We start from the raw sequence: 230,686 nt of genomic DNA, 5'->3' as shown, positions 1-230,686 counted from the left end.
TGCGTATAGGTGCGGCCCCCGTACGTGGCAGCGATCACACATGATGACCCTCCGGCCTCCCCGCCACCGCCCTGCGCTGAACAGGCGGTCGTCAGCGCGACCCCGACCATGATCATGCCCGAGTGCAACGGCAGCCACCGCGATCGTGTCGACACGTCGGCGTCGCGGCGGCGTGAAATCCTGATTCGCATCAGTGGGCTCCTTCTGGAGCGTGCGCGCTCCGTCTCACCGGGTGCCGCGTAACCCGTGGGGAGTTCGGACCCCCGGCGCGTCTCCCGATCAATTCATGAACATGACGGAGCTCAGGGTGGACGGGTTCATTCCGCACCAAGACGGAGGCGAAGAACAAGCTCAAAGAGGTGCTGCGGGACCATGAGGACGGCCTCGCCATCGCGCCCACCAACTACACCGTCAAGGACGCGGTGAGGGACTGGCTCGCCTACGGCCTGGCCGGCCTCGACCCCAGCACCGTCGATACCGTCACGCTCCTGAGCGAAAAGCACGTCATCCCCTCGCTCGGCGCTCGCAAGCTCCGCGATCTCAGCGCGGAGGACGTGGACCGCTGGCTCGCCACCAAGGCAAAGATGCTCAGCACACGCACCCTCCAGTCCCTCCACTCCTGCCTGAACCGCGCGGTCAAGCGGGCCATGGCGCGGGACAAGGTGAAGCGCAACGTCGTCGAGCTGTGCTCCGTGCCCCAGGGCCAGGCGGGGCGCCCGTCCAAGGCGCTGACGTTCGCCCAGGCCGACGCGGTGCTCAAGGGGGCCGAAGGGACCTCGATGCACGCGTACATCGTCGTCGCGCTGCTGACCGGGGCCCGCACGGAAGAACTGCGCGCCCTCACCTGGGACCACGTCTTCCTGAAGGGCCGACCCGAGATGGACCCGCCGCAGCCCGCGCACATCGCCGTGTGGCGGTCCGTCCGGCGGAGCGCAGACACCAAGACCAGAAAGTCCCGGCGCACGCTAGCCCTGCCGACGCGCTGTGTGGATGCCCTCTGGCAGCAGTTCGAAGATCAGGGCTGGGACCGGCTCGCCGCTGACGACGAGTGGGAGGAACACGGGCTCGTCTTCTCCTCGGCCGTCGGCAGGCCGCTCGACGCAGCCAACGTCCGCCGTGCCTTCCGCCAAGCGCTCAAGGACGTCGACGGGATCGATGCCGGCGAGTGGACACCGCGGGAGCTCCGGCACAGCTTCGTCTCACTGCTGTCGGACCGGGGCGTCCCACTGGAGGAGATCTCCCGGCTCGTCGGGCACTCAGGGACGGCTGTGACGGAGGAGGTCTACCGGAAGCAGATCCGGCCCGTGATCCAGACCGGCGCCGTGGTCATGGACGGGATCTTTGGAGCCCAGGAACGGCGGCCGTAGACACGCGGAAAGCGATAGTCACGCAGATAGACACGCAGCCAAAAACAGGTGAGGCACCTAGGAACATTCCTAGGTGCCTCACCTGGTGTTTCGGCTGTCGGGGTGGCGGGATTTGAACCCACGACCTCTTCGTCCCGAACGAAGCGCGCTGCCAAGCTGCGCTACACCCCGATGTCGCTGCTTGTCGCGGCGACGTCGTTTACTTTAGCCCACTGGTGGCCGGAGACGAAATCCGGTTTTGCCGCGGTGGCGCATCGCGTCGGGGCGGACGTGGTCGAGGGCTATGAGGAGGATGGCCAGGGCGTAGAAGGAGAGGCCCAGGAGGAGGGCGTTGGCGAGGGCGCCCTTGTAGCCGTGGTGGTCCACGTCGAGGAACGGGTAGAGGTAGCGGCCCGGGGTGCCGGGGAGGATCAGTTCGCCGCGGGCCAGGGAGAAGGCCAGGTAGGCCAGGGGGTAGAGGAGCCAGGCGCTGGCCTGACGCAGGCGCAGACGGCCGGGAGCGGTCAGGAGCAGCCAGTCCAGGAGGGCCGCGGCGGGAGTGACCGTGTACAGGATGTGGCCGGCCAGCGCCTGCCAGAGCCTGTGGGCGTCGGGCGTGCTCGTCAGGGAGAACGGGGTCGCCGTGCCGGTCAGGAGCAGGTGGTGGACCAGGGCCGTGATGGTGACGTAGAGGAGGGTGGCGCCGGTCAGGCCGGAGGGGAGGGGGCGCCGGGCGGTCGCGGCCCTGCGGGCCGAGAGGATCAGGACCAGGGCCAGCAGGATGTTGCTCTGGATCGCGAAGTGGCTCAGGACCCGGACCGGGCTGCCGATGAGCAGGTCGATCGTCACGCCCGCGGCCGCCGTCGCGGCGATCAGCAGGCGGTAGGCGGCGGCCAGGGGGCGGCGCACGGGGTTCACCACCGCCGTGGCGGGGACGTAGGAGGTCAGCGGCGGGGCCATGCCCGGGACCGCGGGGAGGTCCGGGATGTCCCTGGGTATCGGGGCGGTCATGCCCTCACGCTAGGTAAGACCGGCATATGGGGCGATGTGGGTGTGGCATGTGGGTTACGGCCCCCGACTGATGGATGCCCCGACCCATGGATGCCCCGACCCATGGATGTCTCTGGCCAGTCAGCCGGCCACCCGCGGATTCCCCAGCCGCCCCCCACCCACGGCTGCTGCCGTGCCTGCCGACGCGCGCGCCTACTCCCGGCCCACCAGCGTCAGCAGCGTCGCCTCCGGCGGGCACGCGAACCGTACCGGCGTGTAGCGGTTGGTGCCGCAGCCCGCCGAGACGTGCAGGTAGGCCGTACGGCCCTCCGCCGTGTGCGTGGACAGGCCCTTCACCCGGTCCGTGTCCAGGTCGCAGTTGGTGACGAGTGCGCCGTAGAAGGGGATGCACAGCTGGCCGCCGTGGGTGTGACCGGCCAGGATCAGGGGGTAGCTGTCCGCCGTGTAGGAGTCGAGCACCCGCAGGTACGGGGCGTGCACCACGCCCATCGAGAAGTCGGCGGAGGCCGACGGGCCGCCGGCCACCTGCGGGTAGCGGTCCCGCTTGATGTGCGGGTCGTCCAGTCCCGTCAGCTCGATCGTGACGCCCTCGACCTTCAGGGTGCCGCGCGTGTTCGTCAGGTTGAGCCAGCCCGCCCCGTCGAATCCGTCGCGCAGGTCCTCCCACGGGTTGTGGATCGCCCCTACGGCGGGCGCGTTGCCGTTCAGGCCGTGGCGGCCGCTGGTCTTCTCCAGCAGGTAGCGGGCGGGGTTGCGCAGCTTGGGGCCGTAGTAGTCGTTGGAGCCGAAGACATACGCGCCCGGGAACTCCATCAGCGGACCCAGTGCGTCCAGGACCTCCGGGACGCCCTCCGGGTCGGAGAGGTTGTCGCCCGTGTTGATCACGAAGTCCGGGCGCAGACCCGCCAGCGAGCGCAGCCAGCGCTGCTTCTTGCGCTGCCCGCCCACCATGTGGATGTCGGAGACCTGGAGCACGCGCAGCGGGCGCATACCGGTGGGGAGGACGGGGACGGTCACCCGTCGGAGGCGGAAGGAGCGGGCCTCGAAGCCCGCAGAGTAGACGAGTCCGGCGGTCGCGACCGCCGTGATGCCCAGGGGTACTCCGTATCGCGCGCGCATACGACTATCGTGTCAGACCGCGTCGCCACGCCGTACCCGGCCGCCGTTCACGGACGCCCCTTTAAATCAGCGGGCGTTCCGGCTTGCACACCTGCGACAATCGGACCCATGACCACGCTCAAGTCGAAGTTGCAGGAAGACCTCAACGCCGCGATCAGGGAGCGCGATGAGCTCCGCTCCTCGACTCTCCGGCTGACGCTCACCGCGATCACCAAGGAGGAGGTCGCGGGCAAGGAGAAGCGCGAGCTCTCCGACGACGAGGTGCTGAAGGTGATCACCAAGGAGGCGAAGAAGCGCCGCGAGGCCGCGGACGCCTTCGAGCAGGGTGGTCGCGCCGAGTCCGCCGAGCGGGAGAAGGCGGAGGGCGAGCTGCTCGCCACGTACCTGCCCAAGCAGCTGTCCGACGAGGAGCTGAACCAGATCGTCGCCCAGGCCGTCCAGGAGGCCAAGGCCGCGGGCGCCGAGGGGCCGCGGGCCATGGGCGCCGTCATGAAGATCGTGAACCCGAAGGTGGCCGGCCTGGCCGAGGGCGGCCGAGTCGCCGCCGTGGTCAAGAAGCTCCTGGCCGGCTGAGCAAACCGACTCCGGCTGAGCGAACCGACTCCGGCCGTCGCAGAGACGAACGGCCCCTTCCTTCCCGTACGACGGAAAGGAAGGGGCCGCTGCTGTTGTTCTGGGGTCTCAGCCCCGCCCCCCGGTCCCGTTCCCGTTGCTCCCGCCGTTGCTCTGTCCCTGGATGAACCCGTCCGGGAGCGAGATCGTGGGTGTGGGGACGGTGCCGCCGTCCGTGCCGCCGTTCGTCAGGCCGGCGATGAGACCGCCGATGGTGTTGCCGTTGTCGTTCCCGTCGCCCTTGTCCTTGTCGGCGTCCGGGATGTCGACGAGGTTGAAGGTCTCGGCGGTCTTGCCCGCGAGGGCGCCGGTCATGGCGTCCTTCCAGATCGGGCCCGGGACCTCGCCGCCGTAGACGAGCGGGCGGTAGACGCCGCCGATCGTGATGTTCTTCATCTTGACCTTCTGGGAGGCGCTGCCGACCCAGACGGCGCCCGACAGGTTCGGCGTGTAGCCGACGAACCAGGCGTTCTTGCGCTCGTCCGTCGTACCCGTCTTACCGGCGCTCTCGCGGTCGGTGAGGCCGGCCTGCTGGCCCGTACCGGAGTCGACCACGCCACGCAGCAGCGTGTTCACCGTGTCGGCCGTCTTCTCGCTCATCGCGCGCGAGCACGTCGACTTCGGCACCTCGAGCGACTTCTGCTCGTTGCCGACCTTCTGGGTGATCGACTCGATGGCGACCGGCGTGCAGTACATGCCCCGGGAGGCGAAGGCGGCGTACGCGCTCGCCATCGTCAGCGGGGACAGGCCCACCGCGCCGAGGGCGATGGAGGGGCTCTCGGGGAGCTTGGTGCCGTTGCCCTGCGTCACGTGCAGCGCGTCGGTCATCTTCACCACGGGGCAGAGGCCGATGTCGGAGATCATCTGGACGAAGTAGGTGTTGACCGACTTCTCCATCGCCTCCTTCAGCTGGTACGGGCCGGACTCCGACTCGCTCTCGTTCTCGACCTTCTCGCCGGTCCGGTTGGTCCACGGATTGCTGCTGCACGTCTGGACCGGGCTCGGGTAGGCCATGTCGTACGGCGACGAGTACTCCTGCGTCACGGGCTTGCCGCCCTCCAGCGCGGCCGCGGCCACGAACGGCTTGAACGTCGAACCGGTCGGGAAGCCGTAGTTCGAGCCGCCCATCGAGGCGTTGACCGAGAAGTTGTACTCGGTCTCGTTCTTGCCGTAGCCGTACGGCTTCGACTGGCCCATCGCGACGATCTTGCCGGTGCCGGGCTCCACCAGGGTGGACGCCGCGGCGACCTTGTCCGACTTGTTGACGTGCTCCTTGAGCGAGGCCTGGACCGAGTCCTGGGCCTGCGGCTGGAGCGTGGTGCGGATGGTCAGACCGCCCTGGTTCCAGAGCTTCGCCCGTGCTTCCTGGGTCTTGCCGAAGACCGGGTCGTTGAGGAAGACGTTCTCGACGTACTTGCAGAAGAAGCTGGCGCCACGCACGGCTGTGATGCAGCCGTTCTTGGGCTGACTGACCTTCAGATCCAGCGGCGCTTCCTTGGCCTTGTCGGCCTCGGCCTGGGAGATGTCACCGACCTCGGCCATGCGCTGGAGCACGACGTTGCGACGCTTGGTGGACTCCGCCTCGTCGTTCACCGGGTCGTAGCGGCTCGGGGACTGCACGATGCCCGCGAGCATCGCCGACTCCGGGAGGGTCAGGTCCTTGGCGTGCTTGGAGAAGTAGCGCTGGGCGGCGGCCTCGATGCCGTAGGCCTGCTCACCGAAGAACGTGATGTTCAGGTAGTTCTCGAGGATCTTCTTCTTGCCGAGCTCCTCCTCCACCTGGATCGCGTACTTCAGCTCCTTGATCTTGCGGCCGAGGGTCTGCTGGGTGGCCTGCGCGACCTTCGTCGGGTCGTCGCCGGCCTCCTCGACGAAGACGTTCTTCACGTACTGCTGCGTGAGCGTGGAGGCGCCCTGGGAGACGCCGCTGCTCTGCACGTTCTTGTTCAGGGCGCGCAGGACGCCCTTCAGGTCGACGGCGCCGTGCTGGTAGAAGCGCGAGTCCTCGATCGCGACGATCGCCTTCTGCATGTACGGCGAGATGCTCTTGAGCTCGACCACCGTGCGGTCGCGGGAGTAGACCGTGGCGATCTGGCCGCCGTCGGCGTCGAGGATCGTGGTGCGCTGGCTCAGCGGCGGCGTCTTCAGATTGGCGGGGAGCTCGTCGAAGCTCTCCACCGATCCCTTGGCGGCCAGGCCCAGCACACCGAAGGCGGGCACTGCGATACCGGCCAGGACGGCTCCCGCGAGCACACTGACACCGAGGAACTTGGCGGCCTGCTGCGTTGCCGACAGGCCACCGCCCGAGCGCTTCTTTGGCATGAGGGCAGCCTACGTTCTCATTCGCCGGACACGCGTATATGCCTTGGCCTAAGCTGCTCTCAACTGTCACAGCAGTAGGGCTACGTATCAATACGTCCGGCGACCCCGAATCGTTCCGGAGGTTCCCCAACTTTTTGGTGGGGGCGTGTCCGAATCCGCCTTCTGTGTCACCTGGCGCCCGTTGTGACTCGACGGAACTGTCCTGGTTTGCCGGGAAAATCACGGATGTCGCCAGCTCACTCCCCCGGGTGATCTGCCGCTTACCCATAGTCCGTTCGGGCCATTCAAGATTGGGCCCGAAGGGGGTGTTGCGCTGTCCCCACCTTCCGTAACGTCCTCAACTGGCGGCGGTGAATATGCCGCTGCCGCCGTGGGGGAGCCTCGATTCGGGAGAGGACGGCGCCGGTATGGGCTGGGTAACCGACTGGAGTGCGCAGGCCGCCTGCCGCACTACCGATCCGGATGAACTGTTCGTTCAGGGAGCAGCACAGAACAGGGCCAAGGCAGTGTGCACCGGATGCCCGGTACGCACCGAGTGCCTGGCCGACGCGCTCGACAACCGCGTCGAGTTCGGCGTGTGGGGAGGCATGACGGAGCGGGAGCGCCGCGCACTGCTGCGCAGGCGACCCACCGTCACCTCTTGGCGCCGGCTTCTTGAGACGGCTCGTACGGAGTACGAGCGCGGTACGGGCATCGTGCCGCTCGACGACGACGCGGTGTACGAGAACTACGCGGCGGTGAGCTGAGGGGACCCCTCAGCTCAGCTGTCGGCAGCCTCGGGCAGCTCCGGCCGGTTGGCCGCGAGCCGGTTCCCGATGTCCCGCAGCCCCGCGAGGTCGTGCACGTCGCCGGGCAACGCGCCCACTTCGGCCACCGCCACCTCGGGGTGGAGCGCGGTGAAGCGGTCACGCGTGCGCTGCTCGCGGGACAGCAGTTGCATACGTTCGGCGTGCAGGCGCAGCAGGCCTGCGGTGAGCTGCTCGATGCTTTGACCGGCGCCGGTGGACTGGTCGGTGCCCGGGGAGCCGGGCTGGGATGCGGAAGGCTCTGAACTGCCGTACGTGTCGGGAGAGTTACGAAGACCAGCTTTCCCGCCGTCCTGATCCACAATGCGGGGCTCTTCAAGATTTTCCGCGGCGGGTTCGTCGGGACCGGCGGGATTGGCGGGTTCGTCGGGATCGGCGGGTTCGGCGGCGAGGTCGAGGTTCTCCGCAGCGGCGAGTGCCCGCTCGGCCGACAGCCGGGCGGCTCCGCTGCCGTGGACCCGGTTGAGCACCAGACCGGCGAGCGGCATGTCCTCGGCGGCCAGCCGTTCCACGAAGTACGCGGCCTCGCGCAGCGCGTCCCGCTCCGGGGCCGCGACCACCAGGAACGCCGTCCCCGGCGCCTGCAGCAGCTTGTACGTCGCGTCCGCGCGCGTGCGGAAACCGCCGAAGGTCGTGTCCATCGCGGCCACGAACGTCTGGACGTCCTTGAGGAGCTGACCGCCCAGCAGCTTGCCGAGCGTGCCGGTCATCATCGACATCCCGACGTTCAGGAACGCCATCCCCGCGCGTCCGCCCAGCTTCGCCGGCGCCGTCAGCAGCCGGATCAGCCGCCCGTCCAGGAAGGACCCGAGCCGCTTGGGCGCGTCGAGGAAGTCGAGCGCCGAGCGGGACGGCGGCGTGTCGACGACGATCAGGTCCCACTCGTCCCGGGCCCGCAGCTGCCCGAGCTTCTCCATCGCCATGTATTCCTGCGTGCCCGCGAAGCCCGCCGAGAGCGACTGGTAGAAGGGGTTGTTCAGGATCGTGGCGGCCCGCTCCCGGTCCGCGTGCGCCTCGACGATCTCGTCGAAGGTGCGTTTCATGTCGAGCATCATGGCGTGCAGCTCGCCGTCCCCGTCGACTCCCTTGACCCGCCGCGGGGTGTTGTCCAGCGAGTCGATGCCCATTGACTGGGCGAGTCGGCGGGCCGGGTCGATGGTGAGGACGACGACCTTGCGGCCCCGCTCGGCCGCACGCAGGCCCAGCGCCGCCGCGGTGGTGGTCTTCCCGACCCCGCCCGAGCCGCAGCAGACGACGATCCGGGTCCCGGGATCGTCGAGCAGCGGATCGACGTCGAGCACGCGCGCGGGGGAGAGACGACGCGCGGTGTCCTGCGCAGGCGCCGGGTCCGGACTCATGACATCCCCTGCTTCCGCAACTCGGTGGCCAGTTCGTACAGTCCCGCCAGGTCCATGCCCTCGACGAGCAGCGGCAGTTCGTGCAGCGGCAGGCCGAGCTCGCCCAGGACGGCGCGCTGCTCGTGCTCCAGCGCGTACCGCTCGGCGTACTCCTCGGCCTGCGCCAGCAGCGGATCCACCAACCGCTCGGCGTTCCCGCCGCGCCGCGCCCCGCCGAGCCCGGCGCCGGACAGCGACCGCGCCAGGGCGGTGCGCGGCACGGTCCGTACGAGTTCCAGGTCGGCCGCGTCCAACGCCTCGGGCCGCACCATGTTGACCATGATCCGCCCCACCGGCAGCCCGGCGGCGCGGAGTTCCGCGATGCCGTCGGCGGTCTCCTGGACGGGCATCTCCTCCAGCAGCGTCACCAGGTGCACGGCCGTCTCCGCCGACTTCAGCACCCGCATCACGGCCTGCGCCTGATTGTGTATCGGCCCGATCTTCGCCAGACCCGCGACCTCGTCGTTGACGTTGAGGAACCGCGTGATGCGTCCCGTCGGGGGCGCGTCCATGACGACGTAGTCGTACATGAACCGCCCGCTCTTGTCCTTCCGGCGGACCGCCTCGCACGCCTTCCCGGTCAGGAGTACGTCCCTGAGGCCGGGCGCGACGGTGGTGGCGAAGTCGATCGCGCCGAGCTTCTTCAAGGCGCGCCCCGCGCTCCCCAGCTTGTAGAACATCTGGAGGTAGTCCAGAAGGGCCAGTTCGGGGTCGATGGCCAGGGCGAACACCTCCCCGCCCCCCGGAGCGACGGCGATCTTCCGCTCCTCATAAGGCAGCGCTTCCGTTTCGAAGAGCTGCGCGATGCCCTGCCGGCCCTCGACCTCGACGAGAAGCGTCCGCTTCCCCTCGGTCGCGAGGGCCAGCGCGAGGGCTGCGGCGACCGTCGTCTTTCCGGTCCCGCCCTTGCCGCTGACGACCTGGAGCCTGCTCACGTCTTCGAGCGTAACCAGTCCGCGCCCGAGCCAACCGGCAGGCTGTGGACAAGAGGGGCGAGACTCGGCCACATGGCTTGTGGAAAACGGAGCGAGAGTCGGGCATTCGGCTTGTGCGCGACGGGCACGACAGCCGGGCATTCGGCCTGCGCGTGACGGGGTGGCCATTCGGGCACTCGACCTGTGCGCGACGGGCGTGACAGTCGGCACTCGACCTGTGTGTGACGACGGTCGTGGTCGCCACCTGTCCCGCGGACCACAGCGGATACAGTCGGCCACATGACCAAGTGGGAATACGCAACCGTGCCGCTGCTCGTCCATGCCACGAAGCAGATTCTGGACACCTGGGGCGAGGACGGCTGGGAGCTCGTCCAGGTCGTGCCCGGGCCGAACAACCCCGAGCAGCTCGTGGCCTACCTGAAGCGGGAGCGGCAGGCGTGAGCGCGGTCGAGGCGAGGCTCGTCGAGCTGGGCCTGACCCTGCCGGAGGTCGTGCCGCCGCTCGCCGCGTACCAGCCGGCCGTACGGTCGGGCGTGTACGTGTACACCGCCGGCCAGCTCCCGATGGTGGAGGGCAAGCTTCCGGTCACCGGCAAGGTGGGCGCGGAGGTCACCCCGGAGGAGGCCAAGGGCTTGGCCCGCACCTGCGCGCTGAACGCGTTGGCCGCCGTGAAGTCCGTCACCGGCGACCTGGACCGCATCGCGCGCGTGGTGAAGGTCGTGGGCTTCGTGGCCTCGGCGTCCGACTTCACCGGCCAGCCGGGTGTCGTCAACGGCGCCAGCGAGCTGCTGGCCGAGGTGCTCGGCGACAAGGGCGTGCACGCGCGCAGCGCGGTCGGCGTGGCGGTGCTGCCGCTGGACGCGCCGGTGGAGGTCGAGATCCAGGTGGAGCTGACACAGGCGTAACCGCGCCCAAGGGCTCCTCAGGGCTCTCCGTGGCGGCCCGTGATCGTGCCTCTCGAACATCCGCGCGCTACGGGATAGCCTCCGCCCATGGCGAATGGGCAGTGGTTTCCCGCGGACTGGCCGGAACGCATCCGTGCGCTCACGGAGGGCACGCTCACACCGGTGACCCCCAGGCGCGCGGCCACCGTCATGCTCCTGAAGGACACCGACGGCGGCTCCGCCGTGCACATGCTGCGCAGACGCGCCTCCATGGCCTTCGCCGGAGGCGCGTACGCGTACCCGGGCGGCGGCGTCGACGCCCGCGACGACGACCACCTCGTCCGCTGGGCGGGCCCCACGCGCGCGTGGTGGGCCGACCGGCTCGGCGTCGACGAGAAGGCCGCCCAGGCGATCGTCTGCGCGGCCGTACGGGAGACGTACGAGGAAGCCGGCGTCCTGCTCGCCGGGCCGACCCCCGACACGGTGGTCGGCGACACCACGGACGCGGACTGGGAGAGCGACCGCGCGGCCCTCGTCGCCCGCGACCTGTCCTTCGCGGAGTTCCTCGACCGCCGCGGCCTGGTCCTGCGCTCCGACCTCCTCGGCGCCTGGACCCGCTGGATCACCCCGGAGTTCGAGTCCCGGCGCTACGACACCTGGTTCTTCGTGGCCGCCCTCCCCGAAGGCCAGCGCACGCGCAACGCCTCCACGGAGGCCGACCGCACGGTGTGGATCCGGCCGCAGGACGCGGCGGCCTCGTACGACAAGGGTGAGCTGCTGATGATGCCGCCCACCGTGGCGACCCTGCGCCAGCTGCTCCCGTACCCCACCGCAGCCGCGGCCCTGGCCGCCGCACCCGGCCGCGACCTGACCCCCGTACTGGCCCGCGCGCGCCTGGAGAACGGCGACATCGTGCTCTCCTGGCCCGGCCACGACGAGTTCACCAAGCACATCCCGACCGGTGGAGCCCCCGAATGACGGACGCAGCAGCCCTTCCCGGACAGCCGCGGGGCGGGGTCCTCTCCGGTCCCGCCACGGCGCGGGCCGTCAACGTCCTGGCGCCCAACGCCTCCGCGATGACCCTGGACGGCACGAACACCTGGATCCTCGGCGAACCCGACTCCGAGCTGGCCGTCGTGGTCGATCCGGGCCCGCTGGACGACGGCCACCTGCGCACCGTCGTCGACATGGCCGAGAAGGCCGGCAAGCGCGTCGCGCTGACCCTGCTGACGCACGGCCACCCCGACCACGCCGAGGGCGCCGCCCGCTTCGCCGAGCTGACGGGGACGAAGGTGCGGGCCCTGGACCCGGCGCTGCGGCTGGGCGACGAGGGGCTGGCGGCCGGAGACGTGGTCGAGGTCGGCGGGCTGGAGCTGAGGATCGTACCGACCCCCGGCCACACCGCGGACTCCCTCTGCTTCCACCTCCCGGCCGACCAGGCCGTCCTGACCGGCGACACGATCCTGGGCCGCGGTACGACGGTCGTGGCGCACCCGGACGGCCGCCTGGGCGACTACCTGGACTCCCTGCGGCGGCTCAGGTCGCTCACGGTCGACGACGGCGTCCACACGGTGCTGCCGGGCCATGGGCCCGTCCTGGAGGACGCCCAGGGCGCCGTCGAGTTCTACCTCGCCCACCGCGCCCACCGGCTCGCCCAGGTCGAGACAGCCGTCGAGAACGGCTACCTGGCCCCGGCCGAGGTCGTAGCCCATGTGTACGCGGACGTCGACCGTTCCCTGTGGCCGGCGGCGGAGCTGTCGGTGCGGGCGCAGCTGGAGTACCTGGAGGAGCACGGGCTCATCTAGCCGATCCGGTCGCCGGTCGCCGGGCGCCAGTCACGTCAGTCGGGCCTGGGGGCCTTGATGCCGTGCACGCGCGCGTACTCCTCGGCGAGCCACGGGCCGAGGTCGTCGACGTACGACCGCAGCACGTCCGCGTCCCCGGTCGGCTCGTACCCGAGCACGGCCGCGGCCCGCAGCTGCTCGGCGCGCTCGGGGTAGTGGCCGCCGAACGCTTCGGCCATCTCGTGCAGGTCGCTCGTCCAGCCGTTCCAGCGGGGCATGACGAGGGTGAAACCGGTGCGGACCAGGTGGCGGGACATGAAGCGGACGAGGGGCCGCCGGGCCGCCTCGGTGTCCTCGGCGTCGGCGATCCGCTCCCGCCAGCGGGGCAGGAGGAGGGCCAGGTCTCCGTTCGTCTCACGGGCGAGCAGTGAGTCGGGACGGTAGCGCGGCAGGTGCTCGGCGAGGTCCTCACCGATGAGTGGCGTGCACAGACACGCGACGAACCAGCCGAGGTCGTACCGCTCCAGCTCGCTCAGCGCCCGCTCCCGGCCGACCAGGAGCGTGCCGCCCCCGTCGATCTGCCAGAACTCCTTGTCGAGCGCCTCGTCGAGCGCCCGCGCGTCCGTCCGGTCCACCTCGGTCGGTTCCTCGCGCAGGATGAGGAGCAGATCCAGATCACTGCGCCCCACGCGCGCGGTGCCGCGTGGAATCGACCCGTAGAGGTACGCGCTGTGCAGCCGCGCCCCGAACACGTCCAGCAGCCGGTCCCGTGCCGCGGCGACGACGGGTCTGTAGTCGGGCGGCACGCGCGCGAGGGAGCCTTCGCGGGCGATGTATCCCTGGGCGTCCAGCCCTGGGCGGCGAACGGTTTCGGTCATGCGCTCACTGTGCCCCGGCGGGACGGGGCGGCGCGGCTCATTTTCAGCGCTGCCCGCGGTCCGCTGCCCGCGGTCCACGGGCAGCCACGGCCGGCCGTCGAGGTCGGTGGCAGACCGCCGTCGAGGTCAGCGCGATCGCTTCGCCAGCCGCTCCACGTCGAGCAGGATCACGGCGCGTGCCTCCAGGCGGAGCCACCCGCGCTGGGCGAAGTCGGCCAGTGCCTTGTTGACCGTCTCGCGCGAGGCGCCGACGAGCTGCGCCAGCTCCTCCTGCGTCAGGTCGTGGACGACGTGGATGCCCTCCTCGGACTGCACGCCGAAGCGGCGGGAGAGGTCCAGCAGGGCTCGGGCCACGCGGCCAGGGACGTCCGAGAAGACCAGGTCGGACATGGCGTCGTTGGTCTTGCGCAGTCGGCGGGCGACGGCGCGCAGGAGCGCGGTGGCCACCTCGGGGCGTGCGTTCAGCCAGGGCTGGAGGTCGCCGTGGCCGAGGCCGAGCATCTTGACCTCGGTCAGCGCGGTGGCCGTCGCCGTGCGCGGGCCCGGGTCGAAGAGCGACAGTTCGCCGATGAGCTCGCTGGGACCCACCACCGCCAGCATGTTCTCGCGGCCGTCGGGGGATGTGCGATGCAGCTTGACCTTGCCCTCGGTGACCACGTAGAGCCGGTCACCCGGGTCGCCCTCGTGGAAGAGGGAGTCGCCGCGTGCCAGGGTCACCTCACTCATGGAGGCGCGAAGCTCGGCGGCCTGCTCGTCGTCGAGTGCCGCGAAGAGCGGGTTGCGCCGCAGAACGTCGTCCACGAGTTCTCTCCTTGTCGACCTGCTCAGGGGATCTTGCTCCCCGGTGTACCAGGGGACCGTGCTCCCCATTTTGCCGGACGGTCCAAACAGTGTGATCTGTCACAAGGATGCCGTACACGTGTCCCGAGGTAAGCGGCAGGGGGCCAATTGGGGGCCGATCTTCAAGGTCCGGGGCGGATGTCGGTGGTGGGCTTTAGGCTGGCCGGGTCTCCAAATCGCCGTGAGAGCACAGGCCAAGGGGGCTGGACGGGTGGCTGTACGTCGGGATTCGGCTGTGGGCGAACAGGAGTCCGGCGGCAGCAAGAAAGCGATAAAGACGGCAAAGGTGGCGAAGGTGGTAAAGCCAGTAAAGGCGTCAAAGGGGACAGTGGCGTCAAGGGTGACAGAGGGGGCTTCGGCGAAGAAAGCCGCCGTCAAGCCTCCGAAGGCAGAGAGCCGCACCGCCCTCGTCCGCCGCGCCCGCCGTATCAACCGCGAGCTCGCCGAGGCCTACCCCTATGCCCACCCCGAGCTGGACTTCGAGAACCCGTTCGAGCTTCTGGTCGCCACGGTCCTGTCCGCCCAGACCACGGACCTCAGGGTCAACCAGACCACGCCCGCTCTCTTCGCCAAGTACCCGACCCCCGAGGATCTGGCCGCCGCCAATCCCGAGGAGGTCGAGGAGATCCTGCGTCCCACGGGCTTCTTCCGGGCCAAGACCAAGTCGGTGATAGGTCTCTCCAAGGCCCTGGCCGAGCAGTTCGGAGGCGAGGTCCCGGGCCGGCTGGAGGACCTCGTCAAGCTGCCCGGCGTCGGCCGCAAGACCGCCTTCGTCGTACTCGGCAACGCCTTCGGGCGGCCCGGCATCACCGTGGACACACACTTCCAGCGGCTGGTGAAGCGCTGGCAGTGGACCGACGAGACCGACCCGGACAAGATCGAGGCGGCCGTCGGAGCGCTCTTCCCCAAGAGCGAGTGGACGATGCTCTCGCACCACGTGATCTTCCACGGCCGCCGCATCTGCCACGCCCGCAAGCCCGCCTGCGGCGCCTGCCCCATCGCCCCGCTCTGCCCGGCGTACGGCGAGGGCGAGACAGACCCGGAGAAGGCGAAGAAGCTGCTCAAGTACGAGAAGGGCGGCTTCCCGGGCCAGCGCCTGAAGCCCCCGCAGGCCTACCTGGACGCGGGAGGCAAGCCGGCACCGCCGCTGGGGGCCGGATGACGGGAAGCCGGCGGATCAACGGAGCCGATCGAACCGACCGGGCCGACCGGGCCGACCGGGCCGATCGAACCGACCAGACGACGAGGAGCCGACCGCTCGCCCGGACCGTCGGGTCCGCGGGGATCGTCGGGTCCTTCCGGAGCGCCGGGATCGTCGGGTCCTTCCGGAGCGCCGCGACCGTCGGGTCCGCCCGGACCGTCGGGTCCTCCCGAAGCGCCGGGTCCTTCCGGAGCGCCGGACCCGTCCGCCCCGTCCGGAACGATCTCGGTCCCGTAAGGCGTTGGAGTAGCAGGCAGGACGACGGGGGTGGCGATGACGTGGGCGCGTGAGACTCAGGGTGGGCCGGTGGTGCTCAGCAAGAGCGGTCTGCCCGCGTGGCTCGACCCGGTGGTGCACGCCGTCGAGACGGTCGAGCCGCTCCAGCTGAGCCGCTTCCTGCCACCGGAGAACGGCGCGGGGCGGCAGTCCGCCGTCCTTGTCCTCTTCGGCGAGGGGGAGCGCGGTCCCGAGCTGCTGCTCATGGAGCGCGCCAGCTCGCTGCGTTCCCACGCCGGCCAGCCCTCCTTCCCGGGTGGTGCCCTGGATCCGGAGGACGGTGACCCGAAGGCCGACGGGCCGCTGCGCGCCGCCCTGCGCGAGGCCGAGGAGGAGACCGGCCTCGATCCGGGCGGCGTCCAGCTCTTCGGTGTGCTGCCCAAGCTGTACATCCCGGTCAGCGGATTCGTCGTCACACCGGTGCTGGGCTGGTGGAGAGAGCCGAGCCCGGTCGGCGTCGTCGACCCGAACGAGACCGCCCGGGTCTTCACCGTCCCCGTGGCGGATCTCACGGACCCCGGCAACCGCGCCACCACCGTTCACCCCAGTGGTCACCGGGGTCCCGCATTCCTGGTCGAATCGGCCCTGGTGTGGGGTTTCACGGCCGGAGTGATCGACCGCCTGCTGCACTACGCGGGCTGGGAGCGCCCCTGGGACCGCGAGAAGACGGTGCCACTCGACTGGCGGTCATGACAGGGTGTCGTCCGTGCTGTGTCCATCGGGGGGACAACCCCCGGACCCCCAGCCGTCTGGAGTGACCGGAAAGTGTTGAGGCGAGGCCTGAAGCGGTGAACGTGCTGGACATCCTGCTGCTGGTCGCAGCCGTGTGGTTCGCGATCGTCGGCTATCGCCAGGGGTTCGTCGTCGGCATCCTGTCGGTGATCGGCTTCCTGGGCGGCGGTCTCGTCGCCGTCTACGTGTTGCCCGTCATCTGGGACTGGCTGACCGACAACTCGGAGGTCAGCACCACGGCCGCCGTCGTCGCGGTGGTCGTCGTCATCGTCTGCGCCTCCGTGGGGCAGGCCCTGACCACCCACCTCGGCAACAAGCTGCGCCGGTACATCACCTGGTCCCCGGCCCGCGCGCTGGACGCGACCGGCGGCGCCCTCGTCAACGTCGTCGCCATGCTGCTGGTCGCCTGGCTGATCGGCTCGGCGCTGGCCGGCACCACCCTGCCCACGCTCGGCAAGGAGGTCCGCAGCTCCAAGGTGCTCCTCGGCGTGTCCCAAGCGCTGCCCACCCAGGCCGACACCTGGTTCGCCGACTTCTCCTCGGTCCTCGCGCAGAACGGCTTCCCGCAGGTCTTCAGCCCGTTCTCGAACGAGCCGATCACCGACGTCCAGCCCCCGGACCCGGCCCTCGCGAACAGTGCGGTCGCCACCCGCGCCCAGCGCTCCATCGTCAAGGTCACCGGCACCGCCGAGGGCTGCGGCAAGGTCCTGGAGGGCACCGGTTTCGTCTTCGGGGACCGTCGCGTGATGACCAACGCGCACGTCGTGGGGGGCGTCGACGAGCCCACCATCCAGATCGGCGGCGAGGGCAGGCGGTACGACGCCACGGTCGTCCTCTACGACTGGCAGCGCGACATCGCCGTACTCGACGTACCGGACCTCGACGCACCCGTCCTGCGGTTCTCGTCCGAGGACGCGGCGAGCGGCGACAGCGCGATCGTCGCGGGCTTCCCGGAGAACGGGTCGTACGACGTGCGCGCCGCGCGCGTGCGCGGGCGCATCTCGGCCAACGGCCCGGACATCTACCACCGCGGCACCGTGCGCCGCGACGTCTACTCGCTCTACGCCACCGTCCGCCAGGGCAACTCCGGCGGCCCGCTGCTCACGCCCGACGGCAAGGTGTACGGCGTGGTGTTCGCGAAGTCGCTCGACGACGCCGACACCGGGTACGCGCTCACCGCCGACGAGATCCAGCAGGACATCGCCGAGGGGCGGAGTGCGAACCAGCAGGTGAGCAGCGACAGCTGCGCGCTCTAGGCCGGGCGAGGCCCGCGCGGACTCAGCCGCGCGGGTGACGCAGACGTACCGAGACCCAGCGGGCCCGGCGGCGCAGGATGCGCGGGATTCCCACCCTGGGGTCCGCCTCCGCGAGCTGCGGGGCGCCCCTCTGGTGGGAGCTCAGACCACCGGCCGAGCGGCGGTTGCGTGCTGCGTCACTGTAGTCGTGCGTCCAGCCCATACCCCGACGTCTGCCCCTGCCCCAAGGTCGATAACCGCCTCCGAGGCCTCCAATTGGCCTATGCGCCGGGCAATTGGCTGTTCGTAGGACAGTTGTTCAAGTTCGGATACCGGGCGCATTGGAGCGGTCACCGATCGGGTTCGGGATCCTTCAGCCAGTTGACCAGTTCGGTCGAGAAAGCGACCGGATCCTCCTCGTGCGGGAAGTGCCCGAGCCCGTCGAACAGCCGCCAGCGGTACGGCGCTTCGACATACTCCCCGGAGCCGGCCGCGCTGCGCGTGCGCATCACCGGGTCGAGCGAGCCGTGCAGGTGGAGGGTCGGTACGCGTACCGGCCGCTTCATGCGGCGGTTGAACTGGATGCCGTCCGGCCGGGCCAGGGAGCGCACCATCCAGCGGTACGGCTCGATGGAGCAGTGCGCCGTAGAGGGGATGCAGATGGCGCGGCGGTACGTCGCCACCGCCTCGTCGTCCGGCAGGCGCGGCCCGGACCAGTCGCGGATCAGCCGGCCGACCAGCGCGCCGTCGTCGGCGGTGAGCTGCCGCTCCGGGATCCAGGGCCGCTGGAACCCCCAGATGTAGGAACTCGCCGCCGTCTGCTTGACGTCGGAGATCATCGCCGAGCGCCAGCGCCGGGGGTGCGGCATCGAGGAGACCGCGAGGCGCCGTACGAGCTTCGGGCGCATCACCGCCGCCGTCCACGCCAGATAGCCGCCCAGGCCGTGGCCGACCAGCGCGGCGTCCGGCTCGCCGAGCGAGCGGATCACGCCGGTGATGTCGAGAGCGAGGTTGGCGGGGTCGTAGCCGCGCGGGGTGCGGTCGCTGCCACCCACGCCGCGCAGGTCCATGGCGACGGCCCGGAAGCCCGCGTCGGCCAGCGCGACCAGCTGGTGCCGCCAGGCCCACCAGAACTGCGGGAAGCCGTGCACCAGCATCACCAGGGGGCCGTCGCCCAGCTCCGCGATGTGGAAGCGGGCGCCGTTGGCGGCGACATCCCGGTGCGTCACCTCGTGCCCGCCGGGGATGTCCGACCGTACGACCGAGGTGGGCTGCGCCGAAGGTGTGGCAGGGTCCGTCATGAGGACGAGCGTGCCACAGCCTCGATGGCCGCGGGCGCCCGGTCCTCCAGGGCGGGGGTCGCCGGGCGCGGATGCGGCTTGGCCTTCTGCAGGACGCCCGCCGTCTCCTTCATCGAGGCCGCGACCTTCTGCGGGCCCTTGCTCTTCTTCGCCTTCTTCGCGAAGACGACGCCGATCAGCGCGAGGACGCCGGCGACCAGCACGTTCGCCGCGAAGGACAGCAGGAAGCAGACCGCGAGGTTCCAGCCGCTCCAGGTGCGGATGCCGTACGCGAGGGCGAAGTTCAGCATCGGCAGGGAGAACAGCAGGACCATGGCGGCCACCGAGAACGCGCCGCCGCTCGTCGCGCCCCTCTTGACGTCCTGCTTGAGCTGCGCCTTCGCCAGCGCGATCTCGTCGTGCACCAGCGCCGACATTTCGGTCGTCGCTGAGGCGAACAGCTGGCCGATGCTGCGTTCGGCGCCGACCGGGCTGCCGTCGGGTGCGCTCATCGCGGTCTCCCTGTTGTTGCGTGCGGTTCCGTCGCCCGTACGACGTCGGTGGCGTCGGTGCGACGTCTGTGCGTCGCCCTGCAACGTCTGTCCGGCGTCTGTCCGGCTGCGTACGGTCCCGCTCTTTTGTACCGTCCCGTCAGATCATGCCGGACCGTCGTCCTCCTCGCCTGCCCCGCCCGGTACTTCGGCAAGCCCGTGCCGCGCCACGGCCTTCTCCTGGGCGATCCGGCGGTGCTCGGCGGCCTTGCGCTCGTGGATCTCGGCCATCCGCAGGTGGTACTCCGGCTCGTCCTCCTCGTAGATGTCCGGGATGCCGTCGAGGTCGTCGTCGCGCTCCTCGTTCTCGCACAGCCTGCGGTACCTGGCGTTGCGCAGCTTCAGCAGCACGGTCGCCAGCGTCGCCGCGATGAGCGAGCCGGTGAGGACGGCGGCCTTGACCTCGTCCGTCAGGACGGCGTCGCCATCGAAGGCGAGCTCACCGATGAGCAGCGAGACGGTGAAGCCGATGCCGGCGAGCGTGGCGACGGCGAACACGTCGGGCCAGGCCAGGTCGTCGCTGAGGGACGCCCGGGTGAAGCGGGCCGTGAGCCAGGTGCCGCCGAAGATGCCGAGCGCCTTGCCGACGACGAGGCCCAGCACGACCCCCAGGGTCTCCGGCTTGGTGAAGACGTCCCCGAGCGCGCTCCCGGAGACCACGACACCAGCGCTGAACAGCGCGAACAGCGGAACAGCCAGCCCCGCCGACAGGGGCCGTACGAGGTGTTCGACGTGCTCGCCGGGGGAGTGCGCCTCGCCCTCCCCGGTGGTGCAGCGCAGCATCAGGCCCATGGCGACGCCGGCGATGGTGGCGTGCACGCCGCTGTTGTACATCAGCGCCCAGATCACGAGGGCGAGCGGGACGTACACGTACCAGCCGCGTACGCCCTTGCGCAGCAGCAGCCAGAAGACGGCGAGGCCGACGACGGCACCGCCGAGTGCGGCGAAATCGATCCGCTCGGTGAAGAAGACCGCGATGATCAGGATCGCGAACAGGTCGTCGACGACGGCGAGGGTGAGCAGGAAGGCGCGCAGGGCGCTGGGCAGCGACGTACCGATGACCGCGAGTACCGCCAGCGCGAACGCGATGTCGGTCGCGGTGGGGACCGCCCAGCCGTCCAGGGAGCCCCCGCCGGTGAGGTTCGTGAGGGTGTAGACGAGGGCGGGTACCGCCATGCCGCACAGCGCGGCGGCCACGGGCAGGGCGGCGGCCTTGGGGTCGCGCAGGTCACCGGCGACAAGCTCGCGCTTGAGCTCGATGCCGGCGACGAAGAAGAAGACCGCGAGGAGTCCGTCGGCGGCCCAGTGCGCCACGGACAGGTGCAGGCCGAGGGCCTCGGGGCCGAAGTGGAAGTGGCTGACGCTCTCGTAACTGTCGTGCAGCGCCGGTATGTTCGCCCAGACCAGCGCGGTGATCGCGGCGACGAGCAGCAGCACGCCGCCGACCGTCTCGGTGCGCAGCGCGTCCGCGACGAAGGTCCGCTCGGGCAACGACAGACGTCCGAGGACCCTGCGGTTGCTGGTGCTGGGCGCGGCCACGGTGAGGACCTCCGGGTCGGTACGGCTTGCTGACGGCCGTCACGCGGGGTCGCCGACGGCGTTGCCGACCAGACTTCCCGGCACACCCTGAGGTCGCCAGTTTACCTGACCATTACACAGGTAAATGCCGCTGTTCGCGCAAAAGGGGCGAAAGAGAATGAAAAGGGGCGCCCGGTGTGCTCCCGGGCGCCCCCGGGGCCGTACTCAGTCCTCGCTCGGCGCCGCCGGAAGCTTCGTCTGGATCAGGTCCATGACCGTGGAGTCCGTGAGCGTGGTGACATCGCCGAGCTGGCGGTTCTCCGCGACGTCCCGCAGCAGCCGTCGCATGATCTTGCCGGAGCGCGTCTTCGGCAGCTCCGCCACCGGCAGGATGCGCTTCGGCTTGGCGATCGGGCCGAGGGTGGCGCCGACGTGGTTGCGCAGATCGGCGACCAGGCTCTCGTCCTCGGCGTTCGCCGTGCCGCGCAGGATGACGAAGGCGACGATCGCCTGCCCGGTCGTCTCGTCCGCCGCGCCGACGACGGCCGCCTCGGCGACCGCCGGGTGCGAGACGAGCGCCGACTCGACCTCGGTCGTCGAGATGTTGTGCCCGGACACCAGCATCACGTCGTCGACGCGCCCGAGGAGCCAGATGTCGCCGTCGTCGTCCTTCTTCGCGCCGTCGCCGGCGAAGTACTTGCCCTCGAAACGCGACCAGTACGTGTCGAGGAACCGCTGGTCGTCACCCCAGATCGTGCGCAGCATCGACGGCCACGGCTCGGTGAGGACGAGGTATCCACCGCCGCCGTTCGGTACTTCCTTGGCCTCGTCGTCGACGACGGTCGCCGAGATGCCCGGCAGCGGGCGCTGCGCGGACCCCGGCTTGGCCTCGGTCACGCCCGGCAGCGGCGAGATCATCATCGCGCCGGTCTCGGTCTGCCACCAGGTGTCGACGATGGGCGTCTTGTCGGCACCGATGTGCTTGCGGTACCAGATCCAGGCCTCGGGGTTGATGGGCTCACCCACCGACCCCAGCACCCGCAGGCTGCTGAGATCGAACTTCGCGGGGATGTCGTCGCCCCACTTCATGAACGTACGGATCGCGGTCGGCGCCGTGTACAGGATCGTCACCCCGTACTTCTGCACGATCTCCCAGAAGCGGCCCTGGTGCGGCGTGTCGGGCGTGCCCTCGTACATGACCTGGGTCGCGCCGTTCGCGAGCGGCCCGTAGACGATGTACGAGTGCCCGGTGACCCAGCCGACGTCGGCCGTGCACCAGTACACGTCGGTCTCCGGCTTGAGGTCGAAGACGGCGTGGTGCGTGTACGCGGTCTGCGTGAGGTAGCCGCCGGAGGTGTGCAGGATGCCCTTCGGCTTACCGGTCGTACCGGACGTGTAGAGGATGAACAGCGGCTGCTCGGCCTCGAACGCCTCCGGGGTGTGCTCGGCGGACTGACGCTCGACGATCTCGTGCCACCACACGTCCCGCTCGTCGTTCCAGGCGACGTCCTGGCCGGTACGGCGGACCACGAGCACGTGCTCGACGTTGTCCACGCGCGCGATGGCGTCGTCCACGGCCGGCTTCAGCGCGGACGGCTTGCCACGCCGCCAGCCGCCGTCGGAGGTGATGACGACCTTGGCGTCGGCGTCCTGGATGCGGGTGGCGAGGGCGTCCGCCGAGAAGCCGCCGAAGACGACCGAGTGCGCGGCGCCGATGCGGGCGCAGGCCAGCATCGCGATCGCCGTCTCGGGGATCATCGGCATGTAGACGGCGACCCGGTCGCCCGTTTGAACGCCGAGCTCCAGCAGCGCGTTGGCGGCTTTCGACACCTCGTCCTTGAGCTCGGCATAGGTGATGGCACGGCTGTCGCCGGGCTCCCCTTCGAAGTGGATGGCGACGCGGTCGCCGTTCCCCGCCTCGACATGCCGGTCCACGCAGTTGTACGCGACGTTGAGCTCGCCGTCCTTGAACCACTTGGCGAACGGCGGGTTCGACCAGTCCAGCGTCTCGGTCGGCTCCTTGGCCCAGGTAAGTCGACGGGCCTGCTCGGCCCAGAAGCCGAGCCTGTCAGCCTTGGCCTGTTCATACGCCTCCGCGGTGACATTGGCGTTCGCCGCCAGGTCGGCGGGTGGCGCGAACCTGCGCTCTTCTTTGAGCAGGTTGGCCAGGCTTTCGTTGCTCACGACATCTCCCTTTCGAAGGGTGTCCGTTGTGTCCCAGGCCACAGCTCATCAGACGGGGGGTCCGATGACAAGGGCCGTCCCCAAAATTGGTTTAGACCTGTGCGAGGCCGAGTGGCAGGGGTCACCCGGCGTGTCGCCGACCTCACAGCCGGAGTCCCCGGAGTCCCAGGCGTGAGAGGGGTGCGGCCCCATGCTGGCCGGGGCCGCGCAGCTGTAGGGGATCCGGGCCTGGAGTTCGGGATTTTTGGTCTTGGTCTTGGGGGCAGGGGTCCGGGGTCCGGACCCCTGCCCCCTGACCCCTGCCCCTGGGGTCCGGGTTTCGGGGTTCGGGATCCGGCTTTGGGATCAGCGGGCCGGGTTCACGCGGACGCGTCCGCCGTCCCCCACGTGGTCGAACACCGCGCCGGCCTCCGTGAGCAGATATGCCTGCGCCTCGCCCACATGGAAGTACATCCCGTGCAGCTCCAGCGGCGCCCCCTCCCGCAGGGCCCGGGCCACCGACTCGTGTGCGCGTAGGTGCTCGAGCTGCTGGACGACGTTGGTCAGGCAGAGCTGCTCGACCGCGTCGGCGGGCCGGCGCCCGGACAGCCGGGCCCAGGGCAGGGTGTCGTCGGCCATGCGCTCCAGGCTCGGCAAACCGTGTCGCAGCCAGCGCTTCAGCGACGTCCGGGCGCCGTCAGGCTCGGAGTTGAGCAGCGCCTGCATGGCCCCGCACCCGGAGTGCCCGCACACCGTGATGGAGCGCACCTTCAGCACGTCCACCGCGTACTCGATCGCGGCCCCCACCGAGTCGTCCCCGCTCTCCTCGCCGGGCAGCGGCACGAGGTTGCCCACGTTGCGCACCACGAAGAGGTCGCCCGGACCACTGGAGGTGATCATCGAGGTGACGAGGCGGGAGTCGGCACAGGTGAGGAAGAGCTGGGCCGGGCGCTGACCTTCGCGGGCCAGTCGAGCCAACTCACCCCGCACCAGGGGCGCGGTGTTGCGTTGGAACGCACTGATGCCACGCACCAGTTGGTGCTCACTGGGCTCGGACACGGCGGGGTCTGCCAGGTCTCCGTCGGGAACTCCGCTGGGACCTCCGTCCGGGCTTCCGTCGGGACCTCCGTCGGGACCTCCGTCGGGAACTCCGCTGGGAACTCCGTCCGGGCGTCCGCCGAGCGCTCCGCTCGGACCTCCACCGGGTGCTCCGTCGGGAACTCTGTCCGGGCGTCCGCCGAGTGCTCCGTCCGGGCCTCCGCCGAGTGCTCCGCCCGGGTGTCCGTCGGGTGGCGGGGCGGGCTGCGGGCGCTCGCACTGGTGGTTGCGCCAGTGCGTCCAGGGCCGGCAGCGGCAGCCGGCGGAGCCCTCAGGCCCGTCGGTCCCAGGTTCGGCGTGGCGGCCTGCCGAACCGGAGGGCTCGGCGATCCGGACCCCGGCGCGGCGGCCGGTCAGCTCGGCGGAGCCGCCCCGCGCGGTGTGCGTCTTCTGCCAGTCCTGCAGGGACTCGTATGCCGCGTGGTCCATGAACGAACCGTCCAACTCCACGACGGCATGGGCGCCTTGGGGTACGAGATGCAGGGCCCGGCTGAGCCGCGGCACCGCGAGGAACGTCAGCTGTCCTCGTACGTGTACGTGATGGACTCCTTCCCTTTCGGCGCGGGTGATGCGGGTGCGGGTGAGGCGGTGCAGGGCGACGGCGACGGCCACGGCGATGCCCAGCGCCACGCCCTCCAGGACGCCGAAGATCACCACGCCGAGTGTGGTGACGGCGTACACCAGCACTTCTCGGTGGCGGGTCACCGTGCGGATGTGGTGCAGGGACACCATCTGGATGCCGACGGCCATCACCAGGGCGGCGAGCGAGGCGAGCGGGATGAACTCCAGGGTCGGAACCATGAACAGCGCGGCGACTACTACGAGAACGCCGTGCAGCATCGTGGAGTTCCGGCTCACCGCACCGGCTTGCACATTCGCCGAACTGCGCACGGCCACGCCCGCGACGGGCAGTCCGCCGAGCGCGCCGGAGACGACGTTGGCGGCGCCCTGGCCGAGCAGTTCGCGGTCCAGGTCGGAGCGGCCGACGCGGGCGCTCAGCCCGGGAGTCCCGGCCACCAGCTTGTCCACGGCGACCGCGCCGAGCAGCGACTGCACGCTGCACACCAGCGTGGTGGTGAGCACGGCGGTGACCAGACCGAGCACCGGTCCCTCGGGCAGACCGGCCAGAGCATGGCTGTGCCAGGACGGCAGGTCGACCCGGGGCAGGGCCAAACCGGCGAGCGCCGCGGTCGCGGTGGCCCCGGCGACGGCGACGAGCGCCGCCGGGATCCTGCGCAGCAGTCGGCCGGCCCGGCCCGGGACCCGCGGCCAGAGCAGCAGCAGGGTGAGGGTCAGCGCGCTCATGGACACGGCGGCGGGATGCAGGCCGGCCAACTGGGCGGGCAGCGCGCGGAGGTTGGCGAGGACGGAGCTCTGCGGACTGCCACCGAGGACGATGTGCAGCTGCGCGACGGCGATGGTGATGCCGATGCCGGCGAGCATCCCGTGCACGACGGCGGGGCTGACGGCGAGCGCGGTGCGTGCCACGCGCAGGCAGCCCAGGCCCAGTTGGGCGAGTCCGGCGAGGACGGTGATGGCGCAGGTCGTACGCCATCCGTAGCGGTGGATGAGGTCGGCGGTGACGACCGTGAGTCCGGCGGCCGGGCCGCTGACCTGGAGCGGGCAGCCGCCTAGCCGGCCGACGACGAGGCCGCCCACGGCGGCGGCGACGAGGCCGGCCTGGAGCGGTGCGCCAGTGGCGAGGGCGATGCCGAGCGACAGGGGCAGAGCGATCAGGAAGACCGCGATCGAGGCGGACAGGTCGGCACCCGAGCCAGGGAAGCGGTGGGGTGGGACCGGTCGGGGGCTGTGGGGTTGGCGGTGGCGCTCCGTCCGGGTCGCGTCGGCGGCGGGGGGCGCCATCGCCAGGGCGAGGCCGATGGCTTGGGGGTGGATGGGGACGCTGGCTGACATGTTTCCCGTCTCCTCCGGGGCAGCGCGGTCGCGGAACGGATGGTCCCCGTCGATGGCGGGGATCTGGTCGCGGCCGTGGGTCACGGCGTGCAGCGGCGGGATGAATCAACGTTCGGTAAATAGACAGTAATGCAGAGTAAAGGGTTTGCGTGGACTTTACGGGCAAACGGGGTAATAAGTCACCCCGATGAGTGATGTGAGCATTTCATCGGCTTGTCGTACTAATTCCTTCTCGGCCCCGTGCGACCTTGGCGGCGCTGTCGGCTCGCCCCGGCACATCCCGGAAGACGCCCTCATCAGCGTTGGCCTGAGAGAAGGAAGTAGGTGGGCGGAACATGGTCGCCACCCAGAGGATCGCCGCGGGCGCTGTGGTCGCCGCGGTCGTAGCCGCATCGCTCGCCGGTTGTACGACGGGAACCGGTGGTTCCAATGGCACGAAGGAAGGGGCGCCCGGCCCGCAGAAGGCCAAGGGAGCCCCGGCGCCGGGGAGCGTGGTCCGCCTGATCGGCGACGGCTCCACCGCGTACACCGGGGCGCAGCCGCATCTGCCGAGGCCGGAGCGGCTCAAGCCCGGTCAGAAGCCACCGCAGTTCGTGGTGTTCTCCTGGGACGGGGCGGGCGAGGACAGTCAGAAGCTGTTCTCCCACTTCCGTAAGCTCGCCAAGGAGAACAACGCGACGATGACGTACTTCCTGAGCGGCGTGTACATGCTGCCGGAGGAGAAGCGCGACCTCTACAAGCCTCCGGAGCACTCACCGGGCCGCTCCGACATCGGCTTCAACGACGAGCAGGGCATCGCCGACACAGTGAAGCAGCTGCGCCTGGCGTGGCTGGAGGGCAACGAGATCGGCACCCACTTCAACGGCCACTTCTGCGGGCCCAACGGTGGTGTCGGCGAGTGGTCCGTCGAGGAGTGGAAGGACGAGATCGCCCAGGCCAAGCAGTTCGTCAAGAGTTGGAAGACCAACTCCGGCATGAAGACGGCGTCCCCGCTGCCCTTCGACTACGACAAAGAGCTCGTCGGCGCCCGCACCCCCTGCCTGGAGGGCCAGCAGAACTTCATGAAGGCCGCCCGCGAGCTGGGCTTCCGCTATGACACCAGCGGCGTCAACAACCAGGTCTGGCCGAAGAAGAAGCAAGGTCTGTGGGACCTGTCCATGCAGCTCGTGCCCTTCCCCGGGCACACCTACGAGCAGCTCACCATGGACTACAACTTCATGGTCAACCAGTCGGGCACCCAGACCCAGGGCGACCCGGACAAGTACGAGTACTGGGGTGAGCAGATGCGGGACGGCCTGCTCAAGGGCTTCGACCGCGCCTACGGCGGCAACCGCGCGCCCCTGATCATCGGCAACCACTTCGAGTCCTGGAACGGCGGCACCTATATGCGGGCCCTCGACGATGTCATCGAGAACGTCTGCAACAAGCCCGAGGTGCGCTGCGTCTCCTTCCGGCAGCTCGCCGACTGGCTGGATGCCCAGGACCCCCAGACCCTGGCCAGGCTGCGCACCCTCGAGGTCGGCGAGGCCCCGAAGCAGGGCTGGGCGTCCTTCCTGTCGGCCCGCCCGGCACCCGCCCCCAAGGGTGTGCCCGGGGCACCGGCGGTCCAGCAGTAGTCCTCGCCGTGCAGTAGTCCTGCAACGTTGCAGCAGTCTTCACCGTGCAGCAGCCCTTTGTGTGCAGTGGTTCTCGCCGTGCAGTAGTTCCCGCTGTACGGGGGCGGTGACCCCTTCGCCGAGCACGAACCCGGGGTCGACCTGCGCCGCCAGGTCGGCCCCAGTGCGCTCATTGCCCCACGACTGGGCGTTCTTCAGGTGGAAGTGCACCATCTGCCGCATGTAGCGCTCCCAGTCGCGCAGCTCGTACGTCGCGTCGACAGCCGTGTGCAGCAGACGCAGGGCGCGGCGGTTGGTGTCCTCCAGGAGCTCGAACCGGGGCGGCCGGCCCTTCTCCATGGCGCGCACCCAGTCCGAGTGCCCCACCGTCACGAGCAGGTCCTCGCCGACTTCGTCGCGGAGGAAGTCGACGTCGTCCTGGCCCTGCACCTTGTTGCCGACGACCTTCAGGACGACACCGAAGTCGCGGGCGTACTCCTTGTACTGGCGATAGACGGAGACCCCCTTCCGGGTCGGCTCTGCGACGAGGAACGTGATGTCGAAGCGGGTGAACATGCCGGAGGCGAAAGAGTCCGAGCCCGCCGTCATGTCGACCACGACGTACTCATCACGGCCGTCCACCAGGTGGTTCAGGCACAGCTCCACCGCTCCCGTCTTGGAGTGGTAGCAGGCGACCCCCAGGTCGGCGTCCGTGAACGGGCCGGTGACCATCAAACGGACGGCGCCCCCGTCGAGTTCCACCGGCCGCGCACAGGCGTCGTAGACCGGATTGGGCTCGCGCACCCGCAGCAGTCGAGAGCCCTCGCCGGGCGGGGTCGTCTTGATCATCGTCTCGGTGGAGGTGATGCGCGGGTTGGAACCGCGCAGGTAGTTCTTGATCAGTGGCAGCCGTTCGCCCATCGCGGGCAGCCTCGCTGCCTCCGCCTCGTCGAGGCCGAGCGCGGCGCCCAGGTGCTGGTTGATGTCGGCGTCGACGGCGACGACCGGCGCGCCGGCGGCCGTGAGGTGGCGGATGAACAGGGAGGACAGGGTGGTCTTGCCACTGCCGCCCTTCCCGACGAAAGCAATTTTCATGTTCACCAAGGGTAGTCGCAGGGTAGCTGTACGTGGCGTGAGGGAGTGAAGAAGACCACTCCTTCGTGGGGTGTGCGCTCGGGGTGCGTAGTGTCGTACTCATGAGTACGACAGGCGCGACCGCCGATCCGCTTGCGGCCCTGGGCTCACTGCCCGGTGTGGCCGAGTCCGTGGAGTCCGTGCGCAAGGCCGTGGACCGGGTCTACGGGCACCGGGTCATGCGGCGGCGCAGCAACGAGATCACCTCCGAAGCGGCGCTGCGCGGCGCCCGCGGCTCCGCGGCGCTGTCCGGCGCGGACTGGGGCCTCGAAGAGGTACGCCGGCGCACCGACTTCAGCGGCGACGACGAGGCGCGCGCGATGGGGGCGGCGCTCCGGCTGACCGCTGAGGCGGGCCAGCTGCTGTCCATCTGGCGGCAGTCGCCTCTCAGGGTGCTGGCCCGGCTGCACCTGGTCGCCGCCGCGAGCCAGGGCGACGAGGTCGGGCGGCCGCGCCAGGCGGGCGAGAGCGTCGGCGAGCCGCTGATCGAGCTGCCGCTGCCGAGCGCGGCGGATGTCTCGGGCCGTCTGGAAGGCCTGTCCGAATTGATCATCGCGGGCGGTTCCGCCCCTGCCCTGGTGACGGCCGCCGTGGTCCACGGCGAGCTCCTCGCGCTGCGTCCCTTCGCCTCCCATAACGGCCTGGTCGCGCGCACGGCCGAGCGCATCGTCCTGGTCGGCAGTGGCCTCGACCCCAAGTCCGTCTGCCCGGCCGAGGTCGGCCACGCCGAGCTGGGCCGGGCGGCCTACCTCGCGGCGCTTGACGGCTATGTCTCGGGCACTGCGGAGGGTATGGCGGCCTGGATCGCCCACTGTGGCAAGGCCGTCGAACTCGGGGCCCGCGAGTCGACGGCGGTGTGTGAGGCGCTGCAGCGCGGGGCGGCGTAACGCACGCGTGCGTGGGGGCACGTGCGCGTGGGGTACGAAAAAAGCCCCTGAAGGGGCTTAACAGGGTTGCGGCGGTACGATTTCTCGTACCGCCGCTGGCATGTTCACCGGGTTACCAAGCGTCCTCGAATATGTGCCCATCAGGCCGGGAACCTCGCCCGTCACCTGGTGCGGCTGGCCCGTAATCGACGGGTCGACGTCGCGTGGGTGCCTGGTGTTCATGCTGGGTCCGTGGGGCCAAATGCGTTTAAAAGGTGATCCTCTCGGATGTCCTTGGTCTCGCGGGCCTGATTCCTTTGTACTGCACACCCGGAGAAAGCGGAAGCCCTGGCCGCACTTCTTTACTTTTAGTACAAAAACATGCGAAACGGTCACCAAAGTGTCAGGGAAGGCCGGGTGGCGGCGAACGTGCAGGTCAGGCGACCGGCCCCCGGCGCCGACTCGTGTACCAGACAAGTCCTGCCGTGGCTGCCGCGGCCCCTATTGCCGCGGCCGCGACGAGAACGGGGCGGGGCGGTACGGAGAGCCCCGGAATTCGCTGCTTGAGCCGCACCGGTCGGTGGAAGTCGAGAATCGGCCATCCGTGCGTGAGCGCCTCACGGCGCAGCGCGCGGTCCGGATTGACGGCGTGCGGATGGCCGACGGCGCGGAGCATCGGCAGGTCGGTCACCGAGTCGCTGTAGGCGTAGCAGCGGGCGAGGTCGTACCCCTCGGAGGTGGCCAGCTCCTTGATCGCCTCGGCCTTCGTCGGGCCGTAGGCGTAGTACTCCACCTCTCCGGTGAAACAACCGTCGTCGCCCACGACCATCCGGGTGGCCACCACGCGGTCCGCGCCGAGCAGCTCGCCGATCGGCTCGACCACTTCGGCACCGGACGTGGACACGATCACCACGTCACGTCCGGCGGTGTGGTGCTCCTCGATGAGGGAGGCGGCCTCGTCGTAGATGATCGGATCGATCAGGTCGTGAAGGGTCTCGGCCACGATTTCCTTCACTTGTTGGACGTTCCAGCCGCGGCACAGTGCGGACAGATACTCGCGCGTGCGCTCCATCTGGTCGTGGTCCATGCCGCCCAGCAGGAAGACGAACTGGGCGTATGCGGTCCGCAAGGCGGCCCTGCGGTTGATCAGCCCGCCTTGGTAGAAGGACTTGCTGAAGGTGAGCGTGCTCGACTTCGCAATGACCGTCTTGTCCAGGTCAAAGAAGGCTGCTGTGCGGGGCAAGGAGTGGTTTTCCACGAGCCCGAGCATAGGTGCAGCCCATTCGGCGTAAGGTTGGCGCGTGGGTTTGCTTGAGAGGGCTCTCGGGTACACCATGGAAGTCACGGATCGTTCGCGACCGTGCTAACCCGGTCCGACTCCTCCCCCCCCGAGTCGGCCGTGGAGACGACCCCCGCTCTCCCCCCCGGCGGGGGTCGTCGCATGTCCGGACGGGTTTTCCCCCTTTCTGAGCGGCCACGGTGCCGTGTTGAGGCGGCTGCGGCCGCCCTCTTCGCATGCCCATGAGCGGTCACTGTGTGTAGTTGAAAGACTGCTCTGCGGAAGTCGCACAGGGAGCAGTACGGAGGTCACCGGTTTGGGTGACGGCGATATTCACAACAGCTGAGTTGTCCACAGTTTTCGACCAAGATCCACACGATTTCCGGGATCGCTGCACCGTGATTCCAACGCGTCCGGCCGGCGGCGAGTTCCTGGCCGGTTCCGATTGTCGGACGCGTAGGGCCGGTTTCTGGCGGCCGCTCATATGGCGGCCGGATGCCGGATCTTCACACGTTTGGGAATCGCGGGGCCGCAGAGGCTGCGCGACATGCAGCGAAGGGGGATGGAAACCGTGGCCGGAACCGTCACGCACGACCCGCCGCCGGCCGCCGGAGGGCGGCAGGGCAAACCGTTGATCGTCACGGAGGACGCAGAACTCCTCGACGACCTGCTGCGCCTGTGTGCGGCGGCCGGCGCCACGCCCGAGGTCCACCACGGGGTGCCGGAGCCGAGAGGCAGTTGGGAGGCTGCGCCGCTCGTCCTGGTCGGCGACGACGCCGCTCGGCGGGTGAGCGGGGCCGCCCGCAGGCGCGGAGTGGTGCTCGTCGGCCGTGACCAGGACGACTCCGGGGTGTGGCGGCGGGCCGTCGAGATCGGCGCCGACCACGTCCTGATGCTGCCCGACGGGGAGCAGTGGCTGGTCGACCGCATCGCCGACGTCGCCGAGGGCGTCGGTCGGCCCGCGCTCACCGTCGGCGTGATCGGCGGCCGCGGGGGCGCCGGAGCGTCCACCCTCGCGTGCGCGCTCGCCGTCACCTCCGCCCGCGAGGGGCTGCGCACCCTGCTCGTGGACGCCGATCCGCTGGGTGGCGGACTCGACGTACTCCTCGGCAGCGAGACGGCCGAGGGGCTGCGCTGGCCCGCCTTCGCCGCCTCCCGCGGGCGGGTCGGCGGCGGCGCTCTGGAGGAGTCCCTGCCGCGCCTGCACTCGCTGCGAGTGCTGAGCTGGGACCGCGGCGACTGCGTCGCCATCCCGCCCCAGGCCGTACGGGCGGTGCTCGCGGCGGCCCGACGCCGGGGCGGCACGGTCGTCGTGGACCTGCCGCGCCGCATCGACGACGGGGTGGCCGAGGCCCTCGCCCAGCTCGACCTCGGGCTTCTTGTGGTCCCCGCCGAACTGCGCGCCGTCGCCGCGGCGGGCCGAGTGGCCTCCGCCGTCAGCATGGTCCTGCGCGACCTGCGGGTGGCGGTACGAGGGCCGTACACGCCCGGACTCGATGACCGCGAGGTGGCACGGCTGCTCGGACTGCCCCTGGCCGGCGAGGTACCCGTGGAATCCGGGCTGCTGCGCCCGAACGGTGGCAAGGCGCCGCCGGGCGCGGCCGCGCGGGGACCGCTCGCCCGGTTCTGCAAGGAGTTCTGGGAGCGGGCCCTGGTCGAGGCAGGTGCCGCATGAGCACGCTTCCCGGACTGGAGCGGGCGACCGGCCCGGGGCTCCTCGACGGCGTACGGCAGTGGCTGGCCGAGAGCGGCGCCGAACCGACACCCGCGCGTGTGGCGCAGGCCCTGCGCGAACAGGGACGGGTACTCGGGGACGCCGAGGTGCTCGGCGCGGCCGAGCAGTTGCGCTCCGAGCTGGTCGGCAGCGGGCCCCTGGAACCGCTGCTCGCCGATCCCACGGTGACCGACGTACTGGTGTCGGCTCCGGACCGGGTGTGGGTGGACCGGGGCGGCGGGCTTGAGCTGACGGCCGTCGCCTTCCCGGACGCGGCGGCCGTACGACGCCTCGCACAGCGGCTCGCGGCGGTGGCCGGACGCCGGCTGGACGACGCGCGGCCCTGGGCCGACGCCCGGCTGCCGGATGGCACCCGGCTGCACGCGGTACTGTCCCCGGTCGCCGTCGGCTGCACCTGTCTGTCGCTGCGGGTGGTACGCCCGCGTGCGTTCACGCTCGACGAGTTGGTGGCGGCGGGCACAGTGCCGCCGGGCGGGGACCGCGTGCTGCGGGCGCTGCTGCGGGCCCGGCTGTCCTTCGTGATCAGCGGCGGGACCGGCAGCGGCAAGACAACCCTCCTGAGCGCGCTGCTCGGGCTCGTCGGGCCCGGCGAGCGGATCGTGCTCGCGGAGGACTCGGCGGAACTGCGGCCGGACCATCCGCACGTCGTACGCCTGGAGACGAGACCCGCAAACCAGGAGGGCGCCGGCCTCGTCACTCTCGAGGACCTGGTGCGGCAGGCGCTGCGCATGCGCCCGGACCGGCTGGTCGTCGGCGAGGTGCGAGGCCCCGAAGTGGTCCATCTGCTGGCCGCGCTGAACACCGGTCACGAAGGCGGCTGTGGGACCGTCCACGCCAACGCGGCCGCCGACGTACCGGCCCGGCTGGAAGCGCTCGGCACGGCGGCAGGGCTCGACCGGGCCGCGCTGCACAGCCAGGTCGCGGCCGCGCTGTCGGTGGTCCTGCACCTGGTGCGCGACCGGGCGGGACGGCGCCGGATCGCCGAGGTGCACGTGCTGGAGCGGGACACATCGGGGCTGGTGAGGACGGTGCCGGCGCTGCGGTGGGGCCCGGAGGCGTTCGCCCGCGAGCGGGGATGGGAGCGGCTGCGTGGGCTGCTGCACGGCCGGGAGGACGAGAACAGCCAGGGCGAGGAGAACGGTCCGGACGGCAAGGCGGTGCTGGGCGGTGAGGGCGGTCCGGCGCGTGAAGAAGCGCCGGATGACGAGAACGGGAGGAAGTGGTGAGCGGAATGGGTGAGGTTTCGTCGGGCGAGCTGGCGATGGGCGCGGCCGTGGTGTGCGTCGGGGCGGCTGCGTGGTCGATGGGCGGATGGCACTCCGGGGTGCGGCGGGCGCAGTCGCTGCTCGCGGGCGGCGGGGTGGTGGGCACCGGGCCACCGGAGTGGCGGCAACTGGCCGGAGAACTGCGGCGGGTCCGCGGGCGGTGGCGGGCCGAGTGGTGGGCGTTGGCCGCCGGGCTGGTGCTGGCGGTACTGGGTGCTTCGGTGCTGCCGGTCGTCGCGGGGGCGGCGGGGGTGCCGGTGCTGCGCCGGGTGCGGCTGGCCGGTCGGGCGCGGCGGGAGCGGGAGCGCCGGGGAGACGCGGTCATCGCCCTGTGTGGGGCGCTCGCCGGCGAGGTGCGCGCGGGGCGGCAGCCGGGGGAGGCACTGCTGCGTGCTGCACGTGACTCCGGAGGGTTCGGGGACGCGCAGGCGGCGGTGCTGGCGGCGGCGAGGTTCGGCGGGGACGTCCCCGGGGTGCTCGCGGCGGCGGCACGGCAACCGGGGGCTGAGGGCCTGCTGGGCCTCGCGGCGTGCTGGCGGGTTGCCGTGGACCGGGGCGCGGGTCTCGCGGCCGGACTCGACCGGCTCGAAGGGGCACTGCGCGCCGACCGGGACCAACGTGCCGATCTCCGCGCGCAGTTGGCGGGCACCCGCTCCACCGCCGTGATGCTCGCCGGGCTGCCCGCCCTGGGTCTGCTCCTCGGCGCCGCTCTGGGCGCCGACCCGCTGCACGTACTGCTGCACACCGGAGCGGGCCTGGGCTGTCTCCTGATCGGCGGCCTGCTGGAGGGCGCGGGGATGTGGTGGGCGCTGCGGATCGTACGGGGAGCGGAGGCGACGTGAGTGCGGAGGTTGTCCACAGGCTGGGGGCGGCCTTGGGGATGGTGATCGCCCTGGGGTGGCTGGTGCGCTGGGCGGCGGCGGTGCGGTGGGAGCGCAGGGTGCGGCGCCGGCTGGCCGAACTGTTGGCCCTGGAAGGGGCGTCGGCGCGTTGCCGCCTGGTGGTGAGTGGGGCGGTGCGGCGGTGGCCGGCCCTGGTGGGAGTGGTGATGGCCGGGTGGATGGTGGTCGGCGGTGTCACGGGTGTCGTGGTCGGGCTGATCACGGCGCTCGCGTTGCGGCGATGGCGCCTTCGGCAGGCGTCCACCGACTCCGCGGCCGAGGTCGACGCACAGGATGCTGCCCGGCAACTCCCACTCGCGGCAGAACTGCTGGGTGCCTGTATCGAGGCGGGAGCCGGTCCGGTGATCGCGGCGCAGGCCGCGGGCGAGGCGCTCGGTGGCCCCGTAGGGGAAGCGTTGGCGCGCGGCGCGGCCGAAGTGCGGCTCGGCGGTGAACCGGGCGAGGCCTGGCGGCGGCTGGCTTCGATCCCGGGCGCGGAGCCCCTGGCGCGGTTGCTGGCACGGGCCGGCGTCTCCGGACTCCCCGCGGCCGGCCCCGTCGCGCGGCTCGCCGCGGATGCCCGCGCCGACCGGGCGCGCAACGCGACAACACGGGCCAGACGGGCGGCGGTGATGGTCACCGCGCCGGTCGGGCTGTGCTTCCTGCCCGCGTTCATCGCGGTCGGCGTCATGCCCGTGGTGATCGGGCTGGCGGGCGAGGTGGTGGGAGGGGGTGGTGGATGACGTGGCGGTGGATGACGTGGCGGTGGCCGTGGACGGCGTACGACCAGCTGTGAGAGATCCGACGCGCGACGGGCAGCGGCGGATCAGAGCGATCCGACGCGCGACAGACAACGGCAGATCAGAGATCAACAGAACCGAACCTTACGGGGGTTGAGATGGACAAGGCGGTACGGGCGCGGCTGCGTGCCCTGGTGTGCAGGGCGCGTGCGGCGCGCAGGGACGCGGGGATGGTCACCTCCGAGTACGCGATGGGGATCGTCGCGGCAGTGGCCTTCGCCGTGCTCCTCTACAAGGTGGTGACGAGCGGTCAGGTCAGCGCGGAGCTGCAGGCCATCGTGAAGCGAGCGCTCAGTGCGCGGATGTGAGCGAGGTGCGGACCGGGGGTTCGTGACGGCCGAGTCGGCGGTGGTGCTGCCCGTGCTGGTGGTGTTCGCGATGGCGCTGGTGTGGGGGCTGCTCATGGTGGCCGCACAGATCCAGTGCGTGGACGCGGCGCGGACGGGGGCCCGGGCTGCGGCCCGCCAGGACCCGCCCGGCGCGGTCCTCGAGGTCACCCGCGCGGCGGCACCGGACGGTGCGAAGGTCACGGTCGGCCGGGAGGGCGACCAGGTGCGTGTGGTGGTCGTGGCCAGGTTCCCGGCGCTGCATGGGCTGCCTTTCGAGGTACGGGAAGAAGCCGTGGCGTCGGTGGAGGAGCTGGTGGGGGTGGGGTCGTGACAAGGGGTTTGCCCGTGACGAGGCGTTTGCCCGTCCGGGCGCGGGGCGGTGGGCTGAGATCGGACCGCGGTTCCGCCACCGTCTGGAGCGTCGGTGCCGTCGCCGTGCTGTGCGTGGTGTTCGGGGTCGTGCTGGCGTTGGGGCAGGCCGTCGTCGTCCGGCACCGCGCGGCCGGCGGCGCTGACCTCGCGGCGCTCGCGGCGGCCGACCACTGGGCGGAGGGCGGCGCGGCGGCCTGCGCCCGCGCGGACCGGGTGGCGCGGGCCCAGGGGGCGCGGCTGGTGCGGTGCGCGATCCTCGGCGAGACCTCGGACGTGTCGGCGGCGTCGGGGCGGGGGCCGTTCGCGGCGGAGGTCAGGGCGCGGGCGGGCCCGGCGGGACCGGACCCGCAGGCTCCCCCGCCGACTCCCTCCGGGCCTGCTGCTCCGCCTGCGGGTTCTCCTCCGGAGCCCCCCGCAGCAGGACCGTGAGCAGCCGTACAGCGCCTCTCTTGTGCAGGGGGTCGTTCCCGTTGCCGCACTTGGGGGACTGGATGCAGGACGGGCAGCCGGCGTCGCACTCGCAGGAGGCGATGGCCTGGCGGGTGGCGGTGAGCCAGGCGCGGGCGGTGTGGAAGGCGCGCTCGGCGAAGCCCGCACCGCCGGGGTGGCCGTCGTAGACGAAGACCGTCGGCAGGAGGGTGTCGGGGTGCAGTGGCACGGATACGCCGCCGATGTCCCAGCGGTCGCAGGTCGCGAAGAGGGGCAGCATGCCGATCGACGCGTGCTCGGCGGCGTGCAGGGCGCCGCCGAGGATCTCCGGATTGATCCGGGCCTCGTCCAGTTGGTCCTCGCTGACCGTCCACCACACGGCGCGCGTACGGAGCGTACGAGGAGGGAGGTCGAGTTTCGTCTCGCCCAGCACTTCACCGGTGATGACACGTCTGCGCAGGAAGGAGACCACTTGGTTGGTGACCTCGACGGAGCCGTAGCAGAGGCGGCCGTCGCCCCAGGGGATCTCGACGTCCGTCTCCAGGACGGAGATCGACGTCGTGTCGCGGGCGACCGTCGAATACGGCGGACTCGCCTCCTCGACGAGGGCGACCGAATCCTCCAGGTCGAGGGAGCGGACGAGATACGTACGGCCCTGGTGGAGGTGGACCGCGCCCTCGTGGACGGTCGTGTGGGAGGCGGCCTCGTCGACCGTGCCCAGCAGCCGGCCCGTCCCGGCCTCGACGATCTGCACCGGCCGGCCGCCCTCGCCGCGGATGTCGGCCAGGTCGGCGGCCCGCTCCCGGCGCGTCCAGTGCCAGGCCTTCGTCCGGCGACGCAGCAGCTTCGCGGCCTCCAGCTGCGGCAGCAGCTCAGCGGCGGCCGGGCCGAAGAGGGCCAGGTCCTCCTCGACCAACGGCAGTTCCGCCGCGGCCGCACACAGGTGCGGGGCGAGGACGTACGGGTTGTCGGGGTCGAGGACCGTCGATTCCACCGGTTGGTCGAACAGGGCCTCCGGATGATGGACGAGGAACGTGTCCAGCGGGTCGTCACGGGCCACCAGGACGGCGAGAGCCCCCTGGCCGGAGCGTCCGGCCCGGCCCGCCTGCTGCCACAGGGACGCGCGCGTGCCCGGGTACCCGGCGATCAGTACGGCATCCAGGCCCGACACGTCCACGCCGAGCTCGAGCGCGGTCGTGGCGGCGAGACCGAGGAGTTCACCGGAGTGCAGGGCGCGTTCCAGGGCGCGGCGCTCCTCGGGGAGATAGCCGCCGCGGTACGCCGCGACACGCCGGGCCAGTGACCGGTCGACCTCGGCGAGGCGCTCCTGGGCGATGACGGCGATGAGCTCGGCGCCGCGCCGTGAGCGTACGAAGGCGACCGTGCGCACGCCCTGGACGGCGAGGTCGGTGAGCAGGTCGGCGGTCTCGGCGGTGGCGGTACGGCGGACCGGCGCGCCCTTCTCGCCCTGCATCTCCGTGAGCGGGGGCTCCCAGAGAGCGAACACCAGTTCCCCGCGGGGTGAGGCGTCGTCGGCTACCTCGACCACCGGGAGGCCGGTCAGACGGCGGGCGGCCACGGACGGCTCGGCGGCGGTGGCGGAGGCCAGCAGGAAGACCGGGGAGGCCCCGTAGCGCGCGCACAGCCGGCGCAGACGGCGCAGGACCTGGGCGACGTGGGAGCCGAAGACGCCACGGTAGGTGTGGCACTCGTCGATGACGACGTACTTGAGCGACTTCAGGAAGGAGGACCAGCGGGGGTGCGACGGCAATATGCCGCGGTGGAGCATGTCCGGGTTGGTGAGGACGTAGTTGGCGTGCTGGCGGACCCACTCGCGTTCCTCGAACGGAGTGTCGCCGTCGTACACGGCCGGGCGTACGGCGTTGCCCAGGGGTTGTGAAAGTTCCTTCACCGAGCGGCACTGGTCGGCCGCCAGGGCCTTCGTGGGGGCCAGGTAGAGGGCGGTGGAGCCGCGGCCGTTCGGGGCCTCTGAGCCGTCCAGGAGGGTGGACAGGACCGGGACCAGGTAGGCCAGGGACTTGCCGGACGCCGTGCCGGTGGCGACGACCACGGAGTCGCCGTCCAGGGCGTGCTCGGCGGCCCGTGTCTGGTGGGCCCAGGGGTGCTCGATGCCGCACGCCTGCACTGCCGCGATGACCTCCGAGCGAATCCGGTCAGGCCAGACGGCATGGCGACCCGCGCGCGGGGGCAAATGCTCCGTATGAGTGATGCGCGAAGCCCGGCTCGGCCCCGAGGCGAGCCGGTCCAGGACCGTGCCCGGTGCGGGACGGGATTCGGGGTCCGTCGGGGATCGATCGGATCGGTGATTCTTGGCCATCGGCACCGAGTGTGTCACTGGAGTGACGGACAATGGAGCCAAGGCGTCGTGCACGCCTGCCGGTAAGTGATTGAATGCCATCGCGGCTGGCGAACCGTCCTGGGGGCTCTGCCGAGGTGTCCCATGGGGCGACCGCTCGATAGCAAGGTGCTGGAGGATCCGTGGACCTGTCCCTGTCGACCCGTACCGTCGGCGATCGTACGGTCGTCGAGGTCGGTGGCGAAATCGACGTATATACCGCGCCCAAGCTGCGCGAGCAGCTGGTCGAGCTGGTGAACGACGGGAATTTCCACCTCGTCGTCGACATGGAGGGCGTGGACTTCCTCGACTCCACCGGGCTCGGCGTGCTGGTCGGCGGCCTGAAGCGGGTGCGTGCCCATGAGGGCTCGCTGCGCCTGGTCTGTAACCAGGAGCGCATTCTGAAGATCTTCCGCATCACCGGTCTCACCAAGGTGTTCCCGATCCACACCTCGGTCGACGAAGCGGTGGCGGCCACCGACTGATCGCCGGCCCGGGCGTGTGCCCGGACGGCAGAGTTGAACACAGGGGGACCGGGCTTTCGGCAGCCCGGCCCCCCGACCGCACGCCCGTAGTTCCGAGGGGGATGCATGGCCACCGTTGAACTCCGCTTCAGCGCGTTGCCCGAGCACGTCAGGACCGCCCGACTGGTGGCGGCAGCGGTGGCGCGCAGGGCCGGAGTGGACGAGGCCGTTCTCGACGAGGTCAGACTCGCCGTCGGCGAGGCCTGTTCCCGTGCCGTCGGACTGCACCAGAGCAGCGGCATCACGGCACCGGTGCAGGTGGTGCTGATCGAGGAGGAGAAGCAGTTCTCCATCGAGGTCGGGGACGAGGCGCCGCACGCGCCCCGGGACGGCTCGGCCGGTGCCGCGGCCGAGGATCCGGACATCGAGGCCGAGGAGGACGAGATGGGCCTCGCGGTCATCAGCGGGCTCGTCGACGACGTGGAGGTCACCGCCGGGGAGGACGGCGGACGCATCCGCATGACCTGGCCGACCACCCCGCCGGCCGCCGTGCCGGCCTGACGCCTTCCCGTCGTATCACCGCATCTCCCACTCCAGGGCCCTGCTCAGCAGGGCCCTTCGTGTTTGCGTCACCCGCATCCGGGAATTCGTGAAGAAATTCACGATCAATCGCGCGATAATTTGATCAAGTGTCAATGTGGGCGTCAATGGTTTTGGGGCGTTACCTCTTTCGGGTTCGATGGCATGACCTCGATCATTTGCTGAAGAGCAAGTGAAGGCCAATTCCATTTACCGCGCACTGTTTTGATCAGGTTCCGGTACCTACAATCCGTCCACATCTTGAGCTCAGCCCAAGCGTCAAGGAGGACGAATGGCGGGGCTTTCTACCCCTCAGCAGTTCGATCACCCCACAACCTTCGCAGCCGCAGTACTGACCGACGACAACCGCATCCTCGTGACGGTCATCGGTGCCGTGGCGCTGGCGGCGCTCGTGGTCGCGGGCATCCTGTTGCGCCAGGTGCTCGCCGCGGGCGAGGGCACCGACAGCATGAAAAAGATCGCGACGGCGATCCAGGAAGGTGCCAACGCCTATCTGGCCCGGCAGCTGCGCACGCTCGGCGTATTCGCCGTGGTCGTGTTCTTCCTGCTCATGCTGCTGCCCGCGGACGACTGGAATCAGCGCGCCGGCCGATCGATCTTCTTCCTGATCGGCGCCGGTTTCTCGGCGGCCACCGGCTATATCGGCATGTGGCTCGCGGTACGCAGCAATGTGCGTGTCGCCGCCGCGGCCCGGGAGGCGACCCCGGCGGAGGGCGAGCCGGAAAAGGATCTCACCACCGTCTCGCACAAAGCCATGAAGATCGCTTTCCGTACGGGCGGCGTCGTCGGCATGTTCACGGTGGGGCTCGGTCTGCTGGGCGCCTCCTGCGTGGTGCTGGTGTACGCGGCCGACGCGCCGAAGGTGCTCGAGGGTTTCGGCCTCGGGGCCGCCCTGATCGCCATGTTCATGCGTGTCGGCGGCGGCATCTTCACCAAAGCCGCCGACGTCGGCGCCGACCTGGTCGGCAAGGTCGAGAAGGGCATTCCGGAGGACGACCCGCGCAATGCCGCGACCATCGCCGACAACGTGGGCGACAACGTCGGCGACTGCGCGGGCATGGCGGCCGACCTCTTCGAGTCGTACGCCGTGACCCTGGTCGCCGCGCTGATCCTCGGCAAGGCGGCCTTCGGTGACTCCGGCCTCGCCTTCCCGCTGCTCGTGCCCGCTATCGGCGTCGTCACCGCGATGATCGGCATCTTCGCCGTGGCCCCGCGCCGCACCGACCGCAGTGGCATGTCCGCGATCAACCGGGGCTTCTTCGTCTCCGCGGTGATCTCGCTCGTGCTGGTCGCGCTGGCGGTCTTCGTCTATCTGCCGTCCTCGTACGCCGACCTCGACGGCGTCACCGACGCGGCGATCAAGGGCAAGGGCGGCGACCCGCGGATCCTCGCCCTGGTCGCGGTGGCGATCGGCATCCTGCTCGCCGCCGTCATCCAGCAGCTGACCGGCTACTTCACCGAGACCACCCGGCGCCCGGTCAGGGACATCGGCAAGACCTCGCTGACCGGCCCGGCCACCGTCGTCCTGGCCGGTATCTCCGTCGGCCTGGAGTCGGCCGTCTACACCGCCCTGCTGATCGGCCTCGGCGTGTACGGGGCCTTCCTGCTCGGCGGTACGTCGATCATGCTGGCGCTGTTCGCGGTGGCGCTGGCCGGCACCGGACTGCTCACCACGGTCGGTGTGATCGTCGCGATGGACACCTTCGGGCCCGTCTCCGACAACGCTCAGGGCATCGCCGAGATGTCCGGTGACGTCCAGGGCGCGGGCGCGCAGGTGCTCACCAACCTGGACGCGGTGGGCAACACCACCAAGGCCATCACCAAGGGCATCGCCATCGCCACCGCCGTCCTGGCGGCGTCGGCACTCTTCGGGTCGTACCGCGACGCGATCACCACCGGCGCGCAGGACGTGGGCGAGAAGCTCACCGGGCAGGGCGCGCCGTTGAGTCTGATGATGGACATCTCGCAGCCCAACAACCTCGTCGGCCTCATCGCGGGCGCGGCGGTCGTCTTCCTTTTCTCGGGGCTGGCGATCAACGCGGTGTCGCGATCGGCGGGGGCCGTGGTGTTCGAGGTCCGGCGGCAGTTCCGCGAGAAGCCGGGGATCATGGACTACACCGAGACCCCGGAGTACGGCAAGGTCGTCGACATCTGCACCAAGGACGCCTTGCGCGAGCTCGCCACGCCCGGGCTGCTGGCAGTCATGGCGCCGATTTTCATCGGCTTCACACTCGGCATCGGCCCGCTCGGGGCGTATCTCGCGGGTGCCATCGGGGCGGGCACGCTGATGGCGGTGTTCCTCGCCAACTCCGGTGGTGCCTGGGACAACGCCAAGAAGCTGGTCGAGGACGGCCACCACGGCGGCAAGGGCAGCGAGGCTCACGCGGCCACAGTGATCGGCGACACGGTCGGCGACCCCTTCAAGGACACCGCCGGTCCGGCGATCAACCCGCTGCTGAAGGTCATGAACCTGGTGGCACTGCTGATCGCGCCCGCCGTCATCAAGTTCTCCTACGGCGACGACAAGAACCTCGGCGTGCGGATCCTGATCGCGGTCGTCTCGCTCCTGGTGATCGTGGTCGCGGTGTACGTCTCCAAGCGGCGCGGCATCGCCGTGGGTGACGAAGACAACGCCGAACGGGTATCCAAGTCGGCCGATGCTGCGGTGGTTTCGTAGGCGGTCCCGACGAGGTCCAGCTCACAGGGGCGGGCGGTAGCGCGTATCGACGCGTCGCCGCCCGCCCCTGTGCGCGTTCGCGCCCCTCCTCGTGAGCCTTCTCTCACTTGGTGCAAATGGCTGCAATAGCTCTCTTAAGGAACATTCGTCGCGTGTTTGTCGGCCACGTGGCGTGTATGTTCCGGGGCCGAGAGCCATGGAAGGGACCAATCCGGTGAACAAGAAGCTCGCGGCCGCGCTGTCCGGCGGTGCGGTACTGGCAATGGCGTTGTCGGGATGCAGCAGTGACGACGGCAGCAGCGAGAAGCTGAACGCCTGGGCCAAGGCGGTCTGCGACTCCGTACAGCCGCAGGCCAAGAAGATCGAGGCCGCCAACACCGCCATCCAGAAGCAGACCTCGGACAGCAGTGCGCCGGAGGACGTCCAGAAGACCGACTCCCAGGCCTTCCAGGACATGTCGGACGCCTACAAGGCGATCGGTGCCGCCGTCGACAAGGCGGGCGCGCCGGACACCGGGGACGCCAAGAACGCCGAGAAGAAGCAGCAGGACGCGGTCAAGGAGCTCAACGACATCGCGTCGTCGTACGCCTCGCTGAAGAAGCAGGTCGACGCGCTCGACACGAAGGACCAGGCCAAGTTCGCGGACGGCCTGAAGGACGTCGCCACCGAGCTCGACAAGCTGAGCAAGAGCGGGAACGGCGCGCTCAAGACCCTCGAGGAGGGCGACGTCGGCAAGGCCATGGGTGAGCAGGCGAGCTGCAAGTCCACGGCCTCCTCGGCGTCGGCCACGGCGAGCTGACCCGGCCCGCACGCCCCTGGAAGCCCCCGCACGCGCGCGTAGCGGGGGCTTTCGGCTGTGCGTGCGGGGTTCTTCGCTCGCGACCACGGAGGCTTCGGCCGTGTACGCGCGGTGCGGGTGCGAGTGGGCGCGATCGCGATGTCGGTCCGAGCGGACACAATGGGGGGCGTGAGCAACTCCACCCTCAGCCCCCTGCCGTCCGCCGACCGCCCCGACGTCACCGCCCGGCTGCGCGACGCCCTGCTCGGCGCCTCCTTCACCGCCGACGGGCTGCTCGAACTGCTCGGCGCCCCCGCGTACGCGGCGCTGGCGCGCAGCGAGACCGTCCCCGCGCTCCGAGCGACCCGCGGGGACACGCCGCTGGAGACGCTCGTCCGGCTGTTCCTGCTGCAGCAGCCCGTGCCGCACACGCGCGTGGAGGAGGTTCTGCCCGTCGACGCCTGCCTGGAGAGCGGCTGGCTGGTGCGCACCGGCGGAGACGCCGGGGACGACGTCGCCGCGACCGTGGACGTACGGCCGTACGGCGGACCCGGCGGCGAGGACTGGTTCATCGTGTCCGACCTGGGGTGCGCCGTCGGTGGCGCCGGCGGTATCGGCAGCCGGGACGAGTGTGTCGTCCTCGGCGTCGGCGGTGCCTCCACGACCCTCGCCGGCATCACCGTCCGTACGCCCGTCTCCTCCGCCCTCGACCTCGGCACCGGCTCCGGGATCCAGGCGCTGCACGCCGCCCAGCACGCCACGCGCGTGACGGCGACCGACCTCAACCCGCGCGCACTGCACATCACCACCCTCACCCTCGCGCTGTCCGGCGCGCCGGCCGCCGACCTTCGCGAGGGCTCACTCTTCGAGCCGGTCCGGGACGACGAGACGTACGACCTGATCGTGTCGAACCCGCCGTTCGTGATCTCGCCGGGCGCCCGGCTGACGTACCGCGACGGCGGGATGGGTGGGGACGATCTGTGCCGCACGCTCGTTCAGCAGGCGGGGGAGCGGCTGAACGAGGGCGGGTTCGCGCAGTTCCTCGCCAACTGGCAGCACATGGAAGGGGAGGACTGGCAGGACAGGCTCAGGTCATGGGTGCCGCGCGGGTGCGATGCCTGGATCGTGCAGCGCGAGGTGCAGGACGTCACGCAGTACGCCGAGCTGTGGCTCAGGGACGCGGGCGACCATCGGGGCGACCCGGTCGAGTACCAGGCGCGGTACGACGCGTGGCTGGACGAGTTCGAGGCGCGCAAGGTGAAGGCCGTCGGCTTCGGCTGGATCACGCTGCGCAGGACGGCGGCCACCGAGCCCTCCGTCACCGTGGAGGAGTGGCCGCACCCGGTCGAGCAGCCGCTCGGTGACACGGTCCGGGAGCACTTCGCCCGCCTCGACTACCTGCGGGAGCACGATGACGCGGCTCTGCTCGCGGGCCACTTCAGGCTCGCCGCCGAGATCGTCCAGGAGCAGGTCGGACTGCCCGGCGCCGAGGACCCGGAGCACGTCGTGCTGCGCCAGCACCGCGGCATGCGCCGGGCCACCAAGGTGGACACGGTCGGCGCAGGCTTCGCGGGCGTGTGCGACGGTTCGCTGAGCGCGGGCCGCATCCTCGACGCCATCGCCCAACTGGTCGGCGAGGACCCGGTGTTGTTGCGCGACCGCACGCCCGCGCAGATCCGGCTGCTGGTGGAGCAGGGGTTCCTCGAACCGGCGCAGTGACACGGCGCGCGGCCCGTCCGGGCGTCACGCCTGGGGTGGGCATGCACTCCCGAGGTCACTGTGTCCGGTCTGGCAGGATTGATCCGGAAAAGGTCTCCTGTCAGCGGCAGGTGCGAAGCTACCTTCGAGAGACAGGTCCACGCGTTCTCGGGGGAGGCGCGCTGTCCCGGGGGAGGCGTGATGGCGGGGGAGACGCCGGATCAGGGCGAAGGCAGGATCATCAACGGCCGGTACCGGCTGCTGCGGACGCTGGGCGCGGGTGGCATGGGCCGCGTCTGGCGGGCGTACGACGAGGAGTTGGCCTGCGACGTCGCGATGAAGGAGATCGCGTTTCCGGACGTGCCGATGGACGCGACCGAGCCCGCGCAGCGCATCGCCCGGGCCCGCAGCGAGGCCCGGCACGCGGCGCGGCTGCGCGGCCATCCGCACGTGGCGACGGTGCACGACGTGGTGGTGCACGACGGCCTGCCCTGGATCGTCATGGAGTACGTGCCGGACGCGGTCGACCTCCAGGCGGTGGTCCGGAGGTCGGGACCGCTGCCGCCCGCACAGGTGGCCCGCATCGGGCTCGCCGTCCTCGACGCGCTCACCGCCGGGCACCGCATCGGCATCCTCCACCGGGATGTGAAACCGGCCAACATCCTTCTGGCGCCGGACGCTTCGGGCGACGCCTACGCGCGCGTGCTGCTCACCGACTACGGCATCGCACTCCAGCCGGAGTCCCGTGAGCCCCGGCTGACCTCCACCGCCGGCATCCTCGGCACGCCCGGCTACCTGGCCCCCGAGCGGGCCCGCGGCGAGCCGCCCACCCCGGCCGCCGACCTGTTCTCGCTGGGTGCCACCCTGTACGCCGCCGTGGAGGGCCGCGGCCCCTTCGACCGCCAGGGCGAGTACGCGACCCTGACGGCCCTGCTCGGTGAAGAGCCGACACCACCGGTGCGGGCCGGTGAACTAGCCCCGGTGCTCCACGGGTTGCTGGTCAAGGACCCGGTGCGCCGGTCGGCGCCGGAGGCGGTGGCACGAGGGCTGGAGCGGGTGGTGCAGAGCGCTGGAGCCGGCGCGGGCCCGGGAGCCGGGGCGGCGTCCGGGTGGGGAGCGGGGCCCGCGCAGGCGGGCTTCGGCCCGCCGCCGCCGGGATTCGGCCCGGCGCCGGGTACTCCGCAGACTCCGGGCGCCCCGCAGAGTCCGGGCACCCCTCCGACGCCGGCCACGCCTCCCACACCGCACACCCCGCCGGGCGGCCCCGGGATTCCCGTGGCGGGTGGTCCGGGAAGCGGTGGTCCGGGCGGTGGCGGTCCGGCCACGCCCGGCGGGACGCCCGGTCCGGCGCCGTACGACGCCTGGCTGCCACCGGCCCCGCAGCACGCCGCCGACTCCGGCAACCCGTACGCGCAGGGCAGCGGCTCCGCGGGCGGCTCCCCGTACGGGGGCGGGCCGTACGCGGGAGGCGGCACCCCGACGCCTTACGGAGGCGGTGGCGGTAGCATCCCACCGGCCTACTCGGGCAACAGCACACCCACGTACGCGGGAAGCACCGGTCCTTCGCCCTACGCGGCCGGCGACTACGGAACCCCCGGCGGGCCGCCCGTCGCCGGTGCCGTGAGCGGGGGCGCGCCGTCCCCCGGGGGAAAGAGGCGCGCGGCGATCGTCGCGCTCGTGGTGGCCGTCGTCCTCGTCGTGGCCGGCGGCGCCTGGGCGGCCGTATCCCTGACCGGTGACCACGGAGGCGGCGGCAAGGACAGCGTCGCCACGAAGAAGTCGCCCTCGGCGAGCGCGTCGCAGGGGTCGCCGTCGCCGACCGGACCCGTGTACCCCTACGGGGACGTGGTGGGGCTCACCGAGCCGTTGCAGACCGGGGACTGCGTCAAGGCGGTCTGGTCGGGGGCGCCGTTCGCGTCGGTGCCGAACCTCGGCGTGGTGGACTGCGCCGACGACTGGCCCGACGGGCAGGTCGTGGCGGTGGACACGGCCACCGACTACGCCGACGCCCGCGCGCAGGGCGCCAAGCGCTGCGAGAGCCAGAGCCGGACGGTCGTCGCGGCGCTGCCGGACGCGGGCGGCTACGCCGTAGTACCGACGAAGGAGGGCTTCACCGCGGCCGAGAGCGGTACGGCATGTCTCGTACTCGGCCGCCATGCGGCGATAGGCGGCGAGGTGGGCAGTTTCCGCGACGCGGGTACGGATTTGTGGATCGGTCAGATGAGCGTGGGCGACTGCTGGATCTACGAGGAACTGGACGACGGTTTCAAGGCGTCGCTCACCGACTGTGTCAAGCCGCACACGGATCAGGTGATCGGAAACATTCAGGCTCCCACCGAAATGAGCTACAAGAAGGGTGTCGACAACGCGACCAAGCTCTGCGGCAACAAGTTCGAGTCGACCTGGGCGCCGGGGACGACGCGCAAGGTGTTCGGCTGGGTGGCGGACGAGGACGACTGGAAGGCCGGATTCAACAAGGTCGTGTGCACGGTGGGCCGGACCGACAACGCGAAGACGACCGGAAAAATACCCATGCCCGGCTCGGTCTGAGGCCGGCCGGGAGATCCACAGGTCCGTCGGCCCCACGTTCACCTCGGGTTCGCCTGAGCGCCGCCCACGCGTGCCAGTCTCCTGGCGCCGGCCACTCACGGGGCGGCAGAAAAGGGGCACGGCAAGCCATGGAGAGCGGACCGGCGATCTTCACCGGAGCGGTGTTCGCCCTGTTCGGAGCCGGGTTGCTGGTGTGGACCGCGACCCGCCTCAAGCGTCGCGAACCCGTTGCCCACGGTGTGAACCCGGTCGCATCGGCGACCCTCGCCGGCGCTGCGGGAGTGGTCGCGCTGATCCTCGCCGCGTGGTGCCTCACCCGGGTCTGACACCTGCCCGGCACCCCCGCACCAGTAATTGAGAAGTCACGCTCCGCTTTGACCCGAAAAGGCTGGTGGACACTCCGGGCGGCAGGAAGGGCGGGAGTCGGGTTACCGTTCGAGTGGCCGTTGCGGGCTTTTCCCGTTTGACACGGGGGCGGGATGTACCGTCACACTCCGCAGCGTCACCATGACCCGACCCCGGGACGAAGGCCTGGGGAGGCCCCAGCGTCGACCGGAGAGAAGAGCGAAGTTGTCCCCGACCAGCGAGACCGCACAGGGCGGCCGCCGACTCGTCATCGTCGAGTCGCCTGCCAAGGCGAAGACGATCAAGGGCTATCTCGGCCCCGGCTACGTCGTCGAAGCGAGCGTCGGGCACATCCGCGACCTCCCCAACGGTGCCGCGGAGGTGCCGGAGAAGTACACCGGCGAGGTCCGCCGCCTCGGCGTGGACGTCGAACACGACTTCGAGCCGATCTATGTCGTCAACGCCGACAAGAAGGCCCAGGTCAAGAAGCTCAAGGACCTGCTGAAGGACTCCGACGAGCTCTTCCTCGCCACCGATGAGGACCGCGAGGGCGAGGCCATCGCATGGCACCTCCTTGAGGTTCTGAAGCCCAAGGTCCCGGTCAAGCGGATGGTCTTCCACGAGATCACCAAGGACGCGATCCGTGAGGCCGTCGCCAACCCGCGCGACCTCAACCAGCGCATGGTCGACGCCCAGGAGACCCGCCGTATCCTAGACCGCCTCTACGGCTATGAGGTCTCGCCGGTCCTGTGGAAGAAGGTCATGCCGCGCCTGTCGGCAGGCCGCGTCCAGTCCGTCGCCACCCGACTCGTGGTGGAGCGGGAACGCGAGCGCATCGCGTTTCGTTCCGCTGAGTACTGGGACCTGACGGGCACCTTCGCGACCGGCCGCGCGGGGGATGCGTCGGACCCGTCGTCGCTGGTCGCTCGCCTCCAGACCGTCGACGGCAGGCGGGTCGCGCAGGGGCGCGACTTCGACTCCGTGGGACAACTCAAGAGCGCGAACATCCTCCACCTCGACGAGGCGAACGCCCGCGCCCTGGCCGCCGCCCTGGAGAACACGCGGTTCTCCGTCCGCTCCGTCGAGTCCAAGCCGTACCGCCGCTCGCCGTACGCCCCGTTCCGTACGACGACGTTGCAGCAGGAGGCCAGCCGCAAGCTCGGCTTCGGCGCGAAGGCCACGATGCAGGTCGCGCAGAAGCTGTACGAGAACGGCTACATCACGTACATGCGTACGGACTCCACGACGCTGAGCGACACGGCGGTCACCGCTGCCCGCGCCCAGGTCACGCAGCTGTACGGCGCCGACTACCTGCCGGCCCAGCCGCGCACGTACGCCGGGAAGGTCAAGAACGCGCAGGAGGCCCACGAGGCGATCCGCCCCTCGGGCGATCGTTTCCGCACTCCCGCCGAGACCGGTCTCACCGGCGACCAGTTCAAGCTCTACGAGCTGATCTGGAAGCGGACCGTCGCCTCCCAGATGAAGGACGCGGTCGGTAACTCCGTCACCGTGAAGATCGGTGGCGCGGCCGCCGACGGCCGGGACGTCGAGTTCAGCGCGTCCGGCAAGACGATCACCTTCCACGGCTTCCTGAAGGCGTATGTCGAGGGCGCCGACGACCCGAACGCCGAGCTCGACGACCGCGAGCGCCGCCTGCCGCAGGTCGGCGAGGGCGACGCGCTCACGGCCGAGGAGATCACGGTCGACGGGCACGCCACCAAGCCCCCGGCCCGCTACACCGAGGCCAGCCTGGTCAAGGAGCTCGAAGAGCGCGAGATCGGCCGCCCGTCGACGTACGCGTCGATCATCGGGACCATCCTCGACCGCGGCTACGTCTTCAAGAAGGGCACGGCACTCGTGCCGTCCTTCCTGTCCTTCGCCGTGGTCAACCTCCTGGAGAAGCACTTCGGGCGGCTCGTCGACTACGACTTCACCGCCAAGATGGAGGACGACCTCGACCGCATCGCCCGTGGCGAGGCCAAGGCCGTGCCGTGGCTGAAGCGCTTCTACTTCGGTGAAGACACAGGTGCGGGCGGTGCCGCCGACGCCGGCAACGGCGACGGGGACCACCTCGGCGGGCTCAAGGAGCTGGTGACCGACCTGGGCGCGATCGACGCGCGCGAGGTGTCGTCGTTCCCCGTGGGCAACGACATCGTGCTGCGGGTCGGACGCTACGGTCCGTACGTCGAGCGCGGCGAGAAGGACTCCGAGAACCACCAGCGCGCGGACGTGCCGGAGGACCTCGCCCCGGACGAGCTGTCCGTCGAACTCGCGGAGGAACTGCTCGCCAAGCCGAGCGGCGACTTCGAGCTGGGCACCGACCCGGAGACCGGCCACCAGATCATCGCCAGGGACGGCCGCTACGGCCCGTACGTCACCGAGGTGCTCCCCGAGGGCACCCCGAAGACCGGCAAGAACGCGGTCAAGCCGCGCACGGCCTCCCTCTTCAAGTCGATGTCGCTGGACACGGTGACCCTGCAGGACGCGCTCAAGCTGATGTCGCTCCCGCGCGTCGTCGGCACGGACGCGGACGGCGTGGAGATCACCGCGCAGAACGGCCGCTACGGCCCGTACCTGAAGAAGGGCACGGACTCGCGCTCGCTGCAGACCGAGGACCAGCTCTTCACGATCACGCTGGAGGAGGCGCAGGCGATCTACGCCCAGCCCAAGCAGCGTGGCCGCGCGGCCGCCAAGCCGCCGCTGAAGGAGCTGGGCGTGGACCCGGTCAGCGAGAAGCCGGTCGTCGTCAAGGACGGTCGCTTCGGGCCGTACGTCACCGACGGGGAGACCAACGCGACGTTGCGCTCCGGCGACAGCGTCGAGGAGATCACCCCGGAACGCGGCTTCGAGCTGCTCGCCGAGAAGCGGGCCAAGGCGCCCGCCAAGAAGACAGCGAAGAAGGCCCCCGCGAAGAAGGCGCCCGCGAAGAAGGCTCCGGCCAAGAAGGCGGCTGCGACGAAGACGGCCGCCAAGAAGACCACGGCGGCCAAGAAGACGACGGCTGCGAAGAAGGCGACGGCCTCGAAGGCGGCTGCGGAGGACTGAGGAAGAAGCCGCGGACGGCTGAGATCGGCCGCGGCTCTCCGACGGCGGATCTCAGGCCGCGGGTCTCCGACGGCCCGGTTCCCTTCACCGCAGGATCGTGAAACGCACGCCCCGGCATCACTTTGGTGTCGGGGCGTGCGCACGTCCGGGCGTGCGCCCCGGGCTGTCGGTGGGTCCCGATAGGCTGAATGCATGACGCGAGCCGAGCAGCCAACGGCCAACCACCCGGCCCCGGACGACGCCCTGGTGGCAGACTCCCGCGAGCGCGCCGTCCGCGCCCTGCTGCGCCAGCCGCAGCTCAAGCGGCTGTGGAGCGCCCAACTCGTGGGAGGCGTGGGGGACATCCTCGCGCTCCTGGTGCTGGTCGTCCTGGCCCTTCAGGCGGCGATCGCCGACGGCTCCTTCGGCGGCGGGTACCGGGGCGTGGCCTTCGCGGTGGGGACCGTCTTCGGGGCACGCGTCCTGGCGACCCTGCTCTTCGGCGCCGTACTCCTCGGTCCGCTCACCTCGCTGACCTCGCAGGAGGGCCCGCTCGACCGCCGCTGGACGATGGTCGGCGCCGACGGTCTGCGGGCCGCGCTGCTGATCATCGCGCCGCTGTGGATCGACTGGACGCCCGACGACGCACTGGCGGTCCTCCTGGTCACCGTGTTCGTGACCGGTGTCGCCGAGCGCTTCTGGACGGTGTGCCGCGAGAGCGCGGCGCCCGCCCTGCTGCCCGCCCCGCCCCCGGAGGGCGCGACGGTACGACCGCTGCCGGACCACCTGGACGCCCTGCGCCGCCTGTCGCTGCGTACGAGCTTCGTGGCGATCCCCCTCGCGGCCGCCGCGCTGGCCGCCGCGGCGCTGGTCAACAACCTGCTGGGCGCCGGGATCGACTGGTTCGCCCAGCACCAGGCGGCCCTCGGGTCGTATGTCGCGGCGGGGCTGTTCGCCGCGTCTCTGTCGGTGCTGACCTTCCTGGAGCTGCCCGACGTGCGCACCCCGCGCGCGCGGTCGCCGCTGGAGGGCCTGCGCCGGCCCAAGACGGCCGCGGGCGTCGACACCGGCCGTACGGGTGCGATCCCGCTGCTGGTGCTCGCCTGCGCCGCCGTCGCCGGGGCGGTCGCCGCCGGCGTCGCCGTGTCGGTGCTGCACGCCAAGGACCTGGGCGGCGGCCCCGTGCTGTACGGGCTGCTGGTGCTGGCGCTGACCGGCGGTGTCGTGGTCGGCATCCGTACCGCCCCGGCCGTCCTGCCGACGCTTTCGCGACGCCGGCTGCTGTCGTTGGCGATCGCCTTCACCGGCGTGGCGCTGCTGGCCGCCGGGCTTGTCCCGGACGTCACCAGCGTGCTGCTGATCGTCGCGCTGGCCGGCGTCGGCGCGGGTGTGGCCGCCAACACCGGGCACACGCTGCTCGACCAGGAGGCCGAGGACCACCGGCGAGCGCGCACGACCGAGCACCTGCACGCGGTCGTACGGGTCTTCGTGGCGCTGGGTGCGCTGATCGCCCCGCTGGTGGCGGCGCTCATCGGGCCGCACCGGCTGGAAAACGGCAAGTTCGTGTTCGCGCACGGCGGGGCCGCCTTCACCCTGATGCTGGTCGGCGCACTGCTGCTGCCGGTGGCCGCGCTGGTGCTCGCCAAGGTCGACGACCGTTCCGGCGTACCGCTGCGGCACGACCTGCGGGACGCGCTGCTCGGCGGCGACGACCCGGTGCAGGCGCCCGCGGCCGGCGGCTTCTTCATCGTCCTGGAGGGCGGCGACGGCGCAGGCAAGTCCACGCAGGCCGAGGCGCTCGCCGAGTGGATCAGGGCCAAGGGGCACGAGGTCGTCCTCACACGCGAGCCCGGGGCCACGCCCGTGGGCAAGCGACTGCGGTCGATCCTGCTGGATGTGTCGTCGGCCGGGCTGTCGCACCGCGCGGAGGCGCTGCTGTACGCGGCGGATCGCGCCGAGCACGTCGACACCGTCGTACGGCCCGCGCTGGAGCGCGGCGCGGTGGTGATCTCCGACCGGTACATCGACTCGTCGGTGGCGTACCAAGGGGCAGGCCGGGACTTGTCACCGACCGAGATCGCGCGGATCTCGCGCTGGGCGACGAACGGGCTGGTGCCGCATCTGACGGTGCTGCTGGACGTGTCGCCGGAGGCCGCCCGAGAGCGGTTCACGGAGGCGCCGGACCGGCTGGAGTCGGAGCCCGCCGAGTTCCACGCGCGCGTGCGGTCCGGTTTCCTGACGCTGGCCGCCGCCGACCCCGGGCGGTACCTGGTCGTCGACGCCGCCCAGGAGCCCGAGGCGGTGACGACGGTCGTCCGGCACCGGCTCGACCAGATGCTGCCGCTGTCCGAGGCCGAGGTGAAGGCCGCGGAGGAGGCCCGCAAGGCGGCTGAGGAGGAGGCCCGCCGCAAGGCCGAGGAGGAGGCCGCGCGCAAGGCCGAGGAGGAACGCCTGGAGCGCGAGCGCCAGGAGCAGCTGGAGCGGCTGCGCGCCGAGGAGGAGGAGCGCAAGCGGCGCGAGCTGGAGGAGGCGCAGCGGCGCGAGGCCGAACGGCAGGCGGAGGAGGCCCGGCAGCGGGCCGAGGAAGCGCGCCGGCGTGCCGAGGAGGAGCGGGCACGGCTCCTCGCCGAGGAGAAGGTCCGGGCCGAGGAGGAAGCACGGCGCAGGGCCGAGGAGGAACGGCGGCGCAAGCAGGCCGAGGAGGAGGCCAGGCTGCACGCCGAGGCCGAGGCGCGGCGCCTGGAGAAGCAGCGCAAGGCCGAGGAAGCGCTGCTGCGGGCCGAGGAGGCGCGCCGGGCGGCCGAGCAGGCCGCGGCCGTCGCGCAGGCGGGGCCGCAGCCCACGGCACCGTCGGCCGCGGGCGTGACGCCGGACGCGGTGACGGTGCCGACGCCGGTGGTGACGCCGACGAACGCGTCGGGCGGGCCGGCGGACGAGACGACGGTGCTGCCGCGGGTCGAGCAGGGGCCCGGGACAAGGGCTGCCGATCAGACTTCCGGAGGGTCCGACTCCGAGGTGACGGCCGAGCTGCCGCAGCCGCAGCCGCCGGCGCCGCCCGTGCCGCCGGGCGCGGCCGATGAGACCGCGGTGCTGCCCGCGGTCGCTCCCGGGGCGGCCGACGAGACGGCCGTGCTGCCTCCCGTGCGCGGGGAGGACCCCACGGACCGGGTGCCGTCCGGGTACTTCCGGGACGAGCCGTCCGGCTCGTCCGGGCCGTCGGGGGCATCGCAGGCGGACCGTTCCGACGACCGTACGCGGGAGCTGCCGCAGGTCGACGAGCAAGGAATGCCGAGGCGGCGGGCCCGGCCCGACTGGGCCGAGGAGACGCCGCTGGACGACCTGCCGACGCTGGCGGACGAGCTGCTCGGGCCGCGCGGGGACGAGAACGAGGGGTACGGCGACGAGCCGGGGCGCAGGCGGGGCCGGGGGCGCTGAGCTCGGTCGTCTGAGCCTGAGTCTGGGCCGCTTGGGGCCCCTGGGCCCCCGGGCCCCTGGTCGGCCCGGGGCGCCTCGGTGGCCGTGCTCGCGCGGTCGGTGGCTGCGTTGTCAGTGGCTCCCCGCACAATGGATCCTGCAGCGCGAAACGGATCCCGTAACGCGAAACGGATCCCGTAACGCGAAACGGATCCCGTAATGCGAAGTAATGCGAAACGGATCCCGTGATGCGAAACGGATTCCGCACCGCGAAACATGACGAAAGGGCGGCGTGACCCATGACCGTGTGGGACGACCTCGTCGGGCAGGAGAAGGTCAGCGAGCAACTGGCCGCCGCTGCCCGGGACGCCGACGCCCTCGTCACGGCGGTCGCTGCCGACGCGCCGCTGCCCGAGGCGTCGAAGATGACGCACGCCTGGCTGTTCACCGGGCCGCCCGGGGCGGGGCGGACACAGACGGCGCGTGCCTTCGCCGCCGCGTTGCAGTGCGTGAGCCCCGACCGGGCGCTCGGCGGAGCCCCCGGCTGCGGGTTCTGCGACGGCTGTCACACGGCGCTCGTCGGCACCCACGCCGACGTCAGCACGGTCGCCGCCGTGGGCGCGGAGATCCTCGTGAAGGACATGCGGGACACGGTCCGAAAGTCGTTCACGTCACCGGCCAACGGCCGCTGGCAGGTCATCCTCGTCGAGGACGCCGAGCGGTTGAACGAGAAGTCCGCCAACGCCGTCCTCAAGGCCGTGGAGGAGCCTGCCCCCCGCACGGTCTGGCTGCTGTGCGCACCCTCGCTGGAAGACGTCCTGCCGACCATCCGCTCCCGCTGCCGCCACCTGAACCTGCGGACACCGTCCGTCGACGCCGTCGCCGACCTGCTCGTACGCCGTGAGGGCATCGAGCCCGGCGTCGCCGCTGCCGCCGCCCGCGCCACCCAGGGGCACGTCGACCGGGCCCGGCGCCTCGCCTCCGATCCGGCCGCGCGCGAGCGCCGGGCCGCCGTGCTGAAGCTGCCGCTGCGGGTCGAGGACATCGGCGGCTGTCTCAAGGCCGCCCAGGAGCTCGTCGACGCGGCCGCCGAGGATGCCAAGCAGCTCGCCGAGGAGATGGACGGCAAGGAGACCGACGAGCTGAAGGCGGCCATGGGCGCGTCCCAGGGCGGCCGGATGCCGCGCGGCACAGCGGGCGTCATGAAGGACCTGGAGGAGATGCAGAAGCGCCGCCGGACGCGGACGCAGCGCGACAGCCTCGACCTGGCCCTCACCGACCTCACCGGCTTCTACCGCGACGTACTCGCTCTCCAGCTCGGCTCCCGGATCGCCCTCGCCAACGCGGACGCCGAAGACACCCTGGAGCGCCTCGCCCGCGGCAGCAGCCCGGAGTCCACCCTCCGCCGTATCGAGGCGATCGCCGCCTGCCGCGACGCCCTCGACCGGAACGTGGCCCCGCTGCTGGCGGTGGAGGCGATGACGATGGCGCTGAGATCGGGCTGAAAGCGGCCTGGGGTCGGGCTGGGGCGCAGCGACGAGTGGTTGCCGCCGGGGCCCATCACCGCAGGTTGACGACGTAACTCTTACGAGGCGCGTTCCGCACGGAACGCATCCGAACCGTCGCACAGGGTTAGGATCTCGTGATGTACATCAGGCGCGCCCTCCGTCCGACCAGTCGAAATCCTCAGCACTGCTCCGGAGCTACCGGCACCTTCACGATCCGTACCGTCGGCACCTTGCTCGCCGCCGCGGCCCTGCTCGTCTCCGCCTGCTCCTCCGCGGGCACGACGAGTTCCGGTAGTTCGGCGGCGGAGGCGGCGCTGGCCGCGTTGCCCCGTGCCACGCCCTCCGCGCTCTCGTCGTACTACGGGCAGAAGCTGGCCTGGCGTAGCTGCGGTGTCCCCGGCTTCGAGTGCGCCACGATGAAGGCGCCGCTCGACTACGCCAAGCCCACCGCCGGCGACGTCAGGCTGGCCGTGGCCCGCAAGAAGGCCACAGGGCCGGGCAAGCCTCTGGGCTCGCTGCTGGTGAACCCGGGTGGGCCGGGCGGCTCGGCGGTCGGCTACCTCCAGCAATACGCCGGCATCGGCTACCCGGCCGAGGTCCGCGCCCGCTACGACATGGTCGCGGTCGATCCGCGGGGTGTGGCCCGCAGCGAGCCCGTCGAATGCCTCGACGGGCGGCAGATGGACGCGTTCACGGAGGTGGACGTCACGCCCGACGACCAGAAGGAGGTCAACGGACTCGTCGACGCGTACAAGAAGTTCGCGGAGGGCTGCGGCCGAGATTCCCCGAAGCTGCTCCGCCATGTCTCCACCGTCGAGGCGGCCCGGGACATGGACATCCTGCGTGCGGTGCTGGGCGACCAGAAGCTGAACTACGTGGGAGCGTCGTACGGGACGCTCCTCGGGGCGACGTACGCGGGCCTGTTCCCCGGGCGGGTGGGCCGGCTCGTCCTGGACGGCGCGCTGGATCCGTCGCTGTCCGCCCGCCAGATCAACCTCGACCAGACGGCGGGCTTCGAGACGGCGTTCCAGTCGTTCGCGAAGGACTGCGTGCGGCAGAGCGACTGCCCGCTCGACAGCAAGGACAAGACGCCCGGGCAGGTCGGCGACAGCCTCAGGGCGTTCTTCCTGAAGCTCGACGCCCACCCCATCCCCACCGGCGACGCGGACGGCCGCAAGCTCACCGAGTCCCTCGCCACCACCGGCGTGATCGCCGCGATGTACGACGAGGGGGCCTGGGAGCGGCTGCGCGAGGCGCTGAACTCGGCGATGAAGGAGAACGACGGCGCGGGCCTGCTCGCCCTCTCCGACAGCTACTACGAGCGTGACGCCGACGGCCGGTACACGAACCTGATCTTCGCCAACGCGGCGGTGAACTGCCTGGACCTCCCGGCGGCGTTCTCCTCCCCCGATCAGGTACGGAACGCCCTTCCTGCCTTCGAGAAGGCCTCCCCGGTCTTCGGTGAGGGTCTCGCCTGGTCCGCCCTGAACTGCGCGTACTGGCCGGTGAAGTCCACGGGGGAGCCGCGCCGCATCCAGGCGAAGGGCGCGGCCCCGATCGTCGTGGTCGGCACGACCCGCGACCCGGCGACCCCGTACCGCTGGGCCCAGTCCCTGGCCCGTCAGCTCTCCTCGGGCCGCCTCCTCACCTACGTGGGCGACGGCCACACCGCCTTCGGCCGTGGCAGCACCTGCATCGACTCCGCCATCAACACCTACCTCCTCCACGGCACCCCTCCGGCCAACGGAAAGCGCTGCTCGTAGCCCAGGTCACCGGCCCCGGACGCCGCACTCCGGGGCCGGTACGAAGCACCCCTCGAGACTGTGTAGACTTACCGACGTTGCTGATCGCACCATGGTGCGGACAGCGCGCCGCCTTAGCTCAGATGGCCAGAGCAACGCACTCGTAATGCGTAGGTCTCGGGTTCGAATCCCGAAGGCGGCTCCGAGAAACCCCAGGACTCACTCGCCGTGACCTGGGGTTTTTCCCTGCTCGGGGCATGATGCATCACACGGCCGGAGTGCCGCGAGATGGCTTGCGTGAGCGATGCGTGAGCGGAGCGGTCCGGTGCCCTACTTCTTGGGCTTCTTCCGCTTGCCCTTCCTCTTGGCCCTGGCCTCGGCTTTCGCCGTGTCCTTGGCCTTCTTGGCGGCCTTACGGGCCTCCTCCGCCTCGGTCTTCTGCTGAAGCGGAACCAGCTTGGCGGTGGCCTCGGCCGCGTTCTTGCCGACCTGCGGCAGAACGCTCTGGTAAATGTCCCGCGTGATCCGGGTGTCGCTGTGCCCGAGCGTGTCCGACACGATCTTCACGTCGATGCCGGCGGCGAGCATGAGCGTGGCCGCCCCGTGCCGGAGGTCGTGCAGCCGGATCGGCGGGAGCCCGGAGGCGGCGACGAGGCGCTCGAAGAGGTCGGTCAGCTTCCCGGGATGGAGCCAGGAGCCGTCTTCCTGGGTGAAGACCATGCCGGTCTCGACCCAGGCTGATCCCCACTCCTCGCGGTCCGCGTCCTGTTGTTCGCGGTGCCGCTTCAGGACGTTGACGGTGTCGTCGTCGAGGGCGACCACGCGGAAGCCGCTGTCCGTCTTGGGCTCGGAGGTCTCGACCTCCCACCCGTCCTGGACGAGCTGGGCGGAGACGGTCAGGGAGTGGTCATCGAGGTTGGTCTCCGACCAGGGCTGCGCGCATGCCTCGCCCCGCCGCAGGCCGCGGAAGGCGATCAGGTGCCACATCGCGTACAGCCGGTCCTCCGCGAGGAAGTCGAGGAACGCGCCAGTCTGTTCGGGCGTCCAGACCATGACGGGGGAGGGCTTCTCACCCGTCTGCTCCCACCTGGCGACCCGTGCGTCGGTCCACACCAGGGCCTTCGGCTTGCGCACGGGGTCGAGTTCGACGTGGGCCGCCGGGTTGAAGGTGAGGATCTGGTGGCCGATCGCGTCGTTCAACGCAGCCCGCAGCGTGGCCTTGATACGCATCCGGGTAGCCGGACCGGTCACACGCCGGAACGGCGGCATGGCGTCGATCGCCGTTTTCATCACCTTGCGGTGGGCGCGGTTGTCTGTGCCCTTCCACGGCACGGTGGCCAACTCCTCGACCGCGGCACGGCGCTGGGCGTTCTGCTCCAGGATCTCGGCATTGGCGTCGGAGATGGCCGTGAACATCTCGCTGAGATGGCTCACGCGCAGCCGATCGAGACGGTGGTGGCCGATCCGAGGCTTCAAGTGGAACCGGATATCGGTCTCGTAGCGGCTGAGTCCCGACTTGCGGATGCGTTTGCCGTCGAGCCATCGGTCGAGCCACTCGCCGACGGTCAGGCGGCCGATCAGGTCCTGACCGGACTTCAGACGCCGCCGGGTCTCCTCGACATCCGGCAGTGGCGACTTCTCGTCGCCGACCTCCTCCAGCATGGCGGCAATCAGCTCCATGCCCTCGGGGTCGTCGCTGTCGGCGAGGCCGAGCAGGGCGCGGACGTGGTCGAGGTCCGCCTGGGCGGCCTTGAGGGAGTCGTAGCCGGCGCGGCTGAAGGAGCGGCGGGTGCCGTCGGCGCGGGGCGGGAGCTCCTGGCGTATGGAGTACGAGCCGTGCTTGCGGCTGGAGAGCTTCGGGCACTTCTTGCCGAGCGGCTTACCGGTGTGGGCGTCGCGGCAGTAGCAGCGGCGGTGGGTGGAACCCTTCAAAGATCATTCTCCTCATTGGTGTTGCCGGTGTGCGGGTCGACGTCGGCGAGTTCGGGCGGCAGGTGCGGTGGTGTGCCGCCGTCTTCGCGGATGAAGGCGCGGGCGCTGCTGAGCCGGTACTTGGCTTCCAACACCCTTTCGGCGTAGTCGGCTTGGGCGAGTACGGCTTCCTCGCGTTCGGCCTGGTTGGGTGCCGTCTCGGCTTTCCAGCGCTCGTGCTTCTCGCCCTTCAGGGCGGCCAGGGCGGCGCGCTGGTGGCGGACGTGGGCGCGGAAGGAGCGGAGCATGTCGTCTTCCATGCCGAAGTCCTCCCTGTCGCCGGTGAACCAGCGCATGGCGTCCCAGGCCGGTTCGGAGTCCTGCAGGGGAAGGCGCTGGACTCGGTCGACGTAGCCGACGGGGTAGAGCAGGCAGATGGGGTAGGTCCGCAGGGCTTCGGCGAGGACGAGGACGTCGACCAGGGGCAGGTTGGCGCGGCGGCCGGACTCCATGTTGGCGATCACGTTGCGGGGGATCGGGTGGCCGATCTCCGCGCAGCGGTCAGCTAGGTCCTGGGCGCTCATGCGCAGCTCCTTCCTTCGTCTGCGGACCTCGGCGGCCACCGTGGCCATCACCTGATCCACCCACTCCGGGACGTCGTCCTCGTCATCTCTAGGATCGAAACCGCGTTGTGTCATGGAGACACATTAGCTTCCCGATGATGGTTAGTGATCGCCTGGAGCCGGACGTGATGCCGCATTCGCCGAGGGCTCACTTATGGACGGAGCACCGCATGGGCAATAACGAGACCGCGGAGCAGCCCAAGGGCATGACGCGAGAAGAGCTGCTTGCCTTGCCCGCCGCCGTTGACCTGGACACCGGCAACCGCGCACTGGGGCTGGGGCGGAGCAAGGGCTACGAGCTGGCCAAGCGCGGCCAGTACCCGTGCAAGGTCCTGCGCCTGGGCAAGGCGTACCGCGTTGTGACCGCCGACCTGCTGAACCTGCTCGGCCTGGCCGCATGACCACCCGAGCCCATAGCAGACGCTTCTGCGTTGAGCTGACACAGAAACGCTGGACTGTGGCCGGGCGTGGACGTACTGTCCGTGTTCCCTCGCCCCGGCCAAGGAAGCGAGAAAGCCCCCGGCGCGCCAACGCCGGAGGCTCCGCACACTCCACTGCCCGCATTCCAACGAACGACCTGCGTGAGTCGGGCCTGCATGCCCGACGTCACCGGATAAGGAGCTGCCCTGTGCAACCTACGACACCCGAGCCCTATTCCGCACCCGGCAAGGCGGTATGGCCGGCGGTCGCGGTACCCGGCCGGCCCGGCCACGCGCCCGAAGCCGCCCCGGAGGTCGATGAGCGGGTGCCGGATACGGTTCCGGTGGATCAGCCCGCTGAGGAGGCGGTGCCGGATCCAGAGCCGACGTACGGCTCCGAGCTGCTGGACGAACTGCATGCGCAGATAGCCCAGTTCGTGATCCTGCCCTCGCCGGAGGCGCTGGACGCGGTCACGCTGTGGGTGGTGGCGACGCACCTGCAGCCCGCGTGGCAGCACGCTCCGCGCCTGGCGGTGGTGGGGCCGGCGAAGCGGTGCGGCAAATCGCGGCTCCTGGACGTGCTGACCGAAACGGTCCACGAGCCGATGCTCACCATCAACACCACGCCGGCGGCAATCTTCCGCTCCATCACCGACGAACCGCCCACCCTGCTGGTGGACGAGGCTGACACCATCTTCGGCACGCCGAAGCAGGCGGAGAAGAACGAGGAGATGCGCGGCCTGCTCAACGCCGGCCACCAGCGCAACCGGTATGTCACCCGCGTCGTCGGCAACGACCACACCCCGCACCGGTTCGCCACCTTCGCCATGGCCGCGCTCGCGGGGATCGGTGACCTGCCCGACACGATCATGGACCGGTCGGTGGTGATTCGTATGCGCCGCCGGGCCGAGGGTGAGAGCGTTAGGCCCTTCCGCTCCCGCCGCGACACCCCAGCCCTTCACGACCTGCGCGACCGCATCGCCGCATGGGCACGGCCGCTGTTGGACGAGGCAGCCGACCTGGAACCGGACATGCCGGTCGAGGACCGCGCCGCCGACACCTGGGAGCCCCTGGTGATCGTCGCCGACCTCGCCGCCGGGCCCTGGCCCCGCCTCGCCCGCGCGGCATGCGCGCAGATGGTCACGGCCGAAGCGGCGGCCGAGGAAGACCACCCCAGCTCAGCGCGGATCCTGGCCGACATCCGGCGGGTCTTCGTCGCCCAGCGCGAGGTCGACAGCCTCTCCACGGACGAACTCCTCCACCACCTGCGCCAGGACCTGGAAGGCCCTTGGGCTGAGTGGGGGCGCAACGGGCTGAGCCCGCGTGAGCTCGGCTCGCTGCTGCGCGACTTCGACATCAGGCCCGGCAATGTCCGCCTCGCCGATGGCACCCAGCGCAAGGGCTACACGCGCAACAAGTTCCTCGACGCGTGGCGCCGCTACTGCCCGACCGTCCACCCGGTCGACACCGGCCCCGCCCGCAGCGAGGGCTGAGCCCCGTCCCGCCCTCGGTTGCCGTCCTTGCCGTCCTTGCCGTCCTTGCCGTCCCTGCCGTAATCCCGCAGGTCAAACGGCATACGGGCAAGACGGCAACCGGGGCCAGGACGGCAACACGATCATGAACGCCGTTGCTGCCCGCCGGGGCGCCGCCCGCTTCCGTCTTGTGCCGTCCCTCACGTCCACGCCGTATCACCGCAGGTCACGCCACACGCGGACGGGACGGAAAACGGATTCGAACCGTCCACGGCTCCCGAGCCGCCGCCACCGCCTTAACGCGCCACGAGGACGTGACGGCACCGCCAAGACGAAATGCCGACGCCCCTGCCGTACCGGCCCTGACCTGCGCTTGCAACGGCCAAGACGGCAAAGACGGACCACGCCACCACCGCAGGAGTATCCCGCTTGACCACCCTCGCCATACCCATCCATCGCACGACCTCCCACCGGGCGTCCGGCCGGGATCGCGCCATGACCCTCACCCTCGGCGCCAACAGCTGCGTCCTGTCCTACGACGCGCTCAGGGGCGGCAAGTGATGACCAAGCAAGCTGCCGAACGGTATGCACTCGGCGCGGCAGGAGTCGTCATCATCGCCCTCACCGCCGGCGGGTTCTGGCTCTCGTACGCGCACCTCGCCGAGGTCGCCGGCCAGCACGGGCTCAAGAACTCCCCGGTCCGCCAGTGGGCCTGGCCCGCAACCTTGGATGCCTTCATCGTCGCGGGCGAGCTGCTGATGCTCCGCGCGGGCTTGCGCCGGATACCGGACTGGTGGGCCATCGGCCTCACGGCCGCCGGATCAGTCGGCTCCATCGCGCTCAACGTCGCTGGGGTCAGCCGTGCAGGGAACGCCGCCCATGTCCCTCTCCTCGACTACGTGGTCGCCGCGGTTCCCCCGACTGCCGCGCTGCTGGCCTTCGGCGTCCTGATGCGGCAGATCCACCAGCTCGTCGCCGACCCAACTGACGCCACCGAACGCCACGACGGTCTCCCGGAGCCAGTGGGTCTCGACGTGGCGGACGGTCAGGCCGATGTGGCTCGGGGTTCTGCCGAGGTGGCGCAGGGCGCCGCCACTGTGACGGAATCCCCACAGTCTCCTGCCGAGCCGGAAGACCAGAAGCCCAGCGTTGTGTCCGATGAGTACCTCGCGATCGCCCGTACCGCGCCACTGGGACGCGGAGACCGTGCCTCGCGCCGCCACATCGAAGCGACGATCCGCGGCAAGGGCCTCCCCATCGGCAGGGCCGACGCGGAAAGGCTCAAAGACGTCCTGCAGGCCGAACTCGATGAGGCCGCATCTCAGCGGCAGGACCTCGACAAGACCGCCGCTGGCGCTCCCATCGCTCCGGCGTAACTCACATCGCTCGTCCCCGCGCAGGTCAGCGCGGGGACGAGCGACCGCCCCGCAACGAGTCAACCCGACATCGCCGCTCCATCCGTCCTTGCCCTGGCAGGTATGGGACGAGTTCGTCCAGTCGCTGACTGGCCATCAACACCCCACGGAGAACCGCACCATGCGCAACCAACACCACGAACCCCCTACGCACCAGCAGGAGATGACCACCACCCCAGCCCCAGACGCGTCAGCAAGGTATCCCGCTGGACCGTCCAGGGACGGCCGCAACGGGGAAGCCTCCGCCCCGGGGGTGGCGGAGGACCTCGGGCACCAGGGGGCACCCGAGGGGGAACAGTCCGCCGACACCGCCGCCGCCCAGCTGCCGCGTGCCGCCGAAGCCGCCGCGCTGCACCGTGTCGCCCGCCGCCGTAAGCCCGACCCGAACGGCCAGCGCAAGGAGCGTGTCGATGCCCGCTACAGCGTCGACGAGAAGGTCGACATCCTGCGCATGGCCCGGTCGCTGAACATCGCTGGCGCCCACTACGTCGGCGCCGTCGTCATGGCCCACGTCCACGGCGACCTCGCCCTGCCCGGCCAGCGCACCCCGCTCGACGACTACATTGACGAGCTGACCGCCCTGCGTGGCGAGGTCGCCAAGATCGGCCACAACATCAACCAGATCGCCAAGAAGCTGAACTCCGGTGGTGATCCACAGCCTGGGGATACCGCCCTCCTGGCCCAGGCCGAGCAGACCCTGACCGCCGTCGGCGCCACCGTTCGCCACATCGCGGCAGCCGCGAACCAGGCCGTCACCACAAAGGCGGCCCGATGATCGCGAAGATCAGCAACGGCAAAGACACCGCCGGATTGATCCGGTACCTGTTCGACACGAAGAAGGCCAAGGACCACACCGACCCCCACCTGGTCGCCTCCTGGGACGGCTTCGCCCCCGACCCCGGCCGCACCGACGACTTCGACGCCACCAGGAAGCTCCTCGTGGCCGACCTCAACCTGCACGTCAAGCAGGCCCGGCGACTGGGCCGCGCCCCCGAGAAGTACGTGTGGCACTGCTCGATCCGCGCTGCCGAGAGTGACCGCCTTCTCAACGACGAGGAGTGGGCCGACATCGCCCGCCGGGTGGTGGCGGCCACCGGCATCGCGCCGGACGGTGACCCAGACGGCTGCCGGTGGGTCGCCGTCCGCCACGCCCCCGACCACATCCACATCGCCGCCACCAAGGTCCGCAGCGACCTGAGCACCGCCCGGCACTGGAACGACTACCTCACCGCCGACCGCGAACTCGCCGCCATCGAGAAGCAATACGGCCTCTTTCGAGTCGTACGCGGTGACCGCACCGCCGCCAAGCGGCCCACTCGCGCCGAGCAGGAGAAGGCCCGCCGCTCCGGTTACGAGAAGCCCGCCCGTGAACGCCTGCGCACCACCGTGCGCACCGTCGTGGCCGCTGCTTCCAACGTGGAGGAGTTCGTCCACTTGCTGAGCCACATCGACGGCGTGCTCGTCGAGGTCGTGTACTTCCCCTCGGGTGATGTGCGCGGTTACAAGGTCGCTGCCGAAGACACCACCACCGCCGACCACGAGCCCGTCTGGTTCTCCGGCTACGAACTCTCCCCAGACCTCTCCTTCCCCAAGATCCAAAAGTGCCTGGAAAACATCGACCCGCAGCCCGCTGGGCAGCCGGGCCAGCGCAGGCCCAACCCCTGGCACCAGGCCACCGCCGCCACCGAACGCATCCCCCACCACCTCAACCAGACCGACGACGAAGCCTCCCAGGCCCACCTCGCCGCCTTCGGCGAAGCCCTCGACGCCCTCCCGCTCCTCGCTCCACAGGCCCTGCGGCCCCAACTGCGTGAGGCGGCGACCGCGTTCGAGCGCGCCACTCGCTCCCGCATCCGCGCCGAACACCACCACGCTCGTGCTCTGCGCGGCGCCGTACGGGCGATGGTCCGCGAGCCCGCCCCCAAGGACGGCGCCATCCTGGCGATGTTCCTCGACGCGGCGATCCTCGTGGTCATTGCCGCTGCCCGCTGGCACCAGCTCCGCCACCACGACCAGCAAGTCGCAGCGGCCCACCAGAGCCTGCTCCACCTCCAGGCCGCCTACGACCAAGCAGCCGCCGCACCACTGGCCGCTCTCGCACAGCGTCAGCCGCCCCAGCAGGCCGTGGAGCGGCAGATCCGCCGCCTGCGCCAGGTCGTGCCCGAGCACGCGGAGCAGGTCATCGAAGACCCTGCTTTCGCGGCTCTCACCGTCGCCCTCGCCCAGGCGGAAGCAGCCGGACACGACCCGGAGCGGCTCCTCCAACAGGTCGCCGACCAGCGCGCCCTGGACGACGCCGACTCCCCCGCACGAGTCCTGACCTGGCGCATCCAACGCCTCAGCGCAAGGGCGGCACCCAGCGCACGAGCCCGCGACGCAGCACAGGCCCGAAGTACAGCACGAGTCGGCATCGCAGCACAGCGCCACGACGCTCCAGGGCCCACGGCAGCAGCCGCCCCGGCCCCGCAGCCGTCACAGGCCCGGCGGCGCTGATCACGACCGCACGGACAGCCTGGGGGTGAGCGGCTCCAGATTCTCCTGGCGATCCACGGCGCCAAGGCTCAGCATGCGCCTGCATCACGCGGTCCACGAGGTGCTGGAAGGTCAGGTCGAACCCCTCGCCGATGTGGACGAGGTGCTGGGTCAGGTTGGTGGCCGGTTGCGGGTCGGTTATGTCACGTTGGCACTCCTTGAGGTCGTTGCGAGCGCGTACGGCGGGCGAGGAGGAGATCCGCCAGTTTCACCGAGATCGCGATTATTGCCCCCTCAGGGGATGAAACCGCTTAGCATCACCACCGCACGGCTTCGATCACGACAGGAGCAGCATGGACGCCAGCGCGAACGCCGCGAAATTAGCGGTGCTCATCGACGCAGACAACGCCCAACCCGGGATTGTCGAGAGCCTGCTGGCCGAGGTCGCCAAGTACGGCACCGCTCACGTCAAGCGAGCCTACGGCGACTGGACAGGGACTTCACTTAAGGGCTGGAAGGATCAGCTGCTCAAACAGTCGATCCAGCCCATCCAGCAGTTCGCCTACACCAAGGGCAAGAACGCCACCGACGCGGCCATGGTGATCGACGCCATGGACCTGCTCTACACAGAACGCTTCGACGGATTCTGCATCGTCTCCAGCGACAGCGACTTCACTCGCCTGGCCGCCCGGATCCGCGAGTCTGGCCTGACGGTATATGGGTTCGGTGAACGCAAAACGCCCAAGCCGTTCGTCGCGGCGTGCGACAAGTTCATCTACACGGAAAACCTCACGTACAGCCCGAGCATCCCGCAGGCTGCGGGCGTGATGCCGCGACAGACCGCGCAGGCTGCAGCGGGCAGGTTGAGGGACGCTGGGCTGGAGGACTTGCTGCGCAGTGTCGTGGAGGCGGCTTCGAACGACGACGGCTGGGCTCACCTCGGCGGCGTCGGTGACATCATCAGGAAGCGCCGACCCGACTTCGACCCCCGAAGTTATGGCTATCCCAAGCTCATGGGGCTCATGGAGGCGATCGGGCTGTTCGACGTGGACAAACGCGACCCGGGTGACGGGAAACCACCCGTGATCTATGTCCGCGATCAACGCTACAAGGACGAAACACCGGCCCTCGTGCCCGCGGATACCCAGGTTGGTGTCCAATCGGCCCAGTAGGCCAACTCCGTGCCGTAGTCGCGCCTTTGCCGCTCCGGAGAGCTACGCCTGCACCAGGCTCTGTGCCGCAGAGGCCAACCAGAACGGCGCCGACTCGCGAAGGTGAGTCGGCGCCGCGCCTGATCTCAGACGTCGATGCGGGCGACCTTGCGGCCCACCTTGAGGTACAGCTCGGCACCTTCGAGCGCGCCGATCTCGCCGACGACTTCGCCGAGCGTCTGCTGAACAGAAGCCTCCGTGAGTGGCGTCGGCTGCTGGTCTCCGTTCGACTCGCGGATCAGACGGAGGCCCTTCTGCTGAGCCACACGGCGCACGGCGGAAATGCTTGGAGCGAAGTCCAGCGTGCGGCTGATCAGCGCCCCGAGCGTGTCCTCGCCGTGGTCCTTCAGGGAGATGACGGGGAGGTTCTGGGTGTCCCCGAAAGAGCGCTTGGAGAAGCGCGCCGTGAACTCCGCGCGAGCGGCGGCGGCAGCGTCCAAGCCGTGGAGGGCGGCGACCACCTCGCCGGCGAGGATGCGCTTGATCGCCATCGGGTGCGCGGTCCCCTCCTCTAGGCGCTTGGTGACCACGCGGATCTCGGCGTCCGTCCACTCGGTGAGCAGCTGGAGGTACGGCTCGGTCAGGTGGTCGGGGATGGACATCAGCCGGCCGTAGACGTCATCAGGCGACGCCGTCAGGCCCACGTAGTTGCCCTTGCTCTTGCTCATCTTGGTGCCCGTGCCGTCGGTGCCCTCGATGAGCGGGGTGGTGATGACGACCTCGGGGTCCTGCTCCGAGATCTCCATGACCTTGCGGCACATCTGGAGGTTCAACAGCTGGTCCACACCGCCGAGTTCGACATCGGCGTCGATGGCCACGGAGTCCCAGGCCATGACGACGGAGTAGACGAACTCGGCGACGGACAGCCCATGGCCATCGGCTAGCCGGGTGCGGAAGTCCTCGCGCTGGAGCGACATGGAGACCGGCACCCGGGCAAGAACCCCGACGAGCTCCGGCAGGGTGACCTTGTTCAGCCACTCGCCGTTGAAGCGCAGGTCGGCACGCTCGAAGTCGATGAACGGCGTGACCTGCTGCTGGTAGCCGCTCAGGTTGCGGGCGATGTCCTCGTCGGTGAGGGGCGGTCGATCCGAGGACCGTCCCGACGGGTCACCGATCTTGGCCGTCACGTCACCGATGATGAAGACGACGTGGTGGCCCATCCGCTGGAACCGGCTGGCGATGATGATCGGTACCGCGTGGCCCAGGTGGACGTCGGGCGAGGTCGGGTCGATGCCGTACTTGACGACGAACGGGCGTCCGGCGGCCTGCGCGGCTTCGATCTTCTCGGCGAGTACCGTGGCCGAGGGGATCAGGTGGTTCGCACGCCCCTCGACCAGTGCGGCCTGCTCCTCGGGGGAGAGGTCGGAGAGGTCCAGGGAGCGCCGTGCTGTTGTCTCGCTGAGCAGCTGCGCGGCCGTATAGTCCGCGCCCAGGTCTGCCCCATCGAGGATGTGCATGACACGGGTGACAGACTCGCTCAAACGGCTCATGGCGCTTATACGCTCCTGGGTCGGACAACTGGCCTGACCAGTAGGGATTGGAAGCGGCGATTTTATCATCGCCGCCCTCGTCGCATCACTGGAATGATCACGGTTGAGCCCGCTCTCCTTGGGCCGTCGAGAGCTGTACTAGCGGCCGGCCCACGATCGCACTGGAGAGGGAGCGGAGCCACGGGGCTATTGGGTCTCGGGCTCGGAGCGTGGCGATGAGCATCCCAGGAAGCAAGATCATGGCGGGTAGGTGCTTTTTTCGCTGCAGGGCGGATTCCACTCTGTGCCCGGAAGCGAGTGCGCGGAAATGCTGGGAGATCCCCCTGAGCTGGCGAGTGGTCGCCCAGGTGGGAGGGTTCCCATACATCATGCGGAGCCGATCCGAGAGTCCCAGACACACCTCGGCCCGATAATCCTGCGACAGGCCGGGCGTACTTCGGTCGGTCATGCTGTGGGAGTGGACCCGATAGAAGGTCAACGGGTCCTGGAGGACGGCACCGCGGCCGGCCTCGCGCAGCGCGTGGAAGAAGATCTCGTTGCTCACCGGCAGGAGACTGAGGGCAGCCCCGCGATGGACCACCAGCGTGCTCGTGTTTCCGCCCGGGTGCGGGTCTTTCAGCTTGGGTTTTCCGTTGGAGTCGACGACGTTTTCCCAGTGCTCGATGAACAGCGTTTCACCCGTCATCGCCTCGGCGCATGTACGTAGCTTCGATGGGTGGAACCAGTCATCGGCGTCGAGCGGAGCGACCCAGTCGCCTGTGCTGAGGAGAAAGGCGTCGGTCAAGGTTTGGCCGAAACCTTGCTGGCTCCTCCGGATGACCTTGACGTTCTTTTCGTGGCGACGGCATACCTCCTCAGTTTCGTCGTTGGATCCGTCGTCGATGACGATGATTTCGTGGAGGACGAAGTTTCCGGGCTCCTGTTCCAGACAGCTTGTTATGGCCTGGTCGAGATATCGGCCGTAGTTGTGGCACAGGATCACGCACGAAATACGCGGAGTGGCGCTCACCTGTCACCCCCGTACACGCGGGCGTAGTCGTCCAGGATCGTCTTGTGTTCCTGGGTCCTGTAGTCGAGGAACTCGGGGTCGAGGCGGCGGGGCTTGGAGCCGAGCCGTGCTGCCGCTTTCTCCAGCGCGGTCAGGAACTTCTCTCCGAAGAGGTTGGGATGCCCCTGCGACCAGTCGAACCATTCGGGTTCCTCGACGAATCCCTTGTGCCGCTCGTACTGCTCGGGCAAGTGCCCTGTGAGGGAGCAGACCGGAAGCAGGTTCAGGTCGAAGGCCAGTTCCAGCTGCCCGGAGTGACTCCCCCAGAGGTACGGCAGCAGCAGGGAGTCCGAAGCCAGCCCGGCTCTGACCACTTCGTCGTCCCTGGGATACGGGCGCATGGTGAGGCGGATACGGGGATCGTGCCGGGCCGTCTCCAGGAGCAGCGGGGCACGGCCGGCGTCAGCGAAGTCCGCAGGGCTGAACGCGCGCAGGAGGACGTGGAGCGTGCTGTGGGGATCCGTGATCCCCAGGCTCCAGTTGGCCATGGTGGACAACTGATCCCTGCTGGCCCGGGAGGCACCGAACATGAGGTACCTGGCCCCCGGGCCCCTCACCTCGCGCTCCAGGTCAGCCAGCGACTCCGGGGCAGCGACGTATCCGTGGGGGATGACCGTTGCAGTGACACGCTCGCCGAGGACCTCCGTCAGCTTCGTGACGGATCCCTCAGTGAGACAGACCCAGCTGACCTCGGCAGATCGGAGCAGCCGCAGCCGCTCGACGAAGCCTTCGGCGTTGCCGACCATGGACCGGGTGTCGTGGGCGGTGAAGACCACGTTGACCCCGTAGCCCAGGCACGCGTCGAGCAGGCGCTCCAGGGTGGCGATGTCCTCGAAGTCGATGTGGTGCAGGTGCAGGACGTCGAGCCACGTGAGAGGGCCGTGTTCGAGGAGCCATGCGGCGCTGACCGCCTCTGGCACAGTCTCGCCCGTGGGAATCTCTGTCCCGTTCAGGATGTGGAAGTCAGGGCTCTGGAGCTTCCACGCGTACGGGGTACGAGCCGGCAGGTGAACGACACGCAGGCCCCTGGACCGGGGAACCGCCGTCACTGTTCTCCCACCTCCGTCCCTCCCACACCGACGAGGAGCAGCTGGGTGGATAGACCGTTGGAGGCGTCGTCGCTTCGGGTGAGGCCCGCGTAGTGGATCTCGAATCCGGAGGCCCGCAGCAGCGCCTGGAACTCGTCGCTTGCCCACTCCCGCACATGGCTGGGGTTGCGCGGCGGTCCAGGGGTGTCGTAGCCGCTGCGGCACTCACGGGCCGGTGTGGACAGGACGGCAGCGGCGCTGCCCTCCCGCAGCAGGCCCAGGATGAGGGACAGGGCCGGGGCCGGGTCCACCAGGTGCTCGATCACGTCGGAGCAGATCACCACGGACCGGCGGACGAGGTCCGGGTCGAGCGGCAGCCGCTCTGCCGATTCGAGGTCCGCCTCCACCCACTGTCCGAAGGGGTGGTTGTTGTGGCACCAGCGCAGGTTGTCCCCGAAGTCCACGCCGACGAAGGTCCAGTCAGGGTGCTCGGCGGCCAGGGAGGCCAGCTTGCCCGCCTGCCCACAGCCGATGTCGATCACGACGTCCCGGCCGAGCTCCTCGGCCCGCTCAGCGGCGTAGGGGTAGACGTCGGGCTGCCAGGTGACGGTGTCGTCCGTCTCGTCGAGGAAGTACTCGACCTCGCTCCGGCTGCGGTAGCCACGGCGAATGAAGAAGGTCTCGGGGTCGCCTATCGGCTGCGAGGTATCGGAGACGCCCGGGGGCTGCGGGGCATTGGGGCCGGTCAGGGGTCGTGTGGGGGTCGTAGTGTCCGCGTGCACAGTCAGTCTCCTTGGTTGCTCGGGTGTGTGGTGCGGCAGGGCGCACGGCATGCTTCGGCCGCGGGTTCGGCGCTCCCCGGAGGGGGGCCGGCTACTTCGGCCAGCGGGAGAACAGCGTGATCAGCTGCTCGACGAGCTCCTCGCGGATCACACGCCACTCCCGGTCTCCGGCGCGCCGCGCGGCGGAGGCAAGGTCGTACTCCGCCTGGCCGACCTCGGGCAGACACGCGTACATCTGGAGCAGGGCCGACCCGTCGTCGGAGGGTGCCGAGTCGGTGTCCGCCGCCAGCAGGGCCCTGATGTCCTCCGCGGGCATGGAGCCGTCGATTCCGGAGCCGGGGATGCTCTTGCTCATCTTCGGCAGACCTCCGAGGCCCGGGATCATCTTGGTGTAGATGCCGGCCAGCCGGTCGGCGGGCAGACCCCAGCGTTCCGCCCCGCGCCGGGCGAGGGCGACGTACTTGTGCTCGTCGACGCCCAGGGACACCAGCACGTGCCGTCCTTCGCGGAGCAAGTGCACGAAGTCAGCGGCCATCAGCAACGTGGCCTGCTTCATGCCGTAGTTGAGGTGGTCGAAGACGCCGTGGTTGCGGTAGAGCCCGGCAAGGTCCTCCTCGGCCCAGTGGAAGTCGTCGTCGTCCAGATGGCGCGAGAGCAGGAACGCGGTGGCCATGACGTCGGTCTCGCCCTCCTGGCGGCGCAGTACACCGCGCCCCGGGTCGAAGCCGAGCCCGAGTGCGAACTCCTCGTACTGGTCGGCCAGGCGGCGCACCGCGTCCAGCGGCGTGCGACGCGCGTTGTAGGAGTCGAGGTCGCCGAGCACGATCTGCACGTCGAGTCCGCACTGCTGGAGCTTGACCGCGCGCAGCAGTTGGAAGAGCGTGCCGGCGTGCGGCGGGCCGCCGAGCCCGACGCCGGTGGTGACGATCGCCGGCCGACCTCCCGATACGGCGTCCGCGAACTCCCGCGCACCGGTGTGGCACACCCACTTCGTGTGCAGGTCGCCGGGGCTCATCCCCGCGAGGGCGAAGTCGATGGTGCCGAGGCCAAGGTGCTCGTACTGGTGCTGGTCGATGACGCTCTCGTAGTACGCGGTGTCGAACTTCATGCGATCCCCTCCAACTGAGGCTGCTCTCGTAGGGCGAAGGCCCGGCGGACCAGCGGCTCGAAGCCGTCGGCCAGCAGGTCCCCGATCACGGCGTTGCGGGGCGCGGCCACGCTGCCGAGGTCCGCAGTGACCGTTCCGTCGGCGAGGACCCAGACGCGGAACGGGTACGGGTCCTCGGGCGCCCGTGTGGGTTGGGCGAAGATCTCCACCGGGGCGACGGCACCGCGCACCCCGTCCACGGCCCGGACGAAGTCATCCCGCTCGAAGCCGTAGAGCTCCGCCTTGCCCGCGCTGGCACGGCCGATGGGCCTGTACTGGGAGATCAGCCAGTACTCGACCTCCGTGCGGTCAGCGATGCCGGCGACGAACTCCGCGAGCCGCGGCAGCTCCCGCACGGACGCGGCCGTGGTGAACGTGTTGAAGGCGAGTCGGCGCCGGTCGGCGACGAGGAACTCGACATTGGACCGGAACCGTTCGAAGTAACCCTGCCCGCGGAACCAGTCGGCCGAGTCCGCCTCCGGACCGTCGACAGCCAGGGAGTAGAGGGTCACGTGGTCGCGCAAACCTGCGTAACGGTTGCTCAGGAGAAGCCCGTTGGTGTGGAGGTTGGTTTCGAAGCCGACTTCCGTGGCGTGCTGGAGGGCGACCTCCAGGTGGTTGTCGTACGGCATCACGGGGTCGCCGCCGGTGAACACGACTCGGTGCGTCTCGGACTCGGCGCGGACTCGGTCGATGACCCTTCGCACGGTGTCGGGGTCCGTCTTGACTCGGTTGCGTTCCCGGTAGCAGAACCGGCACACGCCCGGTGAGGCGCTGGTCGGTGCCAGGTCCCAGGCGTTGCAGTCGGTGTTGAGGACGAGGTGGACGATCGCGAGTTCGTCGTGCGTCAGCATGGGGCCTTCTCCTTGCTGCCAGGGCTGACCAGGAGGGCTGTCGGGGAGACGGGCCGCAGGAGCGAGCGGAGCTTGTCCGGGGCACCGCCGGTGAGGCGTACGAACTGCTGCAACGTGTCCAGACCCGCGCCGGCGTCGATGATCGTGAGTGCCGTGTCGATGCCGGATTGGACGGTGGGAACCGCCTCGGACATCACCATGAGCAAAGCCGCGTTGAGGGCGACCGCGTTCCGCGCCTCACTGGTGTCCTGGCCTGCAAGTACGCGTACTGCGGCGGCGACGTTCTCCCGTGGGTCCTCGTGCTGGGTGACGGACATCAGGTCTTGCGGCATTGAGGACGCGCCCTTGCGTACCTGGTCGTTGAAGGTCAGGTCCTCGTCGCCGACGTTGATGCGGCAGGCTCGCACGGTGCTTCCGGGGATCAGTTCGTCGACCTGGACCGCCTTGCCAAGGCTGGAGTTGATGACCGTCACGTCGGGCAGGCCGAGTCTGGAGAGCAGCCGGGCGGAAGCGCCGACCGCGGGGTGCGAGAGGCCGTACACGTAGGCGGGGCAGGTGACCGGGCTGAGGAGGGCGGGGAACGCCAGACTGAGGGCGTGCACGGCCTGGAACCTGCCGCCGTAGCGACGGTCGAACTCGGGCACGCGGTTCTCGATGGAGAAGAACCCGAAGCCGGTCTCCGCCGTGATGTCGACCATCTCCTGGTGCGGCACCGTGTCGCTCGTCGCCCCCACGAGGTCGATGAAGTCGCGGGACCCGGTCTTCGACGACGCACTGCGCGATCCGAGCTTCGCGACGTGTGCTCCCCCGGTGGCCGCCACCAGCGCGGCGGCGGTACTGAGGTTGATCGTCTTGAAGGTCTTCTTCCCACTGCCTGTGTAGCCGACGAACCGCACCCCTTCCGGCGGCTGATGGAAGTCCCAGCCGCTTTGGTCCAGGGCTGTCGCGGCATGGACAGCGGCCTCGACCTCCTCCAGCCGTGGCCCCCGCAGGAGCAGTCCCGTCAGGACGCTTCCCAGCATCACGTCGCGCGTGTGGCCCTCCGGTAAGGCGAGGATGCGCGTGATCCCGTCGTGGACGTCCTGGGGTGGAATGTCGGCCGGTGAGTTGATCTTGTGGGCCAGCAATGGCGTTGTGACCGCCATGGCGTGGGCTCCTTCCGTCACGTGTCGGATGTGAGCAGGACCTTGAAGGGGCGATGGCGGGCTTCGTTGCTCAGGGCCGCCAGCCCCTGTGGCAGTTCACCGAGGGGGAATCGGTCTCGGGTCATCAGGGCGGCCCAGTCGCCGCCCTTGGCGATGAAGTCGATGGCATCCCGGAAGTCGTCGTGGCCGTCCGCGCGGCAGTACGAGAAGGAGCCGCGCAGGGTGATCGAGCGACGGAAGACGTCCCGCAGGGGGACCGAGAGAACGACGCGGGGCGCGTAGGCGTTCTGGACGAGAACCGTTCCCCCATCACGAACAGCCTTCAGCGCCTGGCGTATGGGGGCGTCACTGTGACCAGACGCGGCGTCCACGACGGCGTCGCACGCCGGCAGCTCGGCAGAGTGGAGAGTGATGTGCTGGTCGAGGACGTAGCGAAGTTGATGCGACCGCGAGGGTTCCCTGACCAGCATGTGCACGTCCCACCCCGCCTCTGTCGCGCAGATGGCCGTGCACACCGCAAGGACGCCGCCCCCGATGATGCCGAGCCGCCCCATAGGCACACGTAGCCCGCAGCGGACTCCGTGCAGGGCCACCGCCATCGGATCAGCGAGGACTCCGTGCGCGGGGTCGTGCAGGTGGCGAAGCGGGATGATGCTGTCGAGGGGCGCCCTTACGCAGCTGGCGAGACCTCCGGGAAGATCCCACCCGATGCGCTGGAGTCGTGGGCAGAGGTGGACATGGCCGCGGTCGCAGTAGTGACACGAGCGGCAGGAGACCAGCGGGTCGATTGCGACCCAGCCACCCGTCTCCGTGTCGACGCCGACGATCTCGTGCCCGGGGTACCACGGTTCCGGCAATCGTCCTTGCCACGGGTGATTGAGCTTCGCGACGTCGCTTCCGCACAATCCCGTGTAGCGCGTCTCGATGATCGTCGTGTCGCGCGCCGGGGTCATGTCCGCGGACATGCTGGCCGGAGCGGGTCGCTGGCAGAGGACGCCGTTCTCAACTGCCCACGCGTACGGGCCGCTCATCGCCTCCCCCAGCCGTCCAGCAGGGAGGGCAGAGCCTCGACACTGGGTATCGCCGTGCCGGACCAAGCGGTCTCGCCGAACACGAGGCTGCTTGGCCCGCCCCGGCGCTCCACGCGCACCGCACGCATTCCGGCCCGCTCCGCGCCGGCCAGCTCGTCACCGCCGCCATCGCCGCAGTAGAGGGCCTGGTGCGGGGCGACACCGAGTTTCCGGAGGACCGTGTGGAAGAGCATGCGGTCGGGCTTCACCGCGCCGGCCCGGCAGCTGAACACGACGGCATCGAAATGCGCCGCGAGATCGCTGCGGCTCCACGCCTCGGCGATATCCGGGGCCGCGTCGCTGAGGACGGCCAGCCTGGCGCCACCGCGCTGAAGCTGTACCAGCGCCCGCAGGAGAGCCGTATCGGCCTGGAGACGGACGTGGGCGATCCGGGCCAGGAGCACTTCCAGCTCATCCGCACAGACCGCAGAGGCGTTGCAGCGGGCGACGAGGTGAGCCGCAACCTCGGTAGTGGACGCCAGCTGCCCGTCATGCCTCGCCTGCCAACTGTCGGACAGTGCTGAGTCGGTAACCGCCGGAGAGACTCGCAGGATCTCGGCGAACTGGGTGACGGCAGCCCTCCGCTCGACTGTACTCGGGGCCGCGACGAGCGTGCCGAAGAGATCGAGTACCACCGCGATCGGGTGTGCAGCCGGAGCCGCAGGAGTCCGCTGGGGTGAAGGGCCAAGCAGTACGTCGCCCACTGGATGTGTTGCGGGCGCGGACGGGCTCGTCGACATGGAGGTGCTCGGCGGCGGATAGCGCATGGTGAGGCTCCATCGGTAGATCGGTGATCTCGTGCAGAACCGAACTCTCCGGCTGGCTGGACTGCAGCCAGATGACGCCTTCTCGGGCGTCCGACAGACGAGGAAGGAGGAATTGACTGCCATCAGGTCGAGGCCGCGCTGGGCCGCCAGGGCCCGGTGAAGCCGTCGCCGCGCTCACAGCCGCAGCCCCGACAGCAAGCCGGCGACCGACGCCGTGACGTCCTTCACGAACGGGCCGACGTTGTGGGTCCCGGCGAGATACAGGCCGAAAACCGCGCACACAACCGCGTGACCCGCCTTGAGCCCACCTCCGCGGCACAAGAAGACGATCACGATGCCGAGGAGCAGCAGGACAGCAACATCGACAGCCACTGCGGAGCCCCCTCCGATCTCGGACGATTACTGGAGACCGAGGCGGGTACTGGGACGACCGCGTCGGTGTGACCATGACAGCGGCTCGGAGCTGTGCGGAGTATCACAAGCCGTTCCTGAAGCTGCTCATCAGCAGCTCATGGCCGGGCGACCTGACTTTTCAACATCCGCTTACACATGGGTTCATGACAGGCAGACTTAGGCTCCGGATCATGACCAGGGATGGGCAGGCGGTAGGCGCGGTGGGTAAGAGTCGCCCGGGGTGGCGCCCAGACAAGCTGAGACAACAACGCGAAGCTCACGGCCTGACGCTCGAAGGCGCGGGTGAGCAGCTGCGCGAGGTGGCCCGGGCCGCGGGGCTCACGGTGCCGGCCGCCAACTTTCAGACGCTGTGGCAGCACGAGCAGGGAGAGGTCTATCCCGGACCGCACTATCGTCGCGCGTACTGCCTTCTGTACCGCGCGACCGAGCCCGAGCTCGGCTTCCGTAACGCTCTGCCTGACGAGGCCACGAAGCTCAAGTTCACCGCGTCGAGCGAACCGCAGAACGGCGCCCACGTCCTGGCCGTGGAACGGGCGTTGCACCAGCTGGCGCCGAGCGCGGAGGACGCCGACGGTCTGGGCGTCCAGCAGCGAATCCTCGACGCCTGGAAGCGGCGTCACACCGGCGGTGATCCGAACCGGCCGACGCTGATGATGGTCGGCGGCTACGCGGGCAGCGGGAAGTCGGAATTCGCCCGCTTCGTATCGCAACTCACTGGATGGCCCGTCCTCGACAAGGACCCGATCACGCGCCCGCTCGTCGAGCGCCTCCTTGTTGAAATGGGCAGCGAGCCCAACGACCGGCACACCGACCTCTACCGGGAGAAGGTCCGCCCGCTGGAGTACCAGTGCCTGCTGGAGACCGCGTATGCGAACGTCGACTGCGCGATCAGCACCGTCCTCTCCGCGCCTTTCATCGCCGAGACCACTGACCCTCGGTGGATGCGGCGCCTGATCAACCGCTGCGAAGCACGTGGCGTCACCGTCGCTGTCGTCTGGATTCAGTGCGACCTCGACACGATGCACGAGTACATCAGCTTCCGGTCCGCCGCCCGTGACAGCTGGAAACTCCAGAACTGGGACACGTACGCTGCCGGGATCGATCTCGAGCTGCGGCCCGTCGTGCCGCACTTGGTTGTCGACAACCGGCTCGGCTCCGCGATATCGCTCACGGACCAGGTGCGCCAGGTCTTCGGGACGGTGTTCCAATGAGGCAGGGCATCCTGCTGTACGGGCCGCCGGCGGCGGGCAAGGACACGATCACGGCGGTGCTCACCGAACTCGACGCGCGGTACGTGCCGTTCACCCGGCTGAAGATCGGGACCGGGAGGACCCAGGGCTACCGCATGGGCACACCGGAGCAGCTGGCCGCCCTGGAGACACGCGGCGACGTCATCTACCGCAACGACCGGTACGGCAACATCTACGTCGTCGACCGTCCCGGCCTCGATCAGGCCATGGAGGGCGGCAAGACCCCCGTCGTCCACCTCGGCCAGATGGCGGGGATGGAGCAGGTGACCGCCCTCTACCCGGCGCACTGGGTGCGCGTTCTGCTGTGGTGCTCCAAGGAGACGACCGCTCGACGCTCACCACAACGGGGCGATACCGACACGGCGGCCCGGCTGGCTGCGTGGGACGCCACTCAGGCCGATCTTGCGGCTCATCCGCGGGCTCAGTGGGAACTGCGCGTGGAGACGGACGGGACGGCGCCCCATGAAACCGCACAGAATATCGACGACATCGTCCGCACCACGCCACCTCGCTCCTGACGGCCAGGACGTCAGGGCCCCAGCGGATGCGACCTGCTCAACTCGGGTTGTCCGGGCCCCGCTCAAGGCGCAGAGCTTCCAGGGCCTCAGCGATATCCAGCCGCTCGTCTCTGTTCCCGTCCCACCGGGCAAGCGTCGCGGCAGCCGCGTGCATAAGGGAGTCCGGCAGCCCGGCGTCGGCGAGAAGGGCCGCCGCGTCCTCAAGCTCTGGGCCCCAACGCCAGGCGCGGGCAGCGGTCTTCGGGATGTAGTCGGTCTCCACGAGGTAGCTGCGGGTGCGCTTGGCCGCGATCAGCAGCAGCTCGTCCGCGACCCCGTACGTGTCCGCCGCCCCGTAGGCCACGGCAGCCAGCACCCGGGAGACCTTCTGGTAGCTGGAGTACGCGAGCTTGAGTGCGGAGGCTTTGCCGATGGTGTCGCCCAGGACGTGGGTCCGCACATCGGTGCCGGCGAAAAGTTCGGCGATCCGGTCGGCCTGCTCGACGGCGCCGGAAAGGTAGAGCGTCGGGGACTTGCCGCCCACCGGAGGCGATCCGACCACCGCGGCGTCGATGACCGGCATCGGAGCCAGGCGGTCGGCGATATTCACCACGCGCGACGGCGAGACGGCGTTCGCGTCGACATAGATCGTGCCCGCTTCGGACATGCCGAGCTCGGCTACTTGGCCGGCGGTCTCCTCCGCTGCGGCGGGAGGGCACAGGGAGAGCAGCACATCGGAGCGGGAGACAAGCTCGGGCAGCGCCGCGGCTTCGAGGCCCGCGCGCTCGGCCCGGCGGCGGGTTGTGTCGCTGCGTCCGTCGGGGCACCACAGCACGATGTGGCCGCTTGCGCGCAGCTGGGCGCCGAAGGCGGATCCCATACTGCCGGGGTGCAACAGCCCAATGGTGTTCGTCATGCCGCGGTCCTTGCGTGGTCGGCGGAGTGCAAAAGCAGCAGGTCGATGGCGGCGCGTGCATGCGGCACCACGTGGTTCGGCCCGGGATCGTCCGACGGCCAGGAACGGCCGTTGCCGATCCAGATGGTGCGCAGTCCTGCGGAGCGTCCGCCGCCGATGTCGTTGACCGGGTTGTCCCCGACCATCCAGCCACCGTCGCCCAGCACGGTGCCGCAGCGGGCCGCCGCCAGGGCGAAGTGCCGGGTCTGCGGTTTGCGCGCGTCGGCCTCCTCGGAGACGAAGACGCCGTCCACGCGCTCGGCGATACCGGTCGCCCGCAGCTTGGCGCGCTGGATATCCGTCGCACCGTTGGTCGCCACCCCCACCCGCCAGCCGGACGCACGCAGCTCGTCCAAGCCGTCGAGGACCTCGGCCGGGCACAACACCAAGGCCGCGATGTCGGTGCAGTACGCGTGCCACAACTCCTCAGTCGACATGGGCAGCCGGTACCGAGTGCGGATCACATCAAAGGTGGACGGATAGGCTCGCTCGGCCACCATGTCTAGGACGTTCGCCTGATCTTCGTCCTCCAGGCCGTGCTGGGCGGTGAACTCTGCGGCCCAGCCGGCGAGTGTTCCCCGCCGGTCCACGAGGGTGTTGTCGAGGTCGAAGAGAACCAGAGACGGCTGCACATCCCGCACCCTAATGCGCGGCGGTCAGCTGTGTGCTCGGCGCTGCGGGGCGGGTCGAGTGACCCTTCCCGCTGCGCTCTGCGCCGCGCATCGTTCCTTCATGCTGCCAAAGTGATCAATCTAAACCGATGGCGCCTACGGCTGCGCCGAGCCCAGGGCGGCATCCTTGTCCCGGCCGGCCCAGCCGTTGTGGGTGCGCCAGAGGAGGTGGACACCGTAGACGGCGAGCAGAGTTTCGGCGGACCAGTCCTCGGCCGGCGGCTCGGTGAGGACCAGGTAGAGACGGTCGGCGGGGGCGGCCAGGGTGTGGTTGATCTCCAGGAGGCGGGCGGCACCCGAGCGGAGGTCGGTGTAGGCGGAGTGACCGGCGCCGAGGATCTCGTATAGGAAGTCGCCATCTTCGGCCGTGCGGCTGACATCTACGACTTGGGATGACGTCGCCTGTTCGTCGGCCTCGAACAAGGCCGACATCAGGGCGTGGCGCACCGCTTCGTGCTTCTTGCACGTGCGGTCGGCGGCCGCGGTGGTCTCCAGCGTGTGCAGAAGATTCGTCGCAGACGGTGTCGTTACGGCGGTGTCCTCGGCGGATGCCATGGGCTCGGCTGCTCCCTGCTCGGGCTGCGGTGCGGAGGGTGTGGGTGCGGTCTCGGCTGTCGGCTCGGTCAAGGTGGTCATGCGGTGCTGAAGCATCTCCCGGGCCTGGGCCAGAGAGGGGGACCAGTCCGTTCGCGCCAGGTTCTCGCGGAGACGACTCACGTCCAGGCTGTCGTCCTTGAGGGCGCGATTGGTTTCGGCGGCGAGGTCACGCAAGAGGTTCAGACGCTGTCTGTCGGGTGAGCCGAGCACTCGTCTTACGTCCACCCAGTCCGCCTGGTCGCGGCGGAGTACGCGGTTGGCCATGCCCTTGAGCTCGGAGAGCCGTTCACGGGCGTTCTCCGGTAGGGCGACGCCGTCGGCGGTCAGTTCGTCGAACACGCCGAGCGCCGCCAGGTAGCGCTCGGCCATCTTCGCCGAGATGGGCTGGCGTCCACGCTGGTCCGTCGTGAGCAGGCAGTGGTTCCTCTCCTGCGCGAAGACCCAGCAGTCCAGCTTCTCGCCGGGGCGGGGCGGAGTCGATCCGTGGCGGACGGTCAGGATCAGCGGGACCTTGACCGGCGGGGAGAGCGCTTTGACCTTGTAGCGGCCGCCTGTACCCCGGTCGAGGACGCGGACACGAATGTCGGTGCCGATCTCGGGGACATCAGCGGCCGCCATCGACGGCTCGGTGGGGGTGGTTCCAGGCCCGGGAGTATCGGTGGTGTCCATGAGGGCATCCGGGAGCGGGGAGGTGTGCAGGACGGTCAGGCTCTGGGTGCTTCGGGTGAGGGCGACGTAGAGCTGGCGCAGCCCAGCCGGTCCGCGGTCGGCGATGGTGGCGGGTTCGACGACGAGGACGTGGTCGTACTCCATGCCCTTCGCGTGGGCGGCGGCGAGAACGGACACGGTGGCACGGTGCTCTTCGGTGAGGCCGGCGGTCTGGTCGAGATGACGATTGATCTCGTCGAGCCAGCCGGAGTCGTCGGGGACGATGACGGCCACGCGACGCAGGGTGTGTCCGTCGCTGGTGCCGACGAGCCGGGTCGTCTGAGTGACGGTCTCGTCGAGCAGCGTCCACGGTTCGGCTGCCAGGGTCCGGACGCTGTCGGCGCCCGCTTCGCGCACCGCCCGAGGGTAGGGGAGCGAGGGGGCGATCGTGCGAGCCAGAGGTGCGACGAACTCCATGATTTCCGCGGGTACGCGGTAACTGGTGTTCAGTTCGGCGACGTGCCAGTCGCCGTGGTCGGACAGCAGAGTGCCGAGGCGGTCCCAGTCGGCGTAGGTATGCGGACCCGTGGCCTGGGCGAGATCGCCGAGTACGGTCATGGAGCCGTTGACCGCGATGCGTCGGCGCAGTGAGCGTGCCTGCATGGGGGTCAGGTCCTGGGCCTCGTCGATGACGATGTGCCCGTAGCGTTGTGGAGTCTCTCCGGTGATGAGGTAGCGCAGCTCTTCCAGGCAGACGCGGTCGTCGAGGGTCCAGAGGTCGGCGTCCGCCGTGGCTGCCCTCGGACGGTGAAGGGCTGCCTGCTCCTCCGGGTCGAGGACGCCGTCGGCGCAGGTACGCAGGAGTTCGGGGGAATCGTAGAGGCTTCGGAGGGCTTCCCTGTCACCGGGCGACTGCCAGACGCGTTCGATCAGCCGCTCGACCTGGCGGTTGCGTTCCAGGTCCCGACGGATCGTGTCTCCTTGGCTGCGGCGTGGGGCCAGAGCAACGAGTTCCTGCAGCAGGCGGTCCACGAGCAGACTGCGGAAGCGGTTGCGGCGCTCCCGGTAGGAGCCGTCGCCCTCGCGTGCCTCTTGGAGAAGGACGAGAACCTCGGAACGCGGGATACGCAGAGTGGTACTGCCAGCCGTGACCGCGAGTTCGGGCTTGGCGTCCTTGTACGTGGGCGTAGCGGTGAATTCGTCGATCGCGTCGGGGCGACACTCGTGTTCCACGCGTCGGCGCAGGACGGCGGCCATGCGGTCGTCGGACTTGACCAGTCGCGCGCGTGGGGTGTCGGTGCCGAGGACATCGCCGTCCCAGAGGCGGTTCATCTGAACCGCGTTGATGTTCCGGGTGCCGAGGGTCGGGAGGACCTGTCCGACGTAGTCGAGGAAGCGCTCATGCGGGCCGATGACCAGGACGTCCTGCGCCTTGAAGTGGTCGTTGTTGACGAGCCACGTCACGCGGTGCAGGCCGACCGCGGACTTTCCGGTGCCCGGGCCGCCCTGCACGACAAGGATGTCGGCGGGAGAACCGGTGACGAGATCCATCTGATCGCGACGGATGGTCTCGACGATGTCCCGCATGCTGCCACTGCGGGAGCGCTGGAGCTCTCGCAGAAGGAAGTCATCGGGGGGCTGTTGTCTCTGCCGAAGGAGCTGGGCGACATCGGACGGGGTAGGAGCCGGTGGGACCGCCGGCGTCTCGGACGCCGCGACCTTGGAATCGTCCTGGACCCCCGCTTCGGGCTCGGTGCCATCGATGACAGACGGCGTGGCGGGAGAAACGACGGAGATTTCATCGACGTACGCTTCGACGACGTTCTTCGTGCAGCGCAACTGTCTCCGCAGGAGCACTTCACCTGGCGCCTCGGGCAGGGCCTTCGCCCACTTCTCCGCCACCGGGGCGGTCCACAGCACTACGACGGTCTCGCGGGTCTCGACGTCGGAAACGGCACGGCGGCCGATGTAGAAGGTGTCCGACTCTTCGCCCGGCTGGACATTGACGCGGCTGACGACCAGCGACGCGTCCCCGAGGCCGGCGTAATCTGCGGCCTTCTCCTCGGCGTCCTTCCGGTTGGCGACGCTGTCCTTGCCGCTGGCGGATGCCGCGGCGATCGAGCCGCCGCTCAGTTCGGCCAGTCGCTTCTCGTAGCAGTCGTAGGCGCGGTCCACCGCCTTCTGCTCTTCGGCGATGATCTCGTCGCGCATGGTGGTGCTCATGTACGTCCCCTCCCCCTGCAGCGCCCCGAGAGGCACCGCGCGCCGGGCATATGCCCGGCCCCCGGCAAAAGACTTATCAGACACATGGGTCAGCTGTGAATATTGGTCAATGAGGCAATTCCCGTACGAGTTCGCCGACTTCCGCACGCCATGAGTGGACCTGGTCCCGGGTGGGGCCGATCTCGTACTGGTGGTAGTGACACCCGAGGCAGAGGTGCGACCAGACGGCGTTGGCCCTGCGGGCGGTCGTCGCGGCGGTGTAGCAGCGCAGGCAGAGCATCTTCGCCCGCGTGGTGATGCCGGCCAGTCCCGGCATCGCGGCGTCGAGCGTGCGGTCGACCGCGATCTCCAGGGCGGTCCGCAGGGCGAGGGAGGCTCCACGGTGCCGACCGGCCGCCGAGGCTTCGACGCTGGGGTCGGAGAGCAGCTGGTCGGCTGTCAGCAGCAGCTCGTCGATCGAAGTACTTGCGGCGCCGGTCACTTTGCCACCTCCGTCTTGCGCACCTTCTGCGCGAGCTCGCTGATCTCGGTCACGAAGCGGTGCGCGTCGGCGATGCGGGTTCCCGTGGCGTGGGCACCGCTCTGGCACTGATTGAGGAGGTCCACCGCACGCGGGCCGCAACGGGCGCGGAGCTCCCGGTAGACATCGCCGGTGCGGTCGATATCGCCGAAGAAGGCCAGCGCGGCCATCTTCATGAGCTTGTCCGCGCCGGCCACGGCGGACTGCAGATCGAGCTCGGAGCCTCCCGAGCGGTGGTGCTGGATCCAGGCCGCTTCGACGAAGGCGTTCTCCAGCGCGATTCGGCACAGACTGGGGAGCACGTGGGTGCGGGCCGCCTCCGGCAGATTCTCGGTGCTGGCAAGAGCCCTGGCGTCCGCAATCGCCTGGCTGACCGGGTCGGTCACGGCCTTGACGTTCACCTTGGACGCCTTGCCCCGCTCGACCTCGAAGCCCGTGACCGGCAGTTCCTGGGTCGTGAAGGCGCGCTGGAGCCGGGTGTCGTGGGTGAACACGACCACCTGCCGGTGCTCGCCGAGCTCGTGCAGGACCTGGGCGAGCCCGTTGACCTTGGCCGGGTCCATGGACTGCACGGGGTCGTCGATGACGATGAAACCGAACGGGCTGTCGGCGGTGGCGGCCCGGGGCAGGAACAAGGACAGCGCGAGAGAGTGCTGCTCTCCCTGGCTCATGACGCTCAGCGCCGAAGCCTCTTCCCCGTCGACGGTGACGTCCATGACGAGCTTGCGGACGTTGGCCTTCTCGCTGCCCTGAAGGCTCACCGACTGCAGCTCGATGTCGCTCTCCTGGCGAAGCTTCTCCCAGATCCGCTGGGAGTGGCCGGTGAAGCCCTCCATACGCCTCTCCCGCAGCTCCGCGGTGAGAGTCTTGACCCAGGTGCGGGCCTTCCTGACATGGCCGAGCCGGGGCTCGGCGTCCGCCGCGGCGCGGGCCTTCTCCGTCCAGCTCGCCAGGCGCGTGACGAGCTGACGCCACCGTTCGTCCCGCTTCTCCAGCTCCCGGACGGCGTTGTCCTTCACGGCGGCGCAGGCGTCGGCCAGGGTCAAGGCGGTGTCGTGGACGCGCTGGACGAGCTCGCTCGGGTCGCTGACCGCCCGGCAGGCGAGCCACGCGTTCCACGGATCCGCGAGGGAAGCAGGGATCCGATGGGGCCTCTCCACGAGATTCTGGGCCGCCCGTGCCGCGGACCGCAGTTCGCCGCGCGCGTCCTCGGCGGTCTTCGCCTCCTGGCGGAGCAGGGAGATCTGAGCGGTGGCGCCGGCGGCCCACGCCGAGTCGAGGACCTGTTCCGTGCCGCAGACCGGGCAGGACTCCTCGTCGGGGTGACGGTTGTTGTGGGCCAGCGCCTTCTCCAGAAGACCGGCGCGCTGCAGGGCGTCCTCGGCACCGGTCAGGCGCACGTCCTCGACTCCGGCGAGTGCCTCGCGCAGCCGGTCCACCGCGGCCCCGACCTGTTCCAGATCCGGGCCCTGCACCTCGACCTCGGCGCGCAGCTCGGCGAGGATGCCGTCATCGTCGGCGGGCAGCCCCGCCACCAGCCCTTCGAGGGTCGCGAAGTCCGGCCGGCCCTTCGTCTCGATGGCCACGAGCGCCTGGACCGCACGCTCGTCGTCCTGCAGCGTGTACAGCGCGGCCTTGATCTCCGGCAGCTCGTTCTTCGCCGCCTTGACCGCGTCGCCCAGCGCCTTCTCCTGCTGCCCAAGGTGGTTGTACGCGGCGCTAAGGTGCCCGAGTCCCAGGATCGTGGCGATGGAGTCGTACATCTGCGAGGGCTTGCCGCTGATCATGCGGCCGAGGTCGACGTACGACAGGAAGGGACGGTAGTCCGTCAGGGCCTGGTTCCAGGCCGCCTGGTCCAGGGGGACCGTGCCATGTCCGGGGCGCCGGAACGTGCCCGCGCAGTCGGTGATGCCGTGACCGGTCCAGGTGCGGCTGAGCGTGCTCCGGCCGCTGTCGCCCTCGACGGCGAGCTTGAGCTCGATCTTCGTCTTGGCCCCGTCGTGAAGGTTGCGCCAGTTGCTGGTGCGTGTCGCGTCCTGTCCGAGCCAGCGCATGTTCGTGCCGGTGAACGCCGTCTCGATGGCCTCGGCGATGCTGGACTTGCCCGAGCCGTTGCGGCCCACGACGAGCGTGACACCCGGCCGGGGGCTGAGGGTGAGCCGGGTCTGGGGGCCGATGCCACGGAACCCGGCCACGGAGACGGAGTCGAGGTAGATCCGGCCCATGGGCGAGTTTCCCGGGGTTGCGGCGCTGCCGAGTGCCTCGGCCAGGAGCGCCTTCACGGGTTCGCCGAGGGGCGCCGCGGCCAGACGTGCCTCCACCAGCTCGGCGAGCGACACGGGCTCGGTGGCCGGCGCCTGCACGGCGGGGTCCGTGGAAGAGCGTGCGTTCTGCTGGTTCTGCTCTGAACTGGTCATGAGGGCCTTCCTGAAATTGGTGCCGGTTCGGAGGGATAGGGCAGCGGCGGACGCCGTAGACGTGGGTGTTCGATCGCGTCGGTGGCCGACAGGGCGGGGTTTCGGACTCGACGTGATCGGTCGCAAGGGTGCCGATGAGCCGTGGGTGAGGTGTACGCGGTGCACGCGCCGACGGGGCGTCGCTCGCGCTTCGAGCGGTCAGCCGCCGAGCGTGAACTCGAGTCCGCCTGCCTGCAGGGCGGCCTCCGTCTGCGTGAGACCGCCGCGGTGGGACACCTCCACGGTGTAGAACTTCGAGCCCGGGGTGATGTCGTCGACCGTGAAGGGAAAGACGCACCCGTCCTCGGTCTTCTCACCCAGGCCGAGAGAACCGGTGGCGACCAGGGTTCCGTCCGCATCGGTGACGTTGACCTGGGTCCCGAGGTCGATGTCGGAGTAGCCGCCGGTTCCGGAGCACACCTCTCCGGTCTCGAGTCCCGCGCCGACTTCGGCGAGCGTGAGCGTGCCGTCGGTTTCGAACGGGGCCGGCGCCCGGCTTGCTCCGTCCGTGGCAGCGGCCGACGGGCCGCCGCTGCTCTTCGCCGGAGCCGCGTCGGGACCGAGCAGGGACAGCGAAGCCCAGCAGATGCCCACGGCCGCAGCTCCGGTGCCGATACCGAGAAACAGCACGGCGGTCCGCGAGAGGCGGGCCCAGAGGGAACCGCGCGCCGGCCCGGGTATTTCCGCCGGATCGCTCGACGGCGCGGACTCGGACATGGGCGGGACCTGGCCGCTGGGCGGGGGCGGGTCCTGAGCGGAAATCTCGGCGGACTGCTCGGGCTCGGACATGGCGATGCTTCCCCTCGTGAGTGATCGGGAGCGGAACGGAGGTGGGGTACGCGGAGGGACGGGCGGACGGGCCGCAGGCGCGGAGAGATCGTCCGGCGAGCAGCGGCCGGGTAACGGTCTGCCCAGGTGGATGGGGAGCCCTGACGCGTTGGTCAGGCGGCCGAGGAGGGAGACTCCTCGACGTCAGCCGACCTTCTGCCAGTCCTGGCAGCCGCTGGTCTTGAAGTACTCGCCCTTGTTGACGGTTACGCGGCCCTGCCCCTGGATGTTGTCGTTGGCGATGATCGCGTCGAACTCGCCGGAGGCGTTCTTCAGGCGCGCCCAGTAGCAGTTGGGGATGACGCTGTCCTTCTCAGGGCCAGAGGTCCGGTAGGTGCCGGCCTGGATGTCCTCGCCCACGAGGTACTGACCTTCACCCGAGAAGCTGCTCGAAGGGCCGGACTTCTTCACCGGCTTCGGCTTGGCGGTGACCGTCGCCTTGACCGTCTCGGTGACGGTCACGGCCGGCTTCGGTTCGCCCGCGGCGGCCTTGGTGACCGTGACGGCCGGGGCGGGACCCGAGGAGCCCGCCGTACTGCCGGACGCTCCACCGCCGCCGATCGAGGCACCGAAGACCAGCGCGACGAGCGCCGTCGCGCCGTGGGTGAGCCAGACCTTGCGCCGTGAGGGCGTGCGCCCGGCGGGCGGCAGGCCCGGTACGGGCGGCTGGGTGAACGTGTGCGGCGTCGGCTGCGGAGGCACCGTTCTCCAGCCGGGGCCTCCGCCCATGCCTTCCGACGGCTGGTGGGCGGGCGGCATCGAGGACATGTCAGTCATGGGGAGACCTCCGGATCGCGATTGCGGTGAGCACCGGGTGTCGGTGCGCCGAACGAGCACCAGAGTGGGACCGGAAGGCTCAGAAATCCGTTGGAGATGCTGATAACCGGGGTTATCAGCTTTCCTCTCCTCCCTTTTTCCCCTTCGCTGTAGGGTTCTGCCTGCCTCGGGGCCCCGCTGACCGGCCGGCGAGGATGCCAACAGGACCGGTACGGAGGGGGGAGTGGAGCGAGTGACCAGCACACGCGAAGAGGCCGTGTCGCCCATCGTGCCCGAGCGGCCGGCCTGGCGGATCACGTATGCGGAAATCGCCACCCTTGCCCAGGTACGCCGGCCCGTCCCCACCACCTGGAGCCGTAGGCACCCCGACTTCCCCGCCCCCGTCGCCCACGAGGAAGGGCGGCCCCTGTTCGACGCTCGTGCGGTCGTCGACTGGCTGACGACGACGGGCCGCGGCAACGCCGATCCCCGCCACCTGCGGGCCGAACTGGCCCTGTACACCTTGGCCGCCTGGCGGACGCCGGCCCTTTCGGCCTCCGTCCTGGTGGGGGCGCTGACCGCGCTGATCTGCCTGCGCCGGCAACTCGACGTCCCTCTCTCGGGCCAGAGCTGGGACGCGGTCCTCACCCAGGCCGACGAGCTCGATCCTGAGGACACGTACGTGTCAGCCGAGTTGAAGGCCGTCCCGGAGCCGGACCGCATCGGTCCCGAGCTGGCCGCGTTGGCCGACGAGCTGACCGAGGCCGCCTACACCCCCGCCGAGGCTTTCGACTGGGTCTTGGAGGCCCGGCGCCGCCTCGGCTCCCACGACCTGGCCGCCGACGAGCCCACCCCGGCCGTGGTACGCGCCCTCGCTGCCCTGTCCGGCGTTGACACCCTCGACGAAGGCTCCGTCGTCGCCACCCCGCACGCACGCTCCGGCGACCTGCTCGCCGCCCTGCACGCCCGGGCCGCCGAGGACTCCGGCCACACCTACCTCGCCGCCGACCCCGACCCGGTGCGGGCCCGCCTGGTCCGCCGCCGGATGCTCGTCCGAGGCGTGAACGAGTTCGACCTCGGCGTCACCGAGGGGGAGGACCTGCCCGTCGACGACTGGGGATATCCCCATCTGCTGGTCTCAGTCCTCCCCTACGAGTCGGGGGAGAACCGCAGCCCACAGGTCGTCCTGGAACAGGTGCAGGCACTCACCGACTACCTCGACGAAGGCTCGACAGCCGTCGTTCTCGGCCCCGCCGACGTGCTCGTCCGCCCGTTCCCCCGGCACAGCGAGGCCGACCGCCTGCGCCGGTCCTTCCTCCGGGACGGTTTACTCAAGGCCGCGGTGAGCCTGCCCGACGGCGCGTTCCTCTACCGTCCCGGCTACCGCACCGCCCTCTGGGTGCTGGCCCGCACCTCGGCGGAACACCGCACGGGCCTGGTCCTCCTCGCCGACTACTCCGCGCAGCCGCTCAGCGACACGGTCCTTGACGCGCTCGCCGAGGACATCGCCATCTGGCGCGCCGCACCCTGGCGCGGCGACCGCCGCCACGAACCCCGCCACGCGGTGATCGTCCCCGCGAAGGACCTCGACGACCGGCCGGGCGCCGCCTTCACCACCCAGCACCGCCCGCCCATGGCCCGCTACACCCGGGGCGTCATCGAACGTCCGGTCCGCATCAGCGCCCTGGAGCAACGCCTGACGGAGCTGCACGACCAGGCCCGGCAGCACGCCGACCTGCGCACGGCACTGAGCACCCAGGCCGTGCTGCGCCCCGACGACCAGCCCGTGCGGCGCACCACCGTCCGCCGGCTCCTCGACGATCGGCGCCTGCGCCGCCGCCCCGGGCACCGTTTTGCCGACGAACACCTCACGGCAGACGGCCACTACGCCGTGCTCACCCCCGACGAGGTCCTCGGCATCGCACGCCCAGGCGGGCGCCGCATCGACCGCGGAGTGCTCCTCACCGGCTACGAACACGCCCTGTTCACCGAGCCCGGCGACATCGTCGTCACCACGAGCCCCCGCTTCGGCACCTACGTCGACGAAGCGGGCCTGTCCCTGGTGGCAGCCCCGGCCCGCATCCTCCGCGTCCACCCCGACGCCGACCCGCCGGTGCTGCCACGGGTGCTCGCGGCACTGCTGCGGGCGGCCGCCGCCGAGTACGCGCGCACCAGCGGCGCGGTGCGGGCCTCGCGCGGCATCGAAGACCTCCTCATCCCCGACCTGAGCCGGCGCGAGGCCGAGCGCTTCGACACCGTGCTCGCGGAGATCGAGACCCGCGCGCACCTCCTGCGGGAGCAGTCCGCCGCTCTCGACGACCTGGTCCGCCTCACTGCCGCCGGTATCGCCGACGGCACGCTCACCCTCCAGAACCTCCCCGGAACCGACGACTGAAGGAGATGGTCTGTCCCATGGCTACCGCTGCGAAGAAACCCACCGATCAGGCGGAGTTGTTCAGCGCCTCCACCGCCAAGGAGATCCAGGCGATCCTGTGGAAGGCCGCTGACAAGCTGCGCGGCTCCATCGACGCCGCGCAGTACAAGGAGTTCGTCCTTGGTTTGATCTTCCTGAAGTACGTCTCCGACGCCTTCGACGAGCGCCGTTCCGAGCTCGCCGCGGAACTCGCCGATGACGGCATCACCGAGGACCGGATGGACGACTTCCTGGAGGACCGGGACGAGTACACCGGTGCCCACGTCTTCTGGGTACCGGAGACCGCCCGTTGGACGTGGATCGCCACCCACGCCAAGAGCCAGGGCGTCGGCAAGCTCCTCGACGACGCGATGGACGCCGTCATGCGCGAGAACGCCTCGCTCACGGGCGTCCTGCCGAAGATCTTCAACCGCGACAACGTGGACCAGAAGCGTCTCGGTGAACTCGTCGACCTCATCAGCGACGCCCGCTTCGGCGGCAGCGGCGACAAGCCGGCTCAGGACGTGCTGGGCGAGGTGTACGAGTACTTCCTCGGCAACTTCGCTCGGGCCGAGGGCAAGCGGGGCGGCGAGTTCTACACGCCGCAGTCCGTCGTCCGGCTGATCGTGGAGATCCTGGAGCCGTACGAGGGCCGGGTCTACGACCCGGCGTGCGGCTCGGGTGGCATGTTCGTCCAGGCGGCCAAGTTCATCGAGGCGCACGCCGGGCGCGCCCACAAGGCCAACATCTCCGTCTTTGGCCAGGAACTCAACGAACGCACCTGGCGCCTGGGTAAGATGAACCTCGCCATCCACGGCATCGACGGCAACCTCGCCCCCCGCTGGGGCGACACCTTCGCCGACGACAAGCACCCCGACCTCAAGGCCGACTTCGTCATGGCCAACCCCCCGTTCAACATCAAGGACTGGGCGAGGGACGAGGGCGACCCGAGGTGGAGGTACGGGGTACCGCCGAAGGGCAACGCCAACTACGCGTGGCTCCAGCACATGATCTCCAAGCTGGGCGAGCGGGGCACGGCTGGCATCGTCCTGGCCAACGGCTCCATGAGCTCCCAGCAGAGCGGAGAGGGCGAGATCCGCCAGGCGCTGGTGGAGGCCGACCTGGTGGCCTGCATGGTCGCCATGCCGTCCCAGCTGTTCCGCACGACGCAGATTCCGGCCTGCCTGTGGTTCCTGGCCAAGGACAAGACCCCGCAGGGCGCGAAGCGCCTGGACGACCGGCGCGGCGAGATCCTGCTCATCGACGCCCGGAACATGGGCGAGATGGCCGACCGTACGGAGCGTGTGCTGACGGAGCCCGACCTCGCGAAGATCGCCGGCGTTTATCACGCGTGGAGGGGAACGGCGTCGGCGCGTGAGGCGGGGCTGACGTATGAGGACGAGGCGGGGTTCTGCTTCTCGGCCGACCTCGCGACGGTGCGGGGGCACGGGTACGTGCTGACGCCGGGGCGGTACGTGGGGGCTGTTGAGGCGGAGGAAGAGGGGGCGGAGGCGGTGACGGAGAGGATCGCTGCGCTGACGGGGGAGTTGTACGGGCTCTTCGAGAGGTCGGCGGAGTTGGAGAAGACGGTTCGGGAGCAGTTGGGGAGAGTCGATGCCTGAGAGCCGTTCCTTCACCTTTCAAGAATTGATCAGTCGAGAAGCCTTGGAGATTGGCGACGGCTATCGAGCTAAGAATTCCGAGCTTGGTGGGAACGGGTCCGTCTTCATGAGGGCGGGAAGACTTACCACTCGCGGGTGGGATTGGGAGGGGGCTGAGCGATTTCATGAATCTTTGGAGATTAAAGTCGCAAGAAAGAAATCCCGACCGGGCGACACGGTAATTACTACTAAGGGGAACAGTACGGGGAGGACTGGGTACGTCGCATCAGACTCCCCGGATTTCGTGTACTCGCCACATTTGAGCTATTGGCGTTCTCGAGATTCGAACGTAATCGATGGCAGATACCTTCGCTATTGGTCTCTCGGCCCCGAGTTGACGGACCAGCTTAAGGCGCTTGCGCATGGTACTGACATGGCCCCATATCTTAGTCTCGGTGACCAGAAGCGATTGTCTATCAGCCTGCCGGGGATTTTGCAGCAACGTGCGGTTGCGGGCGTCCTTGGGGCGCTGGATGACAAGATCGCCGTCAACGAGCGCATCGCGACCACGGCTCTAAATTTGGCCGAAGCTTTGTACGTTCAGGCAGCCGATTCATCCGTTTGGCAATCGGTGAATCTCGGAGATGCTGCGCGCTGGATGTCTGGCGGTACGCCTAAGACTAGCGAACCGTCGTATTGGGGAGGCGCGATCCCCTGGATTTCCGCCTTGAGTCTTAAATCTCCCTGGATCGATAGGTCGGACAGGAATGTTACGGAACTCGGCGCCGTATCTGGGACGCGTCTTGTTCCTGCGGATACGGTGCTTTTCGTGGTGCGCGGATCAAGCCTCAAAGAGGAATTCCGGATTGGTATCACGCAATGTGAGGTCGCATTCGGTCAGGACTGTAAGGCTCTGATCGCGCGCAGCGGTATCGATTCGCATGCCCTATTTCACGGTATCCGCAGTCAGACGACGTCCATTCTCGAAATGGTTGATGAGACCAGCATTGGAGCTGGCCGCCTTTCGACCGACTTGATCTCTGCTCTTAAGATCCGGGTTCCGAACGATCCCAGTGATCCAACAGTCGCTCAGGTTCGCAACCTCGATTGCCTGGCTGCGACCAAGCGGCAGGAATCCCAGACACTCACCACCCTCCGCGACACCCTCCTCCCCCAGCTCATGTCCGGCCGCCTTCGCGTCAAAGACGCTGAGAAGATTGTCGAGGATCACACATGACGCACGACGACGAGAGCGGAAGTAGAAGAAGCCAGAACCACCGCCCCCTGGAAGCCGACTGGGAGCTGCTCGCCCTCGACGAGCTCGCCGAGCTGGCCTGGCTGCCGGCCTCCGGCAACGAGTTCGCGCCCGGCTCAGGGCACCGCAAGTCGTGGGACGACCTGATCCTCTACCCTGACCTCCGCGAGGCGATCGAGCGGCTCAACCCCGAGCTGCCTCCGGACGCCGTCCGTGACGCCGTCGGTGTCGCGGCGACTCCGGAGTCGCAGGACACGTACGAGGAGAACCGCACCGCCCACGGTTACCTGACGACCGGCATCCGCTCCGTTGTCTACACCGACGCCTTCGGTGCCGAGCACAACCCGACCGTCCGCCTCGTCGACCTGACGGACCCGGACGGGAACACGTACCGCGCGCTGAACCAGGTCACCGTCGTCGACGGTGAGAAGCGGCGTCGCTTCGACATCGTCCTGTATGTCAACGGACTCCCGCTCGCCGTTCTTGAGTTGAAGCGCGCCGGCGACGAGAACGCCACGCTTCAGGACGCGCACTCCCAGGTCTCCCGGTACGTGAAGGAGTTCCCGACCGCCTTCCGTTACAACGCGGTGGTGCTGCTCTCCGACGGCGTTACGGCGAAGTACGGCACGCCCTTCACCCCGTACGAGCACTTCGCGCCGTGGAACACGGACGAGTCCGGGGCTCGTGTCGACCCGTTCACCGCGGACGGGGACGGGGCGGCCGACTCGGGTCAGAACCTGGCGCTGCACGGGCTGTTCACCCAGCCCCGGTTCCTCTCCCTGTGCCGGTCCTTCATCAACTTCGTGCCGTCCAAGCGGATGAAGCGCATCGCGAAGCCGCACCAGTACTTCGCGGTGACCCGGGCCGCGGAGAAGGTGCGGGAGGCGGCAGCCGGGGACGGGAAGGCCGGTGTCGTCTGGCACACGCAGGGCTCGGGCAAGTCCGAGGAGATGGTGCTCACCACGGCGATGGTGATGAGCGACCCTGCCCTGCTGAACCCGACCGTCGTCGTCATCACCGACCGCAACGACCTCGACGACCAGCTGTACTCCACCTTCCTGGAGAGCGAGATCCTCCCGGGTACACCTCTCCAGGTCGCGACCCGGGCTAAGTTGCGGGAGGAGCTCGCGGCCAAGCGGACCGGTGGCATCCTCTTCACCACCCTGCAGAAGTTCGGTAAGACCAAAGAGGAGAAGGAGTCGGGGGCCGATCACCCGCTGCTCTCCGACCGGCGCAACATTGTGGTCGTCGTCGACGAGGCCCACCGCAGCCACTACGACAACCTCGACGGCTACGCCCGCCACCTCCGCGACGCCCTCCCGCACGCCACGCTCCTCGCCTTCACCGGAACGCCGATTTCCGAGGCCGACCGCAACACCCGCCAGGTCTTCGGCGGTTACATCGACATCTACGACCTCAAGAGGGCCGCCGACGACGGCGCGACGGTCAAGGTCTTCCACGAGGGCCGGGTCATCAAGCTCGTCCTCGGCAAGGACGTCGACCCGACGAAGATCGACGAGGAGGCCGACCGCATCACCGACGGCCTCGACGACACCGAACGCCGCCGGGTCGAGACGGCCGTCGCCACGATGAATGCCATGTACGGCTTGCCGGCCCGTGTCAGGGATCTCGCCGAGGACCTGGTGGCGCACTGGGAGGAGCGGCGCGAGCGGATGCGGCCGTTCGTCGGCGTCTCCGAGAAGGGCGGGGCGGCCGGCAAGGCGATGGTCGTCTGCGCGACCCGCGAGATCTGTGTCCGGGTCTACGACGCCCTGCGCGAGCTGCGGCCGGAGTGGCACAGCGACGAGCCGTCCAAGGGCGCGATGAAGATCGTCTTCTCCTCGAACTCCCGCAAGGACGAGGACCACCTGCTCGACCACGCACTGCCCGACGGCCAGCGCAAGGCGGTCATCAACCGGGCCAAGGACCCCGACGACGAGCTGGAGCTGCTCATCGTCAACAACATGCTGCTGACCGGCTTCGACGCCCCGCCGGTCCACACCATGTACCTGGACCGTCCGCTCAAGGGCGCCAACCTGATGCAGGCCCTCGCCCGGGTCAACCGCCGCTTCCGCGGCAAGGAGGACGGTCTGCTCGTCGGCTACGCGCCGCTGACGGAGAACCTGCAGAAGGCGATCGCCGAGTACACGGACGCCGACCAGGAGGACCGCACTCTCGGCCAGGACCTGGACCGCGCGCTGGACGAGCTGCGCAACGAGTACGACATCCTCAGCGACATCCTGCGCGGCTTCAACTGGCGTGCGCGTCTTGAACAGCCGACAGCGAAGGCGTTCGTCAACGCCGCCGGCGGGGCCGCCGAGTACCTCCGGAACGCGCGTACCCCCGGCAACGATCCGGAGAAGCTCGACGACCCCCGCCAGACCGTCGGCCGGCGCTTCCGCGACCACTCCCACCGCCTGGAGCGCTTCTACGCGCTGTCCTCCAGCGCCACGAACATCGGCGAGCGGTTCCCGGACCATCCGACCTGGCGCCGGGACATCCAGTTCTTCGTCGAGGTCCGTGCCTACATGGCCAAACTCGACGCGTTGGAACGCGAGGCCCGCGGCCTGCCCGTCGCCCGCGATGTCGAGCTGTACCTCGCCCAGCTGACCTCGTCCGTGGTCGAGACCGGCGGGATATCGGACCTGTTCGCCGAGGCCGGCCTGGAGATGGCCGACCTGACGCACCTCAACGACGCGCTCGTCGCCAAGCTCCAGGGCAGCGAGACCCCGCACCTCGCGGCGGAGGCGCTGCGGCGGCTCATCGAGCAGAAGATGCGCGAGGTCACACGTCACAACATCGTCCGCCGCACGGCCTTCTCCGACCGTCTGCAGGACCTGATGATCCGGTACACGCGGCAGCAGTACACGAGTGCCGAACTCATCGCCAAGCTGGTCGAGATGGCCAAAGAGGTGGTCGAAGACGCCAGGCGCGGCGAGAAGTTCGACCCGCCGCTGAACTGGCGCGAGCTCGCCTTCTACGACGCTGTGGCCGAGCACGACTCGGCGCAGGAACTCATGGGCGATGAGATTCTGGCGAGCATCGCACGCGACCTTGTCGCGGAGGTCCAGAAGAAACTCAAGCCCGACTGGATCGCCCGCGAGCCGGTCCGCGCTGGTCTCCGTAGCGCCATCAAGCGCCTGCTGGCTCGCCACGGCTACCCGCCGGACCGTCGTGCGGAGGCGGTGAACCTGGTCCTGAAGCAGATGGAGCACTTCGCCGACGAGTGGGCCACCACCGGTATGCCGGACAGCTGAGCCCGCGCGGCCACGTCGGCGCAAGAGCAGTGCACCCACGTCCCGACCGGGTCGGGGCCGAGGTCTCCCGCCTTCGGAAGACCTCGGCCGCGGCCCGGCGATCACTCTGCGAACCCCGACCACCTTCGATGCGAGAAGCCACTTCAGGAGCGGACCATGGGCAACGAGATTCAGCTGATCAGCGACGGGGATGGGCTGACAGTCATCGGGAGCGCCAAGGATGTCGAAAACTTCCTCGCTTCGGAGGGACTGCCGTCCAAAAGCCTCGGACCGCGATGGTACAAGTCCGTCTTCGCTACGGGTGCTGCAGTCGCAGAGGCAGGATCGGAGATCGCCGCCAACTCCGCTCACTGGGTGAAGCTGACCCCGAAGTCGGCGCTGCTCCTCAAGAAGTATGGCCTGAGGGAGAGCGCGAAGACGGGGCTCAGCACGGGTGTGCTGAAGGGGCAGAAGGGTCAGATCAAGGGATTCCTCGAGTTCGCGCACGCGCCCCGATCGCTCCTGTCCAACCCGGCGACTCTTGCCAACGCCGGGAAGTTCATGGCGCAGGTTGCGATGCAACAGACCATGGACGAGATCACTGACTATCTCGCCGCGATCGACAAGAAGGTCGACGACGTACTGCGTGCCCAGAAGGACGCTGTGTTGGCCCGCATGATCGGAGTGGGCTTCGTGATCGAGGAGGCCATGACCATCCGAGAGAAGCGGGGCAGGGTCGACGAGGTCACCTGGTCGAAGGTGCACGCCGCGCCGGCGACGATTGCGGAGACGCAGGCGTACGCACTGCGTCAACTCGACGCGCTCGCGGAGAACATGGAGCGTCAGACCAAGATCGGCGATCTCGCCACGATGGTCAAGGAGGCTGAGGGCATCGTTCGAGAATGGCTCGCTGTTCTGGCTCGCTGTTTCCAGTTGCAGGACGCGATCGCCGTACTCGAACTCGACAGGGTGCTGGACGCGTCCCCCGATGAGCTCAACGGGCATCGCCTCGGCCTGAAGGCCGCCCGGCAGGACCGGCTGGAGCACATCTCGCGGAGCACCGAAACTCTGCTGGCCAGGATGAACGCCGCTGCTGGCGTGGCCAACGCCAAGGTGTTGCTGCACCCGACCACGTCCCCGGCTGTGGTCCAGTTGAGTAACCAGGTCGCGACCGGCGTCCATGACTTTCACGTGCGGCTCGGAATCGAGTCCGGTGGCGACTCATCTGAGGCGAGGCGATGGACGGAAGCTGCCCTGGAGGTGAGGGACAAGGCGTTGGAAACAGGAGTAAAAGGTGTTGATGCTGCCCGAAGCCTTGGCAACGAGACCCTCGACCGGGCCAACTCGGTGAAGAACAAGCTCTCCAGCGGTATCGTCGAGCGAGCGCGTCGTCTGCGCGGGAACGACGAGCAAGGCGACAAGAAGACTGAGTGAGCGCCGACCATCCCGGCATGCCGGACGATTGACGCACCCTCCTGCCGGCTCTGCACCAGAAGGATCACCATCCGACCCTGAGTCAGGTGGTCGTCATGGCTTCCCGCCACGTCGGGTATGCGGCAGGAAGCGTCGCTCGTCTACCGTGGCCAGTAGGACGGCGGTGAGACGGACGGGTCCACACGCTCGAAGCGGTGCTTGCTCACCGGGTTCAAGCCCTTGATGTGAATCAGCTGCTGTGTGTCTGCTTCGTTGAGCTCGCCGACGATCAGGGGCATGGCAGCTACCACCGCGCCCATAGCCAGGCCCAGACCGGCCATGCCCTTGTGCGCCTGGCTGAAGCGGATATGGTGCATGCCCGACTTCTTGATGGCCTCCGTCTCCGACGGATCCTCCAGCTGTCGGGCGTCCCTGGTCAGGAAGATGTCGAAACCTTTTCTCGCAGCATCGGGGAGAAGCGCGAGATCCTTCTTGCCTGCCCACTTGATCTCACTGACGTGCTTGACCTCGTGTCCGGGTAGTAGCCGTCTGAGCATCTCCAGCACCTGCACAGGGACGTTCTCGTCGATGAGGATCCGCATCAGGCAGCGCGCGCTCCCGCGCTATAGCTGTCCACATAGAGGGCGAAGGAAGCCGCGTCGCGTGCGGCATCCGCGGTAACGCCGGGGTAGTAATCAGCGATCTTCTCCGGCGGGATGCCGTCCTCCATCAGCTCTGCGACGGAGTCGAAGGGGATCCGCGTGCCCGTGATCACAGGCTGTCCGCCCTGGGTCTCGGGGTCGACCGTGACGTGGTGCTTCGGCTGCAGCAGGTGGGGGACCACGACGCCGGCTCTGGGAGCGAACTCCTGGAGGATGTCCGCCATAGTGGCGATCACTCGTTGGCCAGGACGTTTGACCAGATCGGTGGCGTGGTCACCGTGACCCACGAGGACGATCGAGTCACCCTCGGCCACCAGGGAGTAGCTGGACAGATGCTCGACCTCCCCGATCTTCTTCAGCGTGGCCAGGGCTATGCGGATCTTCTGAAGCGACACGTTCTGACGAAGGTGCGCGAACGCGCGCAGCGCGAGCACGTCGCGGAAGGAGTACAGGGCCGGCCTGGCTGCCAGCTCGGGTCGCAGGATCGGCCCGTTGCCCCGGTCTTGTCGCCACGTGCGCAGTTGTCCGACTGTCGCTCCGGAGAGGGCGGCAGCCATGCGGGTCGAGTACGCCATCCGCTCCCTCCAATCCCAGTCACGTCCTACCGAGCGCCATCATCCCAGTTCCCCGAGCGAGAACGCTACAGAACACCGACAGCGCGGGTGCTCCGGATTCTCTGCATGAGGGAGCGTTGAGGCGCCCAGCATGCGTGAGCCGTGCGTGAGCGGACGGGATGGCACAGTCCGGACCAGGAAGCACGAGCCTCCCGATCGCGCGTCGCTGACCAGCGGAAACGGGACTCGGCGGCACCGTCCGGCCCCCACCGTCACGATCATGCAGGCCCTCGTAATGCGTAGGTCTCGGGTTCGAATCCCGAAGGCGGCTCTGTGGAAGCCTCAGGACTCACTCGCCGTGACCTGGGGCTTTTGCTTTTTTCGGGGCGGGTCGTGGCGGTGGCCTCTGCGGCGCTCTTGCCGACGTGGGGGAGGGGTTCCCGCGCGCGCGATTCGTGCACCTGTTCAGGGAAGGCTCGGACTGTGCGCTGTCCATGAGCCGCCATCTCGGACTTCGGATGATCTACCTGCTGCGGGAGATCAAGGCCCGGTCCGGCATCGAGGACATTGCCGACCTGACCGAGACGCAGGTGCGGTCGCTTCCGCCGGAGCTGTCGGCACTGCTGCAAGAACGCTTCGACCCGGCCCTGGTGCGAGACCGGGCCCTGCCGCTGCGGGAGTTCGGCGCACTGTGGTCGGAGCTCATCGTCCAAGGCGTTGAGTTCCTTGGGTGCGTGCCCGCGGCGGAGCGCACCACACTCGCCGACGAGGACCTGGTCGACACGCCCCGAAAGGAGCTGACCGGCTCGCCGCCTTCATCGGCGTCGCCCCCCTCCCGCGATGGCTGGACGGCGCGTGCGCACTGGTCGACGACAGACGGTGCGGCACCGCAGGGCAGCTGCCGGCGGCCGAACTCGCCGGACTGAGGGAGAGCTGCGCTCCCGGCACACGCGCCCTGGAGGCAGGGCCCACTCATCCGACTTGTCGGTTCAGACCGCGACTTGGCGGAGCGTCTGCTCCGTGCCCGCGCTCTCGCTCGGGCATGGTGGCCGCGCCGTCTTCGTCGGGCTGACCTCCGAGCCGATCCTCGACTCCGTGGCGCTACCGGACATCCACGACGGAATCCGGCGTCTCGAGCAACGCGAGGACGACCCGGACCGCATTGTCGTCACTCCCCTTCCAGGGCAATAGCAGGAAACTCTATTCGCGCGATAAGGGCAGCCTGTCAAATTCATAAGTGAATTCCATGAATTTGCGCCGCGCTGCGGCCTGACTCGAGAATATTTTGTTCACCTGACGATGCATTGAGATTTCAGTAAGAGTGTCAGTAATGTTGTCAACAATCGCGCGAGCGGGCCACCAGGTGCTCGTCGTGCGTTTCAGTCATGCCTGTGGCCGCCGGCAAGCGGTCGATGGGCGTGGGGAAATGTTCGGTATCTACACGGACGTAGTGATCTCGAAGCCGGCCGATGGGTGCTGCCCATATGGCCGGGACGTCATTCCAGGCTTACAGGAGTGGTTTCGTGAGTAGAGAAAGAACCCGTCGAGTACGCACACGACGGACTTGGCGGGGCATAATCGGCGCCGTCGCGGCAATTGTGCTGGCCGGCGGCGGTTATGCGATTGCAAATGCCTCGACGGATACGCAGGCCGTAGCTGTCCAGCGTCCGGTAGACAAGCACGCCACCGGTGTCGGTGCCGTGGTCAGCGCGGCCAACGCGTTCCTGAACACGCTGGACGCCGACCAGCAGGCCGAGGTGCTGCTGGACTTCTCCCAGACGAACGCCACGGCGTGGTCGAACCTGCCGTGCGGCTCGTCCTGCCGTCCCGGCATCCAGCTCGGCTCCCTGACGGACACTCAACTGGCTGCCGCCATGAAGGTGGTGAAGGCGGCCACGGGCACCGGCAAGGGCACCGGGTACGACCAGATCACGCAGATCATCAAGGCCGACGACGTGCTCAACTCGGCGCAGGCCACCAGCACCGAGTCCGCGGGGCCGGCGCCCTCGGGCGGTGCGTCGAGCACGGCCTCGGCGGACCCGTCCGCCTCGGCCACCGATGCCCCGACCGACGTCCCGACCGGCACCCCGCCGTCCGGCGGCACCGGAGGCGGCGGAATGGGCGGCTACGGCAGCGGCGTCTACTTCCTGGCGTTCCTGGGCACCCCCTCGACGACCGGCACCTGGCAGCTGCACTTCGGCGGCCACCACCTCGCCGTGAACGAGACCTACAAGAAGGGCAAGGTGGCAGGCGCCAGCCCGTTCTTCGTCGGGGTCGAGCCGACCACCTGGACCGACGACGACGGCACCACGTACTCGCCGCTGGCGACCATGCGCAACGGCCTGCTCGCCCTGACCAGCAGCCTGAGCACGGAGCAGCTGGCCACAGCCAAGCTCTCCGAGTCGTTCAGCGACGTGCTCCTCGGCCCGGGTGAGGACGGCCAGTTCCCGGAGACCAAGGAAGGCATCAAGGCCAGCTCGCTCTCGCCCAAGCAGAAGCAGCTGGTCCTGAAGGCCATCCACCCCTGGATCGCCAACGTGGACGACGCCACCGCGAAGAAGCTCATGAAGACGTACGCGCGTGAGCTGAACCAGACCTACGTCGGCTACTCCGGCGGCACCGGCCTGGACACCCAGGGCGACTACGTGCGCATCGACGGCCCCGGCGTGTGGATCGAGTTCGTCTGCCAGAACGGCGTGGTGTACCGGAACCAGATCCACTACCACACCGTGTACCGCGACCACACCCGCGACTACGGCAGCGAGTTCACCTTCTCATGACCGGACCGCGAACTTGGCTGACCACAGCACTTCGCCTGGTGGCCGGGATCGCGATCGCGGTACCGGCGGCGCTCCTGCTCGGAGCGTCGCCGGCCGCCGCGCACCCGATGCCGCACTCAGTGGTCCAGCTCGACGTGTACAAGGCCTCCGTCACCGCGCGGCTGGCACTGCCGGTCGGCGACTTCTCCACGGCCAGCGGCATCGATCTGAACAGCATCGAACCGTCCGCCCTGCCCGCCAAGGCCACGGCCATCCGCACCTACCTCGGCAAACACATCCACCCGACCACCCTCAAGGGCCAGGCGTGGCAGGTCAGCATCGGCGCGCTGAGCCTCAGCCGCACCCAGCAGACCTCCACCGGCCCGTACCGCGAACTGGTCGCCAAGGCCGTGCTCACCCCGCCGGCCGGCGGTGACGTACGGCACTTCACCCTGAACTACGACGTGATCGTCCATCAGGTCGTCACCCACGTGACGCTGGTGTCGGTACGACAGGACTGGGCCGCCGGCCGGGTCACCGGCGACGGCGCCACCCAGGTCGGCACCATCCGTCTCGACGTCCGGCACATGAAGGTCCCGCCGCTGACCGTCGACCTCGGCAAGGGCAGTGCCTGGCGCGGCTTCGTCGCCATGGTCGAACTCGGCGGCGACCACATCCTCACCGGCACCGACCATCTGCTGTTCCTGCTCATCCTGCTGCTGCCCGCACCGCTGCTGGCCACCGGACGACGCTGGGACGGCCTGGTCGGCCCCCGCGCCGCGCTCGGGCGCATCGGCCGCATCACGCTCGCCTTCACCGCCGGCCACTCCGCCGCGCTGGCCGCCACCGCCCTCGGCCGCCTGGAGATCCCGAGCCGGCCGGTCGAGGCGTTCATCGCCGCCAGCATCCTCGTCGGCGCCGTCCACGCGATCCGCCCCCTGTTCCCGGGCCGGGAAGCGATCGTGGCCGGCGTCTTCGGCCTGGGCCACGGCATGGCGTTCTCCTTCGTGCTCGCCGAGATGCATCTGTCCACCGGCCAGCTCGTGTTCAGTCTCCTCGGCTTCAACCTGGGCATCGAGCTGGTCCAGCTCCTGCTGGTCTGCCTCGCCCTGCCCACGCTGCTGGTGATCGCGCGGCTGCGGCTGCAGCCCGCGCTGCGGGTGGGCGGCGCGCTGCTCACCGGCACGGCGGCCGTCGGCTGGCTGGTCGACCGGCTCGGCCTGCCCAACGCGGTCGCCAGGGCGGCCGACAGCGCCGGATCCCACACCACGCCGATGCTGGTCACTCTCGCGGTGGCCGCGGTCGCCGCCGTCGGCTGGACACTGGCCACCCGGTGGCGCCCGCTGTTCGAACCGGGCGGTGGTGTCGGCCTCCGGCCACGGTCGCGGCCGGGGGCGGAGGCCGCACCCGGATCGGCGCTCGCGCACAGCCCGCGCGAGCGCGCCGGTCAGACGCTGGACGACTCGAGATCGGGCGGGGGGTAGCCCTTCGTCAGCGCAGCGGCGACGAGTCGGTTCCACGGACCCGGTTCCCGGCGGCAGTCTGAACGCCTACGACTATTGGAGCAACGGCGGGGCGAGCGAGGGGCGGCCACGGCGGCGCGGAAGGCGTCGTTGCTGATGGCCGACGGTCCGAGCAGGTCAGCGGCAGTCACCGGGCGGCCGCCGGCCGGTCCTGGCCGCTGGTGACCGGAGCGGCGACCAGCCAGCGACCCGACGGGGTGCCGGTGAATCCGCTGCGCGTGTCCCACACCGGGCGACCGTCCTTGACGGTCGTCGTGATCCTGCCGGTGAACACCCAGCCCTCGTAGGCAGACCAGCCGCACTTCGACTGGATGGTGTCGGAGGAGAGCTGCCAGCGCTCGTCGGGGTCCAACAGCGCCAGATCCGCGTCGGCGCCCACGACGAGCCGCCCCTTGCCCGGCAGCCGGAACAGGTCGGCGGGGCCCGAGCCCATCAGCGCGGCCAGATGCCGGACCGCCTCGTCGGGGGTGGGCCCGGGGCTGCGGGCCATCAGCCCCGTCCAGAGGGCAGCGACGAGTTCCTGCACCCCGGGCAGTCCCGGTGGAGCGTCGGCCGGCGGCCGGTTCTTCTCCTCGATCGTGTGGGGGGCGTGGTCGCTGCCGGCGGTGGCGGCCTGGCCCCGGAGGACGGCCTGCCACAGCCGCTCCTGGTCACGCTGGGCCCGGATGGCGGGTGACAGCCGGGTGCGGGGGCCGCGGCGACAGGTGTCGGCATCGGTGAACGACAAGTGGTGGCTGGTGACTTCGAAGGTGATGGGCAGCCCCTCGGCGGCCGCCGCGGCCAGCAGATCGGCCTCCTCGGCGGTGGAGGCGTGCAGCACATGAGCCCGGGTGCCGTGTACGCGTACCAGCTCGATGACTTTGGAGACGGCGACGATCGCGCCGGTACGGGGCCGGTGCGGCTCGTAGGCGGCATAGGAGTCCGGCTCGCCGTGCAAGCCGTCCAGCAGATCGAACACATGCTGGGCCTCGGCGTGCAGGACGAGTTGGACGCCGCCGCGGGTGGCCGCCTCGAAGGCGGCCTCCAGCTGCCGGGGATCGCGGAAGACGACGGGAGCCGTGTGGTGACCGGCCATGAACACCTTGGCGGACGTGGCCACGTCGGGGTCGAGGGAGGCGAGCGCCGCGGGGTTCTCCGGATCGGCGCCGATATGGAACCGGTAGTCCACCCAGGAACGGCCCTCGATCATCCGGGCCTTGTCGCGGACCGCGTCCTCGTCGAGCGCCGGCGGCCTGGTGTTGGGCATGTCGACGACCGTGGTGACGCCGCCCGCGATGGCGGCCCGGCTGCCGTGCTCCCAGTCCTCCTTGTACTCCAGGCCCGGAGTCCGGAAGTGGACATGCGAGTCGATCAGGCCCGGTAGGACGTACCGGCCGCGCGCATCGAGCCGGTTGCCGTCCGGGGCTTGGGCCCCGGCTTCCAGGAGGGCGTCGATCAGGCCGTTCCGGATGACTACGGTGCCTTCGCGGACGCCCTCGGGGGTGACCAGCCGGCCGCCCTCGATGACCAGGTCGGCAGTGGCGCCGGGGGAGCGGGGAGTGCTCAGCGGTTCCATGACGTGCTCACCAGTTCCCTGCAGAGATCGTTGGTCGGGCCCATGAGGGCGACGGCGCGAGCGTCCCGTCCGTACCGGATGACCGGGTGTCCCTCGACATATCCGGCGGAGCTGAGGATCAACTCGACCGCCGTGATGACCCGGTCGGCAGCGGCGGACGCGAAGAGCTTGGAATGGAGGGTGGTCGTCCCGGGATCGGCGGACTCGCGACGGCCGGCCCGTTCGACCACGGCGCGTGCCGCCTCGACCTCGGTGGCGAGATCCACCAGCCGGTGCTGCAGGGCCTGATGGCTCAGCCCGAGGCGCGCGGCGTGCTCGTGCGCGCGGTCCAGAGCGGCCTGGGCGAGGCCCACGGCCACCGCGCCGAGCGTCGCGCCGCTCTCTCTGACGCGGGCGATGATTCCGGCCGCCGCCCCGATGGGGCCGAGCCGTTCCGCGTCGGTGACGTAGCAGTCGTGGAGCGAGACGAATCCTGTGGCGGAGCCGCGCATCCCGGCGAGGCGCAGCGAGGTGTCCGGCCGGAGACCGGGGTTGTCGCCACGTACCAGGAAGAAGGTCTGGTCGGCGGCTCCGTAGCCCGAGTCCCCGGCTGCCTCGGCGGTGGGGGCGGCACCGGACCGGACGAGCACGAGATAGATGTCGGCAAGGCCCGCGCTGGTGGTGAAGGACTTGGCGCCGTCGAGAATCCAGCCGCCGTTCTCAGTGCGCCGTCCGGTCGTGGAGAGGTTCTTCTTGTTGGCGCCGGCGCCCGTCTCGCTCCAGGCCGAGGCCGCGAGCCACTCGCCGGAAGCGAGCCGGGGGAGCAGTTGCTCGTGCTGTGCGCGGGTGCCCTGCTCGACGATGCGGCTGCTCACCGCGTAGTGCTGGAAGAGCATGATCGCGGCGGAGCCGTTGACCGCTGCCACCTGCTCGACGCAGCGGTTGAGCCTGACCGGGTCGGCTCCGGCGCCGCCGTACCGGCGCGGCACGGCGAGGCCCAGCAGCCCGGATTCACGCAGGACGCTCACGGCCTCCTGGTCGGGCGTCCCGCTGCGGTCGCAGGCCTCGGCGGAGGCCGCGAGACAGGCACCGGTCCCGGGGTCGAGGAGCCCCAGCGCCGGGTTCGGCGCGGGGGTGTTCAGCTGTGCGGTGGAAGTCATGTGTTGTCCTCGGTCGCAAGAAAGTCCGGCGGGCCGCTCATGAAAGGGCTCGGGACCTGTCACACCGTCAAGGGCAGATGGGCGGATCTCGCCGCGGCGGTGTGGGTGTACGCGGAGTCGAAGCCGATGGGGCCCGACAGCAGCCGGGCCTGTTTCCTGCTGACGCTCACCCACTGGAGCACGGGCTCACTCGACCGCCCGTCGACCTTGGCCACGGCCACCGTGGAACCGCCGGCGGTGTCGATCTCGATGCGTGCGGACCCGTCCGCCCACCTGCTGAGGAAGCGCGCCGGCACGGTGTCCCGGGTGATCGCCGCGGCGGCCAGACAGGTGGTGCCGGTCAGGGCCAGCGTCGGGTGCCAGGTGGGCACCGAGATCGCCCGGGCGGACAGCCGGTCCGGCGCGTACGAGGCGATCGCGGCGACCTTCGGGAACACACTGTCGGCGGGCATCCCCAGCAACGCCGCGGCGGCCAGCCGAATGCGCTGGATCTCGTCGAATACGTCCGCTTCCGCCGCGAACAACTCGGCCTGCGTACCGATCCCCAGATCTCGTGCGTCGACGAAGACGTAGGGGTTGCCCAGCGAGGCGAGAGACACCTCGTAGGTCCCCGAGTCCGTGCTCACCCGGTCCACCGGGCGGCCCGTCATGAGCAGCCGGCTCAGCCGCGTGCCCGGCTGCTGCACGAAGTGCAGCGTGAAGTCGCCGCTGTTCCGGCGGGATTCGTCGACCTCGCAGACGACGTGGTCCCCGTTGTTGAGTACCCGCAGCCGCACCCGGTCTCCGGGGGCCAGCCGCGTCACCAGCCGCAGCTGACCGGCGACCAGCACCGAGGTCAGGATCGAATGACCGCAGCTGCCGCCGAAGTCGAAGGAGTCGAGTGCGTCGGGAAGGCACTGGACGAACCGGTAGTCGAGGTCGAACAGCGGGTGCGGCGAAGCCGAGATCAGCGCGATCTTGAGTACGTCCGCGTGGCCGCCGCGTACGAGCCGGCGGCGGATCTCCGTCAGGAGCGGCCGCAGCAGCTGCTCCGTGTCCGCGATCCCGTCGGTCTCCAGGACCAGGGTCGGACACGGTGCCCCGCTCGCCTTGGCAAGATGGCCGATCACGCTGCCGACTCCTCGGTCGTGGCACGGGCCGGGGCGTCGGCCGAACCCATGCCCGGTACGAACTGCTCCAGCCACAGCTCGTGGACGAGCAGCGACCAGATGGCCAGCGCCGACCGGTCCGAAGGCCGGGTCGCCTGGTCGGCGAACAGCCGGTCCACCGCGACCGGATCGAGCAGGCCGGCCCGCCGCAACCGCGCCGGAGCGAGCATGTCCCGGGCGAAGGCGTGCAGTGCGGAGCCCGGAACCAGCATGGCGGCGATGGGAAGAGTGAAAGGCTGCTTGGGCCGCCCGAGCACGGACGCGGGCAGCAGCCCCTCGGCAGCCGCGTACAGCGCCAGCTTCCCGCGGCCGCCCCGCACCTTCAGTTCGCGTGGCAGCGCTGTCGCGTACCGCACCACGGACGGCTGGCAGAACGGCAGCCGCACCTCGACCGAGGCCGCCATGCTCAGATGGTCGACGCGCCGCAAGTGGTAGGCGGGCAGCCGGGATCCGGTCTCGAAGGCCGTGAGCGACTCCATCCGTGAGGTCCCGGACGAGACGAGTGCATGGGCGATGCGGTCCGCCACGCTGCCGCGGGAGCGGACGAAGTCCCGGTACGCGGGCGCGTACAGGCTCTCGCGCAGCCCGCGCGGGACAGCCGCGAGAGAGTCGAGGTAGCCGGACACCCAGTCACCGTCGGGCGGTACGTCCAGGGCGGCCCGGATCCGGTCGTAGCCACCGAAAAGCTCGTCGGCGGCATCGCCGGTGAGCGCGACCCGGAAGCCGGCGTCCCGGACCGCGCCGAACAGCGCGTAGGTGGACAGCGTGATCGGATCCGCGTTGGGCTGACCGAGATGCCAGACGACCTCGGGGAGCAGCGAGGGGAAGTCGGCCGGGTCGATTTCGACCTGGTGGTGCCGGGTACCGCTGCGCCGGGCTGCTTCACGGGCGAAGTGGCGCTCGTCGTGCGGCCAGTCACCCGCGTAGGCGATGTTGAAGCTGTGCAGGTCCGGTGCCGCTTCGGCGGCCAGCGCGGACACCAGGCTGGAGTCCAGCCCGCCGCTGGTGATCACCGACACCGGTACGTCGGCACGTATCAGCCGGTGCGTCTCGGTGCGCAGCAGTTCGCGTACGCGTTCCCCCGCCTCGCCGGTGTCGGCGGCGACGACGGCGCGGGGACGCGTACGCCGCCGGCTGGTGCGCAGCCCCCCGGAGCGCGTCACGGTCAGGGTGGTCGCGGGCGGCAGCACCCGGATTCCCTCGAACATCGTCTGCTCGCCGAAGGGGGTCTTGGTGGAGAGGTACTCGTCCAGCCCCGGCTCCCACACACCGGCCCGCATGCCGGGGAAGGCGAGGAGCGCGGGCAGCTCGGAGGCGAACCGCAGCCGGCGTGTCCGGTCGTCCCAGTGGTAGTAGAGCGGCTTCATACCCAGTTCGTCGGTGACCAGCAGCAGTTTGGCCTCGCCGCGCAGATCCACCACGGCCACCGAGTACATGCCGTCCAAGTGCTCGGTGAAGTCCGCCCCGTACTCGGCGTACAGCGCGGGCAGTACGGATCCGTCGCAGGTGTCCTCGAAGCGGTGGCCGAGCGCGGTAAGGCGCGCGCGCAGCTCCGCGTGGTTGTAGATCTCGCCGTTGAAGACGACGGTGATGTGCTCGCCGAGACGGTACGGCTGGGATCCGCCGGAAGGGTCCATGACGGCGAGCCTGTTGTTTCCGAGGGCCCAGCCCGCGCCGTCGGCGAAGGTCTGCGCGTCAGGGCCGCCGTGCCGTTGTACGGCGGCCACCGTCCTCAGTTCGTGCCGCGTGACCTGGGCGTCGAAGTGCCCGAAGATTCTGCACATGCCGTGCCTTCCTCACTTCACTTCGGGCGACACGCCCGCTCGCCGGTAGAGCATCGGATCGAAGGGGGTCGGACCGCCGCAGGTCGCGAAGCGGGGGCCCGCGGGGTCCTCACCGTTGTGCCGGGTGCCGTGCGGAACCCCCGGCGCGGCATAGAGCACGTCCCCGGGCGCGGCGTCGTACCAGCGGTCGTTCAGAAACAGCTGTCCGTTGCCCTCGATGACGATGAACGCCTCCTCGCTCTCCGGGTGGACATGCACGTTGAAGTACTCGCCCGGACTCATCACCCCGCAGTGCAGGCAGAGCTGGGGCGTGCCGGTGCCGGGCCAGAAGAGGAAGTTCATCGTGGCGGTGCGGTCCGACGCGGCGACTTCCCCGGTGCCGCCGAAGCCCCGAAGCTGGGTCTCCTCGTTCCACAGGGTGCTGAACCGGCGGGGGTGCGGCCCGCGTCGGCGCCCGTCCAGCAGCCGGCTGCGCCAGACGTAGGCGGTGAGTCCGCCGCTGTCCTGTGCGGACAGCGTGTACGGGTCGCCGGTGGGCGCGTACACGGCGCTCGCCCGTCCCACCTCCGCATGTTCGGTACCGGAGGTCGCGCTCCCCTGGCCGTCGAAGATGACGACCACGTTCTCCTCGTCCCGCGAGTCCTCGGGGCGCCACTGCGCACCGGCCGGGACGCGGAGCACGTCGAGGCGGACGATCCGGGCCCCGAGGCCGGGGCCCACCGCCGTGGCCACCTCGCATCCGCCCAGCGAACGGAACGGCAGATCGGCCGCCCGGATGATGGCTCCGGGCACTGTTGCGACAGTCATGGGTCACACCCCTTTTTCGGTGTCGTCGTGGGGGCAGTCGTGAGGCGGCGGTCAGTCGTCGCAGACCGGGCGCCCGCCCTTGCCCCAGTGAGTCCGCTCCACGTCACGGACGATCACGGTGACCGCCTCGGCCGGGCAGCCGGCGATGCGGGACACCGAGGCAGTGACCTCCCCGATGAGCGCGCTGCGTCGCTCGTGGTCGTTTCCGCTCCACCAGTCGACGGTGACAACAGGCATGACAGGGCCTTCCATGGGACGCGGTGCAAGAGAAGTGAGAGAGGGAGAGAGGGAGAGCGCGGCGGCCTAGACGACCTCGGGCGAGAGCCCGGCGGCAACGTAGAGGCTCGCGTCGTACGGCACGGGCCCGCCCACGGAGATGAACAGCGGGGCCGCGTCCGGGCCGTCGGGGTTGCGGGTGCCGTGCAGCACACCGGAGCGGGCGTAGACGCCGTCTCCGGGCTCCATGTCGAGCCACTCGTCACCCAGGAAGAACTGGCCCCTGCCGTCCAGGGCGAACAGGGCGTCCTCGGCCCCCGGGTGGCCGTGGATGTTGAAGGTGTGCCCCGGGGCCGCCATGCCGGTGTTGATGCACAGGTGGGCGCAGCCGTTACCGGGCCAGTGCGGGAAGTTCATGAAGGCGCGGCGTTCCTGGTCGACGGGGACGATCTCTCCGGTGCCGGCGAACTTGTGGATGGCGGCGGAGGCGTCGTGCACCGTGTTGAAGAGGGTGGGCGCGGAGCCGCGGGGAGCCCCCTCCGGCAGCGGAGCCCGCCAGAAGTACACCGTCATCTCCTCGTCGGCGGCGGTGAAGGAGAGGGTGTGGTTCGTGGGCGAGTACGCCGTGGACCCCTTGCTCACCTCGGCGCTCTCGCTGCCGATCTGTGCGCTGCCACGGCCTTCGAAGACGATGGCCGTGGTCTCCTCGACCGTGTACAGGTCGGGCTTCCAGCTCGCGCCCGGCGGGATGCGCACTATGTCGACGGAGACGAACTCCGCGCCGACGTGCGGTCCCACGGGGCGGCTGACCTGGCAGCCGTCCTCCTCGGCGAAGTCGAGCTCCTTGCGCCGGATGATCACTCCGAAGTCTGCGTGCTGTGCCATCGTGGTTCCTCTCCATCGTGGGGCTGGGGCTGGGGCTGGGGCTGGGGCTTGCGGGCGGGGAGACTGCTCAGAGGTGCGCGGTCGCGGTGGCCTGGCGTGCGGCCACGGGGGCGGGCACATGCCGGGTGATGATCGAGGCGAGCTCTCCCATGGGGTGGGTGAGCGCGGTGTCGAGCGCGGGAACGAGCCGGTCGGCGTAGACCGCCGTGTAGAGCGGCAGGGACGGCTTGCCGCCCTCGACGGCGAGTTCGGCCGTCAGCGTCTCCGGGAGCGGCACCAGCCGGTCCAGGTCCATCCCTGCGACGCCCAGGAACTGCGGGGGTTTGTGGGTCTCGCCGAGGTCGGCGAAGAAGCGGGACAGGACCCCGGTCATCTCCTCCTCGTACGAGGCCATCCGATCGGCGCCGATGGCCGCGGCCGGACCCATGCGATGGGCGTGGCCCACGTTGATGTAGTTGGGGCAGAGCAGGGTGGCTTCGGGCCTCAGCGGGTCGGCCGGTCCCCGTGCGGCGGCCGCCTCGGCGGACAGCGGCTGGAGCCGGTCGTCCTCGCCGATACGGCGGAGCGCGAAGCCCTGCCGGTACAGCGTCTGATGCCAACGGGGGAAGTCACCCGCACGCAGGGAGAAGGCGTTCATGAGGTCGACGGGGATCTCGACGGTGCCGTCCTGGATGTGCAGGCCCACCCCCCGCTCCAGGCTCATCCGGTACATCATCGCGAAGTAGGCGAAGTTGGTGGCATGCCGGGCCAGGCGGACCGCCTGTGCGTCGGACGGAGCCAGATCGTCGTCCGGTACGTCCGGAACCGGCTGGACCAGCAGCACCTTGTGTTTGAAGCGGGGCTGCTTGCTGAACAGCTGAGTGCGCGCGAGCCGTCCGCGCCGGTCGAGGCGCCACCAGACATGCGGCTTCCAGCGGTTGTCGCTGAGGTTGTTGTGGGTCAGCTGGGTCCGCAGATGCGAACCCTGGCCACCGTCCGGGCTGCCGGCCGTCCCGGTCAGCAGGCGCAGGCAGAACCAGGGGAAGGACACCATGGGAGCAAAGGCGTTCATGCTCACATGTGTCGAACTGTGGACCAGCATGGTCGAGTTGATGAACCGGTGCAGTGACGCGTCGTCCCAGCCGAGCAGGGCGCGTACCGCCTCGCGCTCGGCTGCGGGCGCACGGTGGACGCGGGGCTCGACCTCCCGTACGAACTCGGCGAGGCGCTGACGTCTTTCCCGGGTCTCCGAGTCCGGGGGCCCGGCGGGCCGGAACGCGCGGATCGCCTCACCCAGGGTCGGCCCCGCCGGCTCGGGTATGGCGCGCTCAGGTGTGCCGGTCATCGGTTCCTGTCCACGGCGGTCTTGTCCACGGCGGGTTTGTCCGCGACAACCGCCCAGGTGCGGTGCGGGATGCGCAGGACGTCGCCGGGGAACCTGTCGCGCAGGATCGCGGACAACTCGGTGGAGAACTTGTCCACTTCCTCCTGCGGAAGGCTGGCGCCCACCCCGGCGCTGGCCCGGATCCGCCCGGTCCACGCCTCGGGCGTGTACGGCACGTCCAGGTCGAAGGAGAACGTCTCGATGGAACCGAAGCCCGCGGTGGCCAGATCGGTCAGCCACCGCGGGTACAGGCCGGTGCCGCCGCCCATCGACCAGGCGGGGTTGTACGTGGTGATCAACTGTTCCGTCTCCGCCACCACGTTGCCGGGCAGCGGAAGCCAGTCGAAGTGGGTGATGACGGCATGTCCGCCCGGGCGCAGCAGCCGCCAGACCTCGGCGGCGGCCTTCGGGGCGTCGAACCAGTGCCAGCACTGTCCCGCCGCCACCACGTCGAAGGAGGCGTCCGGGAGTCCGGTCGCCTCGGCCGTGGCCACCGCATAGGTGATCTCGACCCCGGCCGCCCGGTCGAGCTCCCTGGCCTGTTCGAGCAGCGGAGCGGCCGGGTCGATGCCGGTGACCCGTGCGCCCGCCTGTGCGAAGAGCCGGGCGAGGCTGCCGGTGCCGGTACCGAGGTCCAGCACATCGCGCCCTTCGGTCTCGACACCGAGCTGGGTGAGTCGTTGGACGACCTGCGGAGGGAATCCGGCGCGGTGCTGGGTGTAGTCCTTGGCAGTCAGTCCGAAGTCCGGGTTGAATTCAGTGGACACGCGGTTCTCCCATGCCATGTCTAATAACTCATGTGCGGGAACGAAATAGATTTATATCCGGGACGCTACCCGGAAGTTATCGACGACGATAATGAAGTGTCGGTGATTCACATCACATGGACGCTGTGGGGTGCGCTGGATATGTTCACGGTTGATCGGTTCGCACTTTCTCAATCTCGCGCGGGAAGATTCCGTCGCTTTCTTTATGGGAGACATATATGCAGAACGCCCCCGCCGTGCTCCACGTCGGATGGATGCCCCGGGCGGTCGCCGCGCTGGACCGGGCCGGGGCCCGGGTCACCTGTGTGACGGCCCCGGCCGACGCGGCCGCCGCCCGCGCGGCCGGAGCGGCGACGGTCGTGGTGCCGCAGCCCGCGAACGTCGAGGGCGTGCTCGCCGGGCTCGCCCGCGACGGCCTTGCCCTCACCGACTACGACGTGATCTGCAGTGTTCTGGAGTTCTGCCTGGTCCCCGCCGCGGTACTGGCCGATCTCGCCGGCCGGTCGAGCACGGCCGGACGCACCCTCGGTATGCGGGACAAGTACCTGCAGAAGCGGCTGGTACGGGACGCCGGAGTGCCGACCGCGGCCTGTGACGTGCTCGAGTCGCTCGACGCGCTGGAACCGCACACCACGGACTTCCCGAAGGTGCTGAAGCCGCTTGACGGCGGCGGCGCCCGGCACACCTATGTGCTCACCGACGAGAAGAGCGCACAGGAATGTCTGGCCCGGGCCGCCATCGGAGGAAAGGGGCCGTGGCTGCTGGAGGAATTCATCGAGGGAACCGAGTTCCAGGTGGATGGCCTGGTGCGGGACGGGGAAATAAAGGTCCTCTCTGTCTCGCGCTATCTTCAGAATCTCATCGAGGTGCACGAGGGCGGCCTGGTCGCCCATGTCGCATTGCCGCCCGCCGAATATTCGGAGCTTTACGCGGAAATCCGGTCAGTCGCCGATGCGTCTTTCAAGGCGCTCGGATATGTTGACGGTCCCTTCCATCTTGAGGTGTTTCAGGAGGCGGCCGGCGGGCGGATCGTCTTCGGCGAGTGCGCGGCCCGGGTGGGCGGGGGTCGTACCGACGACGTGGTGGAGCTGGCTTTCGGGGTCAACCTCCGTGACGAGTGGGCGCGGGCCGTGCTCGGCCGCCCCACGGCCGTTCTCACACCCCCCTCCCATGCCGCGGACGCGGTCTTCGGCGGAATGAACCTGCCGGGCCCGGCAGGCCGGGTCCGCTCCATGCCCTCGCTGGACGAGGTGCTGGCCCGCCCGGGTGTCGTGCGGGCCACGTTCGACATCAACCCCGGGAAGGTGATGCCGGACGTGACGGACGCCTCGCACCTCCGGGCCGGACTCGCGGTCGTCCACGGTGCGGACGACCGCGAGGTGGCGGTGCGGATGCGCCGTCTCGCCGACTGGTTCGCCGGCCGTGTCGAGGTGGAGCCGCCGGGCACGGTGTGACCGGCGGGCGATCAGCCGTGGACGGCCGGGAACTCAACAGGCTCGGCCGCCACCTCGTTTCCTGTGGGAATGCATAGCGACCGTCCCTCTCTCCGTGAATTCGAAGAGAAGGATTTCGCCGTTCCGGGATTCGAGTCAATGAGGTGCGGCGTCGCCATAAAAGGTGACAGGTGGTCCCGGCCGCGGCCGGTCGGACGCTCACTATCGTTGCCGTCGTGCGCGGTGCGGCGGCGAGCCCCCGGTCAGGGCGTCGTGGGCAGCCAGCCGTGCTGGACGGCGCGCACGCCGGCCTCGAAGCGGCTGCGGGCGCCGAGGCGCTCCATGAGCTCGCCGGCGATGCGCCGGGCGGTGCGGGGTGAGACGCCCAGGCGCTTGGCGATGCTCTCGTCGGTGTGGCCGTTGGAGAGCAGGAGGACGACGTTGGCCTCCTGTGGGGTGAGGCCCTGGCTGTCGCGGCGCGAGGTCTCGCCGAAGGGGCCGGCGGTCTGCCAGATGCTCTCGAAGAGGGCGCACAGGGCGGTGAGGGTGCCGTTGCCGGTGAGGACGACGGCGCCGGCGGAGGTGTCGTCGCTGCTGACGGGGAGGATGGCCCGTGATCGGTCCAGGATGATCATGCGGGTGGGCAGGGAGGGCGCGGTGCGGACCTCTCCGCCGTGTGCGGCCAGCCAGGTGGCGTGGTTCACGGTGGCGGGGCTGTTGCGCACACTGTCGAGGTAGATGGTGCGCATACGGACCCCGCGATCAAGCAGGTCCTGGTTGAGGGGGCGGGAGGCGCGCATGTTGTCCTCGGTCTGCGCGCCGTCCGGCGCCAGGGTGAGTACCTCGGAGCGTACTTCGCTGGTGAGGGTGGCGAGCCGGTCGCGGACGCGGTCGAGGCCGACGAGTTGCTCGACCTCGGGGTGCGCGGAGTCGGGGCGCAGATCCGAGTACTGGGCGATGAGTTGGGCGGCCGCGGCGCGGGAGGCCTCGATGCGCTGCTGCTGTGCGGCGAGTTCGGCCTGCTGGCGGGCGAGCAGGATCTCCATCCCGATGTCCGGTGAGACCGCGCGCAGTTCGCCCTGCCGGTCGTAGGAGGGACGGACCAGGGAGAGTTCGCTGAGTGTGTCGAGGGCCGAGTGGATCGTCGCCTCCGGCAGGCCGAGCCGTTCGGACAGTTCGGCCACTCCGGCCTGAGTTCCCGTCAACATTCCCCGGTACACCTGCTCGGTCGTGCTGTCGAGTCCCAGCAACGCAAGCACGCTGCCCCCTTGTTCGTGAAGCCTACGGACCTGATGCGTACGAACTTCGATGCGGGCTGCGATTATCCCGGACGCGGCCGAAAGTTGATCATGGCTGTGACTGGCTTCACAGGGGGATAGATGATACAGGCCGGTCAGGACGGATGTGTCCGTGGCCGGAAGCGTCCTGGTGGATCAATGGTGCGCAGCATCACGGGTTGCCACAGTTGTGGCGTGTATCTCATCCACGTCCATCTGAAGGGGCCGCCGGGGGCCGCGCTGCCGGCAGGCATCGAGTGCCTGGTCCGGTCTTCCGCGCACGCGGCCGACAGGCTTGAGCACGTCGTGGCGCACAGGCGCGCTCGGCCGTATTCCGTGCTCGGCCTGTTCGTGATCGCGGAGCGGGCGGAGGAAGCCCGGTCCGTGGCGTACGAGGTGTGCCGCCGCGTGCTGGCCGACTCCGGTGGGCTGCTTCGGGAGTGGGAACTGGTGGGTGCGGAGCTGCCCGTGACCCCGCCGCCCGACCGGTGGCCGCAGAGCGGACGCCCGCCCGCGCCGGGCTGATCGCCCCATGCCGGGGAACGCCGCTGGACGGAACGGTCCAGTGCACTTTCCGTCCAGCGAAGATCCCTTCCGTACCCTCCCGCGACCGGGCCAGAGTGACGATCGCCGGCGGAGCGCATCCGTATCAGGACTCTTCATCCCGTGACTCCCGTAAGGGATTCTTGAGAGGGGACACCACCATGATTCCGATCCGCGACCACATCGCCCGGGCGGCCACCGCCGCCACCCTCGTACTGGGCACGGTGCTCGTGGGGTTGTCCACCCCGGCCGCGACCGTCGAGCCCCAGGACACCACCGTCACGGCAGCTGCCGCCGTCAGCCCCGCCGACCTGGGCTGGCAGTGATCCGTGTACCAGATCGGCTTGCTGTACGACCGTCAGTTCACCGCCTGGGCGGTGCGGACGGCGCTGTCGGCGGTGCCCGGACTCCAGGTGCACAGCGTCCCCGAGGACGGCGGCGAGAGCGCCCCGCGCCACCTGGACGTGCTGGTCACCGACCACCGGCCGCGCGACCCGGCGATCGGCACCCGTGCGGCGCAAATTCTCCTGATGTCACCGACCGATCCGCCCCCGGACCTGGACATGGCCGCATCCGGTTTCGCGGGGCACCTCTCCGAACGCTCCACCGCCGCCGAGCTGGCCGCCGCGATCCGTGACGCGGCGGCCCGGGACGCTCCGGAGCGCCCCGACGAGGGCGGCTTCACGCTGTCCGCCCGGGAACGGCAGGTGCTGCGGCTCATCGCGGACGGCTACACCCACGACCAGACCGCCCGCCGCCTGGGCCTCAGCCGGCACACGGTCAACACGTACGTGAAGCGCGCCAAGGGCAAGTTGGGCCTGGGCAACAAGGCCGACCTCGCCCGGGCCGTCCTGACGGCCGGCTGGTGAGCACGTCAGCCGTCGCCCTCGGCGGTGGCCACAACTACGCGTCGGCCGGCGCCGGCACCACCGTGTGCGGTCGGGTGCGCTCCGCCCAGCCTGCGACGGCCGGAGCGGCGAGGCCCGCGGCGGCCAGCAGGGCGGCCAGTACGGCCCAGCCGACGGTGCCGTGACCGATGATCAGAAGGGTCGTGATCGCGGGGGTGATCGCCGTGCCCAGTTGCGTGGTCAGCCCGAACATCCCCTGGTACTGCCCGTGGGCGTGCTCGGGCGCCAGCTCGTACGACAGAGCCCACGACCCCGCGCTGTACAACAGTTCCCCGATCGTGTGGACGACGACGCCCACGGCGAGCACGCCTACGGCGAGCCAGGACGGGCGTCCCGCGGCGAAGGCGAAGAGCACACAGCAGGCGGCGAGCCACAGCCCGGACCGCCGCATGGCCCTGGCTCCGCCGCTGACGTCCTCGGCTCCCCGGCTCACCGGGACCTGGCCCAGCACCACCAGCACGGTGTTGACCAGCAGGAGGATCGCGAAGACGGATGTGGGGGCGTCGGTGCGCTCGGCGATCCAGATGGGCAGGGCGACGTTGAGGATGCCGGAGTTGGTGATCAGGACCGCGTTGAGCAGCCCCACCGCGACGTACGGCCGGTCGCGCAGCACCGCCCACCGGGGTCCGCCCTGGTCCGCGGAAGCGGGCGGTGGCTTGGGAAGGGCCAGCAGGACGAGACCGGCGAGGACGAACACCGCCCCGCCCACGAGGAGTTCGGCGGTGTACACGGCATGGGTGCCGGCGTCGAGGGCGATGCCACCGGCCACCGTGCCGAGAGAGAAACCGACGTTGGTCACCGAGCGAAGATAGGCCCGGGTGCGCAGCCGGTCCGCCCCCGGCACCACCCTGGCCACCAACGCGCCCCGGGCGGCTGTGGATCCGGACTCCGCGATCGCGACCAGGCTCGCCGTCAGCAGGAAGCCGCCGAAGCCGCCGACAAGTGCGTAGCCGCACAGCGCCACCGCCTGGAGGAGCACGTAACCGACCGAGGCGTCCCGGGCGCCGACGACGTCGGCGAGGCGGCCCGCCGGAATGCTCGCCACCATGCCGGCGACAGCTGCGAGGGTCAGTCCGAGACCGACCTGGCCCGCCGCGATGCCCACGGAGCGGGTGAAGTACAGAACGGAGATGGTCACCACGATGCCGTGGCCGACGCTCCGGGCGAGGGTGCTGAGGCTGAGCACCCATACCGTCCGGGACCACGGCAGTATCTTCCGGATCATCTGGACCTTTCTTCTCGGCTTGTTTTTGTTGTTGGCTTTTTCTTCTCGGAGAGTTGATATGCAGCAGTCACCCGGGATTCTTCACGTGGGCTGGATGCCCCGCGCCGTCGGGGCGCTGGTCCGTACCGGTGCGTACGTGACCTGTGCGGTGCAGCCCGCCGACGCCCAGGCCGCCCGCGACGCGGGTGCACGGCCGGTCGTGGTGCCCGACCCCACCCGTACGACCGATGTGCTGGCCGGACTCGCCCGATCGGGCCTCTCCGTCGGCGACTTCGCGGCCGTGTGCAGCGGTTTGGAGTTCTGCCTCCTCGACGCGGCGGCCGTCGCCGATCTCGGTCGAGTGGCGAGCGACGGCCAGGCGTTCACCCGGGCACTCGCGATGCGCGACAAGTTCGTACAGAAGCGCATCGTCCGTGACGCCGGTGTGCGGACCGCGAACTGTGCCGTGCTGGAGGAGAGCGGGTCGGCCGCGACCGCGCTGCCGTCGTTCCCGCAGGTGCTCAAGCCGCTGGACGGCGGCGGGGCCCGGAACACGTTCCTGGTCGCCGACGAGCGGGAGCTGACCGCCGCCGTCGCGGAGGTGGCCGGGAGCGGCGGCGGTCCATGGCTGCTGGAGGAGTACGTGCCCGGCGTCGAGTTCCAGGTCGACGGGTTCGTCGAGGGCGGGGAGATTCGGCTGCTGTCGATATCCCGGTACGTGCAGAACCTGATCGAAGTGCACGACGGAGGCCTGGTCGCCCACATCGTGCTGCCGCCGCACTCCCACCCCGACCTGTACGCGAAGGTCGAGGCCTTGGCCGAGACGGCCTTCAAGGCGCTGGGGCACCGCGACGGCGTCTTCCACCTGGAGGTCTTCCAGCACGCGGAGGACGGGGAGATCGTGTTCGGCGAGTGCGGGGCACGGGTGGGCGGCGGCCGGACGGACGAGGTCGTCGAGCGCGCCTTCGGCGTCCGGCTCCACGATGTGTGGGCCCGTTCGGCGATCGGCCGCCCCTCCGGCGTCACCGGTTCCCCCCGCCACGCGGACGGCACGGTGTTCGGCGGCATGAACCTGTCCGCACGGCCGGGCCTGGTGCGCGCCGTGCCCTCCGCCGACGACGTCCTGGCACAACCCGGCGTCGTGTACGCCGACGTCGCCGCCGCCCCCGGTACGGTCCTGCCCGACACCACCGAGGCCACGAACCTGCGGGCGGGGGCCGCGGTCGTCTCCGGGGTGGACGAGCACGAGGTGGAGGCCCGGATGCGACGGCTCGCCGACTGGTTCGCCGCGCAGGTCGCCTACGAGACCGCCGAGGGGGCGACCGAGGGGGCCGGCTGAGCGGACGGGGCGTGTCACCGCGTCGTCTCCGCGGCGAACCGGGACGTCACGTACGGGAGGATCCCACCGACCCGCAGGTACTCGACCTCGCGGGCGGTCTCCACGGCGGCGGTGGCCTCGAACTCCGTGACGGTGCCGTCGGCCCGGCGCACCCGGATGCGGACCGGGCCCCGGGGACGGACGCCGGACAGCCCCACGAGATCGATCTCCTCGGAGCCGTCCAGACGGTGCGTGGCGCTGTTCTCCCCGGCCGGGAAGCACAGCGGCAGCACGCCCATGCCGACCAGGTTGCCCCGGTGGATCCGCTCGAAGCTCTCCGCCAGGACGGCCCGGACGCCCAGCAGGGCGGTCCCCTTGGCGGCCCAGTCGCGGGCGCTTCCGGCGCCGTACTCAGCTCCGGCGACAACGATGACGGGCACGCCCTCCGACCGGTACCGCCCGGCCGTCGCATGGATGGTGCCCGTCTCGCCGGAGGGCTGATGCCGGGTCCACGGACCCGGTCCGGCGTCCGACATGGCGTTGCGCAGCCGGGGGTTGGCGAAGGTGCCCCGGACCATGACGTGGTGGTTGCCCCGGCGGGTGCCGAAGCTGCCCAGCTGCGCCACGGGCACCCCGGCCCCGGTCAGGTACTCGCCCGCCTCGCTGTCCGGCGCGATCGGACCGACCGGCGAGATGTGGTCGGTGGTGACCCGGTCGCCGAGCAGCGCGAGGATCCGCGCCCCGGTCAGCTCGTCGGAGGAGACCAGGCTGCCGGCGGTGGGCGTGTCGACGTACGGCGGCCGGAGGATGTAGTGGGAGTCCGGCGACCAGGCGTACAGCTCGTCGCCGCGCACCTCCAGTGACCGCCAGCGCTCGTCGCCCTCGAACAGGTCGTCGTACACGTCGTCGAACAGCCCGGGACCGGTGGCCGTCCGCACCGCCTCGGCGACCTCGGCCGGGTCGGGCCACAGGTCGCGCAGATGGACGGGCCGGCCGTCCGGGGCGACGGCGACGGGCTCGCGGGTCAGATCGCGGTCGACCGTGCCGGCCAGCGCGTAGGCGACCACGAGCCCCGGGGAGGCCAGGTAGGCGGCGCGGACCTGTGGGTGGATACGGCCCTCGAAGTTCCGGTTGCCGCTGAGCACGGCGGTACCGAGGACGCCGTCCTCCGTCACGGCCCGGGCGCCGTCCGGGGTGAGCGGGCCGCTGTTGCCGTGGCAGGTGGTACAGCCGAAGGCCACCACGCCGAAGCCCAGCTTCTCCAGCGGGGCCAGCAGCCCGGCGGCTTCGAGATAGGCCGGGACGGTGCGGCTGCCCGGCGCGAGGCTGGTCTTGGTCCACGCGGGGACCGTGAGCCCCAGCTCGACCGCCCGCCGGGCCACCAGACCGGCCGTGATCATCGAGGCGGGGTGCGAGGTGTTGGTGCAGCTCGTCAGCGCCGCGATGACCACGGCGCCGTCCGCCGGCGCGACCGCGGCGGTCGGGCGCGACTCGTTCCGGTTTCCGGCGCCGCCGCCGCTCCCGCTGCTCCCGGCGTCGGCCAGGCTGCGGGGCACGGCGGAGAGCGGGAGCCGCTGGTCGGGCCGGTGCGGACCGGCCACACAGGGCTCCACGGCGCCGAGATCGACCGTCAGTTCCTCCGGGTAGCGCACCGAGGACTCCGTGGCCGCCTCGTGGAACAGGCCCTGGGCGCGGCAGTACGACTCGACGAGCGCCACCTGCTGCGCGTCGCGGCCGGTAGCCCGCAGGAAACGGAGCGTCTCGTCGTCCACCGGGAAGAACGAGGTGGTGGCGCCGTGGTCCGGCGCCATGTTGGCGATGGTGGCGCGGTCCGGGACCGTGAGCCGCCGTGCGCCCTCGCCGTGGAACTCCAGGATCGCGCCGACCACACCGTACTCACGCAGGAGTTGATTGAGCGTCAGGACGAGGTCCGTGGCCGTGGTCCCCGGGCGAAGGGCGCCGGTCAGCCGTACACCGATCACCCGGGGCGGGGCGATCAGCACCGGTTCGCCGAGCAGCGCCGAGGTGGCCTCGATGCCGCCCACTCCCCAGCCGAGGACACCGAGGGCTCCCACCATGGGGGTGTGGGAATCGGTGCCGAGGACCGTGTCCGGCCGGGCCAGTGGACGTCCGTCGGGGCCGGGTCCGACCGCGACGACCTGGGCGAGCCGTTCGAGGTTGATCTGGTGGACGATTCCCTTGCCGGGCGGCACCACCCGCAGCCCCGGGAACGCCTGCTCCGCCCAGCGCAGCAGCGCGTAGCGTTCCTCGTTGCGGGCGAACTCCAAGTCGGTGTTGATGCGCAGGGCGTCCGGGCGACCCGTGACGTCGGCGCGGACCGTGTGGTCGACCACGAGGTGGGCCGGGATCACCGGATTGACCCTCCCGGCCGGCATGCCGCGGTGCACCGCCGCCGCGCGCAGCGCCGCGAGGTCCAGGATCACGGGGATGCCCGAGTAGTCCTGGAGGACCACTCTGGAGGGCTGGAACGACAGTTCGCCCGGCGTGCCGTCCCCGGCGGCCCAGTGGGCCACGGCGTGGACGAACTCGGGCTCTGCCTGGCCGGTGGCGGCCAGGTGCGCGGCGTTCTCCAGCAGGATCCGCGCCACGTACGGCATCGCCGCGAGGTCGGCGCCGGCCGACTCGGCGATCCGGTGCAGGTCGTGGCGGGCGGGAAGCGCGGTCACCGGGTGCCTCCCGGCAGCGAGTCGAGCAGGGCCGCCCGGTCCAGCTTGCCGTTGGCGGTCCTCGGGAACGCCTCGCCGCGGCGGTGCACGGATGCGGGTGTCAGATAGTGCGGAAGCAGTTCACCGAGGGCGCGCTGGAGGGCCTGCGGGCCCGGGTCGCCGTCGCCGCCCCGGTAGAACAGGGCGAGGCCCTCCCAGGTGTCCGCGCCGCTGGGCACCGGGACCACCACGCACTCCCTGACGCCCGGCACGCCGAGCGCGGCCCGCTCGGTCTCGGCGGGCTCGACGCGGTAGCCGGAGATCTTGACCTGGCGGTCGGCGCGGCCGAGGAAGTGCAGCACCCCGTCGGGGCCCCGGCGGCCGAGGTCGCCGGTGCGGTACAGCCGGGTGGGGGTGCCGTCGACGTCCACGACGACGAACTTCTCGGCGGTCTCGGTGGGCCGGCCCAGATAGCCGAGGGCGAGTCCGTCGCCCGCGACGCAGATCTCGCCGGGTACGCCGTCGTCCACGACCGCGTCGCCGTCGAGGAGGTGAACGGCGGTGCCGGGGACGGGGCGCCCGACGGGGATGCCGTCGGGCAGCTCGCAGTCGGCCGGGCGGATCGCCCGGGTGGTGGCGAACACACAGCTCTCGACAGGGCCGTAGCCGTTGAGGAGGGCGATGTGCGGATGGCGGGCGAGGAAGGCGCGGACGTGCGGCGCCGAGAGGCGTTCGCCGCCGGTCATCACCTGCCTCAGGCCGGCGAAGGAGTCGACGTCCTCGTCGACGAACAGGTTGAACAGCGAGGCGGTGAGCCACAGCGAGTCCACGCCTGCCGACTTGACCAGGTCACGCAGGTCGCCGGGGAAGAGGTAATCCCCGTCCGCGATCACGGCGGTGCCGCCGGTGGTGAGCATCCCCCACAGTTCCAGGCTGAACGCGTCCCAGGGCACGGGGGCCGCCTGGACCATCACTCTGCCCCGGCCGAAGTCGGCGAAGGTCCTGCCGTCGAAGAGGCGGGTGGTGGCCCGGTGCGGCGAGAGCACCCCCTTGGGCGTGCCGGTGGTGCCCGAGGTGAAGAACACCGCGGCCGGGGCGGCGGAGTCCACGTGGGCCGCGTCGGCCGTGTCGGCCGGATCGCCGTACGGCAACGGTCGTGTCGGCACGTCGAGGTCCGGCAGGCCGGTGCCGGTGTCCGTGATCACGAACGGCGCCTCCAACGCCCGTACGACGGCGGCGATCCGCGCGGCCGGCCACCGGTGGTCGAGCGCGGAGTACGCGGCACCGCACTTGAGGATCGCCAGCAGCGCCACGACCAGTTCCGGCGAGCGGGGCAGCAGCACCGGCACCAGGGTGCCCGGGCCGACACCGAGGGCCCGCAGGCCGGCCGCGGCGCTGTCCGCGGCGGCGTCCAGCTCCGCGTAGGTCGTCCGCGTCCCCTTGGAGACCAGGGCCGTGACGTCCGGCCGTATCAGCGCTTGACGGGCGACCGCGTCGTGGATGGTGGGGAGATCTCGATCTGGCATCGTGTCAGTTCCTCAGAAGCGCGGGCTGGTCGGCCTGCCATTCCAGCCAGGCCGCCAACGTCAGGAGCGGGAAAGCGAGCTCGGCCGCCGTGGAGTCACCGGCCCGCAGGCGGCCCAGGACGTGCTCGATGCCTTCCGGCCGCAGTCCAACGCCGGTCAGGTGATCCCGGTGGGCCTGGAGGTCGGCCACGACCCGGCGCGCGGCCGGGCCGGTGAGCCAGTCGGCGACCGGCGCCCGGAAGGGCTTCTTGACCTCTTCGAGGTAGGCCGGCAGCTCCGTCGCGTACGCCCGCCGCAGCGGCAGCTTGGTCTGTCCGCCGGCGACCAGGTCGGCGAACGGCAGTGACGCGGCCAGGCCCGGCACACCGCCGTGCAGGAACGGCGTACGCCCCTCCACACCCCGTGCCATCAGCAGATGGTCGGCCCGGCGCAGGAGAGGTTCGAGGCTGTGGGTGTACTCGAACTCCCGCACCACCGCGGGCACGGGGCGGCCCGCGGCCGAGGGGAGAGCGTCGGACAAGGCATCGTGCGCAGCCTCGTACGAGTCCGGTGCGAGCAGCGAACGCAGCAAACCGGCGCGCCCGTCGGGGAGATAGAAGGAGGCGGGGTCAGTGGCGTCCGGCAGGCGGAGGTAGCTGCGGTAGCCGCCGAAGAGCTCGTCGGCACCCTCGCCGACCAGCAGGACGACGATGCCGCTCTCCTGGGCCAGCCGGGCCAGCGCCGCGTACATGGGCACGCTGGTCATCGCCGTCGGTTCGCCGAGCGCGCGGACGGCGGCGGGGATGCCGTCCAGCAGGTCGTCGGGGCCGAACCCGGCCCAGCGGTGCCGCCAGCCGCGCCAGGCCGTGCCGGGCAGGCCCAGGGCGGCGAGATCGGTGACCCCGTCGCCGTTCCCCTCGGGTACGACGCTGACCGTCGACAGCTCGGACACGCCGAGGCGGGCGAGCTCCAGCGCCAGCACGGTCGAGTCCAGGCCGCCACTGACCGCCAGGCCGAGCGGCCGGTCGGACACCAGCACCCGCCGCACCGATTCGGCGACGGCCGTACGCAGCGTCTCGGGCCCCGCCGGTTCTGGCGCGGGGACGACCGGGTCCGTGCCGAGGTGCTGCACCTGCCCCTCCTTGAGCAGCAGGCGGGCCCCGGGTGGCACCGCGGTGACGCCCTCGTAGAACGTCCCGCCGTCGACCACCCTGCCGTACAGCAGGAACTGGGCGACGGCTGCCGGGCGGACCTCGGCAGGCCCGAACAGCTCCAGCAGTGCCGGGATCTCGGAGGCCACGGCGACGCCCGCCGGGTGGCGGCGCAGGTAGAGCGGTTTGATGCCGAGCGGATCCCGGGCCACCGTCAGGGAGCCGTCCGGCGTCCGGCGGACCAGGGCGTACATGCCGTCCAGCGTCGCCCCTCCGGCTCCGTGCACCGCCTCGGCCTCGTCGAGGCCGCCCACCGGAACGGTCGCGCCGGCCGCGTACACCTCGCCGTTGAAGGCGAACGCGGCCGCCGTGCTCGTGAAGGGCACGGTGTCGCCCGGTCGGCTCCGTACCCGCAGTCGGCACATGGCCACCGCGGACAGGGCGTCGCCGACCACTCCGTCGCCGTCCGGGCCCCGGTGCGGCAGCTTCCCGATGGCCTGCCGGGCCAGCCGGTCGGCCTGCCACCCCCGGGAGACCCCAGGGGCCAGACTCACGCCCACCACGCCGCACACCGGTCAGGCGTCCTGTCGCGCGGGGCAGGCCTCGGCGGTGTACATCCGGGTGGCCGGCGCCTGCCCGAACGCCGTGGTGGACACCTGGACGAGGCCCCGCCCGGCCACGTCCGCCGCCTCCAGCAGGGCCACGATGTCCTCGTGGTCGAACCGCTGCTCCCGGCCCCGGCCCACGTACCACTGGAGCAGGGTCGCGGAGTCGATCGACCCGTGCGGCAGCAGCGCGTCGGTCAGGACGTCACCGGCGGCCGCGAAGTCGACGACCTTGGCGTCGGCGTCGTAGAACCGGTCCAGGCTGCCGCGCTCGCGCCCGAGGGCGATCATGCGCTCGTCCATCGGGTACAGCCCGAGCTTGATCGAGGCGCGCAGCTGGCCCCCGTCGGCGAGCAGGTCCAGCATGCCCTCGACGCCCCGGCGGGCCTCGCTCTCGCTGAAGCGGTTGACCAGCCGGTCGTTGAGGACGAACTGCTGGGTGCCGCGCAGGTCTTCGGGCGCGGGCCGGGTGATGTCGTGCCGCAGCACCCGGCAGGATCCGGCGGGCAGCGCCGAGCGCAGGTCGTCGCACATGCGGGCGGAGAAGTCGAGGACCGTCACCTCGGCGCCGCGCGCGATCAGCGCCTCGACCAGGTCCTTGGTGGAGGCACCGACGACCGTGCACTTCGCACCGGCCGGGATGCCGTCCGTGAACAGGCCGATCTCCTCGTCGCTGGGCTTGGCGGTGGTCCGCCCCGACTCCCAGAACAGGGCGCCGATCAGGTCCCAGGCGGCGGACTTCTCGTTCTCGGTCACGGTGGTGGTCACTGGTGGCTCCCTACGGGATCGAGCAGGCTGGAGTTGTAGTCGCCCGCGAGTACGTGGTTGATATAGGTCCCTGCACCGCCGACGACGCGGTAGCCGTGCGGGACGCCGGCCGGGATGAAGACGCCGGCGGGGCTCTGCACGGGGAACGTCCGGTCGCCGAGCGTCACCTCCACCGACAGCCCCCGGTACGCCTCCTCCTCGCCGAGGAAGACGAACAGGCTGTCGCAGTGGTGGACATGGGTGTCCACGTGCCCCGCGCCGTAGTCGTCCATCAGCGGAATGCGGCGTGCGATGCAGTACTGATCGGCGCCGGGCACGAATCGGTTGTCGACCACCACGAAGCGGTCACCCGGGCCCTTGCGGTGGTGACGCAGCTCGGCGGCGGAGATGATCTGCGGATCGTTGATCCACTGCTCCGGCCGCTCGGGCAGGCCCGCCCGCCGAGTGGTGCCCGTGCGGCCCACTCGCGCCGGGTCCATCCACTCGTACGACGCGGGATCGCGCTCCACGGCCGCCACATGGAGCTTGGCGACGTGGTGGAAGACATCCCGCCCGACGACCGGCCGCCGGTGGTCCGGCATGGAGCGGGAGTAGGCGCCGACGAGGCGGCTGAGCTCGGGCAGCAGTTCACCGGCGGCCAGTGGCCGGGTGCCCCGGAAGTCGAGGTTCGCGGCGAGCGCGGCGTAGTCCGTGATGCCGGCCCGCTCACCGAGCCCGTTGACCGAGGTGGACGCCCAGTCGGCGCCCGCGTCGAGTGCCGCGAGCGTGCCGGCCAGGGCGAGTCCGCGGTCGTCGTGGAGGTGCACCTCGATGTCGGTGCCGGGACATGCGGTGCGCAGCTGCTCGATCCGGTCGCGGACCTCGTGCGGCTCCAGCACCCCGACCGTGTCCGCGAAGCAGATCCGCTCGGCCCCGGCCGCCACCGCGACCTGGTACGCCGCGATCAGGTCTTCGACCGGCGTACGGCTGCTGTCCTCCACCGTGAACCGCACCCGGAGCCCGAGGCGCCGGGCGTGCGTGACGGACTCCTCGATCCGCAGGTGAAGGTCCTCGACGCTGCGGCCGGGCAGCCGCGAGCGGCGCGAGATCTCGTTGACGCCGAGGAAGACGCCCACCCAGGCCGCCCCGCTCTTGGCGACCGCGTCGATGTCGTCGACGTGCGCGCGGGCGTGGGCCAGCACCGGTACGTCTCCGGCCGCCTCCACCACGGCCGCGACGCGCAGCATCTCCTGCGGGTCGATGGAGGGGTGTCCGCACTCGATGGCGTCCACCCCCGAGCGGACGAGCAGGGTGGCGATGTCGACGCTCTGCTCGAGGGTGAAACGACCGTGCGCCGACTGCGTTCCCTCGCGCAGCGTGCTGTCGATGATGTAGGTCACGGGGTCTCCCGGAGGTCCTGGAGGTCGGCGAGCGGGAAGCTGTCCTTGGCGCGGAACTCCGGGTCGGAGGCGTCGGCGAAGACGACGACCATGCCGCGCCGGTCGTGCGGTGAGGTGTTGGCGGCGCTGCCGTGCGCGAAGTAGCGGTCCCACATCACGGCGTCACCGGGGTCGAGCTCGAACTGGACGGGCTCGCGCAGCCCGTCCTCGGCGGCGTCCAGGCCCGGGTGCCAGCGGTAGTGCGGGCGTTCGCGGTGCGGGATGTGGCCGCCGGCGTGCGAGCCGGGACAGCCGAAGAGGCCGCCGTTGGCGGGGGACACCGGGGTGAGGGCGAACCAGACACTGAACGCCTTGGGGTACTGGTAGGTCCACAGGGCCTGGTCTTGATGGAGGGTCACCTCCGTGCCGACCCGGGCGGGCTTGAGGAAGGCGGCGTGGAAGACCACGGCCGCGCCGTCGCCGATCAGCCGCCGGGCGATGTCGGTGACGCCGGAGCGGACCAGGAGCGGGCCCCACAGCTCGGGGTCGTTCCACAGCAGCCGCCGGAGCTTGCGCAGCCTGCGGGGGCCGCCCTCCGTACCGTCCGCACCCGCCTTGTCGTATTCGGCCTCGTAACTGTCGGGCACCTCGTCGGCCGCGTCGAAGGCGTCGAAGAACTCGACGGCACGTCGCTGGTCCTTGTCGGCGAGGAGGCCGGGCAGCAGGTGGTGGCCGTCGCGGGCGTAGGAGTCGTAGTCGATGTCGGGCATGCCGGTCCTATCGCTGGGAGAGGTGGCCGGGTGCGAGTACCTCCCGCACCGGCAGATCGGGGTGGGCCGCGAGCGCCTCGACGGCGGCCAGGAAGTCCCGGGCGAACTCCCGTACCACGACGTCGGGATACTCGGAGCGGTAGTACAGCGCGGTGAAGCGCACGTCCGGGCCCTGCCGCAGCAGCCACAGATGCAGGCCGGGTGAGTCCGCCGTCTCCGGCAGGAAGACCGGCTCGGCCCGCGTCTCGCCGAGCCGCAGCGACCCGCCCCACACGTCGTTGAACATGAAGTAGACGCCGGGGGACTTGCGGAAACCGCCGGACCCGGCGGCCGTGCCGGGCCACATCCGGGCGCGGACGTACGCCGCCGGCAGGTCGCCGTGCGCGGTCGCCGCGAGCGCGGTCTCCCGTACGTCGGCGACGAGTTGCGCGAAGTCGTGCGAGAGGTCGACCTCGGTCGTCGGGAAGACCCCGTTCGCGAACCAGCCGACGGTGTCCTGGAAGTCCGGCTCCAGCCGGTTGGCCGCGCTGGTGAGCAGGGTGACCCGGGAGCGCCCGGTGCGCAGCGCGACCAGCGCCTTGAGCGCGGCGAGCGTCACGACGTACGGCGTCGTGCGCAGCCGTGCGCACAGGACGTCGAGTGCCTCGACCACCTGCGCGGGGACGTCGTACTCCAGGCTCGCCGGGTCGTGCAGTCCGCCGTCCGGCAGGTAGCCGGGCAGCCGTAGTTCCAACGCCGTGGGGTCGGGGCCGAGTTGGTCGAGCCAGTACTGCGCGACCTCGTCGCCGCGGCCGCTCCGGTAGCCGTCCCACTGGAGTGCCGCCCAGTCCGCGTACGTTCCCGAGCCGGTGAGCTGGGGGCGCTCACCGGCAGCCAGGGAGCGGTAGGCGGTGGCCAGGTCCGCGGTCAGGACGTCCAGTGACCAGCCGTCGGCGGCCAGGTGGTCGAACACGAGGGCCAGGTAGTGGTCGTCCGCGGCGCAGCGCACCAGGTGAGCCCGGAACAGGGGCGGCGCGGTGCGGTCGAAGGTACGGCGGACCTCCTTGTCGAGGAGTCGCACCGCCTCCTCGGACCGCTCGTCCTCGGGTAGCCAGGACAGCTCGTCGACCAGCAGCTCCACACGGGCCCCGTCGACGGCGTGCTGGCGCACTGTGCCCTCGCGCGCCTCGAACCCGGTGCGCAGCGCCGCGTGTTGCTCGGCCACCGCCTGCAACGCGCCTTCCAGCAGCGCCGGTTCGAGAGGCCCGCGCAGCCGGTAGGCCGCGTGGAACTGGAGCGCCGGCGCGTCCGGGTCGCCGAGCGAGGACAGCACGGCCCACTCCTGGGCCATCGACGCACGGCCGTCGGACGCGACGGCGGGTGCCATGACCGGCACCGCCTCGGCCGCGTCCGTCCGTTCGGCGAGCTCCCGGACGGACGCGGCGGTGAAGACCGTACGGGCGGACAGCCGGACCCCGAGCTCCTCCTGCGCCCGGCGGATCAGCCGGAAGGCCAGAATGCTGTTGCCGCCGCGGTCGAAGAAATTGTCGTCGGGACCGAGGTCTGTTGCCTGAAGCAGATCGCGGTGAATACGCAGCAGAGTGTCCAGGGTACTCAGGATATTTTCATCGGTGCCGCTTTCCGTCACGTGCAGGTCTCCATGAATCGGGCGTAGAATTTTTCGATGATCCCGGTGGCAGAATTCCGGAGGAAGGACTGGTGGGTGCCTTCCGTGACGACGCAGGAAAAATGTCCTCCGCGTTGGGAGCGGGCAAGCATGCGCGTCCGCTCCGCTTCCGGAACCACCGGGCTCTGGCGGGCGACGACGGAAAGAACGGGTATCCCCAGATTTTCCAGTGCGTCCAGCAGATGGTGATAGTCGTAATGCCACTTGAGGAAACTGGCCTCGGCCCACTCGTCGGCCTCGTACCGTTCCGGAAGTCGTTCGAACGACTGGTCGAGGAGGGCGACGCTGGATATCCGGCGCGGCCCCAGGGCGACCCCCAGTACGGCGGCGACCAGGGCCCCGTACGAGTACCCGATCACGTGCAGTGGCTCGGCCGCCGGGTCGAGGATCCGCTGCACGTCGGCCGCGAAGTCCAGCGGCGAGTACCCCCAGGCCGGGGCCGGGCTGGTGCCGTGGGCGCGCAGCGAGGGGTAGACGGCGACGGAGCCGGCCGGGCAGAGGGCGTCACCGATCGCCCGGAGCCCGGTCTTGTCGTCGCCGAACCCGTGCAGGAGCAGCATGGACCCCGGCGCACCGGGGCCGGTCGCGGTCCCCGGCAGACGATCGTGGTCGAGGAGCTCCACCGTGCCGACACGGGAGAGTTCCGGCACCGTGTGTCCCATCCCGGTCCTCGGCACCTCAGCCGAGCTCGGCCAGCGGCCGGCCCAGCCCTGGCGGTGTGACGCCGGTCGGCCATACCCCTCCCCGATAGCTGCCGGCGGCGGTGGCGCCGTACAGCGAGGCGAAGTCCTGGGGAAGTTCCGGGCTGCCGGAGAAGGCCAGCCACAGCCTGAGCAGCAGTCGCCCGCGCTCCGCGCCGTCGGTGAAGGCCGTCCGGGCGTGCAGGATGTGGAAGTTGTTGATGAGCTGCAGGTCGCCGGCGCGCAGCTCCATGTCGAGGGCGACGCCCGGCTGCCGCAGTGTCCGGTCGAGCGCGTCCATCGCGGCGATCTGGCGCTCCGTGAGCCGGGGCGCCGTGGCGTGCCGCTGCGATCCCTCGATGAAACGCCGTACATACCGGGCCGCGAAGTCCCCGCCGGTTCGGCTGAACACAGGGATGCCGGACCAGGGGGCCTCGCCCGGCTGCTCCTCGCCCCGTCGGTCGTTGGGGAACGGGCGGCACAGCTCCTGAAGCAGTTCCGGATGCTCACTCGCCAGCACGTCGTGGACGAACCGGGACGACGCCAGCCTGCTCAGGCCGCCACTGCGGGCTGGACGCACGCACAGCAGCCCGATCACGTCCGTCCGGTCCACGTGGAACGGCAGCTCGGCGGAACTCTCGTACCCGCGCTGGACCGGGCTGGACACGTCGGCGCCCTGGTCCTCGACCCGCCCCAGCAGGTCGCCCTTACGACTCTGCGAAACCGGTCGGCCGAGGAGCTGTCCGAGGATCCAGTAGGCCATCTCGACCTCACGCTGATCGGCACGGTCCACCGGGAACCCGGTCACCACGACGAACCCCGGATCACCCGTCAGTCGCCTGTGCAGCTCGGCCGCGAATTCCTCGACGTAAGGCAGCCTGCCGGGGCGTGCTCCGCCGATGTCGATCCGGGCCCCACTTGATATCGCCAATCGGGCGGCAGCAATGAGCTCGGCCGTCACCTCGGTTCCCATGGGAATGCGCCACAGTTCCTCTCGCCCTGCGAGAGAATCCCCCGACCAGACAGCTTCCGTCGGCCCTCCGGCGAGCCGACTCAATGAACCTGTTTCCGTCTCCGCTATGGTCACCGTAACGACCGCCCGTCTCTCCGTGAATTCGAAGAGAAGGATTTCGCCGTTCAGGCATTCGAGTCAATGGGGTACGGCGTCGCCATAAAAGGCGACAGGTGGTCCCGGCCGCGGCCGGTCGGACATCCGCTATCGTCACAGCACCGAGCACCTGGCTCGAACTCCTTCTGCACGAACTTCTCCGCCGGCGCGCCGAGCACGTCACGGTCGTCGAAGCCCCGCAGCAGCGGCAGTTCGCCCAGCTCGGCCGGAACGACCTGAACCTTCGCGCTTCGCCCTCGTGCGGAAGTGTGCCGATCTGTGGGGCCGGCAGCCGCTGTCGAGGTTCGGGCGGCGGGGCAAGCTCGTGTGGTGCGAACTGGGGGTGGCGTGATCAGGTGCTCACCCCAGCACCCGCACCGGCGCCCCCTCCAGGTACGCCTGGATGTCCTCCACCGCCTGCCCGTAGTACCGCTCGTAGTTGGCGCGGGAGACGTACCCGAGGTGCGGGGTGGCCAGCAGGCGTGGGGCCGTGCGCATCGGGTGGTCGGCGGGGAGGGGCTCCACGTCGAAGACGTCCACACCCGCGCCCGCGATGCGGCCCTCACGCAGCGCCGCCAGCAGCGCCTCCTGGTCGACGATGGCGGCCCGCGAGGTGTTCACCAGATACGCCGTCGGCTTGAGGAGGGCGAGTTCGGCGGGGCCGAGCAGGCCTCGGGTGCGGTCGCTCAGGGCGAGGTGGACGGAGATGAAGTCACTGCCGGCGAGCAGCTCCTCCTTGGAGGCCGCCCGCCGCACGCCGACCTCGTCCGCGCGCTCCTGGGTGAGGTTCTGGCTCCAGGCGCTCACCTCCATGCCGAAGGCGAGGCCGACCCGGGCCACCAGGCTCCCGATCTTCCCCAGGCCCAGCAGGCCGAGCCGTCGGCCGTGCAGGTCGGCGCCGACGGTGGACTGCCAGGGTCCGCCCTCGCGCAGGGCGGTGCTCTCCTGGACGAGGCCGCGGGCGAGGCCGAGCAGGAGCGCCCAGGTGAGTTCGACCGGAGGCGTGGAGAGGCTCTCGGTGCCGCAGACGGTCACGCCGTTGGCCTTCGCGGCCGTGTAGTCGATCACCGAGTTGCGCATGCCGGAGGCGACCAGGAGCCGCAGTCGCGGCAGCCGGTCGAGGAGCGAGGCAGGGAAGGGCACGCGCTCGCGCAGGGTGACCGCGCAGTCGAAGTCGGCGAGGGCCGCCGCGAGTTCGTCCTCGCTGCCGAAGTGCTCGGTGAAGGTGACGACCTCCACCCGGCCGGCCGGCGGCGCCCAGTCGGCGAGGGTGGTCGCGACGCCCTGGAAGTCGTCGAGTACGGCACAGCGGAAGGTCATGTCGGTTCCTCCACGGTTCCTCCGGATGGGATACGTCCAGTGTGATCATCTCCGGTCCGCGGCGGCAGCGGTCGGCAGCGGTCGGCGGTGATCGCGTACAACGCATACACAGCGGACTACGATGCGAGGAAAATCGCCGCAAAAAGGACGCAAAGTGAATCAGAATCAGGGAAACCGCAGCATCTGAGGCAACATCTTGGTGAACGACGGACGTCGTCGTCGGTTGGATGGGGTGAGGGATGTCGGTGGAGCCGAGAATCGCCGTCGCGGTGGTGACCATGGGGAACAGGCCCGCCGAAGTCGACGCCCTGCTGGAGTCGGTGGCCAAGCAGGACCTCGCGCCCGCCCGCATCGTGATCGTCGGCAACGGCTGCCGGCTGCCCGAGTTCGCCCGCCGTCTCTCGCTGCCCGGTGAGGTCACCCTCATCGAGGAGGCCGAGAACCTCGGCTGCCCCGGCGGGCGCAACGTCGCCCTCGCCCGGCTCCGCGAGTTCGGTGACGTCGACGTCGTGGTGGAACTCGACGACGACGGACTGCTCGTCGACGCCGACGTGCTGCGCCGCGTACGGGACCTGTACGCCGCCGACCCGCGCCTGGGCATCGTCGGCTTCCGTATCGCCGACGAGCACGGGGAGACGCAGCGGCGGCATGTGCCGCGGGCCGGAGCCTCCGACCCGATGCGGGGCGGGTACGTGACCGGGTTTCTCGGCGGCGGGCACGCCCTGAGCATGGCGATGCTGGCGGAGACCGGTGACTGGCCCGCCGCGTTCTTCTTCGCGCACGAGGAGACCGACCTGGCCTGGCGCGCCGCCGACAGGGGCTGGCGCATCCTCTACGCACCCGAACTACTGCTCCAGCACCCGAAGACCTCGCCCGCCCGGCACGCCATCTACCACCGGGTGACCGCCCGCAACCGGGTCTGGCTGGTCCGGCGCAATCTGCCGCTGCCGCTCATCCCGGTCCACCTGGGGGTGTGGGTACTCGTCACGCTGCTGCGGACCCGGTCGCTCGGCGGACTGCGCGCCTGGTTCGGCGGCTTCACGGAGGGGCTGCGCGAGCCGGCCGGGGAACGCCGGCCCATGCGCTGGCGGACGGTGTGGCGGCTGACGCGGCTGGGGCGGCCGCCGGTCATCTGAGAACAGGACCGGTCATGGGACGAGGGCCCCGGTCGTTCACCTCCGACGACCGAGGCCCCTCACGTCCCCGGATCCGGCCGCGGCGGCGACACTCCCCCGAGTTTCGCGTCCATGACGCGCGCACCGTCGGAGCCGGATCCGATGTAATGATCAGATCAGGCCTGGCCAACGGATCGCTAACATGTGGCCAACGGTCTTCTTCGTTGCCGCCGCTCCACTGGCCTGAACTCGCCGGGTGGCACCGGAAAACCGCCGGAACCGTAGCGGATTCCTGCGGAGACCGGCAGAGGCAAGGTGGCGGGATACCGCTGTGAAGAGGCGAAAACCCGCCAGTCACGGCAGGGTTCCGCCGGAGGGCGCGGTCGGGCACGGCGCGCGGGAAGGCAGTGGGCGGCGTGATGCGGTGCGCGCTGCGGTTCGGACTGCTGGGTCCGCCGGTTCTGTACGACACGGGGGAGTGCTACGAGGGTGAGGGCGGCGCGGATCGCGCTCCCGAGGTCGTCGCCCGTGCCGGTGTCCGTGCCGGTGTCCGTACCGTCGGCAGTCCCAAGGTGCGGACGCTGCTGGCCGCGCTGCTGCTCGAAGCCGGCCGGGTCGTCCCGGTCGAGTCGCTCAAGGACACCTTGTGGGCCGGCGCGCCGCCCGCCTCCGCGCAGGCCTCGCTGCACAACCATGTGGCCCGACTGCGCCGGCTGCTCGACGACCCGGACCGGCTGCGCGCCGTGCCACCCGGCTATCTGCTGCGCGTCGAGCAGGGCGAGTTGGACGTTCATGTGTTCGATCGGCACATGGTCGCGGCGCGCGGTGCGCATGCCGCCGGCCACTGGGAGCGGGTCGTGCACGAGTGCGTGGCCGCGCTCGCGCTGTGGCGGGGCACGCCGCTGAGCGGGCTGCCGTCCGAGGTGGGCGGGTACGCGTTCGTCCAGCGGCTCCGGGAGGCGCGGCTGCTCCTGCTGGAGTGGCGCTACGACGCCGAGCTGGCTGTGGGCGGTACCCGACTCGTCCCCTTGGTCCCGGAGTTGGCCGCGCTGGCCGCCGAGTATCCGCTGCGGGAGGCGTACCAGCGCCAGCTGATGCTCGCCCTGCACCGTACCGGCCGCCAGGCCGAGGCCCTCGCCGTCCACCGCGACCTGCGCACCCGCCTCGTCGACGAACTCGGCGTCGAACCGGGCCCGGGCGTGCGCGAGGCACACGTGGAGGTGCTGAGGGGGGTGCCGGGCGTGGCCGGTGTGGCGGGGGAGATGCGCGTGCCGGGGGAGACCGGTGACGTCCTGGGCGATCGTGCCGTGTCGGGTGCCCGCGACGCCGACGGTGATGAGCCCGCCCCGTCGCGGGCGGCTTCCGCCCCCTCTGCCACCCCTGTCGCGGCCGCCCCTCACCCGCCTCGCCCCGCCCAACTCCCGCCCGCACCGGCGTACTTCACCGGCCGCTCCGACGTCCTGGACGCCCTGCGCCGGACCCTGGCCGCCGACTCTCCCGCTGTCGCCGCCGCCGACAGCGGCGAAGGCGGCCCCGTCCCCCTCGTCGTCGTCAGCGGTATGGCCGGCGTCGGCAAGAGCGCCCTCGCGCTGTACGTCGCGCACGGTCTGCGGGAGCGTTTCCCCGACGGTCAGCTGTACCTCAACCTGCACGGCGCCACCCCGGGCATGACCCCTCTCACCCCCGCCCAGGCCCTCGCAGCCCTGCTGCGCGACCTCGGTACCGAACCCCGCCGCATCCCGGAACACCCGGACGCCGCCGCCGCGTTGCTGCGCTCCCTGCTCGCACCGACGCGCACGCTGATGGTGCTGGACGACGCCGCGCACGCGGCGCAGGTACGGCCGCTGCTGCCGGCCGGTACCGGCTGTGCGGTGATCGTCACCAGCCGTTCCCCGCTGACCGCGCTCGACGGCGCCCGCCGCTTCCCGCTCGCGCCGCTGTCGGACGAGGACAGCGCGGCGCTGCTGCGCGCCGTCTCCGGCCGTGACGCCCTCGATGCCGCCCACCCCCTCGTCGAACTCACCGGCCGCCTCCCGCTCGCCCTGCGCGTCGTCGCCGCCCGCCTCGCCGCGCGCCGCGCCCTCACTCCGGACGTGCTGGCCGGTCAACTGGCCGCCACGGAAGGGAGGTTGCGCCATCTGGAGTACGACGACCTGAGCGTTCGCCGCTCCCTCGCCGTCGCCCACGACGCGCTCGCCGCATCCGAGCGCGAGGCTGACCGGGACGCGGCCCTCGCCCTGCGCCGCATCGGCGCCCTCGACCTGCCCGCGTATGGCGCACCCCTGCTCGCCCGGCTCACCGGCACCGACGAGCGCCGCGCCGAGGCCGCCCTCGACCGCCTCGTCGACGTGGCCCTCCTGGAGGAGACGGCGTACGGCCGCTACACCCCCCATGACCTGGTCCGCGACTTCGCCCGCGAACTCGCCGACACGGAGGCCGCCCACGGCATCGACGACGACACCGACCCCGCTGACACCGCCCTCAGCTGGTACGCCGCCGTCGCCGAACGTGTCCTCACCGCGATCGTCGAACCCGGCCCCGACCAGGACGACCGCCGCCGCCCGACCGCCTGCCGGCTGCCCGAGCGCACGGCGCAGACCGTGCCGCCCTTCGGCAGCCCGGAGGAGGCCTTCGCCTGGGGCGAGCTGGAACTGGAGAACATCGTCACGCTGGCGGAGCGCCACGAACGCCACGCCAGGAAGGCGGGGGACCGGGGCGCCGCCCAAGGTGCCTTCGCTGCTTCCGCTGCCCCAGGTGCCCCGGAGTGCCTGCGGAGCGCCGCCCAGGCCGCCCACATCTCCAGCCTCCTCCGCCTCTTCTTCCCCTACGTCCAGCGCAGCGGCCGTGTCGCCGAGATGGAGGTGCTCGGGCGGGCCGCGCTCGCCGTGGCGCGGCGGCTCGGGGACGAGGCGGCCGAGGCCTACGCCCTGGGCGACCTCGCTGCCCTGCACTTCCTGACCGGCCGCCAGAAGGACGCCCTCGCCCTCAACGACCGTGCCCTGACGATCTGGCGCCGACTGGAGCGGCTCTCCCGGATCCGGCGCTGTCTCAACAACCGTGGGCTGCTGCTCGAAGGGCTCGGGCGCTACGAGGAGTCCGGCGAGGCGCTGCTGCAGAGCCTGGAGTACTCGCGGCAGCTGAACGACCCGCACGGCGAGGCCGTCACCCACAGCCACCTCGGCAACCTGTACGAGCACACCGACCCCAGGGCCGCGATCGAGCAGCACCGGCGCTCCCTCGCCCTCGGGGACGAGATCGGCGCCTTCATCGTGCAGCACTCCGCGCACTGCAACATCGGCTACGCCCATCTGACCCTCGGCGAACCGGTCGCCGCCCTGCCCCACTTCGAGGAGAGCCTGCGCATCCTCGGCGGCCACGGCGACTGGCACGGCGAGTCGCAGACCCGGCTCGGCCTGGTACGTACCCTGCGGCTGCTCGGCCGCGCCGAACACGCCACCCGCGAGTGCGCCGAGCTGCTGCGCCGCGCGGACGCCCGCGCCGACGGCTACACGGGCGGGCTCGCCCGGCACCAGCACGGACTCCTGCTGCGCGAGCAGGGGCGCGTCGAGGAGGCGTGCGAGGAGTGGCGTGCGGCCCTCGCGGCGCTGGACGGGACGGACGAGAAGGCGATCGTGCAGGAGCTCGGGGACCTGCTCGCCGCGACCCGCTGACTCAGCCGCTCACGCTCAGCCCCTCTCAGCCCCTCTCAGCCCCTCATTTCGCGTCCGCATAGCACTCCACCACCGCCGTAGTGAACGGAAACCGCACCGGCGTCTGGCCGAACGTCAGCCGCCCCGCCAGGTCCGCCGCCTCCCGGATCGCCGCGACGACCGTGTGGGCCTCCTCCTGCGGGCAGTGCACGATCACCTCGTCGTGCTGGAAGAAGACCAGCTCGGCCGCCAGACCGGCACAGGTCCGCCGCAGCGCGGCGAGCAGCAGCAGGGCCCAGTCGGCCGCGCTGCCCTGGACGACGAAATTACGGGCGAAGCGGCCGCGGGCGCGGGCGTTGCTGGAGGCGTAACCGGGCATCCACCCCTGCTCCGCGGGCTGTTCGGCCGGATCGTCCTGGGGGATGCCCGCCTCCTCCATCCCGTCGTCGCCCGCCCCGGCCGCCGGCGGACAGGTGCGCCCCAGCCACGTCCGCACCAGCCGCCCCTCCTCCCCGGCCCGCGCAGCCTCGTCGACGTACGCCACCGCCTTGGGGAAGCGGCGTCTGAGGGCGGCGAGGTTCTTCAGGCCGTCGCCGGAGGTCTGGCCGTAGACCGCGCCGAGCACGGCGAGCTTGGCCTGGGCGCGGTCGCCGGAGAAGGCACGGTCGGAGACGGACTGGTACAGGTCGCTCTCCCGGCCGGCCACCTCCATCAGACCGGGGTCACGGGAGATCGCGGCGAGCACCCGCGGCTCCATCTGGTCGGCGTCCGCGACGACGAGCCGCCAGCCGGGCTCGGCGACGACGGCACGCCGGATGACCTTGGGGATCTGCAACGCGCCCCCGCCGTTGGTCACCCAGCGCCCGGTGACCGTCCCGCCCGCGATGAACTCCGGCCGGAACCGCCCGTCCCGCACCCAGTCCTGGAGCCAGGACCAGCCGTGCGCGACCCAGATCCGGTACAGCTTCTTGTACTCGACCAGTGGCTTCACCGCTGGGTGGTCGAGGGACTCGATCTCCCAGCGACGGGTCGATCCGACCTTGATCCCGGCCTGGGCGAAGGCCTTGACCACGTCGGCGGGCAGGTCGGGCCGCACCCGGCGGCCGAACGCGGCCGACACCTCGTCCGCCAGCTCGGCCAGGCGCCGGGGCTCACCTCCGCCGGTGTACCGCTCGCCGAGCAGTTCGTGCAGCACCTCGCGGTGCACGTCCGCGCTCCACGGTAGTCCCGCGCGGTTCATCTCGGCGGCCACCAGCATCCCCGCCGACTCGGAGGCCGTCAGCAGCCGCAGCCGGTCGGGGTGGGCGGACCGGTCGTGCCGCCGCTGCTGCTCGGCGTAGACCTCGACGAGGTCGGTCAGCGGCAGGCCGCGGCTGCCCTGTGGCTCGAACAGCGGGGACTGCGCGCCGGGTTCGGCGGACCGCTGGGGCGGATCGGGCGGTACCGGGCCGCCACGCAGCCGGGCGAGGGCGGCGGTCGCCGACCGGGGTTCGCCATAGCGACCCTCGTGGCCGAGGAGGAGCGTCTCCGCGTCCTCGATGTCGTAACACCGCTCTACTCGCACCCCCGTGGCGAGCAGACGCGGATAGACCTCGGCGGTGGAGCGCCACACCCAGCGCGTCACGTCCGGTCGGCGGCGTACGGCCTCGGCGAGATCCGGCTCCCGCAGCACCGGCCCGGCGGGCAGCCCGTCCGGACCGAGGGGGGCGATCTCCACGCCACCGTCCTCGGCCGGAGCGAGCGCCCACCGGTCGGCCATGCTGCGAGTGTGGCAGGAGGGTCTGACAACGGGCCTTCGGCAAGGAGCCCCAGTTGCCTTGGCTGCCTCGGCTGCCTCAGCTGTCCTCGCCGAACTTCACCGTGACCTTGGCGAGCGCCGCGGCGATCCACGCCTCCGCCGCCGGCTTGGTGATGCCCAGGCCCGACAGCACCCCCTCGCCGTTCTCGAACTCCAGCAGGGCGAGCAGGATGTGCTCGGTGCCGACGTAGTTGTGGCCGAGGCGCAGGGCCTCGCGGAAGGTGAGCTCCAGGACCTTCCTGGCGTCGGAGCCGTAGGGCACGAGCTCCGGGACCTCCTCGGCGGCGGGCGGCAGCGCGGCGGTGGCGGCCTGGCGTACGGCGTCGAGGAGGACGCCCTGCGCGGTGATCGCCTTGGCGGCCAGGCCCTCCGGTTCGGCCAGCAGGCCGAGGACCAGGTGCTCGGGGCGGCCCTCGGAGTTGCGGGCGGCGATGGCCTCGTTGTGGGCGGCCATCACCGTGTTGCGGGCGCGGGGTGTGTAGCGGCCGAAGTCCTGGTTCGCGCCCAGGTCCGTGCCCTCCTTCGGCACGAACCGCTTCTGCGCCGCCTGCCGGGTGACCCCCATGCTCTTGCCGATGTCCGTCCAGGAGGCGCCGGAGCGGCGGGCCTGGTCCACGAAGTGACCGATCAGGTGATCGGCCACGTCGCCGAGGTGATCGGCGGCGATCACCGCGTCCTGGAGCTGGTCGAGGGGTTGGGCGTGGACCTTCTTGATGGCGGCGATGAGGTCGTCGAGACGTACGGATGACGTGATGGTCGGGTTCGTCGTCATGTGACAACCGTAGGTTGACGCCTTCCGAGCGTCAACCCTTGGTTGACAGTCCGCGCCGCCTACTTCGGCGAGGCCGCCAACCGCAGCGCCAACCCGGTGAAGACCGTCCCGCTGAAGATGTTGAGCCCGCGCGCCACCCGTCGGCTGCGGCGCAGCAGCGCGGAGAGCTTCCCGGAGAGCAGGCCGATCGAGCCGTCGACCGCGAAGCCCATCACCACGATGGTGAGCCCCAGAACCATGAGCTGCGCGGGCACGTGCATCATGTCGGGGCCGGGGGTGACGCAGAGCGCGAAGGCGGCGACGAGGAACGTCGCGTACAAGGATGTGTCCACCATGACAGCCATGCTCGGGCCCGCCCGGGACCTCGGCGACCGAATTCCGGGGGCTGAGGCGAGGGGGCCGAGGTGGGAGGGCTGAGGCGCGGGGGCTGAGGCGCGGGGGCTGAGGCGAGGGTGCTGAAACGCGGGCGGGGCCGGGAGTCCCGCGACCACGTGGCACGATCGACGGGTGAGCAGTACGACCAGCACCGTCGAGCGCGCCTTCCGGGCCGCCCTCTACGACGCCACCGACACCACCCTCGACACTGGCGCCTCGCTTCTCGCGTCCGACCCGGCGTCCGACGCCGAACTCGAGCGCCGAGGACGGGAGTTCGTGGCGACGGCCTGGCGGCGCGGCTGGCAGCCCGCCGACCTCGTACGCCTCGTGCGGCGCGACCTGGACGACGTACACGTACGCCTCATATCGGTGTCGATCCGCGCGCAGGCGCCCGACGACGGTTCGCGCGGCCCCCGCTGGGCGGCGCAGCTGGACGAGCTGACCGCCGAGGCGCCACCCCGCACCGACCGCTTCTCGCACGCCACGGCTGTCCTGGAGCTGTACCGCCTGCTGCTGCGCCTGCCCACGCTGGAACCCCTGGCGGAGCCCGCGCGGCGGCAGCCCGGGTCCGGCTCCGGCTCGGACTCCCGCATGCTCGGCCGGATCCGTGCGCTGCTCGCCAAGGCGGAGGCGACCGGGTTCCCGGAGGAGGCGGAGGCGCTGAGCGCCAAGGCGCAGGAGCTCATGGCCCGGCACAGCGTCGACGAGGCGCTGCTCGCCGCCCGGGCCCCGGCCCCCGACGCCCCCGGCGCCTGCCGGATCGGGGTCGAGCCGCCGTACGAGCAGGCCAAGGCGGTGCTGCTGGACGCGGTCTCCGACGCGAACCACTGCCGGGCCGTGTGGAACGAACCTCTCTGCTTCTCCACGGTCGTCGGGTTCGAGGCCGACCTGGAGGCGGTGGAGCTCCTCTACACCTCGCTGCTCGTGCAGGCCACGACGGCGATGACCAAGGCGGAGGCGGCCCAGCGCGCGGGCGGCCGCAAGCGCACCAAGGCCTTCCGGCAGTCGTTCCTCGCCGCGTACGCCCACCGCATCGGCAGCCGCCTCGCGGCAGCCGCCGAGACCCAGGTGACCGACGACCTGCTCCCCGTCCTCGCCTCCCGCGAGGTCGCGGTCACGGCCGCTACGGACCGCATGTTCCCGGAGACGGTCACGACCCGCCTGCGCGGGGTGAGCGACGCGGCGGGCTGGACCGAGGGTGCCGAGGCGGCGGACCGGGCCCAGGTGCGGTCCCGGCCCCGGCTGCCCTGACCTCTCGTCAGTCGCCGGCCTGCTGGAAGGCGCTCACGGAGGCGTCCGGCTCGTCCGTGCCGTCCTTCAGCGCGACATCGCCGTACGACCACTCGAAGCTGTGGGTCGCGGAGGCGCCGGGCAGGCTGAACTTCACGGTCTTCACCGCGAGGCTCTTGGCGCCGCCCGCCTCGCCGCGCACGTAGGTGATCGTGAAGGAGGCGGTCGCATCCTTGGCGAGGGTCAGCTTCTGCGCCTGCGCGGCCTCGTCCTGCGGGACGGTGGCGGAGGTGCTGCCGGCGGAGAGGCCGACGGCCGGGAAGCCGTCCAGAGTGCATTCGGAGCCGGTGTTGGTGATCGTGACGGAGACGTTGCCGGTGTCCCCGGCGGCCGGGGCGGCGTTGACCGGCCCGACCTCCACGCCGACCCCGTCGATCTTGCAGGCGGTGCTGCTGGACTTGCTGGTGGTGGTCTTCTCGTCGGTGGTGTCCCCGCCGCCGCTGTCGCAGGCGGTGAGGAGGAGGGCCGCGGCGAGGGCGGCGACGGTGATCGGCATGGCGCGCATGAGTGGTCCCCTGAGGTCGTGATGGTGCCATGGATCATCACGCATGAACCGGCCGTCCCGTTGCACGCCCCCCGGGATGATCCTCGGCCGGTCAGGACCCGAGGCTCGCCGTGGGCAGCCCGGAGGGCAGCTGGCCGCCCTCCGACCTGGTGTACGTCTCCTTGCCGAGATCGCCCTCCCAGGTGACCTTCAGCGTTGTCTTGTCGACCGAGTCGACCATGCCCGTCGCCCGGTCCTTGCTGCCGTCCGTGCACTTGAGGTGGATCATCTGCATCCCGGCCTCCTCGCCCGCGGTCCCGCTGCACACGGTCCCGCCGGTGGCGAAGAGTCCGGCCTGCTTGTCGGTGATCACCAGTGCCACCGCCTGACCGTCGGTCGTGGCGAGCCAACTGCCTTTCAGTTCGGCGGACGCCGCCGTCGCCCCGCTGGTGGCGCCCCCGGTGTCCGCGGTCGCGGTCGCGGTCGCCGTCGAGTCGGGGCTCGCCGAGGACTCGTCCTCGGAGCCGCCACCGCTGCTGCACGCGCTCAGCGCGAGCACACCCGCCAGCCCCGTACCCACGGCCGCGAGCCGGACCCACCGGCGCGACACCTTGCGCGCCGCGCCGAGCGAAGGACGCGAGAAGGTCGCCGAAGTCACTGGAAGCTCCCAAGCAGTAGCCGGCCGGCCCGCAGACCGGAAGGACCGCAGCAAGCTACCAGGACGGGCCGGGGAGACCGTGGGGGCGGCCTGTGGGAGCTGCAAAGCCCCAACTGGAACGGCCCGGCCCTCCGGCCCTCCGGCCCCCCGGACCTCCCGGACTACTTGGACCACCGGATCTCCTGGGTCTCCCGGACCCCCGGACCTCCCCGACTACTTGGACCACCGGACCCGCCCGGCCCCCCCGGACCCGCCCGCCGCGGCGAGGCAAGGGCCCTTCGTCTCCGCTTCGCCCGGGACCGGGGATTTTCGGCCTCGGTCCCGGGCGGAGCCGTAGCGTCCGTGGCGGAAAGCGCGGCCGGAACGGCGTGACAGTCGCTGGCGGCCCCCTGCGACCCGGCCCGCCGACGGAGCGGGCGGGGCCCATCCGTACGAGGGGTTGCGGTGCGACCGCCCGAACGGTGTCCGCGAACTGCTCGACCGCGGGTCCGACGAAGAGCGGATTCGAACACCACGCCGAAACCGATGCCAGGTCCCGCACCTGGTGAGGTCCCCGGTCATCCGCGTGGACCAGCACTTCCCGCCCCCGCCCGCTCAGGCCTGCGTCGAGGCCCTCCAGTCCCGGTGTCGTAGAAGCGGAACGTCGTGCCTACGCCAGAGAACGGATGCTGTCCGTCCGCCGGACCGAGACCGATCCGTCATCCTGACTATCGGACGATCATGTGGACGGTGGAACACGAGGGGCTCGCCACGCGTCTGTTCCTAGTGCACGCGCGAATGCCCTGCGGACTTCGGGGCAGACGCTGGGACGACCTCGGTAAAGCGGTCGTCAAAGCTGTAATCGCGGGACCACCCCGCGTGCACGTGCATCTGCCCATGCATCTGCACATGAACAGAGCTATGATCCGGGTCAGTTGACCACTGCACCTATGGCCACATCAGCCAATGCACCACCGGGGAGCGACCTGTGGACCACGACGTTGACGGGGGGTACGACGTGTACAACGGCATGGCGGCCACAGAGTTGAGCGGGGTGGCCTGGCAGAAGAGCCGGCACAGCAACTCGCAGGGTTCCTGTGTGGAGTTCGCCCGGCTGCCGGGCGGTGACGTGGCCGTACGGAACTCGCGCTTCCCCGACGGTCCCGCGCTCGTCTACACGCGGGCCGAGATAGAGGCGATGCTCCTGGGCATCAAGGACGGCGAGTTCGACCATCTGATAGCCGGCTGACGCCCCTTCGGGCCGACGTCGGCGGCGGTCGCTGTTCGAAATCTCGTAACGCGCGTAGAACCGCGGCGCCAGAAAGCGCCGCGGTTCGTCATTCGGCGGGGGTTGGCAGATGGAACAGCGCCCAGACCACCTTGCCGTTGAGCGTGCCCGCCAGCGGGTGCCAGCCCCAGCTGTCGCTGAAGGAGTCGACCAGGAACAGGCCGCGGCCCGACTCCGCCGAGAAGTCGCCCGTCTCGCGCGCCACGGGACTGTCATGGCTGGGGTCGCGCACCGCGCACACCAGTCGCTCGGTCCAGCGCATCAGATGCAGCCGCACGGGCGGGTGCTGCTCCGGGACGCGCGCGGTGCCGTTCGGCAGCGCGTGGCGCAGGGCGTTGGTCACCAGTTCGGAGACGACGAGACAGACGTCGTCGAAGCGTTCGTCCATGTCCCACTGGTCGAGGGTTCCCCGAGTGAACCGCCTGGCCTCGCGCACCGCTTCGTAGCGGGCGGGCAGGGCGCAGGAGGCGGCACTGGACACGGCCGCGGGATCCAGCGGCGGAAGGCCCTGCCGTAACGGCTCGAGCATGGTCGATCCATTCGTCCCCATGCGAGGCACTCCCGGGAATTCGCGGTCGTTGCGATGCAGCGGTGGCGCGGGACCATGGTTTCGGATGCGTACAGCAGATGCAAGGGCAGATGCACGTGCACGTGACCGAATTGGACGCTCCCGTACCGCTTCTTGGCCATTTTTTCCGCCATCTTCTCGCCCTCTCTTGCTACCCGCTTGCGCTCGCCTTGCTCCTTCCTGTGCGCATCCTTTGGCTTCTTTCCATCTCTGTAATCGGGCGAGTACTGCTCGGAGTGTTTTAGTGGCAGACTTCGGCCCCTGAAGACGTTGGGGAGGCTGGCGAACGTGAGCGCGGGAGAGCCAGGATCGGTGGTGCGGCGCATGCTGCTCGGCTCGCAACTCAGGCGACTGCGCGAGGCGCGCGGGATCACCCGCGAGGCGGCGGGGTACTCCATCCGTGCTTCCGAGTCGAAGATCAGCCGGATGGAGTTGGGCCGGGTGAGCTTCAAGACGCGGGACGTCGAGGACCTGCTGACGCTGTACGGCATCACCGACGAGGTGGAGCGCAACTCGCTCGTCGCGCTCGCCCGGGAGGCCAACGTCGCCGGCTGGTGGCACAGCTACTCGGACGTGCTGCCCAGCTGGTTCCCCACCTATGTGGGCCTGGAGGGCGCCGCCTCCGCGATCCGCGCCTACGAGGTGCAGTTCGTGCACGGCCTGCTCCAGACCGAGGCGTACGCCCGCGCGGTCGTGCAGCGCGGTATGAAGGGTGCGAGCGAGGCCGACATCGAGCGGCGCGTGACGCTGCGCCTGGAGCGGCAGAAGCACCTCTTCTCCGAGGCCGCCCCCGACTTCCACATCGTCCTGGACGAGGCCGCCCTGCGCCGCCCCTACGGCGACCGTGAGGTGATGCGCGACCAGCTCCAGCACCTCATCGAGATCTCCGAACGCCCCAACCTGCGGCTGCAGATCATGCCGTTCGGCTTCGGCGGCCACTCCGGTGAGTCCGGCGCCTTCACGATCCTCAGCTTCCCCGAGTCCGACCTGTCCGACGTCGTCTACCTGGAGCAGCTCACCAGCGCGCTGTACCTGGACAAACGCGAGGACGTCGCCCAGTACGAGCAGGCGCTGAAGGAACTCCAGCAGGACAGCCCCGGCCCGGACGAGAGCCGGGACCTGCTTCGGGGGCTTTTGCAGCTGTCGTAGGGATAACCCTCGATATTGCTGTGAGGTCCTTGCGCATCCCGATTCCGTCCCCCCAACTCGCTTGATTCGCACGTACGATGACGTGTGATCAGACCAACAGTCGATCGGGGGTTGACCGGGTGTCTGCCTCGACTGCTTCGGCGGCAAGGGGATTGAGGGATCACATGTCGTCCTGCTTCACCGAACTGGCCCTGCAGTACATCGACGGCGAGTGGCGCCCGGGTACCGGCTCTTGGGACATCATCGACTTCAATCCGTACGACGGCGAGAAGCTGGCCTCGATCACGATAGCCACCATCGACGAGGTCGATCAGGCCTATCGGGCGGCCGCCCGGGCCCAGAGAGCGTGGGCCGACGTCAATCCCTACGCCCGTCGTGACATCTTCGACCGCGCGCTGCGGCTGGTCGAGGAGCGTGAGCAGGAGATCACCGAGGCGATCATCGCCGAGCTCGGCGGCACGCATGTGAAGGCCCGCTTCGAGCTCCACCTCGCCAAGGAGTTCCTGCGTGAGGCGGCCCAGCTGACGCTGCGCTCCGAGGGCCGGCTGCTGCCCTCGCCGGTCGACGGCAAGGAGAACCGCCTCTACCGCGTCCCGGTCGGCGTCGTGGGCGTCATCAGCCCCTTCAACTTCCCCTTCCTGCTGTCCATCAAGCCCATCGCCGCCGCCCTCGCCCTCGGCAACGCCGTCGTCCTCAAGCCGCACCAGGACACCCCCATCGTCGGCGGCACCCTGATCGCGAAGATCTTCGCGGACGCGGGCCTGCCGGCCGGTCTGCTGAACGTCGTTCTCACGGACATCGCCGAGATAGGCGACGCCTTCATCGAGCACCCGGTCCCGAAGGTCATCTCCTTCACCGGCTCCGACAAGGTCGGCCGCCACATCGCCACCGTCTGTGCCGCCCAGCTCAAGCGCACGGTCCTCGAACTGGGCGGGAACAGCGCCCTGGTGGTCCTCGACGACGCGGACATCGACTACGCGGTCGACGCGGCCGTCTTCAGCCGGTACGTCGACCAGGGCCAGGTCTGCATGGCCGCGAACCGTGTGCTGGTGGACCGGTCGGTCGCGGCGGAGTTCACCGAGAAGTTCGTCGCCAAGGTGCGCACCCTGAGGACCGGCGACCCGAGCGACCCGCAGACGGTCATCGGTCCGGTCATCAACTCACTCCAGGCGAACGCCATTTCCGCCGCCGTCGACCAGGCCGTCGCCGAGGGCGCCACGGTTCTCGTGCGCGGCGCGACGACCGACAACCTGGTGGAGCCCTCCGTCCTCACGGACGTCCCCGCCGACTCCTCGCTCCTGCACAAGGAGCTCTTCGGACCCGTCGCCCTCCTCGTCCCCTTCGACGGCGAGCAGGAGGCCATCCGCATCGTCAACGACACGCCCTACGGCCTGAGCGGCGCCGTCCACACGGCGGACGTGGAGCGCGGTGTCGCCTTCGCCAAGCAGGTCGACACCGGCATGTTCCACGTGAACGATGGCACCATCCACGACGAGCCGCTCGTCCCCTTCGGCGGCGAGAAGCACTCCGGAATCGGCCGCCTGAACGGCGAGACCACGCTGGACGCCTTCACCACGCTGAAGTGGATCTCGGTGCAGCACGGGCGGAGCTCGTTTCCGTTCTAGTGGTTTCCCTCCAGCCGGACCATTGAGGACAGAAGCTGACCGCAAGGGCCCGTAGCTTCGTCGGTGTCAGGCAGGGACGGTCCCCGCCGCACCGACGAAAGGCAGCCGGTCATGGTCACTCACGTGCGAGCCGAAACGCAGGGCGACGAGCGCGGAGCACTGCTCTCCTTCCTGGCGGAGCAGCGCGGCGGCATCCGCCGGGCGGTGCTCGGACTGACGGAGGAGCAGGCGAGCTCCCGCCCCAGCGCGAGCGAGCTGTCCCTGTCCGGCCTGCTCAAGCACGTCGCCGAGGTCGAGCAGAGCTGGATCGCCCGGGCCAAGGGCGAGCCGCCGGCGGTGAAGCGGGACGAATCCAACTGGCACGAGTGTTTCGTCCTCGTCGAGGGCGAGACCGTGGCCGCGCAACTCGCGTACTGGGACGAGGTCGCCGCTGAGACGGAGGAGTTCCTGCGATCCGTCCCGAGCCTCGACGACACCTTCGCCCTCCCCAGCGACCCCTGGTTCCCGCCGGAGGGGCGGGTCTCCATGCGCTGGGTGGCCCTGCACCTGATCCGCGAGACGGCCCGGCACGCCGGCCACGCCGACATCATCCGGGAGTCGCTGGACGGGAAGACGGCGTTCGAGCTGGTGGCCCAGGAACAGGCGGGCTGAGACCGCTGGGACCAGGGCAATAACCTGGTCCCCATGTCAGCGATCCGTCTCCTCGTGCTGGGCGCCGTCCGCCAGCACGGGCGGGCCCACGGCTACCAGGTGCGCAACGACCTGGAGTACTGGGGCGCGCACGAGTGGTCCAACGCCAAGCCCGGCTCGATCTACCACGCCCTGAAGCAGATGGCGAAACAGGGACTGCTGCACGCGCACGAGGTCGCGCCGTCCACGGCGGGTGGCCCGCCCCGCACCGAGTACGAGATCACCGACAAGGGCACCGAGGAGTACTTCAGGCTGCTCCGGGAGTCCCTGACCGCCTACGACCAGAAGATGGACATCCAGTCGGCGGCCATCGGCTTCCTCGTCGACCTGCCGAGGGACGAGGCGGTGGCCCTGCTGAAGGAGCGGATCCGGCGGATCGAGGCCTGGCGGGCCGAGGTGACCGAGCACTACATCCCCGAGGACGGCCCCGGGCAGCTCGGCCACATCGGCGAGATCATGAACCTCTGGGTCCACACCGCCGACTCGGACTCCGCCTGGACCCAGGGCCTCGTCGAACGGCTCGAGTCCGGCGCGTACACCTTCGCCGGTGAGGGCGAACCGTTCGTCGGCGTCCTGACCGAGGGCGAGGAGAACCCGTACGCGACGGGGGAGCGGCATCCGGAGGACGCGCGCTGAGCGCAGCGCGCCGGACAGGTCCTAGTGGTGAAACCCGGTCGCCGCCGCCTTGTCCCGCGTCAGCGGATGCGACTGCCGGCGCAGCTCCGGCAGCAGCCTGCTCAGGTCCTCCAGGAAGAGTTCGGCCAGGTCGACCGAGAAGCCGTTGCGGCAGACGACGCGGAGGACCGCGAGGTCCTCACGGTTCGGCGGGAAGGTGTACGCGGGCACCAGCCAGCCGTGCTCGCGCAGCCGCCGGGAGACGTCGAACACGTCGTACGACGTCACGTCGTCGGCCGTCGTGAAGGCGAAGACCGGCAACTGGTCGCCCTGGGTGAGGAGCCGGAAGTCGCCGAGTTCCGCCACGCGTGCGGACAGGCCCATGGCCACGTCCCGGGTGGTCTGCTGCACGGCACGGTAGCCGTCGCGGCCCAGCCGCAGGAACGTGTAGTACTGCGCGACGACCTGGGCGCCGGGCCGGGAGAAGTTGAGGGCGAAGGTCGGCATGTCGCCGCCCAGGTAGTTGACGCGGAAGACGAGTTCCTCGGGGAGGGCCTCCTGGTCGCGCCACAGTGCCCAGCCGACCCCCGGGTAGACCAGCCCGTACTTGTGCCCCGAGGTGTTGATCGAGGCCACGCGCGGCAGGCGGAAGTCCCACACCAGGTCCTCGTCGAGGAAGGGCGCGATCATCGCGCCGGACGCGCCGTCGACGTGCACCGGGATGTCGAGCCCGGTCCGCTCCTGGAGGGCGTCGAGGGCCGCGCAGAGGTCCGCGATCGGCTCGTAGGAGCCGTCGAAGGTGGAGCCGAGGATGCCGACGACCCCGATGGTGTTCTCGTCGCACAGCTCGGCCGCGGCCTGCGGATCCAGGTGGTAGCGGTCGCCCTCCATGGGGACCAGCCGGGCCTCCACCTCCCAGAAGTTGCAGAACTTGTCCCAGCAGACCTGGACGTTGACGCCCATGACGAGGTTCGGGCGGGCCCCCGGATACCGGTCCGCGTTCCGCTGCGCCCAGCGCCGCTTGAGCGCCATCCCGGCGAGCATGCACGCCTCGCTCGACCCCGTCGTCGAACAGCCGACGGCCGTCGACGGGTCGGGCGCGTGCCACAGGTCGGCGAGCATCGCCACACAGCGCCGCTCCAGCTCGGCGGTGCGCGGGTACTCGTCCTTGTCGATCATGTTCTTGTCCCGGCACTCCGCCATCAGTACGCCGGCCTGCGGCTCCATCCACGTGGTGACGAACGTGGCGAGGTTCAGCCGGGAGTTCCCGTCCAGCATCAGCTCGTCGTGCACGACCTGGTATGCCGTCGTGGGAAGCAGGGGCGCGTCCGGGAGCCGGTGCCGGGGTGGTGCCTCGGTCATGTCGGCGACCGGGTTCGCCTCCCCGAAGAAGGGGTTCACGGAGAGGGAACGTTCCTCGTGTTTGTCGGGACCTTTGTGGAGGGCCATCTGGATGCTCCTCGGATGGGATCAGCGGACAGGGGTCCCGTCGTCGTGCAGCTGCATCTGCGGCCGCCCCGTCACCAGCAGCCAGGCCGGGAGCGAGGCGATGCACAGCAGGGCGAGAACGGTCGGCGAGGCGACGAGTACCGTGGCGGTGAACAGGCTCACCCAGCCCTGCCGGGTGACGGCCAGGAGCATGCCCAGTACGCCGGACGCCACCCCCAGCGCCGGATGCATCGCGGGCACGAGGGCGTGGGCGCACAGGCCGAGGGCGGTGCCGACGAAGACGGCCGGGAAGATACGCCCGCCCCGGAAGCCGCAGGACGCGGCGACGAGCAGCGCGGCCAGCTTCACCACCGTCATCGTGGCGAACTGCCCCGCCGACCAGCCCTCGGGATCGCTCGCCAGCTCCCCGATCTCGTCGAGCCCCTTGAAGAGCGTCAGAGGGCCGCCCAGCGCGCCCAGGGCCCCCAGGACGACTCCGCCGGCCGGGAGCATCAGCATCGGGTGCCGAAGCCGACGGAAGGCGCCGTGGACGTAAGGGAAGGCGTAGACGGCGCACATGCCGAGCAGCGCGGCCACGGAGGCGACCACGAGCGCCGCCAGCACGTCGCCCCAGCCCGGCCGGCCGAGCGGGGGCAGGTGGAGGTCGAGGGTCGGGTGGGCGACCAGGACGGTCGTGATGGCGCCGGCCGCGCCCGCGAGGAGGGGCGCGAAGAGGTTGTCCCACAGCAGCCCCTTCGCAGGGCGCCCGGCGAAGGCCTCGGAGATGACCAGCGCCGCCGCCACCGGCGTACCGAACAGCGCACCGATCGTCGCCGCCTCCGCCAGCAGCCCCCACAGCTCTCCGGGCTGCCGGGGGAGGACCTTGCGGCCCAGCCAGACCGCCAGGCCGACGTTCGCGGCGATGATCGGGTTCTCCGGGCCGAGGCTCGGTCCGCCGGCCAGCATCAGCACGTTCGCCAGCAGCAGGCCCGGCAGCACCACGGGCGGCAGCGCGGGGGCGCTCAGCCCCATGGTGGCGGGGTCGGGCCCGGCGTGCCCGGGCACCTTCCACACCACCAGCCCGACCGCGATCCCGGTCGCGGTGAGCATGACGAACATCCACAGCACGGAGTAGTGACCGATGCCCAGTGCGTCGGGCAGGTTGTTCCACAGCACGTGCTGGAACTTCTCCGCCACCGCGCTCACCCCGACGAAGACCAGGCTCGCCGCCACACCCACGACGAGAGCGGGCAGGATCAACGGCAGCAGCGCGCGTGCGGGAGTCGCCGGGGTGGTGGGTGACTGCCGCGCGGTGTCCTGGGCCACGGGCTCACCATAAGCGGACGAAACGGACCCAACATCCCGGGTGGGGGGATCGGGGTTGCACCTCACGCGACGTGAGGGTTCATGCACCCCGGCCTCGCCGAGCACCTCAGGGCTGCGATCACCGCGAACGCGGCCCGGCAGGCGTCCTGACGGGGTCCTGGCCCGGTCTCACTCCCGGGCCAGGACCGCCGCCGTCATCACCGATGCCCAAGCTCACAGCTTTGCCCCAGCGGGAGCACAGTGCATCCTGGGAGGAGCCCTGGGAACCTGGTCCTGTGGCGTCGCGTTGATAGCTTTGGGCGGTCCCACCGCCGCACCGACCGCCCTCCCCCGTCCTCAGGAGCCCGGAACCCGTGACTACCCTCGCCCTCGGCCCCGAGTGGTTTACCCCGGACTATCTGATCTCGACCTTCGGGCTGATCGGCATCCTGGTCATCGTCTTCGCCGAGTCGGGTCTGTTCGCCTTCCTGCCCGGCGACTCGCTGCTGTTCACGGCGGGTCTGCTGGTCGCCGACGGCAAGTGGATCCACCAGCCCCTGTGGCTGGTGTGCACGCTGATCGTGGCCGCCGCGGTCCTCGGCGACCAAGTCGGCTTCCTGATCGGCAAGTTCTTCGGGCCGAAGCTCTTCAGCCGCCCCAACTCCAGACTCTTCAAGCAGGAGAATCTGGAGAAGGCCCACGAGTTCGTGGAGAACTACGGCCCCAAGGCCATCGTGCTCGCCCGCTTCGTGCCGATCGTGCGCACCTTCGCCCCGATCATCGCGGGCGCCGGCCGCATGAAGTACCGCACCTTCATCACGTACAACCTGATCGGCGGTGTCCTGTGGGGCACCGGCGTGACGGTCGCGGGCTACTTCCTCGGCCAGATCGACGTCATCAAGAACAACGTCGAGGCCATCCTCGTCCTGATCGTCCTCATCTCCGTCATCCCGGTGATCATCGAGGTCCTGAAGGCCCGCAAGGAACAGCGCAACGCCCCGGCAGTCCCCCCGGCCCAGCAGCAGCCCTTCCAGCAGCAGCCTCCGGCCATGGACGACGCGACGACCCAGCTGCGCCGCATCCCGCCGGTCGAGCAGCCCCAGAACCAGAACTACAACCAGGGCCGGCAGCAGCCGTACGGCACGGACCAGGGTTACGAGCAGGGTTACGACCAGTACTACGGACAGGGCCACGGCCAGCCCCAGCAGCCGTACGCCCAGCCGCAGCAGCCTTACACAGAGCCCCAGCAGCAGCCGTACGCCCAGCCCCAGCCCCAGCAGCCGTACGCCCAGCAGTACCCCCAGGGGTACGGCCAGCAGCCGTACGGCTCACAGCAGGACTACCAGCAGGGCGGGCAGTACCCGTACAACCAGGGCTGAGCAGCGCCCCGACCGGGGTGCGAGCCGGTACGCGCCCCGACCGGGGCGCGAGCCGGCACCCGGCGCTCAGAACCCTCGCGTCCGCTTCGCGGCCCGCCGCTTCCCGGCGGAGCCGATCCGCAGGAACATCCGCGAGATCTCCGACCCCAGATTGACCCCGATGGCGATGGCCATCGCCAACGCCGCGGCCTTCGACAACGACACCAGCCCCTCGTCGACCTGGTTCTGCGCGATCGACAACAGCCCGAAGTACGTCGAGGAACCCGGCAGCAGCGGCCCGATCGCCGCTGTGGTGTACGGCAGCGCCGACGCGAAGCGGTAGCGGGACAGCAGCTGCCCGAACAACCCCACCAGTCCCGCCGCCACCGCCGTGGAGGCAACCGGCGAGAGCCCGCCCGTGTAGTGCATCGCGCCGTACACCGACCACGCGACACCGCCGTTCAGGGTCACGGCCAGCACGGTGGACCGTTCCTGCTGGAGCAGCACCGCGAAGGTCAGCGACAGCAGCATCGACGCGCCGATCTGCAACAGCGGCCGCTCGGTGATGCCCAGAGCCGCGTCGGGGTTGAGGTGGGCGCCCAGCTGCACGCCGACGTAGAGCATCACCAGCACCCCGATGACGATGCCCACGAAGAAGTACATGACCTCCAGCAGGCGCGCGGCCGCCGTGATGTAGAAGCCGGTCAGGCCGTCCTGGACCCCGGCGACCAGCGCCCGCCCGGGCAGCAGCGCGAACAGTCCACCGGTGATCACCGCGGACGCCTTCACGTCGACGTGTGCCAGCGTCAGCGCGATCCCCATCGCGGCCGGAGGCATCGCGGCCACCGTGAACTGGTAGAACTCCGGCAGCCCGCGACCCGCGCACAGCCACGCCAGCCGGTCGCCGAGCATCGCGCCGATCGCGGCGGCCACGAAGACGAGCAGGTCACCGCCGACGAGCACGGAGGCCGCGCCCGCGAGCAGCCCGCTGGCCGAGGTCAGCACCCAGGTGGGATACGGGTGCCGGTTGCGGCGGATCTCCGCGAGCCGCCCGTAGGCCTCCTCCAGGGAGATGTGCGCCTCGGGGTCGCTGAGGTCGTCGACGAGCTGGAACACGGCCGCCAGGCGCGTGTAGTCGGTGCCCCGGCGGCGCACGGTCCGTGACGCCGTCACCGGGTCCTCGACCAGGGACGGCTGGTACGAGATCGACAGCAGGGTGAAGGTGACGTTCGGTTCGCAGCGGTCGAGGCCGTAGGAGCGGCAGACCGCGAACATCGCCGCCTCCACGTCCTCGGCGCCCTCGCCGCCCGCCAGCAGCAGCTCCCCGATACGCAGGGTCAGGTCGAGCACGCGCGGGACGGCAGGAGCGCCCTCCTCGGCCTTCTGCGCCACCTCCAGCGCGGGCCGCTCGGCCACCGGCATGCGCAGCATCGTGCGCATCCGGTCCTGCCAGGGGACGTCCTTGGTCAGACTGACCCGCGGGATGCCCGCGGGCGGCGTGAAGGCGGGCGGGGCACTACGGGCGCTGTACGTCCGCGGCGTACTGAACGCCGAACCCTCGGACTCCCCGGCGGCCGGGTGCGCCACGTCGAGGCCGTCGGGGACGGCGAACTCGGACGTGGTCTCCGGCTCGGTGCCACCCTTCGGGACGGCCAGCCCTTTCGGGATCGCGAACTCGGACGTGATCTCGGAGTCGTACGTGCCCCTCGCCTCGTCCGACTGCGGTTTGCGGTCCTCCGCCTCCGTCACTGACGCAACGCTCCCTGAACGACGCCTTTCTCAGACCTCAGTATGCGCACAGACATGCCGACGGGCCGCACGCGTGCGCGTGCGGCCCGTCGAGCGGCAGGGGGCTCAGTGACCGCCCTGCTCCTTGAAGCGCTTGTACGACTTCTCGATCTCGGCCTCGGCGTCCGCGCGGCCCACCCAGTTGGCGCCCTCGACGGACTTGCCGGGCTCCAGGTCCTTGTAGACCTCGAAGAAGTGCTGGATCTCCAGACGGTCGAACTCCGACACGTGGTGGATGTCGCGCAGGTGCTCCACGCGCGGGTCGTGCGCCGGGACGCACAGCAGCTTGTCGTCGCCGCCGGCCTCGTCCGTCATACGGAACATGCCGATCGTGCGGCACTGGATGAGGCAGCCCGGGAAGGTCGGCTCGTCCAGGATGACCAGCGCGTCCAGCGGGTCGCCGTCCTCGCCGAGGGTGTTCTCGACGAAGCCGTAGTCGGCCGGGTAGCTGGTCGAGGTGAAGAGCCGACGGTCCAGCCGGATCCGACCGGTCTCGTGGTCCACCTCGTACTTGTTCCGCGAACCCTTCGGAATCTCGATCGTGACGTCGAACTCCACCGGTGGCTCCTCCATGATCAGCACATAGTTCTGGTGATTAAGTGTCCCTCACGCAGGTGTGTGATCGCGAAAGGGGCTGGTGGTCGTGCCCGAGCTGAGGCCTTGGCAAGCCGCGAGACCGCATGTGGTGCGGATCGCGGGCGCCGTACGACCGCGTCTCATGCGAGCCGCGACGGCCGTGAAGCCGCGGGTCGCGCGGCTGGCACAAGCCGCGAAACCGCAGGTCGCAAGGGTACGCAAGCCGAAGACCTGGCAGTACACCGCGGGCGCCGCCACCGCCGGGCTGGCCCTGGCCGCCGGTGTGGTGACCGCCGCCGGTCCCTGGGACTCCTCCGGTCAGCGTACGGCCGAGCGGGACTGGGCCGCCGCCCAGGAGGGCACGGGTGGCGCAGATCACGGTCGTAAATCCGGTACGTCCGACACGGAGGCCGGGGCGCCGCGGCCCGCGCCCAGCGCCGCGACCGTGCTGACCGGCCTCGGCGGCGCCGCGAACACCGTGAAGTCGGCGCCGGACGGGACGTCCCTCGCCGACGTCCTGGATCCCCTCCTGGAGAACGAGGCGCTCGGTGCCCGTCACACGGCCGTCGTGGTCGACGTGAGCAACGGCAAGCGCCTGTACGGCACCGGGGCCGACGACGCGCTGACCCCCGCCTCCACGACGAAGCTCGCCACCGCCGTCGCCGCGCTCTCCGCGATGGGCGCCGACCACCGCTTCACCACCCGCACCGCCCTCGAACCCGACACCAAAGAACTCGTCCTGGTCGGCGGCGGCGACCCGACCCTGACGGCCCGTAAGGACGCGGCCGGCTGGGCGAGCCTGCGCACCCTCGCCGCCGACACGGCCGCCACCCTGAAGAAGCGCGGTGTGAGCGAGGTGAAGCTCTCGTACGACAGCACCCTCTACGCCGGCTCCGCGGTGCACCCGATCGGCGTCAACGACAACCTCGCTCCCGTCAGCGCCCTCGTGGCCGACGAGGGCCGCACCGACGACTCGACGAGCGGCCCGGCGACCCGCGTGAGCGACCCGGCGGCCGACGCGGCCCGCCGGTTCGGCGAGTTCCTGAAGTCCGACGGCATCAGGACGACCTCCGCCGGCCCCGCCAAGGCGACCAGCCGCGCCGAGCCCCTGGCCGCCGTCTCCTCGCCTCCGTTGTCCGACCTGGTCGAGCGGATGCTGACCAACAGCGACAACGACATCGCCGAGGCTCTCGCCCGCCAGACCGCCGTCGCGACCGGCGAGCGCGCCGACTTCGCCGGCGGCGGCAAGGCGATCCGCGCCCAGCTGAAGAAGCTCGCACTGCCCCTGACCGGCGCCGACTTCAAGGACGGCAGCGGCCTGAACCGCGCCGACAAACTGACGGCGGACCTGCTGACCGCCCTCCTGCTCGAGGCCGCCGACCCCGCCCACCCCGAACTCCGCCCGGTCCTGACCGGCCTGCCCGTCGCCGGTTTCACGGGCACCCTGGCCGACCGCTACACGGACGGCGCGGCCGGCGTCGTACGAGCCAAGACCGGCACTCTCACCGGCGTCAACACCCTCGCCGGCACGGTCGTCGACCGGGACGGCCGCCTGCTTGCCTTCGCCTTTCTGACGTCGGACACGACGGATGCGTGGGCGGCCCAGTCGGCGCTGGACAGGACCGCGACGGCGCTGGCGGGGTGCGGCTGCGGCTGAGCCCGGCGGGTGGGCGGCCGCTCCGCGGCCTGCCCCAAGTGGGAACGCTCACGTACCGTTGACGCATGACGAGCATCGGTGGTGCCGAGATGGTCGACTGGAATCTCGCGGTGGCGACCGCGACCCGGCTCGTACGGCCGGGCCCCGAGGTGAGCCGCGACGAGGCGAGGGCCGTCGTCGCGGAACTGCGCCGGCATGCCAAGGCCTCGGAGGAACACGTCCGGGGCTTCACTCGTATGGGCACGGAAGACATCCATGACACGCCCGTACTCGTCGTCGACCGCCCCGGCTGGGTCCGGGCGAACGTCGCCGGGTTCCGGGAGGTGCTCAAGCCGCTGCTCGACAAGATGCAGGAGCGGCGCGGGAACACCCCCGGCGGCGCGGTCCTCGGCGCCGTCGGCGGCAAGGTGACGGGCGTCGAACTCGGGATGCTGCTGTCGTTCCTGTCCTCGCGCGTCCTCGGCCAGTACGAGACCTTCGCCCCGGCCACCCGTGAACTCCCGGCAGGCCAGAACGGCGGTGGCCGCCTGTTGCTCGTCGCGCCGAACATCGTGCACGTGGAGCGCGAACTCGACGTGCAGCCCCACGACTTCCGTCTCTGGGTGTGCCTGCACGAGGAGACGCACCGCACCCAGTTCACCGCGGTGCCCTGGTTGCGCGACCATCTCGAGAGTGAAATCCAGTCGTTCTTGGGGGAGACGGATGTCGACCCGATGACCTTCCTGGAACGCATCCGGGAGGCTGCCCAGTCGCTGGCCGGCGGCCGCCCCGAGGGCGAGGAGGACGACGGCGGACGCTCCCTCGTGGAGCTGGTGCAGACCCCGGTCCAGCGGGAGATCCTCGCCCGCCTCACCGCCGTGATGTCCCTGCTGGAAGGGCACGCCGACTTCGTGATGGACGGGGTCGGCCCCGCCGTCGTCCCGAGCGTCGCGGAGATCCGCGAGAAGTTCCAGCAGCGCCGCGCCAAGGGCGCTTCGCGACTGGACACCGCCCTGCGCAAACTGCTGGGCCTGGACGCCAAGCTCAGGCAGTACCGGGACGGCGAACGCTTCGTACGGGCCGTGGTGGACCAGGTCGGCATGGACGGGTTCAACCGTGTGTGGACTTCCCCGAACACCCTCCCGACCAAGGCGGAGATCGCCAAACCGGCGGACTGGGTCGCGCGGGTGCACCGCAGGACCGAGTCGTGAACCGCGCAGGAGAGTCGTGAAACGAATCCGGCCGACGGCAGGCGAACGCCCCTCCAATCACCCGTCCGAGGGACCGTGGGGCATGGGTAGGCGTGCAATGCTCGGGTAACGGCCTGGTTCTGTCACCATCGACACACTCTGAGTGACCGAACCTCGGGCTCACCCCCCGAAAACTTCATGAAGGGAACCGGACATGGGTCCCCATCCTGCGGTCGCGGCGATACGCCTGGCGGTCCGCCGCGTCCTCCACGACATCCTCCTCGAACTCAACAGCACCACCACGGGCACCATCGGCGCCACCAGCACGATCGGCATCACCAGCTCTGTCGGCCAGGCCTCCGCCCGGTTCTCCGACCAGGTCCCGGCCCAGAGCACCGACCACCCCCCGCACGAGCGCCCGGCGCCGCCGCTCGTGCTCGTGGCGTGCTCCGGCGGCGCCGACTCCATGGCGCTCGCCTCCGCCCTCGCCTTCGAAGCCCCCAAGCTCGGCATCCGCGCCGGCGGCGTCACCGTCGACCACGGCCTGCAGCCCGGTTCCGACCTGCGCGCCGCTGAAGTCGGCCTGCGCCTGCGCGAACTCGGCCTGGACCCGGTCGAGTCCATCGCCGTGTCCGTCGGCCGCGAAGGCGGGCCCGAAGCCGCCGCCCGTGACGCCCGCTACGCCGCCCTCGACGGTGCCGCCGCCCGCCACGGCGCCGCCGCGATCCTGCTCGGCCACACCCGCGACGACCAGGCCGAGACCGTCCTGCTGGGCCTCGCCCGCGGCTCCGGCATCCGCTCGCTGTCCGGGATGGCCGCGGTCTCGGGGGCCGACGGCCGCTACCGCCGCCCCTTCCTCCAGCTCGACCGGCAGACCGCCCGCAAGGCCTGCATGGCCCAGTCGCTGCCCGTGTGGGACGACCCGCACAACGCCGACCCGGCCTACACCCGCTCCCGGCTCCGCCACGAGGGCCTGCCCGCGCTGGAGAAGGCCCTCGGCAAGGGCGTCGTCGAGGCCCTCGCCCGTACGGCCCAGCTCTCCCGCGACGACGCAGACGCCCTCGACGCCTGGGCCAGCCAGGCCGAGGCCTCCGTACGCGACGCGACGGGCCTCCTGGAGTGCGCCAAGCTCTACGCGCTGCCGCCCGCCGTGCGCCGCCGGATCCTGCGCCGCGCCGCCATCGAGGCCGGTGCCCCGGCCGGATCGCTGTTCGCCCGCCACATCGAGGAAGTCGACCGGCTGATCACCGGTTGGCGCGGTCAGGGAGCCATCAACCTCCCGGGCAAAGTCGTCGCCCAGCGGCAGGGTGGCAGACTGGTGATTCGGCAAGGCTGAATCTCCCCCCTCGGGGAGACGGCCGGTCTCCCCTTCGGGGAGGGGCCGGGCAGCTGGTGGGACGACCGACCGAAAGTGATGCGGGTGGACGCGAAAGACATGGGTGCCGACCTCAAAGAGGTACTCATCACCAAGGAAGAGATCGACGCGAAGCTGGCCGAGCTGGCCGCGAAGGTCGACGCGGAGTACGCGGGCAAGGACCTGCTGATCGTCGGTGTCCTCAAGGGCGCGGTGATGGTCATGGCCGACCTCGCCCGGGCGCTGTCCACCCCTGTCACCATGGACTGGATGGCCGTGTCCTCGTACGGCGCGGGCACGCAGTCCTCCGGCGTCGTGCGGATCCTCAAGGACCTCGACACCGACATCAAGGGCAAGCATGTCCTCATCGTCGAGGACATCATCGACTCCGGCCTGACCCTGTCCTGGCTGATCTCCAACCTCGGCTCCCGCGAGCCCGCCACCCTCAAGGTGTGCACGCTGCTGCGCAAGCCCGAGGCCGCCAAGGTCGCCATCGACGTCGAGTGGGTCGGCTTCGACATCCCCAACGAGTTCGTCGTGGGCTACGGCCTCGACTACGCCGAGAAGTACCGCAACCTCCCGTTCGTCGGTACTCTCGCGCCTCACGTCTACGGCGGCTGAGCCCGACGGGCCAAGCCCAGTAGGACGATCGGGAACCCCAGCGGGCCTCGCGCCGTTGGAGCATGCAGACGGATCGCCAGTTGTCCCGTGCGGCTTCGGTCCACAATGCTGGGGTACCGTCAGAAGAACTGTCTTATCAAACTCACTATGGCAGGAGGGACGGGGCGGCACCGCTCCGTATGGATGGACGTGAAGCGATACTTCCGTGGGCCGGTCATGTGGATCGTGCTGGCCGTCCTTGCCGTGGTCGTGTTGATGCAGGTCGTCGGCTCGTCCGGCGGCTACAAGACGGTGGACACCGGCCAGGTCGTCCAGGCGATCAACGACAACAAGGTCGAGTCGGCCAAGCTCACCACCGGTGACGAGCAGACCATCAAGGTCACGCTCAAAGACGGCGTGAAGGTCGACGACAGCTCGAAGATCCAGGCGAGCTACATCGGCGACCAGGGCGTGACCATCGCCAACACGCTGCAGACCAAGTTCCAGGACAAGCAGATCCCCGACGGTTACACCGTCTCGCCGACCAAGCAGAACGCGTTCGTCGGCATCCTGCTCTCCCTGCTCCCCTTCGTCCTCATCGTCGTCGTGTTCCTGTTCCTGATGAATCAGATGCAGGGTGGCGGCTCCCGGGTCATGAACTTCGGCAAGTCCAAGGCGAAGCTCATCACCAAGGACACCCCGAAGACGACGTTCTCGGACGTCGCGGGCTCGGACGAGGCCGTCGAGGAGCTCCAGGAGATCAAGGAGTTCCTCCAGGAGCCGGCGAAGTTCCAGGCGGTCGGCGCCAAGATCCCGAAGGGCGTACTCCTGTACGGCCCTCCCGGCACCGGCAAGACCCTGCTCGCGCGCGCTGTCGCGGGCGAGGCGGGCGTGCCCTTCTACTCGATCTCCGGTTCCGACTTCGTCGAGATGTTCGTCGGTGTCGGTGCCTCCCGAGTGCGTGACCTGTTCGAGCAGGCCAAGGCGAACGCCCCCGCGATCGTCTTCGTCGACGAGATCGACGCGGTCGGCCGCCACCGCGGCGCCGGCCTCGGCGGTGGTCACGACGAGCGCGAGCAGACCCTGAACCAGCTGCTCGTCGAGATGGACGGCTTCGACGTCAAGGGCGGCGTCATCCTGATCGCCGCCACGAACCGCCCGGACATCCTCGACCCGGCCCTCCTGCGCCCCGGCCGCTTCGACCGCCAGATCGCGGTCGACCGTCCGGACATGCAGGGCCGTCTGGAGATCCTCAAGGTCCACCAGAAGGGCAAGCCGGTCGCTCCGGACGTCGACCTGTCGGCCGTCGCGCGGCGCACGCCGGGCTTCACCGGTGCGGACCTGAGCAACGTCCTCAACGAGGCCGCGCTGCTCACCGCCCGCAGCGACCGCAAGCTGATCGACAACTCGATGCTGGACGAGGCGATCGACCGCGTGGTCGCGGGCCCGCAGAAGCGGACCCGGATCATGTCGGACAAGGAGAAGAAGATCACCGCGTACCACGAGGGCGGCCACGCCCTGGTCGCGGCGGCCTCGCCGAACTCCGACCCGGTCCACAAGATCACGATCCTGTCCCGGGGCCGTGCCCTCGGCTACACGATGGTGCTCCCGGACGAGGACAAGTACTCGACCACGCGCAACGAGATGCTCGACCAGCTGGCATACATGCTGGGCGGCCGCGCTGCCGAGGAACTGGTCTTCCACGACCCGACCACGGGCGCCGCGAACGACATCGAGAAGGCCACGGCCACCGCCCGCGCGATGGTCACGCAGTACGGCATGACCGAGCGGCTCGGCGCGATCAAGTTCGGCGGTGACAACACCGAGCCCTTCCTCGGACGTGAGATGGCTCACCAGCGCGACTACTCGGAAGAGGTCGCCGCGCTCGTGGACGAGGAAGTCAAGAAGCTCATCGAGAACGCGCACAACGAGGCCTGGGAGATCCTGGTCGAGAACCGCGACGTCCTCGACAACCTGGTGCTCCAGCTGCTGGAGCGGGAGACCCTCGGCAAGGAGGAGATCGCCGAGATCTTCGCCCCGATCGTCAAGCGGCCGCCGCGGCCCGCCTGGACGGGTTCCTCCCGCCGTACGCCGTCCACCCGTCCGCCGGTCCTCTCCCCCAAGGAGCTGGCACTGACGAACGGCGCGAACGGCGCGACGCCGGCCATCAGCACCGCGAAGTCGACGGCGGCGGACTCCGCCCCGGCGACGGAACCGGTCACGGAGGACCGCCCGGAGAGCTGACGCTCTCGGCCCCGGTGATCCCACCGGGCCCGGAATGGATGCCACGCCCCCCAGGTTTAGCCTGGGGGGCGTGGCATTTTGGTATGCCCGCAGACCAGACGCGTGGCCCGCACGCACGACAGGCACAGGAACGAGGCTTCAGATGACCGACCCCGTGACGCTGGACGGCGAGGGCTCCATAGGCGAGTTCGACGAGAAGCGCGCCGAGAACGCCGTACGCGAACTCCTGATCGCGGTCGGCGAGGACCCGGACCGCGAGGGACTCAGGGAGACGCCGGCTCGGGTGGCGCGGGCGTACAAGGAGATATTCGCGGGGTTGTGGCAGAAGCCCGAGGACGTGCTGACGACGACGTTCGACCTGGGGCACGACGAGATGGTGCTCGTGAAGGACATCGAAGTCCTCAGTTCCTGTGAACACCATCTGGTGCCGTTCGTCGGAGTTGCCCATGTGGGCTACATTCCGTCCACCGACGGCAAGATCACCGGCCTCTCGAAGCTGGCTCGGCTCGTGGACGTGTATGCCCGTCGGCCGCAGGTGCAAGAACGACTCACGACGCAGATCGCCGACTCGCTGATGGAGATCCTGGAGCCTCGCGGCGTGATCGTCGTCGTCGAGTGTGAGCACATGTGCATGTCGATGCGGGGCGTCCGCAAGCCCGGGGCGAAGACCATCACGTCGGCCGTGCGCGGTCAGCTGCGTGACCTCGCCACCCGCAACGAGGCAATGAGCCTGATCATGGCGCGATAACGGCACGCCGCCCCTGGCCGGCGTCACGCCGCCGGAGCTGCCCCCGTGTGGTTGTTCTCGTCGTCCTCCGGGAGCTTGCACACGCGCTCGAGGAAGATGGCCGCCGCTATCACGGCGATGCCGGCCAGGACCGAGAAGCCGGCGTAGATGGCCTGGTCGCGGCGGGCGGGGATGTCGAGGGACTCCAGGAGGAAGGCGCCGGTGCCGCCGTACATGCCGGCGACGAGGGCCGCGACCAGGGCGCTGGCCTGGCCGAAGACGACCGCGCGGGCCGCCATGAGGGGGTCGACACCCTTGGCGTCGGGGCGGCGCTCGCGCTGGGCCTTGAGGCGGGCGCGGATCGAGAGGGCCGTGGCGAGGAGGATCACGGCGATCACGGCGAGGACGATGGGGGCGGCCAGGGGGACGCTGGGGAGTGTCCCCACCGCGCTCCACAGGCGGGCGCCGGCCCACGAGAGCACTCCGGCGACGACGAACACGCTTGCCAGCACCCTGATGCGAAGCTCTCTCACGGTGTCCCTTCAGCTCCCCCGGACTGCGGTCCCGGACTGCGGTCGTGGACGGCCCGCCGGGGCGGGCCGTTCCTGTGGTCGTCTCGACCTTAACGACTACTCGGGCAGCCGGAGTTCCAGGTCCCCGCGCGGCGTGACCCCGTCGCTGGTGACGGTGTCGAGGAGGTCGGCGACCGCGCCCCGGCCGGGCAGCTGGGCCTCGGGCTCGACGTCGTGCCAGGGGGCGAGCACGAAGGCGCGTTCGTGGGCGCGGGGGTGGGGGAGGGTGAGCTGCGGGTCGTCGGAGACCACGCCGGCGTACGCGACGATGTCGACGTCGAGGGTGCGCGGGCCCCAGCGCTCGTCCCGTACGCGGTTGAAGGCCTCCTCGATCGCGTGTGCCCGCTCCAGGAGCGAGGACGGCGGAAGGGTGGTCTTCAGGACCACGACCGCGTTGAAGTACGACGGCTGGCTGCCGGGCTCGACGCCCCACGGCTCCGTCTCGTACACGGGGGAGACGGCCTTGACGCGCAGGCCGGGGGTGTCCTCGAGGGCGTCGACGGCGCCCTGGAGGGTCTCCAGGCGGTTGCCGAGGTTCGAGCCGAGGGAGATCACGGCCCGTTTCGGGTTGTGGAGGGTGGTGTCGGCCGCGTCGACCTGCTCGACGACGGAGGCGGGTACCGGCTGTACGGTCGGGTCGCTGTGACCCTTGGTGAAGAACGCGGTCATGCTCGGCTCCGGGTGATGGTGACGGTCACGTCGTCGAACGGGACGGTGATCGGTGCGTCGGGCTTGTGGACGCAGACCTCGACCTCCTCGACCCCTTCGTGCTTCAGGCAGGTCAGGGCGATGCGCTCGGCGAGCGTCTCGATGAGGTTGACGGGCTCGCCCTGGACGACGGCCACGACCTCCTCCGCCACGATGCCGTAGTGCGCGGTCTTCGCCAGGTCGTCGTCGGCCGCGGCAGGCCGGGTGTCCAAGCCCAGGACGAGGTCCACGATGAAGGTCTGGCCCTCCTCGCGCTCCTTGGGAAACACCCCGTGGTGCCCGCGGGCCTTGAGGCCGCGCAGCGCGACACGATCCACGCGAATCACTCCTGCAATCGTCGGACAGCGTTTTCCGGGGACAACCCCGAGCCGGTTCGCACCGTGTGCGGGCGGCACACCGGCCTCGAACGAATCTACCTGCGAGCACTGACAGTGCCGGGCCACACGGGCGCCGGCTCCGGCCGGGTCCAGAAGGTTTCATAGGGCGTTTCCCCTGGGAAACCCGGCGGCTCACGGCCTGATAGCCGCGCCTACCCAGGCGGCCGTGATTCCAACCACTTCTTGGTCCTCGCGGACCCGTCCACCCACTCAGGAGGGGGTGCCGTGGGTGTCCTCGTCCTCCTCCTCGCCGGTCTCGGCCAGCACCGGCGAGGCGTGGTGCGACCAGAGTTTCCAGCCGTCGGGTGTGCGGCGGAACACGTTCGTGGCGACCACCAGCTGGCCGACGAGCGGGCCGAGCTCCTCGCTGCCCTCGGGAGCCGGGCCGCCGCTGAGGATGTTCTCGGTGCAGTTCACCAAGGCGGTGTCGCCGGTGACGGACACGTGTACATCGGTGAGGATGAACTGGATGTACTCGGTGTTCGCCATGATCAGCGCGTACGACCTGAGGACCTCGCCGCGGCCGGTGAGCACGGGCCAGCCCGGGTGCACGCAGGAGATCACGCCGGCGTCGGCCGGGTCGTGGTACTCCTCGTCGACGCCCAGGTCGGCGGGGGTGAGCCAGAGCGAGGTCAGCTCTTCGAAGTCGCCGCGTTCCATCGCCTCGTAGAAGGCGGTGTTGGCGGCCTCGACCTGCTCGACGTCGGTGTGGGGGGCGCTCACCGGGCTCCCTCGGGGGAGCCGGCGCCCGGCGCGTACTTCGCCGCCGTACGCGCCCCCTCCACGGCGCGCGCGACCCGCACCGCGTCCGCCGTGGCGCGCACCTCGTGCACGCGCACCGCCCACGCGCCGGCCTGCGCCGCGAGCGCTGAGACGGCGGCCGTGGCCGCGTCGCGCTCCCGCGCGGGCGGCGGCGCGCCCTCCGGCCCCGCCAGCACGCGTCCGAGGAAGCGCTTGCGGGAGGCGGCGACGAGCAGGGGGTGACCGAGAGCGTGCAGTCGGTCGAGGTGGGAGAGCAGGGCCAGGTCGTGCTCGGCCTCCTTGGAGAAGCCGAGGCCGGGATCGATGACGATGCGGTCGGGGGCGATGCCGCCCTCCAGGACGGCCTCCACGCGCGCGCGGAGCTCGTCGACGACTTCGGTAACGACGTCGGCGTACGCGCCCTGGACGGTGCCGCCCTGGAGGAAGCCGCGCCAGTGCATGACGACGAAGGGGGCGCCCGCTTCGGCCACGACCTGGATCATCGCGGGGTCGGCGAGGCCGCCGCTGACGTCGTTGACCAGGGCGGCGCCGGCCGCGAGGGACTGTTCGGCGACGGAGGCGCGCATGGTGTCGACGGAGATGACGACGCCTTCGGAGGCGAGGCCGCGGACGACGGGGATGACGCGCTTGAGTTCCTCCGCCTCGTCGACGCGGGTGGCGCCGGGGCGGGTGGACTCGCCGCCGACGTCGACCAGGTCCGCGCCCTCGGCGACCAGGTCGAGGCCGTGCTTGACAGCGGCTGTGGTGTCGAACCAGCGGCCGCCGTCGGAGAAGGAATCGGGGGTCACGTTCACGACTCCCATGACCGCGCAGCGATCCCATTCCGGTAGGCCTGTCACGCGCCCGCGTCCGCTCTGCTTGCTCATACGTTCAGCGTAGGCCTACGGGGAGGCCGCAAGAGCAGCAAGGCCCGCGGCCCGAGCGGAAGCCCCCGGGCTGGAGGGGGTGGGGCTACCGCTCGGGCCTGTCTCGGTGACCGGTCTCGGTGACCGGTCGGGGTGACCGGTCGACGCGGTCATGCCGCGCGGATGTCTCTTTCCGCCAGTGTGTGCGCGCACGGCCGCGGAGCGGCCGCGCGGCGGCGCAGGAAGCGCGGCAGGGGCAGGGCCAGGTTCACGAAGCCCTCGGCCTGCATGGCCGCGAAGCCGATGCGGGGCAGGTCGGCCGAGGCGCGGTACACGACGAAGCGCGGTTCCCAGCGGGGCTGGAACTTGGCGTTGAACTTGTACAGGGACTCGATCTGGAACCAGCGGGAGAGGAAGACCAGCAGCCCGCGCCAGGCGCGCAGCACCGGGCCCGCGCCGATCTTCTCGCCGCGTGCCAGCGCCGAACGGAACATCGCGAAATTGAGTGACACGCGCGCGACGCCGAACTTCGGAGCCGCCTGGAGCGCGGCGACGATGAGGAGTTCGTTCATGCCCGGGTCGGCCGAGCGGTCACGGCGCATGAGGTCCAGCGAAGCGCCGTCCGTGCCCCAGGGCACGAAGTGCAGGATGGCCTTCAGGTCGCCGTACGGGCCCAGATCGCCATCGGCCTTGTGGGCGGTGGCGATGAGGCAGTCGCCGTCGGAGGCGTCGCCGATGCGGCCGAGCGCCATGGAGAAGCCGCGCTCGGTGTCGGTGCCGCGCCAGTCCTCCGCGGCGAGCCGGATGCGCTCCAGCTCGGCCTCGCCGAGGTCACGGACGCGCCGTACCCGGGTTTCGTAACCGGCGCGCTCGATGCGCTTGACCATCTGGCGCACGTTGCGCATCGCGCGGCCGGCGAGCGAGAAATCCGCGACGTCCGCCACCGCCTCGTCGCCCAGTTCGAGGGCGTCGAGGCCGGTCTCGCGGGTCCACACCTCGCCGCCCGTCTCCGAGCAGCCCATGACGGCCGGGGTCCAGGAGTGGGCCCTGGCCTCGTCCATGAAGCGCTCGATGGCGCCCGGCCAGGCCTCGACGTCACCGATGGGGTCGCCGCTGGCGAGCATCACACCGCTGACGACGCGGTACGTCACCGCGGCCTTGCCGCTGGGCGAGAAGACGACGGCCTTGTCGCGGCGGAGCGCGAAGTGGCCGAGGGAGTCGCGGCCGCCGTGCTTCTCCAGCAGGGCGCGCAGCCGGGCCTCGTCCTCCTCGGTGAGGCGTGCGGCCGGGTGCTCGGGGCGGAAGGCGAGGTAGATGGTGGTGACGGCGGTGAGCAGGCCGAGGGCACCGAGGGAGAAGGCGACCGTCCAGGAGGTGTTGCCCTGGTAGTCGACCGGGCCCTCGAAGCCGAAGAGGCCGTACAGGACGTGCGTGAGGCGATCGGCCAGGCTGGGGTCGCCGATCATGCGCTTCGGGTGGACGCTGACGATGACCAGGCCGAGGGCGAGGGAACCGGCGCTCATGAGGACGAAGTTGGCGAGCGCGCGCCACCGGCTGCGCGGATCGGGCAGCGCCGCGAACTGGTCGCGGTGGCGCAGCAGGGGCGCGAGCAGCGCGAGCGAGATCAGGACCCCGACAAGGGAGTGCCGGTACGTGAACTGCGCGACCGCACCAGCCGGCAGCAGCGCCACCGCGGCCCGCCAGGCGCGGCGCTTGCCGCGCTTGAGGCCGTGGGCGAGCAGCAGCAACAGCATGCCGCTGCTCAGCGCGAGCGCGGCCGCGAAGGGGCCGACCGAGCCGGGCAGTACCTCGGCCAGGGTGTGCATACGGCTGTGCCGGAAGCGCGGGAAGACGCCTGCGGCGATGTCCAGGACGCCCACCAGGGCACACGCTCTGCCGACGAGGGTGGGTACGGATTCGGGGCGCGGCCCCCGGAGGACGTGCCGCACCCGGCTTGATCGGTTCGGAACCCCGCCCGACATTTCCTCATCTTGCCTGACAGACATCGCATCCCGTAGTTCTGCGAGAGACCTTGAATCCGGTGCCGTTTCGGGCATCCGGCGACATTGCGCCCTCTAGGACGGTGTCTCGGGGGAAGAGGTTCACTCCCCTCGACAAAGCCGCTTCAAAGGCCAAGGAAAGTCCGGGACAAGACCTCGCCAATCAACGGGGAGTACGGGAGTCCGGACGGAAAGCGCAGGCAGGAAACCCCTATGGGTCTCACGAGCAACAAGATGCTGGTGCTGGCGATCGTGTTCGCCCTGCTGCTGTTCGTCGGCACGGTGTGGCTGTGGCCACGGCTGGCCCGGCGCAGCTGGCGGGCCGTCAGCGGGCGTGTGGGCCTGCTGCTCACCACCCAGGTGACGCTGTTCGCCTGTGTGGCGCTCGCGGCCAACCAGGCCTTCGGGTTCTACGCCAGCTGGGCGGACCTCTTCGGGCGCGAGACCGGCCAGGGCGTGGTCGTCGACCACACGACCGGCGGCGGTTCGGGGGGCCCGCTGGAGGTGGTCGACACGCGCCGGGTGACGGAGCGGGGCAGCTCACGGCCGCAGGACGGCGGACAGATCCAGAAGGTCGCCGTCGTCGGCCGTACTACGCACATCGCCACGCCCGCGTACGTGTACCTGCCGCCGGAGTACTTCCAGTCCGGGTACCGCACACGCACGTTCCCCGCGGCGGTCGTCCTGACCGGCTATCCGGGTACGGCCGAGGCGCTGGTGGACAAGCTGAACTACCCACGCACGGCCAGGAAGCTCGCCAAGGACGGCCGTATGCAGCCGATGATCCTGGTGATGCTGCGGCCGACGGTGGCGCCGCCGCGGGACACGGAGTGCGTGGACGTCCCGGGCGGGCCGCAGACCGAGTCGTTCTTCGCCAAGGACCTGCCCGACGCCGTAATGGCCCACTACAGGGTGGGCAGGAAGCCGGGCAGCTGGGGCGTCATCGGTGACTCCACGGGCGGTTACTGCGCGCTGAAACTCGCGATGCACCATCCCGGTGTGTACGCGGCGGGCGCGGGTCTGTCGCCGTACTACAAGGCGCCGATCGACCCGACCACCGGCGACCTCTTCCACGGCGACGAGGAGCTGCGGCACCAGGCCGACCTGTGGTGGTACCTCAAGCACATGCCCGCGCCCGACACCTCACTGCTCGTCACCAGCAGCAAGGTCGGAGAATCCAACTACAAGTCCACGCTGAAGTTCGTGGAGCGGGTGAAGGCCACACAACGGACACGGATCTCGTCGATCATCCTCGAAAGCGGCGGGCACAACTTCAACACCTGGCGGCGGGAGATCCCGCCGACGCTGCAGTGGATCAGCGGACGGCTGAGCGACCGCTGAAAAGGCTTCAAAAGAGCTTCACTATGGCTGCGTTTTTATGAGGGCGGCCACCACTGTTCGCCTACGCGCGGTAAGTTTCTGGCCATGCCACGTGGACGTCACCGCCATTCCCCGCCCTTGCACAGGCTGTTGCCGCCTTCGGCGATCGCCGGCGTCTCCGTCGTCTGCGCTCTCGCCCCCTGGGTGTTCACGCAGGCGACGGTGCTCCGCGTTCTGGCCGCGGCCGCGGCCGCGACGGCTGTCCTGGGCGCGGTCGTCATGCGCCGTTGGGACACGCAGGCGGGCAAGCAGGTCGCCGACCTCACGCGCGCGCGTGCGAGCGACGACTGGCGGCACGAGGAACGGGTCGCCGAACTGGAGAGCGACCTCGAGGAGTCCCGCGAACTGCGCGTCAAGCTGGAGCAGCGGCTGCGGGCGAAGCGCGCGGAGCTGGCGGGGCTGCGCAACGAGCACGCGGCGCTGCTGCGGCGGTACGCCACGGCGGAGACCGAACGCGCGACCGCCCTGGAGGGCCGACGGCTGCTCGAGATAGAGACCACGGCTCCCGCGCGGGCGCTGCCGCCCGCTCCGGTGCCGCCCGCGGTGGAGGAGACCGAGGCTGTGGCTGCCCCGGCGGAGGCCGAGGCTGAGGCCGTGGACACGGAGGCGACCGAGGAGGAGAAGCCGGCGGTTCCTGCGGCTGTCTTCTCCCCGGAGGGGTCCAAGCTGTTCCTGCGGGCGAAGGCGGCGCTGATCCGGTTCGACGGCGAGGCCGCTGCGGAGGCGTCAGCGAAGTCCGCCCAGGCCGCACTGTCCGCCCAGTCCGCCGATGGCGAGCCGACCGAGGACGGCGCCACCGGTGACACCCGAGACGACGGCGCCACCAAGGTGGAGGCCGCGCAGGAGGACGAGGCGCAGGGGAAGCCCGAGGCGGTCGACGGGCACCAGCGCGCGGCCGCCGAACCCATGGCCGGCGCGGAGGACGAGATCCCCGCGCGGAGCGCTGCCACTGGTGCTGCCGTCCTGGCGCAGACCGTCACCCCGACACAGACCGTCACCCCGGCGCAGACCGTCACCCGGGAAACCACCGTCACCCCGACGGAGACCGCCACCCCGACACAGACCGTCACCCGGGAAGCCACCGTCGTCCCGACGGAGAGCGTTGCCCCGACGCAGACCGCTACCCCGGTGCAGACCGCCACCCGGGAAGCCACCGTCACCCCGGCAGAGACCGTCGCCCCGGCAGAGACCGTCGCCCCGTCGGAGACGGTGGCGGCGGCGAGGCCCGCCGGCCCCGTGCAGCGGCCCTCCGGTCACTTCACGGTGCCGACCGCCGTGGCCGTCGTACCGGCCGCCGCGCCGGTGCGGCGGCCGACGGCGGAGGGCGGGTTCGACTTCTTCGGCATGCAGAAGTCCTTGGCGTCCGCCGCCCTGGAAGCCGTGCAGAACGAGGATCTCGCCGACGTCGTCGGTCAGGAGGCCCTCGCCCTGCACAAGGCCGAGGCGGAGGGGGAGTTCAAGCCGGCGGATGCGCAGTCGCGTGGCATCGGCCAGGTCATCGACCTGACGGCGCACGACGAGACGGAGCAGATCGACCTGCAGGGACTGCGCAGCGCGGCGTCCTGACCGGCGTGACCGGTCGGCGCCCGCTCAGGCCATCCACCTGTCCGGCCGCGCGTCCCTGCGTCCCGTGCGCGACCGCTCCGCCTGCCCGCGCAGCAGCTCCGTGGCCTCCCCTGCGTCCCTGAGCCGGGCTGTCACCGACTTGTCGGCCCCCGTGTCCACGTGTACGTCGGCGACCCGCCACAGCCGCTCCCACGGCCCCTGCGTCAGCCGTACGCTCTGCACCTTGGCGTGCGGCACCAGCGCCAGGCTGCGCCGCAGCAGCCCGTGCCGGGCGGCGAACACCACGTCGGTGACGACGAGCCCGTGTCCCCGCCACCACACCGGCAGGCACCGTCCCGCCCGTCGCGGCGGCCGGGACAGCGCGGCGGCCGCCGGCACGGTCACACCGGGCAGTACGCGTGCGACGACCGCCTCGGCGAGCTCCCGCGGAGCGACCGGTATCAGCACGGAGTTGGACGACCCGGCCACGTCCAGCTCCACCCGCACCCAGTCGCGCCGCCGCCACAGCAGCGGCTGCACGATCCGTACGGTCTGCACGCGTCCTGGCGGCACCGTCTCGTGCGTGCGGTCCAGCAGCCCGTGGTCGATCCGCAGCCCGTCCGGGGACTCGCCCACCGTCCAGTCGTACTCCCCGACGAACCGCCCCACGCTGCTCGCGCCCGCCGCGCCGAGCAGCGGCAGGCCGGTCGCGAGGACCGTCCACACGCTGTGGGTGGCCAGCCACAGCACCGGCGGTACGACGAGCGCGGCGGCCAGCGAGCCCCAGGTCGCGCCGGTCAGCAGCAGCGAGACGGCGAGGTCGCGCGCGGGCAGCCGCAGCAACTGCCGGGACGGTGCCTCACCGACCTCGTGCGCCGTCTCGGGCGCGAAACCGGCCGCCCGCGCGAGCAGCTCGGCGCGCAGCGCCCGCGCCTCGGCCTCGCCCAGGAAGGCGAGTTCGTCCTTCTTGTCCGCGCCGACGACGTCGAGCCTGAGCTTGGCGACGCCCGCCACGCGCGCGAGGAGCGGCTGGGTGACGTCGACGGCCTGGATGCGTTCCAGCCGGATGTGCGCGGTGCGTCGGAACAACAGGCCGGTACGTATGCGCAGTTCGGTGTCGGTCACCGCGAAGTGGGTGAACCACCAGGTCAGGAAGCCGTAGAGGGAGGCGGCCGGGACGAGTACGGCGAGGGCGATCAGCAGCGTCGTCGTGGTCAGCCGGGTCAGCTGCTCCTGTGCCTGGTTGGGGTCGTGCACCGCCCAGCCGACGATCACCGCTACGGGCGCCCACGCCCGCCTGAACGGCGTGACGGGGTGCAGCCGCCGCTCGGTCACGGGCCGCTCCTCGCGTATGCCGTCGTCGACGTCCGGCGCCGTCACAGCCCCGCCGATCGGGCCTCGCCCAGCTCGGTGAGCCGGTCGCGCAGCCGTTCCGCCTCGGCCGGGTCGAGGCCGGGGATGGTCGCGTCGGTCGCGGCGGCCGCCGTGTGCAGCTGCACGCTGGCCAGCCCGAAGTGCCGCTCGACGGGCCCGGAGGTGACCTCGACCAGCTGCATCCGCCCGTACGGCACGACGGTCTCCTCGCGCCACAGCACGCCCCTGCTGATCAGCAGGTCGTCGGCGCGCTCGGCATAGCGCCAGGAGCGCCAGTTGCGGCCGAGCATCACCCAGCCCCATGCGGTCAGCGCCAGGGGCAGTAGCGCGAAGGCGGCCCAGACGGGTCCGGCGAGCAGTCCGGGCAGCAGCCCGGCGGCGAGGGCGGCCAGCCCCAGCCACACCACCAGCAGCAGCCGTCGCATCCGCAGCAGTCCGGGCGGCAGCCCCGTCCACGCCGTTCCGGCCGCTGTCGCCTCGGCATTTTCCGGGCTCCCCGTTTCCATGAGGCCAGCGTACGTAGGAGAGACTGTGTTCATGACTCCTACGACGGAGACCACGGTCGGGATCGGCGGTGCCGCGGAGAGCACCGACATGGTGCTCAACATCGGGCCCCAGCACCCCTCCACACACGGCGTGCTGCGGCTGCGGCTCGTGCTGGACGGCGAGCGCATCGTCAGCGCGGAGCCGGTGATCGGCTACATGCACCGCGGCGCCGAGAAGCTCTTCGAGGCGCGCGACTACCGGCAGATCATCATGCTCGCCAACCGCCACGACTGGCTGTCGGCCTTCTCGAACGAGCTGGGCGTGGTCCTCGCGGTGGAGCGCATGCTCGGCATGGAGGTCCCGGAGCGCGCGGTGTGGACGCGCACGCTCCTCGCGGAGCTGAACCGGGTGCTGAACCACCTGATGTTCCTGGGGTCGTATCCGCTGGAGCTGGGCGGCATCACCCCGGTCTTCTACGCGTTCCGGGAGCGCGAGGTCCTCCAGAACGTCATGGAGGAGGTCTCCGGCGGGCGCATGCACTACATGTTCAACCGCGTCGGCGGCCTGAAGGAGGACCTGCCCGCCGGGTGGGCCACACGCGCGCGTGGCGCGGTCTCCGCCGTGCGCTCGCGCATGGGCGTCGTCGACGACCTGGTGCTCGGCAACGAGATCTTCCGGGGGCGCACGCGGGGCGTGGGCGCCCTCACGCCGCAGACCGTGCACGCGTACGGCGTGAGCGGGCCGATAGCGCGCGCCTCCGGCGTCGACTTCGACCTGCGCCGCGACGAGCCCTACCTCGCCTACGGGGACCTTCAGGACACCCTGAAGGTCGTCACCCGGCAGGAGGGCGACTGCCTGGCCCGCTTCGAGTGCCTCCTGGAGCAGACGCACAACGCGCTGGAGCTGGCCGACGCCTGCCTCGACCGGCTCGCCGAGCTGCCGCCCGGGCCGATCAACCAGCGGCTGCCGAAGGTCCTGAAGGCGCCCGAGGGGCACACGTACGCGTGGACCGAGAACCCGCTCGGCATCAACGGCTACTACCTCGTCAGCAAGGGCGAGAAGACCCCGTACCGGCTGAAGCTGCGTTCCGCCTCGTACAACAACATCCAGGCACTGACCGAGCTGCTGCCGGGCACGCTGGTGGCGGACATGGTGGCGATCCTGGGGTCACTGTTCTTCGTGGTCGGGGACATCGACAAGTAGGGCGAGCGGGTCCGGGATCCCGGCCGGCTGAAGCAGCCAGCCGAAGTCGCCCAGCCCGCCGGGCGCGGTGAGCTCGGCGGCCTCTCCGGCGCCCGCGAGGGCGCGTACGTAGGCCGAGGGGTTGGTGGAGGCGAGCGCGAGCGGGGGGCGTGCGCCGGTGAGGCCCAGGGTGCGCAGCGCGTCGCGTTGCGGAAGCAGGTGTGCGCCGGGGAGCGCACACGCGTCCAGCGCGACGTGCGCCGTGATGTCGCACGAGCCGTCCGGCACGGGCGCCGTCCCGCGCCCCTCCCGGAAGCCGGTGAGCGTCCCGAACGGGGGGCGCGTGTCCGCGGTGTGCGCGTAGTCGACGGCCACCGCGAGCCCTCGCTCGACGCAGGAGACGGCGGACGCCCACGCGGTGTCCCTGGGGAGCCCGATCTCCGCGCGCAGCCCCTCCTCGGCCGGCAGCGGCCACCATCGCGCGAGCCACTCCGCCGCCGCGCCCCGGACCGGCTCCCCGAGCCGCTCGGCACCGTCCTCGCGGACGAGGACCAGCCGCGGTACGCCCGCGGAGTCCACCTCGGCGACGTCCACGGGCACGTTGTCCAGCCATTCGTTGGCGAACAGCAGCCCGGTGACGTCCCGCGGCGGCTCGGGCAGCCACTCGATCCGGTGGTCGAGGTCCGGCGGGCGAGCGGCGACCTCGACGGCGTACCCACGCGCGCGTGCGGCCACGTCGGCGGGCAGCGCGGCGAGCACCCCGCGGACCAGCTCACCCCGTCCGGCGGCCATGTCGACGAAGTCGAGCGAGGCGGGCCGGCCCAGGGCCTCGTCGACCCGGCACAGCAGCCGGGCCACGGCCTCGGCGAACAGCGGCGACGCGTGCACCGACGTGCGGAAGTGTGCGGCGGGGCCCTCCGGCCGCCGGTAGAAACCGTCCGGGCCGTACAGGGCGGACTCGGTCGCCGCCCGCCAGCCGCGCCACTCGTCGGCCGTACCGGGTGCGCCCGTCATGCCCGTCGTGCCCGTCGATTCCGCCTCCACCCGGACAGACTAGGCGTACACGTGACCACGACCTCCACCTTGCGGAGTACACGCGTCGGGCACGGATCGGCCCTCCGGTTGACCCCTGCACGCATCACGCTTCCCTACGCTGGGTCACGTGCAGCGCGTCTATGACTTCCTCCGCAGACACCCGACCTGGGTCGACGGCTTCTGGGCCGTCGTCCTGTTCGGGATCTCGGTCGCGGGCGGAGTCACCCGCCAGGAGTCCGCGGGCACCGACTCCCAGGCTCTGATCATCCCGGTGATGTTCCTGCTGAGCGTGGTGGTCGCGCTGCGCCGGCGCACGCCGGAGAAGATGCTGCTGCTGACCGCCGTGCTCGGAGTGGCGCAGCTGGTGCTGGACGTCGAGACGACGGTCGCCGACTTCGCCATGCTGGTGATCGTCTACACGGTCGCCGCGACCGGCGCGCGCTGGGCGTCCTGGCTCGCGCTGGCCATGGGCCTGGGTGCGGCCTCCGCGGCGCAGCTGCGCTGGCCGAACGAGCAGACGAGCGCCGCGGGCAACGTCGCGGTAGTGGTCTTCCAGACCGTGCCGTTCGCCCTCGCCTGGGTGCTCGGCGACTCGATGCGCACCCGCCGCGCCTACTTCGCGCAGCTCGAGGAGCGCGCGGCACGCCTGGAGAAGGAACGCGAGGCACAGGCGAAGGTCGCGGTCGCCGCCGAACGCGCCCGGATCGCGCGCGAGCTGCACGACGTGGTCGCGCACAACGTCTCGGTGATGGTGGTGCAGGCCGACGGCGCCGCCTACGTCCTCGACGCGGCACCCGACCAGGCGAAGAAGGCCCTGGAGACGATCTCCTCCACGGGCCGCCAGGCCCTCGCCGAGATGCGCCGTCTGCTGGGCGTGCTGCGCACCGGCGAGCACCAGGAGGTCGGGGAGTACGTGCCCCAGCCCGACGTCCAGCAGATCGAGGACCTCGTCGAGCAGTGCCGGGGCTCCGGCCTGCCCATCGACTTCAAGATCGAGGGCACTCCGCGCCCGCTGCCCAGCGGCGTCGAGCTCACGGCGTACCGCATCGTGCAGGAGGCGCTCACCAACACCCGCAAGCACGGCGGGCCGAACGCGGGCGCGAGCGTGCGCCTGGTCTACTTCGACGACGGCCTCGGCCTGCTCGTCGAGGACGACGGCAAGGGCGCCCCGCACGAGCTGTACGAGGAGGGCGGTGCCGACGGCCAGGGGCACGGCCTGATCGGCATGCGCGAGCGGGTGGGCATGGTCGGCGGCACCCTCGACGCGGGCCCGCGCCCGGGCGGAGGATTCCGCATCAGCGCCCTGCTCCCGCTCAAACCAGCGCACTGACGCCGACGCACGCCCCCTGTTGACACCTGTCACGCCCCCAGAGCAAACGGAACAACGGAAACGGAAGAGGCCTCATGACCATCCGCGTGATGCTCGTCGACGATCAGGTGCTGCTCCGCACCGGGTTCCGGATGGTGCTCGCCGCCCAGCCGGACATGGAGGTCGTCGCGGAGGCGGGCGACGGTGTCGAGGCCCTCCAGGTGCTGCGCTCCACCGCCGTCGACGTCGTCCTGATGGACGTCCGCATGCCGAAGCTCGACGGCGTCGAGGCCACCCGCCGGATCTGCTCGGAACCCGAGCCGCCGAAGGTGCTGATCCTCACCACGTTCGACCTCGACGAGTACGCGTTCTCGGGGCTGAAGGCGGGCGCGTCCGGCTTCATGCTGAAGGACGTGCCGCCCGCCGAGTTGCTGACCGCGATCCGCTCGGTGCACAGCGGCGACGCCGTGGTCGCTCCATCCACCACGCGCCGCCTTCTCGACCGCTTCGCGCCGATGCTGCCCGCCACCGGCAAGGAACCCCGGCACAAGGGGCTCGAGCGGCTCACCGACCGCGAGCGCGAGGTGATGGTGCTGATCGCACAGGGGCTGTCCAACGGGGAGATCGCCTCCCGGCTGGTGCTGTCGGAGGCGACCGTCAAGACGCACGTGGGCCGCATCCTGACGAAGCTGGGGCTGCGGGACCGGGTGCAGGTGGTCGTCCTGGCGTACGAGACGGGGCTGGTGCGGGCCGGCGGCGGGCACGGCTGACCATTGGCATGATCACAGGGACCGGGGCGCAGGGCTCGGGTCGCAAAGACCGGATCGCAGGGCTCGGGTCGCAGGGCTCGGGTCGCAGGGCTCGGGGCGCAGCGCTCGGATCGCAAGGACCGGGGCGCAGGAACCGGATCACAGGGAAACGTGCCCCGGCGCAACCGGCGCCCACTAGGGTCTGCGCATGCTCCTGTGGATCAACGGCCCTTTCGGGGGCGGCAAGACACAGACCGCACACGAGATCCGGCGCCGGCTGCCCGGCAGCGTGATCTGCGACCCCGAGCACGCCGGTTTCGGTCTGCGCCGCATGCTGCCGCCCGAGCTGCGCGGTGACTTCCAGGACCTGGTCTCCTGGCGGCAGGGCGTCGTCGAGGTCCTCGACCTGGCCCTCACCAAGCACGAAGGGGTGGTGATCGCCCCCATGACGGTCACCGACTCCGGTTACTTCGAGGAGACCGTGGGCCGGCTCCGCGAACTCGGCCACGACGTACGTCACTTCACCCTGCTCGCCCAGCGCGAGACCGTGCTGAGGCGGCTGCGGGAGCGGGGCTTCGGCCGCCTCCTTTCGTACGTGGCCGGGAAGAACGCGGGTCTGCGCAGGGAGAGCTGGGCCGTACAGCAGCTCGACCACTGCCTGGAGCGGCTGCGCGAACCGGAGTTCGCCGAGCATCTGTGGACGGACCACTCGACCGTGCCGAAGACGGCGGACCGCATTGCCGTCCTGGCCGGGCTGACGCTGCGGCCCAACAACGAGGGCGCGTTGCGGACTCGGCTGCGGCAGGCCGGGGTGGGCATCAGGCACATCCGGTTCGACTGAGGGCCCGCTCCCGCCGGGCTACCTGAGGATCCCCTCCAGGAAGTCGCTGCCCAGCCGCGCCACCACGGAGACGTCCAGCTGATGCAGCACGTACCGCCCCCGCCGACGCGTGGTGACCAGGCCCGCCTTCTTCAGCACCCCGAGGTGCCGGGATATCTCGGGCGCCGTCATGCCGTGGACCTGGGCCAGCTCGCTGGTGGTGTACGCGCTGCGCGCCAGATGACGGCAGATACGCATCCGGACGGGGTGGGACAGGGCGGTCATCCGCAGGGTGAGCTGCTCGACCGACGGAGGTGAGGCCAGTTCGGGCGATCCGACCGGGTAGTGCAGCAGCGGCTGCCAGCCGTAGCGGTGCAGCACGTTCAGATGCGGCCAGCCGAGGCTGGTCGGTACGAGGAGGAGGCCGCCGCCCGCCGTGACGGTGCGGCCCTGGACCAGCTTGTCCACGACGATCCGGCCGGCGGCCTCGTCGACCGTCACGACGGGGGAGACCGCGGCCAGCGCCTCGGCCAGCCCCTTGTGCCGCAGCAGCTCCGTCTTGTGCCGGGCGTCCGCCGTCAGTTGGTGGCGCAGCCGGGACCAGGCCTCGTCGAAGAACGCCTCGTCGCAGTCCTCCAGGAACCGCCGCAGCCAGGCCCGGACGCTGGGCGGATCGTCGAGCAGCCGCTGGGTGAACCGCACCTGCTGCGGGCCCCGGGAGGCGGCGACCTCCAGCGCGCGGCGGCGGGCGTCGGCGTTGGAAAGGAGGTCCGGAGCCTGGATGTCGTAGTTCAGTGTGCAGGTGAACTCCATGGCCGCGTCCACGAACTGTTCGTCCGTCAGCTTGTCCAGGAGGTCCAGGTCCTCGGCGAGTGTGGCGCCCGGGAGCGTGCTGCGACCCGGGATGCCCGCATACGGCAGGAACAGGTCCGAGAACGTCGTGCGCCACAGGAAGTCGGCCTCGCACATCCGGTCGGCCAGATGCGAGTCGAGCCGGCTGGTCACGCCCGTCACCCAGGCCTGCAGGCCCGGATGGTGCCCCGGCTCGGACAGCGCGTGCAGCGCCATGCCGAGCTCGGCCAGAGGGGAGGGCACGACGGCGACCCTCTCCGGCCGCAGCCCCGCGATGTCGATGCTCACGCTCATGCCACCCATGGTGCACCCCGCCACTGACAGCGCCGTCCTCGATTGACGGCCGCCGTCAATCGAGGAGACTTCGCCGCCGCACGGGCGCAACCTGGGACGACCGGGGCAGCCGCGGAGCCCGATTCCTACGTCCCGAGAAGGCGATCCGTCATGAGCCTGACCCAGCAGTACGTCCTCGACGCCCACCGCGCCCGCCGGCACGGCGAGCCCGCCCCGCCCGCGCCCGGCACTCACGACTGGCAGGTTCTGCGCGAGCTGCGCGACTACCGGCGCTTCCGGGCGGTCGTCGCGGGCCGCCCGGCCCACGGGCGGATACGGCAGGCCCTGCGCCGGTGGCTGCACCCGCGTCGGCGTTCTACGTGCTGACCTCCCCGGCCAGCCGGGCCACGAAGTCCGCGACCGCCGCCTTCACATCGGCGGAGGTCCATTCCAGGCCGGCGGCGCGCACGACGACCTCGGTGAAGGACAGTCCGGGACCGCCGCGCTCCCAGCCGGTCGCGAAGAGCAGCGTCCCCGTCTCCTCGGCCTGGAGCACCGCCGCCTCGGCGAGCACGTCCGGGTCGTACGGCAGCCAGACCTGGAACTCGTGGGTGTGCGGCTCCTCGGGGTGCACGCGCGCCCACGGCACCCCCGCCTCGGCGAACCCCTCCCGCAGCGCGGCGGCCACCACGCGCGCGTGGCGCACGTAGTCGGGCAGCCGGGGCAGCTCGCGGTCGAGGCCGGCGAGTGCCGACAGCACGGTGGGGAACTGCTGGAACACCATGCCGCCGTACCGGTGCCGCCAGACCTTCGCCTCCTCCACCAGCGTCCTGGGACCGGCGAGCGCCGCGCCGCCGAAGGCGTCGAGGGACTTGTAGAACGACACGTAGACGCTGTCCGCGAGGCCGGCGATCTCCTCCAGGGGGCGGTCGAAGTGGACGGTGGACTCCCACAGGCGCGCGCCGTCGAAGTGCACCACCGCGTCGCGCTCGCGCGCCGCCTCCACGAGTTCGGTGAGCTCCTCCCACGAGGGCAGTACGAAACCGGCGTCCCTGAGGGGCAGTTCCAGCATCAGTGCCCCGAAGGGCTCCGGGAAGTCGCGCACCTCGTCGGCCGTCGGCAGCCGGGGCTCGCTCGTCACACGGACCGGGCGCAACCCGCTGACCAGGCTGAACGCGTGCTGCTCGTGCACCTCGGGGTGCGCCAGCCCGTGCAGCGCGACCCTGGGGTCGCCGGTGCGGCCCGCCCAGCAGCGCAGCGCCACCTGCTGGGCCATCGTCCCGGTCGGGAAGAACGCGGCGGCCTCCGTGCCCAGCAGCGCGGCGACCCGTTCCTCCAGGTGCTCCACGATCCGGTTGCCGTAGATGTCCGCCGGTTCGTCGAGGTCGTACACCTGTGGTGCCGTCTCGTGCAGCAAGGCCAGTCGTTCACGGAGCGTGCCCCGGAAGCCCCCGCGTGACAGGACGTGCCCGGCCTCCCGAAAGGCGGCCGAACGCCGCTCCCGTATCCGCTCCTGGGCCGACTTCTGCGCGCCCTGCTCCACCGTGTCGCTCATACCCTGGATCATGCCGTGCGCGGATTCGGGCGAGCACCCGCATTTACCGGTTCCGGGGGTGACCGGCAGCGTGGCCGGAAGAGCGCCTGGAAACCCACAGCCTGTGGACAACCGGACGCCCCTGGAACCGATCGCGTTAACATGACGAGAAATCGTCCGGTACCGAGAGCGGACTGGAACGGGAAGGCCGCCGTCGCGTGAGTACAGTCCAACAGCCAGATCCCAGGGACCGCCCCGCGCGGCTCACCGTCGGCGTGGTCGGCGCCGGCCGTGTGGGCCCCGCGCTGGCCGCGTCCCTCGAACTCGCGGGGCACCGCCCGGTGGCCGTCTCCGGGGTCTCCGACGCCTCCAGAAGGCGGGCCGCGCTGATGCTGCCCGGCGTGCCGGTCGTCCCGCCCGCCGAGGTGCTTCAGCGCGCCGACCTGGTGCTGCTGACCGTCCCGGACGACACCCTGCCCGGCCTCGTGACGGGACTCGCCGAGACCGGGGCCGTGCGGCCGGGACAGCTGCTCGTGCACACCTCCGGGCGGTACGGCGCGAAGGTGCTGGACCCCGCCCTGCGCGCGGGCGCGCTGCCGCTGGCCCTGCACCCCGCGATGACCTTCACCGGCACCCCCGTGGACGTCCAGCGCCTGGCCGGCTGTTCCTTCGGCGTCACCGCGCCCGACGAACTGCGGCTGGCCGCCGAGGCCCTCGTCATCGAGATGGGCGGCGAGCCGGAGTGGATCGCCGAGGAGAACCGGCCGCTCTACCACGCGGCCCTCGCGCTCGGTGCCAACCACATGGTGACCCTCGTCGCCCAGTCCATGGAGCTGCTGCGCACGGCCGGCGTCGAGGCGCCCGACCGGATGCTCGGCCCGCTGCTCGGCGCCGCCCTCGACAACGCCCTGCGCTCCGGCGACGCGGCGCTCACCGGCCCCGTCGCGCGCGGGGACGCGGGCACGGTCGCCGCGCACATCGGCCAGCTGCGCGAGCACGCCCCGCAGACCGTCGCCGGCTACCTGGCGATGGCACGCGCGACCGCCGACCGGGCGCTCGCCCACGGACTGCTGAAGCCGGAACTCGCCGAGGACCTGCTCGGGGTACTCGCCGATGGAACCAACGGAACCGACGGAACCAACGGGACCGACGGCACCAACGGCGCCGAAGGAGCTGCCGGATGACCACCACCCTGCTGCGCACCGCCGACGAACTGCACGCACGTGCGCGTGCGGGCCGCCGCGCCGTCGTGATGACCATGGGTGCCCTGCACGACGGGCACGCCACGCTGATCCGCACCGCGCGCGAGACCGTCGGCCCCGACGGAGAGGTCGTGGTCACGGTCTTCGTCAACCCGCTGCAGTTCGGCGCGGGCGAGGATCTCGACCGCTACCCGCGCACCCTGGAGGCCGACCTCAAGGTCGCCGAGCAGGCGGGCGCGGACGTCGTGTTCGCCCCGTCCGTGGACGAGGTCTACCCGGGCGGCGAACCGCAGGTCCGCATCAGCGCGGGTCCCATGGGCGAACGCCTGGAGGGCACCACGCGCCCCGGCCACTTCGACGGCATGCTCACCGTCGTCGGCAAGCTGCTGCACCTCACCCGGCCCGACGCGGCCCTGTTCGGGCAGAAGGACGCCCAGCAGCTCGCCCTGGTCCGGCGCATGGTGCGGGACCTGAACTTCGGGGTCGAGATCATCGGCGTGCCGACCGCGCGCGAGGAGGACGGCCTGGCCCTGTCCAGCCGGAACCGCTATCTCTCGCCCCAGGAGCGGCGCACCGCCCTCGCTCTGTCCCAGGCACTGTTCGCGGGCAGCGACCGGCACGCCGCCCAGGAGGCGCTGCGCGCGCGGGCGCGTGAAGTACCCGCCACGCACGCGCGTGCCGAGGCCCTCAGCGCCATAGGGGAGTCCCGCGCGGCCGCCGACGCGCACGCCGTCGCCAAGGCCGTACCCGGCTCCGTGGCGGCCGTCCGTGCCGCCGCGCGCCTGGTGCTCGACGAGGCCGCCCGCCTCGACCCGCCGCTCGAACTGGACTATCTCGCCCTGGTCGACCCGTCCGACTTCACCGAGATCGAGGACGACTTCACCGGCGAGGCCGTCCTCGCCGTCGCCGCCCGGGTCGGTACGACCCGGCTGATCGACAACATTCCCCTCACCTTCGGAGCCGCCTCGTGACCAGCACAGGCATACGACTGCACGCGCCCGCGCCCGGGTGGTCCATCTCCGCGGATGTGGTCGTCGTCGGCTCCGGCGTCGCCGGCCTGACCGCGGCCCTGCGCTGCGAGGCCGCCGGCCTGACGACGGTCGTCGTCACCAAGGCCCGCCTCGACGACGGCTCCACCCGCTGGGCCCAGGGCGGCATCGCCGCGGCCCTCGGCGAGGGCGACACCCCTGAACAGCACCTGGACGACACGCTGGTCGCGGGCGCGGGCCTGTGCGACGAGGAGGCCGTGCGGATCCTCGTCACCGAGGGCCCCGACGCCGTACGGCGGCTGATCGAGACCGGCGCCCACTTCGACGAGTCCTCCGAAGGCCTGCTGGAACTCACCCGTGAGGGCGGCCACCACCGCCGCCGCATCGCACACGCCGGCGGCGACGCGACCGGCGCCGAGATCTCCCGGGCGCTCGTCGAGGCGGTACGCGCGCGTGGCTTGCGCGCGATCGAGAACGCGCTGGTCCTGGACCTGCTGACGGACGCCGACGGCCGCACGGCGGGCGTCACCCTGCACGTGATGGGCGAGGGCCAGCACGACGGCGTGGGCGCCGTGCACGCCCCCGCCGTGGTCCTCGCGACCGGCGGCATGGGCCAGGTGTTCTCCGCGACCACCAACCCGTCCGTGTCCACCGGTGACGGCGTGGCGCTCGCCCTGCGCGCGGGCGCGGAGGTCTCCGACCTGGAGTTCGTGCAGTTCCACCCCACGGTGCTGTTCCTGGGCGCCGACGCCGAGGGCCAGCAGCCCCTGGTCTCCGAGGCGGTGCGCGGCGAGGGCGCCCACCTGGTCGACGCCGACGGCGTGCGCTTCATGGTCGGGCAGCACGAGCTGGCCGAACTGGCGCCCCGGGACATCGTCGCCAAGGGCATCATGCGCCGCATGCAGGAGCGGGACGCCGAGCACATGTTCCTCGACGCCCGGCACTTCGGCGCCGACATGTGGGAGCACCGCTTCCCGACGATCCTCGCCTCCTGCCGCGCCCACGGCATCGACCCGGTCCACGAGCCCATCCCGATCGCCCCGGCCGCCCACTACGCCTCCGGCGGCGTGCGCACCGACTCCCAGGGCCGTACGACGGTGCCCGGCCTGTACGCGTGCGGCGAGGTCGCCTGCACCGGCGTGCACGGCGCCAACCGGCTCGCCTCCAACTCCCTCCTGGAGGGCCTCGTCTACGCCGAGCGCATCGTCGCCGACATCACGGCGAGCCGGGCGGACGACGGTCTCCACGCGCGCGTGCCCGAACCGGTCGCGCAGCCCGAGAAGCCGGCGCACCCGCTCCTCGCCCCCGAGGCCCGGTTCGCGATCCAGCGGATCATGACGGGGGGCGCCGGCGTCCTGCGCTCCGCGGACTCCCTCACCAAGGCCGCCGACCAGCTCCAGCGGCTGCACACCGAGGCCCGCGACGCCCTCGACGAGAACGGCAAGACCGCCGAGCCCGGCGTCGACACCTGGGAGGCCACCAACCTCCTGTGCGTGGCCCGCGTCCTGGTCGCCGCCGCCCGGCAGCGCGAGGAGACCCGCGGCTGCCACTGGCGCGAGGACCATGCCGACCGCGACGACACCGTCTGGCGGCGCCACATCGTCGTACGGCTGAATCCGGACCGCACGCTGGCCGTACACACCACGGACACCGCAGACTTCCCCCCTACCCGGCAGTACCCGCGCCCCCAGGAGCAGTGACAGTAGTGAGCACCCCCGACCTTCCCCTCGCCTCGTCCGGTGGCTGCGGCGACGGCTGTGCCTGTGGCGCGGACGCCGGCGATGAATACCTGGAGTGCGGTCTCGATCCCGCGCTCGCGCAGCTCCTGGCCGACGCCGGACTCGACCCCGTGGAGGTCGAGGACATCGCCAACGTCGCCATCCAGGAGGACCTCGACCACGGTGTGGACGTGACGACGGTCGCGACCATCCCCGAGGACGCCGTGGCCACCGCCGACTTCACCGCGCGCGAGGCGGGCGTCGTGGCGGGCCTCAGGGTCGCCGAAGCGGTGATCTCGGTCGTCTGCACGGACGAGTTCGAGGTCGAGCGGCATGTGGAGGACGGCGACGAGGTGGAGGCCGGGCAGAAGCTCCTGTCGGTCACCACCCGCACACGTGACCTGCTGACCGCCGAACGCAGCGCGCTCAACATCCTGTGCCGCCTGTCGGGCATCGCCACCGCCACGCGCGCGTGGGCGGACGCCCTGGAAGGCACCAAGGCCAAGGTCCGCGACACCCGCAAGACGACACCGGGCCTGCGCTCCCTGGAGAAGTTCGCGGTGCGCTGCGGCGGCGGCGTGAACCACCGTATGTCGCTGTCCGACGCGGCCCTGGTCAAGGACAACCACGTGGTCGCCGCGGGCGGCGTCGCCCCGGCCTTCAAGGCCGTACGGGAGGCCTTCCCGGACGTACCGATCGAGGTCGAGGTCGACACCCTGCACCAGCTGCGCGAGGTCGTGGAAGCGGGTGCCGACCTGATCCTGCTGGACAACTTCACGCCGAACGAGTGCGCGGAAGCGGTGGGCATCGTCGGTGGGCGGGCGCAGCTGGAGGCGTCGGGCCGGCTGACCCTGGACAACGCCAAGGCCTACGCCGACACCGGCGTCGACTTCATGGCCGTCGGGGCGCTGACGCACTCCTCGCCGATCCTGGACATCGGTCTGGATCTGCGAGCGGCGGAATAGGGAGCGGGAACCGGCCATGCTGCTGACGATCGACGTAGGCAACACGCACACGGTGCTCGGCCTGTTCGACGGCGAGGACATCGTCGAGCACTGGCGGATCTCCACGGACGCTCGCCGTACGGCGGACGAGCTGGCGGTGCTCCTGCAGGGCCTGATGGGCATGCACCCGCTCCTCGGGGAGGAGCTGGGGGACGGCATCGACGGGATCGCGATCTGCGCGACCGTGCCGTCCGTGCTGCACGAGCTGCGCGAGGTCACCCGCCGGTACTACGGCGACGTGCCCGCGGTGCTCGTGGAGCCCGGGGTGAAGACGGGCGTGCCGATCCTCACCGACAACCCCAAGGAGGTCGGCGCCGACCGCATCATCAACGCGGTGGCGGCCGTCGAGCTCTACGGCGGCCCCGCGATCGTCGTCGACTTCGGTACGGCGACGACGTTCGACGCGGTCAGCGCGCGCGGGGAGTACGTGGGCGGTGTCATCGCACCCGGCATCGAGATCTCGGTCGAGGCACTGGGCGTCAAGGGCGCGCAGTTGCGGAAGATCGAGGTGGCCCGGCCGCGGAGTGTGATCGGCAAGAACACGGTCGAGGCGATGCAGGCCGGGATCGTGTACGGGTTCGCCGGGCAGGTGGACGGGGTCGTGAGCCGGATGGCGCGGGAGCTGGCGGACGATCCGGACGAGGTCACGGTGATCGCCACGGGCGGCCTGGCGCCGATGGTGCTGGGGGAGTCGTCGGTGATCGACGAGCATGAGCCGTGGCTGACGCTGATCGGGCTGCGGCTGGTTTACGAGCGGAACGTGTCGCGGATCTGACGGGTGCCCGGGGCTGTGGCTGGGGCCAGGGGTGGGCGCGCTTGCCCGCGCTCGCGGGGTGCCGCTGCGCCCACCCTCCCCCGCTCTCGGCTTCGCTCGAGCGGGGACCCCCCCCATCGCCTCAGCGGCACGACTGCCCGCAGCTGCCCGGGGATGCAACCCACCTGGCAACACCCACCTGGGTGGCTCCCCCGCGCCACACCCACCCCTTATGTCGAATTTGTCTGATTAGCGCGTACCGTCGCCCCATGCCCACGCCATACGGATCCCGCGGCGGCATGGCGTTCGGTGCGGAGGAGCTGCGTGTGCTCCGCCGCGCTCTCGCCCTCGCCCTGAACCCCGCCCCCGCCTCGGCCGAAGACGTCCAGGACTGCCTTCGTGTCGCCGAGTCCCTGGACGAGGCGATGCGCGAGGGCGCCCGGTTGCGTGCCTTCCTGGTGGCCGACCTCGCCCGGTACCGCGCCGCCCTCCCCGGCACCGCCGCCGGCTATCTCGCGCTCCTGGAGGAGGTGCTGGGCGCCGGGTACCGCCCCGACCCGGACGACCTCGCCGCGCTCCGGGCGCTGCGGGGCAACCCCGTCGCCGCCGCGCTCCTGGACCGCTGTCAGGCGCTCGCGGAGCAGGACGTGCGCACCCGCCTCGCCCGGGGTGGCGCCCGAGGGGCCGCTGTGGCCCCCAGGGTGCCCTCAGGCGTCCCGACGGCCCGCCCCACCGTCCCCGCGTCACGTACCCCCCTTCTGGCGCTCCCTGGGGGCCTTTCCGGTGGTTCCTCCGGTGGCCCCTCCGCTGTCGCCGAGGATCCGGCCGAGAAGCCCGGGAAGGAGCCCGCCGTGAATCCGGCCCCTTCCGCCCCCAAGCCCACCCCCGGCGCGCCCACGCCGACACGCCGCCCCGTTCCCACCCCGGGCGAGGTCTTCCCGCGCCGCAAGCCGACCCCACCGCCCGCGAAACCGCCCCACCAGCTGGCCGCGGGCTGACCCGGCCCGGGACGGGGGCCGGCGCCCACCCGCCCCCGTCCCCCCACCCCTTCGTGGCTACTCTGGATCCATGGACTACGTCTCCGCGCTCGTGCCCCCGGTCGTCATGGCCGCGTTCTTCATCGGTCTGATCAGGGTGATCGTGAAGACCCAGGGCGGGGCCAACAAGGCCAAGGAGGACGCGGCCGTCGACGCCGCACTCGCGCGTGCGGAGAGCGCCCGTCAGACCTCCACCACGAAGTCCGGCGCCTGAGCCCTGCTCGCGGCGCCTTCCAGCGGCGTACGACGCATGCCTGTGCACCTCGCGCACCGGCACTTTCCGCGTCGTACGCCCTTTTTGTTGCCGTTTGCCACTGAAAGTTCCCGTTCGGCACGCCATTGCCGAGATCTCCTACTATTGTTCTGAGTTGTGCCTCGCCCATTGGGAGAACTCGAAGACGCGGTCATGACGCGGGTGTGGAAGTGGAACCGCCCGGTCACCGTTCGAGAAGTCCTGGAAGACCTTCAGCAGGAACGGTCCATCGCCTACACGACGGTGATGACCGTTTTGGACAATCTCCACCAGAAGGGCTGGGTGCGCCGCGAAGCGGAAGGCCGGGCCTATCGATATGAAGCGGTCTCCACGCGTGCCGCCTACGCCGCGGCGCTGATGAACGAGGCCTGGGCGCAGAGCGACAACCCCGCCGCCGCTCTCGTCGCCTTCTTCGGCATGATGAGCGACGCACAGCGACAGGCACTGCGGGACGCCGTACGGATCATCCAGGTACCGGAAACACCCGAACCCGCCCGGGCCCCCGATACCGCCGGCGATACGGCCGTGGGCGATACCTCGGGGGAGAACCCCGACTCGGCGGTGGAGGGCGGCGGGCGATAGCGTCCGCTCATGTCAGAGAGCCCTGAAGTCACCGCTAAAGCCATCACCGTCCGGCGGGCCCGGACCAGCGATGTCCCGGCTGTGCGCCGACTCCTTGACGCCTACGTCCGTGACCGCATCCTGCTCGACAAAGCGATGGTGACGCTTTACGAGGACATCCAGGAGTTCTGGGTCGCCGAACGGGACGACAACGCCGAGGTGGTCGGCTGTGGTGCGCTTCACGTGATGTGGGAAGACCTCGCGGAAGTCCGCACTCTCGCGGTGAAGCCCGGCCTGAAGGGCGCCGGCGTCGGCCATCAGTTGCTGCGGAAGTTGCTGCACACCGCGCGCTGGCTCGGCGTTCGCCGGGTTTTCTGCCTGACCTTCGAAGTGGACTTCTTCGTCAAGCACGGCTTCGTGGAGATCGGCGAGACACCTGTCGACACCGATGTCTACGCGGAACTCCTGCGCTCCTATGACGAGGGCGTCGCGGAGTTCCTCGGTCTCGAACGAGTGAAACCGAACACCTTGGGCAACAGCCGGATGCTTCTGCATCTGTGATCGCCGGGCATCGCCAGGTTCGTCAAGCCGTATTTCAGTGACGGACAAGGGCCGGACAAGGGCTGGACAAGGGTCTGGACAACGGGCGGACAACGGAGCGGGCCCCTGCCCGGGTTCCCTATGTCCGAAACGCGCATGTTTTCGGTCCCGGGGCGGTCCTTCGGTCTCTGCCGGGGGTTTGTGTTTTTCCCGCAAAAGCGGTTTGCTTTCCGACGTACTGCAGTACTGCATATAACAGGGGGCGGCGAAACGGCGGACGCCGCAGACCCCCGGCCCTCACGTTTTCGATGAAAGGAAATCCGGTGGCACAGAAGGTTCAGGTCCTTCTTGTCGATGACCTCGACGGCGGCGAGGCGGACGAGACTGTGACGTTCGCGCTGGACGGCAAGACGTACGAGATCGATCTCACGACTGTCAATGCGGACAAGCTGCGCAGCCTTCTCGACCCCTATGTGAAGGGTGGTCGGCGTACCGGAGGCCGTGCTTCGGGTGGGCGTGGAAAGGCGCGTGCCGCTACGGGTGGCAGCCAGGACACCGCGCAGATCCGCGCCTGGGCGAAGGAGAACGGTTTCGAGGTCAACGACCGCGGCCGTGTTCCCGCGACCATTCGCGAGGCTTACGAGAAGGCCAACGGCTGAGCGCACGCGCGCAGCCGGACTCGGTGGCAGTGCGTTGCCACCGTGTCCACGAGTCGTACGAGATCGGGGGCGCCCCCACCGCCCCCCACGGCCGACAGCGTCGGCAACGAGGCCTCGACCTCGCACCCCGGCACGGGGGGCCGCAACCACACGGCGGCCCCCTGAAGAGGTCCGGAAGGGCCCGGAGGGAACGGCCGGGCGTCAACCGGCCCGAACCCGGGTCCTGGGGGCAGCGGCGCTTCCATGCGCCCGCCCGCGCCGAGCGCCACCAGATCCAGCGCCAGCGCACCCCACTCCAGCCAGTCCAGGAGCCCCGGCAACTCGTCCGAGCTGCCCGCGGCCACCAGTAGCCGCATCCGGTCGCCCCGCAGCGCGACCGGAGAGTCCGGCCCCAGGCGCCTCAGCGCCCCGAAACCCGCCTCGGCCGGTACGTCCAGGACGTCGAAGCGCAGGCCGGTGACCAGCCGCAGCGGCTCTCCGGGCACTGTCGCCCAGCCCAGTGCGTTCTCGTACCAGTGCCGCATCCGGTCTCCCGGAGTCGGCGGCCGACGGGAGAAGGTGATCGCGGTGACCGAGCCAGCCATGCCAAGCGCAACCGTCGGAAACCCCCGCAAGTTACGCTTGGTGCCCTGGTGAATGCGCAGTGTGCCGGAAAAGGGGGCGTGTGGGGGTGCGGGGAGGCGCAAGGTTGTTCGCCCGTAGCGGAGGGAATGGGTGCGCGCGGCATGGAGTGTCCGCCCGCGCGGGTAAGACATCCCTAGTGGGAGGGGGCGACACGCAGGGAAGGCCGTCTCACGTTCGCCATCGGCGTACTGCCGGTGAGGGTAACTGCCTGGCCTGCGGGAACATCGTCTCGCACCATCGGGTTGAAGCAGATGTCGGCGTTCGGGGTCAGGAGGCCAAGGACGGTGTCGGCAGTTGGAATGAGCGGTCCCCGCTTGCGGGACTAAGCTGCGGAAGGACAGGGCGGGGAAGTTCCCCCCACTGCCTGACCGCTCTGAGGAGCGATTAACGATGTTCGAGAGGTTCACCGACCGCGCGCGGCGGGTTGTCGTCCTGGCTCAGGAAGAAGCCCGGATGCTCAACCACAACTACATCGGCACCGAGCACATCCTCCTGGGCCTGATCCACGAGGGTGAGGGTGTCGCCGCCAAGGCCCTTGAGAGCCTCGGGATTTCGCTCGAGGCGGTCCGCCAGCAGGTGGAGGAGATCATCGGGCAGGGGCAGCAGGCCCCGTCCGGGCACATCCCCTTCACCCCCCGTGCCAAGAAGGTCCTGGAGCTGTCGCTCCGCGAGGCTCTTCAGCTGGGCCACAACTACATCGGCACGGAGCACATCCTGCTCGGCCTGATCCGTGAGGGCGAGGGCGTCGCCGCCCAGGTCCTGGTCAAGCTGGGCGCTGATCTCAACCGTGTGCGGCAGCAGGTGATCCAGCTGCTCTCCGGTTACCAGGGCAAGGAGACCGCCACCGCCGGCGGCCCTGCGGAGGGCACCCCCTCGACGTCCCTGGTCCTCGACCAGTTCGGCCGGAACCTCACCCAGGCCGCTCGTGAGTCCAAGCTCGACCCGGTCATCGGGCGCGAGAAGGAGATCGAGCGGGTCATGCAGGTGCTGTCCCGCCGTACCAAGAACAACCCGGTCCTGATCGGTGAGCCCGGCGTCGGCAAGACCGCCGTCGTCGAGGGCCTCGCTCAGGCCATCGTCAAGGGCGAGGTGCCCGAGACCCTCAAGGACAAGCACCTCTACACCCTGGACCTCGGCGCGCTGGTCGCCGGCTCCCGCTACCGCGGTGACTTCGAGGAGCGCCTGAAGAAGGTGCTCAAGGAGATCCGCACCCGCGGCGACATCATCCTGTTCATCGACGAGCTGCACACGCTCGTCGGAGCCGGTGCTGCCGAGGGCGCCATCGACGCGGCTTCGATCCTGAAGCCGATGCTGGCCCGCGGTGAGCTGCAGACCATCGGTGCGACGACGCTGGACGAGTACCGCAAGCACCTGGAGAAGGACGCGGCCCTGGAGCGCCGCTTCCAGCCGATCCAGGTCGCGGAGCCGTCCCTGCCGCACACCATCGAGATCCTCAAGGGTCTGCGCGACCGCTACGAGGCGCACCACCGCGTGTCCATCACGGACGAGGCGCTGGTCCAGGCCGCCACCCTGGCCGACCGGTACATCTCGGACCGCTTCCTGCCGGACAAGGCGATCGACCTGATCGACGAGGCCGGTTCCCGGATGCGCATCCGCCGGATGACCGCGCCGCCGGACCTGCGCGAGTTCGACGAGAAGATCGCCGGCGTCCGCCGCGACAAGGAGTCCGCGATCGACTCGCAGGACTTCGAGAAGGCCGCCTCCCTGCGCGACAAGGAGAAGCAGCTCCTGGCCGGCAAGGCCAAGCGGGAGAAGGAGTGGAAGGCCGGCGACATGGACGTCGTCGCCGAGGTCGACGGCGAGCTGATCGCCGAGGTCCTCGCGACCGCCACCGGCATCCCGGTCTTCAAGCTGACCGAGGAGGAGTCCTCGCGTCTGCTGCGCATGGAGGACGAGCTCCACAAGCGGGTCATCGGCCAGGTCGACGCCGTCAAGGCGCTGTCGAAGGCGATCCGTCGTACGCGTGCGGGTCTGAAGGACCCGAAGCGTCCCGGTGGTTCGTTCATCTTCGCCGGCCCGTCCGGTGTCGGTAAGACCGAGCTGTCCAAGGCGCTCGCCGAGTTCCTCTTCGGTGACGAGGACGCGCTGATCTCCCTCGACATGTCGGAGTTCAGCGAGAAGCACACGGTGTCGCGTCTCTTCGGTTCGCCCCCCGGCTACGTGGGCTACGAAGAGGGCGGCCAGCTGACCGAGAAGGTCCGTCGCAAGCCGTTCTCCGTCGTCCTCTTCGACGAGGTGGAGAAGGCCCACCCGGACATCTTCAACTCGCTGCTGCAGATCCTGGAGGACGGTCGTCTGACCGACTCCCAGGGCCGGGTCGTGGACTTCAAGAACACGGTCATCATCATGACGACCAACCTCGGCACCCGGGACATCTCCAAGGGCTTCAACCTGGGCTTCGCGGCCTCGGGTGACACGAAGACCAACTACGAGCGCATGAAGAACAAGGTCTCGGACGAGCTCAAGCAGCACTTCCGGCCCGAGTTCCTCAACCGCGTCGACGACGTGGTCGTCTTCCCGCAGCTGACCCAGGAGGACATCCTGCGGATCGTCGACCTGATGGTCGGCAAGGTGGACGAGCGCCTGAGGGACCGGGACATGGGCATCGAGCTCTCCCAGTCCGCCAAGGAGCTGCTGTCCAAGAAGGGCTACGACCCCGTGCTGGGCGCCCGGCCGCTGCGCCGCACCATCCAGCGCGAGATCGAGGACACCCTCTCGGAGAAGATCCTCTTCGGCGAGCTGCGCCCCGGTCACATCGTGGTCGTGGACACCGAGGGCGAAGGCGACGCCAAGACCTTCACCTTCCGGGGTGAGGAGAAGTCGGCGCTGCCGGACGTCCCGCCGATCGAGCAGGCGGCCGGCGGTGCCGGGCCGAACCTGAGCAAGGACGCGTAACCCTTCGGGGGTTCGCCGAGTAAGGGGCCGGTGCTTTTCGGAGCGCCGGCCCCTTTGCGGTGCTCAGCGGCGGTCCAGGTTGATCTCGACGCCCGGGAAGAGTTGGGCGTAGCGGGCAATGGGCACGCCGGGAGGGAGACGAAGGGTCACCGACCGTAGGCCCGGAAGCCGGAACGCCAGGGCGGACAGGTCCTCGTCGCCGTAGATCGCGGCGATCCGCAGCACCTCGACGCCGGGTAGTTCGGGCATGACCACGAAGGAGTAGGGAAACTCCCGGATGGTCGCCGCGTTCAGATGGAGTTCCCGCAACTCGGGCAGTTCGGCGACCGCTTGCCAGTCGGTGTCCGTCAGTTCGGTGGTCAGGGGTCCAAGACTGAGCGAGCGGAGTCCGGCCCAGTGCTGAAGCCCGCGCAGGCCCGTGGTGTCAGTGCTGTAAGTGCCCATGAAGAGGGTTTCCAACGGTGAGTCGACCGGCAGGGTCTCGGTGAGATCCGTGCCCGGCACCTCCTGGGTCAGGGAGAGACGTCGTAGGGATCGAAGCGAGCACAGCCCGGTCACGTCGGCAATCCGGTTGCAGCCGAGCCGGACGAGCGGAAGCTCGGAGAGGCGGTCCAGCCCCGTCGTCGGGCAATCCGTCAGCCAGACCTCACGGAGGGAGCCGAAGGACAGCAAGGCGTCCGCATCGACCACATGAGGGTTGTCCACGAGCTCGATCGCGGTCACGGCTTCCGGAGCCGACACGGCGGTCAGAATCTCCTCGAGCCGGTGCGGGCCATGGAAGGAGAGGGCGTGCCAGGGCCGCATCGTGGCGAGGGCGGAGAGCTCCTCGGCCGACTCGCAGGTGAGGAAGAGGCCGGTTCGTTCCAGATGGTTCAGGATCTCGGTGGTGTACTCCACGGTGTCGAACCGGTGCCAGGTGCCTACGAGCTGGCGCCGAACGTCCAGGCTCTGGTGGTTCCGGAACCGTCGCAGCACCGCCAGCGCCCCCTCGGGCTCCTCCGCGCCGAGTAACGAAGCGGTGACCGTGACCCCCTGGGCCTCCTCGTCCGTGAGACCCGCCGACCCCGGCAGCAACTCCAGAACCAGGGGACCCGCGTCGGCCAGTGTTCTCGCCTCCTCGGCTGACCAGGGAGGGATCAGCTCTGCCGCCTGCGAGTCGACCGCGAGTCGCACCTCTGGATCCAACGCCGTCGCATGCTCCAGGCACGCGAGCGCCAGCAGGGTCAACCGAGGCGTGTTCTGCGCGAGCAGTCGCCGAAGCAGCGAGGCCCGTTCCTGAGGTCGCGCGTGGGCCACGGCCATGCGGATCACGTCCTCCCACTGCGTGTCGTCCGCATGGCCGGCGAGGACGTCCAGATGGCCCTCCTCGACCGCGTACCGTGCCCCCAGATAGTCCTGGAAGGTGCGGTGGACGAAGTCCATGACGCCGTCGACGGGTTGGCGGACCAGGCCGCTGCGCAGGAGCAGGGTGCGCAGCACGGTCGCCGAGTCCGCGTGCAGCGCGATCGACGGGAGACAACGGTCCAGGATCCTTTCGGCCGTCTCCGTCTCCATCTCCGTACGGCCGCTCAACACCAGTGCGTACGCCAGCCGTTGCAGCAGCTCCAGTTGCACCTCCTCGCCCAGCTCCACCTCGTCCACCACCCCCATGCCCCGCTCCCGGTCGCGGCGGGCGAGGAGCATCGTGAGGGCGGCGTCGTACAGCTCCTTGCGGCCGGTCGGGAGGTAGCCCCGGCGTTCCCGGTGCAGGGCGCAGATCAGGCCGCACATCAGGGGGTTGGTGGCGAGGCGGGCCAGGTCGCGTTTGGTGCGGAGGGAGTCGAGGAGTGGGCCCTCGAACTCCGGGGCCCCGGCTGCCGTGTGCCAGCGGTGGACGAAGGTCGCCACTTCCGTACGGCGCATCGGGGCGAGGGTCAGCTCGCGGAAGCCCTCCGTGGCGAGCCAGTCGGGGCGGACCGCGGTGGGGCGGGAGGTGAGGAGCCAGCGATTGCCCGGAAAGGCGTGGATGAGAGAGAGCAGCCAGTCACGGGTCCGGTGGCGGTCGGCGTCGGGGATCTCGTCCAGGCCGTCGACGAGGATCAGGCCGCGGCCCGCGGTGAGGACGCGTTCCGTCCAGCCTTCGGGTGCGGACAGGGGGCAGCTCACAGAGGTCAGGAAGGCGGCGGGGGCGGGGAAGGCATTGGCGCCGCGGATCAGGGTGCGCAGGGGGAGGACGTACGGGATGTGCGCGCCTTCGCGTGCCGCCGTCACCGCCAGCCACTGGACCAGCGTCGTCTTGCCGGAGCCCGCGTCGCCGCGCAGCAGGGCGCGGTCGTGGGTGAGCAGGGCTTCCTCGGCGGGGAGCTGGAGGGTGACGGGGGCCGGGCCGGGGCCGTCCCCGGGGAGGGCGCGGTTCTCGGCGGCCGTCGCCTCCAGGCTCAGATAGGCGACTTCCAGCGGCCAGCGGTCGGGGGAGTCCCTCAGGTCGATGCCGTAGATGGTGATGTGGTTGTGGCGCTCGGTGACGTAGGAGCGGTAGCGGCGCTCGAAGGCGGTGTCGCGGGCGTCGGGGCGTGGTGTGCGGGCGAGCAACTCGTCGATCCTGGCTATGAGCTCGGCCTGCGCCCGGGTCTGCTCCACGAGGGTGCGGGCTACAAAGGTGGAGCGGCGGGTGAAGAACTCCAGGATCTGCAGGCAGGCCCACTCCGTCGCGGAGTCGAGGAAATAACAGGCGTCGGAGGAGAGTCCGTCGGGCGGCGGTGCTTGGCGCCGCAGTTTCCCGGCCAGTTCGCGGTGGCCCAGCTGTACGGCCTGGACGTCGTCCATGTCCAGGCCGCCGAGGGCGAGCAGTCTGCGGGCCAGGGCGTCGGCGACGGCGATCTGTTCCCTGGCGCGAAAGGGCGGTTCGCCGGGCGAGTCGACTGCCTGCCGGACCAGGTGCTCGGCGAGCTTGTGCACGTCCTTCTCGACCAGCGCCTGCTTCTCGCCCCTGAACGACACCAGTTCCTTGAGGCGGACCGGCCTGTCGACCAGGCCCGCGCCCGGACCGTCTGCCACGAACAGCTTCTTCAACAGTGGCGAGATCAGGCTCGACGCCAGCTTGCTGCCCAGTACCGTCGGCTCCATCTGCCTACCCCCGTGATGTCCGCGAACGGATGGAGCCTATAGGCGGGTTACGACAGCTGGCCGTTGTAGTCCGGCAGCTTGTACGTCTTCTCGGCGTGGCCGCCCGACAGGTCGGTGGCGCTGTTGCCGATGTTCGCGATGATCGTGTAGTCCTTCGACTCGATGTCGACCCGCTGGGCGGTCTTGTAGGCGGCGACGTCCTTGAAGAGGTCGATGAGGCCACGGACGTAGAGACCGGAGACGTCGTAGCCGTCGTGCTCGAGGTTGTACTCGGTGGGCAGGTAGATGATGCCCGGGCGGGCTGTGACGAAGAAGAGGGAGACGCCGTGCTCCTGGGCGTACTGGGCGACCGCCAGGACCGGCTTGTTGGCCGGCTGCGGGTAGCTGAAGCCGAAGTCGGTCTCCAGCGTGGTGTTGTCGATGTCGAAGACGATCGCCTGCTTCTCGCCCGGCTTGGTGGCGGCGATGCGCTGCTTCAGGTAGGGCAGTGCCTGGTCCATCACGGACTGGCAGTCCTGCTGCCAGGTCGCGTAGTCGACCTCGGCGGCGGCGGTGGAGGTGCTGCTCGTGGACGTCGCGGCCTCGGCGGGGGCGGCCATCGCGACCAGGGCGGCCGCCGAGACGGCGGTTGCGGACATACGGCGAGCCCAGGGGCGTCGTCTGTTCATCGGTGGGGGGTGTGAACTGCTCCCGGATTACTGCGTTTTACTGAGTGACAGTGAGTGTTTGCCGACTGTGCCGACCGGTCACCCCGGGAGGGAACGCGAGTTCTTGGGTAGAACGGGTGACCTTCGTCGGGGTGGTTCGTTGGGTACGTCGATGGCCTTGTCGGACTTCTGTGCGGGGAGGGGGTGGGGTGGTGGCCGTGAGAGGGGTGGTGCGTTCGGTGTCGGGTTTGCGGGTGCTGGCTCCGCCCCGGCTGGCGGAGCATTCCGGGGCGATGGCGATCCGGACCCGGCTGCACCTGTCCGCGCGCGACACGCAGGTGCTGGGTGAACTATCTGTATTCATGAGTGAGTTGGCGTCACGCGATCTAGCCGAGCGGGTGTTTCGGGGTGCGGAGCATACGAACGAGGATTTCGCGCGGCGCAAGCGGGAGCTGACCGGATTGTCGTCGTCACGCTGGGCGGGCACGATCACCCGGGGCAACAACGATCAGTGGGCGCTGGCCCGGCGTGCCCAGGCCGCACACCTCGCGGACCTTCAGGAGGCGATCTCGGCGGTGTCCGCGCGCCTGTCCGTGCCGGTCGCCGCCTGCGATGCGCGCACCCGGGTGGAGGGCTATCCCACGCAGGCGGTGCGGGCGGCCAAGCAGCGCCGCCTGGCCCACCTTGAGGCCGAGGCCGCCCGGGTACGCACGGACCGGGAGTCGGGCCGGGTGCGGGTGGTGCGCGGCGGACGCAAACTGCTGCACACCCGACTGCACCTGCAGGCGGCGGGGCTGGACGAGCAGGCGTGGCGGCAGCGCTGGTCAAACGCGCGCTGCCGGATCGAGGCGGACGGGGAGAGCGGCAAACGCCACGGCAACCAGAGCATCCGCATCACCCCGGACGGCACGCTCACCATCAAGCTGCCGCCCCACCTCGCCGCACGCTACGCGGCCTTGTGCGACGCACACGGCCGCTACACGCTGGACGCCACGTGTGCGTTCGCCTACCGGCAGGCGCAGTGGCGGGCCCAGGTCTTAGCCGACCGGGCGGTCGGCTACACGATCGCCTTCGAGGACGACCGCTGTTACCTGACCGCCGCCTTCACCCCGGCCCGCCCCGACCTGCCCGAGGGCGTGGACGACGACACGTTGATGGCCGCGGCGCGGGCGGGCGGAGTGCTCGGCATCGACCACAACGCGGACCACCTGGCCGCCTGGCGCCTCGACACGCACGGCAACCCCACCGGGCGCCCCCACCGGATCGACGTCGACCACACCGGATCGACCAGCCGCCGGGACGCCCAAGTGCGGCACGCCTGCTCCCAGTTGATCCGCCTCGCGAAGGAGAGCGGGGCCACCGCGCTGGTCATCGAAGACCTCGGCTTCGACACCGGCCGCGAGCAGTGCGGCTGGGCCGGACGCTCCGCAAGACGCTTCCGCAGCACCGTGGCGGGCATGCCGGTGGCCACGTTCGCCGCCCGCCTGGTCGCGATGGCGCACCGCGCCCACCTCGCCGTCATCATCGTCGACCCCGCCTACTCCAGCCGCTGGGGCGCCCAGCACTGGAAGAAGACCACCAGCACGAAGAACGACAAGACGTCCGGTCACCAGGCTGCGGCCATCGTGATCGGCAGACGCGGCCAGGGCATGGGCGCGCGGCGCAGGGCAGAGAAGACCGTACCCCGCAAGCAGACGGAAGCCGTCCCACACGCCCGCACATCCGGGCGTGGCCGGTGCGCGACGACGCACCTTAGGACCGGTACGGAAGACCATCGCCCACCCGCGTTGAGGACCCAGCCCAGCCCCGACCGCACCCCCACGGCCACAGCACGCCCGCAGGATCGTGCACACGATGCACGCCGCCGAAGAGCCCGCGCGACGGCCCAGCCCGCCCAACACCGTTCGGAGCGGGCCACTGACGTGCAGACCTGGACGCAGGACTCACCACCACTCAGTGTTCAGGAACGGTCCTCTCACATCCGTACGCTGCCGGGGTCGTGGGCATGATCGTGCGTGAGGGTGGCGCGAGGGGAACCGTAGGGTTACTGGAGGGTAGGCGTGCAGAGATGTGCGTCACAACACGCCCTGAATGGCGACCGTCCGCGCCTCGGTGTCGCTGAACCCGTCCGGGTCGGGCGCCGGTTCCAGGGTGAGGCCGTAGGCGTGTGCTCGCCGGACCGTCGAGGTGCCGTGCCCACTTGGTCAGGGCGGCCGGCAGTTCCGCGCGTTCCCGTGGGCGGGCGTGGCCGACCGCCAGCCTGGCGACGTCCGCCCACTGCTCAATCCTGACGACGTCCGCCACCCTGCTCGTCCGCGGTGCCCCGGACCAACAGCCCGAAGTCGCCGTTCCGTCGCGGCCTGAGAATGGGACGAAGAGCCCGCGTGTGACGGCGCTCACGCCAATTCGGTGTCCACGGTGGCCGGTTCCGAGCGCGCCTCCGAGGTCCGTGCGCCGGCCAAGCCGGCGTAGCCCCCGTCACATTCGCAGGTCCCCCGAGCCCGGTGGCCGGTGACATGCCGCACAGGCGATTTGTCCGTTACTACCCGAGATAGTGGGGTCTCAAATGGTGGCAAAAAGGACTTTAGGCCTGGAATCCCCCTGGCATTCCCCGAGCCTGGGGCGCTTCGGTGCCGAATGGGCGTTGTGTCAAGAAGTGCGAAGTTTCGGGGGTAATTACTAGCTTCCGTCGTAGATCACACATTTGAGTGTTCATGCGTCGTCGGGTTACCAAGGTGTGGCTGGTCCGGCGAACTCCGGTACGCCGATTGGCTCTCCTGCCCCCGAACTCATGAGGTTTCGATGTTCCAGCGCGCCATGTCCCGTTCTTCCCGTACGTCCCTGCTCCGCACCCGTGCCGCAGTGCTGGCCGCCGGTCTGGGAGCGTCGGTCGTGCTGGGAGCCGGGGTTGCGTCTGCCGCCACGCCGGCCGCCGCCCCGGCCGCCGCCAAGACCGCAGCCGCGGCCCCCTCGTGGGTCGACCCGGTGGCGAAGTACACGCTCAGCGCGACCTTCAACCAGGCCGGCGGCATGTGGGCGCACAAGCACAGCGGCCAGGACTTCGCCGTGCCGATCGGCACCAACGTCGTCGCCGCGCACGGCGGAACGGTCGTCAAGGCCGGCGGCAACGGTGCCGGTGACGGTCCGGCGTACGGCAACGCCATCGTCATCAAGCACGGCAACGGGACCTACTCGCAGTACGCCCACCTGTCGCGCATCGACGTGAAGGTCGGCCAGATCGTCAAGACCGGCCAGCACATAGCCCGGTCCGGCAACACCGGTAACTCCAGCGGTCCGCACCTGCACTTCGAGATCCGTACGACCCCGAACTACGGCTCGGCGGTCAACCCGGTCTCCTTCCTGCGCGCCCATGGCGTGAAGGTCTGACCGCTCCCGGTCACGAGCCCTGGTGGGCTCGCGTCACCTGATCGATGGCGACCTCGAGGACAGCCTTGCGCTTGTCCTCGGGGTCGCCTTCGAGGTCCTGCAGGACGAACATGCCGGCGTGCAGCGTGAACAGGGCGCTGACGCAGCGCACCTGGTCGACCAGGGGGGCGTCCGGGTCGATGATGATGTCGCGCAGGCCGCGCATACGGTTCTTGAACGTGTCGCCGATGCGCAGTTCCCGTACCGTCGCCTGGTTCTCCTGCATGAAGCGGAACAGCGGTGACGCGTCGATGAGGGCCTGGTGGTAACGCCGTATGATCTCCTGCTTGGTCTCCAGCGTGTGCGGCTGCCCCTTGCCCCACTCGACGAGGTCCTCCATGGGTCTCGTCAGGTCCTCGAAGATGCTGACCAGGATCTGTTCCTTGGTCTTGAAGTGGTAGTAGAGGGCCGCCTTCGTGACGTCGAGACGCTCGGCGATCTCGCGTAGCGAGGTCTTCTCGTAGCCCTGCTCGGCGAAGAGCTCGAGCGCGACGTCCTGGATGCGCTGGTGGGTGTTGCCGCGGCGCTGCTGCTTGGTGCCGTCCATGGTGCCGCCCATCCTCGTACTCCTTGCGCTCCCAGGAAACTTACTTGACGCCCGGCTAGTTACGGGTCTATTTTCCCAGTGTAGTCAACTAGCCGGTCGGCAAGTAAGTAGCCGGCCTGGGGGAGTGGGAACGATGGCGGACATACAGACGGTCGACACGGTCGACACAGGGGTCACGGACGGCGAGAAACAGCCGAAGAGCGTGCGGGTGGTCCTGCTCGCGCTGATGATCACGATGATGCTGGCGATGCTCGACAACATGATCGTGGGCACGGCCATGCCGACGATCGTGGGCGATCTGGGCGGACTGGAACACCTCTCGTGGGTCGTGACGGCGTACACCCTCGCCACCGCGGCCGCCACCCCGATCTGGGGCAAGCTCGGCGACATGTACGGCCGCAAGGGCTCCTTCATGGCGTCGATCGTGATCTTCCTGGTCGGCTCCGCGCTGAGCGGCATGGCCCAGAACATGGGCGAACTGATCGGGTTCCGGGCCGTTCAGGGGCTCGGCGCCGGCGGTCTGATGGTCGGTGTCATGGCGATCATCGGCGACCTCATTCCGCCGCGTGAGCGCGGCAAGTACCAGGGCATGATGGCCGGCATCATGGCGCTGGCGATGATCGGCGGACCACTGGTCGGCGGCACCATCACCGACAACTGGGGCTGGCGCTGGTCCTTCTACATCAACCTGCCGCTCGGCGTGGTCGCGCTCGTCGCGATCAGTGCCGTACTGCACCTGCCGAAGAAGCGGGCCAAGACACGCATCGACTACCTGGGTGCCGCGCTGTTGACCGTCGGCATCACCTCCATCGTCCTCGTCACCACCTGGGGTGGTACGGAGTACGCCTGGACGTCCGCGCGGATCATGGAGCTCATCGGGATCGGCGTCGCCACGCTGGTCGGGTTCGTGTTCTGGCAGACCAGGGCCGCCGAGCCGATCGTGCCGCTGCACATCTTCCGCAGCCGCAACTTCACCCTGATGTCGATCATCGGCTTCATCACCGGCTTCGCGATGTTCGGCGCCACGCTCTTCCTGCCGCTGTACCAGCAGGCGGTGCAGGGCGCGTCCGCGACCAACTCCGGTCTGCTGCTCCTGCCCATGCTGGGCGCGATGCTCGTGACGTCGATGGTCGCCGGGCGGGTCACCACCAACACCGGGCGCTACAAGGTCTTCCCGGTCGTCGGCGGTGTGCTGATGGTGGTCGGTCTCTACCTGCTGTCGACGATGGACACGGACACCAGCCGTTTCACGTCCGGTGTCTTCATGGCCGTCCTCGGCCTCGGTATGGGCTGCCTGATGCAGATCACCATGCTGGTGGCGCAGAACAGCGTGCAGATGAAGGACATGGGCGTCGCGTCGTCCTCCACCACCCTGTTCCGGACGCTGGGGTCCTCCTTCGGTGTCGCGATCATGGGCGCGCTGTTCAACAACCGCGTCCAGGACGTCATGGCCGAGAAGGCCGGTGCGCTGGGCTCGAAGATCACCGAGCAGTCCGCGCAGCTGGACGCGGCGAGCCTGGCGAAGCTGCCGGCGGCGGCGCGGGAGGCGTACCAGCACGCGGTGTCGGCCGGTACGCACTCGGCGTTCGTGCTGGGGGCCGCGGTGGCCGTGATCGTGATGGTGGCCTCGGTGTTCGTGAAGGAGGTTCCGCTCAAGGGGGCGGGGCCGAAGCAGGACGAGGCTCCGGCGGCTCAGGCGCCGCAGGCCGAGTCCGTCTGACCCGATCATGAGCTGAAGGCCCCCGGCTGGTGTCCGCCCCGGGGGCCTTCGCCTTACCCGGTGGTCGATGGGTTATCCGGTGGTCGATGTGTCATCCGGTGGCCGACGTGTCAGTGGTCGACCGGGTCAGAACTGAGCCCTGGTTGAAGTGACCCCCTGCCGAAGCGAGCCGGCGCTACTGCCCCGGCGGCAGCATCGGATAGCTCCCCGTGCTCGTCGGCGCGTGCTCCGGCAGCCACAGCACGGCGACCGCGCCCTCCGCCGGGATGTGCTCCGGCGCTCCGGCCGGGCGGACGTTGCGGAAGGTCAGGCGGGCGCCGAGCACCCGGGCCTGGCCCGCCGCGATCGTCAGACCGAGGCCGTGGCCGCGCCCCGAGCGGTCGCTGCTGCCGGTGCGGAAGCGGCTGGGCCCCTCGGCGAGCAGGGCCTCGGGGAAGCCGGGTCCGTGGTCGCGGACCCGGATGACCCGGCCCTCGACGCTGACCTGGATCGGCGGTCTGCCGTGTCGGGCGGCGTTGGCCAGCAGGTTGAACAGCACGCGTTCAAGGCGCCGCGGATCGGTGGTGACCTCCGACTCGTGCACCACGCGCACCTTGACGCCGGGGTCCTTCGCCGCCACCCGCCGGGTCACGAACTCGCCCAGGACGATGTCCTGCAACTCGGCCCGCTCGGAGGCGCCGTCCAGCCGGGCCACCTCCAGGACGTCCTCGACGAGCGTGCGCATCGCCTTCGCCCGGTCCAGCACGAGTTCCGTCGGGCGGCCGGGCGGCAGCAGCTCGGCGGCCGTCAGCAGCCCGGTCACCGGGGTGCGCAGCTCGTGCGCGATGTCGGCGGTGACCCGGCGCTCGGCCTCCAGGCGTTGCTGGAGCGCGTCCGCCATCGCGTCCACCGCGCGCGCGAGGTCGTCCGTCTCGTCCCGTACGACGCCGCCGATGGCGTCCCGTACCCGTACGTCGGTCTCGCCCTTGGCGACCTGGTTCGCCGCGGCGGCCGCCTTGCGCAGCCGGCGGGAGAGCTGGCCGCCGATGAGCACACCGAGCGCGCTGCCGCCGAGGACCACCGCGATGGAGCCGATCACCAGGGCCTGGTCGAGGTCCTTGAGGATGTCCGTGCTGCGGTCGGTGAACCCGGTGTGCAGCGACAGCACATGCCCGTCCTTGACCGGCACGGCCGCCCAGATGTCCGGCACCCCGCCCGCGCGGTCGGACACGAACGTCGCCCGGCGCCCCTCGGTGACCTTCTCCCGCAGCTCCGACGGCAGCTCCGGGTCGTCGATCACGATTTTGGGGAAGTTCGGCCGCCCCGACACCTCGTAGTTGCGCTGGGCGATCTGTACGCGCTCGTCCGCGAGGTCGCGCGCGTTGTCCAGCATCGAGACCCGGGCGGCGTTGTGCACAACCAGGCTGAGCGCGATCGCGACCAGCGCGCCGACCAGCGCGATGGCCGCGCTGAGCTTCCACCGCAGCCCCGTACGTATGCCCGAGCGCTCCACGTCGACCGGGAGCAGGCGTCCGATGATCCCCCGCATGGCCGCCCCGCTCAGGCCTTCAACTTGTAGCCGAAACCGCGGACCGTCTCGATCCGGTCCTGGCCGATCTTCGTACGCAGTCGCTGCACATGGACGTCGACCACGCGCGTGTCCCCGCCCCAGCCGTAGTCCCACACGCGCTCCAGAAGCTTGTCGCGCGAGAGCACCGTGCCCGGCGCGGAGGAGAACTCCAGGAGCAGCCGCATCTCGGTCGGGGTCAGACCCACCGGCTGCCCGGCGCGGCGCACCTCCATGCCCTCCGTGTCGATCTCCAGTTCGCCGAAGGTCAGCACCCCGCCGGTGGCGGCGGAGGCGGCCTCGTCCGTGCGGTCGGCACGGCCGGCGTGCCCGAAGCGGCGCAGCACCGCGCGGATGCGGGCGACCAGGACGGCACCGTCGAACGGCTTGGTCACATAGTCGTCGGCGCCCGCCTCCAGGCCCAGGACGACGTCGATGGAGTCCGCGCGCGCCGACAGCATGATCACCGGGACGGTGGACTCGTCGCGGATGCGCCGGCACAGGCTGACGCCGTCCAGGCCGGGCACCATGACGTCCAGCAGCGCGATGTCGGGGCGGTTCGCCCGGAACGCCTCCAGGCCCGACAGACCGTCGGGCATGGCGGTGACCGCGAAGCCGTCTCGCTCCAGGGCGAGCTGGGTGGCCTCGCGGATGACGTCGTCGTCCTCGACGAACAGGACGTGGGTGTGGTCTGCCATCCCGGTGATCTCAGTCCTTCTGCGGTGTCTCTGCGTGGGGGGTGTGGGGTCAGCCGTTCTCGGGGGTGTGGGGTCAGTTGCTCTCGGGCTCGGCTGTGGGTTCCCCGCCCACGGCGTTGCCGTACTCGCTGTGGGTGCGGTATTCCTCGGTGAACCGGTCCGAGGCCCAGCGGTAGGTGATCACGTTCTCGCCGGACGGACTCGTCACCGGGTCGCTCTTCTTGTACACCTGTTTGGTCACCACCAGGTCGCCGCGGTCTATCTCCGCGTAGACCGGAGGCTCCTCGGCCCTGAAGACGTCCGTGTACCGGCCGCTCTGCTCGCGGTACACGTACGAGCCCACTCCGACCGCGTCACCGCAGGTCAGCACGTTGACGACGACGTCGCTCGCCGATCCTCCGGTCAGGTCGCCGTACGACACGTCCACCGGGTACTCGTCCCCGACGCACGGCTTCAGCTCCCGCTTGACCTCCGCCGAGACCTTCGGGTCCTCCTTGACGAGTTTGACCGCGTCCACCCGGTCCGGGGTGACGGAGGGCGGGACCACGGGGGACGCGGCGGCGCCCGCCACGGCGTCGGCGTGGGCCGGACCCTCGTCACGGGCGCCGGTGCCGCCGGTGGCGCACGCGGCGGCGAAAAGCCCGAGGGCGGCGAGCACGGACATCGCCGTGATCACCGCCTGGAAGGTCCCGCGGGCCGCTGTGGGCCCGGCGTCGGTCAGGCCGCGCAACGCTCCTGCTCCTCACGCTCCAGCGCGCGTGCGTCCAGATCGCGGCTCTCCAGCTCCTCGCGGAGCCGGGCGAGCGCCCGGTGCAGCGTGCTCTTGACCGTTCCGGCCGACATGCCCAGCGCTGCGGCCGTTTCCTCCGTGGACATCTGCTCCCAGTGTCGCAGCACGACGACACTGCGCTGTTTCGGGGCGAGCACCTTCATGGCGTCCATCAGCAGGGCGCGGTCCGCGTGCTGCTCGGTGGAGTCGTCGACGCAGGCGTCCGGCAGCTGTTCGGTGGGCACCTCTTCGAGCTTGCGCGCCCGCCACCACTCGGTCCGCGTGTTGATCATGACCCGTCGCAGGTAGGCGTCCGCCAGCCGCTTGTCCGCTATGCCCTCCCAGCGGCCGTACGTCCGTGCCAGCGCCGTCTGCAGCAGGTCCTGGGCGTCGACCGGGTCCGGGACCAGCCGACGCGCGCTGCGCAGCAGCGCGTCCTGCCTGGTGCGGACGTACTCCTCGAATTCGAGCACCTCGCCCTGCGCCATGATCAACCGCCTCCGCTCCCCGTTTTTCTCCGGCCCGTGCCGTCGTCCCCGCGGTCCTGTCGGGCACGGAAACGAAGCTACGGAGCTGTTGTCACGGGGCTGTCCGAAGCAGCCTGCGGGAAGCGCTCAGCTGTCCGTCGGTTGTGTAACGGAAGTGGGTTAGGGGTCAGGCGACGGGGCGACTGATGCTGATATAGGGCGATTTGGGCTCTGTGTGGGCGAGGCCCTTCCCGGGGGTCGGCCGTGAAGAAGCCCCACCCCTGTGATGTGACTGTGTGTCAGGTGAGCGGCAGACGGTACCGGCCGCCCGGCAGCGGCTCCACCAGACCGTCCGCCACGAGCCCGTCCAGGGCCCGGGCGCGCTGCACCGGCTCGTGCCACACCCGGTCGAGCGCGGCCTGCGGGACCGGCGCGTGGGCCTCCCTGAGCACGGCGAGCAGCTTGCCGCGGACCTGACGGTCCGTGCCCGCGTACGTCTGGCCGCGGCGCGGCGGGCCCTCGTGCTCCGGCTTGCCCGCGAGCCGCCAGGCGCACTGCGTGGCGATCGGGCAGCGGTGGCAGGTCTCGTTCTTCGCCGTGCACACCAGCGCGCCGAGCTCCATGGAGGCGGCGGCCCACCGCGCGGCGGTGCGCTCCTCCTCGGGCAGCAGGGCGCGGGCCAGCTTGCGTTCGGCGGCGGTGGTGGCGTTCGGCGGGTACTGGACGCCGGTGACCGCCCGCGCGAAGACCCGGCGGACATTGGTGTCCAGCACCGCGTGCCGTCGGCCGTACGCGAACGACGCCACGGCCGCGGCCGTGTACTCGCCGATTCCGGGCAGGGCGAGGAGCTGGGCGTGGTCGGACGGTACGTCGCCGCCGTGCCGTTCCGTTATGGCGACAGCAGCGCCGTGCAGCCGCAGGGCGCGGCGTGGGTAGCCGAGCCGGCCCCAGGCGCGCACGGCCTCGCCGGGGGCATCCTCGGCGAGGTCGGCGGGGCGGGGCCAGCGGGCCATCCACTGCTCGTAGACCGGCAGGACGCGGTTCACCGGCGTCTGCTGGAGCATGAACTCGCTCACCATTACGCCCCAGGGGCCGGCCTCCGGGCGCCGCCAGGGGAGGTCGCGGGCGTGTTCGTCGAACCAGGTGATGACGGGGGCGTGCAGATGCTCTCCGCCGGGGGAGCCGTCGGGGGAGCCGGGGGCCGGGACGGTGTGCGGGGGTTTCGTGGGCGCAGTCATGGCATTCCGATCCTGCCACGGGTCGACCGGGCGTGGTTCGAGGCTGGCCCGGTGTGGGTGGTGTCCGTGCGGATGGTTTTCGTATGGGTGGGTCCGTGCGGGTGGGTCCGTGCGGGTGGTGTCGGGCTGCCGGGGTGCGCCCCTTACCGGCGACCGCTCACCGGGTCGGCCGCCGGCGAGAGCGCATCCGGAACTGCTGCTTCCGGAATGATGATCCGGAAAAGTTGCGTACTGGCGGCGGGTGGGTCAAGCGAACGCAGGGATCTCTCGTACAGTTTGCGCCGTGGGATCTCTGCGCAATCCGGTCGGGCCGCTTCCCTCCACCATCTACTGGCGACGGAGGGCCGTACTGCTGTCTGTGGTCGCCTTGTTGGCGCTGCTGATCGCGTGGATCGTCAGCTCGGGCGGCGGGGGCGGCAACACCGGTGCCGACGGGACCGACGGCAAGAATCCCGCCTCCTCGATCACGCCCGGGCCGTCCGGCTCCGGTCCGGCGATCAGTCAAGCCCCGGGCGGGCGCGACGAGTCGACGGGCGAGGGCTCCAGCGGGTCCGGCTCGGGGTCGGGCTCCAGCTCGGGCGACTCCGGCGCGTCCGAGGGTACGAGCGGTGGTGACGCCTCGGGGTCCGGCAGCGGCTCGGGCGGCGGTTCCGACGGCGGCGGTGCTACGGGCACGCTGCCGGCCGGTTCCACGCTGCCCAACTGCACGGCCGGCGTGGTCACCTTGACGTTGAGCAGCATCCAGAACTCCTACTCACCCGACGAGACGCCCGCCTTCCGGCTGACCGCGAAGAACTCCTCCGGCAGCGACTGCAAGGTCGATCTCGGGCCGAAGAGTGCGGTGTTGACGATTACTCAGACCGGCAGCGGTGACGCGTACTGGTCGTCGGACGACTGCCCCAAGGTCTCCGGGAGCCTGCTGTACCGGGTGCCGGCGAGCAGCAGTGCCGCGTACACCGTGAAGTGGGACCGTAAGCCGAGCGCTCCCGAGTGCGCTACGCCCCCGGCGGGGTCGGCCGGGGCGGGCACGTATCTGGTGGAGGCGAAGGCGCCGGGGTTCGCGAAGGCGCAGACGTCGTTCGTACTGTCGGCGGACTAGGGCCACCTCGGCGTAGCGCCTGCAGCGCCTGCAGCGCCTGCAGCGCCTGCAGTGTCGCCGTGCCTGTGGTGTCCGTGGTGCCTGTGGTGCCTGTGGTGCGTGCGGTGCCGCCGTGCCTGTGGTGTCCGTGGTGCCTGTGGTGCCTGTGGTGCGTGCGGTGCCGCCGTGCCTGTGGTGCGTGCGGTGCGTGCGGTGCCTGCGGTGCCGCCGTGGCTGAGGTGCCCCTTAGCGCTCGCAGCGCTCGCATGCCTCTCAGCGCCTGAGGTGCCTCAGACGTACCGCTCCAGGATCGACGACTCCGCCAGCCGGGACAGCCCCTCCCGGACGCTGCGTGCCCTTGCCTCGCCGACGCCGTCGACCGCCTGGAGGTCGTCCACGCTGGCCGCGAGCAGCTTCTGGAGGCTGCTGAAGTGTTCCACCAGGCGGTCGATGATCGCGCCCGGCAGGCGCGGGACCTTGGCCAGCAGGCGGAAACCGCGGGGGGACACCGCCGAGTCGAGGGCCTCGGGGGAGCCGGTGTAGCCCAGCGCCCGTGCCACCGTGGACAGTTCGAGGAGCTCTGCGTGGCTGAGGGCGTCGAGCTCGGCGAGGGCCTCGTCGACCGTGCGGGAGCGCTTGGCCGTGGGCTCGGGGACGTAGTCCCGGACGACCAGTTCGCGCTCGGGCTCCACGCCCGCGATCAACTCGTCGAGCTGCAGGGCGAGGAGGCGGCCGTCGGTGCCCAGTTCGACCACGTATTCGGCGATTTCGGTGGCGATGCGGCGCACCATCTCCAGACGCTGGGAGACCGCCGAGACGTCCCGGACGGTGACCAGGTCCTCGATTTCCAGCGCTGACAACGTTCCCGCGACCTCGTCGAGGCGGAGCTTGTAGCGCTCCAGGGTCGCCAGTGCCTGGTTGGCGCGGGACAGGATCGCCGCCGAGTCCTCGAGGACGCGGCGCTGGCCGTCGACGTAGAGGGCGATCAGGCGCATGGACTGAGAGACCGAGACCACCGGGAAGCCGACCTGCTTGGAGACCCGGTCCGCCGTACGGTGCCGAGTGCCCGTCTCCTCCGTGGGGATCGTGGGGTCGGGCAGGAGCTGTACGCCCGCGCGCAGGATCTTCGACAGGTCCGACGACAGGACGATGCCGCCGTCGAGCTTGCACAGCTCACGCAGGCGCGTGGCCGTGAACTCGACATCCAGGACGAATCCGCCCGTACACATCGACTCCACGGTCTTGTCGGACCCGAGCACGATGAGCCCGCCGGTGTTGCCGCGCAGAACGCGCTCGAGGCCGTCGCGCAGGGCCGTACCGGGCGCCACGGCGCTCAGCGAGGCGCGCATCAGGCCATCGGTACCGGAACTCCCACCGGACTTTCCGGGAGCTGCTACCCGGTCGTTGGCTGCCACTGCACTCCTCCGGTCGCAGGTTCTGGGGCGCTCCCGTTTCGCGCACTCTTTTCGTACGGACGGGCGAGACCAGGGCAAAGTCTACCGGCGGTCCTCGTCCTCCCGTGGGGCCTCTCGGCGACGCGAGCGCGGCAGGACCCGCAGCGCGTCCCCTATGTCGGCGACTTCCAGGACCTTCATGCCGGCAGGGATCTTGCCGGGGTCGCCCGGCACGAGCGCGTGCGTGAAGCCCAGGCGGTGGGCCTCGGAGAGTCGGCGCTGCACACCCGTGACCCGTCTGACCTCGCCCGCGAGGCCCACTTCGCCGATCGCGACGAGGTTCTTGGGCAGCGGGGTGTCGCTCGCGGCCGACGCGAGCGCGAGCGCGATGGCCAGGTCCGCGGCCGGCTCCGAGAGCTTCACTCCGCCCACCGTCGCGGAGTAGATGTCCCGCTTGCCGAGGGCGCTGATCCGGCCCCGCTGCTCCAGTACCGCGAGCATCATCGAGACGCGGGAGGTCTCCAGGCCGGAGGTCGTGCGGCGCGGGGAGGGGATCTGCGAGTCGACGGTGAGCGCCTGAACTTCGGCCACCAGCGGCCGGCGGCCCTCCAGGGTGACCGTCAGGCAGGTGCCGGGGACCGGTTCGTCACGACGGGTCAGGAAAAGTCCGCTCGGGTCGGTAAGGCCCGTGATGCCCTCGTCGTGCAGTTCGAAGCAGCCGACCTCGTCCGTGGCGCCGTAGCGGTTCTTGACGCCCCGGACCAGGCGCAGGCGCGCGTGCCGGTCGCCCTCGAAGTGGAGTACGACGTCCACCAGGTGCTCCAGCAGGCGCGGACCCGCGATCGCCCCGTCCTTGGTGACGTGCCCCACCAGGAGGGTGGACATCCCGCGCTCCTTGGAGGCCCGGATCAGGGCCCCCGCCACCTCCCGCACCTGTGCCATGCCGCCGGGCGCACCGTCGATCTCCGGGGACGCCACCGTCTGTACGGAGTCGAGGATCAGCAGCGACGGCTTCACCGCGTCCAGGTGGCCCAGTACGGCGGACAGGTCGGTCTCGGCGGCGAGATACAGGTGATCGTCGATGGCCTTGATGCGGTCGGCGCGCAGCCGGACCTGGCTCGCCGACTCCTCACCCGTGACGTAGAGCGTGCGGTGCTCGTCGCTCGCCGACTTCGCCGCGACGTCGAGGAGGAGGGTCGACTTGCCGACGCCGGGCTCGCCCGCGAGGAGCACGACCGCGCCGGGTACGAGCCCGCCGCCGAGGACGCGGTCCAGCTCGGGCACCCCGGTGGTCCGGGCGGTGGCCTGGCGGCTGTCGACCTGCCCGATGGGCACGGCGGAGGTGGTGACGCGGCCCGGCGCCGTCGTGCGGACCGCGGGCGCGCCGTACTCCTCGACCGTCCCCCAGGCCTGGCACTCGGCGCAGCGGCCGAGCCACTTGGCCGTCTGCCAGCCGCACTCCGTGCAGCGGAAGGACGGGCGGTCCTTGGTGGTCTTCGTACGGGCAGCCATGGACGAAACCGTAGCCGGAGGCACTGACAACGGGGCCACGCCCACCCCGAACCAGCCCCGCACCCACCTCGCACCGCCGCGAATCGGCCATGCCCCGTCACGAACGAGCCATCGCGCAACGCCCTCCGGTCCCCTTATGAGGGATCGTTTCACCCGTACGGATTAAAAGTGCTCAAGGGGACGGAAAGGACCTGCTCACGCCGCCTACGGTCGCACGGGTGATGAGCAGCACTCCGGACACCTCGACCCGCACCAGCGGCGCACACCGGGCGCACCCGGAGGCGCGCGCCCGCGCTGCGGCGCACACGCTGGAGCAGCAGCCGCCCGCGCGTTACGAGCCCTACCTGGACGGCCTCTTCACGTACTGCCTGTCCGTGCTCTGCGACCACGACACGGCGACCGCCGCCCTGGGCGACGTCCTCGCGCTCGCCGAGCGGCGCGGCCAGCGCGCCCCGGAGGCCGCCGGGGACCGCAGGGCCTGGCTGTACGCACTGGCCCGCTGGTCGTGCCTGCGCAAGCTGGCCGACGCCAAGCAGAAACGTCTGGGCACGCACGCGGCGGGCCGCCGCGGCTCCCGGCAGCGCACCCCGCAGCCGGTCGCCCAGCCCGCCGCCCAGCCCGTCTCCGACGAGGTCCAGGAGCAGCGGCGGCGTGAACTCGCTCTGCTGGCCTGGCCGGAGGCCGCCGGTACCACCCCCGAGCAGCGCGAGGCGCTCGAACTCGCCGTGCGCCATCACCTCGCCGCCCACGAGGTCGCCGCCGTCCTCGGCCTGGACCTGGCCGCGGCGCGTGACCTGCTCGCCTCCGCCGCCTGCGAGGTCGAGCGCACCCGCGCGGCCCTCGCCGTCGTGGAGACCGGCGGCTGCCCCAGCGTCGCCCACCTCACCGGCGACCAGCAGCTCGTCCTCAGTGCGACCCTGCGCCGTGAGCTGGTCCGGCACGTCGACGACTGTCCGCGCTGCCGTCGCGCCGCCGAGCGCGCCGTTCCGGGCCGCTGGCCCGGCATCATGATCACGCCCGCCGAGCTGCCCGTCCTGGAGGCCCCCCGCGCGGCCCTGCAGATGGCGATGGCGCACCTCCCGCGCGCGAGGGGCGCCGCCGTGCCGCGTTTCGACCGGCGCGGCTTCCCGATGGAGCCCAAGGACCGCACGGCCCGCCGGGACCGGTTCCGCGCGCGTGCCGTCACCACGACGATCGTCGCCACCGTCGTCGCCGCCCCCGTGCTCGCGCTGTGGGCCGCCTATCGGGGCACGCCCACCGGCGAGGGGGCCGACGGCCGCTCCGCGACCGCGAGCGAGGCGCAGGACCCCGGCAGCCTCGACGGCGAGGCGGCGGACGGCTACGCGAATGCCGGCAACGCCAGCACCAGACCCGGCGCCCGCGTCGGCAGGGGCAACAACCGGGACGTCTCCGTGGAGGTCGTCAGCGTCACCGGGGCAGGCCGCAAGAACGCGGGCCACCTCGACGTGACGGCGGGCAGCAGCGGCGACACCACGCTGATCACCCTCACCGCGACCGGCGACTCACCGATCCGCTGGTCGGCCACGACCGGAGCGGGGTGGCTCTACCTCAGCCGGTCGTCGGGAACGCTGGCGCCCGGCGATTCATTGACGATCAAGGTGTACGTCGACCATCTGCGTGAGCCGTCCGGACACTGGAGCGCGCGCGTGGCGATCGCACCGGCCGGCGCCGTCGTCTCGATCGACGGCTACGGCACCGCCCCCGTCCCCTCCGGCCCCGACAGCCCCAGCGACCCGTCCGCCCCTCCTGGCCCGGACCCGACCCCCACGACCTCGGCCCCCTCCGACCCGACGCCCAGCGACTCGCCCCCGCCCTCGCCGCCGCCCTCCGACCCGGACCCCACGCCCACCGGCCCGGCCTCGTCCGACCCGGGGAGCTCGGCACCACCGCCCGACAGCGGCGACGACCCGAGCCCGTCCACCTCGTACGCGAACTCGTAGAACGACCTCGTAGAACGAACTCGTAGGCGAAGGAGGCGCAGGCCTTGCGGCCCTCAGGCCACCGGATCCGCCGGATGCGGCGCCAGCAACGGCAGCTGCGAGGCCAGCCGCTCCTCGCACAGCTCGACCAGACGGTCGTAGCCGGCCTTGCCCATCAGCTCGATCAGCTCGGGCCGGTAGGTGACGTACACCGGGTCGCCCGCGCCGTGCGCCGACGTCGCCGATGTGCACCACCAGTGCAGGTCGTGGCCGCCCGGGCCCCAGCCCCGGCGGTCGTACTCACCGATGGACACCTGGAGCACACGCGTGTCGTCGGGCCGGTCGATCCAGTCGTACGTCCGCCGCACCGGCAGCTGCCAGCACACGTCGGGCTTCGTCTCCAGCGGCTCGCGGCCCTCCTTGAGGGCGAGGATGTGCAGCGAGCAGCCCGCGCCGCCGGCGAAGCCGGGCCGGTTCTGGAAGATGCACGAGCCCTGGTAGGGGCGGGTCTGGCGGGAGCCCTCGTCGTCCTCCGAGATCCAGCCGGTCTTGGTGCCCACGTCGTGGTTCTGCCAGATCTCCGGGGTGAGCCGCGCCACGTGCCCGGCGACTCGCTTCTCGTCGTCCTCGTCGGAGAAGTGGGCCCCCAGCGTGCAGCACCCGTCGTCCGCGCGGCCGGCCTGGATGCCCTGGCAGCCGCTGCCGAAGATGCAGTTCCAGCGAGAGGTCAGCCATGTCAGATCGCACCGGAAGACCTGCTCGTCGTCTGCCGGATCAGGGAACTCCACCCACGCGCGCGCGAAATCGAGCCCCTTCTCGTCGCTCACCGTCGGGGCCTTGTTCGACCGGGGCGCCTTCGCCTGCGAAGAACCCTTGGCGGATTTGGCCGACTTTTCATCCTTCGCCTTTTTCGTCTTTGGCACCCGTCCAGAGTAAGTCGCCCGAGCCCTCTTCCGGGACCGCTCCGGGGCCGGAGCACAGCGCCCTGGGCAGTAGCGTTCCCTACATGAGACTCGGTGTCCTCGACGTGGGATCGAACACGGTGCATCTGCTGGTGGTGGACGCGCACCCCGGCGCACACCCGCTGCCCGCGCACTCGCACAAGACGGAACTGCGCCTTGCGCAACTCCTCGACGGGGACGGAGCGGTCGGCCCCGACGGGGTCGACAAACTGATCTCCGTCATCCAGGAGGCGCTCCAGGCCGCCGAGGACAAGGGCGTCGAGGACCTGCTGCCGTTCGCGACCTCCGCCGTGCGCGAGGCCAGCAACGCCGACGACGTCCTCGCGCGCGTGCAGGCCGAGACCGGTGTCGAGCTGCAGGTCCTCACCGGGGCGGAGGAGGCCCGCCTCACCTTCCTCGCCGCCCGCCGCTGGTACGGCTGGTCGGCCGGAAGGCTGCTGGTCCTGGACATCGGCGGCGGCTCCCTGGAGATCGCCTACGGCATGGACGAGGAGCCCGACGCGGCCGTCTCACTGCCCCTCGGCGCGGGCCGCCTCACCGCCGGCTGGCTGCCCGGCGACCCGCCCGACCCCGAGGCGATAAGGGCGCTGCGCCGCCATGTCCGGGCCCAGATCGCCCGTACGGTGGGAGAGTTCAGCCGCCTCGGCGCCCCCGACCACGTCGTCGCCACGTCCAAGACCTTCAAGCAGCTGGCCCGCATCGCGGGCGCCGCCCGCTCCGCCGACGGCCTGTACGCCCAGCGCGAACTCAAGCGGGAGTCCCTGGAGGCCTGGGTGCCCCGGCTGGCCGGGATGACGACCGCGCAGCGCGCGGAGCTGCCCGGCGTCTCCGAGGGCCGCGCCGGCCAGCTGCTGGCGGGCGCGCTGGTCGCCGAGGGCGCGATGGACCTGTTCGGCGTCGAGGCGCTGGAGGTCTGCCCGTGGGCCCTGCGGGAGGGCGTGATCCTGCGCAGGCTGGACCACATGGGATCAGCGTGACGCTTGGATCACGTGGGTCGGCGTGACGCTTGGATCACGTGGGTCGGCGTGACGCTTGGATCACGTGGGTCGGCGTGACGCTTGGCTCACGTGGGTCGGCGTGACGCTTGGCTCACGTGGGTCGGCGTGACGCTTGGCTCACATGGGTCGGCGTGACGCTCGGCTCACATGGGTCGGCGTGACGCCCGGACACGCGGGATCAGCGTGCCGCCTGGACCTCAGCCCACTGGCCGCCGCGCCAAGCGCGCGGCAACCCGCTCCCCGGCGCGAAGCAGGGCCCCGTACCCTGTCCTTCGTGGCAGAACCAGTCGTGCGCGTCCCGGATGCGAAGGTCGCCCTGTCGACGGCTTCCGTCTATCCGGAGTCGACGGCTACGGCCTTCGAGATCGCCGCGCGCCTCGGTTACGACGGTGTCGAGGTCATGGTCTGGAACGACTCGGTCAGCCAGGACATCGAGTCACTGCGCCGACTCAGCGACCACCACCAGGTCCCGATCCTCGCCGTGCACGCCCCGTGCCTGCTCATCACCCAGCGGGTGTGGTCCACCGACCCCTGGATCAAGCTCCAGCGCGCCCGCGCGGCCGCCGAGAAGCTCGGCGCGAGCACCGTCGTCGTGCACCCGCCGTTCCGCTGGCAGCGGCAGTACGCGCGTGACTTCGTCGCCGGGATCTGGCGGATGGCGAACGAGACGGATGTGCGGTTCGCCGTCGAGAACATGTACCCGTGGCGCTACCGCGACCGCGAGATGCTGGCGTACGCCCCCGACTGGGACGTCACGAAGGACGACTACCGTCACTTCACGATCGACCTCAGCCACACCGCCACCGCCCGCACCGACGCGGTCCAGATGATCGACCGCATGGGCGACCGCCTGGGCCATGTCCACCTGGCTGACGGCAGCGGCTCCGGCAAGGACGAGCACCTCGTCCCCGGCCGCGGCAGCCAGCCCTGCGCCGAGCTGCTGGAGCGCCTGGCCCGGACCGGCTTCGACGGGCATGTCGTCATCGAGGTCAACACCCGCCGGGCCATGTCCAGCGCCGAACGCGAGGCCGACCTGGCGGAGGCGCTGGCCTTCACGCGCCTGCATCTGGCGTCGGCGGCGAAGGTGCCCCGGCCGTGACCGGCGCGACCGCCCGCAAGCGCGGCCGGCCCCCTCGTACGGAGTCCGCCGGCACCCGCGACCGCATCCTGGCCGCCGCCCGCGAGGAATTCTCCGAGCGCGGCTACGAGAAGACGTCCGTGCGCGGCATCGCCAAGGCGGCCGGCGTGGACTCGGCGCTGGTGCACCACTACTTCGGCACCAAGGAACAGGTCTTCGAGGCCGCGATCGAGGTCGCCTTCGCGCCCGCGCTGAACGCGCCGACGGCGGTGGCCGACGCCTCGCCGGACGAGGTCGGCGAACGCCTCGCCCGCTTCATCTTCGGCATCTGGGAGAACCCCACCACCCGTACGCCCCTGCTGGCGATCGTCCGTTCCGCGGTCAACAACGACACCGCGGCCGCCGTTTTCCGTCGTCTGATCGCCTCCCAACTGCTGCGCCGCATCGCGTCCCAGCTCGACCTGCCGGACGCGGAACTGCGCGCCGAACTCGCCGCCGCCCAGCTCGTGGGCTGCGCGATGCTGCGGTATGTGATCAAGGTGGAGCCGCTGGCCTCGGCGGACCTCGAGCAGATCATCGCGCGGGTGGCGCCGGTGGTACAGGGACACCTCACCGGTCCCTGACACCAGGTGTGCGGCGCGACCGGCCCCGACACCCACTGTCGAGCGAGACCGTCCCCCGACCTCGGACACCCGCTGTCGAGCGAGACCGTCCCCCGACCTCGGACACCCGCTGTCGAGCGAGACCGTCCCCCGACCCCCGACCCCCGACCCCCGGCCCCCGACACCCGCTGTCGAGTGAGACATGCGTCCCGCATTCCGGACACCCCGTCCCGACCCCTGGATGACCGGCGTACGCTCGTTAGCAGTCAGAAGTCTCTGATCGCAGTCTCTGAAGGAGCGAGCGCGATGCCCGAGCTGAGGTCCCGCACAGTCACCCACGGTCGCAACATGGCGGGCGCCCGCGCCCTTATGCGAGCCTCCGGTGTACCCGGTGCGGACATCGGCCGCAAGCCGATCATCGCCGTCGCCAACAGCTTCACGGAGTTCGTCCCGGGCCACACCCACCTCCAGCCGGTCGGCCGGATCGTCAGCGAGGCCATCAAGGAGGCCGGCGGCATCCCGCGCGAGTTCAACACGATCGCCGTCGACGACGGCATCGCGATGGGCCACGGCGGCATGCTGTACTCCCTGCCCTCCCGCGACCTGATCGCGGACAGCGTGGAGTACATGGTCGAGGCGCACTGCGCCGACGCCCTGATCTGCATCTCCAACTGCGACAAGATCACGCCGGGCATGCTGATGGCGGCCCTGCGCCTGAACATCCCCACGGTGTTCGTCTCCGGCGGCCCGATGGAGTCCGGCCGCGCGACCCTCGTCGACGGCACGGTCCGCACGCTCGACCTGGTCGACGCGATCTCCGACGCCGTGAACGACAAGATCTCGGACGAGGACATCCTCCGTATCGAGGAGAACGCCTGTCCGACCTGCGGCAGCTGTTCCGGCATGTTCACCGCCAACTCGATGAACTGCCTGACCGAGGCGATCGGCCTCTCCCTCCCCGGCAACGGCTCGGTCCTGGCCACCCACACGGCCCGCAAGGCGCTGTACGAGAACGCTGCGCGCACGGTCATGGACATCACCCGCCGCTACTACGAGCAGGACGACGAGACGGTCCTGCCCCGCACCATCGCGAACTTCGCGGCCTTCCAGAACGCCATGGCCCTGGACATCGCGATGGGCGGCTCGACCAACACGATCCTGCACCTGCTGGCGGCGGCCCAGGAAGCGGGCGTTCCCTTCGGCCTCGAGGAGATCAACGAGGTCTCGCGCCGCGTGCCCTGCCTGGCGAAGGTCGCTCCGAACGTCGCCAAGGACCGCACGTACTACATGGAGGACGTGCACCGCGCCGGCGGCATCCCCGCCCTCCTGGGCGAGCTGCACCGCGCCGGTCTGCTCAACGAGGACGTGTACTCCGTGCACAGCCCGTCCCTGGCCGACTGGCTGAAGACGTGGGACGTGCGCGGCGGCTCCCCGTCCGCCGAGGCGGTGGAACTGTGGCACGCGGCCCCCGGCTGCGTCCGCTCCGCCGAGGCCTTCTCCCAGTCCGAGCGCTGGGAGGCCCTCGACGAGGACGCCGAGAGCGGCTGCATCCGCTCCGCCGAGCACGCGTACTCCAAGGACGGCGGCCTGGCGGTCCTCAAGGGCAACCTGGCGGTCGACGGCTGCGTCGTGAAGACGGCCGGCGTCGACGAGTCGATCTGGACCTTCGAGGGCCCCGCGGTGGTCTGCGAGTCCCAGGAAGAGGCCGTCGAGAAGATCCTCAACAAGCAGGTGACGGACGGAGACGTCGTCGTCATCCGCTACGAGGGTCCCAAGGGCGGCCCCGGCATGCAGGAGATGCTCTACCCGACCTCCTTCCTCAAGGGCCGCGGCCTGGGCAAGACCTGCGCCCTGATCACGGACGGCCGCTTCTCCGGCGGCACCTCCGGCCTGTCCATCGGCCACGCCTCCCCGGAGGCCGCGTCCGGCGGCACGATCGCCCTCGTCGAGGACGGCGACCGCATCCGCATCGACATCCCGAACCGCACGATCGACCTGCTCGTCGACGAGGCGGAGCTGGCCCGGCGCGAGCAGGCGCTCGGCGGGGTCTACGCGCCGAAGAACCGGGAGCGGAAGGTGTCGGCAGCGCTGCGGGCGTACGCGGCGATGGCGACCAGCGCGGACAAGGGCGCCGTGCGTGACGTGAGCAAGCTCGGCTGACGCTCTGCGGAAGGGGCCGTCTCTTCGGGGACGGCCCCTTCCGCATGTCACCAGGCCGAAGGCTGCCGGGCGTCCACGGCGAAGACGGTGCCGTCGGGGGCGGTGGCGTAGACGCGGTGGTTGTCGATGACCGGCTGGGGGAGCGCGGCGACGACCTGTTCGGAGTTCGTGCCCAGCCGCGGGGGTGTCTGGCCGAGGAGCTTGCCGGTGCGGGCGTCGACTGCGAGGAGGCGGCCGTCGGGGGCGGTGAAATACACGTGCTCGTCGTCGGCGACCGGTGTCGAACCCCGGGTCACGGACGTTTCGAGGTGCCACAGCTGCTTTCGCGTGCTCGTGTCGACGGCCTCCAGCGAACCGCCGGTGGCCAGCACGTACATGATGCTCCCGCGCACGGTGGCCATGGCGTCCTGGCGCGGGACGGGCAGCGCCACCCGGCTCGACGTCCTCGACTCGGGGGCGTAGCGAACCAGGGCGTTCGTGTCGCCGGAACTCCAGTCGACGGAGCGGAAGAACACGGATCCCCCTTGAGCGCCAAAGGGCCTCAGCACGCCTGCCAGCTGTGCTTGCCACCGCACGTCACCCGTGTTCGGATCGATCGCGGTGACCTGTGTGCTCGTCCCGTCGCCGGACGGTCTCGTCGCGTATGCCAGCGCGTCCCCGGCGAATGAGACGTAGGAGTCGGCACCCGGTATCCGGCGGCTCCACTTCGTTTCGCCTGACGAGCTGTCCACACCTGTGCACATGCCGTTCGCACTGGTGAGCAGGACCATGCCACCGACGTAGCGCACCGAGCCAGCCGCGGAGAGGCTCCGCTGCCAGACCTTCTTGCCCGAGGTCGGATCGAACGCCGCCAGGCGCCGGCCTCCGTCCGTGTAGGTCTGCACCAGCCCACCGGAAACGACCGGTGGACTGTCGACTCTCTCCTTGATCACAGAGCTCCGCCACAACAGGCTGCCGTCACCCGGCCTGAGAGCGTAGAGGACTCCGGGCTGCGCACAGAGCAACCTGTCTGCTCCATAGGCGCATTGCGGCAAGCCCCCGGCCTTGGACGCCGGCTTCACTTCCCAGGCGCTGAACGTGTCCTGCGCGGCCCGCGCCGAGGTGCCCTTCGGCGCGGAGGGGCCGCCCTCGGCCGGCTGCACCGAGACGAACACCCCCCAGGTGACGAGGGCGACGGCCCCGACCGCGAGGGCCGTCCACGTGCGGAAGCTTCCTCTGGGCCCTCGTGCGGGCTCCTTCGGGTGGGGCTTCGGATCTGGCGCATCAACCGTCTCACTCGTCCGCTGCGCCGGTATGAAGGCCTGCGTGTCGTACGAGGCCGCCACCGACCGCAGCTCCCGCATGAGCTCGTCCGGCGTGGGCCGGTCCTCGGGCTCCTTGGCGAGACAGCGCAGCACGAGCGGCGCGAGACTCTCCGGTACGCCGGTCAGGTCGGGCTCGTCGTGCACGACCTGGTAGGCGACGACGTACGGACTGTCGGAGTCGAACGGCCCGCGCCCCGTCGCCGCGTGCACCATCACGGATCCGAGCGCGAAGACGTCGGCGGCGGGCCCCACCTCCCGCGGCCGCCGAAACTGCTCGGGCGCCATGAACGGCGGCGTGCCGATCAACTTTCCGGTCTCGGTGCGCAGTTCGCTGTCCTTCGGCCGGGAAATGCCGAAGTCGATGACCTTCGGCCCGTCCTCGGCGAGGAGCACGTTGCTCGGCTTCAGATCCCGGTGCACCACGCCGACCCGGTGGATGTCACGCAGCGCCTCGGCCAGCCCGGCCATCAGCCGGCGCAACTGGGCCGGCTCCATGGATCCGTTCCGCTTCACCTGGTCGGAGAGGGTCGGCCCGGGAATGAACAGCGTGGCCATCCACGGCCGTTCGGCCTCCGGATCGGCGTCGACGACTGACGCGGTGAAGGCACCGCTCACCCGCCGCGCCGCGGCCACCTCCTGCCGGAACCGCCCCCTGAACTCGGGATCCTTGGCGAACTGGGCGTGCACGACCTTCACCGCGAGCTTCATCCCGGAGGCGCTGCGGGCCAGGTGGACGATGCCCATCCCGCCGGAGCCCAGACATGACTCAAGACGGTAGTGACCGGCGTACTCAGGAAGTTCCGCTTCCGCGCCCGCTCCGGTGTTCTGCTGCGGCGCCATGGAACCACCCCCGTGCTGTTCGTCCGCGCGCGCGACGCACGGAGCCTAGTCGATGACTCGTACGAGACAGAGGCGGCTTGCTAGCCTCCGTGTGCGAGTTACGTACATGTGTTTCATGGCGTGATTCAGGGGAATCAACGGGACCCCATGGCAGTCATGGGGTGCAACGGGGGAGGAATTTCATGTCTGTTGACCGCGCCGAAGACGTCGAGGGCAGCGGGGAAGAGGCCGTCACGACGGCAGCGACTCTGCGCTATTACACGACCGCACCGGTCCGTCTCAACGTCCGCAGCGGCCCCGGGACGAGCTACAACCTCGTCCGCACAATTCCCGGGGGCTCCAAGGTGCCGATCTACTGCCAGATGCCGGGCACAACCGTCACGGGCACTTACGGCACCACCAACATCTGGGACAACATCAGCAACGGCGAGTTCGTCTCGGACGCTTACGTCAATACGGGCAGCGACGGCTACGTGGCCTCACGCTGCGCCTGACCTGACCGCCACAACAGGGGGAACTCATGACATTTCGGAGACGTAGATCCATCCTGCTCGCAGGCGCCGCCGGAGCCCTTCTCATGGTGATGGGCTCACCGGTCACCGCCAGCGCGGACACACTCACCTACTACTCGATCGCACCGGGCGTCCGTATCAACGTCCGCAGCGGTCCCGGCACCAGCTACACCGTCGTTCGTGTCCTGGCTGAGGGGTCCAAGGTTCCGATCTTCTGCCAGACGCCGGGCTCGACGGTCACGGGCACGTACGGCACCACCAACATCTGGGACAACATCGACGACAGCGAGTACGTCTCGGACGCGTACGTGAAGACGGGCAGCGACGGCTACATCCGCCCGCGCTGCAGTTGATCCCACCCAGGAGCCCGCGGCCCCCCCCAGCCATAATCAAAGGGTGAGCGACAAGACCGACACCCCACCCACCCCCGCGGGCTCCCCAGGCGGCGCCACCCCCCGCCCCGAACCCCTCCGCTTCTTCGGCACGACCTGGGTGAACCACGACAACGGCTACCCGGCCCGCCGCATCGGCGTGGCCGTCGGCTCGCTCGCCGCGGCCGTCGTCTCCGGCCTGGTCCTCCGCCTCGCCTACCAGGGCCTGCAGATCGCCGACATCGGCGGCTTCGTCACGATCCTCGTCATCGCCATGTTCGCGATCTGCAGCGCACTGGCCTTCGGTCACACCTGGGACACCTTCCGCAAGCGCCCCGACCTCGATCGCCAGGCCTCCCTCCGCGGCCTGCTGGCCATCGGCTTCGTCGGCTCTCTCCTCGCCTACTTCTTCCGCTCCCTCACCGAGGCGCCCGGCGAGAAACTCCACCGCGAGGAGTACGAGGCGGCCCGGCAGCAGCACGAGAAGCGCACGACCCGCCGCACCGGCAACCCGTCGAAGAAGCGCCACCGCTCCTAGGGCCTGTGCGCCAGCCCCCTCAGCTGTCGGCAAAACCGGCTGTATCCCACACTCACCCCCGTCACCATGGCGGTATGACGGTCTCCTCCCACACCGGCCGAGCCCACTCCTTCAACGCCGCCGCGGCCCAGTACGCGGCGAACCGTCCCTCCTACCCGCCCGCCCTCTTCGACGCGATCGAGGAGCTTGCCGGCCGCCCCCTCACCGGCGCCCGCGTCGCGGACATAGGCGCCGGCACCGGTATCGCGACCGCCCTCCTGCACGCCCGCGGCGCCGACGTGATCGCCGTCGAACCCGGTGACGGCATGGCGGCCCAGTTCCGCCGCTCCCTCCCCGAGATCCCCCTCGTCCGCGGCAACGGCAACGCCCTCCCCCTCGCCACCGCCTCCGCCGACTTCCTCACCTACGCCCAGGCCTGGCACTGGACCGACCCCGCCCACTCGGTCCCGGAGGCCCTGCGTGTGCTGCGCCCGGGCGGCGCACTCACCCTGTGGTGGAACACCGACGCCCTCGACGTGCCGTGGATTGCCGCCGCGTCGGACCGCATCTACCGGCACTTCGACATCAACCCCGCCGTCGAGAAGAACGGCAGCGGCGCCCGAGCCATCCTCTCCGACCCCACCGGCCGCCTCGACTTCGCCCGCCGCCAGGTCCGCTGGAGCCGCCGCGTCCCGGTCGACACCCACCTCGCCAACGTCGGCAGCCACTCGGGATTCCTGGTCCAGGGCAAGGAGGCGGCCGCCGCCTTCCTTGCCGAGGAGCGCAACCACCTTCTCGAGATCTTCCCGGACGGAATCGTCGAAGAGGTCTACGACGTCGACCTGCTGCTCGCCATCAACCCGTCACCCTGACCCGCGCGGCGGCCCACCCCACCAGGGCCGCCGCACACCCGTGGCCCACATGCCGCAGCCCGCCCAGCCCGAGCGGCAGCTCCCGGTCCCGCGGCAACGCTTCCAACCCCTCCAACCCCTCCAACCCCTCCAGCCCCTCCAACGCGTCCAGCAGCCTCGGCAGCGGCAGGAACGTCGCATGCCCCAGCACCCGTACGACGATCCCCGCGCACGATCCCCGCGCACGATCAGTGCCGTCACGATCAGTGCCGCCACGGGCAGCACTGTCATGGCCAGCACCCCGAGCGCCCCAAGGCCATACGCCTGGACAGCCTCGTGCACCAGCACGGTCAACCCCACCGGGCGCTGCCCCGCACCCTCTTGACGACACCCTCACCCCCGAGGATTATTCATCGCATGATGAATTACTCGCCGGGCGACCCAGAGGCCGACGTCGGGGCTGCCCCCCGCCCTGCGATCCGCGCCGAAGCCCTCACCGTCGTCCGCGGTCCCCGAACCGTCCTGCGCGGCCTCGACTTCACCGTCCCGCGCGGCCAGATCACCGGCCTCCTCGGCCCCTCCGGATGTGGCAAGTCGACCCTTATGCGCGCGATCGTCGGCACCCAGGCCAAGGTCACGGGCGCTCTGGAGGTCCTGGGCAGCCCGGCCGGCCACCCCACCCTGCGCACCCGCATCGGCTACGTCACTCAGGCCCCCTCCGTCTACGACGACCTGACGGTCCGCCAGAACCTCGACTACTTCGCCGCGATCCTCGACCCCGGCCTCCCCCACGCTCGAACGCGCTCGCGCGGGGGCACCCCCATCGCCGCCGACCGCCGCCGTGCCGACGTCACCCGAGCCATCGCCGACGTCGACCTCACCAGCCACGCCGACGCCCTCGCCGGCAACCTCTCCGGCGGCCAGCGCAGCCGCGTCTCCCTCGCTGTGGCCCTCCTGGGCGCCCCCGAACTCCTGGTCCTGGACGAACCGACCGTCGGCCTCGACCCCGTCCTGCGCCGAGACCTGTGGAACCTCTTCCACCACATCGCCGCATCCCGCGGCGCGACCCTCCTCGTCTCCTCCCACGTCATGGACGAGGCCGAACGCTGCCACCGCCTCCTCCTCATGCGCGAGGGCGAGATCCTCGCCGACGACAGCCCCGACGCCCTCCGCACCCGCACCGGCGCCGAAACGGTCGAGGCGGCCTTCCTGCACCTGGTGGACGAGGCCGTCGCGGCCGGCCACACGAAGGAGACAGCCCGATGACCACGACAGCACCCGCCCCCGCCCCCGCCGCCGCCCGCGCCCTGAACGTCTCCCGCACCACGGCCACCGCGGCCCGGGTCCTGCGCCAGCTCCGCCACGACCCGCGCACGATCGCGCTGCTGATCCTGATCCCCTGCCTGATGCTGGTCCTGCTCCGCTACGTCTTCGACGGCAGCCCGCGCACCTTCGACAACATCGGCGCGTCCCTCCTCGGGATCTTCCCGCTGATCACGATGTTCCTGGTCACCTCCATCGCCACCCTGCGCGAACGCACCTCGGGCACCCTCGAACGCCTCCTCGCCATGCCTCTAGGCAAGGCCGACCTGATCGCGGGTTACGCCCTCGCCTTCGGCACCCTCGCGATCATCCAGTCCGCTCTGGCCACGGGCCTGGCGGTCTGGTTCCTGGGCCTCGATGTCACCGGCTCCCCCTGGCTGCTCCTCCTCGTGGCCCTGCTCGACGCGCTCCTCGGCACCGCCCTCGGCCTCTTCGTCTCGGCCTTCGCGGCCTCGGAGTTCCAGGCCGTCCAGTTCATGCCCGCGGTGATCTTCCCCCAACTCCTCCTCTGCGGCCTCTTCACTCCCCGCGACAACATGCACCCCGTCCTGGAAGCCATCTCCAACGTCCTCCCCATGTCCTACGCGGTCGACGGCATGAACGAGGTCCTGAAGCACACGGACATGACAGCAACCTTCGTACGAGACGTACTGATCGTCGCGGGCTGTGCCCTGCTGGTCCTGACCCTGGGAGCAGCCACCCTGCGCCGCCGCACCGCCTGAGGCCGACGACGCGCCCCGTGACCACCACAGAACCTCCGGCGGCCACCCCACAGCCGACGTCCGCCCACCGGACACCTCACCCAAGCCGACGCCCCCCGGTGCGAGGATGAACCCGGACGACGCACCCCCCGGAGGGCACCCCAGCCATGACGCAGAAAGTCGCAGTCCTCGGCACCGGCAAGATCGGCGAAGCCCTGCTCAGCGGAATGATCCGCGGCGGCTGGGCCCCGGCCGACCTCCTGGTCACCGCCCGCCGCCCGGAACGGGCCGAAGAACTCCGCACCCGCTACGGAGTCACCCCGGTCACCAACCCCGAGGCCGCCAAGACCGCAGACACCCTGATCCTCACGGTCAAACCGCAGGACATGGGCACCCTCCTCGACGAACTCGCCCCCCACGTCCCCGCCGACCGTCTGGTCATCAGCGGAGCCGCCGGCATCACCACCGCCTTCGTCGAGGACCGCCTCACCACCGGTACCCCGGTCGTCCGCGTCATGACGAACACCCCCGCCCTCGTCGACGAGGCGATGTCCGTCATCTCCGCAGGCAGCCACGCCACCGCCGCCCACGTCACCCACGCGGAGGAGATCTTCGGCGCCGTCGGCAAGACCCTCCGCGTCCCCGAGTCTCAGCAGGACGCGTGCACCGCCCTCTCCGGCTCGGGCCCGGCGTACTTCTTCTACCTGGTCGAAGCCATGACCGACGCCGGCATCCTCCTCGGCCTGCCCCGCGACAAGGCCCACGACCTGATCGTCCAGTCCGCGATCGGCGCCGCGACCATGCTCCGCGACAGCGGCGAACACCCGGTCAAGCTCCGCGAGAACGTCACCTCCCCCGCCGGCACCACCATCAACGCCATCCGCGAACTCGAGAACCACGGCGTACGAGCCGCCCTCATCGCCGCCCTCGAAGCCGCCCGCGACCGCAGCCGCGAACTGGCCTCCGGCAACAACAACTGACCCACCCCGCCGCAACGCGCCGCCCCCTGCACCGGGGGGCGGCACGGCACCTCACCCCACCGCGCCCACGACCTCCTCCGTGGTCACCACCCGCGCGAACCCACCCCCGTGCAGCGACACCGCCGACGCCTGCGCGAGCTCCTCCGCACCACGCCGCCAGCCGAACGGACCCTCGAGGTCGAAGGTGTACGTCGCGTCGAAAGCGACCACCACCTCGTACCCGAGATTCCCGCCCATCCGCGCCGTCGTCTCCACGCACATGTTGGTCTGGATCCCGACCACGACGACCTGCGAGATCCCCTCCGCCTTCAGCCAGGCGTCCAGACCAGGCGTCCCCAGGAACGCCGAGTTCACCGTCTTCGTGATCAGCAGCTCCGCCCCCGCCCCCTTCCCGCGCCGCTGCGCCACGTACTCCTTGAAGTCGTTCCCCTCGTACCCCGTCCGCAGCGGCGACTGCGGCTTCGGCGAGTCGTGCCGTACGAAGACGATGGGGCGTCCGGTCGCCTGCCAGGCGTCGAGGAGCGACGCGATGTTGTCATCGGCCCCGGGGTTGTTCCGCGGCCCCCAGAAGTCCAGCTCGTCGAAGCCCTTCTGCACGTCTACGACCACCAGCGCTGCGTTCTCTGCGATCTCCATGCCCACGATCCTGCCGCCGGGAGCACACCTGCCCCAGTAGGGCAAAAGTCAGCGATCGATGGTTTGCTGCCAACCGTGGACAGCTCCCACCGCCCGAACGACCGCCCGTACCGCGTGGCCCTCGTCGCCTTCCCCGGCATCCGGGCCTTCGACGTCTCCGTCATCACCGAGGTCTGGGGCAACGACCGCACCGACCGCGGCGCCCCCGCCTTCGACCTGCACCGAGTCGCCCTCGACGCCAACACCCCCGTCCCGATGCGCGGAGGCCTCACCCTCCTCCCCGACCGCACCCTCACCTGGCTGGACCACGCCGATCTGATCGTGATCCCCGGCCTCGACGACCTCACCCCCGCACCCACCCCCGTCCTCGACGCCCTCCGCCGCGCCCACGCCCGCGGCACCACCACCATCGCCGCCCTCTGCGGCGGCGCCTTCACCCTGGCCCAGGCCGGCCTCCTCGACGGCCGCCGCGCCATCACCCACTGGAACCTGATCGACCACCTCCGCGCCCGCCACCCCCATGTGACCGTCGTCCCCGACGCCCTCTTCATCGAGGACGACAACATCTGGACCGCCGCCGGCACCGCAGCCGGCATCGACCTCTGCCTCCACCTCGTCCGCACCGCACACGGCGCCGAGGCAGCCGCCACCATCGCCCGCTCGATGGTCACCGCCCCCTTCCGCACCGGCACGCAGGCACAGTTCATCGAGCACCCCACTCCGCACGCGGACCGTGACGCCGACGCCCTCGCCGCCGTCCGCGAATACGCCCTGCGCCACCTCCACGAGCCGCTCACGGTCGCCGACCTCGCCGCCCGCGCGGACATGTCCGCGCGCTCTTTCGCCCGCCACTTCACCGCGGCGACCGGCACCACCCCCTTGCGCTGGCTCCTCGACCAGCGCATCGCCGCAGCCCAGAAACTCCTCGAACGCACCGACCTCCCCATGCCCGAGGTGGCCCGCCGCGCCGGCTTCGGCAGCGAGGTCACGATGCGCCAGCACTTCGCCTCGCGCCTCGCCATCAGCCCACGCGCCTACCGAGCCGCGTTCACCACCGTCTCCGACACGGGCGGAAGCAGCCCGATCGCGCGATAAGCGGCATCCACGGTCGGCCGCGCCATCGCCCGCGCCCGCTCCGCACCATCCCGCAGCACCCCCTCCACATACGCAGGATCCGCGCACAACTCCTTGTGCCTGGCCTGCACGGGCCTGAGGACCTCCACCACGGCCTCCGCGGTGTCCTTCTTCAAGGCGCCGTACGACTCATATACACCGCCCAAGGCCTCGGGGTTCCCACCCGTACAAGCAGCAAGGATCTCCAGCAGATTCGCCACGCCCGGCCGCCCCTCCCGGTCGTACACGACGTCCCGCCCGCTGTCGGTCACGGCCCGCATGACCTTCTTCCGCACCACGTCCGGCTCGTCCAGCAGATAGACGATCCCCGGCCCGACGTCATCGCTCTTCCCCATCTTCGACGTCGGCTCCTGAAGATTCATGACGCGCGCCGCCACCTGCGGAACCGTGGCCCGGGGCACCACGAACGCCTGCCCGTACCGCTGGTTGAACCGCACGGCCAGGTCCCGTGACAGCTCCACGTGCTGCGCCTGGTCGTCCCCCACCGGCACCTCATCGGTCCGGTACGCCAGGATGTCCGCCGCCATCAGCACCGGATACGTCAGCAGCGACAGCCGCACACTCCCGCCGCGCTCCCGCTCCCGCGCCGCCTTCTCCTTGTACTGGATCATCCGCCGCATCTCACCGTCGGTGGCGACGCACTCCAGCAGGTACGACAGCCGCGCGTGCTCGTCCACATGACTCTGTACGAACACGGTGCACAGCTCCGGATCCAGCCCCGTCGCCAGCAACAACGTCGCCGCCTGCCGACTCAGCCGACGCACCCGAGCCGGATCGTGCTCGACGGTCAGCGCGTGCAGATCGACGATGCAGAACAGCGCGTCCGCCTGATGCTGGTCGACCGCGGCCCACTGCCGCATGGCCCCCAGGTAGTTCCCCAGCGTCAGATGCCCGGTCGGCTTGACCCCGCTGAAGACCCGCTTCATCTCTCCACCTCCTGATCGGGACCGCCGCGCCCGGCCGGCCGACCCTCTGGAGAGAGAAACAAGAACGGCCGCCGAGGCGGCGGCCGTTGAGTACATACGTGAGTACGGCCGCCGTCAGGCGGCCCACCACAGCTGGGTGCACGTACGCGTAGTCACGTCCCCCAGCGTACGCCCCGAGAAGCCAGTGAGGATGCGAGTTGACACGTCCCGATCGGGTACGTAGTGTTCTCCGAGTTGTCCGACGTGAGCGCCGACTCCGGTCGGTCCCCGGACAGCCATTCCGTAAGTACCAACCGACATTCGACGATCAGTCGGCTTGTCTGTGCGTCTGCTGTCGTTTTGTTGGCATGCGTATTTACGAAATGAGGAATCCGCGTCCGAAAGGACACGGTCCCCGATTAGCTCGGGAGCCGGGAATCCGCTAAAGTCTCACTCGTCGGAACGGCCCAACAGCCGGGAAGATAGCCCCCCTCTGACTGGGAGTCAGGCCCGAAAGGACCTGATAGAGTCGGAAGCGCCGGAAAGGGAAACGCGAGAGCGGGAACCTGGAAAGCACCGAGGAAATCGGGTCGAGAAAAGATCTGATAGAGTCGGAAACGCAAGACCGAAG

The 230,686-nt window shown here is 70.5% G+C and carries 197 protein-coding genes, 2 tRNA genes and 2 pseudogenes (1 of these 201 cut by a window edge); 104 read left to right on the top strand and 97 right to left on the bottom strand.

Features of this window, described 5'->3' with window-relative positions:
- Window positions 1–191 carry the 5' end (the start) of a DUF6281 family protein gene (locus tag ABT114_RS04770; protein WP_351138609.1) on the bottom strand. It extends 241 nt beyond the left edge of the window, so the window shows 191 of its 432 coding nt (coding positions 1–191); its start codon is at window positions 189–191; its stop codon lies off the left edge, out of view.
- Window positions 192–359: 168 nt separating this feature from the next.
- Between ABT114_RS04770 and ABT114_RS04765 the strand changes: the two genes are divergently transcribed.
- On the top strand, window positions 360–1,367 hold the full coding sequence (locus tag ABT114_RS04765; RefSeq protein ID WP_351138607.1) for a site-specific integrase: 1,008 nt from the start codon (window positions 360–362) through the stop codon (window positions 1,365–1,367).
- A gap of 97 nt (window positions 1,368–1,464) precedes the next feature.
- On the opposite strand, the gene ABT114_RS04760 is transcribed toward ABT114_RS04765, so the two are convergent.
- The 3 genes from ABT114_RS04760 to ABT114_RS04750 all read right to left on the bottom strand — a co-directional run bounded on the left by ABT114_RS04760 (window position 1,465) and on the right by ABT114_RS04750 (window position 3,476).
- A tRNA-Pro gene (locus ABT114_RS04760) sits at window positions 1,465–1,538 on the bottom strand.
- Window positions 1,539–1,571: 33 nt separating this feature from the next.
- Complete coding sequence (locus tag ABT114_RS04755; RefSeq protein ID WP_351138605.1) at window positions 1,572–2,357, bottom strand: Pr6Pr family membrane protein; 786 nt, start codon at window positions 2,355–2,357, stop codon at window positions 1,572–1,574.
- A 192-nt stretch (window positions 2,358–2,549) separates the two neighbouring features.
- On the bottom strand, window positions 2,550–3,476 hold the full coding sequence (locus ABT114_RS04750) for a metallophosphoesterase (protein WP_351138603.1): 927 nt from the start codon (window positions 3,474–3,476) through the stop codon (window positions 2,550–2,552).
- A gap of 108 nt (window positions 3,477–3,584) precedes the next feature.
- Here ABT114_RS04750 and ABT114_RS04745 point away from each other — a divergent pair, with 108 nt between their 5' ends.
- Window positions 3,585–4,049 (top strand): GatB/YqeY domain-containing protein, encoded by a 465-nt coding sequence (locus ABT114_RS04745; RefSeq protein WP_351138601.1) that lies wholly within the window; start codon window positions 3,585–3,587, stop codon window positions 4,047–4,049.
- Between the two features lie 108 nt (window positions 4,050–4,157).
- Here the strand turns inward: ABT114_RS04745 and ABT114_RS04740 are convergent, their stop codons facing one another.
- Window positions 4,158–6,410, bottom strand: a complete 2,253-nt coding sequence (locus tag ABT114_RS04740) for a transglycosylase domain-containing protein (protein WP_351138599.1) — start codon at window positions 6,408–6,410, stop codon at window positions 4,158–4,160.
- 407 nt (window positions 6,411–6,817) lie between these two features.
- Here ABT114_RS04740 and wblA point away from each other — a divergent pair, with 407 nt between their 5' ends.
- On the top strand, window positions 6,818–7,156 hold the full coding sequence (wblA, locus tag ABT114_RS04735) for a transcriptional regulator WblA (protein ID WP_351138597.1): 339 nt from the start codon (window positions 6,818–6,820) through the stop codon (window positions 7,154–7,156).
- A 14-nt stretch (window positions 7,157–7,170) separates the two neighbouring features.
- Here wblA and bagB read toward each other — a convergent pair whose 3' ends face one another.
- Complete coding sequence (gene bagB / locus ABT114_RS04730; protein WP_351138595.1) at window positions 7,171–8,574, bottom strand: ATPase BagB; 1,404 nt, start codon at window positions 8,572–8,574, stop codon at window positions 7,171–7,173.
- Entirely contained in the window at window positions 8,571–9,548 is a 978-nt protein-coding gene (bagA, locus tag ABT114_RS04725; protein ID WP_351138592.1) for an ATPase BagA, read from the bottom strand. The genes bagB and bagA overlap by 4 nt, the downstream gene beginning before the upstream one ends.
- 279 nt (window positions 9,549–9,827) lie before the next feature.
- On the opposite strand from bagA, the gene sp36 reads away from it, so the two are divergent.
- From sp36 to ABT114_RS04705, 4 genes are all read left to right on the top strand, one after another.
- On the top strand, window positions 9,828–9,989 hold the full coding sequence (gene sp36 / locus ABT114_RS04720) for a Sp36 family protein (RefSeq protein ID WP_010986011.1): 162 nt from the start codon (window positions 9,828–9,830) through the stop codon (window positions 9,987–9,989).
- Complete coding sequence (locus tag ABT114_RS04715; RefSeq protein WP_351138589.1) at window positions 9,986–10,453, top strand: RidA family protein; 468 nt, start codon at window positions 9,986–9,988, stop codon at window positions 10,451–10,453. Before sp36 ends, ABT114_RS04715 begins: the two co-directional genes overlap by 4 nt.
- Window positions 10,454–10,540: 87 nt before the next feature.
- Window positions 10,541–11,410 carry an NUDIX hydrolase gene (locus ABT114_RS04710; protein WP_351138587.1) on the top strand — a complete coding sequence of 290 codons (870 nt, stop codon included), beginning with the start codon at window positions 10,541–10,543 and terminating at the stop codon, window positions 11,408–11,410.
- Window positions 11,407–12,237 (top strand): MBL fold metallo-hydrolase, encoded by an 831-nt coding sequence (locus ABT114_RS04705; RefSeq protein WP_351138585.1) that lies wholly within the window; start codon window positions 11,407–11,409, stop codon window positions 12,235–12,237. Before ABT114_RS04710 ends, ABT114_RS04705 begins: the two co-directional genes overlap by 4 nt.
- A 35-nt stretch (window positions 12,238–12,272) precedes the next feature.
- On the opposite strand, the gene ABT114_RS04700 is transcribed toward ABT114_RS04705, so the two are convergent.
- Both ABT114_RS04700 and ABT114_RS04695 read right to left on the bottom strand, forming a co-directional pair.
- Window positions 12,273–13,094 carry a nucleotidyltransferase domain-containing protein gene (locus tag ABT114_RS04700; protein ID WP_351138583.1) on the bottom strand — a complete coding sequence of 274 codons (822 nt, stop codon included), beginning with the start codon at window positions 13,092–13,094 and terminating at the stop codon, window positions 12,273–12,275.
- A gap of 126 nt (window positions 13,095–13,220) precedes the next feature.
- A complete protein-coding gene (locus tag ABT114_RS04695) occupies window positions 13,221–13,895 on the bottom strand; it encodes a Crp/Fnr family transcriptional regulator (protein ID WP_351138581.1) in 675 nt (224 codons plus the stop codon).
- Between the two features lie 367 nt (window positions 13,896–14,262).
- On the opposite strand from ABT114_RS04695, the gene nth reads away from it, so the two are divergent.
- From nth to ABT114_RS04680, 3 genes are all read left to right on the top strand, one after another.
- Window positions 14,263–15,096 (top strand): endonuclease III, encoded by an 834-nt coding sequence (nth, locus tag ABT114_RS04690; protein WP_502987405.1) that lies wholly within the window; start codon window positions 14,263–14,265, stop codon window positions 15,094–15,096.
- A gap of 312 nt (window positions 15,097–15,408) precedes the next feature.
- Window positions 15,409–16,104: an NUDIX hydrolase gene (locus ABT114_RS04685; RefSeq protein ID WP_351138577.1), complete on the top strand. Its 696-nt coding sequence runs from the start codon at window positions 15,409–15,411 to the stop codon at window positions 16,102–16,104.
- A gap of 95 nt (window positions 16,105–16,199) precedes the next feature.
- Window positions 16,200–17,399, top strand: coding sequence for a MarP family serine protease (locus tag ABT114_RS04680; RefSeq protein WP_351138575.1), 1,200 nt, complete (start codon window positions 16,200–16,202; stop codon window positions 17,397–17,399).
- A 22-nt stretch (window positions 17,400–17,421) separates the two neighbouring features.
- Here ABT114_RS04680 and ABT114_RS04675 read toward each other — a convergent pair whose 3' ends face one another.
- The 6 genes from ABT114_RS04675 to ABT114_RS04650 all read right to left on the bottom strand — a co-directional run bounded on the left by ABT114_RS04675 (window position 17,422) and on the right by ABT114_RS04650 (window position 25,902).
- On the bottom strand, window positions 17,422–17,601 hold the full coding sequence (locus tag ABT114_RS04675; RefSeq protein ID WP_351138573.1) for a hypothetical protein: 180 nt from the start codon (window positions 17,599–17,601) through the stop codon (window positions 17,422–17,424).
- A 127-nt stretch (window positions 17,602–17,728) separates the two neighbouring features.
- Window positions 17,729–18,679, bottom strand: a complete 951-nt coding sequence (locus ABT114_RS04670) for an alpha/beta fold hydrolase (RefSeq protein ID WP_351138571.1) — start codon at window positions 18,677–18,679, stop codon at window positions 17,729–17,731.
- Window positions 18,676–19,170, bottom strand: a complete 495-nt coding sequence (locus ABT114_RS04665; RefSeq protein WP_351138569.1) for a phage holin family protein — start codon at window positions 19,168–19,170, stop codon at window positions 18,676–18,678. The genes ABT114_RS04670 and ABT114_RS04665 overlap by 4 nt, the downstream gene beginning before the upstream one ends.
- 144 nt (window positions 19,171–19,314) lie before the next feature.
- Complete coding sequence (gene nhaA / locus ABT114_RS04660; protein WP_351138567.1) at window positions 19,315–20,748, bottom strand: Na+/H+ antiporter NhaA; 1,434 nt, start codon at window positions 20,746–20,748, stop codon at window positions 19,315–19,317.
- Window positions 20,749–20,952: 204 nt separating this feature from the next.
- A complete protein-coding gene (gene acs, locus ABT114_RS04655; RefSeq protein WP_351138565.1) occupies window positions 20,953–22,911 on the bottom strand; it encodes an acetate--CoA ligase in 1,959 nt (652 codons plus the stop codon).
- Between the two features lie 345 nt (window positions 22,912–23,256).
- Window positions 23,257–25,902 carry a SulP family inorganic anion transporter gene (locus ABT114_RS04650; protein ID WP_502987395.1) on the bottom strand — a complete coding sequence of 882 codons (2,646 nt, stop codon included), beginning with the start codon at window positions 25,900–25,902 and terminating at the stop codon, window positions 23,257–23,259.
- Window positions 25,903–26,237: 335 nt separating this feature from the next.
- On the opposite strand from ABT114_RS04650, the gene ABT114_RS04645 reads away from it, so the two are divergent.
- On the top strand, window positions 26,238–27,518 hold the full coding sequence (locus tag ABT114_RS04645) for a polysaccharide deacetylase family protein (RefSeq protein ID WP_351138563.1): 1,281 nt from the start codon (window positions 26,238–26,240) through the stop codon (window positions 27,516–27,518).
- Window positions 27,519–27,557: 39 nt separating this feature from the next.
- On the opposite strand, the gene ABT114_RS04640 is transcribed toward ABT114_RS04645, so the two are convergent.
- A complete protein-coding gene (locus ABT114_RS04640) occupies window positions 27,558–28,592 on the bottom strand; it encodes an ATP-binding protein (RefSeq protein ID WP_351138561.1) in 1,035 nt (344 codons plus the stop codon).
- Between the two features lie 101 nt (window positions 28,593–28,693).
- Here ABT114_RS04640 and ABT114_RS04635 point away from each other — a divergent pair, with 101 nt between their 5' ends.
- Window positions 28,694–29,518, top strand: coding sequence for a Fic family protein (locus ABT114_RS04635; RefSeq protein ID WP_351138559.1), 825 nt, complete (start codon window positions 28,694–28,696; stop codon window positions 29,516–29,518).
- 415 nt (window positions 29,519–29,933) lie between these two features.
- Here ABT114_RS04635 and ABT114_RS04630 read toward each other — a convergent pair whose 3' ends face one another.
- Complete coding sequence (locus ABT114_RS04630; RefSeq protein ID WP_351138557.1) at window positions 29,934–30,767, bottom strand: HAD family hydrolase; 834 nt, start codon at window positions 30,765–30,767, stop codon at window positions 29,934–29,936.
- Window positions 30,768–31,338: 571 nt separating this feature from the next.
- Here ABT114_RS04630 and ssd point away from each other — a divergent pair.
- The 7 genes from ssd to ABT114_RS04595 all read left to right on the top strand — a co-directional run bounded on the left by ssd (window position 31,339) and on the right by ABT114_RS04595 (window position 36,587).
- A complete protein-coding gene (gene ssd / locus ABT114_RS04625) occupies window positions 31,339–32,451 on the top strand; it encodes a septum site-determining protein Ssd (protein WP_351139490.1) in 1,113 nt (370 codons plus the stop codon).
- On the top strand, window positions 32,448–33,737 hold the full coding sequence (locus tag ABT114_RS04620; protein WP_351138555.1) for a TadA family conjugal transfer-associated ATPase: 1,290 nt from the start codon (window positions 32,448–32,450) through the stop codon (window positions 33,735–33,737). Before ssd ends, ABT114_RS04620 begins: the two co-directional genes overlap by 4 nt.
- A 5-nt stretch (window positions 33,738–33,742) precedes the next feature.
- The gene (locus ABT114_RS04615; RefSeq protein WP_351138553.1) at window positions 33,743–34,618 is read left to right on the top strand and encodes a type II secretion system F family protein; all 876 of its coding nucleotides are present in this window, start codon (window positions 33,743–33,745) and stop codon (window positions 34,616–34,618) included.
- Window positions 34,615–35,400 (top strand): type II secretion system F family protein, encoded by a 786-nt coding sequence (locus ABT114_RS04610; RefSeq protein ID WP_351138550.1) that lies wholly within the window; start codon window positions 34,615–34,617, stop codon window positions 35,398–35,400. The genes ABT114_RS04615 and ABT114_RS04610 overlap by 4 nt, the downstream gene beginning before the upstream one ends.
- A gap of 155 nt (window positions 35,401–35,555) precedes the next feature.
- Entirely contained in the window at window positions 35,556–35,765 is a 210-nt protein-coding gene (locus tag ABT114_RS04605) for a DUF4244 domain-containing protein (protein WP_351138548.1), read from the top strand.
- Window positions 35,752–36,117: a TadE family type IV pilus minor pilin gene (locus ABT114_RS04600; RefSeq protein WP_351138546.1), complete on the top strand. Its 366-nt coding sequence runs from the start codon at window positions 35,752–35,754 to the stop codon at window positions 36,115–36,117. The genes ABT114_RS04605 and ABT114_RS04600 overlap by 14 nt, the downstream gene beginning before the upstream one ends.
- A 26-nt stretch (window positions 36,118–36,143) precedes the next feature.
- Window positions 36,144–36,587: an Rv3654c family TadE-like protein gene (locus tag ABT114_RS04595; protein WP_351139488.1), complete on the top strand. Its 444-nt coding sequence runs from the start codon at window positions 36,144–36,146 to the stop codon at window positions 36,585–36,587.
- On the opposite strand, the gene ABT114_RS04590 is transcribed toward ABT114_RS04595, so the two are convergent.
- Window positions 36,472–39,006, bottom strand: coding sequence for a DEAD/DEAH box helicase (locus ABT114_RS04590; RefSeq protein WP_351138544.1), 2,535 nt, complete (start codon window positions 39,004–39,006; stop codon window positions 36,472–36,474). The two genes, ABT114_RS04595 and ABT114_RS04590, sit on opposite strands and share 116 nt — an antisense overlap.
- A gap of 80 nt (window positions 39,007–39,086) precedes the next feature.
- Here ABT114_RS04590 and bldG point away from each other — a divergent pair, with 80 nt between their 5' ends.
- The 12 genes from bldG (at window position 39,087) to ABT114_RS04530 (ending at window position 57,945) form a co-directional block, all read left to right on the top strand.
- Window positions 39,087–39,428, top strand: a complete 342-nt coding sequence (bldG, locus tag ABT114_RS04585) for an anti-sigma factor antagonist BldG (RefSeq protein WP_009189842.1) — start codon at window positions 39,087–39,089, stop codon at window positions 39,426–39,428.
- A 105-nt stretch (window positions 39,429–39,533) separates the two neighbouring features.
- On the top strand, window positions 39,534–39,968 hold the full coding sequence (locus tag ABT114_RS04580; RefSeq protein WP_351138542.1) for an ATP-binding protein: 435 nt from the start codon (window positions 39,534–39,536) through the stop codon (window positions 39,966–39,968).
- Window positions 39,969–40,278: 310 nt separating this feature from the next.
- Window positions 40,279–42,684 carry a sodium-translocating pyrophosphatase gene (locus tag ABT114_RS04575; RefSeq protein WP_351138540.1) on the top strand — a complete coding sequence of 802 codons (2,406 nt, stop codon included), beginning with the start codon at window positions 40,279–40,281 and terminating at the stop codon, window positions 42,682–42,684.
- Window positions 42,685–42,880: 196 nt separating this feature from the next.
- Window positions 42,881–43,483 (top strand): small secreted protein, encoded by a 603-nt coding sequence (locus ABT114_RS04570; RefSeq protein ID WP_351138538.1) that lies wholly within the window; start codon window positions 42,881–42,883, stop codon window positions 43,481–43,483.
- Window positions 43,484–43,642: 159 nt separating this feature from the next.
- Window positions 43,643–45,181: a DUF7059 domain-containing protein gene (locus tag ABT114_RS04565; protein WP_351138536.1), complete on the top strand. Its 1,539-nt coding sequence runs from the start codon at window positions 43,643–43,645 to the stop codon at window positions 45,179–45,181.
- A gap of 180 nt (window positions 45,182–45,361) precedes the next feature.
- Window positions 45,362–47,710, top strand: coding sequence for a serine/threonine-protein kinase (locus ABT114_RS04560; RefSeq protein WP_351138534.1), 2,349 nt, complete (start codon window positions 45,362–45,364; stop codon window positions 47,708–47,710).
- 128 nt (window positions 47,711–47,838) lie between these two features.
- A complete protein-coding gene (locus ABT114_RS04555) occupies window positions 47,839–48,036 on the top strand; it encodes a hypothetical protein (RefSeq protein ID WP_351138532.1) in 198 nt (65 codons plus the stop codon).
- Window positions 48,037–48,280: 244 nt separating this feature from the next.
- Window positions 48,281–51,100, top strand: coding sequence for a type I DNA topoisomerase (gene topA, locus ABT114_RS04550; RefSeq protein WP_351138530.1), 2,820 nt, complete (start codon window positions 48,281–48,283; stop codon window positions 51,098–51,100).
- Window positions 51,101–51,292: 192 nt separating this feature from the next.
- Complete coding sequence (gene tmk, locus ABT114_RS04545) at window positions 51,293–54,514, top strand: dTMP kinase (RefSeq protein ID WP_351138528.1); 3,222 nt, start codon at window positions 51,293–51,295, stop codon at window positions 54,512–54,514.
- Window positions 54,515–54,792: 278 nt separating this feature from the next.
- A complete protein-coding gene (locus ABT114_RS04540; protein ID WP_351138526.1) occupies window positions 54,793–55,998 on the top strand; it encodes a DNA polymerase III subunit delta' in 1,206 nt (401 codons plus the stop codon).
- A gap of 140 nt (window positions 55,999–56,138) precedes the next feature.
- Window positions 56,139–57,764, top strand: coding sequence for an alpha/beta hydrolase (locus ABT114_RS04535; RefSeq protein ID WP_351138524.1), 1,626 nt, complete (start codon window positions 56,139–56,141; stop codon window positions 57,762–57,764).
- Between the two features lie 107 nt (window positions 57,765–57,871).
- Window positions 57,872–57,945: transfer RNA gene (locus tag ABT114_RS04530), tRNA-Thr, on the top strand.
- Between the two features lie 128 nt (window positions 57,946–58,073).
- Here the strand turns inward: ABT114_RS04530 and ABT114_RS04525 are convergent.
- Window positions 58,074–59,675, bottom strand: a complete 1,602-nt coding sequence (locus tag ABT114_RS04525; protein ID WP_351138522.1) for a tyrosine-type recombinase/integrase — start codon at window positions 59,673–59,675, stop codon at window positions 58,074–58,076.
- Complete coding sequence (locus ABT114_RS04520; RefSeq protein WP_351138520.1) at window positions 59,672–60,352, bottom strand: helix-turn-helix domain-containing protein; 681 nt, start codon at window positions 60,350–60,352, stop codon at window positions 59,672–59,674. The genes ABT114_RS04525 and ABT114_RS04520 overlap by 4 nt, the downstream gene beginning before the upstream one ends.
- A gap of 95 nt (window positions 60,353–60,447) precedes the next feature.
- Between ABT114_RS04520 and ABT114_RS04515 the strand changes: the two genes are divergently transcribed.
- From ABT114_RS04515 to ABT114_RS04485, 7 genes are all read left to right on the top strand, one after another.
- Window positions 60,448–60,678: a hypothetical protein gene (locus ABT114_RS04515; RefSeq protein WP_351138518.1), complete on the top strand. Its 231-nt coding sequence runs from the start codon at window positions 60,448–60,450 to the stop codon at window positions 60,676–60,678.
- A gap of 227 nt (window positions 60,679–60,905) precedes the next feature.
- The gene (locus ABT114_RS04510; RefSeq protein ID WP_351138515.1) at window positions 60,906–62,189 is read left to right on the top strand and encodes a DUF3631 domain-containing protein; all 1,284 of its coding nucleotides are present in this window, start codon (window positions 60,906–60,908) and stop codon (window positions 62,187–62,189) included.
- A 408-nt stretch (window positions 62,190–62,597) separates the two neighbouring features.
- Window positions 62,598–62,729, top strand: coding sequence for a hypothetical protein (locus ABT114_RS04505; protein ID WP_351138513.1), 132 nt, complete (start codon window positions 62,598–62,600; stop codon window positions 62,727–62,729).
- Window positions 62,729–63,544 carry a DUF2637 domain-containing protein gene (locus ABT114_RS04500; protein ID WP_351138511.1) on the top strand — a complete coding sequence of 272 codons (816 nt, stop codon included), beginning with the start codon at window positions 62,729–62,731 and terminating at the stop codon, window positions 63,542–63,544. Before ABT114_RS04505 ends, ABT114_RS04500 begins: the two co-directional genes overlap by 1 nt.
- Before the next feature lie 292 nt (window positions 63,545–63,836).
- The gene (mobC, locus tag ABT114_RS04495; RefSeq protein WP_502987379.1) at window positions 63,837–64,358 is read left to right on the top strand and encodes a plasmid mobilization relaxosome protein MobC; all 522 of its coding nucleotides are present in this window, start codon (window positions 63,837–63,839) and stop codon (window positions 64,356–64,358) included.
- Window positions 64,355–66,076 (top strand): relaxase/mobilization nuclease domain-containing protein, encoded by a 1,722-nt coding sequence (locus ABT114_RS04490; RefSeq protein WP_351138507.1) that lies wholly within the window; start codon window positions 64,355–64,357, stop codon window positions 66,074–66,076. Before mobC ends, ABT114_RS04490 begins: the two co-directional genes overlap by 4 nt.
- A 332-nt stretch (window positions 66,077–66,408) precedes the next feature.
- Window positions 66,409–67,227 carry an NYN domain-containing protein gene (locus ABT114_RS04485; protein WP_351138505.1) on the top strand — a complete coding sequence of 273 codons (819 nt, stop codon included), beginning with the start codon at window positions 66,409–66,411 and terminating at the stop codon, window positions 67,225–67,227.
- 125 nt (window positions 67,228–67,352) lie between these two features.
- Here the strand turns inward: ABT114_RS04485 and tyrS are convergent, their stop codons facing one another.
- The 10 genes from tyrS to ABT114_RS04435 all read right to left on the bottom strand — a co-directional run bounded on the left by tyrS (window position 67,353) and on the right by ABT114_RS04435 (window position 76,969).
- Window positions 67,353–68,756 carry a tyrosine--tRNA ligase gene (gene tyrS, locus ABT114_RS04480; protein WP_351138503.1) on the bottom strand — a complete coding sequence of 468 codons (1,404 nt, stop codon included), beginning with the start codon at window positions 68,754–68,756 and terminating at the stop codon, window positions 67,353–67,355.
- A 97-nt stretch (window positions 68,757–68,853) separates the two neighbouring features.
- Window positions 68,854–69,765 (bottom strand): glycosyltransferase family 2 protein, encoded by a 912-nt coding sequence (locus ABT114_RS04475; protein WP_351138501.1) that lies wholly within the window; start codon window positions 69,763–69,765, stop codon window positions 68,854–68,856.
- Complete coding sequence (locus tag ABT114_RS04470) at window positions 69,762–70,724, bottom strand: hypothetical protein (RefSeq protein ID WP_351138500.1); 963 nt, start codon at window positions 70,722–70,724, stop codon at window positions 69,762–69,764. The genes ABT114_RS04475 and ABT114_RS04470 overlap by 4 nt, the downstream gene beginning before the upstream one ends.
- Window positions 70,725–70,849: 125 nt before the next feature.
- Complete coding sequence (locus tag ABT114_RS04465; protein ID WP_351138498.1) at window positions 70,850–71,614, bottom strand: class I SAM-dependent methyltransferase; 765 nt, start codon at window positions 71,612–71,614, stop codon at window positions 70,850–70,852.
- Between the two features lie 91 nt (window positions 71,615–71,705).
- Window positions 71,706–72,722, bottom strand: a complete 1,017-nt coding sequence (locus tag ABT114_RS04460) for a hypothetical protein (RefSeq protein ID WP_351138496.1) — start codon at window positions 72,720–72,722, stop codon at window positions 71,706–71,708.
- Window positions 72,719–73,615 carry a radical SAM protein gene (locus tag ABT114_RS04455; protein ID WP_351138494.1) on the bottom strand — a complete coding sequence of 299 codons (897 nt, stop codon included), beginning with the start codon at window positions 73,613–73,615 and terminating at the stop codon, window positions 72,719–72,721. The genes ABT114_RS04460 and ABT114_RS04455 overlap by 4 nt, the downstream gene beginning before the upstream one ends.
- Window positions 73,609–74,760, bottom strand: coding sequence for a hypothetical protein (locus ABT114_RS04450; protein WP_351138492.1), 1,152 nt, complete (start codon window positions 74,758–74,760; stop codon window positions 73,609–73,611). Before ABT114_RS04450 ends, ABT114_RS04455 begins: the two co-directional genes overlap by 7 nt.
- A gap of 17 nt (window positions 74,761–74,777) precedes the next feature.
- On the bottom strand, window positions 74,778–75,713 hold the full coding sequence (locus ABT114_RS04445) for a zinc-dependent alcohol dehydrogenase (protein WP_351138490.1): 936 nt from the start codon (window positions 75,711–75,713) through the stop codon (window positions 74,778–74,780).
- 74 nt (window positions 75,714–75,787) lie between these two features.
- Window positions 75,788–76,465 carry an HAD family hydrolase gene (locus tag ABT114_RS04440; protein WP_351138489.1) on the bottom strand — a complete coding sequence of 226 codons (678 nt, stop codon included), beginning with the start codon at window positions 76,463–76,465 and terminating at the stop codon, window positions 75,788–75,790.
- 306 nt (window positions 76,466–76,771) lie between these two features.
- The gene (locus tag ABT114_RS04435) at window positions 76,772–76,969 is read right to left on the bottom strand and encodes a hypothetical protein (protein ID WP_351138488.1); all 198 of its coding nucleotides are present in this window, start codon (window positions 76,967–76,969) and stop codon (window positions 76,772–76,774) included.
- Window positions 76,970–77,181: 212 nt separating this feature from the next.
- Between ABT114_RS04435 and ABT114_RS04430 the strand changes: the two genes are divergently transcribed.
- Window positions 77,182–78,222 carry an AAA family ATPase gene (locus ABT114_RS04430; RefSeq protein ID WP_031037661.1) on the top strand — a complete coding sequence of 347 codons (1,041 nt, stop codon included), beginning with the start codon at window positions 77,182–77,184 and terminating at the stop codon, window positions 78,220–78,222.
- Window positions 78,219–78,779 (top strand): P-loop NTPase family protein, encoded by a 561-nt coding sequence (locus ABT114_RS04425; protein ID WP_351138487.1) that lies wholly within the window; start codon window positions 78,219–78,221, stop codon window positions 78,777–78,779. The genes ABT114_RS04430 and ABT114_RS04425 overlap by 4 nt, the downstream gene beginning before the upstream one ends.
- A 37-nt stretch (window positions 78,780–78,816) precedes the next feature.
- On the opposite strand, the gene ABT114_RS04420 is transcribed toward ABT114_RS04425, so the two are convergent.
- From ABT114_RS04420 to ABT114_RS04390, 7 genes are all read right to left on the bottom strand, one after another.
- Window positions 78,817–79,674 carry an NAD(P)-dependent oxidoreductase gene (locus ABT114_RS04420; RefSeq protein ID WP_351138485.1) on the bottom strand — a complete coding sequence of 286 codons (858 nt, stop codon included), beginning with the start codon at window positions 79,672–79,674 and terminating at the stop codon, window positions 78,817–78,819.
- Window positions 79,671–80,345 (bottom strand): HAD family hydrolase, encoded by a 675-nt coding sequence (locus tag ABT114_RS04415; RefSeq protein WP_351138483.1) that lies wholly within the window; start codon window positions 80,343–80,345, stop codon window positions 79,671–79,673. The genes ABT114_RS04420 and ABT114_RS04415 overlap by 4 nt, the downstream gene beginning before the upstream one ends.
- 135 nt (window positions 80,346–80,480) lie before the next feature.
- Complete coding sequence (locus ABT114_RS04410; protein ID WP_351138481.1) at window positions 80,481–83,852, bottom strand: HelD family protein; 3,372 nt, start codon at window positions 83,850–83,852, stop codon at window positions 80,481–80,483.
- 106 nt (window positions 83,853–83,958) lie between these two features.
- Window positions 83,959–84,333, bottom strand: a complete 375-nt coding sequence (locus ABT114_RS04405; RefSeq protein WP_351138479.1) for a hypothetical protein — start codon at window positions 84,331–84,333, stop codon at window positions 83,959–83,961.
- Window positions 84,330–86,789, bottom strand: coding sequence for an AAA family ATPase (locus ABT114_RS04400; protein ID WP_351138478.1), 2,460 nt, complete (start codon window positions 86,787–86,789; stop codon window positions 84,330–84,332). Before ABT114_RS04400 ends, ABT114_RS04405 begins: the two co-directional genes overlap by 4 nt.
- Before the next feature lie 198 nt (window positions 86,790–86,987).
- The gene (locus ABT114_RS04395) at window positions 86,988–87,617 is read right to left on the bottom strand and encodes a hypothetical protein (protein WP_351138476.1); all 630 of its coding nucleotides are present in this window, start codon (window positions 87,615–87,617) and stop codon (window positions 86,988–86,990) included.
- Window positions 87,618–87,800: 183 nt separating this feature from the next.
- A complete protein-coding gene (locus tag ABT114_RS04390) occupies window positions 87,801–88,433 on the bottom strand; it encodes an Rv1352/Rv1906c domain-containing protein (RefSeq protein ID WP_351138474.1) in 633 nt (210 codons plus the stop codon).
- Between the two features lie 232 nt (window positions 88,434–88,665).
- Between ABT114_RS04390 and ABT114_RS04385 the strand changes: the two genes are divergently transcribed.
- From ABT114_RS04385 to ABT114_RS04365, 5 genes are all read left to right on the top strand, one after another.
- Window positions 88,666–90,807 (top strand): DNA methyltransferase family protein, encoded by a 2,142-nt coding sequence (locus ABT114_RS04385; protein ID WP_351138472.1) that lies wholly within the window; start codon window positions 88,666–88,668, stop codon window positions 90,805–90,807.
- Window positions 90,808–90,824: 17 nt separating this feature from the next.
- Window positions 90,825–92,447: a class I SAM-dependent DNA methyltransferase gene (locus ABT114_RS04380; protein WP_351138470.1), complete on the top strand. Its 1,623-nt coding sequence runs from the start codon at window positions 90,825–90,827 to the stop codon at window positions 92,445–92,447.
- Window positions 92,448–92,859: 412 nt separating this feature from the next.
- Window positions 92,860–93,663, top strand: coding sequence for a restriction endonuclease subunit S (locus ABT114_RS04375; RefSeq protein ID WP_351138468.1), 804 nt, complete (start codon window positions 92,860–92,862; stop codon window positions 93,661–93,663).
- The gene (locus ABT114_RS04370) at window positions 93,660–96,938 is read left to right on the top strand and encodes a type I restriction endonuclease subunit R (protein ID WP_351138466.1); all 3,279 of its coding nucleotides are present in this window, start codon (window positions 93,660–93,662) and stop codon (window positions 96,936–96,938) included. The genes ABT114_RS04375 and ABT114_RS04370 overlap by 4 nt, the downstream gene beginning before the upstream one ends.
- A 156-nt stretch (window positions 96,939–97,094) precedes the next feature.
- Window positions 97,095–98,351 (top strand): hypothetical protein, encoded by a 1,257-nt coding sequence (locus ABT114_RS04365; RefSeq protein ID WP_351138464.1) that lies wholly within the window; start codon window positions 97,095–97,097, stop codon window positions 98,349–98,351.
- A gap of 140 nt (window positions 98,352–98,491) precedes the next feature.
- Here ABT114_RS04365 and ABT114_RS04360 read toward each other — a convergent pair whose 3' ends face one another.
- The gene (locus ABT114_RS04360; RefSeq protein ID WP_351138462.1) at window positions 98,492–98,932 is read right to left on the bottom strand and encodes a DUF5615 family PIN-like protein; all 441 of its coding nucleotides are present in this window, start codon (window positions 98,930–98,932) and stop codon (window positions 98,492–98,494) included.
- Entirely contained in the window at window positions 98,932–99,567 is a 636-nt protein-coding gene (locus tag ABT114_RS04355; protein ID WP_351138460.1) for a DUF433 domain-containing protein, read from the bottom strand. The genes ABT114_RS04360 and ABT114_RS04355 overlap by 1 nt, the downstream gene beginning before the upstream one ends.
- 473 nt (window positions 99,568–100,040) lie before the next feature.
- Here ABT114_RS04355 and ABT114_RS04350 point away from each other — a divergent pair, with 473 nt between their 5' ends.
- From ABT114_RS04350 to ABT114_RS04335, 4 genes are all read left to right on the top strand, one after another.
- The gene (locus tag ABT114_RS04350) at window positions 100,041–100,472 is read left to right on the top strand and encodes a hypothetical protein (RefSeq protein ID WP_351138458.1); all 432 of its coding nucleotides are present in this window, start codon (window positions 100,041–100,043) and stop codon (window positions 100,470–100,472) included.
- A 94-nt stretch (window positions 100,473–100,566) separates the two neighbouring features.
- Window positions 100,567–100,737: a hypothetical protein gene (locus ABT114_RS04345; protein WP_351138456.1), complete on the top strand. Its 171-nt coding sequence runs from the start codon at window positions 100,567–100,569 to the stop codon at window positions 100,735–100,737.
- 509 nt (window positions 100,738–101,246) lie between these two features.
- Entirely contained in the window at window positions 101,247–102,326 is a 1,080-nt protein-coding gene (locus tag ABT114_RS04340) for a DUF3500 domain-containing protein (RefSeq protein ID WP_351138454.1), read from the top strand.
- Window positions 102,323–103,789, top strand: a complete 1,467-nt coding sequence (locus ABT114_RS04335; protein WP_351138452.1) for a HupE/UreJ family protein — start codon at window positions 102,323–102,325, stop codon at window positions 103,787–103,789. The genes ABT114_RS04340 and ABT114_RS04335 overlap by 4 nt, the downstream gene beginning before the upstream one ends.
- A 166-nt stretch (window positions 103,790–103,955) precedes the next feature.
- Here the strand turns inward: ABT114_RS04335 and ABT114_RS04330 are convergent, their stop codons facing one another.
- The 9 genes from ABT114_RS04330 to ABT114_RS04290 form a co-directional block, all read right to left on the bottom strand.
- Window positions 103,956–105,383 (bottom strand): dihydroorotase, encoded by a 1,428-nt coding sequence (locus tag ABT114_RS04330; protein ID WP_351138450.1) that lies wholly within the window; start codon window positions 105,381–105,383, stop codon window positions 103,956–103,958.
- On the bottom strand, window positions 105,371–106,522 hold the full coding sequence (locus ABT114_RS04325; RefSeq protein WP_351138448.1) for an acyl-CoA dehydrogenase family protein: 1,152 nt from the start codon (window positions 106,520–106,522) through the stop codon (window positions 105,371–105,373). The genes ABT114_RS04330 and ABT114_RS04325 overlap by 13 nt, the downstream gene beginning before the upstream one ends.
- A 59-nt stretch (window positions 106,523–106,581) precedes the next feature.
- Window positions 106,582–107,631, bottom strand: a complete 1,050-nt coding sequence (locus ABT114_RS04320) for a PrpF domain-containing protein (protein WP_351138446.1) — start codon at window positions 107,629–107,631, stop codon at window positions 106,582–106,584.
- Window positions 107,628–109,454, bottom strand: coding sequence for an asparagine synthase (glutamine-hydrolyzing) (asnB, locus tag ABT114_RS04315; RefSeq protein ID WP_351138444.1), 1,827 nt, complete (start codon window positions 109,452–109,454; stop codon window positions 107,628–107,630). Before asnB ends, ABT114_RS04320 begins: the two co-directional genes overlap by 4 nt.
- Before the next feature lie 12 nt (window positions 109,455–109,466).
- Complete coding sequence (locus ABT114_RS04310; RefSeq protein WP_351138442.1) at window positions 109,467–110,261, bottom strand: cupin domain-containing protein; 795 nt, start codon at window positions 110,259–110,261, stop codon at window positions 109,467–109,469.
- A 51-nt stretch (window positions 110,262–110,312) separates the two neighbouring features.
- A complete protein-coding gene (locus tag ABT114_RS04305) occupies window positions 110,313–110,498 on the bottom strand; it encodes a tautomerase family protein (protein WP_351138440.1) in 186 nt (61 codons plus the stop codon).
- A 66-nt stretch (window positions 110,499–110,564) separates the two neighbouring features.
- A complete protein-coding gene (locus ABT114_RS04300; RefSeq protein ID WP_351138437.1) occupies window positions 110,565–111,362 on the bottom strand; it encodes a cupin domain-containing protein in 798 nt (265 codons plus the stop codon).
- A gap of 67 nt (window positions 111,363–111,429) precedes the next feature.
- A complete protein-coding gene (locus ABT114_RS04295) occupies window positions 111,430–112,686 on the bottom strand; it encodes a hypothetical protein (RefSeq protein WP_351138435.1) in 1,257 nt (418 codons plus the stop codon).
- Entirely contained in the window at window positions 112,683–113,492 is an 810-nt protein-coding gene (locus tag ABT114_RS04290) for a class I SAM-dependent methyltransferase (RefSeq protein WP_351138433.1), read from the bottom strand. The genes ABT114_RS04295 and ABT114_RS04290 overlap by 4 nt, the downstream gene beginning before the upstream one ends.
- A 218-nt stretch (window positions 113,493–113,710) precedes the next feature.
- Between ABT114_RS04290 and ABT114_RS04285 the strand changes: the two genes are divergently transcribed.
- A complete protein-coding gene (locus ABT114_RS04285) occupies window positions 113,711–114,946 on the top strand; it encodes an ATP-grasp domain-containing protein (RefSeq protein ID WP_351138431.1) in 1,236 nt (411 codons plus the stop codon).
- Between the two features lie 242 nt (window positions 114,947–115,188).
- Here the strand turns inward: ABT114_RS04285 and ABT114_RS04280 are convergent, their stop codons facing one another.
- Window positions 115,189–116,184, bottom strand: coding sequence for a LuxR C-terminal-related transcriptional regulator (locus tag ABT114_RS04280; protein ID WP_351138429.1), 996 nt, complete (start codon window positions 116,182–116,184; stop codon window positions 115,189–115,191).
- Between the two features lie 213 nt (window positions 116,185–116,397).
- Here ABT114_RS04280 and ABT114_RS04275 point away from each other — a divergent pair, with 213 nt between their 5' ends.
- The 3 genes from ABT114_RS04275 to ABT114_RS04265 all read left to right on the top strand — a co-directional run bounded on the left by ABT114_RS04275 (window position 116,398) and on the right by ABT114_RS04265 (window position 117,614).
- Window positions 116,398–116,727, top strand: coding sequence for a hypothetical protein (locus ABT114_RS04275; protein ID WP_351138427.1), 330 nt, complete (start codon window positions 116,398–116,400; stop codon window positions 116,725–116,727).
- A gap of 179 nt (window positions 116,728–116,906) precedes the next feature.
- A complete protein-coding gene (locus ABT114_RS04270; protein ID WP_351138425.1) occupies window positions 116,907–117,071 on the top strand; it encodes a hypothetical protein in 165 nt (54 codons plus the stop codon).
- An 18-nt stretch (window positions 117,072–117,089) separates the two neighbouring features.
- Complete coding sequence (locus tag ABT114_RS04265; protein WP_351138423.1) at window positions 117,090–117,614, top strand: helix-turn-helix transcriptional regulator; 525 nt, start codon at window positions 117,090–117,092, stop codon at window positions 117,612–117,614.
- A 34-nt stretch (window positions 117,615–117,648) separates the two neighbouring features.
- On the opposite strand, the gene ABT114_RS04260 is transcribed toward ABT114_RS04265, so the two are convergent.
- Window positions 117,649–118,878 carry an MFS transporter gene (locus ABT114_RS04260; protein WP_351138421.1) on the bottom strand — a complete coding sequence of 410 codons (1,230 nt, stop codon included), beginning with the start codon at window positions 118,876–118,878 and terminating at the stop codon, window positions 117,649–117,651.
- A 94-nt stretch (window positions 118,879–118,972) separates the two neighbouring features.
- Here ABT114_RS04260 and ABT114_RS04255 point away from each other — a divergent pair, with 94 nt between their 5' ends.
- Entirely contained in the window at window positions 118,973–120,196 is a 1,224-nt protein-coding gene (locus ABT114_RS04255; protein WP_351138419.1) for an ATP-grasp domain-containing protein, read from the top strand.
- A 14-nt stretch (window positions 120,197–120,210) separates the two neighbouring features.
- Here ABT114_RS04255 and acnA read toward each other — a convergent pair whose 3' ends face one another.
- The 10 genes from acnA to ABT114_RS04205 all read right to left on the bottom strand — a co-directional run bounded on the left by acnA (window position 120,211) and on the right by ABT114_RS04205 (window position 133,772).
- Window positions 120,211–122,862 carry an aconitate hydratase AcnA gene (gene acnA / locus ABT114_RS04250; protein ID WP_351138417.1) on the bottom strand — a complete coding sequence of 884 codons (2,652 nt, stop codon included), beginning with the start codon at window positions 122,860–122,862 and terminating at the stop codon, window positions 120,211–120,213.
- Window positions 122,859–124,367: an amino acid adenylation domain-containing protein gene (locus tag ABT114_RS04245; RefSeq protein ID WP_351138415.1), complete on the bottom strand. Its 1,509-nt coding sequence runs from the start codon at window positions 124,365–124,367 to the stop codon at window positions 122,859–122,861. Before ABT114_RS04245 ends, acnA begins: the two co-directional genes overlap by 4 nt.
- Window positions 124,368–124,371: 4 nt before the next feature.
- Complete coding sequence (locus ABT114_RS04240; protein WP_351138413.1) at window positions 124,372–126,051, bottom strand: asparagine synthetase B family protein; 1,680 nt, start codon at window positions 126,049–126,051, stop codon at window positions 124,372–124,374.
- A 21-nt stretch (window positions 126,052–126,072) separates the two neighbouring features.
- Complete coding sequence (locus ABT114_RS04235; protein WP_351138411.1) at window positions 126,073–126,870, bottom strand: class I SAM-dependent methyltransferase; 798 nt, start codon at window positions 126,868–126,870, stop codon at window positions 126,073–126,075.
- Window positions 126,867–128,249, bottom strand: a complete 1,383-nt coding sequence (locus tag ABT114_RS04230) for a hydroxymethylglutaryl-CoA lyase-like TIM-barrel protein (RefSeq protein WP_351138409.1) — start codon at window positions 128,247–128,249, stop codon at window positions 126,867–126,869. The genes ABT114_RS04235 and ABT114_RS04230 overlap by 4 nt, the downstream gene beginning before the upstream one ends.
- The gene (locus ABT114_RS04225; protein ID WP_351138407.1) at window positions 128,246–128,998 is read right to left on the bottom strand and encodes a phytanoyl-CoA dioxygenase family protein; all 753 of its coding nucleotides are present in this window, start codon (window positions 128,996–128,998) and stop codon (window positions 128,246–128,248) included. Before ABT114_RS04225 ends, ABT114_RS04230 begins: the two co-directional genes overlap by 4 nt.
- 7 nt (window positions 128,999–129,005) lie before the next feature.
- Window positions 129,006–130,625, bottom strand: a complete 1,620-nt coding sequence (locus ABT114_RS04220; RefSeq protein ID WP_351138405.1) for a condensation domain-containing protein — start codon at window positions 130,623–130,625, stop codon at window positions 129,006–129,008.
- The gene (locus ABT114_RS04215; protein WP_351138403.1) at window positions 130,622–131,326 is read right to left on the bottom strand and encodes an alpha/beta fold hydrolase; all 705 of its coding nucleotides are present in this window, start codon (window positions 131,324–131,326) and stop codon (window positions 130,622–130,624) included. The genes ABT114_RS04220 and ABT114_RS04215 overlap by 4 nt, the downstream gene beginning before the upstream one ends.
- Window positions 131,327–131,342: 16 nt before the next feature.
- The gene (locus ABT114_RS04210; protein ID WP_351138401.1) at window positions 131,343–132,317 is read right to left on the bottom strand and encodes a TauD/TfdA family dioxygenase; all 975 of its coding nucleotides are present in this window, start codon (window positions 132,315–132,317) and stop codon (window positions 131,343–131,345) included.
- Between the two features lie 495 nt (window positions 132,318–132,812).
- The gene (locus tag ABT114_RS04205; RefSeq protein ID WP_351138399.1) at window positions 132,813–133,772 is read right to left on the bottom strand and encodes a D-2-hydroxyacid dehydrogenase family protein; all 960 of its coding nucleotides are present in this window, start codon (window positions 133,770–133,772) and stop codon (window positions 132,813–132,815) included.
- Between the two features lie 239 nt (window positions 133,773–134,011).
- On the opposite strand from ABT114_RS04205, the gene ABT114_RS04200 reads away from it, so the two are divergent.
- Together ABT114_RS04200 and ABT114_RS04195 are read left to right on the top strand one after the other, a co-directional pair.
- Window positions 134,012–134,908: a glycosyltransferase family 2 protein gene (locus tag ABT114_RS04200; RefSeq protein WP_502987339.1), complete on the top strand. Its 897-nt coding sequence runs from the start codon at window positions 134,012–134,014 to the stop codon at window positions 134,906–134,908.
- A gap of 398 nt (window positions 134,909–135,306) precedes the next feature.
- Entirely contained in the window at window positions 135,307–138,558 is a 3,252-nt protein-coding gene (locus tag ABT114_RS04195; RefSeq protein ID WP_351139486.1) for an AfsR/SARP family transcriptional regulator, read from the top strand.
- 43 nt (window positions 138,559–138,601) lie between these two features.
- Here ABT114_RS04195 and ABT114_RS04190 read toward each other — a convergent pair whose 3' ends face one another.
- The 3 genes and pseudogenes from ABT114_RS04190 to ABT114_RS04180 form a co-directional block, all read right to left on the bottom strand.
- Complete coding sequence (locus ABT114_RS04190; RefSeq protein ID WP_351138395.1) at window positions 138,602–140,296, bottom strand: bifunctional 3'-5' exonuclease/DNA polymerase; 1,695 nt, start codon at window positions 140,294–140,296, stop codon at window positions 138,602–138,604.
- Window positions 140,297–140,372: 76 nt separating this feature from the next.
- On the bottom strand, window positions 140,373–141,107 hold the full coding sequence (locus ABT114_RS04185; RefSeq protein ID WP_351138393.1) for a Clp protease N-terminal domain-containing protein: 735 nt from the start codon (window positions 141,105–141,107) through the stop codon (window positions 140,373–140,375).
- A gap of 59 nt (window positions 141,108–141,166) precedes the next feature.
- Window positions 141,167–141,364 (bottom strand): annotated as a pseudogene (locus ABT114_RS04180) (LysE family translocator); the annotation flags it as partial.
- Window positions 141,365–141,614: 250 nt separating this feature from the next.
- On the opposite strand from ABT114_RS04180, the gene ABT114_RS04175 reads away from it, so the two are divergent.
- Window positions 141,615–142,733, top strand: a complete 1,119-nt coding sequence (locus ABT114_RS04175) for a DUF2786 domain-containing protein (protein ID WP_351138389.1) — start codon at window positions 141,615–141,617, stop codon at window positions 142,731–142,733.
- Window positions 142,734–142,740: 7 nt separating this feature from the next.
- Here the strand turns inward: ABT114_RS04175 and ABT114_RS04170 are convergent, their stop codons facing one another.
- Together ABT114_RS04170 and ABT114_RS04165 are read right to left on the bottom strand one after the other, a co-directional pair.
- Complete coding sequence (locus ABT114_RS04170; RefSeq protein ID WP_351138387.1) at window positions 142,741–143,277, bottom strand: DUF4232 domain-containing protein; 537 nt, start codon at window positions 143,275–143,277, stop codon at window positions 142,741–142,743.
- A 91-nt stretch (window positions 143,278–143,368) separates the two neighbouring features.
- Window positions 143,369–143,914 carry a hypothetical protein gene (locus ABT114_RS04165; protein ID WP_351138385.1) on the bottom strand — a complete coding sequence of 182 codons (546 nt, stop codon included), beginning with the start codon at window positions 143,912–143,914 and terminating at the stop codon, window positions 143,369–143,371.
- 967 nt (window positions 143,915–144,881) lie between these two features.
- On the opposite strand from ABT114_RS04165, the gene ABT114_RS04160 reads away from it, so the two are divergent.
- The gene (locus ABT114_RS04160) at window positions 144,882–145,142 is read left to right on the top strand and encodes a DUF397 domain-containing protein (protein ID WP_351138383.1); all 261 of its coding nucleotides are present in this window, start codon (window positions 144,882–144,884) and stop codon (window positions 145,140–145,142) included.
- 88 nt (window positions 145,143–145,230) lie between these two features.
- Here ABT114_RS04160 and ABT114_RS04155 read toward each other — a convergent pair whose 3' ends face one another.
- A complete protein-coding gene (locus ABT114_RS04155) occupies window positions 145,231–145,710 on the bottom strand; it encodes an ATP-binding protein (protein ID WP_351138381.1) in 480 nt (159 codons plus the stop codon).
- Between the two features lie 351 nt (window positions 145,711–146,061).
- Here ABT114_RS04155 and ABT114_RS04150 point away from each other — a divergent pair, with 351 nt between their 5' ends.
- From ABT114_RS04150 to ABT114_RS04135, 4 genes are all read left to right on the top strand, one after another.
- Window positions 146,062–146,898, top strand: a complete 837-nt coding sequence (locus tag ABT114_RS04150; RefSeq protein ID WP_502987816.1) for a Sco1979 family transcriptional regulator — start codon at window positions 146,062–146,064, stop codon at window positions 146,896–146,898.
- A gap of 164 nt (window positions 146,899–147,062) precedes the next feature.
- Window positions 147,063–148,523: an aldehyde dehydrogenase family protein gene (locus ABT114_RS04145; RefSeq protein ID WP_351138379.1), complete on the top strand. Its 1,461-nt coding sequence runs from the start codon at window positions 147,063–147,065 to the stop codon at window positions 148,521–148,523.
- Window positions 148,524–148,634: 111 nt separating this feature from the next.
- Window positions 148,635–149,174, top strand: coding sequence for a DinB family protein (locus ABT114_RS04140; RefSeq protein WP_351138377.1), 540 nt, complete (start codon window positions 148,635–148,637; stop codon window positions 149,172–149,174).
- A 33-nt stretch (window positions 149,175–149,207) separates the two neighbouring features.
- A complete protein-coding gene (locus ABT114_RS04135) occupies window positions 149,208–149,849 on the top strand; it encodes a PadR family transcriptional regulator (RefSeq protein WP_351138375.1) in 642 nt (213 codons plus the stop codon).
- 21 nt (window positions 149,850–149,870) lie between these two features.
- Here ABT114_RS04135 and gad read toward each other — a convergent pair whose 3' ends face one another.
- On the bottom strand, window positions 149,871–151,277 hold the full coding sequence (gene gad, locus ABT114_RS04130) for a glutamate decarboxylase (RefSeq protein ID WP_351138373.1): 1,407 nt from the start codon (window positions 151,275–151,277) through the stop codon (window positions 149,871–149,873).
- A 21-nt stretch (window positions 151,278–151,298) separates the two neighbouring features.
- Window positions 151,299–152,582 (bottom strand): ion channel protein, encoded by a 1,284-nt coding sequence (locus tag ABT114_RS04125; protein ID WP_351138371.1) that lies wholly within the window; start codon window positions 152,580–152,582, stop codon window positions 151,299–151,301.
- A gap of 353 nt (window positions 152,583–152,935) precedes the next feature.
- Between ABT114_RS04125 and ABT114_RS04120 the strand changes: the two genes are divergently transcribed.
- A complete protein-coding gene (locus ABT114_RS04120; protein ID WP_351138369.1) occupies window positions 152,936–153,940 on the top strand; it encodes a DedA family protein in 1,005 nt (334 codons plus the stop codon).
- A gap of 66 nt (window positions 153,941–154,006) precedes the next feature.
- On the opposite strand, the gene ABT114_RS04115 is transcribed toward ABT114_RS04120, so the two are convergent.
- Together ABT114_RS04115 and ABT114_RS04110 are read right to left on the bottom strand one after the other, a co-directional pair.
- Window positions 154,007–155,668: a threonine/serine exporter family protein gene (locus ABT114_RS04115; protein ID WP_351138367.1), complete on the bottom strand. Its 1,662-nt coding sequence runs from the start codon at window positions 155,666–155,668 to the stop codon at window positions 154,007–154,009.
- Window positions 155,669–155,773: 105 nt separating this feature from the next.
- Window positions 155,774–156,265, bottom strand: a complete 492-nt coding sequence (locus ABT114_RS04110; RefSeq protein ID WP_351138365.1) for an inorganic diphosphatase — start codon at window positions 156,263–156,265, stop codon at window positions 155,774–155,776.
- Between the two features lie 160 nt (window positions 156,266–156,425).
- On the opposite strand from ABT114_RS04110, the gene dacB reads away from it, so the two are divergent.
- From dacB to folE, 6 genes are all read left to right on the top strand, one after another.
- Entirely contained in the window at window positions 156,426–157,940 is a 1,515-nt protein-coding gene (gene dacB, locus ABT114_RS04105; RefSeq protein ID WP_351138363.1) for a D-alanyl-D-alanine carboxypeptidase/D-alanyl-D-alanine endopeptidase, read from the top strand.
- A 65-nt stretch (window positions 157,941–158,005) separates the two neighbouring features.
- Window positions 158,006–159,130 carry an Rv3626c family coenzyme F420 biosynthesis-associated protein gene (locus ABT114_RS04100; protein WP_351138361.1) on the top strand — a complete coding sequence of 375 codons (1,125 nt, stop codon included), beginning with the start codon at window positions 158,006–158,008 and terminating at the stop codon, window positions 159,128–159,130.
- A gap of 193 nt (window positions 159,131–159,323) precedes the next feature.
- A complete protein-coding gene (tilS, locus tag ABT114_RS04095) occupies window positions 159,324–160,445 on the top strand; it encodes a tRNA lysidine(34) synthetase TilS (protein ID WP_351138359.1) in 1,122 nt (373 codons plus the stop codon).
- Window positions 160,446–160,523: 78 nt separating this feature from the next.
- A complete protein-coding gene (gene hpt, locus ABT114_RS04090) occupies window positions 160,524–161,084 on the top strand; it encodes a hypoxanthine phosphoribosyltransferase (RefSeq protein ID WP_351139482.1) in 561 nt (186 codons plus the stop codon).
- Between the two features lie 183 nt (window positions 161,085–161,267).
- A complete protein-coding gene (ftsH, locus tag ABT114_RS04085) occupies window positions 161,268–163,307 on the top strand; it encodes an ATP-dependent zinc metalloprotease FtsH (RefSeq protein WP_351139480.1) in 2,040 nt (679 codons plus the stop codon).
- 142 nt (window positions 163,308–163,449) lie between these two features.
- A complete protein-coding gene (folE, locus tag ABT114_RS04080; RefSeq protein WP_351138357.1) occupies window positions 163,450–164,055 on the top strand; it encodes a GTP cyclohydrolase I FolE in 606 nt (201 codons plus the stop codon).
- 23 nt (window positions 164,056–164,078) lie between these two features.
- On the opposite strand, the gene ABT114_RS04075 is transcribed toward folE, so the two are convergent.
- From ABT114_RS04075 to ABT114_RS04050, 6 genes are all read right to left on the bottom strand, one after another.
- Window positions 164,079–164,567 carry a DUF3180 domain-containing protein gene (locus ABT114_RS04075; RefSeq protein WP_351138355.1) on the bottom strand — a complete coding sequence of 163 codons (489 nt, stop codon included), beginning with the start codon at window positions 164,565–164,567 and terminating at the stop codon, window positions 164,079–164,081.
- A 96-nt stretch (window positions 164,568–164,663) separates the two neighbouring features.
- Window positions 164,664–165,275, bottom strand: a complete 612-nt coding sequence (gene folK, locus ABT114_RS04070; RefSeq protein ID WP_351138353.1) for a 2-amino-4-hydroxy-6-hydroxymethyldihydropteridine diphosphokinase — start codon at window positions 165,273–165,275, stop codon at window positions 164,664–164,666.
- On the bottom strand, window positions 165,272–165,631 hold the full coding sequence (gene folB / locus ABT114_RS04065; protein ID WP_351138351.1) for a dihydroneopterin aldolase: 360 nt from the start codon (window positions 165,629–165,631) through the stop codon (window positions 165,272–165,274). Before folB ends, folK begins: the two co-directional genes overlap by 4 nt.
- Window positions 165,632–165,901: 270 nt before the next feature.
- Entirely contained in the window at window positions 165,902–166,414 is a 513-nt protein-coding gene (locus ABT114_RS04060) for a nuclear transport factor 2 family protein (protein WP_351138349.1), read from the bottom strand.
- Window positions 166,411–167,319, bottom strand: a complete 909-nt coding sequence (gene folP, locus ABT114_RS04055; RefSeq protein ID WP_351138347.1) for a dihydropteroate synthase — start codon at window positions 167,317–167,319, stop codon at window positions 166,411–166,413. The genes ABT114_RS04060 and folP overlap by 4 nt, the downstream gene beginning before the upstream one ends.
- A gap of 149 nt (window positions 167,320–167,468) precedes the next feature.
- Window positions 167,469–169,280, bottom strand: a complete 1,812-nt coding sequence (locus tag ABT114_RS04050) for a phosphatidylglycerol lysyltransferase domain-containing protein (RefSeq protein ID WP_351138345.1) — start codon at window positions 169,278–169,280, stop codon at window positions 167,469–167,471.
- 231 nt (window positions 169,281–169,511) lie between these two features.
- On the opposite strand from ABT114_RS04050, the gene ABT114_RS04045 reads away from it, so the two are divergent.
- Together ABT114_RS04045 and ABT114_RS04040 are read left to right on the top strand one after the other, a co-directional pair.
- On the top strand, window positions 169,512–170,639 hold the full coding sequence (locus tag ABT114_RS04045; protein WP_351138343.1) for an alpha/beta hydrolase-fold protein: 1,128 nt from the start codon (window positions 169,512–169,514) through the stop codon (window positions 170,637–170,639).
- An 84-nt stretch (window positions 170,640–170,723) separates the two neighbouring features.
- A complete protein-coding gene (locus ABT114_RS04040; protein ID WP_351138341.1) occupies window positions 170,724–172,244 on the top strand; it encodes a hypothetical protein in 1,521 nt (506 codons plus the stop codon).
- A gap of 24 nt (window positions 172,245–172,268) precedes the next feature.
- Here the strand turns inward: ABT114_RS04040 and ABT114_RS04035 are convergent, their stop codons facing one another.
- Both ABT114_RS04035 and ABT114_RS04030 read right to left on the bottom strand, forming a co-directional pair.
- Window positions 172,269–173,603: a PH domain-containing protein gene (locus tag ABT114_RS04035; protein WP_351138339.1), complete on the bottom strand. Its 1,335-nt coding sequence runs from the start codon at window positions 173,601–173,603 to the stop codon at window positions 172,269–172,271.
- The gene (locus ABT114_RS04030) at window positions 173,600–174,103 is read right to left on the bottom strand and encodes a PH domain-containing protein (RefSeq protein ID WP_351138337.1); all 504 of its coding nucleotides are present in this window, start codon (window positions 174,101–174,103) and stop codon (window positions 173,600–173,602) included. Before ABT114_RS04030 ends, ABT114_RS04035 begins: the two co-directional genes overlap by 4 nt.
- Window positions 174,104–174,134: 31 nt before the next feature.
- On the opposite strand from ABT114_RS04030, the gene ABT114_RS04025 reads away from it, so the two are divergent.
- On the top strand, window positions 174,135–175,286 hold the full coding sequence (locus ABT114_RS04025; protein ID WP_351138335.1) for an NADH-quinone oxidoreductase subunit D: 1,152 nt from the start codon (window positions 174,135–174,137) through the stop codon (window positions 175,284–175,286).
- On the opposite strand, the gene ABT114_RS04020 is transcribed toward ABT114_RS04025, so the two are convergent.
- Window positions 175,251–176,279, bottom strand: coding sequence for an SAM-dependent methyltransferase (locus ABT114_RS04020; protein WP_351139478.1), 1,029 nt, complete (start codon window positions 176,277–176,279; stop codon window positions 175,251–175,253). The genes ABT114_RS04025 and ABT114_RS04020 overlap by 36 nt on opposite strands.
- Window positions 176,280–176,427: 148 nt before the next feature.
- On the opposite strand from ABT114_RS04020, the gene ABT114_RS04015 reads away from it, so the two are divergent.
- The 3 genes from ABT114_RS04015 to ABT114_RS04005 all read left to right on the top strand — a co-directional run bounded on the left by ABT114_RS04015 (window position 176,428) and on the right by ABT114_RS04005 (window position 179,199).
- Window positions 176,428–177,630, top strand: a complete 1,203-nt coding sequence (locus ABT114_RS04015) for a sensor histidine kinase (RefSeq protein ID WP_351138333.1) — start codon at window positions 176,428–176,430, stop codon at window positions 177,628–177,630.
- Window positions 177,631–177,704: 74 nt separating this feature from the next.
- Complete coding sequence (locus tag ABT114_RS04010; RefSeq protein WP_351138331.1) at window positions 177,705–178,379, top strand: response regulator transcription factor; 675 nt, start codon at window positions 177,705–177,707, stop codon at window positions 178,377–178,379.
- A gap of 187 nt (window positions 178,380–178,566) precedes the next feature.
- On the top strand, window positions 178,567–179,199 hold the full coding sequence (locus ABT114_RS04005; RefSeq protein ID WP_351138329.1) for an AAA family ATPase: 633 nt from the start codon (window positions 178,567–178,569) through the stop codon (window positions 179,197–179,199).
- Window positions 179,200–179,217: 18 nt separating this feature from the next.
- Here the strand turns inward: ABT114_RS04005 and ABT114_RS04000 are convergent, their stop codons facing one another.
- On the bottom strand, window positions 179,218–180,324 hold the full coding sequence (locus ABT114_RS04000; protein ID WP_351138327.1) for a DUF5937 family protein: 1,107 nt from the start codon (window positions 180,322–180,324) through the stop codon (window positions 179,218–179,220).
- Window positions 180,325–180,474: 150 nt separating this feature from the next.
- Here ABT114_RS04000 and ABT114_RS03995 point away from each other — a divergent pair, with 150 nt between their 5' ends.
- Window positions 180,475–180,690 (top strand): hypothetical protein, encoded by a 216-nt coding sequence (locus ABT114_RS03995; protein WP_351138325.1) that lies wholly within the window; start codon window positions 180,475–180,477, stop codon window positions 180,688–180,690.
- Here the strand turns inward: ABT114_RS03995 and ABT114_RS03990 are convergent.
- Window positions 180,680–181,858 (bottom strand): threonine aldolase family protein, encoded by a 1,179-nt coding sequence (locus ABT114_RS03990; protein WP_351138323.1) that lies wholly within the window; start codon window positions 181,856–181,858, stop codon window positions 180,680–180,682. The two genes, ABT114_RS03995 and ABT114_RS03990, sit on opposite strands and share 11 nt — an antisense overlap.
- A gap of 197 nt (window positions 181,859–182,055) precedes the next feature.
- On the opposite strand from ABT114_RS03990, the gene ABT114_RS03985 reads away from it, so the two are divergent.
- The 10 genes from ABT114_RS03985 (at window position 182,056) to ABT114_RS03940 (ending at window position 190,554) form a co-directional block, all read left to right on the top strand.
- Window positions 182,056–183,021 carry a Rossmann-like and DUF2520 domain-containing protein gene (locus ABT114_RS03985; RefSeq protein WP_351138321.1) on the top strand — a complete coding sequence of 322 codons (966 nt, stop codon included), beginning with the start codon at window positions 182,056–182,058 and terminating at the stop codon, window positions 183,019–183,021.
- Complete coding sequence (panC, locus tag ABT114_RS03980) at window positions 183,018–184,010, top strand: pantoate--beta-alanine ligase (protein WP_351138319.1); 993 nt, start codon at window positions 183,018–183,020, stop codon at window positions 184,008–184,010. The genes ABT114_RS03985 and panC overlap by 4 nt, the downstream gene beginning before the upstream one ends.
- Entirely contained in the window at window positions 184,007–185,728 is a 1,722-nt protein-coding gene (locus ABT114_RS03975) for an L-aspartate oxidase (RefSeq protein ID WP_351138317.1), read from the top strand. The genes panC and ABT114_RS03975 overlap by 4 nt, the downstream gene beginning before the upstream one ends.
- Before the next feature lie 5 nt (window positions 185,729–185,733).
- Window positions 185,734–186,711 carry a carboxylating nicotinate-nucleotide diphosphorylase gene (gene nadC, locus ABT114_RS03970; RefSeq protein ID WP_351138315.1) on the top strand — a complete coding sequence of 326 codons (978 nt, stop codon included), beginning with the start codon at window positions 185,734–185,736 and terminating at the stop codon, window positions 186,709–186,711.
- A 16-nt stretch (window positions 186,712–186,727) separates the two neighbouring features.
- Window positions 186,728–187,525: a type III pantothenate kinase gene (locus tag ABT114_RS03965; protein WP_351138313.1), complete on the top strand. Its 798-nt coding sequence runs from the start codon at window positions 186,728–186,730 to the stop codon at window positions 187,523–187,525.
- A 278-nt stretch (window positions 187,526–187,803) separates the two neighbouring features.
- Entirely contained in the window at window positions 187,804–188,502 is a 699-nt protein-coding gene (locus ABT114_RS03960; protein WP_351139476.1) for a hypothetical protein, read from the top strand.
- A 70-nt stretch (window positions 188,503–188,572) separates the two neighbouring features.
- On the top strand, window positions 188,573–188,755 hold the full coding sequence (locus ABT114_RS03955; protein WP_351138310.1) for a hypothetical protein: 183 nt from the start codon (window positions 188,573–188,575) through the stop codon (window positions 188,753–188,755).
- A 156-nt stretch (window positions 188,756–188,911) separates the two neighbouring features.
- The gene (locus ABT114_RS03950; RefSeq protein WP_502987313.1) at window positions 188,912–189,376 is read left to right on the top strand and encodes a BlaI/MecI/CopY family transcriptional regulator; all 465 of its coding nucleotides are present in this window, start codon (window positions 188,912–188,914) and stop codon (window positions 189,374–189,376) included.
- A gap of 9 nt (window positions 189,377–189,385) precedes the next feature.
- A complete protein-coding gene (locus ABT114_RS03945; RefSeq protein ID WP_351138306.1) occupies window positions 189,386–189,916 on the top strand; it encodes an amino-acid N-acetyltransferase in 531 nt (176 codons plus the stop codon).
- A 302-nt stretch (window positions 189,917–190,218) separates the two neighbouring features.
- Entirely contained in the window at window positions 190,219–190,554 is a 336-nt protein-coding gene (locus ABT114_RS03940) for a histone-like nucleoid-structuring protein Lsr2 (protein WP_351138304.1), read from the top strand.
- On the opposite strand, the gene ABT114_RS03935 is transcribed toward ABT114_RS03940, so the two are convergent.
- Window positions 190,533–191,138, bottom strand: a complete 606-nt coding sequence (locus ABT114_RS03935; protein ID WP_351138302.1) for an SCO3374 family protein — start codon at window positions 191,136–191,138, stop codon at window positions 190,533–190,535. The genes ABT114_RS03940 and ABT114_RS03935 overlap by 22 nt on opposite strands.
- A gap of 430 nt (window positions 191,139–191,568) precedes the next feature.
- Between ABT114_RS03935 and ABT114_RS03930 the strand changes: the two genes are divergently transcribed.
- Window positions 191,569–194,094 (top strand): ATP-dependent Clp protease ATP-binding subunit, encoded by a 2,526-nt coding sequence (locus tag ABT114_RS03930; RefSeq protein ID WP_351138300.1) that lies wholly within the window; start codon window positions 191,569–191,571, stop codon window positions 194,092–194,094.
- 63 nt (window positions 194,095–194,157) lie between these two features.
- Here the strand turns inward: ABT114_RS03930 and ABT114_RS03925 are convergent, their stop codons facing one another.
- Together ABT114_RS03925 and ABT114_RS03920 are read right to left on the bottom strand one after the other, a co-directional pair.
- Window positions 194,158–197,199, bottom strand: coding sequence for an NACHT domain-containing protein (locus ABT114_RS03925; protein WP_351138298.1), 3,042 nt, complete (start codon window positions 197,197–197,199; stop codon window positions 194,158–194,160).
- Window positions 197,200–197,246: 47 nt separating this feature from the next.
- A complete protein-coding gene (locus tag ABT114_RS03920; RefSeq protein ID WP_351138296.1) occupies window positions 197,247–197,867 on the bottom strand; it encodes an HAD family acid phosphatase in 621 nt (206 codons plus the stop codon).
- Window positions 197,868–198,208: 341 nt separating this feature from the next.
- Between ABT114_RS03920 and ABT114_RS03915 the strand changes: the two genes are divergently transcribed.
- Both ABT114_RS03915 and ABT114_RS03910 read left to right on the top strand, forming a co-directional pair.
- Window positions 198,209–199,855, top strand: coding sequence for an IS200/IS605 family accessory protein TnpB-related protein (locus ABT114_RS03915; RefSeq protein ID WP_351138294.1), 1,647 nt, complete (start codon window positions 198,209–198,211; stop codon window positions 199,853–199,855).
- A gap of 793 nt (window positions 199,856–200,648) precedes the next feature.
- Entirely contained in the window at window positions 200,649–201,233 is a 585-nt protein-coding gene (locus ABT114_RS03910; protein WP_351138292.1) for a M23 family metallopeptidase, read from the top strand.
- Between the two features lie 10 nt (window positions 201,234–201,243).
- On the opposite strand, the gene ABT114_RS03905 is transcribed toward ABT114_RS03910, so the two are convergent.
- A complete protein-coding gene (locus ABT114_RS03905) occupies window positions 201,244–201,831 on the bottom strand; it encodes a TetR/AcrR family transcriptional regulator (protein ID WP_351138290.1) in 588 nt (195 codons plus the stop codon).
- Between the two features lie 121 nt (window positions 201,832–201,952).
- Here ABT114_RS03905 and ABT114_RS03900 point away from each other — a divergent pair, with 121 nt between their 5' ends.
- Entirely contained in the window at window positions 201,953–203,539 is a 1,587-nt protein-coding gene (locus tag ABT114_RS03900) for an MDR family MFS transporter (RefSeq protein WP_351138288.1), read from the top strand.
- A 175-nt stretch (window positions 203,540–203,714) separates the two neighbouring features.
- Here the strand turns inward: ABT114_RS03900 and cseC are convergent, their stop codons facing one another.
- The 5 genes from cseC to ABT114_RS03875 all read right to left on the bottom strand — a co-directional run bounded on the left by cseC (window position 203,715) and on the right by ABT114_RS03875 (window position 208,257).
- On the bottom strand, window positions 203,715–205,067 hold the full coding sequence (gene cseC, locus ABT114_RS03895; protein WP_351138286.1) for a two-component system sensor histidine kinase CseC: 1,353 nt from the start codon (window positions 205,065–205,067) through the stop codon (window positions 203,715–203,717).
- A gap of 11 nt (window positions 205,068–205,078) precedes the next feature.
- Window positions 205,079–205,783, bottom strand: a complete 705-nt coding sequence (gene cseB, locus ABT114_RS03890; protein WP_351138284.1) for a two-component system response regulator CseB — start codon at window positions 205,781–205,783, stop codon at window positions 205,079–205,081.
- Between the two features lie 73 nt (window positions 205,784–205,856).
- Window positions 205,857–206,513, bottom strand: a complete 657-nt coding sequence (locus tag ABT114_RS03885) for a hypothetical protein (protein WP_351138282.1) — start codon at window positions 206,511–206,513, stop codon at window positions 205,857–205,859.
- Complete coding sequence (locus ABT114_RS03880; protein WP_351138280.1) at window positions 206,501–207,040, bottom strand: SigE family RNA polymerase sigma factor; 540 nt, start codon at window positions 207,038–207,040, stop codon at window positions 206,501–206,503. Before ABT114_RS03880 ends, ABT114_RS03885 begins: the two co-directional genes overlap by 13 nt.
- Before the next feature lie 278 nt (window positions 207,041–207,318).
- A complete protein-coding gene (locus tag ABT114_RS03875) occupies window positions 207,319–208,257 on the bottom strand; it encodes an HhH-GPD family protein (RefSeq protein ID WP_351138278.1) in 939 nt (312 codons plus the stop codon).
- A 283-nt stretch (window positions 208,258–208,540) separates the two neighbouring features.
- Here ABT114_RS03875 and ABT114_RS03870 point away from each other — a divergent pair, with 283 nt between their 5' ends.
- Window positions 208,541–209,356, top strand: a complete 816-nt coding sequence (locus ABT114_RS03870) for a hypothetical protein (protein WP_351138276.1) — start codon at window positions 208,541–208,543, stop codon at window positions 209,354–209,356.
- A 269-nt stretch (window positions 209,357–209,625) separates the two neighbouring features.
- On the opposite strand, the gene disA is transcribed toward ABT114_RS03870, so the two are convergent.
- Together disA and radA are read right to left on the bottom strand one after the other, a co-directional pair.
- Window positions 209,626–210,750, bottom strand: a complete 1,125-nt coding sequence (disA, locus tag ABT114_RS03865) for a DNA integrity scanning diadenylate cyclase DisA (protein ID WP_351138274.1) — start codon at window positions 210,748–210,750, stop codon at window positions 209,626–209,628.
- 81 nt (window positions 210,751–210,831) lie between these two features.
- Entirely contained in the window at window positions 210,832–212,241 is a 1,410-nt protein-coding gene (gene radA / locus ABT114_RS03860; RefSeq protein WP_351138272.1) for a DNA repair protein RadA, read from the bottom strand.
- Window positions 212,242–212,462: 221 nt separating this feature from the next.
- On the opposite strand from radA, the gene ABT114_RS03855 reads away from it, so the two are divergent.
- Window positions 212,463–214,202: a BACON domain-containing protein gene (locus ABT114_RS03855; RefSeq protein WP_502987299.1), complete on the top strand. Its 1,740-nt coding sequence runs from the start codon at window positions 212,463–212,465 to the stop codon at window positions 214,200–214,202.
- A gap of 53 nt (window positions 214,203–214,255) precedes the next feature.
- On the opposite strand, the gene ABT114_RS03850 is transcribed toward ABT114_RS03855, so the two are convergent.
- On the bottom strand, window positions 214,256–215,104 hold the full coding sequence (locus tag ABT114_RS03850; RefSeq protein WP_351138268.1) for a DUF3109 family protein: 849 nt from the start codon (window positions 215,102–215,104) through the stop codon (window positions 214,256–214,258).
- A gap of 83 nt (window positions 215,105–215,187) precedes the next feature.
- Between ABT114_RS03850 and ABT114_RS03845 the strand changes: the two genes are divergently transcribed.
- The 4 genes from ABT114_RS03845 to ilvD all read left to right on the top strand — a co-directional run bounded on the left by ABT114_RS03845 (window position 215,188) and on the right by ilvD (window position 219,981).
- Window positions 215,188–216,120 (top strand): Ppx/GppA family phosphatase, encoded by a 933-nt coding sequence (locus ABT114_RS03845; RefSeq protein WP_351138266.1) that lies wholly within the window; start codon window positions 215,188–215,190, stop codon window positions 216,118–216,120.
- 295 nt (window positions 216,121–216,415) lie between these two features.
- A complete protein-coding gene (locus tag ABT114_RS03840; protein ID WP_351138264.1) occupies window positions 216,416–217,240 on the top strand; it encodes a sugar phosphate isomerase/epimerase family protein in 825 nt (274 codons plus the stop codon).
- Complete coding sequence (locus tag ABT114_RS03835; protein WP_351138262.1) at window positions 217,237–217,842, top strand: TetR/AcrR family transcriptional regulator; 606 nt, start codon at window positions 217,237–217,239, stop codon at window positions 217,840–217,842. The genes ABT114_RS03840 and ABT114_RS03835 overlap by 4 nt, the downstream gene beginning before the upstream one ends.
- 285 nt (window positions 217,843–218,127) lie before the next feature.
- The gene (gene ilvD / locus ABT114_RS03830; protein ID WP_351138260.1) at window positions 218,128–219,981 is read left to right on the top strand and encodes a dihydroxy-acid dehydratase; all 1,854 of its coding nucleotides are present in this window, start codon (window positions 218,128–218,130) and stop codon (window positions 219,979–219,981) included.
- 47 nt (window positions 219,982–220,028) lie between these two features.
- Here the strand turns inward: ilvD and ABT114_RS03825 are convergent, their stop codons facing one another.
- Window positions 220,029–222,125 carry a serine/threonine-protein kinase gene (locus ABT114_RS03825; protein ID WP_351138258.1) on the bottom strand — a complete coding sequence of 699 codons (2,097 nt, stop codon included), beginning with the start codon at window positions 222,123–222,125 and terminating at the stop codon, window positions 220,029–220,031.
- A gap of 182 nt (window positions 222,126–222,307) precedes the next feature.
- Between ABT114_RS03825 and ABT114_RS03820 the strand changes: the two genes are divergently transcribed.
- The 4 genes from ABT114_RS03820 (at window position 222,308) to ABT114_RS03805 (ending at window position 224,397) form a co-directional block, all read left to right on the top strand.
- Window positions 222,308–222,619, top strand: a complete 312-nt coding sequence (locus tag ABT114_RS03820) for an SH3 domain-containing protein (RefSeq protein WP_351138256.1) — start codon at window positions 222,308–222,310, stop codon at window positions 222,617–222,619.
- A gap of 83 nt (window positions 222,620–222,702) precedes the next feature.
- Window positions 222,703–222,990 carry an SH3 domain-containing protein gene (locus tag ABT114_RS03815; RefSeq protein WP_351139474.1) on the top strand — a complete coding sequence of 96 codons (288 nt, stop codon included), beginning with the start codon at window positions 222,703–222,705 and terminating at the stop codon, window positions 222,988–222,990.
- 43 nt (window positions 222,991–223,033) lie between these two features.
- Entirely contained in the window at window positions 223,034–223,546 is a 513-nt protein-coding gene (locus tag ABT114_RS03810) for an EamA/RhaT family transporter (protein ID WP_351138254.1), read from the top strand.
- 74 nt (window positions 223,547–223,620) lie between these two features.
- Entirely contained in the window at window positions 223,621–224,397 is a 777-nt protein-coding gene (locus ABT114_RS03805; protein WP_351138252.1) for a class I SAM-dependent methyltransferase, read from the top strand.
- Here the strand turns inward: ABT114_RS03805 and ABT114_RS03800 are convergent.
- Window positions 224,381–224,605: pseudogene (locus ABT114_RS03800) on the bottom strand (hypothetical protein); the annotation flags it as partial. The gene ABT114_RS03805 and the pseudogene ABT114_RS03800 overlap by 17 nt on opposite strands.
- A gap of 188 nt (window positions 224,606–224,793) precedes the next feature.
- Between ABT114_RS03800 and ABT114_RS03795 the strand changes: the two are divergent.
- The 3 genes from ABT114_RS03795 to proC all read left to right on the top strand — a co-directional run bounded on the left by ABT114_RS03795 (window position 224,794) and on the right by proC (window position 227,380).
- Window positions 224,794–225,642 (top strand): ABC transporter ATP-binding protein, encoded by an 849-nt coding sequence (locus tag ABT114_RS03795; RefSeq protein ID WP_351138250.1) that lies wholly within the window; start codon window positions 224,794–224,796, stop codon window positions 225,640–225,642.
- Complete coding sequence (locus tag ABT114_RS03790; protein ID WP_351138248.1) at window positions 225,639–226,421, top strand: ABC transporter permease; 783 nt, start codon at window positions 225,639–225,641, stop codon at window positions 226,419–226,421. Before ABT114_RS03795 ends, ABT114_RS03790 begins: the two co-directional genes overlap by 4 nt.
- A gap of 146 nt (window positions 226,422–226,567) precedes the next feature.
- A complete protein-coding gene (gene proC, locus ABT114_RS03785; protein ID WP_351138246.1) occupies window positions 226,568–227,380 on the top strand; it encodes a pyrroline-5-carboxylate reductase in 813 nt (270 codons plus the stop codon).
- Between the two features lie 51 nt (window positions 227,381–227,431).
- On the opposite strand, the gene ABT114_RS03780 is transcribed toward proC, so the two are convergent.
- A complete protein-coding gene (locus ABT114_RS03780) occupies window positions 227,432–228,016 on the bottom strand; it encodes a cysteine hydrolase family protein (protein WP_351138244.1) in 585 nt (194 codons plus the stop codon).
- Between the two features lie 75 nt (window positions 228,017–228,091).
- On the opposite strand from ABT114_RS03780, the gene ABT114_RS03775 reads away from it, so the two are divergent.
- On the top strand, window positions 228,092–229,111 hold the full coding sequence (locus tag ABT114_RS03775; RefSeq protein ID WP_351138241.1) for a GlxA family transcriptional regulator: 1,020 nt from the start codon (window positions 228,092–228,094) through the stop codon (window positions 229,109–229,111).
- Here the strand turns inward: ABT114_RS03775 and trpS are convergent.
- Entirely contained in the window at window positions 229,051–230,076 is a 1,026-nt protein-coding gene (gene trpS / locus ABT114_RS03770; RefSeq protein ID WP_351138239.1) for a tryptophan--tRNA ligase, read from the bottom strand. The genes ABT114_RS03775 and trpS overlap by 61 nt on opposite strands.
- Window positions 230,077–230,686 lie beyond the last annotated feature (610 nt).

This window comes from Streptomyces sp. NPDC002088 (genome assembly GCF_040296605.1).
Lineage (GTDB): Bacteria > Actinomycetota > Actinomycetes > Streptomycetales > Streptomycetaceae > Streptomyces.
Note: the sequence above shows the minus strand (reverse complement) of the source record. Positions and strands in the feature narration are given on the sequence as shown.

Bases quoted from the DNA above. Each gene is read 5' to 3' on its own strand.
- ABT114_RS04200 (WP_502987339.1), top strand. From the start codon at position 134,012: ATGTCGGTGGAGCCGAGAATCGCCGTCGCGGTGGTGACCATGGGGAAC.
- ABT114_RS04630 (WP_351138557.1), bottom strand. From the start codon at position 30,767: ATGCTCGGGCTCGTGGAAAACCACTCCTTGCCCCGCACAGCAGCCTTC.
- ABT114_RS04615 (WP_351138553.1), top strand. From the start codon at position 33,743: ATGGGTGAGGTTTCGTCGGGCGAGCTGGCGATGGGCGCGGCCGTGGTG.
- ABT114_RS04005 (WP_351138329.1), top strand. From the start codon at position 178,567: ATGCTCCTGTGGATCAACGGCCCTTTCGGGGGCGGCAAGACACAGACC.
- ABT114_RS03960 (WP_351139476.1), top strand. From the start codon at position 187,804: ATGGCGTTCGGTGCGGAGGAGCTGCGTGTGCTCCGCCGCGCTCTCGCC.
- ABT114_RS04540 (WP_351138526.1), top strand. From the start codon at position 54,793: ATGACCGTGTGGGACGACCTCGTCGGGCAGGAGAAGGTCAGCGAGCAA.
- ABT114_RS04580 (WP_351138542.1), top strand. From the start codon at position 39,534: ATGGCCACCGTTGAACTCCGCTTCAGCGCGTTGCCCGAGCACGTCAGG.
- bagB (WP_351138595.1), bottom strand. From the start codon at position 8,574: ATGAGTCCGGACCCGGCGCCTGCGCAGGACACCGCGCGTCGTCTCTCC.
- ABT114_RS03820 (WP_351138256.1), top strand. From the start codon at position 222,308: ATGTCTGTTGACCGCGCCGAAGACGTCGAGGGCAGCGGGGAAGAGGCC.
- ABT114_RS04285 (WP_351138431.1), top strand. From the start codon at position 113,711: ATGCAGAACGCCCCCGCCGTGCTCCACGTCGGATGGATGCCCCGGGCG.
- ABT114_RS04670 (WP_351138571.1), bottom strand. From the start codon at position 18,679: ATGACGGACCCTGCCACACCTTCGGCGCAGCCCACCTCGGTCGTACGG.
- ABT114_RS03825 (WP_351138258.1), bottom strand. From the start codon at position 222,125: ATGGCGCCGCAGCAGAACACCGGAGCGGGCGCGGAAGCGGAACTTCCT.
- ABT114_RS04190 (WP_351138395.1), bottom strand. From the start codon at position 140,296: ATGGCCGACCGGTGGGCGCTCGCTCCGGCCGAGGACGGTGGCGTGGAG.
- ABT114_RS04570 (WP_351138538.1), top strand. From the start codon at position 42,881: ATGGAAGGGACCAATCCGGTGAACAAGAAGCTCGCGGCCGCGCTGTCC.
- ABT114_RS03920 (WP_351138296.1), bottom strand. From the start codon at position 197,867: ATGAACAGACGACGCCCCTGGGCTCGCCGTATGTCCGCAACCGCCGTC.
- ABT114_RS04245 (WP_351138415.1), bottom strand. From the start codon at position 124,367: ATGCCAGATCGAGATCTCCCCACCATCCACGACGCGGTCGCCCGTCAA.
- ABT114_RS03845 (WP_351138266.1), top strand. From the start codon at position 215,188: ATGAGACTCGGTGTCCTCGACGTGGGATCGAACACGGTGCATCTGCTG.
- ABT114_RS04490 (WP_351138507.1), top strand. From the start codon at position 64,355: ATGATCGCGAAGATCAGCAACGGCAAAGACACCGCCGGATTGATCCGG.
- ABT114_RS04375 (WP_351138468.1), top strand. From the start codon at position 92,860: ATGGCCCCATATCTTAGTCTCGGTGACCAGAAGCGATTGTCTATCAGC.
- ABT114_RS04745 (WP_351138601.1), top strand. From the start codon at position 3,585: ATGACCACGCTCAAGTCGAAGTTGCAGGAAGACCTCAACGCCGCGATC.
- ABT114_RS04395 (WP_351138476.1), bottom strand. From the start codon at position 87,617: ATGTCCGAGCCCGAGCAGTCCGCCGAGATTTCCGCTCAGGACCCGCCC.
- ABT114_RS03855 (WP_502987299.1), top strand. From the start codon at position 212,463: ATGAGCAGCACTCCGGACACCTCGACCCGCACCAGCGGCGCACACCGG.
- trpS (WP_351138239.1), bottom strand. From the start codon at position 230,076: ATGAAGCGGGTCTTCAGCGGGGTCAAGCCGACCGGGCATCTGACGCTG.
- ABT114_RS04325 (WP_351138448.1), bottom strand. From the start codon at position 106,522: ATGACTTCCACCGCACAGCTGAACACCCCCGCGCCGAACCCGGCGCTG.
- ABT114_RS03805 (WP_351138252.1), top strand. From the start codon at position 223,621: ATGACGGTCTCCTCCCACACCGGCCGAGCCCACTCCTTCAACGCCGCC.
- ABT114_RS04705 (WP_351138585.1), top strand. From the start codon at position 11,407: ATGACGGACGCAGCAGCCCTTCCCGGACAGCCGCGGGGCGGGGTCCTC.
- ABT114_RS04145 (WP_351138379.1), top strand. From the start codon at position 147,063: ATGTCGTCCTGCTTCACCGAACTGGCCCTGCAGTACATCGACGGCGAG.
- ABT114_RS04755 (WP_351138605.1), bottom strand. From the start codon at position 2,357: ATGACCGCCCCGATACCCAGGGACATCCCGGACCTCCCCGCGGTCCCG.
- ABT114_RS04620 (WP_351138555.1), top strand. From the start codon at position 32,448: ATGAGCACGCTTCCCGGACTGGAGCGGGCGACCGGCCCGGGGCTCCTC.
- ABT114_RS04515 (WP_351138518.1), top strand. From the start codon at position 60,448: ATGGGCAATAACGAGACCGCGGAGCAGCCCAAGGGCATGACGCGAGAA.
- ABT114_RS04520 (WP_351138520.1), bottom strand. From the start codon at position 60,352: ATGACACAACGCGGTTTCGATCCTAGAGATGACGAGGACGACGTCCCG.
- ABT114_RS04295 (WP_351138435.1), bottom strand. From the start codon at position 112,686: ATGACCGGCACACCTGAGCGCGCCATACCCGAGCCGGCGGGGCCGACC.
- ABT114_RS04030 (WP_351138337.1), bottom strand. From the start codon at position 174,103: ATGGAAACGGGGAGCCCGGAAAATGCCGAGGCGACAGCGGCCGGAACG.
- ABT114_RS04740 (WP_351138599.1), bottom strand. From the start codon at position 6,410: ATGCCAAAGAAGCGCTCGGGCGGTGGCCTGTCGGCAACGCAGCAGGCC.
- ABT114_RS04555 (WP_351138532.1), top strand. From the start codon at position 47,839: ATGGAGAGCGGACCGGCGATCTTCACCGGAGCGGTGTTCGCCCTGTTC.
- tilS (WP_351138359.1), top strand. From the start codon at position 159,324: ATGGGTCCCCATCCTGCGGTCGCGGCGATACGCCTGGCGGTCCGCCGC.
- ABT114_RS04100 (WP_351138361.1), top strand. From the start codon at position 158,006: ATGACGAGCATCGGTGGTGCCGAGATGGTCGACTGGAATCTCGCGGTG.
- ABT114_RS04460 (WP_351138496.1), bottom strand. From the start codon at position 72,722: ATGAAGTTCGACACCGCGTACTACGAGAGCGTCATCGACCAGCACCAG.
- ABT114_RS04210 (WP_351138401.1), bottom strand. From the start codon at position 132,317: ATGGGAACCGAGGTGACGGCCGAGCTCATTGCTGCCGCCCGATTGGCG.
- ABT114_RS03905 (WP_351138290.1), bottom strand. From the start codon at position 201,831: ATGGGCGGCACCATGGACGGCACCAAGCAGCAGCGCCGCGGCAACACC.
- folP (WP_351138347.1), bottom strand. From the start codon at position 167,319: ATGAGCAAGCAGAGCGGACGCGGGCGCGTGACAGGCCTACCGGAATGG.
- ABT114_RS04355 (WP_351138460.1), bottom strand. From the start codon at position 99,567: ATGGCGTACTCGACCCGCATGGCTGCCGCCCTCTCCGGAGCGACAGTC.
- ABT114_RS04700 (WP_351138583.1), bottom strand. From the start codon at position 13,094: ATGACCGAAACCGTTCGCCGCCCAGGGCTGGACGCCCAGGGATACATC.
- ABT114_RS04430 (WP_031037661.1), top strand. From the start codon at position 77,182: ATGACCAGGGATGGGCAGGCGGTAGGCGCGGTGGGTAAGAGTCGCCCG.
- ABT114_RS04575 (WP_351138540.1), top strand. From the start codon at position 40,279: ATGGCGGGGCTTTCTACCCCTCAGCAGTTCGATCACCCCACAACCTTC.
- ABT114_RS04360 (WP_351138462.1), bottom strand. From the start codon at position 98,932: ATGCGGATCCTCATCGACGAGAACGTCCCTGTGCAGGTGCTGGAGATG.
- ABT114_RS04010 (WP_351138331.1), top strand. From the start codon at position 177,705: ATGACCATCCGCGTGATGCTCGTCGACGATCAGGTGCTGCTCCGCACC.
- ABT114_RS04390 (WP_351138474.1), bottom strand. From the start codon at position 88,433: ATGACTGACATGTCCTCGATGCCGCCCGCCCACCAGCCGTCGGAAGGC.
- ABT114_RS04645 (WP_351138563.1), top strand. From the start codon at position 26,238: ATGGTCGCCACCCAGAGGATCGCCGCGGGCGCTGTGGTCGCCGCGGTC.
- ABT114_RS04485 (WP_351138505.1), top strand. From the start codon at position 66,409: ATGGACGCCAGCGCGAACGCCGCGAAATTAGCGGTGCTCATCGACGCA.
- ABT114_RS04380 (WP_351138470.1), top strand. From the start codon at position 90,825: ATGGCTACCGCTGCGAAGAAACCCACCGATCAGGCGGAGTTGTTCAGC.
- ilvD (WP_351138260.1), top strand. From the start codon at position 218,128: ATGCCCGAGCTGAGGTCCCGCACAGTCACCCACGGTCGCAACATGGCG.
- ABT114_RS04365 (WP_351138464.1), top strand. From the start codon at position 97,095: ATGGGCAACGAGATTCAGCTGATCAGCGACGGGGATGGGCTGACAGTC.
- ABT114_RS04215 (WP_351138403.1), bottom strand. From the start codon at position 131,326: ATGGGACACACGGTGCCGGAACTCTCCCGTGTCGGCACGGTGGAGCTC.
- ABT114_RS04425 (WP_351138487.1), top strand. From the start codon at position 78,219: ATGAGGCAGGGCATCCTGCTGTACGGGCCGCCGGCGGCGGGCAAGGAC.
- ABT114_RS03995 (WP_351138325.1), top strand. From the start codon at position 180,475: ATGAGCCTGACCCAGCAGTACGTCCTCGACGCCCACCGCGCCCGCCGG.
- ABT114_RS04400 (WP_351138478.1), bottom strand. From the start codon at position 86,789: ATGACCAGTTCAGAGCAGAACCAGCAGAACGCACGCTCTTCCACGGAC.
- ABT114_RS04185 (WP_351138393.1), bottom strand. From the start codon at position 141,107: ATGACGACGAACCCGACCATCACGTCATCCGTACGTCTCGACGACCTC.
- ABT114_RS04045 (WP_351138343.1), top strand. From the start codon at position 169,512: ATGGGTCTCACGAGCAACAAGATGCTGGTGCTGGCGATCGTGTTCGCC.
- hpt (WP_351139482.1), top strand. From the start codon at position 160,524: ATGCGGGTGGACGCGAAAGACATGGGTGCCGACCTCAAAGAGGTACTC.
- ABT114_RS04350 (WP_351138458.1), top strand. From the start codon at position 100,041: ATGAGCCGCCATCTCGGACTTCGGATGATCTACCTGCTGCGGGAGATC.
- ABT114_RS03990 (WP_351138323.1), bottom strand. From the start codon at position 181,858: ATGAGCGACACGGTGGAGCAGGGCGCGCAGAAGTCGGCCCAGGAGCGG.
- ABT114_RS03965 (WP_351138313.1), top strand. From the start codon at position 186,728: ATGCTGCTGACGATCGACGTAGGCAACACGCACACGGTGCTCGGCCTG.
- ABT114_RS04050 (WP_351138345.1), bottom strand. From the start codon at position 169,280: ATGTCGGGCGGGGTTCCGAACCGATCAAGCCGGGTGCGGCACGTCCTC.
- ABT114_RS04710 (WP_351138587.1), top strand. From the start codon at position 10,541: ATGGCGAATGGGCAGTGGTTTCCCGCGGACTGGCCGGAACGCATCCGT.
- ABT114_RS04300 (WP_351138437.1), bottom strand. From the start codon at position 111,362: ATGGCACAGCACGCAGACTTCGGAGTGATCATCCGGCGCAAGGAGCTC.
- ABT114_RS04535 (WP_351138524.1), top strand. From the start codon at position 56,139: ATGTACATCAGGCGCGCCCTCCGTCCGACCAGTCGAAATCCTCAGCAC.
- ABT114_RS04195 (WP_351139486.1), top strand. From the start codon at position 135,307: ATGCGGTGCGCGCTGCGGTTCGGACTGCTGGGTCCGCCGGTTCTGTAC.
- gad (WP_351138373.1), bottom strand. From the start codon at position 151,277: ATGGCCCTCCACAAAGGTCCCGACAAACACGAGGAACGTTCCCTCTCC.
- ABT114_RS03935 (WP_351138302.1), bottom strand. From the start codon at position 191,138: ATGGCTGGCTCGGTCACCGCGATCACCTTCTCCCGTCGGCCGCCGACT.
- ABT114_RS04500 (WP_351138511.1), top strand. From the start codon at position 62,729: ATGACCAAGCAAGCTGCCGAACGGTATGCACTCGGCGCGGCAGGAGTC.
- ABT114_RS04640 (WP_351138561.1), bottom strand. From the start codon at position 28,592: ATGAAAATTGCTTTCGTCGGGAAGGGCGGCAGTGGCAAGACCACCCTG.
- ABT114_RS04450 (WP_351138492.1), bottom strand. From the start codon at position 74,760: ATGGCGGTCACAACGCCATTGCTGGCCCACAAGATCAACTCACCGGCC.
- folK (WP_351138353.1), bottom strand. From the start codon at position 165,275: ATGACCGCGTTCTTCACCAAGGGTCACAGCGACCCGACCGTACAGCCG.
- cseB (WP_351138284.1), bottom strand. From the start codon at position 205,783: ATGGCAGACCACACCCACGTCCTGTTCGTCGAGGACGACGACGTCATC.
- radA (WP_351138272.1), bottom strand. From the start codon at position 212,241: ATGGCTGCCCGTACGAAGACCACCAAGGACCGCCCGTCCTTCCGCTGC.
- ABT114_RS03780 (WP_351138244.1), bottom strand. From the start codon at position 228,016: ATGGAGATCGCAGAGAACGCAGCGCTGGTGGTCGTAGACGTGCAGAAG.
- asnB (WP_351138444.1), bottom strand. From the start codon at position 109,454: ATGTGCAGAATCTTCGGGCACTTCGACGCCCAGGTCACGCGGCACGAA.
- ftsH (WP_351139480.1), top strand. From the start codon at position 161,268: ATGGACGTGAAGCGATACTTCCGTGGGCCGGTCATGTGGATCGTGCTG.
- ABT114_RS04260 (WP_351138421.1), bottom strand. From the start codon at position 118,878: ATGATCCGGAAGATACTGCCGTGGTCCCGGACGGTATGGGTGCTCAGC.
- cseC (WP_351138286.1), bottom strand. From the start codon at position 205,067: ATGCGGGGGATCATCGGACGCCTGCTCCCGGTCGACGTGGAGCGCTCG.
- ABT114_RS04565 (WP_351138536.1), top strand. From the start codon at position 43,643: ATGGGGGGCGTGAGCAACTCCACCCTCAGCCCCCTGCCGTCCGCCGAC.
- ABT114_RS04650 (WP_502987395.1), bottom strand. From the start codon at position 25,902: ATGTCAGCCAGCGTCCCCATCCACCCCCAAGCCATCGGCCTCGCCCTG.
- dacB (WP_351138363.1), top strand. From the start codon at position 156,426: ATGCGAGCCGCGACGGCCGTGAAGCCGCGGGTCGCGCGGCTGGCACAA.
- ABT114_RS04445 (WP_351138490.1), bottom strand. From the start codon at position 75,713: ATGACCCCGGCGCGCGACACGACGATCATCGAGACGCGCTACACGGGA.
- ABT114_RS04020 (WP_351139478.1), bottom strand. From the start codon at position 176,279: ATGACGGGCGCACCCGGTACGGCCGACGAGTGGCGCGGCTGGCGGGCG.
- ABT114_RS04270 (WP_351138425.1), top strand. From the start codon at position 116,907: ATGATTCCGATCCGCGACCACATCGCCCGGGCGGCCACCGCCGCCACC.
- ABT114_RS04410 (WP_351138481.1), bottom strand. From the start codon at position 83,852: ATGAGCACCACCATGCGCGACGAGATCATCGCCGAAGAGCAGAAGGCG.
- ABT114_RS04420 (WP_351138485.1), bottom strand. From the start codon at position 79,674: ATGACGAACACCATTGGGCTGTTGCACCCCGGCAGTATGGGATCCGCC.
- ABT114_RS04335 (WP_351138452.1), top strand. From the start codon at position 102,323: ATGACCGGACCGCGAACTTGGCTGACCACAGCACTTCGCCTGGTGGCC.
- panC (WP_351138319.1), top strand. From the start codon at position 183,018: ATGACCACCACCCTGCTGCGCACCGCCGACGAACTGCACGCACGTGCG.
- ABT114_RS04305 (WP_351138440.1), bottom strand. From the start codon at position 110,498: ATGCCTGTTGTCACCGTCGACTGGTGGAGCGGAAACGACCACGAGCGA.
- ABT114_RS03955 (WP_351138310.1), top strand. From the start codon at position 188,573: ATGGACTACGTCTCCGCGCTCGTGCCCCCGGTCGTCATGGCCGCGTTC.
- ABT114_RS04455 (WP_351138494.1), bottom strand. From the start codon at position 73,615: ATGCTGACGCACGACGAACTCGCGATCGTCCACCTCGTCCTCAACACC.
- ABT114_RS03790 (WP_351138248.1), top strand. From the start codon at position 225,639: ATGACCACGACAGCACCCGCCCCCGCCCCCGCCGCCGCCCGCGCCCTG.
- ABT114_RS03795 (WP_351138250.1), top strand. From the start codon at position 224,794: ATGATGAATTACTCGCCGGGCGACCCAGAGGCCGACGTCGGGGCTGCC.
- ABT114_RS03925 (WP_351138298.1), bottom strand. From the start codon at position 197,199: ATGGAGCCGACGGTACTGGGCAGCAAGCTGGCGTCGAGCCTGATCTCG.
- ABT114_RS03930 (WP_351138300.1), top strand. From the start codon at position 191,569: ATGTTCGAGAGGTTCACCGACCGCGCGCGGCGGGTTGTCGTCCTGGCT.
- tmk (WP_351138528.1), top strand. From the start codon at position 51,293: ATGACGCGAGCCGAGCAGCCAACGGCCAACCACCCGGCCCCGGACGAC.
- ABT114_RS04605 (WP_351138548.1), top strand. From the start codon at position 35,556: ATGGACAAGGCGGTACGGGCGCGGCTGCGTGCCCTGGTGTGCAGGGCG.
- ABT114_RS03875 (WP_351138278.1), bottom strand. From the start codon at position 208,257: ATGACTGCGCCCACGAAACCCCCGCACACCGTCCCGGCCCCCGGCTCC.
- ABT114_RS03915 (WP_351138294.1), top strand. From the start codon at position 198,209: ATGAGTGAGTTGGCGTCACGCGATCTAGCCGAGCGGGTGTTTCGGGGT.
- ABT114_RS04205 (WP_351138399.1), bottom strand. From the start codon at position 133,772: ATGACCTTCCGCTGTGCCGTACTCGACGACTTCCAGGGCGTCGCGACC.
- wblA (WP_351138597.1), top strand. From the start codon at position 6,818: ATGGGCTGGGTAACCGACTGGAGTGCGCAGGCCGCCTGCCGCACTACC.
- ABT114_RS03910 (WP_351138292.1), top strand. From the start codon at position 200,649: ATGTTCCAGCGCGCCATGTCCCGTTCTTCCCGTACGTCCCTGCTCCGC.
- ABT114_RS03945 (WP_351138306.1), top strand. From the start codon at position 189,386: ATGTCAGAGAGCCCTGAAGTCACCGCTAAAGCCATCACCGTCCGGCGG.
- ABT114_RS04560 (WP_351138534.1), top strand. From the start codon at position 45,362: ATGGCGGGGGAGACGCCGGATCAGGGCGAAGGCAGGATCATCAACGGC.
- ABT114_RS04155 (WP_351138381.1), bottom strand. From the start codon at position 145,710: ATGCTCGAGCCGTTACGGCAGGGCCTTCCGCCGCTGGATCCCGCGGCC.
- ABT114_RS04750 (WP_351138603.1), bottom strand. From the start codon at position 3,476: ATGCGCGCGCGATACGGAGTACCCCTGGGCATCACGGCGGTCGCGACC.
- ABT114_RS04140 (WP_351138377.1), top strand. From the start codon at position 148,635: ATGGTCACTCACGTGCGAGCCGAAACGCAGGGCGACGAGCGCGGAGCA.
- ABT114_RS04040 (WP_351138341.1), top strand. From the start codon at position 170,724: ATGCCACGTGGACGTCACCGCCATTCCCCGCCCTTGCACAGGCTGTTG.
- ABT114_RS04135 (WP_351138375.1), top strand. From the start codon at position 149,208: ATGTCAGCGATCCGTCTCCTCGTGCTGGGCGCCGTCCGCCAGCACGGG.
- ABT114_RS04000 (WP_351138327.1), bottom strand. From the start codon at position 180,324: ATGAGCGTGAGCATCGACATCGCGGGGCTGCGGCCGGAGAGGGTCGCC.
- sp36 (WP_010986011.1), top strand. From the start codon at position 9,828: ATGACCAAGTGGGAATACGCAACCGTGCCGCTGCTCGTCCATGCCACG.
- ABT114_RS04675 (WP_351138573.1), bottom strand. From the start codon at position 17,601: ATGGGCTGGACGCACGACTACAGTGACGCAGCACGCAACCGCCGCTCG.
- ABT114_RS04665 (WP_351138569.1), bottom strand. From the start codon at position 19,170: ATGAGCGCACCCGACGGCAGCCCGGTCGGCGCCGAACGCAGCATCGGC.
- ABT114_RS04170 (WP_351138387.1), bottom strand. From the start codon at position 143,277: ATGCGCGCCATGCCGATCACCGTCGCCGCCCTCGCCGCGGCCCTCCTC.
- folE (WP_351138357.1), top strand. From the start codon at position 163,450: ATGACCGACCCCGTGACGCTGGACGGCGAGGGCTCCATAGGCGAGTTC.
- ABT114_RS03880 (WP_351138280.1), bottom strand. From the start codon at position 207,040: ATGGCGCAGGGCGAGGTGCTCGAATTCGAGGAGTACGTCCGCACCAGG.
- ABT114_RS04225 (WP_351138407.1), bottom strand. From the start codon at position 128,998: ATGCCCGACATCGACTACGACTCCTACGCCCGCGACGGCCACCACCTG.
- ABT114_RS04025 (WP_351138335.1), top strand. From the start codon at position 174,135: ATGACTCCTACGACGGAGACCACGGTCGGGATCGGCGGTGCCGCGGAG.
- ABT114_RS03900 (WP_351138288.1), top strand. From the start codon at position 201,953: ATGGCGGACATACAGACGGTCGACACGGTCGACACAGGGGTCACGGAC.
- ABT114_RS04330 (WP_351138450.1), bottom strand. From the start codon at position 105,383: ATGGAACCGCTGAGCACTCCCCGCTCCCCCGGCGCCACTGCCGACCTG.
- ABT114_RS04310 (WP_351138442.1), bottom strand. From the start codon at position 110,261: ATGACTGTCGCAACAGTGCCCGGAGCCATCATCCGGGCGGCCGATCTG.
- ABT114_RS04685 (WP_351138577.1), top strand. From the start codon at position 15,409: ATGACGTGGGCGCGTGAGACTCAGGGTGGGCCGGTGGTGCTCAGCAAG.
- ABT114_RS04370 (WP_351138466.1), top strand. From the start codon at position 93,660: ATGACGCACGACGACGAGAGCGGAAGTAGAAGAAGCCAGAACCACCGC.
- ABT114_RS04590 (WP_351138544.1), bottom strand. From the start codon at position 39,006: ATGGCATTCAATCACTTACCGGCAGGCGTGCACGACGCCTTGGCTCCA.
- ssd (WP_351139490.1), top strand. From the start codon at position 31,339: ATGGAAACCGTGGCCGGAACCGTCACGCACGACCCGCCGCCGGCCGCC.
- ABT114_RS04635 (WP_351138559.1), top strand. From the start codon at position 28,694: ATGAGTACGACAGGCGCGACCGCCGATCCGCTTGCGGCCCTGGGCTCA.
- ABT114_RS04255 (WP_351138419.1), top strand. From the start codon at position 118,973: ATGCCCCGCGCCGTCGGGGCGCTGGTCCGTACCGGTGCGTACGTGACC.
- ABT114_RS03815 (WP_351139474.1), top strand. From the start codon at position 222,703: ATGGTGATGGGCTCACCGGTCACCGCCAGCGCGGACACACTCACCTAC.
- proC (WP_351138246.1), top strand. From the start codon at position 226,568: ATGACGCAGAAAGTCGCAGTCCTCGGCACCGGCAAGATCGGCGAAGCC.
- tyrS (WP_351138503.1), bottom strand. From the start codon at position 68,756: ATGAGCCGTTTGAGCGAGTCTGTCACCCGTGTCATGCACATCCTCGAT.